At 61.8% G+C, this 199991-nt stretch carries 165 protein-coding genes, 2 tRNA genes, 4 pseudogenes and 1 riboswitch (1 of these 172 running past the window's edge); of the genes and pseudogenes, 74 read left to right on the plus strand and 97 right to left on the minus strand.

Annotated features, from left to right (window positions below):
• On the minus strand, nt 1-1584 hold the 5' portion of the coding sequence (gene rnr, locus HX821_RS22750) for a ribonuclease R (RefSeq protein WP_003217496.1). 1050 nt of this gene lie to the left of the window's left edge; only the first 1584 of its 2634 coding nucleotides appear in the window; its start codon is at nt 1582-1584; its stop codon lies beyond the left edge, outside the window.
• Nucleotides 1585-1808: 224 nt separating this feature from the next.
• On the opposite strand from rnr, the gene HX821_RS22755 reads away from it, so the two are divergent.
• From HX821_RS22755 to HX821_RS22770, 4 genes are all read left to right on the plus strand, one after another.
• Nucleotides 1809-1895, plus strand: a tRNA-Leu gene (locus HX821_RS22755).
• 173 nt (nt 1896-2068) lie between these two features.
• Nucleotides 2069-2155: transfer RNA gene (locus HX821_RS22760), tRNA-Leu, on the plus strand.
• A gap of 145 nt (nt 2156-2300) precedes the next feature.
• Nucleotides 2301-3326, plus strand: coding sequence for an extracellular solute-binding protein (locus HX821_RS22765; protein WP_008439094.1), 1026 nt, complete (start codon nt 2301-2303; stop codon nt 3324-3326).
• Nucleotides 3326-4891, plus strand: a complete 1566-nt coding sequence (locus HX821_RS22770; RefSeq protein ID WP_003217500.1) for an iron ABC transporter permease — start codon at nt 3326-3328, stop codon at nt 4889-4891. The genes HX821_RS22765 and HX821_RS22770 overlap by 1 nt, the downstream gene beginning before the upstream one ends.
• A 108-nt stretch (nt 4892-4999) precedes the next feature.
• On the opposite strand, the gene HX821_RS22775 is transcribed toward HX821_RS22770, so the two are convergent.
• The 12 genes from HX821_RS22775 to HX821_RS22830 form a co-directional block, all read right to left on the minus strand.
• A complete protein-coding gene (locus tag HX821_RS22775; protein ID WP_008439098.1) occupies nt 5000-6934 on the minus strand; it encodes a methyl-accepting chemotaxis protein in 1935 nt (644 codons plus the stop codon).
• A gap of 139 nt (nt 6935-7073) precedes the next feature.
• Nucleotides 7074-8363 (minus strand): adenylosuccinate synthase, encoded by a 1290-nt coding sequence (locus HX821_RS22780; RefSeq protein ID WP_003217505.1) that lies wholly within the window; start codon nt 8361-8363, stop codon nt 7074-7076.
• Nucleotides 8364-8417: 54 nt separating this feature from the next.
• Nucleotides 8418-9605, minus strand: a complete 1188-nt coding sequence (locus HX821_RS22785) for an ATP phosphoribosyltransferase regulatory subunit (protein WP_177028646.1) — start codon at nt 9603-9605, stop codon at nt 8418-8420.
• 301 nt (nt 9606-9906) lie between these two features.
• Nucleotides 9907-10773 (minus strand): protease modulator HflC, encoded by an 867-nt coding sequence (gene hflC / locus HX821_RS22790; protein WP_003217510.1) that lies wholly within the window; start codon nt 10771-10773, stop codon nt 9907-9909.
• The gene (hflK, locus tag HX821_RS22795; RefSeq protein ID WP_087692480.1) at nt 10773-11948 is read right to left on the minus strand and encodes an FtsH protease activity modulator HflK; all 1176 of its coding nucleotides are present in this window, start codon (nt 11946-11948) and stop codon (nt 10773-10775) included. The genes hflC and hflK overlap by 1 nt, the downstream gene beginning before the upstream one ends.
• A gap of 96 nt (nt 11949-12044) precedes the next feature.
• Nucleotides 12045-13346, minus strand: coding sequence for a ribosome rescue GTPase HflX (hflX, locus tag HX821_RS22800; protein WP_003217514.1), 1302 nt, complete (start codon nt 13344-13346; stop codon nt 12045-12047).
• Between the two features lie 12 nt (nt 13347-13358).
• On the minus strand, nt 13359-13622 hold the full coding sequence (gene hfq, locus HX821_RS22805) for an RNA chaperone Hfq (protein WP_003217515.1): 264 nt from the start codon (nt 13620-13622) through the stop codon (nt 13359-13361).
• A gap of 93 nt (nt 13623-13715) precedes the next feature.
• The gene (miaA, locus tag HX821_RS22810; protein ID WP_003217518.1) at nt 13716-14687 is read right to left on the minus strand and encodes a tRNA (adenosine(37)-N6)-dimethylallyltransferase MiaA; all 972 of its coding nucleotides are present in this window, start codon (nt 14685-14687) and stop codon (nt 13716-13718) included.
• Nucleotides 14687-16585: a DNA mismatch repair endonuclease MutL gene (gene mutL, locus HX821_RS22815; protein ID WP_177008354.1), complete on the minus strand. Its 1899-nt coding sequence runs from the start codon at nt 16583-16585 to the stop codon at nt 14687-14689. Before mutL ends, miaA begins: the two co-directional genes overlap by 1 nt.
• A gap of 14 nt (nt 16586-16599) precedes the next feature.
• Complete coding sequence (locus tag HX821_RS22820) at nt 16600-18033, minus strand: N-acetylmuramoyl-L-alanine amidase (protein ID WP_202948682.1); 1434 nt, start codon at nt 18031-18033, stop codon at nt 16600-16602.
• 3 nt (nt 18034-18036) lie between these two features.
• The gene (gene tsaE / locus HX821_RS22825) at nt 18037-18507 is read right to left on the minus strand and encodes a tRNA (adenosine(37)-N6)-threonylcarbamoyltransferase complex ATPase subunit type 1 TsaE (RefSeq protein ID WP_003217524.1); all 471 of its coding nucleotides are present in this window, start codon (nt 18505-18507) and stop codon (nt 18037-18039) included.
• Nucleotides 18495-19355: an NAD(P)H-hydrate dehydratase gene (locus HX821_RS22830; RefSeq protein ID WP_177036429.1), complete on the minus strand. Its 861-nt coding sequence runs from the start codon at nt 19353-19355 to the stop codon at nt 18495-18497. The genes tsaE and HX821_RS22830 overlap by 13 nt, the downstream gene beginning before the upstream one ends.
• 62 nt (nt 19356-19417) lie before the next feature.
• Here HX821_RS22830 and queG point away from each other — a divergent pair, with 62 nt between their 5' ends.
• Nucleotides 19418-20500, plus strand: coding sequence for a tRNA epoxyqueuosine(34) reductase QueG (gene queG / locus HX821_RS22835; RefSeq protein WP_003217527.1), 1083 nt, complete (start codon nt 19418-19420; stop codon nt 20498-20500).
• Here the strand turns inward: queG and HX821_RS22840 are convergent.
• Both HX821_RS22840 and orn read right to left on the minus strand, forming a co-directional pair.
• Nucleotides 20479-21093 carry a trimeric intracellular cation channel family protein gene (locus tag HX821_RS22840; protein ID WP_003217528.1) on the minus strand — a complete coding sequence of 205 codons (615 nt, stop codon included), beginning with the start codon at nt 21091-21093 and terminating at the stop codon, nt 20479-20481. The two genes, queG and HX821_RS22840, sit on opposite strands and share 22 nt — an antisense overlap.
• A gap of 208 nt (nt 21094-21301) precedes the next feature.
• The gene (gene orn / locus HX821_RS22845; RefSeq protein WP_003217529.1) at nt 21302-21844 is read right to left on the minus strand and encodes an oligoribonuclease; all 543 of its coding nucleotides are present in this window, start codon (nt 21842-21844) and stop codon (nt 21302-21304) included.
• 106 nt (nt 21845-21950) lie between these two features.
• Between orn and rsgA the strand changes: the two genes are divergently transcribed.
• Entirely contained in the window at nt 21951-22982 is a 1032-nt protein-coding gene (gene rsgA / locus HX821_RS22850) for a small ribosomal subunit biogenesis GTPase RsgA (protein WP_076018064.1), read from the plus strand.
• Between the two features lie 2 nt (nt 22983-22984).
• Here rsgA and HX821_RS32060 read toward each other — a convergent pair.
• The 3 genes and pseudogenes from HX821_RS32060 to motA all read right to left on the minus strand — a co-directional run.
• Nucleotides 22985-23116: pseudogene (locus tag HX821_RS32060) on the minus strand (outer membrane lipoprotein carrier protein LolA); the annotation flags it as partial.
• A gap of 20 nt (nt 23117-23136) precedes the next feature.
• Nucleotides 23137-24159 (minus strand): flagellar motor protein MotB, encoded by a 1023-nt coding sequence (gene motB / locus HX821_RS22855; RefSeq protein ID WP_003217531.1) that lies wholly within the window; start codon nt 24157-24159, stop codon nt 23137-23139.
• Nucleotides 24160-24162: 3 nt separating this feature from the next.
• Nucleotides 24163-25014 carry a flagellar motor stator protein MotA gene (motA, locus tag HX821_RS22860; protein ID WP_003217532.1) on the minus strand — a complete coding sequence of 284 codons (852 nt, stop codon included), beginning with the start codon at nt 25012-25014 and terminating at the stop codon, nt 24163-24165.
• A 166-nt stretch (nt 25015-25180) separates the two neighbouring features.
• Here motA and HX821_RS22865 point away from each other — a divergent pair, with 166 nt between their 5' ends.
• The 3 genes from HX821_RS22865 to asd are packed head-to-tail and all read left to right on the plus strand — an operon-like array spanning nt 25181 to nt 28467.
• Nucleotides 25181-26716, plus strand: a complete 1536-nt coding sequence (locus tag HX821_RS22865; protein ID WP_177036430.1) for an HDOD domain-containing protein — start codon at nt 25181-25183, stop codon at nt 26714-26716.
• A 58-nt stretch (nt 26717-26774) separates the two neighbouring features.
• Nucleotides 26775-27590: a rhodanese-like domain-containing protein gene (locus HX821_RS22870; RefSeq protein ID WP_102367974.1), complete on the plus strand. Its 816-nt coding sequence runs from the start codon at nt 26775-26777 to the stop codon at nt 27588-27590.
• 16 nt (nt 27591-27606) lie between these two features.
• On the plus strand, nt 27607-28467 hold the full coding sequence (gene asd, locus HX821_RS22875; RefSeq protein ID WP_003217535.1) for an archaetidylserine decarboxylase: 861 nt from the start codon (nt 27607-27609) through the stop codon (nt 28465-28467).
• Nucleotides 28468-28587: 120 nt separating this feature from the next.
• On the opposite strand, the gene serB is transcribed toward asd, so the two are convergent.
• Nucleotides 28588-29802 (minus strand): phosphoserine phosphatase SerB, encoded by a 1215-nt coding sequence (gene serB / locus HX821_RS22880; RefSeq protein ID WP_177036431.1) that lies wholly within the window; start codon nt 29800-29802, stop codon nt 28588-28590.
• A 134-nt stretch (nt 29803-29936) separates the two neighbouring features.
• Between serB and HX821_RS22885 the strand changes: the two genes are divergently transcribed.
• Nucleotides 29937-31469, plus strand: a complete 1533-nt coding sequence (locus tag HX821_RS22885) for an AhpA/YtjB family protein (protein ID WP_008439111.1) — start codon at nt 29937-29939, stop codon at nt 31467-31469.
• Between the two features lie 187 nt (nt 31470-31656).
• Here HX821_RS22885 and HX821_RS22890 read toward each other — a convergent pair whose 3' ends face one another.
• The 9 genes from HX821_RS22890 to HX821_RS22930 form a co-directional block, all read right to left on the minus strand.
• The gene (locus HX821_RS22890; protein ID WP_003217538.1) at nt 31657-32364 is read right to left on the minus strand and encodes a membrane integrity-associated transporter subunit PqiC; all 708 of its coding nucleotides are present in this window, start codon (nt 32362-32364) and stop codon (nt 31657-31659) included.
• 177 nt (nt 32365-32541) lie between these two features.
• Nucleotides 32542-34806, minus strand: coding sequence for a DNA topoisomerase IV subunit A (parC, locus tag HX821_RS22895; RefSeq protein ID WP_003217539.1), 2265 nt, complete (start codon nt 34804-34806; stop codon nt 32542-32544).
• Between the two features lie 10 nt (nt 34807-34816).
• Nucleotides 34817-35338 (minus strand): TIGR02281 family clan AA aspartic protease, encoded by a 522-nt coding sequence (locus tag HX821_RS22900; protein ID WP_008439113.1) that lies wholly within the window; start codon nt 35336-35338, stop codon nt 34817-34819.
• Nucleotides 35335-36339: an esterase-like activity of phytase family protein gene (locus HX821_RS22905; RefSeq protein WP_177036432.1), complete on the minus strand. Its 1005-nt coding sequence runs from the start codon at nt 36337-36339 to the stop codon at nt 35335-35337. The genes HX821_RS22900 and HX821_RS22905 overlap by 4 nt, the downstream gene beginning before the upstream one ends.
• Complete coding sequence (parE, locus tag HX821_RS22910; protein WP_003209518.1) at nt 36339-38243, minus strand: DNA topoisomerase IV subunit B; 1905 nt, start codon at nt 38241-38243, stop codon at nt 36339-36341. Before parE ends, HX821_RS22905 begins: the two co-directional genes overlap by 1 nt.
• Before the next feature lie 44 nt (nt 38244-38287).
• A complete protein-coding gene (locus tag HX821_RS22915) occupies nt 38288-38896 on the minus strand; it encodes a YqiA/YcfP family alpha/beta fold hydrolase (protein ID WP_003209516.1) in 609 nt (202 codons plus the stop codon).
• 49 nt (nt 38897-38945) lie between these two features.
• A complete protein-coding gene (gene cpdA / locus HX821_RS22920; protein ID WP_177036504.1) occupies nt 38946-39761 on the minus strand; it encodes a 3',5'-cyclic-AMP phosphodiesterase in 816 nt (271 codons plus the stop codon).
• Between the two features lie 99 nt (nt 39762-39860).
• Nucleotides 39861-40310 (minus strand): DUF1249 domain-containing protein, encoded by a 450-nt coding sequence (locus HX821_RS22925; RefSeq protein ID WP_003209507.1) that lies wholly within the window; start codon nt 40308-40310, stop codon nt 39861-39863.
• Nucleotides 40301-40918, minus strand: a complete 618-nt coding sequence (locus HX821_RS22930) for an NUDIX domain-containing protein (RefSeq protein ID WP_003209505.1) — start codon at nt 40916-40918, stop codon at nt 40301-40303. The genes HX821_RS22925 and HX821_RS22930 overlap by 10 nt, the downstream gene beginning before the upstream one ends.
• A 211-nt stretch (nt 40919-41129) precedes the next feature.
• Between HX821_RS22930 and HX821_RS22935 the strand changes: the two genes are divergently transcribed.
• Nucleotides 41130-41876, plus strand: coding sequence for an RsiV family protein (locus tag HX821_RS22935; RefSeq protein WP_087692488.1), 747 nt, complete (start codon nt 41130-41132; stop codon nt 41874-41876).
• Here HX821_RS22935 and cytX read toward each other — a convergent pair.
• Both cytX and thiC read right to left on the minus strand, forming a co-directional pair.
• Nucleotides 41845-43134: a putative hydroxymethylpyrimidine transporter CytX gene (gene cytX / locus HX821_RS22940; protein WP_177008312.1), complete on the minus strand. Its 1290-nt coding sequence runs from the start codon at nt 43132-43134 to the stop codon at nt 41845-41847. The genes HX821_RS22935 and cytX overlap by 32 nt on opposite strands.
• 189 nt (nt 43135-43323) lie before the next feature.
• Nucleotides 43324-45228: a phosphomethylpyrimidine synthase ThiC gene (gene thiC, locus HX821_RS22945; protein WP_177036433.1), complete on the minus strand. Its 1905-nt coding sequence runs from the start codon at nt 45226-45228 to the stop codon at nt 43324-43326.
• A 145-nt stretch (nt 45229-45373) separates the two neighbouring features.
• Nucleotides 45374-45479: riboswitch (TPP riboswitch) on the minus strand.
• Nucleotides 45480-45675: 196 nt separating this feature from the next.
• Between thiC and HX821_RS22950 the strand changes: the two genes are divergently transcribed.
• Nucleotides 45676-47115 (plus strand): TolC family outer membrane protein, encoded by a 1440-nt coding sequence (locus HX821_RS22950; protein WP_177036434.1) that lies wholly within the window; start codon nt 45676-45678, stop codon nt 47113-47115.
• A gap of 122 nt (nt 47116-47237) precedes the next feature.
• Here HX821_RS22950 and waaA read toward each other — a convergent pair whose 3' ends face one another.
• Both waaA and HX821_RS22960 read right to left on the minus strand, forming a co-directional pair.
• Nucleotides 47238-48515 carry a lipid IV(A) 3-deoxy-D-manno-octulosonic acid transferase gene (waaA, locus tag HX821_RS22955; protein ID WP_102367970.1) on the minus strand — a complete coding sequence of 426 codons (1278 nt, stop codon included), beginning with the start codon at nt 48513-48515 and terminating at the stop codon, nt 47238-47240.
• A 23-nt stretch (nt 48516-48538) separates the two neighbouring features.
• Complete coding sequence (locus HX821_RS22960) at nt 48539-49429, minus strand: LysR family transcriptional regulator (RefSeq protein WP_008439125.1); 891 nt, start codon at nt 49427-49429, stop codon at nt 48539-48541.
• 103 nt (nt 49430-49532) lie between these two features.
• Between HX821_RS22960 and HX821_RS22965 the strand changes: the two genes are divergently transcribed.
• The 4 genes from HX821_RS22965 to HX821_RS22980 all read left to right on the plus strand — a co-directional run bounded on the left by HX821_RS22965 (nt 49533) and on the right by HX821_RS22980 (nt 53016).
• Nucleotides 49533-49868, plus strand: coding sequence for a multidrug efflux SMR transporter (locus tag HX821_RS22965; RefSeq protein ID WP_003209492.1), 336 nt, complete (start codon nt 49533-49535; stop codon nt 49866-49868).
• Between the two features lie 153 nt (nt 49869-50021).
• Nucleotides 50022-51197: an FAD-binding oxidoreductase gene (locus tag HX821_RS22970; protein WP_003209491.1), complete on the plus strand. Its 1176-nt coding sequence runs from the start codon at nt 50022-50024 to the stop codon at nt 51195-51197.
• Nucleotides 51194-52006 carry an aldo/keto reductase gene (locus HX821_RS22975; protein ID WP_003209490.1) on the plus strand — a complete coding sequence of 271 codons (813 nt, stop codon included), beginning with the start codon at nt 51194-51196 and terminating at the stop codon, nt 52004-52006. Before HX821_RS22970 ends, HX821_RS22975 begins: the two co-directional genes overlap by 4 nt.
• Before the next feature lie 41 nt (nt 52007-52047).
• On the plus strand, nt 52048-53016 hold the full coding sequence (locus tag HX821_RS22980; RefSeq protein WP_008439131.1) for a hypothetical protein: 969 nt from the start codon (nt 52048-52050) through the stop codon (nt 53014-53016).
• Nucleotides 53017-53149: 133 nt separating this feature from the next.
• On the opposite strand, the gene hldE is transcribed toward HX821_RS22980, so the two are convergent.
• Together hldE and msbA are read right to left on the minus strand one after the other, a co-directional pair.
• A complete protein-coding gene (gene hldE, locus HX821_RS22985; protein WP_003209486.1) occupies nt 53150-54571 on the minus strand; it encodes a bifunctional D-glycero-beta-D-manno-heptose-7-phosphate kinase/D-glycero-beta-D-manno-heptose 1-phosphate adenylyltransferase HldE in 1422 nt (473 codons plus the stop codon).
• A 154-nt stretch (nt 54572-54725) separates the two neighbouring features.
• The gene (gene msbA, locus HX821_RS22990; RefSeq protein ID WP_003209481.1) at nt 54726-56531 is read right to left on the minus strand and encodes a lipid A export permease/ATP-binding protein MsbA; all 1806 of its coding nucleotides are present in this window, start codon (nt 56529-56531) and stop codon (nt 54726-54728) included.
• A gap of 159 nt (nt 56532-56690) precedes the next feature.
• Between msbA and HX821_RS22995 the strand changes: the two genes are divergently transcribed.
• Entirely contained in the window at nt 56691-58568 is a 1878-nt protein-coding gene (locus HX821_RS22995) for an O-antigen ligase family protein (RefSeq protein ID WP_177036436.1), read from the plus strand.
• Between the two features lie 66 nt (nt 58569-58634).
• Here HX821_RS22995 and HX821_RS23000 read toward each other — a convergent pair whose 3' ends face one another.
• From HX821_RS23000 to HX821_RS23030, 7 genes are all read right to left on the minus strand, one after another.
• Nucleotides 58635-59519, minus strand: a complete 885-nt coding sequence (locus HX821_RS23000; RefSeq protein ID WP_003209477.1) for a glycosyltransferase — start codon at nt 59517-59519, stop codon at nt 58635-58637.
• Complete coding sequence (locus HX821_RS23005) at nt 59516-60664, minus strand: glycosyltransferase family 4 protein (RefSeq protein ID WP_134325632.1); 1149 nt, start codon at nt 60662-60664, stop codon at nt 59516-59518. The genes HX821_RS23000 and HX821_RS23005 overlap by 4 nt, the downstream gene beginning before the upstream one ends.
• Nucleotides 60665-60749: 85 nt before the next feature.
• Complete coding sequence (locus HX821_RS23010) at nt 60750-62156, minus strand: PIG-L deacetylase family protein (protein WP_177036438.1); 1407 nt, start codon at nt 62154-62156, stop codon at nt 60750-60752.
• Entirely contained in the window at nt 62153-63049 is an 897-nt protein-coding gene (locus HX821_RS23015; protein ID WP_177036440.1) for a GNAT family N-acetyltransferase, read from the minus strand. The genes HX821_RS23010 and HX821_RS23015 overlap by 4 nt, the downstream gene beginning before the upstream one ends.
• Nucleotides 63050-64807 carry a carbamoyltransferase gene (locus HX821_RS23020; RefSeq protein ID WP_008439143.1) on the minus strand — a complete coding sequence of 586 codons (1758 nt, stop codon included), beginning with the start codon at nt 64805-64807 and terminating at the stop codon, nt 63050-63052.
• 154 nt (nt 64808-64961) lie between these two features.
• Nucleotides 64962-65315, minus strand: a complete 354-nt coding sequence (locus HX821_RS23025) for a YceK/YidQ family lipoprotein (RefSeq protein ID WP_008439144.1) — start codon at nt 65313-65315, stop codon at nt 64962-64964.
• A 53-nt stretch (nt 65316-65368) separates the two neighbouring features.
• A complete protein-coding gene (locus HX821_RS23030; RefSeq protein WP_177036442.1) occupies nt 65369-65701 on the minus strand; it encodes a YceK/YidQ family lipoprotein in 333 nt (110 codons plus the stop codon).
• Between the two features lie 157 nt (nt 65702-65858).
• Between HX821_RS23030 and HX821_RS23035 the strand changes: the two genes are divergently transcribed.
• On the plus strand, nt 65859-67949 hold the full coding sequence (locus HX821_RS23035; protein ID WP_174717770.1) for a TonB-dependent receptor: 2091 nt from the start codon (nt 65859-65861) through the stop codon (nt 67947-67949).
• A gap of 66 nt (nt 67950-68015) precedes the next feature.
• Here the strand turns inward: HX821_RS23035 and HX821_RS23040 are convergent, their stop codons facing one another.
• The 8 genes from HX821_RS23040 to glnE are packed head-to-tail and all read right to left on the minus strand — an operon-like array spanning nt 68016 to nt 77957.
• The gene (locus HX821_RS23040) at nt 68016-69458 is read right to left on the minus strand and encodes a lipopolysaccharide kinase InaA family protein (RefSeq protein WP_177036444.1); all 1443 of its coding nucleotides are present in this window, start codon (nt 69456-69458) and stop codon (nt 68016-68018) included.
• Nucleotides 69458-70210 (minus strand): lipopolysaccharide kinase InaA family protein, encoded by a 753-nt coding sequence (locus HX821_RS23045; RefSeq protein ID WP_008439156.1) that lies wholly within the window; start codon nt 70208-70210, stop codon nt 69458-69460. The genes HX821_RS23040 and HX821_RS23045 overlap by 1 nt, the downstream gene beginning before the upstream one ends.
• On the minus strand, nt 70207-70941 hold the full coding sequence (locus tag HX821_RS23050) for a lipopolysaccharide kinase InaA family protein (protein ID WP_003209451.1): 735 nt from the start codon (nt 70939-70941) through the stop codon (nt 70207-70209). Before HX821_RS23050 ends, HX821_RS23045 begins: the two co-directional genes overlap by 4 nt.
• Complete coding sequence (rfaP, locus tag HX821_RS23055; RefSeq protein WP_134325629.1) at nt 70941-71747, minus strand: lipopolysaccharide core heptose(I) kinase RfaP; 807 nt, start codon at nt 71745-71747, stop codon at nt 70941-70943. The genes HX821_RS23050 and rfaP overlap by 1 nt, the downstream gene beginning before the upstream one ends.
• The gene (locus HX821_RS23060) at nt 71744-72868 is read right to left on the minus strand and encodes a glycosyltransferase family 4 protein (RefSeq protein ID WP_003209448.1); all 1125 of its coding nucleotides are present in this window, start codon (nt 72866-72868) and stop codon (nt 71744-71746) included. The genes rfaP and HX821_RS23060 overlap by 4 nt, the downstream gene beginning before the upstream one ends.
• Entirely contained in the window at nt 72868-73926 is a 1059-nt protein-coding gene (gene waaC / locus HX821_RS23065) for a lipopolysaccharide heptosyltransferase I (RefSeq protein ID WP_003209442.1), read from the minus strand. Before waaC ends, HX821_RS23060 begins: the two co-directional genes overlap by 1 nt.
• A gap of 1 nt (nt 73927) precedes the next feature.
• Complete coding sequence (gene waaF, locus HX821_RS23070) at nt 73928-74962, minus strand: lipopolysaccharide heptosyltransferase II (RefSeq protein WP_177036446.1); 1035 nt, start codon at nt 74960-74962, stop codon at nt 73928-73930.
• 55 nt (nt 74963-75017) lie between these two features.
• Entirely contained in the window at nt 75018-77957 is a 2940-nt protein-coding gene (glnE, locus tag HX821_RS23075; protein WP_102367964.1) for a bifunctional [glutamate--ammonia ligase]-adenylyl-L-tyrosine phosphorylase/[glutamate--ammonia-ligase] adenylyltransferase, read from the minus strand.
• Between the two features lie 383 nt (nt 77958-78340).
• On the opposite strand from glnE, the gene aceE reads away from it, so the two are divergent.
• From aceE to msrA, 4 genes are all read left to right on the plus strand, one after another.
• Nucleotides 78341-80986, plus strand: coding sequence for a pyruvate dehydrogenase (acetyl-transferring), homodimeric type (gene aceE, locus HX821_RS23080; RefSeq protein WP_003209439.1), 2646 nt, complete (start codon nt 78341-78343; stop codon nt 80984-80986).
• A gap of 11 nt (nt 80987-80997) precedes the next feature.
• Complete coding sequence (gene aceF, locus HX821_RS23085) at nt 80998-82650, plus strand: dihydrolipoyllysine-residue acetyltransferase (RefSeq protein WP_177036447.1); 1653 nt, start codon at nt 80998-81000, stop codon at nt 82648-82650.
• Between the two features lie 315 nt (nt 82651-82965).
• Nucleotides 82966-85656, plus strand: a complete 2691-nt coding sequence (locus tag HX821_RS23090; protein ID WP_177036449.1) for a bifunctional diguanylate cyclase/phosphodiesterase — start codon at nt 82966-82968, stop codon at nt 85654-85656.
• Between the two features lie 74 nt (nt 85657-85730).
• Complete coding sequence (gene msrA / locus HX821_RS23095) at nt 85731-86378, plus strand: peptide-methionine (S)-S-oxide reductase MsrA (RefSeq protein ID WP_003209436.1); 648 nt, start codon at nt 85731-85733, stop codon at nt 86376-86378.
• A 134-nt stretch (nt 86379-86512) separates the two neighbouring features.
• On the opposite strand, the gene HX821_RS23100 is transcribed toward msrA, so the two are convergent.
• On the minus strand, nt 86513-87349 hold the full coding sequence (locus HX821_RS23100; RefSeq protein WP_177036451.1) for a 23S rRNA (adenine(2030)-N(6))-methyltransferase RlmJ: 837 nt from the start codon (nt 87347-87349) through the stop codon (nt 86513-86515).
• Between the two features lie 174 nt (nt 87350-87523).
• Between HX821_RS23100 and HX821_RS23105 the strand changes: the two genes are divergently transcribed.
• Nucleotides 87524-88801, plus strand: coding sequence for an O-acetylhomoserine aminocarboxypropyltransferase/cysteine synthase family protein (locus HX821_RS23105; protein ID WP_008439168.1), 1278 nt, complete (start codon nt 87524-87526; stop codon nt 88799-88801).
• Here HX821_RS23105 and HX821_RS23110 read toward each other — a convergent pair.
• Entirely contained in the window at nt 88787-89500 is a 714-nt protein-coding gene (locus HX821_RS23110) for a DUF4123 domain-containing protein (RefSeq protein ID WP_177036453.1), read from the minus strand. The genes HX821_RS23105 and HX821_RS23110 overlap by 15 nt on opposite strands.
• Entirely contained in the window at nt 89497-91530 is a 2034-nt protein-coding gene (locus tag HX821_RS23115; protein ID WP_177036455.1) for a type VI secretion system tip protein VgrG, read from the minus strand. The genes HX821_RS23110 and HX821_RS23115 overlap by 4 nt, the downstream gene beginning before the upstream one ends.
• Nucleotides 91531-91718: 188 nt before the next feature.
• Here HX821_RS23115 and HX821_RS23120 point away from each other — a divergent pair, with 188 nt between their 5' ends.
• Nucleotides 91719-92213, plus strand: a complete 495-nt coding sequence (locus HX821_RS23120; RefSeq protein ID WP_008439179.1) for a DUF2165 family protein — start codon at nt 91719-91721, stop codon at nt 92211-92213.
• 268 nt (nt 92214-92481) lie between these two features.
• On the opposite strand, the gene putP is transcribed toward HX821_RS23120, so the two are convergent.
• Nucleotides 92482-93966 (minus strand): sodium/proline symporter PutP, encoded by a 1485-nt coding sequence (gene putP, locus HX821_RS23125; RefSeq protein ID WP_003209422.1) that lies wholly within the window; start codon nt 93964-93966, stop codon nt 92482-92484.
• A 138-nt stretch (nt 93967-94104) separates the two neighbouring features.
• Nucleotides 94105-94395 (minus strand): hypothetical protein, encoded by a 291-nt coding sequence (locus HX821_RS23130; protein ID WP_177036456.1) that lies wholly within the window; start codon nt 94393-94395, stop codon nt 94105-94107.
• A gap of 29 nt (nt 94396-94424) precedes the next feature.
• On the opposite strand from HX821_RS23130, the gene putA reads away from it, so the two are divergent.
• Together putA and HX821_RS23140 are read left to right on the plus strand one after the other, a co-directional pair.
• Entirely contained in the window at nt 94425-98378 is a 3954-nt protein-coding gene (gene putA / locus HX821_RS23135) for a trifunctional transcriptional regulator/proline dehydrogenase/L-glutamate gamma-semialdehyde dehydrogenase (RefSeq protein ID WP_177036458.1), read from the plus strand.
• A gap of 229 nt (nt 98379-98607) precedes the next feature.
• Nucleotides 98608-100410, plus strand: coding sequence for an acyl-CoA dehydrogenase (locus tag HX821_RS23140; protein WP_177008300.1), 1803 nt, complete (start codon nt 98608-98610; stop codon nt 100408-100410).
• Here the strand turns inward: HX821_RS23140 and HX821_RS23145 are convergent.
• Nucleotides 100407-100700: a cell division protein ZapA gene (locus HX821_RS23145; protein WP_003209415.1), complete on the minus strand. Its 294-nt coding sequence runs from the start codon at nt 100698-100700 to the stop codon at nt 100407-100409. The two genes, HX821_RS23140 and HX821_RS23145, sit on opposite strands and share 4 nt — an antisense overlap.
• On the minus strand, nt 100697-100927 hold the full coding sequence (locus tag HX821_RS23150) for a hypothetical protein (protein WP_010169256.1): 231 nt from the start codon (nt 100925-100927) through the stop codon (nt 100697-100699). The genes HX821_RS23145 and HX821_RS23150 overlap by 4 nt, the downstream gene beginning before the upstream one ends.
• 277 nt (nt 100928-101204) lie before the next feature.
• Here HX821_RS23150 and HX821_RS23155 point away from each other — a divergent pair, with 277 nt between their 5' ends.
• From HX821_RS23155 to selO, 4 genes are all read left to right on the plus strand, one after another.
• The gene (locus HX821_RS23155; protein WP_177036460.1) at nt 101205-102830 is read left to right on the plus strand and encodes a methyl-accepting chemotaxis protein; all 1626 of its coding nucleotides are present in this window, start codon (nt 101205-101207) and stop codon (nt 102828-102830) included.
• 234 nt (nt 102831-103064) lie between these two features.
• Nucleotides 103065-104807, plus strand: coding sequence for a potassium/proton antiporter (locus HX821_RS23160; protein ID WP_003209410.1), 1743 nt, complete (start codon nt 103065-103067; stop codon nt 104805-104807).
• A gap of 70 nt (nt 104808-104877) precedes the next feature.
• Nucleotides 104878-108228: a mechanosensitive channel MscK gene (gene mscK, locus HX821_RS23165; protein WP_008439184.1), complete on the plus strand. Its 3351-nt coding sequence runs from the start codon at nt 104878-104880 to the stop codon at nt 108226-108228.
• A gap of 50 nt (nt 108229-108278) precedes the next feature.
• Nucleotides 108279-109742, plus strand: coding sequence for a protein adenylyltransferase SelO (selO, locus tag HX821_RS23170; RefSeq protein ID WP_177036462.1), 1464 nt, complete (start codon nt 108279-108281; stop codon nt 109740-109742).
• A 6-nt stretch (nt 109743-109748) separates the two neighbouring features.
• On the opposite strand, the gene HX821_RS23175 is transcribed toward selO, so the two are convergent.
• Both HX821_RS23175 and HX821_RS23180 read right to left on the minus strand, forming a co-directional pair.
• On the minus strand, nt 109749-110150 hold the full coding sequence (locus HX821_RS23175) for a type II toxin-antitoxin system HigA family antitoxin (RefSeq protein ID WP_008439186.1): 402 nt from the start codon (nt 110148-110150) through the stop codon (nt 109749-109751).
• Nucleotides 110147-110443 carry a type II toxin-antitoxin system HigB family toxin gene (locus HX821_RS23180; RefSeq protein ID WP_093202502.1) on the minus strand — a complete coding sequence of 99 codons (297 nt, stop codon included), beginning with the start codon at nt 110441-110443 and terminating at the stop codon, nt 110147-110149. Before HX821_RS23180 ends, HX821_RS23175 begins: the two co-directional genes overlap by 4 nt.
• A gap of 235 nt (nt 110444-110678) precedes the next feature.
• On the opposite strand from HX821_RS23180, the gene trxC reads away from it, so the two are divergent.
• Nucleotides 110679-111113, plus strand: a complete 435-nt coding sequence (gene trxC, locus HX821_RS23185; RefSeq protein ID WP_003209402.1) for a thioredoxin TrxC — start codon at nt 110679-110681, stop codon at nt 111111-111113.
• Here the strand turns inward: trxC and HX821_RS23190 are convergent.
• Nucleotides 111101-111349, minus strand: coding sequence for a DUF6124 family protein (locus HX821_RS23190; protein ID WP_003209399.1), 249 nt, complete (start codon nt 111347-111349; stop codon nt 111101-111103). The two genes, trxC and HX821_RS23190, sit on opposite strands and share 13 nt — an antisense overlap.
• Before the next feature lie 441 nt (nt 111350-111790).
• A complete protein-coding gene (locus HX821_RS23195; RefSeq protein ID WP_177036464.1) occupies nt 111791-112561 on the minus strand; it encodes a ParA family protein in 771 nt (256 codons plus the stop codon).
• 348 nt (nt 112562-112909) lie between these two features.
• Here HX821_RS23195 and HX821_RS23200 point away from each other — a divergent pair, with 348 nt between their 5' ends.
• The 19 genes from HX821_RS23200 (at nt 112910) to HX821_RS23290 (ending at nt 129196) form a co-directional block, all read left to right on the plus strand.
• A complete protein-coding gene (locus tag HX821_RS23200; RefSeq protein ID WP_087692510.1) occupies nt 112910-113632 on the plus strand; it encodes a beta-ketoacyl synthase chain length factor in 723 nt (240 codons plus the stop codon).
• Complete coding sequence (locus HX821_RS23205; protein ID WP_102367952.1) at nt 113608-114420, plus strand: 1-acyl-sn-glycerol-3-phosphate acyltransferase; 813 nt, start codon at nt 113608-113610, stop codon at nt 114418-114420. The genes HX821_RS23200 and HX821_RS23205 overlap by 25 nt, the downstream gene beginning before the upstream one ends.
• Nucleotides 114398-114667, plus strand: coding sequence for a phosphopantetheine-binding protein (locus HX821_RS23210; RefSeq protein WP_008439197.1), 270 nt, complete (start codon nt 114398-114400; stop codon nt 114665-114667). Before HX821_RS23205 ends, HX821_RS23210 begins: the two co-directional genes overlap by 23 nt.
• Nucleotides 114668-114676: 9 nt before the next feature.
• A complete protein-coding gene (locus HX821_RS23215; RefSeq protein WP_003209389.1) occupies nt 114677-114931 on the plus strand; it encodes an acyl carrier protein in 255 nt (84 codons plus the stop codon).
• On the plus strand, nt 114928-115473 hold the full coding sequence (locus HX821_RS23220; protein WP_177036466.1) for a hypothetical protein: 546 nt from the start codon (nt 114928-114930) through the stop codon (nt 115471-115473). The genes HX821_RS23215 and HX821_RS23220 overlap by 4 nt, the downstream gene beginning before the upstream one ends.
• Nucleotides 115470-117140, plus strand: coding sequence for an acyl-CoA synthetase family protein (locus tag HX821_RS23225; protein WP_177036469.1), 1671 nt, complete (start codon nt 115470-115472; stop codon nt 117138-117140). The genes HX821_RS23220 and HX821_RS23225 overlap by 4 nt, the downstream gene beginning before the upstream one ends.
• A 167-nt stretch (nt 117141-117307) precedes the next feature.
• Nucleotides 117308-118042 carry a glycosyltransferase family 2 protein gene (locus tag HX821_RS23230; protein WP_087692512.1) on the plus strand — a complete coding sequence of 245 codons (735 nt, stop codon included), beginning with the start codon at nt 117308-117310 and terminating at the stop codon, nt 118040-118042.
• A complete protein-coding gene (locus HX821_RS23235) occupies nt 118039-118974 on the plus strand; it encodes a glycosyl transferase (protein WP_003209381.1) in 936 nt (311 codons plus the stop codon). Before HX821_RS23230 ends, HX821_RS23235 begins: the two co-directional genes overlap by 4 nt.
• A complete protein-coding gene (gene hutH, locus HX821_RS23240) occupies nt 118958-120499 on the plus strand; it encodes a histidine ammonia-lyase (protein ID WP_177036470.1) in 1542 nt (513 codons plus the stop codon). Before HX821_RS23235 ends, hutH (HX821_RS23240) begins: the two co-directional genes overlap by 17 nt.
• On the plus strand, nt 120492-120917 hold the full coding sequence (locus tag HX821_RS23245; protein ID WP_177036472.1) for a thioesterase family protein: 426 nt from the start codon (nt 120492-120494) through the stop codon (nt 120915-120917). Before hutH (HX821_RS23240) ends, HX821_RS23245 begins: the two co-directional genes overlap by 8 nt.
• A complete protein-coding gene (locus HX821_RS23250) occupies nt 120914-121639 on the plus strand; it encodes an outer membrane lipoprotein carrier protein LolA (RefSeq protein ID WP_177036474.1) in 726 nt (241 codons plus the stop codon). The genes HX821_RS23245 and HX821_RS23250 overlap by 4 nt, the downstream gene beginning before the upstream one ends.
• Nucleotides 121629-123947 (plus strand): MMPL family transporter, encoded by a 2319-nt coding sequence (locus tag HX821_RS23255; RefSeq protein WP_177036476.1) that lies wholly within the window; start codon nt 121629-121631, stop codon nt 123945-123947. Before HX821_RS23250 ends, HX821_RS23255 begins: the two co-directional genes overlap by 11 nt.
• On the plus strand, nt 123944-124678 hold the full coding sequence (locus HX821_RS23260; RefSeq protein WP_093202557.1) for a class I SAM-dependent methyltransferase: 735 nt from the start codon (nt 123944-123946) through the stop codon (nt 124676-124678). The genes HX821_RS23255 and HX821_RS23260 overlap by 4 nt, the downstream gene beginning before the upstream one ends.
• Nucleotides 124675-125157, plus strand: a complete 483-nt coding sequence (locus HX821_RS23265) for a hypothetical protein (RefSeq protein WP_173883011.1) — start codon at nt 124675-124677, stop codon at nt 125155-125157. The genes HX821_RS23260 and HX821_RS23265 overlap by 4 nt, the downstream gene beginning before the upstream one ends.
• Entirely contained in the window at nt 125154-126320 is a 1167-nt protein-coding gene (locus HX821_RS23270; protein WP_177036478.1) for a beta-ketoacyl-[acyl-carrier-protein] synthase family protein, read from the plus strand. Before HX821_RS23265 ends, HX821_RS23270 begins: the two co-directional genes overlap by 4 nt.
• On the plus strand, nt 126317-126778 hold the full coding sequence (locus HX821_RS23275; protein WP_102604305.1) for a hotdog family protein: 462 nt from the start codon (nt 126317-126319) through the stop codon (nt 126776-126778). The genes HX821_RS23270 and HX821_RS23275 overlap by 4 nt, the downstream gene beginning before the upstream one ends.
• Nucleotides 126775-127503 (plus strand): 3-oxoacyl-ACP reductase FabG, encoded by a 729-nt coding sequence (gene fabG / locus HX821_RS23280; RefSeq protein WP_087692521.1) that lies wholly within the window; start codon nt 126775-126777, stop codon nt 127501-127503. The genes HX821_RS23275 and fabG overlap by 4 nt, the downstream gene beginning before the upstream one ends.
• Nucleotides 127503-128729: a beta-ketoacyl-ACP synthase gene (locus HX821_RS23285; RefSeq protein ID WP_008439241.1), complete on the plus strand. Its 1227-nt coding sequence runs from the start codon at nt 127503-127505 to the stop codon at nt 128727-128729. Before fabG ends, HX821_RS23285 begins: the two co-directional genes overlap by 1 nt.
• A 26-nt stretch (nt 128730-128755) precedes the next feature.
• Nucleotides 128756-129196 (plus strand): hypothetical protein, encoded by a 441-nt coding sequence (locus HX821_RS23290; protein WP_003209360.1) that lies wholly within the window; start codon nt 128756-128758, stop codon nt 129194-129196.
• Between the two features lie 161 nt (nt 129197-129357).
• On the opposite strand, the gene HX821_RS23295 is transcribed toward HX821_RS23290, so the two are convergent.
• Entirely contained in the window at nt 129358-130251 is an 894-nt protein-coding gene (locus HX821_RS23295; RefSeq protein ID WP_003209358.1) for a LysR family transcriptional regulator, read from the minus strand.
• Between the two features lie 181 nt (nt 130252-130432).
• Between HX821_RS23295 and HX821_RS23300 the strand changes: the two genes are divergently transcribed.
• Nucleotides 130433-131650 carry an MFS transporter gene (locus HX821_RS23300; protein ID WP_371316176.1) on the plus strand — a complete coding sequence of 406 codons (1218 nt, stop codon included), beginning with the start codon at nt 130433-130435 and terminating at the stop codon, nt 131648-131650.
• Between the two features lie 53 nt (nt 131651-131703).
• Here HX821_RS23300 and hemE read toward each other — a convergent pair whose 3' ends face one another.
• The 10 genes from hemE to pilM form a co-directional block, all read right to left on the minus strand.
• Nucleotides 131704-132771 carry a uroporphyrinogen decarboxylase gene (gene hemE / locus HX821_RS23305; RefSeq protein ID WP_087692524.1) on the minus strand — a complete coding sequence of 356 codons (1068 nt, stop codon included), beginning with the start codon at nt 132769-132771 and terminating at the stop codon, nt 131704-131706.
• 242 nt (nt 132772-133013) lie between these two features.
• Nucleotides 133014-134432, minus strand: a complete 1419-nt coding sequence (locus tag HX821_RS23310; protein ID WP_003209353.1) for an FAD-dependent oxidoreductase — start codon at nt 134430-134432, stop codon at nt 133014-133016.
• Nucleotides 134433-134464: 32 nt separating this feature from the next.
• Nucleotides 134465-138910 carry a glutamate synthase large subunit gene (gene gltB, locus HX821_RS23315; protein WP_003209351.1) on the minus strand — a complete coding sequence of 1482 codons (4446 nt, stop codon included), beginning with the start codon at nt 138908-138910 and terminating at the stop codon, nt 134465-134467.
• A gap of 349 nt (nt 138911-139259) precedes the next feature.
• Entirely contained in the window at nt 139260-140792 is a 1533-nt protein-coding gene (locus tag HX821_RS23320) for an SPOR domain-containing protein (protein ID WP_177036480.1), read from the minus strand.
• A 10-nt stretch (nt 140793-140802) separates the two neighbouring features.
• A complete protein-coding gene (gene aroB / locus HX821_RS23325; protein WP_003209346.1) occupies nt 140803-141903 on the minus strand; it encodes a 3-dehydroquinate synthase in 1101 nt (366 codons plus the stop codon).
• Nucleotides 141904-142050: 147 nt separating this feature from the next.
• A complete protein-coding gene (gene aroK / locus HX821_RS23330; RefSeq protein ID WP_003209345.1) occupies nt 142051-142569 on the minus strand; it encodes a shikimate kinase AroK in 519 nt (172 codons plus the stop codon).
• A gap of 4 nt (nt 142570-142573) precedes the next feature.
• The gene (locus HX821_RS23335; RefSeq protein WP_102367943.1) at nt 142574-143911 is read right to left on the minus strand and encodes a type IV pilus secretin PilQ; all 1338 of its coding nucleotides are present in this window, start codon (nt 143909-143911) and stop codon (nt 142574-142576) included.
• Between the two features lie 69 nt (nt 143912-143980).
• The gene (locus tag HX821_RS23340; RefSeq protein ID WP_177036482.1) at nt 143981-145006 is read right to left on the minus strand and encodes a pilus assembly protein PilP; all 1026 of its coding nucleotides are present in this window, start codon (nt 145004-145006) and stop codon (nt 143981-143983) included.
• On the minus strand, nt 145003-145554 hold the full coding sequence (locus HX821_RS23345) for a PilN domain-containing protein (protein WP_087692529.1): 552 nt from the start codon (nt 145552-145554) through the stop codon (nt 145003-145005). The genes HX821_RS23340 and HX821_RS23345 overlap by 4 nt, the downstream gene beginning before the upstream one ends.
• Entirely contained in the window at nt 145554-146207 is a 654-nt protein-coding gene (gene pilM / locus HX821_RS23350) for a type IV pilus biogenesis protein PilM (RefSeq protein WP_087692533.1), read from the minus strand. Before pilM ends, HX821_RS23345 begins: the two co-directional genes overlap by 1 nt.
• 220 nt (nt 146208-146427) lie before the next feature.
• Here pilM and HX821_RS23355 point away from each other — a divergent pair, with 220 nt between their 5' ends.
• Nucleotides 146428-148884, plus strand: coding sequence for a penicillin-binding protein 1A (locus tag HX821_RS23355; protein WP_371316175.1), 2457 nt, complete (start codon nt 146428-146430; stop codon nt 148882-148884).
• 191 nt (nt 148885-149075) lie between these two features.
• On the opposite strand, the gene HX821_RS23360 is transcribed toward HX821_RS23355, so the two are convergent.
• The 3 genes from HX821_RS23360 to rpmE form a co-directional block, all read right to left on the minus strand.
• A complete protein-coding gene (locus HX821_RS23360) occupies nt 149076-150344 on the minus strand; it encodes a malic enzyme-like NAD(P)-binding protein (RefSeq protein WP_003209334.1) in 1269 nt (422 codons plus the stop codon).
• A gap of 181 nt (nt 150345-150525) precedes the next feature.
• Complete coding sequence (locus HX821_RS23365) at nt 150526-151314, minus strand: thermonuclease family protein (RefSeq protein ID WP_177036506.1); 789 nt, start codon at nt 151312-151314, stop codon at nt 150526-150528.
• A 41-nt stretch (nt 151315-151355) separates the two neighbouring features.
• A complete protein-coding gene (rpmE, locus tag HX821_RS23370; protein ID WP_003209330.1) occupies nt 151356-151586 on the minus strand; it encodes a 50S ribosomal protein L31 in 231 nt (76 codons plus the stop codon).
• Between the two features lie 297 nt (nt 151587-151883).
• Here rpmE and HX821_RS23375 point away from each other — a divergent pair, with 297 nt between their 5' ends.
• The 10 genes from HX821_RS23375 to HX821_RS23420 all read left to right on the plus strand — a co-directional run bounded on the left by HX821_RS23375 (nt 151884) and on the right by HX821_RS23420 (nt 164842).
• Complete coding sequence (locus HX821_RS23375) at nt 151884-154103, plus strand: primosomal protein N' (protein ID WP_177036486.1); 2220 nt, start codon at nt 151884-151886, stop codon at nt 154101-154103.
• Between the two features lie 234 nt (nt 154104-154337).
• Nucleotides 154338-156074: an arginine--tRNA ligase gene (gene argS / locus HX821_RS23380; protein WP_003209327.1), complete on the plus strand. Its 1737-nt coding sequence runs from the start codon at nt 154338-154340 to the stop codon at nt 156072-156074.
• A gap of 1 nt (nt 156075) precedes the next feature.
• Nucleotides 156076-156780, plus strand: coding sequence for an SPOR domain-containing protein (locus tag HX821_RS23385; protein ID WP_003209324.1), 705 nt, complete (start codon nt 156076-156078; stop codon nt 156778-156780).
• Between the two features lie 256 nt (nt 156781-157036).
• Complete coding sequence (hslV, locus tag HX821_RS23390) at nt 157037-157567, plus strand: ATP-dependent protease subunit HslV (RefSeq protein ID WP_003209323.1); 531 nt, start codon at nt 157037-157039, stop codon at nt 157565-157567.
• 38 nt (nt 157568-157605) lie between these two features.
• On the plus strand, nt 157606-158943 hold the full coding sequence (hslU, locus tag HX821_RS23395; RefSeq protein WP_003209321.1) for an ATP-dependent protease ATPase subunit HslU: 1338 nt from the start codon (nt 157606-157608) through the stop codon (nt 158941-158943).
• Nucleotides 158944-159105: 162 nt separating this feature from the next.
• Nucleotides 159106-159483 carry a gamma-butyrobetaine hydroxylase-like domain-containing protein gene (locus tag HX821_RS23400; RefSeq protein ID WP_003209319.1) on the plus strand — a complete coding sequence of 126 codons (378 nt, stop codon included), beginning with the start codon at nt 159106-159108 and terminating at the stop codon, nt 159481-159483.
• 249 nt (nt 159484-159732) lie between these two features.
• Nucleotides 159733-161412, plus strand: coding sequence for a class II poly(R)-hydroxyalkanoic acid synthase (phaC, locus tag HX821_RS23405; protein WP_003209318.1), 1680 nt, complete (start codon nt 159733-159735; stop codon nt 161410-161412).
• Between the two features lie 152 nt (nt 161413-161564).
• The gene (phaZ, locus tag HX821_RS23410; RefSeq protein WP_003209316.1) at nt 161565-162410 is read left to right on the plus strand and encodes a poly(3-hydroxyalkanoate) depolymerase; all 846 of its coding nucleotides are present in this window, start codon (nt 161565-161567) and stop codon (nt 162408-162410) included.
• Between the two features lie 101 nt (nt 162411-162511).
• Nucleotides 162512-164194 carry a class II poly(R)-hydroxyalkanoic acid synthase gene (gene phaC, locus HX821_RS23415; RefSeq protein ID WP_008439266.1) on the plus strand — a complete coding sequence of 561 codons (1683 nt, stop codon included), beginning with the start codon at nt 162512-162514 and terminating at the stop codon, nt 164192-164194.
• Nucleotides 164195-164221: 27 nt separating this feature from the next.
• Nucleotides 164222-164842 (plus strand): TetR/AcrR family transcriptional regulator, encoded by a 621-nt coding sequence (locus tag HX821_RS23420; protein ID WP_003209312.1) that lies wholly within the window; start codon nt 164222-164224, stop codon nt 164840-164842.
• 171 nt (nt 164843-165013) lie between these two features.
• Here HX821_RS23420 and HX821_RS23425 read toward each other — a convergent pair whose 3' ends face one another.
• The 3 genes from HX821_RS23425 to HX821_RS23435 all read right to left on the minus strand — a co-directional run bounded on the left by HX821_RS23425 (nt 165014) and on the right by HX821_RS23435 (nt 166852).
• Nucleotides 165014-166036: a phasin family protein gene (locus HX821_RS23425; protein ID WP_087692914.1), complete on the minus strand. Its 1023-nt coding sequence runs from the start codon at nt 166034-166036 to the stop codon at nt 165014-165016.
• A 12-nt stretch (nt 166037-166048) separates the two neighbouring features.
• Nucleotides 166049-166471, minus strand: coding sequence for a phasin family protein (locus tag HX821_RS23430; protein ID WP_177036488.1), 423 nt, complete (start codon nt 166469-166471; stop codon nt 166049-166051).
• A 105-nt stretch (nt 166472-166576) separates the two neighbouring features.
• A complete protein-coding gene (locus tag HX821_RS23435; protein ID WP_008439272.1) occupies nt 166577-166852 on the minus strand; it encodes a polyhydroxyalkanoic acid system family protein in 276 nt (91 codons plus the stop codon).
• 143 nt (nt 166853-166995) lie between these two features.
• Between HX821_RS23435 and ubiE the strand changes: the two genes are divergently transcribed.
• The 12 genes and pseudogenes from ubiE (at nt 166996) to HX821_RS23490 (ending at nt 177187) form a co-directional block, all read left to right on the plus strand.
• Entirely contained in the window at nt 166996-167766 is a 771-nt protein-coding gene (gene ubiE / locus HX821_RS23440) for a bifunctional demethylmenaquinone methyltransferase/2-methoxy-6-polyprenyl-1,4-benzoquinol methylase UbiE (protein WP_003209306.1), read from the plus strand.
• Nucleotides 167766-168389, plus strand: a complete 624-nt coding sequence (locus tag HX821_RS23445) for an SCP2 domain-containing protein (protein WP_003209304.1) — start codon at nt 167766-167768, stop codon at nt 168387-168389. Before ubiE ends, HX821_RS23445 begins: the two co-directional genes overlap by 1 nt.
• Complete coding sequence (ubiB, locus tag HX821_RS23450; protein ID WP_003209302.1) at nt 168386-169990, plus strand: ubiquinone biosynthesis regulatory protein kinase UbiB; 1605 nt, start codon at nt 168386-168388, stop codon at nt 169988-169990. The genes HX821_RS23445 and ubiB overlap by 4 nt, the downstream gene beginning before the upstream one ends.
• Before the next feature lie 41 nt (nt 169991-170031).
• Nucleotides 170032-170424 carry a phosphoribosyl-AMP cyclohydrolase gene (gene hisI / locus HX821_RS23455; RefSeq protein ID WP_003209300.1) on the plus strand — a complete coding sequence of 131 codons (393 nt, stop codon included), beginning with the start codon at nt 170032-170034 and terminating at the stop codon, nt 170422-170424.
• Between the two features lie 2 nt (nt 170425-170426).
• Nucleotides 170427-170759, plus strand: a complete 333-nt coding sequence (locus HX821_RS23460; RefSeq protein WP_008439273.1) for a phosphoribosyl-ATP diphosphatase — start codon at nt 170427-170429, stop codon at nt 170757-170759.
• Between the two features lie 25 nt (nt 170760-170784).
• On the plus strand, nt 170785-171063 hold the full coding sequence (locus tag HX821_RS23465; protein WP_003209298.1) for a twin-arginine translocase TatA/TatE family subunit: 279 nt from the start codon (nt 170785-170787) through the stop codon (nt 171061-171063).
• Nucleotides 171064-171073: 10 nt separating this feature from the next.
• A complete protein-coding gene (gene tatB, locus HX821_RS23470; RefSeq protein WP_003209296.1) occupies nt 171074-171520 on the plus strand; it encodes a Sec-independent protein translocase protein TatB in 447 nt (148 codons plus the stop codon).
• Nucleotides 171517-172308 carry a twin-arginine translocase subunit TatC gene (gene tatC / locus HX821_RS23475; protein WP_003209295.1) on the plus strand — a complete coding sequence of 264 codons (792 nt, stop codon included), beginning with the start codon at nt 171517-171519 and terminating at the stop codon, nt 172306-172308. The genes tatB and tatC overlap by 4 nt, the downstream gene beginning before the upstream one ends.
• A complete protein-coding gene (locus HX821_RS23480; protein ID WP_003209293.1) occupies nt 172305-173012 on the plus strand; it encodes a 16S rRNA (uracil(1498)-N(3))-methyltransferase in 708 nt (235 codons plus the stop codon). The genes tatC and HX821_RS23480 overlap by 4 nt, the downstream gene beginning before the upstream one ends.
• Nucleotides 173013-173190: 178 nt before the next feature.
• Nucleotides 173191-174249, plus strand: a pseudogene (locus tag HX821_RS32065) (methyl-accepting chemotaxis protein); the annotation flags it as partial.
• A 144-nt stretch (nt 174250-174393) separates the two neighbouring features.
• A complete protein-coding gene (locus HX821_RS32070; protein ID WP_371132926.1) occupies nt 174394-175107 on the plus strand; it encodes a methyl-accepting chemotaxis protein in 714 nt (237 codons plus the stop codon).
• Nucleotides 175108-175279: 172 nt separating this feature from the next.
• On the plus strand, nt 175280-177187 hold the full coding sequence (locus HX821_RS23490) for a methyl-accepting chemotaxis protein (protein WP_008439276.1): 1908 nt from the start codon (nt 175280-175282) through the stop codon (nt 177185-177187).
• A gap of 68 nt (nt 177188-177255) precedes the next feature.
• On the opposite strand, the gene HX821_RS23495 is transcribed toward HX821_RS23490, so the two are convergent.
• From HX821_RS23495 to HX821_RS23590, 20 genes and pseudogenes are all read right to left on the minus strand, one after another.
• Nucleotides 177256-177990 (minus strand): amino acid ABC transporter ATP-binding protein, encoded by a 735-nt coding sequence (locus tag HX821_RS23495; RefSeq protein WP_087692909.1) that lies wholly within the window; start codon nt 177988-177990, stop codon nt 177256-177258.
• Nucleotides 177983-178942 (minus strand): amino acid ABC transporter permease, encoded by a 960-nt coding sequence (locus HX821_RS23500; RefSeq protein ID WP_003209286.1) that lies wholly within the window; start codon nt 178940-178942, stop codon nt 177983-177985. The genes HX821_RS23495 and HX821_RS23500 overlap by 8 nt, the downstream gene beginning before the upstream one ends.
• 143 nt (nt 178943-179085) lie before the next feature.
• On the minus strand, nt 179086-179883 hold the full coding sequence (locus HX821_RS23505; protein WP_003209284.1) for a transporter substrate-binding domain-containing protein: 798 nt from the start codon (nt 179881-179883) through the stop codon (nt 179086-179088).
• A gap of 219 nt (nt 179884-180102) precedes the next feature.
• Complete coding sequence (locus HX821_RS23510) at nt 180103-180906, minus strand: transporter substrate-binding domain-containing protein (RefSeq protein WP_102605846.1); 804 nt, start codon at nt 180904-180906, stop codon at nt 180103-180105.
• A gap of 236 nt (nt 180907-181142) precedes the next feature.
• Nucleotides 181143-183718 (minus strand): annotated as a pseudogene (mdoH, locus tag HX821_RS23515) (glucans biosynthesis glucosyltransferase MdoH); the annotation flags it as partial.
• Nucleotides 183711-185462 (minus strand): glucan biosynthesis protein G, encoded by a 1752-nt coding sequence (locus HX821_RS23520; RefSeq protein WP_008439280.1) that lies wholly within the window; start codon nt 185460-185462, stop codon nt 183711-183713. The pseudogene mdoH and the gene HX821_RS23520, both read right to left, overlap by 8 nt.
• Nucleotides 185463-185729: 267 nt before the next feature.
• Nucleotides 185730-186167, minus strand: coding sequence for a D-aminoacyl-tRNA deacylase (dtd, locus tag HX821_RS23525; protein WP_087692908.1), 438 nt, complete (start codon nt 186165-186167; stop codon nt 185730-185732).
• Entirely contained in the window at nt 186164-187135 is a 972-nt protein-coding gene (gene pip, locus HX821_RS23530) for a prolyl aminopeptidase (RefSeq protein ID WP_008439282.1), read from the minus strand. Before pip ends, dtd begins: the two co-directional genes overlap by 4 nt.
• 103 nt (nt 187136-187238) lie before the next feature.
• A complete protein-coding gene (locus tag HX821_RS23535) occupies nt 187239-188174 on the minus strand; it encodes an alpha/beta hydrolase (protein WP_177036494.1) in 936 nt (311 codons plus the stop codon).
• 154 nt (nt 188175-188328) lie between these two features.
• Nucleotides 188329-189276: a choline ABC transporter substrate-binding protein gene (locus tag HX821_RS23540; protein ID WP_177036496.1), complete on the minus strand. Its 948-nt coding sequence runs from the start codon at nt 189274-189276 to the stop codon at nt 188329-188331.
• A gap of 169 nt (nt 189277-189445) precedes the next feature.
• Complete coding sequence (hutG, locus tag HX821_RS23545) at nt 189446-190246, minus strand: N-formylglutamate deformylase (RefSeq protein ID WP_087692905.1); 801 nt, start codon at nt 190244-190246, stop codon at nt 189446-189448.
• A gap of 11 nt (nt 190247-190257) precedes the next feature.
• Nucleotides 190258-191463, minus strand: coding sequence for an imidazolonepropionase (gene hutI / locus HX821_RS23550; protein WP_003209269.1), 1206 nt, complete (start codon nt 191461-191463; stop codon nt 190258-190260).
• Between the two features lie 16 nt (nt 191464-191479).
• Nucleotides 191480-192889 (minus strand): amino acid permease, encoded by a 1410-nt coding sequence (locus tag HX821_RS23555; protein WP_003209267.1) that lies wholly within the window; start codon nt 192887-192889, stop codon nt 191480-191482.
• 182 nt (nt 192890-193071) lie between these two features.
• A complete protein-coding gene (gene hutH / locus HX821_RS23560; protein WP_085984627.1) occupies nt 193072-194610 on the minus strand; it encodes a histidine ammonia-lyase in 1539 nt (512 codons plus the stop codon).
• 114 nt (nt 194611-194724) lie between these two features.
• Nucleotides 194725-196248, minus strand: a complete 1524-nt coding sequence (gene hutH, locus HX821_RS23565) for a histidine ammonia-lyase (protein WP_177036498.1) — start codon at nt 196246-196248, stop codon at nt 194725-194727.
• A 146-nt stretch (nt 196249-196394) separates the two neighbouring features.
• Nucleotides 196395-197219, minus strand: a complete 825-nt coding sequence (locus HX821_RS23570; RefSeq protein ID WP_003209262.1) for a glycine betaine/L-proline ABC transporter ATP-binding protein — start codon at nt 197217-197219, stop codon at nt 196395-196397.
• The gene (locus HX821_RS23575; RefSeq protein WP_003209260.1) at nt 197216-198067 is read right to left on the minus strand and encodes a proline/glycine betaine ABC transporter permease; all 852 of its coding nucleotides are present in this window, start codon (nt 198065-198067) and stop codon (nt 197216-197218) included. Before HX821_RS23575 ends, HX821_RS23570 begins: the two co-directional genes overlap by 4 nt.
• A 71-nt stretch (nt 198068-198138) precedes the next feature.
• A pseudogene (locus tag HX821_RS23580) lies at nt 198139-198286 on the minus strand (histidine ABC transporter substrate-binding protein); the annotation flags it as partial.
• Nucleotides 198273-199712, minus strand: coding sequence for a cytosine permease (locus HX821_RS23585; RefSeq protein ID WP_087692903.1), 1440 nt, complete (start codon nt 199710-199712; stop codon nt 198273-198275). The gene HX821_RS23585 and the pseudogene HX821_RS23580, both read right to left, overlap by 14 nt.
• 142 nt (nt 199713-199854) lie before the next feature.
• The coding region (locus HX821_RS23590; protein ID WP_177008282.1) for a hypothetical protein at nt 199855-199991 on the minus strand (137 nt) is incomplete at its 5' end.

Here is a 199991-nt window from a genome sequence, read left to right on the forward strand (position 1 = left end):
GTCCTTGCCTTTGTGCAGGGACAGGCCGAGCTCACCGAGGAACGCGCGCAGCTTCTCCAGACGCTCCGGCGGCGGGCCGTCGTGCACCCGGTACAACGCAGGAATCTCGTGCTTTTTGAGGAATTCTGCGGTGGCCACGTTGGCCGCCAGCATGCACTCCTCGATCAGCTTGTGAGCATCGTTGCGCGTGGTCGGGGTGATTGCGGCGATCTTGCGCTCGGAACCGAAGACAATCCGGGTTTCCTGAGTTTCAAAGTCGATCGCGCCACGCACGTGACGAGCGCCCAACAGCACTTTGTACAGCGCATAGAGCTGCTTGAGGTGCGGCACGACATGCCCGTACTCACCGCGCAGGGCCTTGGCTTCGCTGGTTTTCGGCTGTTCCAGGATGGTGCTGACCTTGTTGTAGGTCAGGCGCGCCTGGGAGTGAATCACCGCTTCGTAGAACTGGTAGTCGGTCATTTCGCCGGTTTTCGAGATGGTCATCTCGCACACCATGGCCAAACGGTCGACTTTCGGGTTCAGGGAGCACAGGCCGTTGGACAACTGCTCAGGCAGCATCGGGATGACGCGCTCGGGGAAGTACACCGAGTTGCCGCGCACCTGGGCTTCGTTGTCCAGGGCCGAACCGATCTTCACGTAGCTGGACACGTCGGCAATCGCGACGAACAACTTCCAGCCGCCGGAGAACAGGCGCAGTTTGCCAGGCTTGGCTTCGCAGTAGACCGCATCGTCGAAGTCGCGGGCATCTTCGCCGTCAATGGTGACGAACGGCAGATGACGCAGGTCGATGCGCTTCTCTTTGTCTTTTTCTTCGACTTCCGGCTTGAGCTTGGCGGCTTCTTTGAGCACAGCCTCAGGCCAGACGTGAGGGATATCGTAGGTGCGCAGCGCAACATCGATCTCCATGCCCGGCGCCATGTAGTTGCCGACCACTTCAACGATATCGCCCTGTGGCTGGAAGCGCGCAGTGGGCCAGTGGGTGATTTTCACCTCGACGAACTGGCCCACTTTGGCGGCGCCATTGCGCCCCGGAGTGATCAGCACTTCCTGCTGGACCTTGGGGTTATCCGGCACCACGAAGCCGATGCCGCCTTCTTCGAAGTAACGGCCGACGATGGACTCGTGGGCACGGGACACCACTTCGACGATCACGCCTTCACGGCGACCGCGACGGTCAAGGCCGGAAACGCGCGCCAGGGCACGGTCGCCATCGAACACCAGGCGCATTTGCGCAGGGCTCATGAACAGGTCGTCGCTGCCATCGTCCGGGATCAGGAAACCGAAACCGTCACGGTGGCCGGCGATGCGGCCGAGGATCAGGTCGAGCTTGTCCACCGGCGCGTAGGTGCCGCGGCGGGTGTAGATCAACTGGGCATCGCGCTCCATGGCGCGCAGGCGACGACGCAGGGCCTCGAGTTGGTCTTCGGTGGTCAGACCGAATTCTTCAACCAGCTGCTCGCGGCTAGCAGGCGAACCCCGATCGGCGAGGTGCGCCAGGATCAGTTCGCGGCTAGGAATAGGGTTTTCATATTTTTCCGCTTCACGAGCGGCCTCGGGATCGAGGGACTGCCAATCGGCCATTAGAGAGTTTTCACCTTGTCTATATGCGGGTTAGTTTGGCATACGCGTATTGAAACGGGAAATTTCAGGTGTCAACAAGCCCGTAAAAGCACTTTGTAGCCCTTGGAATGCACCTTGCGCGACCGTCGGCGAAATATTCCAGACTTTTTTCATGGCAGGGCTTTACAGCTCAAAATAGCCTCCGTATAGTGCGCGCCATCGACGACGGCAACGTTGTTGATGCTGCCCAGGTGGTGAAATTGGTAGACACGCCAGCTTCAGGTGCTGGTGATCGCAAGGTCGTGGAAGTTCGAGTCTTCTCCTGGGCACCAATTTCAAACTCAAGGTTATGCCTTGAGTCTCCAAAAACCCGCGAAAGCGGGTTTTTGCGTTTCAGGCCTTTGATTTTTAACAAGAATCTTGATTTATATTTTTGAATCAGGGGTTTACAGATCAAAAAGCCCTCCGTATAGTTCGCTCCATCAACAGCGCAAGCGTTGATAATGCCCAGGTGGTGAAATTGGTAGACACGCCAGCTTCAGGTGCTGGTGATCGCAAGGTCGTGGAAGTTCGAGTCTTCTCCTGGGCACCAAATTCAGATCAAACCCGCGAAAGCGGGTTTTTTCGTTTCCGGGGTTTGAAAACCTGACCGGTGATTTCCCCCCTCGTCCGCACTTGAGAAGTTTTATCGTTTATCCTTGTAAGGATTTGTTGCACTCAAGTGAGGAAAACCCCGGATGATGATCCGCGATACCCGTCTCAAGACATCCCTTCTGCGTGGCCTGACCATCACTCTGCTCGGCCTGACCCTGCTCTCGCCCGCTGCCTATTCTGCCGACAAGGTTGCACTGACCTTGTACAACGGCCAACACAAGGAGGTCGGCGATGAACTTGCCAAGGCCTTCGAAGCCAAGACCGGCATCCACGTCAATGTGCGCAAGGGCAGCAGCAACCAGCTGGCCAGCCAGGTCGTCGAAGAAGGTGACCGCTCCCCTGCCGACGTGATCTACACCGAAGAATCGCCGCCGCTGAATAAACTCGGCGAGCAAGGCCTGCTGGCAACCATCGACGCCAGCACCCTCGACGTCCTGCCGAAGGAATACGTGGCCGCCAACGGCGCCTGGATGGGCGTGACCGCACGCACCCGCGTCGTGGCCTTCAACCCGAAGCTGATCGCCGAGAAAGACCTGCCCAAGTCGGTACTGGATTTCGCCGGGCCCGAGTGGCAAGGCAAGGTCGGTTTCGTGCCCACCAGCGGCGCGTTCCAGGAACAAGCCGTAGCGATCATCAAGCTGCACGGTCGCGAAGCGGCTGAAGAGTGGCTGACCGGCCTGCGCGCCTTCGGCAAGGTCTACAGCAACAACATGGTTGCGCTCAAGGCCGTGGAAAATGGCGAAGTCGCCACCGTGCTGGTGAACAACTACTACTGGTTCGCCCTGAAGAAAGAAAAAACCAACCTGGATTCGCAACTGCACTACTTCACCAACGGCGATGCCGGTGGCCTGATCACCGTGTCTGCCGCGGCTGCACTGAAATCCAGCAAGCATCCAAAGGAAGCCCAGCAACTGCTGGCATTCATGGCCAGCGAAGAAGGCCAGCGGGTGATCACCAACACTTCCGCCGAATACCCGCTGCGCAAGGGCATGGAATCCAACCGCGGCCTCAAGCCTTTCAGCGAGCTGCAACCGCCGAAAGTCACCCCTGCCGACCTGGGCAACGCCGAAGAAGCCCTGGAACTGGAACGTGACGTTGGCTTGAACTGATGAACCCATCGCTCCCCGCCCCCGCCTTGCGCGGGGGTTTTACGCCGAGACGCAAACGCCCTTCGATCTGGTTGCTGCTACCAGTCCTGCTGCTGGTAGGCCTGAGCCTGTTGCCGCTGGCGTATGTCGGCCTCAAGGCCTGGCAGGCAGGATGGGCCGAAGCGGTGCATTTGCTGTGGCGGCCCTATGTATTCGGGTTGCTGCGCAACACCCTGGCGCTGATGGTCGGCGTCACCGTGGCCTGCGGCGTGATCGGCTTGTCCCTGGCCTGGCTGCTGGAACGCAGCAACCTGCCGGGGCGGCGGATCTGGGGAGTGATCCTGTGCCTGCCGTTCGCGGTGCCGGCGTTTGTCAGCAGCTTTACCTGGGTTTCGTTAAGCGCCAACTTTGAAGGGTTGGGCGGAGCGATCCTGGTGATGACCCTGTCCAAATACCCGCTGGTGTTTCTGCCGGTGGCGGCAACCCTGCGCAATCTTGATCCATCCCTGGAAGAATCGGCCCGCACCCTCGGACTGAATCGCTGGGGCGTATTCTTTCGCATCACCTTGCCGCTGCTGTGGCCGTCGCTGCTGGCCGGGGCACTGTTGATTGCCCTGCATATGCTGGTGGAGTTCGGCGCGCTGTCGATCATCGGCTTGCAGACGTTTACCACCGCGATCTACCAGCAATTCGAGCTGGAGTTCAGCAACGCCAATGCGGCGATGCTCTCGGCGGTGCTGCTGGTGATGTGCCTGACGCTGCTCTGGCTGGAGCTGCGGGTGCGCGGCAAGGGCCGACACGTGCGTACCGGCCAGGGCGCGGCGCGGCATGCCGAACAGGTTCGACTCGGCAAATGGGCGGCGCTGGGGCAGCTGTATTGCCTGCTCCTGGCGATCATCGGCAGCGGCATTCCACTGGGCATGCTCGGTTATTGGCTGGCAGTGGGCAGTTCGGCGGCATTTCCGATAGCCGAGATCAGCGAGGCGCTGCTTTCTTCGTTGGCGCTATCCCTGGGCGGCGCCGCGCTTTGCCTGTTGTTTGCCGTGCCGGTGGGCTTGCTGGTGGTGCGCTACAAGGGCCAGCTCGCACTGTGGGCCGAGCGCCTGCCGTACCTGCTGCACGCCCTGCCCGGCCTGGTGATTGCGCTGACACTGGTGTATTTCGCCCTGCATTACGTGCCGGCGCTGTATCAAACGTCGGCATTGCTGCTGATCGCTTATGCGCTGCTGTTTTTGCCCCTGGCCCAGGCGCCGATCCGCACGGCGCTGAACAAGGCAGCACCCCAGCTGGAAGAGGCGGCGAGAACGCTGGGCGCGTCGTCGTTCAGTGCGTTTTGCCGGGTGACGCTGCCGATTATTTTCCCGGCATTGGGGGCGGCGTTTGCGCTGGTATTCCTGGATGCAATGAAGGAATTGACGGCGACGTTGCTGCTTAGCCCTACCGGGCTGAACACCTTGGCAACTGCCGTGTGGGCGCACACCTCGAATGTGGAATTCGCGGCAGCGGCGCCCTATGCGGCATTGTTGATTTTGGTGTCGGGACTGCCGGTGTATCTGCTTACGACGCGGATGTACCTGAGCCGCTGAAATAGCTTTCGCGAGCAAGCCCGCTCCCACATTTGCTCGCATTCCAGAAGTGGAACTCGGTCGAATGTGGGAGCGGGCTTGCTCGCGAAAGGGCCGCACCAGGCGACATCAAGCCCGGAACTGCCCCAGGCTCGCCTTCAACTGCGCCGCCAGCCCATCCAGCACCTTGCCACTGGCGGTGGTCTCTACCACCGCCTGAGCGGCCCGCTCTGCCTGGGCATGGATGATTTCCACCCGCCCACGCACCGCATGCGCACCCTGCGCCTGATGCTCAGCCGCCCGCGTCGCCAGGCCAATCGCTGCATGCACCTGCTCCACCGAGGCCTGCACCGACTGCTGCAGGCGCACGCTGTCGCGTAATACCAGCAAACCTTCGCTGGCCTGGCGCCCGGCCTTGCCGATGGTTTCCACAGCCTCACGGGCGCCTTGCTGCAAGGCCACGATGTGGGCCTGGATGTCGCCGGTAGAACTCTGGGTTTTACTGGCCAGGGCGCGAACCTCGTCCGCCACGACCGCAAAGCCGCGCCCGGTCTCACCGGCTCGCGCCGCCTCAATAGCCGCGTTGAGCGCCAGCAGGTTGGTTTGCTCGGCAATCCCGTGGATCACCGTTAACACCACCTCGATCTGCTCGCTCTGCTGCGCCAGCCGCTCGATCACCTTGGAACCGGCCTGCACCTGCCCCGCCAACGCCTCGATCAAGCTGCCGACTTCGGCTGAAGTGCGGGAATTTTCATCAGTCGCCTGGCGAATATCCACCACCTGCTGCAAGGCCGCCTGCATCGCATGGCTTTCCGCCTGGGCCTCATCCGCCATTTGCGACAGCGCCCGCAGGCTTTCGGCAACCTCATCACGCTGCAAGCCGGCGGCCGCATCGGCACCCGCATTGCGCAGGGTCATCGCGCCGATTTCCACACCGGTACGCTGGGCCACATCACCGGCTTCACGCACGATCGGCTGCAACTTATCCACAAAGCGATTGACCGCCGAGGCCATGTCGCCGATTTCGTCCCGGCTGTTGATCTGCACACGCTTGGTCAGGTCGCCCTCGCCTGCCGCCAGATCGTCCATGGCTGCAATCAGCAGCTTCAGGCGATTGACCACCCGACGGCCGAGCACTACAGCAATCAACAGCAATACACCAAAACCTACCACCGCCAGGCCCATGCCGATGCGCCAGCGCAACGTGCCCGCCGCCTCTTGCACGGCGCTGGTGGTATTGGCGGTCATCTGGGTGGCGGTGGCTTGCGCCGACTGCAAACGCGCGCCCATGGCCGCCGCGCTGTCAGCCGCGGCACCCTTGAGGCTGTCGCCCACCAACTGGTCACCGCTGGCAATCAGTGCAGCAAAACGCTTGTCCAGCGCGGCCAGGTCAGCCTCGACCGAGGCAGTCGAAACCCCCATGCGGACCTTACCGATCTCTACGCCATTGGGGCTGATGGACGCTTCGACGTAGAACACCGAGGGATCATTCTTCGCCGCATCCAGCACTTTATCCAGGGCACGTTCGCCCTTGCCCTTTTCCAGCAGCGCCTGGTTGATCGGGTTTTCACGATTAAGGTAACGGGTCAGGTGCTCGCCAGCCGCGTCGTCATACACCACAAACAACACGTTGGGATTGCGCTGGGCTCTGCGGGCGAATTCCGACAGCGTCGGCACGTCGCTGTCCCACATGGCGCGCGGCGCCACCGAAGCGAGCAGTTGCGCCATGTCATTGGCAGAGTCCTGCAGGTCTTTTTCCAGGGTCGCACGCAGTTGCTTCTGCTCTTCCTGCAGGCGCGTGGAAAGCCCCGCCGTCAGACGCTGGCGCGTGCTGGAAGACAGACTGTCCAGGCTGGATGTCACTTCCTTGCCGGCTTGCGCCAACTCGCCGGACAGTTTCTGGCTGTCGACGCCCAGGCGATTGCCCAAATCAGCTTCCAATGCAGTGACGGTGCTTCGCGTCAGGGCGACGGCCACCAGTACCTGCACCAAAAGAGCGATACCTAGGGTAACGAACACCGGCCGCAACAGCCGGCTTTGTAACAATGAGAGAACGGCAGACACTGGGAATCCCTCCACCACGGGTGCCATTAATTTGATAGCACCGCGAAAGAAAGAACCATAGCAAGGGTCGTGCCGTTTACCAGGCGGAAACGACAAAGGGCTCCCGAAGGAGCCCTTTGCTTTTTACATCAACAGCTTATTAAGCGAACGGGTGACGCAGAACGATGGTCTCGTTGCGGTCCGGGCCCGTCGAAATAATGTCGATTGGCGCACCGATCAGCTCTTCAACGCGCTTGATGTAAGCGCGGGCGTTGGCTGGCAGTTCTTCCAGGGTCTTGGCGCCCACGGTCGATTCGGTCCAGCCTGGCACTTCTTCGTACACAGGCTGCAGGCCTACGTAGCTGTCCGCGTCAGTCGGGGCAACGTCCTTGCCTTCCGCATCCTTGTAGCCGATGCAGATGTTGATGGTTTCCAGGCCGTCGAGTACGTCCAGCTTGGTCAGGCAGATGCCCGAGATGCTGTTCACATCGATAGCGCGACGCAGGATAACGGCGTCGAACCAGCCACAACGGCGGGCACGGCCGGTCGTCGCGCCGAACTCGTGGCCTTGTTTGGCCAGGTGCGCGCCGACGTCGTCGAACAGTTCAGTCGGGAATGGACCCGAACCTACACGCGTGGTGTATGCCTTGGTGATGCCGAGGATGTAGTCCAGGAACATCGGGCCAACGCCCGAACCCGTCGCAACGCCGCCAGCGGTGGTGTTGGAACTGGTGACGTACGGGTAGGTGCCGTGGTCGATGTCCAGCAACGAGCCCTGGGCGCCTTCGAACATGATGTCTTTGCCGGCGCGACGCAGGTCGTGCAGCTCGGCAGTCACGTCCAGCATCAGCGGCTTGAGCAGCTCGGCGTATTCCTTGCACTCGGCCAGGGTCTTTTCAAACTCGATGGCCGGCTCTTTGTAGTAACCCACCAGCATGAAGTTGTGGTAATCCACCAGTTCACGCAGCTTGTCTTCAAAGCGCGGCATGTTGAGCAGGTCGCCCACACGCAGGCCACGACGTGCAACCTTGTCTTCGTAGGCCGGGCCGATGCCGCGACCGGTCGTGCCGATCTTCAGCTCGCCACGGGCCTTTTCACGGGCCTGGTCCAGCGCAACGTGGAAGGACAGGATCAGCGGGCAGGAAGGGCTGATACGCAGGCGCTCGCGCACTGGCACGCCTTTCTCTTCCAGCTTGGTGATCTCGCGCAGCAGGGCGTCAGGTGCAACCACCACGCCGTTGCCGATCAGGCACTGCACGCCTTCGCGCAGTACACCCGACGGGATCAGGTGCAAGACGGTTTTTTCGCCATCGATGACCAGGGTGTGGCCAGCGTTGTGGCCACCTTGGTAGCGCACTACGGCGGCAGCATGTTCGGTCAGCAGATCAACGATCTTGCCTTTGCCCTCATCACCCCATTGGGTGCCCAGGACTACGACATTCTTACCCATAACACTTGTCCTCATTCGCGCAAACTTGGTGCCGGCAGTGGCCGGCAGGAAAACTCAAGAAGCCAGTGGCGAAACTTGCCAAAGCCCGTTCTGCTGAATCAATTGCCGGTCGCAGTCCGCTTCACGGGCGGCGGCCAATGGCTGCCCAGGCAAGGCCTGGACCACACGCTGACCCTCACTGCGCAACTGGCAAACCTGCTGCCAGAGTGCTGCGTCCGTACTGTCGGGCATCCAGATACCGCCAGACGGCAGTTCGACCTCAGCACGCCCCAGGGTCACCAGGGTCTTCAAATCGGTGGAAAAACCGGTCGCCGGACGAGCGCGACCGAAGTCGGCGCCGATATCGTCGTAACGACCGCCCTGGGCGATGGCCTGGCCAACACCCGGGACAAACACCGCGAACACCACACCGGTGTGGTAGTGGTAGCCGCGCAACTCACCCAAATCAAAATACAGCGGCAACTGCGGGAAGCGCGCAGACAACTGCTCGGCAATCGCCAGCACATCGTCCAGGGCCGCCAATACATCAGCCGGCGCATTCGCCAGGCGATCACGGGCGGCGGTCAGTACTTCACGGCCGCCACACAGATCCACCAGCGCACGCAGCATGCCGGCCAGGTCGGCAGGCACGCTCGCCGTCAGGGCAATCACTTCATCGATGGCCTTGCGCTGCAAGGCATCGAACAACTGTTGTTCCACTTCACCCGACAAGCCGGCCGCACGGGCCAGGCCGCGGTAGATACCGACATGCCCAAGGTCCATGTGCACATCCGGCACATCGGCCAATTGCAGCATGGCCAGCATCAGGCTGATGACTTCCACGTCGCTGCTCGGGCTCGCATCGCCGTACAACTCGGCGCCCAACTGGATCGGGCTACGGGAAGACGACAAGGCACGCGGCTGAGCATGCAGCACGCTGCCGGCGTAGCACAGGCGGCTTGGCCCTTCGCGACGCAGGGTGTGCGCATCAATGCGCGCGACTTGCGGCGTGATGTCGGCACGAAAGCCCATTTGCCGGCCCGATTGCGGGTCGATGACCTTGAAGGTGCGCAGATCCAGGTCCTGGCCCGCGCCGGTCAGCAGGGATTCCAGGTACTCGATATGCGGAGTCACGACAAACTCGTAACCCCAGCTCTGGAACAGATCCAACACCTGGCGGCGCGCGATTTCAATGCGCGCAGCTTCTGGTGGCAGTACTTCTTCGATGCCATCTGGCAGCAGCCAGCGGTCTACCGTTGCCATTACGCCATTCCCCTATGATCCGGGCGGCCAGCCCTCGGGCGAGCCTTGAGTGAAGCAGAAAATACCCGGCCCCTGCATAAACCACGCGCAAGAGCGACGTGACGAACGACCAACAATCGGCCTCGTCGGGCACTTTCCTCGAAAAACCTGTGGCGCCTGCGGAGCAAAACCACAATCAAACATGCAGACGCAAAAAAGCCGGGAATTTCCCGGCTGCCGCATCATACACCCGTTTTCTGAAAGGATCACCCCGCCCGGCATTTTAGCCGCCCGACGGAGCGATTCTCAGACTACATGCGGGTTACTTGGACTTTTCCAGGTAGCGGAAGAAATCGCTACTTGGGTCCAGCACCATGACGTCGGTTTTGTTCGCAAAGCTTTCACGGTAGGCGCGCAGGCTACGGTAGAACGCGTAGAACTCCTGGTCCTGACCATAGGCCTTGGCGTAGATCGAAGCGGCTTGAGCATCACCATCACCACGGGCCTCTTCAGACTCGCGATAGGCTTCAGCCAACAGTACGCGACGCTGACGGTCGGCATCCGCGCGGATCCCTTCTGCCAGTTCGTTACCCTTGGCGCGGTGCTCACGAGCCTCGCGCTCACGCTCGGTGCTCATACGCTCGAACACGCTGCGGTTCACTTCCTTCGGAAGGTCGATGGCCTTGACCCGAACATCGATCACCTCGATGCCCAGCTCTTTTTCCGCCATCGCATTCAACGAACGCGTGATGTCCGCCATCAGCGCGTCACGCTCACCGGATACCACCTCGTGCAGGGTGCGCTTACCAAACTGGTCACGCAGGCCCGATTCCAGACGGCGCGACAAACGCTCGTCGGCAATCTGCTTGAGGCCGGAGGTCGCGGTGTAGAAGCGCTCGGCATCCTTGACGCGCCACTTGGCGTAGGCGTCAACCATCACAGCTTTCTTTTCCAGGGTCAGGAAGCGTTGTGTCGGTGCATCCAGGGTCATCAGGCGGCCGTCGAACTTGCGCACCTGGTTGACGTAGGGGACTTTCACATGCAGGCCCGGCTGGACATCCGCCTGGACCACGCGACCGAATTGCAGCAACACCGCGCGCTCGGTCTGAGACACGATATAGAAGCAGTTCCAGGCAGCGATGACCACGACGACGCCCACAATCAGGGCGGTCAGCGATTTATTGCTCATCAACGACTCTCCCTGGTACGTGTTTGCTGTTGCAGCAGGTCAGCGGCCGCACGGGCGCTCGCTTCGTTGGCAGCAGCATTGGAACCGGTAGCCGGTGCGCTGGTGCTGCTACGACCACCTTCGATCATCTTGTCCAGCGGCAGGTACAGCAGATTGTTCTGCCCGCCCTTGCTGCCGGTCACGAGAACCTTGCTGGTGTTGCTGAAGACTTCCTGCATGGTGTCCAGGTACAGACGCTCACGGGTGACTTCCGGAGCCTTGCGGTACTCGGCCACCAGCTTGGTGAAACGATCTGCCTCACCCTTGGCGCGGGAGACCACTTCGTCGCGGTAACCGTTGGCATCCTCAAGGATGCGCTGGGCCTGGCCACGGGCTTCCGGCACCACGCCGTTGGCGTAGGTTTCAGCCTGGTTGCGCGAACGCTGCTCGTCTTCACGGGCACGGATCACGTCATCGAAGGCTTCCTGCACTTCACGCGGTGCCGCTGCGCTCTGTACGTTGACCTGGGTCACGGTGATACCGGTGCGGTACGTGTCGAGGAACCGTTGCAGGCGCTCCTTGATTTCGCTGGCCATCAATTCACGGCCTTCAGTCAGCACCTGGTCCATTGCGGTGGAACCCACCACGTGGCGCAGGGCGCTTTCGGTCGCATGTTGCAGGCTGATCTCCGGCTGGTCGACGTTCAGCACGAAGTCCTGCAGGTTGCTGATCTTGTACTGCACGGTCAGCGGCACTTCGACGATGTTCTCGTCTTCGGTCAGCATCTGGCCCTGCTTGGTGTAGGCACGCTCACGCGTGACGTTTTCCATGTACTTCTTGTCGATCGGCGGGAAGTAGATGTTCAGGCCAGGGCCGACAGTCTCGTAGTACTTGCCGAAGCGCAGCACCACGGCTTGCTCCTGCTCGTCCACCACATAGACGGCGCTGTACAGCCAGACGGCCGCCAGCACGACGAGGCCGATGCCGAGCAGGCCGTAACCACCGCCCTTGCTCGTACGACCGCCTTCGTCACCACCACGTTTTTTTCCACCACCGAACAACCCATTCAGGCTTTCCTGCAGCTTTCGGAAGGCCTCGTCGAGATCTGGTGGCCCCTTGCGGTCGCCATTATTGCGGCGTTTACCACCCCAAGGATCCTGATTATTCGAGTTGCCACCCGGCTCATTCCAAGCCATAGCGCTCTCCATCTGATAAAGCAAAGACGCACCCACGGCGCGCCGACCAATGCTACAGAATGCCTGTCACAGCGGCACAACCGCTTTCTCAGGCTTTTATTGCAAAGTGTGTTGTTCGATGAACTCTGTCGGCACAACGCCTTCACGGCTGACCAGCCGATTCAGCTCCGAGCGCGGCAATCGAACGGCCAGCAAGCTGACACCTTCTTCGTCGTGTTCTTCTTTCTGTACCGCGCCCAGCTCGAAAAACTGTGCACGCAGTCGAGCAAAACGCTGCGGCAAGCGCAAGGTGCCGACGAACAAATCGCTGCCCAACAGCTCGGCAATGGCTTGTTCAAGCAATTCCAGGCCACTGCCATCACGCGCCGACAGCCAGACCCGCTGGGGCTTGCCGTTTTCGTCGCGCTGGATTTGTGGCTCAACGCCTTCAAGCAAATCGAGTTTGTTATAGACCTCGAGGATCGGCAAGTCCTGGGCACCAATCTCGCCCAGCACCACCATGACCTGTTCAATCTGCAACATGCGATCCGGTTCGGCCGCATCGATCACGTGCAACAGCAGGTCGGAATTGCTCGACTCTTCGAGCGTAGACCGAAATGCCTCGACCAGCTTGTGGGGCAAGTGACGAATGAAACCCACGGTATCGGCCAGGACAATCGGCCCCAGGTCGTCCAGTTCCAGACGGCGCAAGGTCGGGTCGAGGGTCGCGAACAGTTGGTCGGCCGCGTACACGTCCGATTTCGTCACGTTGTTGAAGAGTGTGGATTTGCCGGCGTTGGTATAGCCCACCAGGGAAACGGTCGGGATATCCGCACGCATACGGCCACGTCGCGATTGTTCGCGCTGGCTGCGCACCTTCTCCAGGCGGCCCTTGATCTGTCGCAGGCGCACCCGCAGCAGACGCCGGTCGGTTTCCAGCTGGGTTTCACCCGGGCCGCGCATGCCGATGCCGCCACCCTGGCGCTCAAGGTGAGTCCAGCCACGCACCAGCCGGGTGCTCATGTGGTCAAGCTGGGCCAGTTCTACCTGGAGCTTGCCTTCATGGGTACGGGCGCGTTGAGCGAAAATATCGAGAATCAGACCCGTGCGGTCGATCACGCGACACTCGAAAACTCGTTCGAGGTTACGTTCCTGACTGGGCGTGAGGATGTGATTGAAAATCACCAGATCGGCCTTTTCGGCGTGGACCAGGTCGCGCAGTTCCTCGACCTTGCCGCTGCCGATCAGGAATTTGGCGGTTGGCCGATGACGCGGCACGTTAAAAAACGCGACGGTCTCGGCGCCGGCCGAATTTGCCAACTCCTGAAACTCCTGCGGATCTTCGCGCGCCTCAGGGTCCTGTCCATCCAAGTGAACGAGGATTACTCGCTCACCACCACCGTGGCGCTCAAAGAACAAAGGAGACTCCTATCAGGCGTTACCTGGTGCAGGCTCGGCGTCACCCTGTTCTTCGGTTGCGCTAGGCAGACGAATTGGACGAACCGGCACTACGGTCGAGATAGCGTGCTTGTAAACCATTTGGCTTACGGTGTTTTTCAGCAGGATCACGAACTGGTCGAACGACTCGATCGTACCTTGCAGCTTGATACCGTTGACCAGATAGATGGAAACCCCAACTTTCTCTTTACGTAAAGTATTCAAGTAAGGGTCTTGTAGCGAATGCCCTTTTGACATGTGCCGCACTCCTTTAAGGATCAATAATAAAAATCGGAAAATAGATAGCTCATGGCCGTCACACCCCCAAGGATAGACGGCAATTGCAAGGACTCAGCTCAATATGGAGACCGTTCCCAAGTATTTCAAGGCGCGTGACAGATTGTCGCTGTCCAGGCTGTCCAGCCAGTGCAAATCGCTCCAACTGCGCAACCAGGTGAACTGACGCTTCGCCAATTGGCGCGTGGCAATGATGCCGCGCTCCTGCATTTCGGCTGACGTCAGCTTGCCATCCAGATGATCCCAGACTTGGCGGTAGCCTACAGCACGTATCGAAGGCAGCCCTGGATGCAGGTCACCTCTTGAACGCAGTGCTACGACCTCCTCCACAAACCCCTGTTCCAACATAATTGTGAATCTTTGTGCAATTCGTTCATGCAGCACCTGGCGATCCGTCGGAGCGATGGCCAGATTCGCCACAGTATAGGGCAATTGTGAGTGTCCCGAGGCGCCTGCTTCAGCACTTTGCGCAGTTTGTTTCAGCCTGTGTTCAGTCATGGTCTGGCCACTGACCCGCCAGACTTCCAACGCTCGCGTCAGACGCTGGGGGTCATTGGGATGAATTCGCGCGGCGGAAACCGGATCCACAATGGCCAACTGATCGTGCAAGGCCTGCCAGCCAAGGCGCGCAGCCTCTTCTTCAAGTTCGGCGCGCACCTGTGGATCAGCTGGCGGCATATCAGCCAGACCTTCCTGCAAGGCCTTGTAGTAGAGCATCGTGCCGCCGACCAGCAGCGGAATCTTGCCCCGCGCGGTGATATCGGCCATGGCGGCCAGCGCATCGATGCGAAAATCCGCCGCCGAATAGCTCTCGCTGGGATCAATAATGTCGATCAACCGGTGCGGATACTGGGCCAGCAGCTCTTTTGAAGGTTTGGCAGTGCCGATGTCCATGTCCCGGTAAACCAGTGCAGAGTCGACACTGATCAACTCGCACGGCAAGACCTTGGTCAGCTCGATGGCCAGGTCGGTCTTGCCGGCGGCCGTCGGGCCCATCAGGAAGATGGCGGGGGGCAAGGCACTCATCAACGGCCGCGCAAGAACAGTTTGTCCAGGTCGTCCAGGCCCATCTGGGTCCAGGTCGGGCGGCCATGGTTGCACTGGCCGCTGCGCTCGGTGTTTTCCATGTCCCGCAGCAGGCCGTTCATTTCCGGCAAGGCCAGCCGGCGGTTGGCGCGGATGGCGCCGTGACAGGCCATGGTGCCGAGCAGTTCATTGATGTGGGCCTGGATCCGGTCACTGGTGCCGTATTCCATCAGGTCTGCCAGTACGTCGGCCACCAGCCGGTTGGCCTCTGCCTGCTTGAGCAAAGCCGGAATCTGGCGGATAGCCAGGGTTTCCGGCCCCAGGCGTTGCAGCTCAAAGCCCAGCTTCTGGAACACGCTGATGTGCTCTTCGGCGCAATCCGCTTCCCGCTGGCTGACCGCCAGGGATTCCGGCACCAGCAGCGGCTGGCCGCTCAGGCCTTCGCTGGCCATGGCGATCTTCAGGCGCTCGTACATGATCCGCTCGTGGGCGGCGTGCATGTCCACCAGCACCAGGCCATGGGCGTTTTCCGCAAGAATATAGATACCCTTGAGCTGTGCCAGCGCGTAACCCAACGGCGGCACGTCGCCCTGGCCTTCCGGCAACGCGGCAGCACCTGGCTCGGCGCCGGGCAGCGGCGCGAAAAACTCGCGATAGGCCGCCTGGGCCTCGGCCACCGGCACCGCCGATTGCGGACGCGGGGTGTACTGGTATTGATAACCGGCGCCGGCGCCTGAGCCTGGTGCGGTATAGCTCGGCTGGGCTTGCGGCGATTGCAGCAGGTTGGCCGCCAGGCTCATTTCGCCCTGGGGCCCGAACTCGCCGGCTTCCGGCCCTGAAGGACGGACAACAGCCGTGACAATCGGCGCCGCCAGGTGATCATCCGGCCGCACATCGCCCAAGGCGCGGTGCAGGGTGCCGTAAAGAAAGTCGTGGACCATGCGACCGTCACGGAAGCGCACTTCGTGCTTGGTCGGGTGCACGTTGACGTCGACCACCGACGGGTCGACCTCGAAAAACAGCACAAACGTCGGATGCCGCCCGTTGAACAGCACGTCGCGATACGCCTGGCGCACCGCGTGGGCCACCAGCTTGTCGCGCACCGCCCGGCCATTCACGAAGAAATACTGCATGTCCGCCTGGCTACGGGAGAAAGTCGGCAAACCCACCCAGCCCCACAGCCGCAGGCCATTGCGCTCGATCTCGATCGGCAGCGCCTGCTCCAGGAACCCCGCGCCGCAGATGGCCGAGACACGCCGCGCACGGGCCGCATCATCATGGGCCTCGTGCAGGCTGAGGATGGTCTTGCCGTTGTGGCGCAGGTGGAAAGCCACATCAAACCGAGCCAGGGCCAGGCGCTTGATGACTTCCTGCAGGTGATCGAATTCGGTTTTTTCGGCCTTGAGGAATTTACGCCGGGCCGGGGTATTGAAGAACAGGTCGCGTACTTCCACCGAGGTGCCCACCGGATGTGCCGCCGGCTGGACCCGGGGCGCCATGTCGCGGCCTTCGGTTTCAACCTGCCAGGCCTGGTCGGCGTCGCGGGTGCGGGAAGTCAGGGTCAGGCGAGCCACGGAGCTGATGGAGGCCAGGGCCTCACCACGAAACCCGAGGCTCATCACCCGCTCCAGGTCTTCCAGGTCACGAATCTTGCTGGTGGCGTGACGGGCCAGGGCCAGCGGCAGGTCATCGGAGGAAATCCCGCTGCCGTCGTCGCGCACTCGCAGCAGCTTGACGCCGCCTTGCTCAACATCGACATCAATGCGCCTGGCGCCGGAGTCGATACTGTTTTCCAGCAACTCCTTGATCACCGACGCTGGCCGCTCGACCACCTCACCCGCCGCGATCTGGTTGGCGAGACGCGGGCTTAGCAGCTCGATGCGCGAGGTATTGCTCAAGACTGTTTCGCTCATTATTGCGCCGCCAGTTCAGTGCCCGGGATGGTCAACACCTGGCCGACCTTCAATTCATCGGTCTTGAGGTTGTTGGCACTGCGCAAGGTTGCCGCTGACACCTGGAAGCGCACCGCCAGCATCGCCAGGGTGTCGCCCGGCTGCACGCGATGGTCACGCGGGCCCTGGGCGATTTTCCCGGAGTCACGCAGCCAGGCTATATAAGTGCCCGGCGGCGGGTTCTGCTGGAAGAACTGGCGAACACCGGCGCTGATGGAGCGCGCCAACGCCTGCTGGTGGCTGGCCGAGGCCAGTTTCGAGGCTTCGTTGGAGTTGGAGATAAACCCGGTTTCCACCAGGATCGACGGAATATCCGGCGACTTGAGCACCATGAACCCGGCCTGTTCCACGCGCTGTTTGTGCAGCGAGGTGACGCGACCAATGTTGCTCAGGACTTTCTGCCCCACGTTCAGGCTGGAGGTCAGCGAGGCAGTCATCGACAGATCGAGCAATACGCCAGCGAGCATCTTGTCCTTGTCGTCGAGGGATACGTTGCCAGCCCCGCCGATCAAGTCGGAACGGTTTTCACTGTCCGCCAGCCAGCGGGCGGTCTCGGACGTAGCGCCGCGATCAGACAGGGCAAACACCGAGGCACCAAACGCCGCGGCCGAAGGTGCGGCGTCGGCGTGGATCGAGACGAACAGGTCGGCGCCCTTCTTGCGGGCGATTTCGGTACGGCCACGCAGCGGAATAAAGTAGTCGCCGGTCCGGGTCAGCTCGGCGCGGTAGCCTTTCATGCCATTGATCTGGCGCTGCAGTTCGCGAGCGATGGCCAGTACCACGTCTTTTTCATGCTGGCCGCGCGAACCGGAGGCTCCCGGGTCTTCGCCGCCGTGACCGGCATCGATAACCACAATAATGTCACGCTTGCCCGCAGGAGCCGGTGGCAACGGCGGCAATTTGACCTGGGGTTGCGACTGGTTGACCGGCACCGCAGGTATCGTCGCGACGCTTGGAGTTGGCGCAGGCGGCGGCGCGGCATCGGCGGCGTTGTCGAACAGGTCGACCACCAGCCGGTTGCCATACTGCGCGTTGGGCGCCAGCACGAAGCTTTTCGGGGTCACGGCCTTTTTCAGGTCGATGACCACCCGCAGGTCGGTCGGCGTACGCTGGGCCGAGCGCATCGCGGTAATCGGGGTATTGGCCATGGCGACTTTCAACGGCGCGGCCAGGGTCGCACCGTTGATATCAATCACCAGGCGATCAGGCGCCGTGAGGGTGAAGACGCTGTGCTGAACCGGGCCAGACAGGTCGAATACCAGTCGCGTGTTATCCGGTGCCCGCCACAGGCGAACACTTTTCACCTGTGAGGCCGCCAGTGCATTGAAAGTCATTGCCGCAAGCAACACCCCTACGACAGTAACCAACGCGCGAAAGCGCATACCTAACCCCATCAATTATTTGAATTCCAATGCCAAGGCGGCGCACCACGACTCGCCGCGCGCGCTCTGGGACAACAACTTCAGCTGACGTCCTTGCTTATGCGGGGTAATGGTAATGGTCAGGTCCGGCTTTGGCAAAAAGCCTGTGCCTTTATCTGGCCACTCGATCAGGCACAAGGCGTCCTCATCGAAGTAATCACGAATGCCCATGTATTCCAGTTCTTCCGGGTCCACCAGGCGATACAGGTCGAAGTGGAACGCTCGTACGTCACCGATTTCGTAGGGTTCTACCAAGGTGAACGTAGGGCTTTTCACAGCACCCGCGTGCCCCAACCCGCGAATGATGCCCCGGGACAAGGTGGTTTTTCCGGCGCCGAGATCGCCTTCCAGAAAGATCAGCCCTGAGCCTTGAGTGACCCGGGCAATACGGTTGCCCAAGGCGACCATGGCGTCTTCATCAGGCAGGAAAAGAACTACTTCAGACACGGCGATTGCTCCTCCAGCAACTGACGAATGGCAGGAATCAGGTCACTGGCGGCCAGCCCGCGACCGTAGGTACCCTGGCGATCTCCGGCAGTGGCATGCAGCCAGACCGCCAGGCAGGCGGCATCAAATGCCGGCATGCCTTGCGCCAGCAAAGCACCGACCAGGCCGGCCAACACATCGCCAAGGCCAGCGGTTGCCATTGCAGGATGGCCCTGATCGCAGCGGGCAACCCGACCGTCCGGGCTGGCGATCAAGCTGCCGGCGCCCTTGAGGATCGCCACCGCATTGAATTTCTGACTCAAGGCGCGCGCCACGTTAAGGCGGTCGGCCTGAACCTCGGCTGTCGAAATACCCATCAAGCGGGCCGCTTCGCCAGGATGCGGAGTGATCACGCAATTGGCCGGCAGGCTGACGCTGCCCGCCGCCAGCAGGTTCAAGGCATCGGCGTCCCAGACTTGCGGCTGCCTGGCATTGGCCGCTACCGACAGCAGGCTTTTGCCCCAGGAGACCTCGCCCAGGCCCGGGCCGATGACGATCACGGAAATCTTTTCCAGCAGGCCCATCAATTGATTGGCCGAGTGCACGCCCACCGTCATCACTTCCGGCAACCGCGCCAGCGCCGCACCGACGTGTTCGCTACGGGTCGCCAGGGAAACCATGCCGGCACCACTGCGCAGGGCACTTTCAGCACTGAGCAAGGCGGCGCCGCCAAAACCGCGGTCGCCGCCGATCAGCAATACATGGCCGAGCTGGCCTTTATGGGCGTCCGGGGAACGCGCAGCGAGTTGCGGCAATTGGCCGGGCAACAGGTGCTGAACGTCGGGTATTTCGTGTTTTGTCTGCGGCATGCGTCTTCAAGCTCCGATGTCTGGCAGAATTATACGCATCTAACCTGCGGTTTCTCTTGTTCATGCCTGCTATTACCTACGACCTGCCCGCCCTCGCCCAATCGATCAAAGACTGGGGCCGCGAGCTGGGCTTTCAACAAGTGGGCATCAGCGGCCTCGACCTCGCCGAGCATGAACAGCACCTGCAACGCTGGCTCGACGCCGGCTACCACGGCGAAATGGACTACATGGGCGCCCACGGCAGCAAGCGCTCACACCCGGAGGAGCTGGTACCCGGCACCTTGCGCGTGGTCTCACTGCGCATGGACTACTTGCCGGGCGACACCCAAATGGCCCAACTGCTGGCCAAACCCGAAAAAGCCTACATCTCCCGCTACGCCCTGGGCCGCGACTACCACAAGCTGATCCGCAAGCGCGTGCAGCAACTGGCCGACCGCATCCAGGCGCAAATCGGCCCGTTCGGCTTCCGCGCCTTTGTCGACAGCGCCCCCGTGCTGGAAAAAGCCATCGCCGAGCAGGCCGGGCTGGGCTGGATCGGCAAGAACACCCTGGTACTCAATCGCAAGGCGGGCAGTTACTTCTTCCTGAGCGAGCTGTTTGTCGACCTGCCGTTGCCGGTCGACCCACCCCACGCCACCGAACATTGTGGCCGCTGCACCGCCTGCCTGGATATCTGCCCTACCAATGCCTTCGTCGGGCCCTACGTGCTGGACGCCCGGCGCTGCATTTCCTACCTGACCATTGAGCTGAAAAGCGCGATCCCCGAAGAACTGCGCCCACTGATCGGCAATCGGGTATTCGGCTGCGATGACTGTCAGATCGTTTGCCCGTGGAATCGTTTCGCGCGGCCTACCGACGAAGGCGATTTCAAGCCACGGCACAACCTGGATAACGCAGAGCTCGCCGAGTTGTTTATGTGGGACGAGGACAAATTCCTCAGCAGCACCGAAGGTTCTCCCCTGCGCCGCGCCGGCTATGAGCGCTGGCTGCGCAACCTGGCGGTGGGCCTGGGCAATGCGCCATCAAGCATTCCGGTGCTGGAAGCGCTGAAGGCGCGTCGGGAATACCCCTCGGAACTGGTGCGCGAACATGTGGAATGGGCGCTGAACCAGCACGCCGAACGTCAGTGCACGTCGTCGTTGTAGACGAACTTGGGCATTTCCCAGTGAAAACGGATCGCCAGCAGGCGCAATAGAAAGCCGCTGAACAGCGTCAGCAGGATCGATTGCTCACTTGGCAGCTCAAGGTAGATGCACAGCATGTAGAACCAGGCGGCCAGGAACGACACGCTGGCGTACAGCTCGCGGCGGAAGATCAACGGAATGTCGTTGCAGAAGATATCCCGCAGGATGCCGCCGAATACCCCGGTGATCACACCGCTGACTGAAGCCACCAGCATGCCGTGGCCCATTTCCAGGGCGGTCATGCTGCCGATCAGGGTGAAGGCCACCAGGCCCACGGCGTCCAACGCGAGGAACAGCGACCGCAGGTGGCGCATCAATGGAGCGATGAAGATGGTCACCAGGGCCGCGACGGAGGTCAGCACCAGGTACTCCGGGTGTTTGACCCAGGTCAGCGGGTAGTGGCCGAGCAACACGTCACGCACCGAACCGCCGCCCAGTGCCGTCACGCAGGCGATCAGCACCACACCGAACCAGTCCATCCCGCGCCGCCCGGCGGACAAGGCGCCCGTCATGGCTTCGGCGGTGATGGCGATGAGGTAGAGCATCAGCAGCATGGTGGCGATCCTTGCAAAGAGGCGCGCAGTCTAATCATTTGGTGATGGCACCAAAAGGGGGCGAGCGCTGAAGAGCTTAAAGCTCTTGCTGATGTGGCGAGAGAGCTTGCTCCCGTTGGACTGCGCAGCAGTCCCATTTTTCAGGGCCGCTTCGCAGCCCAGCGGGAGCAAGCTCCCTCGCCACAAAAACGCCTCACCACGACTCAAGTCAGAACTTGATGAAATGCTTGCGGTAATGCTGCAGCTCGGCAATCGACTCGCGAATATCGTCCAGCGCCAGGTGGGTGCTGCCCTTGTGGAAGCTGTCTTTGACTTCCGGCGCCCAGCGCGCGGCCAGCTCCTTCAAGGTCGACACGTCCAGGTTGCGGTAGTGGAAGTAGCTTTCCAGCGCCTTCATGTGGGTATAGAGAAAGCGGCGGTCCTGGCAAATGCTGTTGCCGCAGATTGGCGACTTGCCCTTGGGTACCCACTTTTCCAGGAAGGCGATGGTTTCGGCTTCAGCCTCAGCCATGCTCACGCGGCTGTCGCGCACACGCTGGGTCAGGCCCGAGTTGCCGTGGGTGCGGGTGTTCCACTCGTCCATGGTGGCCAGCACCGCGTCGCTGTGGTGAATGGCGATCACCGGACCTTCGGCCAAGGTGTTGAGGTTGCTGTCGGTGACAATGGTCGCCATCTCGATGATGACGTCGGTGTCAGGGTTCAGACCGGTCATTTCCAGATCGATCCAAATCAGGTTCTGTGGGTTTTGCATGTCGTGGTTCCTTGGCACCTTGGCGTAGCTGCGCAGTTTAGCAGGCAGGGCGTGCTAGACTCGCGACCGTTTCACCTAACCTTTGCATTATCGACACGGAACACCAATGGCCAAACGCCAGCTCAACCGTCGCCAAAACTGGCGCATCGAAAAGATTCAGGGCGAACGCGCTGCCCGCGCCGCCAAACGTGAATCCTCCGCCGTGGAAGCGCTTGAGGGCGGCGACCTGGGCCCAGAGCAAACGGGCCTGGTGATCGCGCACTTCGGTGTGCAGGTCGAAGTCGAGGCCACCGAAGGCGATCACGCCGGCCAGGTGTTCCGTTGCCACCTGCGCGCCAACCTGCCTGCGCTGGTGACCGGCGACCGGGTGGTGTGGCGTGCCGGCAACCAGGGCATCGGCGTCATCGTCGCCCAACTGCCACGTACCACCGAACTGCGTCGCCCCGACAGCCGTGGCCAGCTCAAGCCGGTAGCGGCCAACGTCGACATGATCGTCATTGTCTTCGCGCCACTGCCCGAACCCCATGCCAACCTGATCGACCGCTACCTGGTAGCCGCCGAACACGCCGGCATTCGCCCGCTGTTGCTGCTGAACAAATTCGACCTGATCGACGAACAGAACGCCCCGGCGCTCAACGCGTTGCTGGCGGTGTACCGCACCCTCGGCTACCCGGTGCTGGAAGTCTCGGCGCATCACGGCAATGGCATGGAACAGTTACAGACCGAACTGGATGGACGCATCAGCGTGTTCGTCGGCCAGTCGGGTGTGGGCAAGTCGTCCCTGGTCAACAGCCTGTTGCCGGAAGTCGAAACCCGTGTGGGTCCATTGTCGGAGCTGTCCGGCCAGGGCACCCACACCACCACCACCGCGCGATTGTTCCACTTCCCGGGCGGCGGTGAACTGATCGACTCCCCAGGCATTCGTGAATTCGGCCTGGGCCATGTGAGCCGTGCCGATGTTGAAGCGGGCTTTATCGAGTTCAACGACTTGATCGGCACCTGCCGCTTCCGTGACTGCAAACATGACCGCGAGCCGGGTTGCGCCCTGCTCAAGGCACTGGAAGACGGCCGCGTGCAGCAGCAGCGAATGAACAGCTATCGCTCGATCATCGCCAGCTTGCCCGAGACCAGCTATTAACATGTAGGAGCGAGCTTGCTCGCGAAAAGCTTGAGGGCGCCGCGTGCATTCAGAGAGCACGCGTCATCGTTAACGTCCATCGCGAGCAAGCTCGCTCCTACAGGATGTAGCAGATACAAAAAGGCCGCGATCATCGCGGCCTTTTTGTACCTGCTTACGAGCCAGTGGCTGGCTGAGTCGGATCCTTCACACCGCCATCGTCAAACAGGTTCAGCTTCTGCCGCAGCTCATGGGCCGGCAACGGCTCCTGCTCCGGCGGCAGTGCGTTCGGGTCTGCCGGCACCTCGCCCGGCGCGCCTTCACCCTGGGTCGGTACCGGTGGCGTCGCAGGCGGGTCACCTTCAATTGCACGCTGGGCCTTTTTGGTCAGCACGACGATATCGATGCGTCGGTTGATCGGATTGAACGGATCCTTGGGATCAAACAGCTGCGAGGAAGCAAACCCCACCACCCGTGCCACTTGCGGGTCCGGATAGCTGCCGGCCACCAGTGCACGACGCGCGGCATTGGCCCGGTTGGCCGAGAGCTCCCAGTTGCCGAAGTCGCCCTGGCCTGCATACGGCTTGGCGTCGGTGTGGCCGCTGATGCTGATCTTGTTCGGCACCGCCTTGATGGTGTCGGCCATGGCCAGCAGGATGTCTTCAAAGTACGGCTTCAAGCGTGCACTGCCGGAATCGAACATCGGCCGGTTGGCGGCGTCCGTGATCTGGATGCGCAAGCCATCCGGGGTGATCTCGAAGGAAATCTGGTCCTTGAACTTCAGCAGTTGCGGGTTTTCCTCAACCTTGGTTTGCAGTTCCTGCAGCAGCAATTCCAGGCGTTCCTGCTCGACCTGTTCAGCCATGCTCTCGACGGTGTCGCGCTCGATCGGGATCTTTTCCTGCGGCGAGTCGGTCTTGATTTCCGGGTTGATGGTGCGCTCGGGCGCCAGTTGCGGCGAACCACCGAGGTCGATCACAAAAGGCGTGCCGCTCTCGGAGAAACCGATGGGGTCCTTGAAGTAACCGGCGATGGCGATCTTCTGTTCCGGCGTGGCGGTGGACATCAGCCACAGCACCAGGAAGAACGCCATCATCGCCGTCGCAAAGTCGGCGAAGGCGATTTTCCAGGCGCCGCCATGGTGCCCCGCAGCGAAGCGCTTGACGCGCTTGATGATGATCGGCTGGTTGTTTTCCATGGCTTAGCGACCGCGAACCGCTTGTTCCAGCTCAGCGAAGCTTGGACGGTGCTTCGGATACAGAACCTTGCGCCCGAACTCCACTGCCAACGATGGCGGCATGCCGGAAGCCGAAGCCACCAGGCAGGCCTTGATGGCTTCGTACAGATTCACTTCTTCCTTGGCATCGTGGGCCAGGGACGTGGCCAGCGGGCCGAAGAAACCGTAGGCCGCGAGAATACCGAAGAAGGTGCCTACCAGTGCCGCACCTACGTGCATGCCGATGGCTTTCTGGTCGCCTTCACCGAGGGAGGCCATGGTCACCACGATCCCGAGCACCGCGGCAACAATACCGAAACCGGGCATGCCGTCGGCGATGCCGGTCACGGCGTGGGATGGGTGCTCCAGCTCTTCCTTGAGGCTGAACAGTTCCATGTCGAACAGGCCTTCCAGCTCATGGGGCGCCATGTTGCCGGACGACATGATGCGCAGGTAATCACAGATGTAGGCGGTCATGCGCTCGTCTTTGAGCACGGCCGGGTACTTGGCAAAAATCGGGCTCGCCGCGGCGTCCTCGATGTCGCCTTCGATGGCCATCATGCCTTCGCGGCGGCTCTTGTTGAGGATCTCGTAGATCAGCCCCAGCACTTCCAGGTAGAAGGTGTGGGAGAAGCGCGAGCTGAACATGCCCAGCGACTTCTTGATCACGTGCATCGTCATGTAGCCGGGGTTGGCCTGCAGGAATGCGCCGAACGCCGCACCGCCGATAATCAGCACTTCGAAAGGCTGGATCAGCGCCGCAATCTTGCCGTGGGAAAGGACGTATCCGCCGAGCACGCTCGCGATGACGACGATGATGCCGATAATTTTAGCCATAGGGGATGAGTACTTGCGCCGTCGGGTTCAGGGTCATATTCGCAAGAGTTGAAAACTCTTGTTCTACTTATCGGCAAATCTGCGCCAGACTATAGCCCGTTATGGCGAAAAACCAGTTCGGCCCGTCCCGGGCGTGTTGACCGCAAGTGATGATCGCGCCCCAATCATGGCAAATGAAACGACAGTCCCAACTCAAAAACCCGCCACCCTCGCCGCTTGGATAAAGCGCCTGGACGATGTGCTGTTGCCTGTTCCACAGGCGAGCCACGACCGGGTTTGCAAGGCCATCGGCGACAACCGCAGTTCGTTGCGGGATATTGCAGAGCTGATGCAGAACAGCCCGGCGCTGGTGCTGAGCGTGATGCGCGAGGCCAACAACCAGGCCCACGGCAGCCTCGCGGAGCCGGCAGAAAACCTCGAAGTGGCGATCAATCGCCTCGGCCTCAAGCGCACCGAGGAGCTGCTGCGGCGCCTGCCTTCCGTGCCGCTGAATGAAATCCCCGTGGCCCTGCGCCAGCTGCAGATGATCAGCCAGCACGCTTCGCAACAAGCCAGCGGCCTGTTCGCCAGCCGCCTGGCGCGGTTGTGGCAAGACATTCACTGGGGCAGCCTGCTGTTCCTTTCGCCGCTGTGGCCGATGGCGATTGCCTATCCCAAGCTGCTGGAAGAATGGGAGCTGCGGGTGATTCACAAGGGCGAATCGGCCCGCACAGTCGAACAGGAGCTGTTCGGCGTACGCCTGCTGGACCTGTGCCTGGGGTTGACCAACACCTGGCGCCTGCCGATCTGGGTATCCCAGGGTTATACGTTGCTGCTGACGGAACAACGCTTGCTGGTCAAGGCGCTGAGCATTGCCCGTGAAGACGAGCCGTTGCGCCAACAGCAGTTGCTGGATGCCGACCCGAACCTGCGCCGCTGGCTGAACCAGCCGGCCAACACTGTGCTGTTGGCCAACGGCCTGGCGCTGGCGGCGCAGGAGTCCTGGACCTGCCCGCACACCCAGCGCTGGCAATACCTCACTGCGCTTTACCTGCAGCAACCGTTGGCCGAAGTGCAGCAACAGTCCCACCAACACGCGGCAATCAGCGCCCGCAGCACCCTGATGCGCGACCTGTGGCACCCGGCGCTGTCGTTGATCTGGCCATGGGATGTGCAGCGCGTTCACCACGGCTTGCTGCCGGCACCGCCACCCACCGCCGAGTCCCTGGCGATCTGGCGCAAGCGCTGCACCGAATTGCTCGTAGAGCCGAGCCGCTTTGCCAATGCCATGCACCTGACCACCTGCGCCAAGGAAGCCCTCGTGGCCTGCGGCATGCAACGGGTGATGCTGCTGATGACGGACAAAACCTTGAGCACGCTACGTGTGCATCAAGTCGACGGCCTGCCGAAGGACGCAGACCACATGAGCCTCGACGTGGCGCAAAGCACCCTGCTGCAACGCCTGCTGGCCAAGTCCGCCCAGGTGCGCCTCAACCCCGACAACCACGCCCAGTTCTCGGCACTGCTGCCGCCGGAGCTGCGCCGCCTGTTCAAGGGCGAACACCTGCTGCTGCGCTCCCTGAGCTGCAATGGCCGGGTGGTGATGCTGATGGTGGCCGACCAGGGCGGCGGGCCGTTCTCGGAAACCACCGTGCAGGCCTTCGGCAAAACCGCCCAATGCATCGAAAAGGCCCTGCACAGCTTTACCAACCGCAGTGCCTGACGCTTGCGCTACAATCGCCCTCCCTTAGCGCCCAATTTTTATGCCCAGGAGACCTCACATGCCTGACTTCTCTGGCTTGCCGCTGGTCATCGAGGCCAGTGACCTGCTCGGTCGCCTCGATGCCGAACACCTGATCCTGGTGGACCTCACCAGCGCTGCGCGTTACGCCGAAGGGCATATCCCCGGCGCACGTTTCGTTGATCCAAAACGCACTCAACTGGGCCAGCCACCAGCGCCGGGCCTGCTGCCGGGCAAGGCCGATCTTGAAAAGCTGTTCGGCGAACTGGGCCACACCCCGGATGCCACCTACGTGGTGTATGACGACGAAGGCGGTGGCTGGGCCGGGCGATTCATCTGGATGCTCGACGTCATCGGCCACAAGAAATACCACTACCTCGATGGCGGCCTGCTGGCGTGGCTGGAAGAAAAACACCCAGTGTCCACCGAGGTACCGGCCAGCGCCGGCGGCCCGGTCAGCCTGACGTTGCATGAAGAACCCACCGCCACCCGCGAGTACCTGCAAAGCCGCCTCGGCGCTGCCGACCTGGGCATCTGGGACGCCCGTGGCCCGCTGGAATACTCCGGCGAGAAAGTCCTCGCGGCCAAGGGTGGACACATCCCGGGCGCGGTGAACTTCGAATGGACCGCCGGCATGGACAAGGCACGCCAACTGCGCATCCGCCGCGACATGCCGCAGATCCTCGAAGACCTAGGGCTGACCCGCGACAAAGAAATCATCACCCACTGCCAGACTCACCATCGTTCTGGCTTCACCTACCTGGTGGCCAAGGCGCTCGGTTATCCGCGAGTCAAAGGTTATGCCGGTTCCTGGGGCGAATGGGGCAACCACCCCGACACCCCCGTTGAGATTTAAGGTTTAAGGACAGTTAATGAAAAAGCAGTTGTTCATCCTCAGCCAGTACTTGCTGCCCCACCACCTGCTGTCGCGTCTGGCCGGTTGCATTGCCGAATGCCGCGTGCGCTGGTTCAAGAATGCGTTCACCAGCTGGTTTGCCAAGCGTTATCAAGTGGACATGTCCCAGGCCCTGGTTGAAGACGTGACCGCTTACGAGCACTTCAACGCCTTCTTCACCCGCGCACTGAAAGACGGTGCACGCCCGCTGGATCAGACCCCAGGCGCGGTGTTGAGCCCGGCCGATGGCGCTGTCAGCCAGTTGGGCCCGATTGAACATGGCCGGGTGTTCCAGGCCAAGGGCCACAGCTTCAGCGTGCTGGAATTGCTGGGCGGCGATGCGGCGGTGGCTGCGCCGTTCATGGGCGGCGATTTCGCCACTGTTTACCTGTCGCCGAAGGACTACCACCGGGTGCATATGCCATTGGCCGGCACCCTGCGGGAAATGGTTTATATCCCTGGCCGAATCTTCTCGGTGAACCAGACCACGGCCGAAAATGTGCCGGAACTGTTTGCGCGTAACGAGCGTGTTGCCTGCATTTTCGACACCGAACGCGGCCCGATGGCCGTGGTGCTGGTTGGCGCGATGATCGTGGCATCGATTGAAACGGTTTGGGCAGGCTTGGTAACGCCGCCAAAACGCGAGCTGAAAACCTTCCGTTATGACGAAGCTGCCCGTGGGCCGATCCACCTGGAAAAAGGTGCGGAACTGGGGCGCTTCAAGCTGGGTTCGACGGCAATCGTGCTGTTTGGGCCGGACCAGGTGCAATGGTCGGAAGCACTGCAGGCGGGGACGCCGGTGCAGATGGGCCAGGGCATGGGTTTGCCGAAAGCCTGACCTAGCGATCACTCCCACGCTCCGCGTGGGAATGCATCCCGGGACGCTCCGCGTCCCAACCTCAAAATCGGACGCGGAGCGTCCAGGGCGGCGTTCCCACGCAGAGCGTGGGAACGATCTTCAGAGCTGACCGTCGCGGTCGCGAAAGCCCAACAGGTACAACACGCCATCCAGCCCTAAAGTCGAAATCGCCTGCTTGGCCGATTGCTTGACCATCGGCTTGGCCCGGAACGCCACACCCAACCCGGCAATCGCCAGCATCGGCAAGTCATTTGCCCCGTCGCCGACCGCAATGGTCTGCTCCAGACGCAACCCTTCCTTGTGTGCCAATTCCCGCAACAGGTCAGCCTTACGCTGTGCGTCGACAATCGGCTCCACGGCCACACCCGTCACCTTGCCGTCCACCACTTCCAGCTCGTTGGCGAACACATAGTCGATACCCAGCTTGGCCTGCAATTGCTTGGCGAAGTAGGTGAAACCGCCCGACAGGATCGCGGTCTTGTAGCCCAGGCGCTTGAGTTCGGCGAACAGGGTTTCGGCGCCTTCGGTCAGGCGCAGCGAGGCGCCGATGGAGTCCAGCACGCTGACGTCGAGGCCTTTGAGCAGCGCCAGGCGCTCCTTGAAGCTGGCTCGGAAATCCAGCTCACCAGCCATCGCACGCTCGGTAATTTCCGAAACCTGCTCGCCTACACCGGCAGCCTTGGCCAATTCGTCGATGACTTCGGCTTCGATCAGCGTCGAGTCCATGTCGAACACCGCCAGGCGGCGATTGCGGCGGAACAGCGAGTCTTCCTGGAAGGCGATATCGACATTCAGCTCCTGGGCAACGCTCAGGAATTCGGCACGCAGGGCCTGAGGATCTGCCGGCTCACCGCGTACGGAGAACTCGATGCAGCCCTTGCCCTTGTCTGCTGGCGTGTCCAACGGCATACGACCCGACAGACGGTCAATGTGGTCGATATTCAAACCGTATTGAGCCGTGATCGAACTGACACGCTGCAATTGCTCGGCCGTCACCTTGCGAGTCAACAGCGTCACGATGTGGCGTTTTTTGCCCTGGCCGGCTACCCAGCTCTGGTAATCCTCTTCGGACACCGGGGTGAAACGCACCTGCTGATCGAGCTTATACGCCGTAAACAGTATGTCCTTGAGCACGGACGAGGCCTGCTCGGTGCTGGGAATTTCCACCAGGATGCCGAACGACAGCGTGTCGTGAATCACCGCCTGGCCGATGTCGAGAATGTTCACACCACCCTGGGCCAGAACACCGGTAATGGCTGCAGTGAGACCCGGACGGTCCTCACCTGTGATGTTAATCAGGACAATTTCGCGCAAAGCGCACCCCCGAGCTGGAAAAAAACCGCATTCTACCCACTTTCAGTGACCATCGGGCACAGCCAGCGCTTTGCCGGTCTTGGGCCTGTCGCTATACTGCGCGTCAACTTCACGGACTAAAGAGCCGAGCTTAAGTGAACCGGCCCACGCCAGTAAAAACCGATAACTTCTTCCTGCTGATCTTCCGGGCACTGCGCCACCGCCGTGTACCGATCGCATTACGCATCGCCAGCCATAACGTGATCCTGGTCGCCCTGGCCCTGGTCATCTACGCCTGCGTGATGGGTTTGCAGTTCAAGCAGGCCATGCACGAGCAAGCCGACGCTTTGGGCGAGAGCCTGACCACCCAGACCGCCACCTCGGCGACTGAGTTGTTGGTGTCCAACGACATCCTCAGCCTCAACGTGCTGCTCAACAACCTGACCAAGAACCCGCTAGTGGCCCACGCCGCTATCTATAGCGTGGACAACCGGATCATGGCCGAAGCCGGGCAACGCCCGAAAAACGGCCTGCTGGGTGAAGCCGAAGGCCTGTACCAGAGCAATATCACGTTTCAGGACGTGAAGGCCGGCCAACTGCGCATCAGCCTGGACATGCAACAGTTCCAGCAGCCGATGACCATCAGCCTGCAAAGCATGGGTATCTTGAGTGCGATCCTGCTGGCACTGTCCCTGGCCTTGAGCCTGCGCCTGGGCCGGCATATCTCCACGCCACTGATGCAACTGCGCATCTGGCTGCGGGATATCGATGAACACACCCCGGCCACCGACCGCCAGGACGAAATCGGCGACCTCGCCCGCCAACTGCACACCAGCTTCGCGCCGGAGCCCGTAGTGCCCGAGGTTGAACCCGAGCCCGAGTTCGACGACACCGACTACGAAGACGACGAGCCCGAGTTTGAAGTGCGCAACCTGCGGGACCCGAGCTTCGACGAGTCTGCGCCGGTAGCGGCCCAAAAGCCGGCGACCCGTCATGTGATCAAGGCAGAAGAAGACGAACTGGACGAAGAAGACCCGTTCGCCGATCTTCGCGATACTTCAGTGCCAACCGCTCCTGCTGTGCAGCCTGCTCCGGTGCGCAGCACCCAGCCCCAGCACAGCGCCGTATTGGCCGTGCAACTGGGCGCACAGGATCAACTGCGTCGCTTGCCGCGGGCACGCCTGACCGAGCTGCTGGAACGTTATCGTGACTGCCTCGACCAGGCGGCCTCGCTGTATCAGAGCGAACTGCACACCCTGAACGACGGCAGCACCTTGATGCTGTTCCACAGCGAAGACAGCGGCGAAGACTACCTGACCAACGCCATCTGCTGCGGTGAACTGCTGCGGGCCCTGGGCCATGCGCTGCAAATCGAAGTGGCCGACAGCGGCATCACCCTGCAACTGCAATTGGGCCTGACGGTGGGCGACGATCTGTATGGCATGAGCCAGATCGATCTGCTCCTGACCGAGATTGCCCAGGATGCGCTGGCCTTGTCGCAACACAGCCGCAACCTGCTGCTGGTGGAACGCAAGATCAGTGACGACGTGCTGATTCGCCAGCGTGCGCGGATCCGCCCGATTGCCAGCCCTGAAGGTGCGTGCTGTGTGGAGCGGTTGATGGAGCCTTACCCGTCGATGCTTGAGCGCCAGCTGGCGCGGATGCATGAGACGCGGGCGAAGAACTAAAGAACAACGCAAATCAATGTGTGAGCGGGCTTGCTCGCGAAAGCGGCCTGTCAGTCAGCCTATGTATCGACTGATCCGCCGCCTTCGCGAGCAAGCCCGCTCCCACATTAGATCTGCGTACCGCTCAAATCCCGCACAAACAAAAGGCCCGCTCATCAGCGGGCCTTTTTGTTGGTCTGTATTCAGGTCAGAACCTGAACACTTCCATATCGGTGCGAATCGGCACGGCCATCGGCATCTTCGGCTTCTCCGGTGCCGCAGCCTTGGGCTGCGCCGGGGCTTGTTTGCGTGGCGCTTCTGCCACCGCTGGCTGATTGGCCAATGGTTTGAGGGCCACCGACAGCTGGTCAGCCAAACGTTGCAGCAACACACCCTGGGCCTGGACCTGGGACGCGGTGCTGCCGCTGTGCTCTTCCTGCAAGTGCACGATGCGGTTATCCCGCACCTGGCCACGACGGTCAATCAGGCGCCATTGCGCGTCGAGGATAGCGGGCTGCGAAACGCCCGAGTCCAGTCGCGTAATGGTCAGCAGCACCTGTACGTCCGGGGCAAAACCCAACGGCGCCGGCGCCAATACCACACGCTGGCTGTCCAGGTGGCCAGCCACCTGGCGCAACATCAACTGATTGATGTCGGACGAAAGGCTACCGGCCCAGCGGCCATCGGTGGAACCTTGCAGGCTGCCGTCGTTCTGACGTTGCAGCAGGGTTTCACGTTGCAGATAGTCGGCCACTACAACAGGGCCAAGCAATACAGCCATGCCGGCACTTTGTGCAGGCTGAGCCGGACTTCCACTGTCCAGCTGATACAGCGACACCGGTTGGTGTGTGCTGCAACCCGCCAGGCCCAAAAGGCCAGCGAGCAACAAAAATAAAGGAAGGCGCGGAGCAGTCATCATCCCATCCAGGTGGCTGCCACAAGGCGAACCACAATGTAATACTCAAAAATAACCTGTACGCGCTCAGCCACGCCGGCGCTGGAAAGGCCATATCATCCGTGAATATGCGCCATGACTCCAGCGCGAAAGCGTCGATCTACGGGTTAAATCGTAGATCGGGCGCTCTATATCGCCTTAAACGGGCGTTTCCACCAGTAAAGCGTCCACTCGCTGGAAGCCGCGCGGCAGTTTATTGCCACGACGACCCCGCTCACCCTTGTAGTGCTCGAGGTCGTCAGGGCGCAGTGACAACGTGCGCTTGCCGGCCTGCAACACCAGGGTCGAGCCTTCCGGGATCACGGCGATGTCGGTCACGTACTCTTCGCGACTGGCCACCCGCTCCCCGGGAATACCAATGATCTTGTTGCCCTTGCCTTTGCCCAACTGCGGCAAATCGCTGATCTTGAACACCAGCAGGCGCCCTTCGGTCGTCACCGACGCCAGCCAGTTGCCTTCACGGTCTTCCACCGGACGCGGCAGGATCACCTTGGCGTTGTTCGGCAGGCTCAACAACGCCTTGCCCGCCTTGTTCTTGGCCTGCAGGTCTTCACCTTTGACCACGAACCCATAGCCCGCATCGGAAGCGATGACGTACAACGAGTCATCGTCCGGCAGCAGCACGCACTCAAAATTCGCACCCGGCGGCGGTGTCAGGCGTCCGGTCAATGGCTCGCCCTGCCCCCGCGCCGATGGCAAGGTGTGCGCCGGCACCGAGTAACTGCGACCGGTGGAGTCGATAAACACCGCAAACTGGTTGGAACGCCCCGCCGCCGCGGTTTTGAAACCGTCGCCAGCCTTGTAAGACAGGCCGGTGGCGTCAATATCATGCCCTTTGGCTGAGCGAACCCAACCCTTTTCCGACAGAACGACGGTAATTTTCTCGTTGGGCAGCAGCTCGGTTTCGGTCAGGGCCTTGGCTTCGGCGCGCTCGACAATCGGCGAGCGGCGGTCGTCGCCATAGGTTTCGGCGTCCTTGATCAGCTCGGTGCGCACCAGCTTCTTCAGCTTGGCCTCGCTGCCCAGCAGGGCCTGGAGCTTGGCTTGTTCCTTGAGCAGCGCGTCCTGTTCGTCCCGCAGCTTCATCTCTTCCAGTCGCGCCAACTGACGCAGACGGGTGTCGAGGATGTAGTCGGCCTGGATTTCGCTGAGTTCGAAGCGCGCGATCAGCTCGGCCTTCGGGTGCTCGGCGGTACGGATGATATGGATCACTTCATCCAGGTTGAGATAAGCGATCAGCAAGCCGTCCAACAGGTGCAGGCGGCGTTCGACCTTGTCCAGGCGGAATTGCAGGCGGCGACGCACGGTCTGCACCCGGAATTCCAGCCATTCCACCAGCAAAGCCCGCAGGTTCTTCAACTGCGGCTTGCCATCCAGGCCAATGATGTTGATGTTGACCCGATAGCTGGACTCCAGCTCGGTGCTGGCGAACAGATGCTGCATCAGCACTTCATGGTCGACCCGGCTGTTGGTCGGGATGATCACGATGCGGCACGGGTTTTCGTGGTCGGACTCGTCACGCAGGTCGGCGACTTGCGGCAGCTTCGACGGCTTGGCCTGCATCAGCGCGGCAATCTGCTCCAGCACCTTGGCGCCGGACACTTGGTGCGGCAGCGCCGTGACGATGATGTCGCCGTCTTCGATGTGGTACACGGCGCGCATGCGCACCGAGCCTTTACCGGTCTGGTAGATTTTCAGCAGGTCGGCGCGAGGCGTGATGATTTCTGCTTCGGTCGGGTAATCCGGGCCCTGGATATGCTCGCAGAGCTGTTCGACCGTAGCCTTCGGCTCATCCAGCAGGCGCACGCAGGCGCTGGCCACTTCCCGCAGGTTGTGGGGCGGTACGTCAGTGGCCATGCCCACGGCGATACCCGTGGTGCCATTGAGCAGGATATTCGGCAAACGTGCCGGCAACACCAGCGGCTCGTCGAGGGTGCCGTCAAAGTTCGGGCCCCAGTTGGCCGTGCCCTGGCCCAGTTCGCTGAGCAGCACTTCCGAATACCGCGACAGACGCGCTTCGGTGTAACGCATGGCGGCGAAGGACTTCGGATCATCCGGCGCACCCCAGTTACCTTGGCCGTCCACCAACGTGTAGCGGTAGCTGAACGGCTGGGCCATCAGCACCATGGCTTCGTAGCACGCCGAGTCGCCGTGAGGGTGGAATTTACCGAGCACGTCACCGACGGTACGCGCCGACTTCTTGTGCTTGGAGTCAGCGTCCAGGCCCAACTCACTCATCGCATAGATAATGCGCCGCTGTACGGGCTTCAGGCCGTCGCCGATATGCGGCAAGGCACGGTCCATGATCACGTACATGGAGTAGTTGAGGTAGGCATTTTCGGTGAAGTCAGCCAGCGACCGGCGTTCAACGCCATCTAAGCTGTCTGCAAGGATGTCACTCATGCGGGCCTCATCATTGTTTGGTCTGGCGCAGCAGCAAAGTGCCGCTGCGCTGGGTAAATTCAAGTTGTTTCAATGCACTCATGCCCAGCAATACCTGTTCATCGCCCAAACCCGGTACCACGATGGCGCGCACGTCCCGAAGGACGATATCGCCCAGTTGCAGACGGCCCAACTCGGTCCGAAAGCCCTGGGTTCGCCCGTTGGCCGTACTCACGCCAACCGGCATGCCGCGTTCAAGCCCGAGACGGTCGGCCAATTCAGCCGGAACCGCCACGTCGGTGGCCCCGGTGTCGAGCATGAACTGCACCGGCTTGCCGTTGATCTGGCCAGTGGCGACAAAATGCCCTTGGCCGTTGCCCAGCAGTTTTACTTCGATATAACCCTCGTGCTGCTCCGAGGTCACCACGGCATTGGGGTTTTCCTGTCGCGCTTCCCACTGCCCAAAAAATCGTGTCGCCAAAAACAGGCCGGCGCCCCACGCGACGAACATCAACACACGCCCGGCGCGCTTGCCGGGTGGTTGCGCACTCATGGCTTGGCGCTCCAGCCACCCGCAGGGGCGGCGAAACGATAGACCACCGGCCGCTTTTCGCCATCGGCGCGGGCACCGAAGTTGTTGTCGATGCCGATCCAGGCACCGTCAGCGTCCACCACCAAGGCTTCGGCCAATCCATAGGCCTGGGCATAACGCCGATTCGGCGTCAGCGCTTCATCGGCAAACGACCAGCACAACTCCACCTGGGCCGTGACCGCATCCCGGCGACACACCTGAAACGCATTGCGCTCCAGGGTAAACAGCTTGCCATTGAACAGCGCCAGGTCGGCAAAGTCCTTGGACACCGCCTTGGCGCCCGGAAACTGCGCCGGCTGCATCTCCTGGCCGGCCTCGCTCAGCAATACACAAGGGCCGTCACAATCCCAGAGGGTTTGCGGGCGCTTGATGGAGATCAACCCGCGCCGCTCACGCTCTGCTGCGAGCCAGATTTGATTGCCTTCCGGGTTCACCACGATGCCTTCAAACAGCGCGTTGAAGTGCAGCAACATGCCACTGGCCCGAGCTTCGCGAACCATGCCCGGGGCGATCTTCAGCCACTCCGTTTCACCGTGTTCTGAGGAGAAAGGCACCCTGAGAACCGCCGCGTGGGCTTCGCTGACAATGTAACGGTTACCCGCCGCATCGCAGCTGATGCCTTCAAAATCCAGATCACCACCGCGAATCAACGAAGCCGCCCTGGTGCGTGAGCGCAGGCCAAAGGGCAAACCCGACGCCGGCACCGGCGGCACATCAATCTCGTATGTCTCTGCTTTCCAGACGTCACCGGCGGTATCGAGCCGGTAGATCTGGTCGTCATCGCGATCGGAGACTGTCCACAATTCGCTACCGCATAAGGCCAGGCCCGACAGGTTACCGCCGCGCATGCCTTCCACCGGGTGTTCCGACAACAGCTTCAGCTCAGCCGCAGGCGCTGCGACCACCGAGGTGGCCGCCAACCCGCTCAACAACAGTATCGCCAGGGCGAAACCGCTGCGCATCAGCCCAGAACCTCGGCCAGGTTGCCCTTGGACTCCAGCCAGTTCTTGCGATCCGGCGCGCGTTTCTTCGCCAGCAACATGTCCATCATTTCCGAGGTGGCGGCGAAATCTTCCAGGGTCAACTGCACCAGGCGCCGAGTGTTCGGGTCCATGGTGGTTTCCCGCAGCTGCGGCGGGTTCATCTCACCCAGGCCCTTGAATCGGGTGACCTGCGGCTTGCCGCGTTTCTTCTCGGCCACCAGGCGGTCGAGAATGCCATCGCGCTCGGCTTCGTCCAGGGCGTAGAAAATCTCTTTGCCCAGGTCGATGCGGTACAGCGGCGGCATGGCGACATAGACGTGACCGGCATCCACCAATGGGCGGAAGTGCTGGACGAACAATGCACAGAGCAAGGTCGCAATGTGCAAGCCGTCGGAGTCGGCGTCGGCGAGGATGCAGATCTTGCCGTAGCGCAGCTGACTCATGTCCGCCGCGCCCGGGTCGACACCGATGGCCACGGCAATGTTGTGCACTTCCTGGCTGGCCAGTACTTCGCTGCCATCGACTTCCCAGGTGTTTAGGATCTTGCCCCGCAGGGGCAGGATCGCCTGGAATTCCTTGTCCCGCGCTTGCTTGGCGGAACCGCCGGCAGAATCACCTTCCACCAGGAACAGCTCGGAGCGCATCGGGTCTTGCCCGGCGCAGTCCGCCAGCTTGCCAGGCAGTGCCGGCCCCTGGGTAATGCGCTTGCGTTCGACTTTCTTGCTGGCCTTCAGGCGACGGCCGGCGTTGTTGATCGCCAGTTCCGCCAGGGCCAGGCCCAATTCAGGGTGTTCGTTGAGCCACAGGCTGAAGGCATCCTTGACCACCCCGGAGACAAACGCCGCTGCCTCACGGGACGACAGGCGCTCCTTGGTCTGGCCGGAGAATTGCGGCTCCTGCATTTTCATCGACAGGACGAACGCGATCCGCTCCCAGACGTCTTCCGGCGCCAGCTTCACGCCGCGCGGCAGCAGGCTGCGGTATTCGCAGAATTCGCGCATGGCATCCAGCAAGCCCTGGCGCAAACCGTTGACGTGGGTACCGCCCTGGGCCGTCGGGATCAGGTTGACGTAGCTTTCCTGGACGCTGTCGCCACCTTCCGGCAGCCACAACAAGGCCCAGTCCACGGCTTCTTTATTACCCGCCAGGCTGCCGCAGAACGGCTCGTTCGGCAGGCGCTCGAATTCGCTGACAGAGTCTTCCAGGTAGGACCGCAGGCCGTCTTCGTAATGCCACTCGACCTTTTCGCCGGTGCCTTTGTCTTCAAAGCTGACCAGCAGGCCCGGGCACAGAACAGCCTTGGCCTTGAGCACATGCTTGAGGCGGCTGATGGAGAATTTGGGTGAATCGAAGTATTTCGGGTCCGGCGCGAAGTACACGCTGGTGCCGGTGTTGCGCTTGCCGACGGTGCCGATCACTTCCAGGTCGGTGGCCTTGTAGCCATCGGCGAAAGTCATCTGATACTCGTTGCCGTCGCGCTTGACCTTGACCCGTACGTGGTTCGACAGGGCGTTGACCACGGAAATACCCACACCGTGCAAGCCACCGGAGAACTGGTAGTTCTTGTTGGAGAACTTGCCGCCGGCGTGCAGCTTGGTGAGGATCAGCTCGACGCCCGACACACCCTCTTCCGGGTGAATGTCCACCGGCATGCCACGACCGTCGTCGGACACTTCCAGGGAATGGTCGGCGTGAAGGATGACTTGTACCGACTTGGCGTGCCCGGCCAAGGCTTCGTCGACGCTGTTGTCGATGACTTCCTGGGCAAGGTGGTTCGGCCGACTGGTGTCGGTGTACATGCCGGGGCGTTTGCGCACCGGGTCGAGGCCCGAGAGGACTTCGATGGCGTCGGCGTTATAAGAGCTAGCGCTGGGAGTGGCCATGGGGTCTCGTCGTGAGTCGTTCGATTAAAAAGTAACCTGCGGTTTCACAATGCGGTGAAATCGAAGGATTGGTACTGATCGGAGCCTATGCCGGCAAAACTCAACAGCGCCGGTAACTGTTGGGCAAAGCCCTGGTAACCGTGATCGCCACCGGCCTGGATGCGCAAGGCACAGGCCCGGTAATACTGCTGGGCGAGGCGATAATCCAGTGTTTCATCGCCGGTCTGCAACCACACCTGATAACGCTGGGCGTCCTGGGGCGCCGGCACTTCCAGCTCGGCCAGGGCCGCGACGTGGTCGTGGGTCAGCTCCCAGGTCTCATCGGTGTAGAGGTTCTTCTGGGTGCCCAGGTAACCGTCGAACATCCGATGAGGGCTGACTGCCGGGTTGACCAGCAAGGCGTTGAGGCCATGGCGTTCGGCAAGATGGGTTGCATAGTAGCCGCCGAGTGAGCTGCCTACCAGCAGTGGCCTTCCGAGGTCACGGATAGCCGCCTCCAACTGGGGGATCGCCTGGCGGGGGTGGTGATGCAGGGCCGGCACGCGCAGTTGGTCGGCCAGACCGAGGCTGTCCATCACGGTGATCAACTGGCTGGCCTTGTTGGAGGCTGGTGCGCTGTTGAAACCGTGGATATACAAGATCGATGCGGACATTCCGGGTCCTCTGTGGGTCTGCCAAAGAGGCGCAGTTTACAGGGAAATCTCAGTAGCCGTTGCTACCGTAATCCACCTGAAACGCGAAGCCCTGCACCCGCTCCACACCGGTTTCCAACCGCCCGTCGGCATGCAGGCGCAGCCAGCGATACCCGGGCGCCTGCTCACTCACGCTGAAATCCTCACTCCCGGGAGCGAACTGAATACAGGTAGAAGGCGAAGCCAACAAACGCACCCCATTGCGCTCCCGGTCAATTTCCTGATGCACATGCCCCCAAAGCACCGCCCGCACCTGCGGAAACCGATCCAGCACCGCAAACAACGCCTCAGGATTGCGCAAACCGATGGGCTCCATCCAAGCGCACCCAATCGACACCGGATGATGGTGAAAACACACCAGATGATGCCGAGTCGGCGCCTCACTCAACGATTGCGCCAACAGTTGCAGTTGCTGGTCCTGCAAATACCCCGGCACCGAGCCGGGCACCGCCGAGTCCAGCAGGGTAATCCGCCAGTTACCCACATCCACCACCGGTTCCAGCAACGCACTGTTGATCGCCGCTTGCAGCATCACCTGCGGCTCATCGTGATTCCCCGGGATCCAGCGCGCCGGCGCCTGAATCTGCCGCGTCATGTCACGAAACGCCTGATACGACTCCAGCGTACCGTCCTGGGACAAATCCCCGGTGGCCAGCACCAGATCAATCTGCGGCTGTTGCATCAGCACCGTGTCGATCACCCGTTGCAGGCTCTCGCGGGTATTCATGCCCAGCAGGCCGCCGTCCGCCTCGGCAAACAGGTGACTGTCGGACAACTGCACCAGCAACGCCGAAGCGTCAGGGTTCAAGGCGGATACGCTCGGCAAGGCGTTCTCCCAGGGCGTGATCACAGGAATGGACATTTGAGGCGATTATGCTGGGGCAGGACACAAAGAGGAAACCCGTGAAGCGGACGCAGTTCACATCTATCGAACGACTTCGAACTCGTGGCCCAGGGCCAGGCAGTGACTCAACCATTCACCGAGGAACACATTGAGCTGTGCTTTCTCATCGGGTTGGTGCATGAACACGTTGGGGTAAGGATAGATGCTGCGAAAGCGTCGTGCATGTTCGGCGCTGATCACTTCGGCCATGCGTGCGTCGTGGTACACCTGCACTTCCAGCTGCGGCACCGGCAGCCACGGCAGGCTGTGCTCCTGACGCACCCGCAAAGTGGTGGTGTACGGGCAGTTCACGATCACTTCCAGGGTCAGCACGCCGAGCATCTGGTCGCCGTGGGTCACGGCAATGCGCCGCGCCTCGGGGGTGTGGCGCATGTCCGGCAGCAGCCGCATCAGCCGTGCATAGTTGGCCTCGCAGGCTGCTTGCAGCCCGATCAGGTCAACCCGATATCGCTCCCGTGCCTTTACTGCCATAACCCCCTCACTTCCGCGCGATTAAGCGCAAGCCATTGCAGGGCAATAATGCTCGCTGCGTTGGAAATTTTACCGTCACGTACCGCCTGCAGGGCGTCTTCAAAGGCCCAGACAGTGACGCGGATATCTTCGGCTTCCTCTTCCAGTCCATGGACGCCACCGGCCCCGGCGCTTTCGCAACGGCCCAGGAACAAGTGGACAAATTCGGTGCTGCCACCCGGCGACGGAAAGTACTTGGTGATCGGCCAGAGTGCGGAGAATGTAAGGCCAGCTTCCTCCTCGGCTTCGCGGTGTGCAACCTCCTCCGGTTGCTCATCCTTGTCGATAAGGCCGGCGACCATTTCGATCAGCCACGGGTTGTCGGTACGCCCCATGGCGCCGACGCGAAACTGCTCGATCAGCACCACTTCATCGCGCTGCGGGTCGTAGGGCAGTACACACACGGCGTCATGACGCACAAAGACTTCGCGATTGAGTTCACGGCTCATGCCGCCATCAAACTTCTCGTGCCGCAGTTTCAGCCGATCCAGTTTGTAGAAGCCCTTGTAGGCATTGTCGCGCTGAACAATCTCGACCTTGCTCGGCGTCGATTTCGCTGTGTCCGTCATATCAACCCTCGTTTATTGCCTTGCGGTGTCGAGGCGGCCTCGACATCGCGCCATCCTAACGCGCTCGTGCCCCTTGATGCAGCCCCTTTCCGGTTGCCGGGATAGACGGCGGGCGTCAAACTCACTCTAATCAGCTTAGTGGCGAACTGACTGCCTTGTCGGGAGTCGAAGCTCCACATTTTCACCTTTTCTCGATTTATGAAGGACACACATGTCGCTTTTAAAAATCGCCTCCGTGGCCTGTATCGCCTTGACCCTGGGTGCTTGCCAGAGCCTGTTCCAACCGGCCTATCTGAAGCCGCTGGACACCACCGCCGACGCCTCCGAGCAGATCAAACCCGGCTGCAGCAGTCCGGATTGCCCGCTGGTAAATATCGATACCGTGCACTTCCCGTCCGAGCCGCAGTTGGACCAGATCATCGAACAGCGCCTGCTGCAGATGGCCCGCACTTCACCTGGCCAGGCCATGCCCGCCACCCTGAACGCCTACCGCGACAAGTTCTTGCGTGAGTCCCCGGACCGCAACAGCATGTACTTGCAGGCCAAGGTACGTGAGCAGCATGACGGACTGGTGATCATCGAAGTGTCCAGCTACCTGGACACCGGCACCGCCCACGGCGAGCCGGGCCGCGGCTTCATCAACTATTCACGCCTGCTGCACAAAGAGCTGAGCCTGACCGACATGCTGTTGCCGGGCCAGGAAGATGCATTCTGGAAGACCGCGAAAGTCGCCCACAACAACTGGCTGATCAACTCGCAGATGGACCGTGACCCGGAGTTCGTGAAGAACTGGCCGTTCCAGAAAACCCCGAATGTGGCGCTGACCAGCAATGGCGTGGTGCTCAAGTACAACGTGACCACCATCGCGCCGTACGCATTGGGGCTGATCGAAATGACCATCCCCTATGCGCGCCTCACCGGCGTGATCAAGCCTGAGCTGGTGCCCGCACGCCACTGAAGGCCCGGCCCAGGATGAAGTGCAACAGCCCTGCCAGCACCAGCGCCGGCAGGGTCGCGCCGACATCCGGGTACAGATTCGCCAACAGGTGATAGGTGCTGATCCCTCCAAGCCACGCCAGCAGTGCCGGCCAGCGCAGGTTGGCGGCAACACCATGGCCACGACGGCGCAGGATGAAGTGATCCACCAGCACCACGCCGAACAGCGGCGCGAACACCGAGCCGATCAGCAGCAGGAAGTTCTGGTACTGCGCCAACGGTGCAAAGCAGGCGATCAGCGTGCAGATAACGCCAATGGCCAATGCCAGGTGCTCGACTTTCAAGCGCAACAGAATCCCGCTGGACACCGCCGCCGAGTGAATATCGGCGAACGCGTTTTCTGATTCATCCAACAGGATCAGCAGCAGCGGAATCCCCAGGCCGGCTCCGGCCAATGCCAGCAGCAACGCATTCACTTCACCGCTCGGCGCAAACGCCAGGGTGTAGGCCACGCCAAGGCTCATCAGCCAGAAGTTACCGATGAAGAAACCCAGTGCCGTGCCGCCGAACACGTTTTTCGCGCGTTTGCCGAAACGTGAGTAGTCGGCAATCAGTGGCAGCCAGGACAGCGGCATGGCAATCGCGATATCGAAGCCAACGGCAAACGGCATCGAACCGTCACCAGCCTGGGCCCAGAGAGTGGCCAGGTCGGCCTTGGCAAACAGGTTCCAGGTCAGCCACAGGCAGGCGGCCAGCAGCAGCCAGATGCCCCACTTGCGCAGGATCTGCCGCACGAAGGTCAGCGGACCGCTGACGGCAAGCAAGGTCGCGAGGGCGCCGAATACCAGGGTCCAGAACAATGGGCTGGTCAGCAGGCTGCCTTCACTGAACGCGCGGGCGCCCAACAGGCTGGCGGCGTCGCGCATCACGATGATTTCGAATGAGCCCCAGCCGATCAGCTGCAGCAGGTTCAGCAGTGCCGGCAGGCTTGCACCCTTGGTGCCGAGGCTGAGTTTCAGGGCGGCCATGGATGACAGGCCGGTATCGCTGCCGATCACGCCGACGGCGGCCAGCAACAGCACGCCGACCAAAGTGCCGAGGAAAATTGCCAGTAAGGAACCGGAGAGGCCCAGGCCCGGCGCCAACAGTGCACCGGTTTGCAGGACCATCAGGCCGATGCCCAGGGAGAACCACAGGGAAAAGAGATCGCGGGCGCCGAAGACGCGTTTGTCCAAGGGGACTGCGATGTCTGGGGAATAGGTGCTGGGTTGAATGCTCAAGGGTGTTATCTCAGAGGGACACTATTATTTGAATCAGCAAAGTCCCCTGTGGCGAGGGAGCTTGCTCCCGCTGGGCGGCGAAGCCGCCCCAAAACCTGCAACCGATGAGTGTCAGTCAAGACACCGATCCAGATTCCGGGAGCGCTGCGCACTCCAGCGGGAGCAAGCTCCCTCGCCACAGGTTCTGATTCAGACCTTTTTGTACAGCTGGCTACCTTCCTGCTTGAACCGCTCCGCCTGCTCCGCCAGTCCCTTGGCCACGTCCACATCCACCGCTTCAATGCGCTGGTTGGCCGCGTACTCACGCACTTCCTGGGTGATCTTCATCGAGCAGAATTTCGGCCCGCACATCGAGCAGAAATGCGCGACCTTGGCCGAGTCCTTCGGCAAGGTTTCATCGTGGTAAGAACGCGCCGTGTCCGGGTCCAGGCCCAGGTTGAACTGGTCCTCCCAACGGAATTCAAAGCGCGCCTTGCTCAACGCGTTGTCACGAATCTGCGCCCCCGGATGCCCCTTGGCCAAGTCCGCCGCATGGGCCGCGATCTTGTAGGTGATGATCCCGGTCTTCACATCGTCCTTGTTCGGCAGGCCCAAATGCTCCTTCGGCGTGACGTAGCAGAGCATCGCGCAACCGAACCAGCCGATCATCGCCGCCCCGATGCCCGAGGTGATGTGGTCATAACCCGGGGCGATGTCGGTGGTCAGCGGACCGAGGGTGTAGAACGGCGCTTCGTCGCAGCACTCCAGCTGCTTGTCCATGTTCTCCTTGATCAACTGCATCGGCACGTGGCCCGGGCCTTCGATCATGGTTTGCACGTCGTGCTTCCAGGCAATCTTGGTCAACTCGCCGAGGGTTTCCAGCTCGCCGAATTGCGCGGCGTCGTTGGCGTCGGCAATCGAGCCCGGGCGCAGGCCGTCTCCCAGGGAGAAGCTGACGTCGTAGGCCTTCATGATTTCGCAGATTTCGTCGAAATGGGTGTAGGTGAAGTTCTCTTTGTGGTGCGCCAGGCACCACTTGGCCATGATCGAACCACCACGGGACACGATGCCGGTGACGCGCTTGGCGGTCAGCGGTACATAGCGCAGCAATACGCCGGCGTGGATGGTGAAGTAGTCGACGCCCTGCTCGGCCTGTTCGATCAGGGTGTCGCGAAACAGCTCCCAGGTCAGGTCTTCAGCGGCGCCGCCGACTTTTTCCAGGGCCTGGTAGATCGGCACGGTACCGATCGGCACCGGCGAGTTGCGGATGATCCACTCGCGGGTTTCATGGATGTGCTTGCCGGTGGACAGGTCCATCACCGTGTCCGAACCCCAGCGAATGCCCCAGGTCAGTTTCGCCACTTCTTCTTCGATGGACGAACCCAGGGCGCTGTTGCCGATGTTGCCGTTGATCTTCACCAGGAAGTTACGGCCGATGATCATCGGTTCCAGTTCGGTGTGGTTGATGTTGGCCGGGATGATCGCGCGGCCACGGGCGATTTCTTCGCGGACAAATTCCGGGGTGATGATTTTCGGCACGCTGGCGCCGAAGCTGTGGCCGGCGTGTTGCTGGTCCAGCAGGCCGGCGGCGCGGGCCTCTTCCAGCTTCATGTTTTCGCGGATGGCGACGTATTCCATCTCGGCGGTGATGATGCCTTTGCGGGCGTAGTGCATCTGGGTGACGTTGGCCCCGGCCTTGGCACGGCGCGGGTTTTTCACGTGGGCAAAACGCAGCGCGGTCAGCTCGGCATCGCTCAGGCGCTGTTGGCCGAAGTGCGAGCTCAAGCCCGACAGGCGCTCAGTGTCGCCGCGGGATTCGATCCACGGCGAGCGCACATCGCCCAGGCCTTTGCGCACGTCGATGATCACGTTCGGGTCGGTGTAGGGGCCTGAGGTGTCGTAGACCACTACGGGCGCATTGATTTCGCCGCCGAAGTCGGTGGGGGTCACGTCGAGACTGACTTCGCGCATCGGCACGCGGATATCCGGACGGGTGCCCTGAACGTAGATTTTTTTCGAGCGGGTAAACGGCTGCACGGAACCGGAGTCGACCTTGGCCGATTCACTCAAGTGCACGGTGTTTTTTGATTTTTGGCTTTTTAATTCGATGCTCATCACGGGCTCTCCAACTATCCAGGCGGTGGATTTTTGTCGGAGTGAACCTGTGACGGATGGACGCACTGTGACAGTGCTGTGCTTGGCGCACGGGCTGTTCGATTGTCGAACAACATCCCGGACGAAGCACAAGAGGACTCGCCGGGTGACGAGAAATCTTGTTCCCTACGCAGGCGCTAACCTGATCAGGTTCAACGGGATCCGGTATTTACCGATCTCAGCCTTCCAACAAGGCACCCCGACAAGAACGCGGCCAGTCTAGACCATGGAGCAGGCAAATTGCCAACGGCGGTGCATTCATCGTGATGAATGGCGTAATTACAGGATTGTTGTGCCGTGATAGCGCCACTACACTCGGTGACTGCCTGAGGTCTTGACGCCAGGAATGGGCCGCCTTAGCCTTGGGCACCAAATTATCGCCGTAATATTTAATCTAGGGATCGCCTCATGCTGCGCAAACTTTCACTGGCTCTCGCCGTGTCTTGTGCGACCAACGGACTGGTCTGGGCAGCTGAAGCGCCCCTGACGACCAAAACCGACCTGGTCAGCGTCTACCAGGAAGCGGTGGACAACAACGCCGACCTGGCCGCCGCCCGCGCCCAATACGGCGCGCAGAAAGAAGTGGTGCCCCAGGCCCGCGCCGGGTTGCTGCCGAACCTGTCGGCCGGTGCCGACATCAACAATGTGCGCACCCAGCTGGACCAGCCCGCCGCCACGGTCAACCGCGACGCCCATTCCTGGCGCGCGACCTTGAGCCAGCCGCTGTTCCGCGCTGATCGCTGGTTCCAGCTGCAAGCCGCTGAAGCCGTCAACGAGCAGGCCGCGCTGCAACTCTCGGCCACCGAACAGAATCTGATCCTGCAAAGCGCCGAAAACTACTTCGCCGTGCTGCGAGCCCAGGACAACCTGGCGTCCACCAAGGCCGAAGAAGCCGCGTTCAAGCGCCAGCTGGACCAGTCCAACGAACGCTTTGACGTCGGCCTGTCGGACAAGACCGACGTGCTGCAATCCCAGGCCAGCTACGACACCGCACGGGCCAATCGCATCCTGGCCCAGCGCCAGGTGGACGACGCCTTCGAAGCGCTGATCACCCTGACCAACCGCCAGTACAACTCGATCCAGGGCATCGTCCACACGCTGCCGGTGCTGCCACCGGCGCCGAACGACGCCAAGGCCTGGGTCGAAACCGCCGGCCGCCAGAACCTGAACCTGCTGGCCAGCAACTACGCGGTCACCGCCGCCGAAGAAACCCTCAAGCAACGCAAGGCCGGCCACGCACCGACCCTGGATGCCGTGGCGCAATATGAAAAAGGTGACAACGACGCCCTGGGCTTCAGCAACCCGAGCGCCTTTGGCCAGCCGTATCACGGTGACGTGTCGCAACGCACCGTAGGCTTGCAGTTGAGCATCCCGCTATACAGCGGCGGCCTGACCAGCTCGCAAGTGCGCGAATCCTATTCCCGCCTGGGCCAGAGCGAGCAGCAACGCGAGGGCCTGCGTCGCCAGGTGGTGGAAAACACCCGCAACCTGCACCGCGCGGTGAACACCGATGTGGAGCAGGTACAGGCGCGCCGCCAGTCGATCATCTCCAACCAAAGCGCGGTGGAAGCCACGGAAATCGGTTACCAGGTGGGCACGCGCAATATCGTCGATGTGCTGGACGCCCAGCGCCAGCTGTACACCTCGGTGCGCAACTACAACAACAGCCGCTACGACTACATCCTCGACAACCTGCGCTTGAAGCAGGCGGCGGGCACGTTGAACCCGGGGGACTTGCAGGATCTGGCGCGTTACCTGAAGGCCGACTACAACCCGGACAAGGACTTCCTGCCGCCGGACCTGGCCAAGGCCGCCGCGGCGCAGCTGAAGGCTAACCCGGGTTACTAAGACTGCCCGTTAACCCAATGTGGGAGCGGGCTTGCTCGCGAAAGCGGTGTATCAGTCGACTTATTCGCTGACTGACACTGCGCATTCGCGAGCAAGCCCGCTCCCACATTTGATTTGTGTTGTTAGACGTTAAGCAGTCTGCCCAATCCGTCCAGCAAACGCTTCAATGCCCCCTGATTGGCGCGCATCACCGCCAGCCCCGCCTGCCCCATCTTCTGCGCGTCCTGCGGCAGCTCGAACAAACGCTGCACCGCCACCGCCAAACCCTCGGCATCGTCCACTTCCTGCAACGCGCCGGCGTCGCGCATCATTGCGCTGATTTCCAGGAAGTTGAACACGTGGGGCCCGCAGATCACCGGCTTGGCCAAGGCCGCCGGCTCCAACGGGTTATGCCCGCCCGTGGCAACCAGGCTACCGCCGACAAAAGCGCTGTCGGCCAGGGCATACAGAAACAGCAACTCGCCCATGGTGTCGCCCAGCAACACCGAGGTTTGCGCCGTCACCGCCTCGCCGCTGGAGCGACGCACCGTGGCGAAACCCTGCTGCTGGCACAGCTCGAACATCGGGTTGAAGCGCTCCTGATGGCGCGGCACCAGGATCAGCAACGCATTGGGATAACTGGCAAGCAACTGGCGATGGGCAGCGAGCACCACTTCGTCTTCGCCTTCGTGGGTGCTGGCGGCGATCCACACCGGGCGTTCACTGGCGTGCCACTGTTCACGCAACGCGGCGGCGAGCGCCAGCAGTTGCGGGTCGATGGCCAGGTCGAACTTGATCGAGCCGGTGACTTCGACAGTCTCGGGCCGTGCACCCAGGCTGCGAAAACGCTCGGCCTCGGTTTCGGTCTGGACGGCGAACAGGCTCATTTCCGCCAGCATCGGCGCGGTCAGCCTGGCGAAACGCCCGTAGCCCTTGGCCGAGCGAGCCGACAGCCGCGCGTTGGCCAATGCCACGGGAATCCCGCGTTTGGCGCACTGGTGAATATGGTTGGGCCACAGTTCGGTCTCCATGATCACCGCCAGTTTCGGCTGCACGCGATCGAGAAAACGCTTGGCCGCACAGGGCAAATCGTACGGCAGGTAGCAGTGCTGGATGCGCGGCTCGTTGGCGAACAACGCCTGGATGCGCTCGGAACCGGTGGGCGTCATGCAGGTGACGGTGATCGGCAGCTGTGGATAACGTTCCAGCAGCCCGCGAATCATCGGCGCAGCGGCGATGCTTTCGCCCACCGACACCGCATGCACCCAGATCCCGCCGGGTTGCATCACCGGCAAGCCCCAGGAGAAGCGTTCTCCCACGCGCTTCGCGTAAGCAGGCGCTTTGCGGGCTCGCAGCCACAGACGTAAAGCCACCAACGGCAGCGCCAGGTAAAACAGACAGCTGTAGAGAGTTCTATTCATGGCGGCGGAGTTTATCGGCTTTTTCAGTCGATCGCCTGCAAGCACTCGGCAAAACGTTCGGCGAGGAAACGCGCGGCCGGGCCGAGGGGCTCGTCGCGGCGCCAGACCAGCTCCACCACCAGCGCCGGCGGGGTCCATTCGCTGTTCAGTTCGACCATCTGGTTCTGATAGGCCGGATACTGCACCACATGCCGCGGCAACCAGGCCCAACCCAGGCCGCGCGCAAGCCATTCGGCCAGCACGTAGAAACTGTCAGCCCGCCACACTTGCGGGCTGGCGGCCTCGCTGCCGGGATACACGCTGGTCTGGGTCGCCATCAGCAATTGGCGAAACTGCGCCAGGCGCTGGCAATCCACGAACTGTTCCTTAGCCATGGGATGCCCGATACCGCACACGGTCACCATCTCCACACTGCCCAGCACACGGCGCTCCAACGCTTCGGGGATCTGATCGTGATAGAACAGCAGGCCCAGATCCGCCTTGCGCTCCACCAGCTTGCGCGCGACATCGCCTTGGGCGGCGCTGGACAACTGCACTTCCAGGCTGGGAAATTTTCCCGCCAGCGCTTCGAGGCTATCGAGCACCGGCTGATAGAGCATGGCTTCATCCTGGGCCAGGCGCAGGCGCGCCTCTTCACCGCGCATCAATGACAAGGCACGGCCATTCAGGCGCTCGCACTGGCGCAAGACTTCCCGCGCCTCCTCGAGCAACGCGGTGCCGGCCTCGGTCAAGCGGGGCTGGCGGCCGCTGCTGCGATCAAACAGGGATACGCCCAGGTCCGCCTCCAACAGGGCAATCCCATTGCTGACTGCCGATTGTGCCCGACGCTGGTCCCGCGCCACCGCCGAAAATGAACGCTGCTCGGCGACGCTGACAAACAGGCGCATTTGCTCAAGACTCCACTGCACGCTCATGGCTCAACCCATCTTCAATTCGGATAGGTAATGACTTTACCGCATCTGACAAGTCTCTAAAATGCCAACCTTATCAAGCGACCCTGTACCGAGGATTTACCCCATGAACGCCGCCTACTATTACCTGGCCATTGCCATCTGCTCGGAAGTGATCGCCACCGTTTCCATGAAAGCGATCAAGGGTTTCAGCACGCCAATCCCGTTGTTGCTGGTGATCGTCGGCTACGGCGTGGCCTTCTGGATGCTCACGCTGGTGGTGCGCACCGTGCCGGTGGGTGTCGCGTATGCAGTGTGGGCCGGGATGGGCATCGTGATGGTCAGCATCGCCGCGCTGTTTATCTACGGGCAGAAACTGGATATCCCGGCGATGCTGGGCATGGGCCTGATTGTGCTGGGCGTGGTGGTGATTCAGTTGTTCTCGAAAACGGCCGGGCACTGAGCGTTCACGTGAGATTCAATTGAGGCCGAAACTCGCAGCCTCGTTCCACTCGACAGCTCCTGCGGTGCGTCTGTCATCAGGGAGCGTTGGGGCGAAGATTCACTTCATGAGCCTGTATACTGCGCAGCCTGTCTTGAACACTGAGGTCGCTGCATGCCATCCGTTATTTCCACCGACGTTCTGATTGTCGGCGCCGGGGTTGCCGGCCTCTGGCTCAATGCGCGCCTGCGCCGCCAGGGCTTTTCCACGGTATTGGTGGAAAGCGCCACCCTCGGTGGCGGGCAAAGCGTGAAGTCCCAGGGGATCATCCACGGCGGCGCCAAATACGCACTGCACGGCGCCCTGACCGGTGCCTCCGAAGCCATCGCCGACATGCCCCGCCGCTGGCGCGAAGCCCTGGCGGGCAACGGTGAACTGGATCTCTCCGGTGTGCGCCTGCTGTCCGAAGCCCACTATTTGTGGTCGCCGGGCACCATCGCCGGCAACCTCACCAGTTTCTTCGCGAGCAAGGCCGTGCGTGGCCGCGTGGATCAAGTGAAGGGCGATGACCTGCCACCGGCCCTGCAAGATCGCCGCTTCAAGGGCAAGGTCTATCGCCTGGCCGAACTGGTGATCGACGTCCCAAGCCTTATCGAACGCCTGGCCCAACTGGCCGGCGACGGTTTGCTCGCGGGCAAACAGATCGAACCCTTGCTGGAACAAGGCACACTGGTCGGCCTGAAGGTCGATGGCCGTGAGATCCGCGCCCAGCGTATCGTCATCAGCGCCGGCGGCGGCACCGCTGACCTTCTCGGCGCCCTGGGCCTGAGCCAGCCCGCCATGCAACGCCGACCTCTGCACATGATCATCGCCAAGGGCCCCGGCCTGAAGCCGCTGTACGCCCACTGCCTGGGGGGCGGCACCAAGCCGCGCATCACCGTGACCACGCATCCCGCCGCCGACGGCAATTGGGTGTGGTACCTGGGCGGCGATATCGCCGAAGCCGAAGGTGTGGCCCGTACCCCGGAGCAACAGATCGCCACCGCCCAAAAAGAGCTGGGGCAGTTGCTGCCCTGGATCGACATGAGCCAGACCCAATGGGCCACCTTGCGCGTCGACCGCGCCGAACCATTGCAGTCAGGCCTGACCCGCCCGGACAACGCGTTCCTCGCCGAACAGGATCGCCTGTTGGTGGGCTGGCCGACCAAGCTGGCATTGGCACCGGATTTCGCCGATCGAGTGATCAACGCACTGGAACGTGACGGCATCAAGCCCGGAACTACCGAAAAACTGCCCGAGCTGCCGAAACCCGCCATCGCCCAACCTGCCTGGGAGCAACTGCTGCCATGACCCTGCCGACTCTGCACGACCTCCACCGCCCACTGGGCAGCACCGGCCTGCTGGTCTCGCCGCTGGGCCTGGGCACCGTCAAGCTGGGCCGCGACCAAGGCGTGAAATACCCCAGTGGCTTCCAGATTCCCGATGACGATGCGGCGCGGATGCTGTTACGCCAGGCCCGGCAATTGGGCATCAACCTGATCGACACTGCGCCCGCCTATGGCCGCAGCGAAGAACGCCTGGGCCCGCTGTTGCGCGGCCAGCGCCAGGAATGGGTAATTGTCAGCAAGGTGGGCGAAGAATTTGCCGAAGGCGTATCCCATCACGACTTCAGCGCAGCCCACACCCGGCTTTCGGTGGAGCGCAGCCTGAAACGACTGGAAACGGATTTTATCGATCTGGTGCTGGTGCACTCCGACGGCAACGACCTGCATATCCTCAATGATTGCGAGGTTTACCAGACCCTGGAAGACCTCAAGCGCGAGGGCAAGATCCGTGGTTTCGGCTTCTCCGGCAAAACCGTCGAAGGCGGTGTAAAGGCTCTGGAACAAGGTGATTGCGCCATGGTCACCTACAATTTGAACGAACAGGCCGAGAAAGCCGTCATTGATTATGCCGCCGCACACGGCAAGGGCATCCTGGTGAAAAAGGCACTAGCCAGTGGCCATGTCTGCCTGGAATCCGGAGTGGATCCAATTCACGCCAGTTTCATGTTGTTGTTTGCGCAAACTGGCGTTGCCAGTGCTATTGTCGGGACCATTAATCCGCTGCACCTCGCCCACAACGTGGCGACCGCTGCCAAGGTCATTCGCCAACTCTGATGCCGCCGACGCGGCCGACCCCGACGCAAGAAGGAGCCGACATGCCGCGAACGCTCATAAGAAAGAACCCCAGCAACTTCAAGACACTGCCGCTGCACGTCGAAGCAACCCCCGAAGGCTTGAGCTACCAGAGCGTCGGCATGCCGCTCAACTTCGCCCAGACCCTGCAACGGCGCAAGCCGGTGGAGGTGAAAGACACCGAGCGTTTCGTGCTGGAGCTGGCCAACCTTGGGGTCTCGGTGCGCCTGACGCTGCACTGGCAGAACCGCGATTACTGGGTGCTGGTGCGCCAGCGCCGACAAGACCGTGGCGACGTCGTGCTCAAGCTGATCTCCGGCTATGTCCCCGCCCACGAACTGAACCTGCCACTGCACACCGCCATCCAGGAAATCGCCGAGGAATGCCTGCTGGAAACCCCGGAAGGCTGGCTGGGCGGTCGCTTCAATGACACCTGGCTGCCGGCGCCCTACTCGTCGGCCCTGCACTACCGCGAAGCGTTGCCGTTCCGCCTCTCACCGCTGTCCGGGGCCGCGCGCCCGGTGCGCTGCGCCACCATGCAATTGATTGAACGACCACGCGCCTACGTGCACCTGCCCACGGCTTCGTTGCAGTTGATTTATGACTTGCGCCTGGAAGTGCCCAAGGAGGCGAAGTCCCTGAGCCTGTTTCATGTGGACGAGCGCCTGGAGGGCGACCAATTGGTGGCCCGCCTGGACCGCCAGCGCCCGGACCTGTACCTGATGCCGCTGAAGGACGGGCAGCCGTGTGCGGAGCTGTATACCTTGAAGAAGGATCAGCTGTATCCGGCGAGTACGCGAGGGTTGTATCTGGCTGAAAGCTTTGCCCAGCAGGAAGGCTGGATCGTGCGGGATGAGCGGATCCGCTGGAAGGACTGGCTGCGCCAGCAAGGGCTGAGTGCACCCGAGAAAGAGTCGAAGCTGAAGCGCTTGACGGGTAAGGCGCGGCAGATCTTGCGCAAGATCGTGCCAAAGAAAAAAGCCAACCGGTAACCGGACGTCAGGTCGCGGCAGTCAAATGTGGGAGCGGGCTTGCTCGCGAAGGCGGTGTATCAGTCACTGCATCTGCCAGCTGACCCACCGCTTTCGCGAGCAAGCCCGCTCCCACACGAACCCGCTCCCACCATCAGTTATTGCGGATCTTCTCGACAATCGCCGTGGTCGAGCTGTTTTCCACCAACCCCAGCACTTTGACCTTGCCACCGTAGGCACTGACGATATCGGCACCCACCACCTGGTCGACGGAATAATCACCGCCCTTGACCAGCACGTCCGGCTTGACCTGGGCCAGCAGGTTTTCCGGGGTCGCCTCGGCAAAGCTGATCACCCAGTCCACCGCACCCAAACCTGCCAGCACCGCCATGCGACGGTCGACACTGTTGATCGGCCGGCCTGGCCCCTTGAGGCGGCTGACCGACGCATCATCGTTGACTGCCACGATCAAGCGATCGCCCTGGGCCCGCGCCTGCTCCAGGTAGGTCACGTGACCGGCGTGGAGGATGTCGAAGCAACCGTTGGTGAAGACAATGCTCTCGTTATGGGCACGGGCATCGTCAATCGCCAGCAACAGTTGCTCAAGGCTCAACACGCCGCGCTCCGAGCCTTCGGATCGCTGGATGGCGCGGCGCAGCTCAGGTGCACTGATGGCCGCCGTACCGAGCTTGCCGACCACGATACCTGCTGCCAGGTTGGCCAGGGCCACCGCATGGGGAAGTTCCTCGCCCGCCGCAATTGCCGCGGCCAGGGTGGAAATCACGGTGTCACCGGCACCGGTCACGTCGAACACTTCACGGGCCCGCGCCGGCAGGTGCATGGCCGGGTGATCAGGACGCAGCAAGGTCATGCCGTGTTCGCCACGGGTCACCAGCAAGGCACCCAGGTCGAGGTCGGCCATGAGTTGGGCGCCCTTGGTCACCAGCTCGTGCTCATCGACACAACCGCCGACGATGGTTTCAAATTCGCTGAGGTTCGGCGTGATCAGGCTGGCGCCCCGATAAATCGAGAAGTCCTTGCCCTTGGGATCTGCCAGCACCGGAATGCCCCGGGCCTTGGCGGCCTGGATCAGTACCTGATGGTTTTTCAAGGCGCCTTTCCCGTAGTCGGACAGCACCAGCACCTTGATGCCTTCGAGCATCTCGTCGACCTGGGCGCTGAGCACCAGGGCGTCGGTGGCGAAGGGTTCTTCAAAATCGATACGCAGCAATTGCTGGTGCCGACTCATGACCCGCAGCTTGACGATGGTCGGCTGGTGGGGAATGCGCTGGAACAGCGCACGCACACCCGCACCCTTCAGGCTGTTGGCCAGGCTGTCGGCAGCCTCGTCGTCGCCGGTCACACCCACGAGGGATGCCGGGGCGCCGAGGGCGGCAATATTGAGGGCAACGTTGGCAGCGCCACCTGGACGGTCTTCGATTTGCTCGACCTTGACTACCGGTACCGGTGCCTCAGGGGAAATCCGTGAGGTACCGCCATGCCAGTAACGGTCGAGCATGACATCGCCGACCACCAAGACAGGGGCTTGATCGAATCGCGGCATGGACAACTTCATGGAGCAACCCACATACAAAATGAACAGGGGCGCGATATTACCACAGGGTTGTCAAAGGCTTGTGCAATGTAGGAGCCGGCTTGCCGGCGATGCGGCCACCGCGGTTTTTCAGTGCAACCGCGGTGGCCATCGCCGACAAGCCGGCTCCTGCAGATCAGGTGATGTCGGCCGGGATCGGCGCGTCCAGGCCCATGGCATGCAGTCGGGCGTAGTAACCGTTTTGCGCCAGCAATTCGCCGTGGGTACCGCGCTCGACTATCCGGCCATCGTCCATCACCAGGATCAGGTCGGCTTTCTCGATGGTCGACAGGCGGTGAGCGATCACCAGGGTCGTGCGGCCTTGCATGACCTTGTCCAGGGCGGCCTGGATATGGCGCTCCGACTCGGTGTCCAGCGCCGAGGTGGCCTCGTCGAGGATCAGCAATGGCGCGTTCTTGAGCAAGGCCCGGGCGATTGCCAGGCGCTGGCGCTGGCCGCCGGACAGCAGCACGCCGTTTTCGCCGACCTGGGTGTCGAAGCCCTTGGGCAACTGGTCGATGAAGTCCTTGGCATAGGCATCGGCCGCTGCCGCCTCGACATCGGCCCGCGGTGCGCCGGCCAGGTCACCGTAGGCGATGTTGTTGGTCACCGTGTCGCTGAACAGGGTCACATGCTGGGTCACCTGGGCGATGTGCCGACGCAGGTTGAGCAGGCGATAGTCTTCGATTTCCACGCCGTCGAGCAGGATCTCACCGCTCTCATGGTGGTAGAAACGCGGGATCAGGCTGGCCAGTGTCGACTTGCCGCTACCCGAACGCCCCACCAGGGCAACCATCTGCCCGGGCTCTGCGGTAAAGGTGATGTCCTTGAGCACATGGCGCTCGGTGCCCGGGTAGGTGAAGTTCAGGTTGCGCACTTCCAGGCGGCCGCTGACCTTGTCGCGCTCGATGGTGCCGCGATCGATTTCCACGTCTTCGTCCAACTGCTCGAAAATACTTTCGGCACCGGCCACGCCTTTCTGGATGGTCGAGCTGACTTCGGACAGCTGGCGGATTGGCTTGGGCAACAGGCCGGCCAACGTGATGTAGGCCACCATGTCACCCGCCGACGCATCACCGCGAAGGTACAGGACCAGGAACATCAACACTGCCATGGCGCTGTAGATCACCAGTTGCAGCGCCGGCGTATAGATCGCGCCGGTGCGGGTCATGCGCAGTTGCTTGTTGGTGTTGCTCAGACTGGCCTTGAGGAAGCGCTTCTGCTCATACACCTCACCGCCGAAGCTGCGCACCACGCGGTAGCCCTGGATGGTTTCCGAGGCAACGTGGGTGACGTCACCCATCGCAACCTGGATCTTCTTGCTCTGCTTGCGGAATTTCTTGCTTGCGGTGCTGACCATCACGGCAATCAACGGCAGGATGGCGATCATCACCAGGGTCAGCCGCCAGTTCATGAACAGCAGCGAGGCGAACAGGAAGATCACCGTCATGCCTTCGCGAATCACCACCTTGATGGCATCGGTCGCAGCACCGGTGACCATGGTCACGTTGAAGGTGATGCGGGAGATCAGGTGCCCGGAGTTGTGATTGTCGAAATAGCGGTTCGGCAGGGTCAGCAGGTTGTTGAACAACTGCACCCGCAGGTCGTGGACGAGGCCCAGGGAAACCTTGGCCAGCAGGTAGTTGCCCAGGAACGAACCGAGGCCCTGCCACGCGGCGATCAGGATGATCAGCAACGGCACGGCCTGCAGCAGTTGCAGGTCACGCAGGAAAGGCACCGTGGGGAACAACACCGCTTCAGGGTTGGACAGGCCATCGACAAAGTACTTGAGGATGTAGCCCAGCATCGGCTGGGTCGAAGCGAAAATCAGAAAGCCGACGATACTCAACGCGAACAAGCCGGCATAGGGCTTAACGTAGCTGAGCAGGCGGAAGTATATTTTCAAGCTCGAAGGGCTTGCGCTCGGACTGGAGTCGGTCATATCACGCGGCGGTTTTGAAAAAGGAGGCTGACTTTAGCACAGCTTCTCTGTTGTACTTGCACGCGGCACAACCGCAGCCCCGTTGGATCCAACGGACGACATTATATAGCCACTACTTTAGTATGGTCGGCTTTCTTTATTCTGGAACGGCTTTTCTGTATGCACTCCAAGCGCCTTACCTATGGCTCAAATCGCGTTTTCGACTTCCTCTGTTTGTGGATTCTGCCCATCGGCTTGTTGTTGCTCCTGAGTTCGCTGTTCTTCGTCACCAATCGAAACGTGCTGCACAGGTTCTACTACCTGCTGTTCGCAGCGCCGACACTGTTGCTGCTGTGCCTGCGCCCGACGGAATTCAAGCAGGTATTGCGCGAGCCCCTGGCGATTGCCTTCCTGGTTTTCTCGGGCTGGGCGCTCACCAGCCTGCTCTGGAGCCCTGAGGCCACGACAGACTCCGACCTGTTCAAGCGGCCACCGAATACCTTCACGTTGTTTGTCGGCTTAGGACTGTTGCTGCATTACCGCAGCGAACTGTTCAAGCCGATCTTCTTCTGTGCCGCGCTGATTGCGCTGATATCGAGCGCCTGCAGCCTGGTGGCTTTTGCTCCCCACCTATCGGATGGCTCGCGAATGATCGGCGGGCGTGGCGCTCTTGATAATCCGCTGCTGAGCTCTCACGTATTCGGATTCTTCTGCATTTACTGGCTGTACGTATGCATGACCACCAAGCGTGCGCACGTACTCTGGTTCAGCGTTCCGGCACTGGCAATCATGGGCGCTGCAGTGATGGCCACCGGCTCGAGAACGCCGCTGGTTGCCCTGCTCCTTGCCGTGCTCTGGATGAGTTTCATCACTCGCAATCGGCGCTCGGCCCTGCTGATCGCCTGTATGGCGCTGGCGGCCGCGGCGCTGCTGCTGCTCTATCCCGAACTGATCACCAATCGTGGCAGCTCGTCCCGCTTCGAACTCTGGAGCATGTCGCTTGAGCGTATTGCCGAACACCCCTGGATCGGCCACAGCTACGACTCAGAGTTGTACCTGACACTCGCCGACGGCAATCAACTGCGCGAACCCCACAGCTTTGCCCTCGGCGTGCTCTATTACGTCGGCATCATCGGCTTCATCCCTTGGATATTCATGCTCGGCTGGGGCCTGTACAAAAGCCTCAAGGAACGTGCGCAGCCATTGTTCATCCTGGCCTCCTCCCTGCTGGCCTATGGCATCGGTGCCGGCCTGACCGAAGGCGGCGGCATTCTCTCGCGACCAAAAGAGCACTGGTTCCTGCTGTGGATCCCGCTGGCACTGATCGCCGGCCTGAGCATCGCCCAGCGTCGCCGCAGCCTGCTGCGCATGCCGGTTCAACGCCTGAAATCGCAAGACTTCGAACAGCTGTGCGCCAACGCCCACGTGATCGAAGCCGATGGCCTGGGGCCCAAGGTCCTGCGCCTGGAGGATGGCAGCTTCCTCAAGCTGTTCCGCCCTCGTCGCTGGTACACCTCAGGCAGCTTCAATCCCTATTCAGAGCGCTTTGCCAGCAACAGCGAGCAACTGCGTGCATTGGGGATTCCATCACCGGTCATCCTCAATCTCTATCAGTTAAAGGATGCGAGCAGCGCCGTACGTTATCAGCCGCTGCCCGGCCTGACCCTGCGCCAGGCCCTGCAAAGCCTGGACAGCAGCCTGCGGGAATCGCTGATCGAACGTTTCGGCCGGTTCATGGCCCAGCTCCACGAGCGCGGCGTGTACTTCCGCTCCCTGCACCTGGGCAACGTACTTTTGATGGATGATGGCGAGTTCGGCCTGATTGACGTGGCAGACATGCGCATCTACCCATCGCCGCTGCGTAACGCCCTGCGCCAGCGCAACCTGCGGCACATGCAGCGTTATCCCCAGGACCGCAACTGGTTGTTCGAAACCCACTTTGAACAACTCGCCGCTGGCTACGCTTCGGCTGCATCGCCAAGCGCCACGGCGAAGATCCGTGACCAGGTGTCCAGGCTCAATCGTCCGGTTGCGCAGGTAGCGAACCCGGCCAAGTGATGGCTTGAAGCGCCGGGGTTGCAGGCCTCGGGCCATTGCGATGAACGCAATGGCCCGGCCGAAGCCCTATGAGCTGCGCTGCGGCGCCAGGTACAGCCGCACCAACCCACGCAAGGTCTTGCGACCCCAGAACTTCAACGGAATCTGCTTGAGGATCTCCCGCGCCAGTGGGCGGTCACGGTCGGCGGTCTTGAGGAACATCGAGTTCAGGAAGTTGTAGCGAACCTGATCGTAGGCGGGATGATCGCTGAACAACCCGTAGGTCTTGAGGATGTTCTGGATCATGTAGCGGTGATTCTTGTAGGTATTGGTCGCGTGCTGGCGATAGCGCGCCATCACCACGCTCAACACGTCGATGGTGTACCCGGCGTGGGTGATCTTCAATTCGATCAGCAAGTCTTCCAGCGGAATCAGCGGATCGAACCCTCCGACCTCTTCCAGCGCCTGCCGACGGATCATCAGCGTCGGTGCCGGCGGAAAGGGCTTGCGATCGAGGAACAGGTCATCGAAATCCAGGCTGCGAAACGGCAAGTCGCGGCGCTGCTTCTTCTCCGGGTATGGCTTGCCGTCCCCATCAATCAACTCGATATTGCCGGCGCAAATACCCACCTTCGGCTTGCCTTCCATGTAGGCAACCTGGGTGGCGATGCGCTCGGGCAGCATGATGTCATCGGAGCCGAATGGCGCGATCAGGCTGCCTTTGGCGCGAGCGATGGCACCGTTCAGGGTATTGGTCAGGCCCTGGTTCTGCTGCACCTGGAAATCAAACCCGTGTTCGGCCTGCAAGCGCTGGATGCGCTCCACGCTGTCATCCCTGGAGCCATCGTCTACCACCAGCAACTCGATGTTGGGGTAGGTCTGGCCGAGCACACTGAGAATGCTCTGCTCGATGTACGGCCCGTGGTTGTAGGAGGCGATGATCACAGTGACCAGGGGTTGCTGCAGACTCATGCTTTACCTACTTCACGCAGACCGGTTTCGATCAGGTTCAAATACTTGTGCCGGAACTCGTCCAGGGTGTGGTTTTCTTCCAGGTAGCGGAACACTTGCTCACCCTTGGCGCGCAGTTCTTCGTCGCTCAGCGCCAGGTAAGTGTCCAGTGCTGCCGCCAACTGCTCGACATTGCCCGGATCATGGGAGAGGCCGCCGGCACCTTGCACCAACGGCAGCATCGCCGGGCCATTGGAGGCGATGACCGGCAGATGGCCGCTCATGCCTTCCAGCAGCGCCAGGCCCAGGCCTTCGAACAACGACGGCATGGTCCAGATGTCGAAACCGCGCACATACTTCATGCCATCTTCGCGAAAGCCCAGCAGGTGCGCACGGCCGGTCAGGCCCAGGCGCTCGATATCGGCGCGCAGGTCTGCTTCGGCGCGGCCGGAGCCGATGATCCCCACCTGGGCCTCAGGGTATTTGTCCTTGAGGGTGGCGAACGCTTGCAACAAATGGGTGTGGCCCTTGATCGGCACCAGGCGGCCCAGGGCGCCAATCATCCGTGCATCCAGCGGCAGGCCCAGGGCCTCGCGCGCTTCATCCCGTGGCAACTGCAAGGCTTCGGCCTGGGGGATGTCGATGGCATTGGTGACAAAGGTGGTGTTTTCGCGGGTGAACCCGCAGTTGAGGTCCACCAGGTAATCCCTGACCGCTGCCGACACCCCGACGAATCGCCACGCCGGGCTGACCCACTTCTGCGTCTGGCGCCGGCGGTAGCCCCGGGCGTACTCGCCAAAACCGTGGGAAATGCCGATGCACAGGGGGATCTTCAACCAGCGGTTGAGCGACAGCATCATGTTCACCGACTTGAAGCGGTTACAGATGACCACGTCGAATTTCTGCTCGCGGCAATATTTGTAGATCTGCCACATCGCGCCGAAACGAATGCCCTTGAGGGACTTTTCCGGCAACTCGAAATAATGGGAGTGCTCAGCCACGCTCAGGGGCTGGCCGGGCAGCGGGCGGCCGCTGAGGAACCCGGATGTGACCTCGAAACGTTCAGCCGGCAAGGCCTTGACGATCTGCTCGCCGAGGTCGGCGAAGTCGTGGGTCTTGACGTTGTAGTCCGGCTGTAACTGCAAAACCTTGAAACGAGGTTTCATAACTCTCCATGCTGCAATCTGGCTGCGGGCGCGCAGCCCGGCGAAAAGGGGCGGCAGGCGCTGCAAGCCTGCCTTCAATAAGGTCTCAATCCTGCTTCAACACCCAGAGCAACTCATGACGGCGCACCGCCTTGCGGAAGAACTCATTCTCTCCGTAAGGCGATGGACTACGGCCCGCCAATAATTGCTGCAACCACCTGCGCACGCGGCGCTTGAACGGCGCCCGCGGCTGCAAGTCGTGCATCATGCCCAGGGCCATGGCCTTGTCCTGCTGCTGGCTGAGCGTCAGCGGCAAACTGCAAGGCACCAGTTCACGAGAGGCATCAAAACGCGGCGGCAAGGCCACGCCAGCGCCCGAATCACCCATGGGCCAACGATCGTTATCATGCAGGTGGTTGGCGTAGCCGAGCAACGTGCCCGGTTGCCACTCCAGGCCTTGCAAGGCTTCGAGAATCGCGGCGTGGGCGCAGATGTGATCCGGGTGCGGATCCAGCAACGGCGTCGGCAACACGATCACCTGCGGGCGCGCCTTGAGCAGCAATGCCCGCAGGTCGGCAATCAGGTTATTCCAGGTCGGGGCGCCGTCCACATCCCCGGGCAAGGCCAGGGCATTGAACTGGCGAAACAGCCGCGTATCGTCCAACTGAGCTTCCCGGGAAGCCTGGGGCTGATCCGGTGCGGCCTGCATCGCTGCAAGCTGCATGCAGAAGTACCCCAACTGCACGCACTGCGCTTCGGGAACGCCCGCCCAACGCGGCACGGTGACGCTGTCCCAGGCACGCAGGCGGCCTTTGAGTCGTGCGGCATCGGCCTTGGGCATGCCCATCTGCTGATAGTGATCGGCTTCGATTTCGCCCGCCGTCAGGGTGACGATCCAGCTCTCGTCGGCTTGGCTGTAGAGGCTGAAAGCGGCCAATTCGGCATCGTCGGCATGGGGCGCGATGACCATCACCCGTTGGCGACGGTAGTCCGGCTGGCGGAACAACCAGAGCTTCGGCTGCCCCTTGATCCGGCAGAAGCGCCCGCGCAAGCGCAGCTTACCGCCGGCGAGTGCTTCGCCCATGCCCGTCAGGTTGAGGTAACGCCGGCCTGAAAGACCACGCTCGAAGACTTGCCGGTCGGGTGCATCCAGGCCCGACACGTCCACCGCCGGGTCGAGAAAACGCCCGAGCCAAGAGCTTTTGAGTTCAACCCCGACGATCAGGGTTTCATCGCCCACCAGAGGCGTGTCCAACAGCAGGCGCCCGGCTTCAAGACGCAGGCCCGCGCACTCGCTCCCTTCAGGAAACGCGTACTCATAATCGTCTTTCGGCGAGTAGAACAGATGATCGGCAAACCAGGCCTCATGTGCGGCCCACAGCACCACGGCCAGCACCAGTGGCAACCACCAGACCACCAGCACACCGACAGCCACCAATAGCAACAGGCCCACCAACAGCGCAATACGCTTGTTGCGCCGGTGCTGCTTGAGCAATTGCTGTTTGCGACTCATACGCTGAACACCGGCACCGGGTTGCACCAGCGCTCCTTGTATTCACGGTCGGAACGCCCGAAGGAGAAACGCAGCGGCTTGTCGCTCGCCCGCGCTTGCTCCCAGGCACTTTGGGTATTGAGGAAACTCAGCACGCTGCCGGGGCTGAACGCCTTGGTTTCAGGGTCGACACCGCCGTTGACGTATTCGGCGCTGACCCACTGCGGCGCCTGCACCTGATACACCAGTTGCACGGCAATCGCAGCGTCATTGAGAAACAGCACCGAGCCGAACAGGAATTCCTTGAGCAACTCCAGCACCTCGGCCAAGCGCTCGGCACCCGCCGCCGGGAAACCCCAGCGCCGCTGGAACAGGTCGCAGTAAATCGCCGCCAGTTCGCTGCTGGAAAACTCGCCGACCGCCCTTACCACGCCGCCCGCCTCTTCCAGCAAACGCAGTTCGCGGCGCTGGTTGTAGCGAAACTTCTTCGACAGCTCTTCCGGTGTGCGCGCCATGGCCAACTGCTCGGCCTGGGGCCTGAGGGTGCTCACGCGCCCTTCATTCAATGCAGAGAGATAACGCGCGCGATGGCGCAACGGCACCTGCGCATCGGCGGCAATCGGCAGGATGATCTCGGCGTTACCCAGATCAAACAGGCCTTTTTTGCCTTTGCGCTTGAGCACGTCCTTGGACAGGGCCAGGTCGCGCCCCCAGGTAGCAATTGCGCCCTTCAGCTCACCGTCCTGCTCCCAGCCCAGGTAGCGCACCGGAATCTGCGCCAGGTGCGCCAGCCGCTCGACGATCTGCGGATGAGTCGCCACGCTGCCGCCAAAACGCTGCCAGGCCTGGGCGTAAACCTCGGCCTCGACAGGCGTCCAGCCACGTTCACGCCAGCCCTGGAAGCGGTTCAGCATTTAGACCACGGCGTCATAAGGGTCCACGCCGTCCTTGACCACGAGGATGTCTTCCATGATCAGGTACTGCAGGTCGGAACCGAAGAACATGTTCAGCGCGTCGGTCGGCGAGCAGATCATCGCTTCGCCACGACGGTTGAGCGAGGTGTTCAGCGACACACCATTGCCGGTCAGTACTTCCAGTTCTTTCATCATGTCGTAGTAGCGCGGGTTGTATTCGCGCTTGAGCACCTGGGCACGGGAGGTACCATCTTCATGGACCACTTCCGGCACGCGGGTTTTCCACTCTTCCGACACTTCAAAAGTGAAGGTCATGAACGGCGCCGGGTGATCGACCTTGATCATCTGTGGCGCAACGGTGTCGAGCATCGACGGGCAGAAAGGCCTCCAGCGCTCGCGGAACTTGATCTGGTGGTTGATCCGGTCAGCCACGCCGGTGGCGCTTGGGCAACCGATGATCGAACGACCGCCCAGGGCACGCGGGCCAAACTCCATGCGGCCCTGGAACCAGGCCACCGGGTTGCCGTCGACCATGATCCTGGCGATGCGCTTGGGCATGTTTTCAATCTTGCGCCAAACCGGCTTGCTCTCGTGCTTGGCGCACGCCGCGATCACGTCTTCGTTGCTGTAGGACGGGCCGAGATAGACGTGCTCCATCTTCTCAACCGGTACGCCACGGGCGTGAGACACGTAGGCGGCTGCACCCACCGCAGTACCGGCATCGCCGGACGCCGGCTGCACGAACAGCTCCTTGACGTCGTCGCGGGCAATGATCTTCTGGTTCAGCTTGACGTTCAGCGCACAGCCGCCGGCAAACGCCAGCTTGCCGGTGTCTTTGAGGATGTCGCCCAGGTAATGGTCGATCATCTGCAACGCCAGTTTCTCGAACAGCGCCTGCATGCTGGCCGCGTAGTGGATGTACGGCTCGTCGGCGATATCGCCTTCGCGCTTCGGACCCAGCCACTCGATCAGTTTTGGCGAGAAGTAGAAACCCTTGCCCTTCTCTTTGTAGCGGCGCAGGCCGATGACGTTGGCGTAGTCGGTGTTGATCACCAGCTCGCCGTTTTCAAAGGAGGCCAGGCGCGAGAAATCGTACTTGCTGGCATCGCCATACGGCGCCATGCCCATGACCTTGAACTCACCGTCGAGCATCTCGAAACCGAGGAACTCGGTGATCGCGCCATACAGGCCGCCGAGGGAGTCCGGATCGTAGAATTCCTTGATCTTGTGGATCTTGCCGTTTTCGCCGTAGCCGAAGAAGGTGGTGGCGTACTCGCCCTTGCCGTCGATCCCGAGGATCGCGGTCTTCTCCTGGAAGCCCGAGCAGTGGTAGGCACTGGAGGCGTGAGCCAGATGGTGTTCAACCGGTTCGATCTTGATTTTCTTCGGATCGAAGCCCAGTTGCTCCAGGCACCAGACGATCTTGTTGCGATAGCGCTTGTAGCGACGGTTGCCCATCAGGATCGCGTCGAGGGCGCGGTCCGGGGCGTACCAGTAACGCTTGGCATAGTGCCAGCGGGCCTCGCCGAACAGGCTGATGGGGGCGAACGGAATCGCCACCACATCAACGTCGGAAGGCTTGATACCGGCTTGTTCCAGGCAGAACTTCGCCGATTCGTAGGGCATGCGGTTCTTTGCATGTTTGTCGCGCACGAAGCGCTCTTCTTCGGCGGCCGCGATCAGCTTGCCGTCGATGTACAAGGCTGCGGAAGGATCATGGCTAAGGGCGCCGGACAGGCCAAGAATCGTCAATGCCACAGGGGTCTAGCCTCTTTTAGTCTGCATGCAGGCGCGTCACGCCTGAAAAAAGTGTGCTCCCCGCCTGGGCGAGAAACAGCTAAAGGGCGGGATTATAGCGTAAACACGGCGCGGGATGATCTAGGGATTGTGGCGACCGGTTGTCACTGCAGGCCTAGCGGAAAATCTCGATGCTGCCGTCCCTGTTCTGGCGGTAGACCGTGTAGGGCAGCACAAGGGTGTCGAGCAAGCCGGAGGCCACGAGCTCGGCGGCGAAGATCGGCAGGGAGCCGGAGGCATCGCGCGTGTGCTCTTTGGTGGTGTCGGGGGCGCCGTTCAAGGTGCAGAAACCGTAGATCACCCCACTGTAGATACGCGGCACGTTTTCACAATAACTGCGCGATTCCTTGAGGTTCTGGCTGGCAACGGCGTCCGGGCGAAACACCGTGTTGATGGTGCCGCAACCGGTGGTGGATACCAGTACAGCGGCGAGAAGGACTCTGGTTGCAAGACTCACGGACAACTCCATTTGGCATAAGTGTGGGCATTCATCCCTGCCCCATACAACCTTGCCGGATCCGTTTATGAACCCGGGCGCCAATAGATACTGATGTTGCCATCGGCACCTTGCTTGTAGACCGTATAGGGCAGGACCACTGTATCAACAATGCCCGAGACCGTTATATCCAATAGAACGAATGGCATCAGCACGCCAGTGAGGTCCGGCGCGGCGTGCAGCAGGCAGAAATCAAAGGCAACCCCGCTGTAGACACGGGGAATCGACTGGCAGTAGGTTTTTTGCTTCCTGAGTTCACGTGCCGCCGCCGCGTCTTCGCGCAACAGCGTATTGGCCGTTCCGCAGCCGCTCAACACAAGGATTCCAATGCTTAGCGCAGCAGTCATTTTTAGCGTCATGGCAAGCCCTCTGAATGGCCAGCAACGCTAACATCGGCCCTGTTGGCGACCCAGACCCCACGCACCGCCGCGCCATGTAAGAAGATTCCGAAATGGCAAAAGCTGGCTGAATCGTTAAACTCGCGCACTTTTGTGCGCCATGGATGCTGGTTTACTCATGAAAGTTGTTGTACCCACTCGATTTGCGATGCTGCTTCCCGGACTGCTTGGCCTGTACAGCAGCGCCCAGGCCGATGAAGCGCCACTGGTCCTGGACCCCAGCGTGGTCACCGGTTCGCGCAGTGCCAGCCCGTCGTTTGACCTGCCGTATTCGGTGGACAGCATCAGCCGTGAGCAAATCAGCGATGGCCAACTGGGCATCAATGCTTCAGAGGCACTGTCCCGCGTGCCCGGCCTGGTGGTTCAAAATCGCCAGAACTACGCCCAGGACTTGCAGATTTCCTCCCGTGGCTTCGGTGCCCGCTCGGCATTTGGTGTGCGCGGTATCAAGCTGATCGCCGACGGCATACCCGCCAGCACCCCGGACGGTCAGGGCCAGGCGGCGACGTTCAACCTCGACACCGCCGAGCGCATCGAAGTCCTGCGCGGCCCGGCCGCCACACTGTATGGCAGCAATGCCGGCGGCGTGATCCAGATGTTCTCCCGCAACGGCGAAGGCCCGCCGCGCATCGGTGCCGAGACGCTGGTGGGCAGTGACGGCCTGAGCAAGAACCACCTCACCGCCGAAGGCGCGGCAGACGGCGCAGGCTTCGTGCTGGACGCCTCGCGCATGGACACCGACGGTTATCGCGACCACAGCAGCGCCCGCCGCGACCAGACCTTTGCCAAGCTCAATTTCGAGCCCGATGAAGACAGCAAACTGGCGCTGATCTACAGCAGCCTGGAACAGAACGGCACGCAGGATCCGCTGGGGCAGGCGTGGGATGCGTACAAGGCCGACCCGCGCTCGGTCAGCAGCGCCGCCGAGCTGTACAACACCCGCAAAAGCATCGACCACCAGCAACTGGGGATGAATTACGAGCGGTATTTCGGTGACGCCACACTGCAGGTGAATGCCTATACCGGGCGACGGAGCGTGATTCAGTACCTGTCGATTCCCAAGGGAACGCCCGCCAACGAACGCGGCGGCGGCGTGGTGCAGTTCGACCGCAAGTTCTACGGCGGCTCCGTGCGCTGGATGCAACCGGTCGACAGCGTGCCGGGCGAGCTGATGATCATCACCGGCCTGGATTTCGACCAGAGCGAAGACAGCCGCCACGGCTACCAGAACTACAGCGGCAACACCCTTGGCGTAAAAGGCCAGTTGCGCCGGGATGAAATCGACACCGCCCGCAGCCTCGACCCCTACATCCAGGCCAACTGGGCCATCAATCGCTGGACCCTGCAAGCCGGGGTACGCCACAGCACCATGGAACTGGATGTCGACGACCAGTTCCTGAGCAACGGCGACTCCAGCGGCAACAAGACCTATCAGAAGAACACACCGTCCGTGAGCGTGATGTATGCCTTCACGCCCGACCTGCACGGCTACGTCAGTGCCGGCAAGGGGTTCGAGACGCCAACCCAGGCGGAACTGGCGTACGCGCCGGGCAACATCGAAGGGTTCAACTTCGGCCTGAAGCCGTCGGAAAGCACGCAGTATGAAGTGGGCTTGAAGGCACAGTTGAACGACACCCGGGTCAACGCCGCTGTTTTCCAGATCACCACCGAGGACGAGCTGGTGGTGGACCAATCGATCGGTGGCCGCACCAGCTACCAGAACGCCGGCCGCACCCTGCGCCGCGGCTTCGAGCTGGGCATCGAAAGCCAGCTCAGCGAGCAGTGGAGTACCAACATCGCCTACACCCGCCTGCAAGCCACCTACGACAGCGACTTCATTGGCGGCGGCAAACCGGTGGACAAAGGCAACTACCTCCCCGGTGTGCCACAAACCACACTGTTCGCAGAGCTCAACTGGAAACCCCGGGACTGGGTCAGCACCGCCGTGGAAGGCATGTACCGCAGCAAGGTCTACGTCGAAGACACCAACCAGCAACACGCGGCACCGGGCTACAGCGTGTTCAACTGGCGTGCACGCTTTGAGCAGAAGGTGGAGCACTGGACGTTCCACCAGACCCTGCGCCTGGATAACTTGCTGGATCGCCAATATGTGGGGTCGGTGATTGTCGGAGACGGCAACGGCCGCTATTACGAAGCAGCGCCGGGACGCTCGTGGTATGCAGGCGCCGGCGCCGAGTACACATTTTAGAAACTGACCATCGAACTTGTGGCGAGGGAGCTTGCTCCCGTTGGGCCGCGCAGCGGCCCTAAACCCCTAGCCCACTGCCTTTGGCAACCGCTGATCAATCACCCGATACAACGCACTGCTCTCAGGCCAGTTACGCATAAACCTTGCCCGATCCCTGGCATATGCCGGAGCGAAGCTGCTCAAGGACGTGTGCTGACACATCGAATCCAGGTCGATCAGCGCCCAGCGATCCGTGTGCCAGAACAGGTTATGCCCCTTGAAATCCCCATGGCTGATGCGCTCGCGGATCAACTCTGCGAACAAATAATCCAGGGCCTGCAATTCGGCCTCGGGTGCCTCGCCACTCTCAACATACGGCGCGAACCGCTCGATGATGTCCGGCCCCGGCAGGTACTCGGTCACCAGATACGCGCGGCTGCGCAGCCACAGAAAGCGCTTTTCCAGCAACGCCAGCGGCTTGGGCGTGGCGATGCCGAGGAACGCCAGGCGATTGCCTTCGCGCCACGAATGCCAGGCCCGGCTCGGGCGCCAGAAGCGCTTGAGCCAATGGGCAACCCCCTTGATGTTGTAGCGCTTGATCACCAGCGGCCGACCACCCACCTCGACCTTGGCGACACTGGCCGCCCCGCCGGTTTTATACAGGTGGCCCTGGTCGAGCAGCGCATCGGCCTGCGCCAGCACCGGCAGCATCGCCGCTTCTTCCTCACGACGAGTCGCGCGCAGCGCGAACGGTCCGCGCACGACGCTGAACAGCGTGCACTCCCGGCCAACCTTGCTCAGGAAATCCTTCAAGCGCCAGACGCTGACCTTGCGTACCTGCCTCTGCAACGCTTCGAGCGGCAACGCGTGTTCGCCATTGCTCAGCAGGTAATACACCAGCAACTCTTCGGTAAACGGCTCGAGGTTTTTCGGCAACTGCGCGAAAAACACCCCAAGGTTTTCCAGGACCCGGTTGCGCGACAGCGGTTTGCCCGCCTCTTCGACACAGATCCCGGCGCCATCGATCAAATACAGTTTGCCGTCCTGACGCAGCAGGTTGTCCAGGTGCAGGTCTTCCTGCCACAGGCCCTTGGCGTGCATCTGCGCAATCGCACCCAGCGCTTCGGCGAGCACCGCTTGCTGCTGGTCAGCCAGCGGCGGCAGGTGTTCAACAGCCTGCCACGCATCAGCCAGGCTGTCGGCGCCTTCAAGAAACTCGAACAGCAGCCAACCGCCCTCACCCTCTTGCAGACCATCGGCCAGCAACAGCGGTGTGGTCAGGCCTTGTTCGGCCAACAACCGCACGCCCTTGAGTTCACGCTGAAAATGCCGCGCCGCCTTGCTGCCCACCAACAATTTGGCCAGCACCGGGCGCCCGCGCCACACAGCTGCGCCGACATAACGCTGGCCCGGCAATACCCGCAGCAGGCTCAGCAGTTGCAACTGCCCAGGCCCGGCAGCGTCTGCCAGTTCGATGCTCAGGGGCAGGCTTGGCGTGCGGCCGGCATTTTTCAGTTCGGACAAACGCATCAGCGGTTTTCCTTGTGACTGCGCCGGGCCGCCAGGCGCTGGTGCCAGGTGGCAACCAATGCGCTGTCCTGCGGCTGGTCCAGGTAGGCCGCCAACAGCTGGCGAACCTGATCGTCCGACCACTGCGGCGCACGGCGCAACAGCGGTTCCAGGTCCTTGACCCGGTCACGCCAGCCGAACAGCAGCGGGCGGGTTTTCTCCAGGTCGATCAACTGCGCCGCGTACCCGTCGCCGGTGGCCTGCAGGAAAATATGCTTGGGATAAAAACAGCCATGCACCTGGCCCACGCTGTGCAACTGACGAGCAAGCTGACCGCAGGCCAGCAGGATTGCCCGCTGCTGCACGTCGCTCAACTCAGACCATTGCTCCAGCAATGAATCCAGGTCATTCCAACCATCCAGCGCCCGGGTCAGCAACATCGCCCGATGCTCTCCGGCCACTTTGCGCTCACCGAAAAACGCCGCCTGCAATGCCGGAATACCCAACTGCCGATAGCGGCTGATGTTACGAAACTCGCGGGCAAAACTCGGCTCGCCAAACGGGCGGTGCAAGGTGCGCGTCAGGTAGTTGCTCTGGCGCTTGAGGTAGTAGCCCTGGCCTTCGAGTTCGAGGCGAAACACGCTGCTCCAGCCGCCGCGGCTGGTATTGGGCTCGTCCACCGCATCCAGTTGCTTGGCCCACAGCGCGTCGAAAGTGCCGAGGCCGTTGCGCTCAAGCAATGCTCGATCTTCGGCCGCCAGGAAATCACTCATTCTCGCCCCTCGAAAAACTTCACCACGTGGCGAATTCGCTGTTTGTCCGCCGCACTCAAGTGTTTGCGCTGACGGTATTGCATGTAGAAGCGCAGGCGCTGGGTAGCCGACAAGTGATACTTGGCGACTTTGTCCAGGCAGGCCAGGTCCTTGGTAATGCGGTACTTGAGCCAGAACCCGCGCCAGAAATCGCCATTGGGGCAATCGATCAGGTACAGGGTTTGCTGGTCGTCTACCAACAAGTTGCGCCACTTCAAATCGTTGTGGGTAAACCGGTGGTCGTGCATGGTCCGCGTGTATTCAGCGAGCTGGCGACTGATCTTGTTGACCCACACCGGGTCTGACAGTTGCGGGTCATTGCGCTCGGCCAATGCCGACAAGTCTTCAGTCTTCGGCAGCTCGCGCGTGATCATCGCCCCGCGGTGATACGCCAGGCCTTTACGCTCCAGGCCCCAGGCGATCACATCGGCGGTGGGTATGCCCCACTTGGCAAAGCGCTTGAGGTTCTGCCATTCGGACTTGACTCGTGGCTTGCCCAGATAGCGGCGCAACCCCTTGCCTGCACCGACGTAGCGCTTGACGTAATAGTTGACCCCGCCGCGCTCCACGCGAATCACTTCGGACAACGGATCGCGGGTCAGCCGCTCGCCTTGCAGGGCGAACACGGCTTCCAGGCTACCAAAGTCATCCGCCAGGGCGGCGTAAGCGGGTTCCAGGTTCCAACCCGCCATCAGAGCGCATCCCCGTATCGTTGCTTGCGTGCGTAAAGCTTGGCGGCCATGCGTTCCAGCGCCGACAGCAGCGCGCTTTGCTCGCCCAGGATCTGGCGCAAAGGTTGCTGGAAGTACGCCTTGAGAAACCGCAGTTTGTCGCGCCGGGTCAAACCGATCTCCAGGGCGGAGTAGTAAAGCCCCGCCAGGTCCTTGTCACGCCAGCGCCGGGGAATCTTCGAACGCACCTGGGCACGGTGCAGGTCGATCACCGAGAGCTTGATGTTGTGCACGGTAACCGGTTGGTCGGTGTGCAACAGGAAGTGGCACAGGTAGCAATCACGATGGTTCACGCCCCCCCGGTGCATCGTGCCCAGGGTGCGCGCAAGCTCAACGGTCAAGGCATGCCGAATCGCCGGCACGGGCGGCTGTTTGACCCAGTCCATGGTCAGGTCTTCAAGGCTGACGATAGGCGCCAGCTCTTCAGTGACGATGAACGAGTGCTGGTCGGCCGGGTTGCTGCCCTTTTCACCAAAGGCCACGCCGGTCATGGTGGGCACGCCGAGTTCCTGCAGACGCTGGATCGCGTCCCACTCCTGGCCCGCGCCCAAGACAGGCAACTTGGCCGTGATCAGGTTCTTGAGGATTTCACCCCAGCCAATTCCCCGGTGGATCTTTACAAAATAATGGCGGCCTTCCACTTCCGTACGCAGGGTACGGCGCGCGGCCAGCTCACGAAACACCTGGCCGTCCAGCTTCTCGACTTCGGCGAACGCATCGCGTCCGGCCCACAGGGTCTTGAACGGTTCGGCAAGAATCAACTTCATCGGTTTGGCTCCGCCAGAATCAGGTCCGCAGCGTACTGCGGCATGCTATAGAGGTCGGCCGTCTCAGCGAAGGCCAGACCATTGCGGCTCCAGGCCGCGCGCGCTTGTGGATCGTCGAGCATATCCACCAGGTACTGGTTGAGCTGGGCCTGCTCGAACGGTTCGTCCAACACCCGCCCACTCTGGGCCTTGTCGATGTAAAACGCGTAGCCGCAGACCTTGCTCACCAGCACCGGGAGGCCGGCGACCACCGCTTCGATCAGCACCATGCCGGCCGCCTCGTTGTACGCGGGGTGGATCAACAGGTCGGCGCCCAGCAGAAAGCGCGGGATGTCGCTGCGGCCCTTGAAGAACTGCACCTGGTCGCCCAGTCCCAGCGCAGCACTCTGCAATTGGAATACTTTGGGGTCGTCCTGGCCGATTACAAATAGCCGGGTGCGTTTCTTCAGGCTCGACGGCAGCGCGGCCACGGCCTTGAGGCTGCGATCAACGCCCTTGGTCTTGAAGCCCGAGCCAATCTGCACCAGCAGCAAATCATCGTCGGCCAGGCCGAATTCGCGACGAAACTCGGCGCGGATCTCGGCAGCATTGGGCGGCGCGCGGCGGTCGCGGGCGATGCCCGGCGGCAACAAATGAAAACGCTCGGCCTGGGTCCCGTAATACTGGGTGAACAGCTGCTGCTGGTGTTCGGACAGCACCATGATCTGCGTCTTGGCGTCTTTGTCGAACACTGCACGCTCGTATTCGGCAAAGTGCTTGTACCGGCCGAACCAGCGATACATCGGGTTGCGCAGGTTCTGCGCCTTGTCTTCGAACACGCCGTCGGCGGCGAAGTACAGGTCCAGCCCCGGCATCTTGTTGAAGCCCACCACGCGGTCGACCGGACGCTTGGCCAGGTCGGCCTGGATCCAGGCGTAGAGCTTTTCATTGCGCCGATGGTTGACCAGCGCCTTGACCGGCGCCACCAGTACTTCAAAGCCCGGCGGCACGTCACCCTCCCAGATCAGCGTATAGACGCGAATCTGATGCCCACGCTGCTGGCACTCCAGGGCAATACGCATGAAGTCGCGCTGCAGGCCACCAAAGGGGAAATACTTGTAGAGGACAAAAGCCAGTTGCATCAGTGTTCCTCAGCCAGTAACAACGTGCTTAAACGAGTTGCGACACGCTCAGGGTTCAGGCGAGTGAAGCACAGGGGCCACTCGCGCTTGAGATCGAACCGACGCTGGTCTTCGGCAGTCGGTTGATAAGTGCATTTCTTTTGCAGGCATGGCGCACACGGGAAGTCGCTGGCCAGGTGAATCTGCGCCTTGCCATAAGCCCCGGTCAGGCCAGGATTGGTAGGGCCGAACAGGGAAATCGTTGGCACATCCAGTGCTGCGGCCAAGTGGCCAAGGCCGGTGTCGACCGCAACACACGCCTTCGCCCCCGCCAGCACTCGGGCCACCCCCGCGAGGTTCAGCCTGGGCAGCACTTCGGCGTTTTTCAGGCCCTGGGCCAGGCGTTCAGCCCGGGCTTTTTCGGCGGCATTGCCCCACGGCAACTTCACGTCCACGCCAAAGCGGTCCATGCGTTCGGCCAGGTCGCGCCAGTAGGCTTCCGGCCAGTGCTTGGTGTCCCAGGTGGTGCCGTGCAGCAGCAGTACAAACGGTTTTTTCGGCGGCAGGCCCAGCAGCTTGTCGACACTGAGGCCGTAGTCGCCCAGGCCTTTTGGCAGGTCATAACCGAGGGCGACGGCAAACAGCTGGCGCAAGCGCTCCACCGCGTGCTGCCCACGGGCCACGGCGAGGCGCCGGGAATAGAAGTGCGCCGCCAATGGCTCGCGAGCCGACTGTTTGTCGAAACCGGCCACCGGGGCACGTACGTAGCGGGTAAGCCAGGCACTTTTCAGCAGCCCCTGGGCGTCGATCACCAGGTCATATTTGGTCGACTGCACGCTCTTCTTGAAGCGCCGCCATTCGCCACTCTTGAAGGTCTGCCAGAGGTTCTTGCGCCAGCGGCGGATCGCCACCGGGATCACCTTGTCCACCGCCGGGTGCCAGGTGGGAATCTCGGCGAAGCCTTCTTCCACCACCCAGTCAAACCGGATGCCCGGGATCGCCCGCGCCGCGTCGGTCAACGCCGGCAAGGCATGAATCACATCGCCCAGGGATGAGGTCTTGATTACCAGAACCCGCAACTTAACGAACCTCGACCACAGTGCCCTGCAACCGCTGCAACGCGTCGCTGACAGGTTGCGGCAGCAACTGGCGCAGGCAGTTGTAGTGGCCGAAGCGGCAGGTGCGATCAAAACACGGGCTGCAATCCAGGCCCAGGCGCACCACTTCGACCTTGTCGGCCAGCGGTGGGGTAAACCCGGGAGACGTCGAGCCATACAATGCCACCAGCGGGCGGTTCAGCGCCGCGGCCACGTGCATCAGGCCGGAGTCGTTGGACACCACCGAGTCGGCACAGGACAGCAGGTCGATGGCCTCGGCCAGGGACGTGTCGCCGCTCAGGTTGACCGCCTCTTCGCGCAGCCCCGGGATCAAGCGCTGGCGAATATCCTCGCCCACCGAATGATCGTTTTTCGAGCCGAACAACCAGACCTGCCAGCCCTCGCGAATCTTCATCTCCGCAACCTTGGCGTAATGCTCCGAAGGCCAGCGCTTGGACTCGCCAAACTCGGCGCCAGGGCACAGCGCCAGCACCGGACGGTCCAGCTCCAGGCCGAACTTGGCCAGGGCGGCGTCGCGGGTGACCGGGTCGATTTGCAGGCTCGGGCGCGGATAAGGCGTCGGCAACTCGGCTCCCGGCGCGTAGGCCAGGGCCATGAAGCGCTCGATCATCAGCGGGTAACGGGCCTTGTCGAGCTTGCGCACATCGTTGAGCAGGCCATAGCGAAACTCGCCACGCCAGCCGGTGCGCTTGGGAATACCGGCGAAGAACGGCACCAGTGCCGACTTCATCGAGTTGGGCAACAGGATCGCCTGATCGTACTGGCCGGCCAGGGACTTGCCGATGCGTCGACGGGTCGCCAGCTCCAGCGCGCCGTGGCCGAGCGGGAAGCTCAAGGCCTGACGCACCTCGGGCATGCGCTCAAGGATCGGCCGGCTCCACTCGGGGGCGAGCACGTCGATTTGGCAGTCGGGATGACGTTGCTTGAGGCACTGGAACAGTGTCTGCGCCATCACCATGTCACCGACCCAACTGGGCCCAACGATCAGAATATTCATGTAGTTTCCACAAACGATACGGGGAGGCTCATGCCTCCCCGCCTTATATAGTGTTTCAGCTTAACCCCAGTTCATGCCAGATTCGCTGCACCTGGCGCCGTTCGTCAGCGAACTGGTCCCCGGCCACCGTACCGGCCTCGTTCTGCAGGGCCTGGCGGTGAGCGGCGGAACGGTAGGCTTTATACACCTCGCGCAGCAAATGGGCATCGGCGGCGGGCATCAGCCCGACCTGCTCCAGGCCTTCCAGAATGCGGATATTGTCGGTGTAGCGCAGCAACGATGGATGTTGCGCAGACCACGCCAGAGCCGCGTATTGCACCATAAATTCAATATCGACGATACCTCCGGCGTCCTGCTTGAGGTCGAACGACGCCGTGGGTTCGAAGGCATTCGCCGCCGTTCCCGCCGCCGTGGACTTGGTGCCGAGGTTGTCGCGCATCTTGGCGCGCATCTCGCTGACCTCCTGGCGCAGCTTGTCCAGGTCCTGCGCGCGGCCCAGCACTTGCGCCCGTACCTGCTCGAAAGCACGGCCCACATCCTGACTGCCTACCAGCACTCGCGCACGCACCAGCGCCTGGTGCTCCCAGGTCCAGGCTTCGTTTTCCTGATAACGCGCAAATGCGCCCAGGGAACTCACCAGCAAACCGGATGCGCCCGAAGGCCGCAGGCGCATGTCCACTTCATACAACTGGCCCGAGTTGGTCTGGGTGGTCAGCAGATGAATGATTCGCTGCCCCAGCCGGGTAAAGAACTGCGCGCCGTCGATCGGCTTGGCACCGTCGGTTTCGGCCTGGGGGTCACCGTCATGGATAAACACCAGGTCCAGGTCCGAACCATGCCCCAATTCGATGCCGCCGACTTTCCCATAACCGACAATGATGAAGCCAGGATCGCACAAGGTGCCGTCCACCCGTTGCGGCGAGCCGTAGCGGGCAACCGTCTGGCGCCAGGCCAGGGCCAGCACTTGTTCGAGGATGGCTTCGGCGAGCCAGGTCAGGTAGTCGCTGACTTTCATCAACGGCAGGCTGCCGGCGATTTCCGAAGCGGCCACCCGCAGGCGGTGGGCCAGCTTGAAGTGCCGTAGGGCCTCCATCTGCTGCTCAAGGTCATCTTCGGGGATGCGCGTCAGGCGCTCGCGCAATTCGGCGGCCAGTTCCGGCGCCAGCGGCGGCTTGAACAGGCGGCCTTCGTTGAGCAGTTCGTCCAGCAGCAGCGGGAAGCGAGTGATCTGCTCGGCAATCCACGGGCTGGCGGCGCACAGGGTCAGAAGGCGACGCAGGGCGTCGGGGTTTTCCGTCAGCAACACCAGATAAGCGGAACGCCGGGCGACGGCTTCGACCAAGGGCAGGACGCGCTCCAGCACCAGGTCCGGGTTGGCATGTTCGACGGCCTGGGCCAGCAAGCGCGGGATAAATGCATCCAGACGCTCGCGACCCAGGCGCTGCATGGCACGCAATTGCGGACTGCTGCGCAGGCCGGCCAGGGTTTTCAAGGCTTTGGGCGCGTCGGTAAAACCGCCTTCCTGCAACTGACGGCAGGCGGCTTCCTCGTCCTGGGACTCTTCCCACAACGGCAACCACTCACCGCCCACCACCAACTCGCTCTCTTCGCCCTCTTCTTCATCCGGATCGGCAATCACCTGGCGGAAATGCCAGTCCACCCGGCCACGCCAGTACATCAGGCGCTCATGAAACGCGGTCCAGTCCGGAAAGCCCAGCATGAAGGCAATCCGCGCCTGGTCTTCGGTGCCATCCGGGAGCATCTGCGTCTGGCGATCGGCGATCGCCTGAATCGCGTGCTCGGTGTAGCGCAGGAATTCATAGCCATCGCGCAGCTCGGCGACCACCGCCGGCGGCAGGTAACCCTGGCCTTCCAGGGTACCCAGCACTTTTAACAGTGGGCGCTGCTGCAGGCTCAGGTCACGGCCACCGTGGATCAGCTGGAACGCCTGGGCGATAAATTCGACTTCACGGATGCCGCCCGAGCCGAGCTTGATGTTCTCGGCCATGCCCTTGCGCCGCACTTCCTGCTGGATCAACTGCTTCATGGTGCGCAGCGCTTCGATGGCGGAAAAGTCCAGGTAACGCCGGTAGACAAACGGTCGCAACATGTCGAGCAGTTGCGCACCGGCCACCTGGTCACCGGCCACTACCCGCGCCTTGATCATGGCGTAGCGTTCCCAGTCGCGGCCCTGGTCCTGGTAGTACTGCTCCAGCGCGTTGAAGCTGAGCACCAGCGCCCCGGCCGAGCCGTAAGGTCGCAGGCGCATGTCGACCCGGAACACAAAGCCGTCGACGGTCATCGGGTCCAGGGCCTTGATCAGTTTTTGACCAAGGCGGATGAAGAACTCCTGGTTGTCCAGCGAGCGCTTCACGCCGACCGTATCGCCGCCTTCGGGGTAGGCGAAGATCAGGTCGATGTCGGACGACAGGTTCAGCTCCACTGCGCCGAGCTTGCCCATGCCGAGGATGACCATGTGCTGCGGTTCGCCGCTGCGACGGCCCGTGGGTGTGCCGAACAATACGCAGTGGCGCTGGTACAACCACTGATAGGCCTGGTCGATGCTGGCGTCGGCCATGTCCGACAGGTCGCGGCAGGTTTGCACCAGGTCCGCCTGTCGGGTCAGGTCGCGCCAGATGATCCGCACCTGCTGGCGGGTGCGCTGGCGGCGCAGAACCCGGCCCAGTTCGTCTTCTGTCTCGGCTTGTTGCACGGCCGTCGCAATCTGTCCGCACAGCTCGCCGGGGGCAAAACTGCGGTCCAGTTCGCCCCAGGCCACCAGCTCGAGCAACATCAAAGGGTCACGAACACTCTGTTCAATGACGAAATCACTGGCGGCGCACACACGGGCGAAGTCAGCCCAACGTTGCGGCGTCCACTCAGAAAGGCCATTATCGCCGTCCAATCCGGCCACGGCGTCACGAAATGACTGCTCGGCCCGCTTGGCAAATGGAAGCAGGATGGCCGGGAGTTCGGCCTGCATTGGAAGGCTCATGGTCTATCCTTGATCGGCGCGTAAAGGGCTTGTAGCTGTGAACGCAAGAACCACGCTCGGTGAAGGACTGTCGAACAAAGGTTAGAAATAGCTGAAAATTTTTCTTTTTTGGCAGTCAACATCAAATCTCTACCCTTTCTTGTTCGCAAAAGATCAACAATAACGATTATGCTCGCCAGCTAGACCGAGCAATCCGCTCAGTCTTGTGTAGTTTTACTACTCGTATATACATTCGAAAGGCTGAAATGGCCGACGATTTGTAGTAAAACTACAGGACGCCGAAGCAACCTTCGGCCATCCAAGAATTTATGTCGTCTGCCCACAAGGCCAGTCGCAAACTTCAGGCAACCGATTCTGGTAGCCTTTCCGCCCTGGAGCAAGCCATGCAAGACCTCGATCCCGTCGAAACCCAGGAATGGCTGGACGCCCTGGAATCGGTTCTCGACAAAGAAGGCGAAGACCGTGCTCACTACCTGATGACCCGTATGGGTGAACTCGCGACCCGCAGCGGCTCGCAACTGCCCTACGCCATCACCACGCCGTATCGCAACACCATCCCGGTAACCCACGAAGCACGCATGCCTGGCGACCTGTTCATGGAACGCCGCATTCGCTCGCTGGTACGCTGGAACGCCATGGCGATGGTAATGCGCACGAACTTGAAAGATTCTGACCTGGGCGGTCACATCTCCAGCTTCGCTTCCAGCGCAACCCTGTATGACATCGGCTTCAACTACTTCTTCCAGGCCCCGACCGAAGAACATGGCGGCGACCTGATCTACTTCCAGGGCCACACCTCGCCAGGCGTCTACGCCCGTGCGTTCATGGAAGGCCGCATCACGGAAGAACAAATGAACAACTTCCGCCAGGAAGTCGACGGCCAGGGCCTCTCGTCCTATCCGCACCCTTGGCTGATGCCTGATTTCTGGCAGTTCCCGACGGTATCCATGGGCCTGGGCCCGATCCAGGCGATCTACCAGGCACGCTTCATGAAGTACCTGGAAGCCCGTGGCTTCATCCCTGAAGGCAAGCAGAAAGTCTGGTGCTTCCTGGGCGACGGCGAGTGTGACGAGCCGGAATCCCTGGGCGCCATTTCCCTGGCCGGCCGCGAGAAGCTGGACAACCTGATCTTCGTCATCAACTGCAACCTGCAGCGCCTCGACGGCCCGGTTCGCGGCAACGGCAAGATCATCCAGGAACTCGAAGGCGTGTTCCGTGGTGCTCAGTGGAACGTGACCAAAGTCATCTGGGGCCGTTTCTGGGACCCACTGCTGGCCAAGGACGTCGACGGCATCCTGCAACGCCGCATGGACGAAGTCATCGACGGCGAGTACCAGAACTACAAAGCCAAAGACGGCGCGTTCGTACGTGAACACTTCTTCAACACGCCTGAACTCAAGGCAATGGTTGCAGACCTATCCGACGACGAGATCTGGAAACTCAACCGTGGCGGCCACGACCCGTACAAGGTCTACGCGGCGTACCACGAAGCGGTCAACCACAAAGAACAACCGACCGTCATCCTGGCCAAGACCATCAAGGGTTATGGCACCGGTGCCGGCGAAGCGAAGAACACTGCGCACAACACCAAGAAAGTCGATGTCGACAGCCTGAAGTTGTTCCGCGACCGCTTCGACATCCCGGTCAAGGACGAAGAGCTGGAGAACCTGCCGTTCTTCAAGCCGGAGCCAAACAGCGCCGAAGCCCGCTACCTCAGCGAGCGTCGCACTGCACTGGGCGGTTTCGTGCCACAGCGCCGCGCCAAGAGCTTCAACATCCCGACTCCGCCACTGGATACCCTCAAGGCGATCCTGGACGGCTCGGGCGACCGTGAAATCTCCACCACCATGGCCTTCGTGCGGATCCTCGCGCAGTTGGTCAAGGACAAGGAAATCGGCTCGCGTATCGTGCCGATCATCCCGGACGAAGCCCGTACCTTCGGTATGGAAGGCATGTTCCGTCAGTTGGGCATCTACTCCTCCGTCGGCCAGCTCTACGAGCCAGTCGATAAAGACCAGGTGATGTTCTACAAGGAAGACAAGAAGGGCCAGATCCTCGAAGAAGGCATCAACGAAGCGGGCGCCATGAGCTCCTTCATCGCTGCCGGTACTTCGTACTCCAGCCACAACCAGCCGATGCTGCCGTTCTACATCTTCTACTCGATGTTCGGTTTCCAGCGTATTGGCGACCTGGCTTGGGCAGCAGGCGACAGCCGTACCCGTGGCTTCCTGATCGGCGGTACTGCCGGGCGGACCACGCTGAACGGCGAAGGCCTGCAACACGAAGACGGTCACAGCCACATCCTGGCGGGCACCATCCCGAACTGCCGCACCTTTGATCCAACCTACGGCTATGAGCTGGCGGTGATCATCCAGGACGGCATGAAGAAGATGACCGAAGAGCAGCAGGACGTTTTCTACTACATCACCGTGATGAACGAGTCCTACCAGCAGCCAGCCATGCCGGCCGGTGTCGAGGAAGGCATCATCAAGGGCATGTACCTGCTCGAAGAAGACACCAAGGAAGCCGCTCACCACGTGCAACTGATGGGCTCCGGCACCATCCTGCGCGAAGTGCGTGAAGCTGCAAAAATCCTGCGTGAAGAGTTCAACGTCGGTGCTGACGTATGGAGCGTTACCAGCTTCAACGAACTGCGTCGCGACGGCCTGGCCGTAGAGCGCAGCAACCGCCTGCACCCGGGCCAGAAGCCTGCGCGCACCTACGTCGAAGAGTGCCTGGCTGGCCGTAAGGGTCCGGTTATCGCCTCTACCGACTACATGAAGCTGTTTGCTGAACAAATTCGTCAGTGGGTACCGTCCAAGGAATTCAAAGTCCTGGGCACCGACGGTTTCGGCCGTAGTGACAGCCGCAAGAAGCTGCGTCACTTCTTCGAAGTCGACCGTCACTTCGTGGTGTTGGCAGCCCTGGAAGCCTTGGCTGACCGTGGTGAAATCGAACCCAAGGTGGTAGCAGACGCTATCGTCAAGTTCGGGATCAACCCGGAAAAACGCAACCCACTGGACTGCTGAGGAGACTTTCTGTGAGCGAACTCATTCGCGTACCTGACATCGGCAGCGGTGAAGGTGAAGTAATTGAACTGTTTGTGAAGGTCGGCGACACCGTCGAAGCCGACCAGAGCATCCTGACCCTGGAATCGGACAAGGCGAGCATGGAAATCCCTGCTCCCAAGGCCGGCGTGGTCAAAAGCCTGAAAGTGAAGCTGGGCGACCGCCTGAAAGAAGGCGACGAACTGCTTGAGCTGGAAATCGAAGGTGCCGCTGATGCGGCCCCTGCGGCGGCCGCTCCTGCTGCTTCCCCGGCTCCTGCCGCCGAGAAGCCTGCCGCTGCTGCCGAGGCCCCTGCGGCTCCGGCGGCTGCACCTGCCGCCGAAACAGTCCAGGACATTCATGTTCCGGACATCGGTTCGTCGGGCAAGGCCAAGATCATCGAGCTGCTGGTTAAAGTCGGCGACACCGTCGAAGCTGATCAATCGCTGATCACCCTGGAGTCCGACAAGGCCTCCATGGAAATCCCTTCGCCGGCTGCCGGTGTGGTGGAAAGCATTGCCGTGAAGCTGGAAGACGAAGTCGGCACTGGTGACTTCATCCTCAAGCTGAAAGTAGCGGGCGCTTCGGCTCCTGCTGCTGCCGCTCCGGCCGCCGATGCTCCGGCCGCCAAGGCTGAAGCCGCACCGGCTGCCGCCGCGCCTGCACCTGCGCCTGCTGCAAAAGCCGAGGCCGCACCGGCTCCGGCGGCTGCACCTGCGCCAAGCGGTGCCAAGGTTCATGCCGGCCCTGCCGTGCGCCAACTGGCCCGTGAATTCGGCGTCGAGTTGAGCGCGGTAACCGCCAGCGGTCCTCACGGTCGCGTGCTCAAGGAAGACGTGCAGGTTTACGTCAAATCCATGATGCAGAAGGCCAAGGAAGCTCCGGCTGCCGGCGCTGCTACCGGTGGCTCGGGCATTCCGCCGATCCGCACCGTCGACTTCAGCCGCTTCGGCGAAATCGAAGAAGTGCCGATGACCCGCCTGATGCAAATCGGCGCGGCCGGCCTGCACGCCAGCTGGCTGAACATCCCGCACGTGACCCAGTTCGACCAGGCCGACATCACCGACCTGGAAGCATTCCGCGTTGCGCAGAAAGCCGTGGCCGAGAAGGCCGGCGTGAAGCTGACCGTGCTGCCCCTGCTGCTCAAGGCTTGCGCACATTTGCTCAAGGAGCTGCCGGACTTCAACAGTTCGCTGGCGCCAAGCGGCAAGGCGATCATTCGCAAGAAGTACGTGCACATCGGCTTTGCCGTCGACACTCCGGATGGCCTGCTGGTACCGGTCATCAAGAACGTCGACCAGAAGAGCCTGCTGCAGCTTGCCGCTGAGGCTGCTGCACTGGCTGCCAAGGCCCGCGACAAGAAGCTCACCCCGGACGACATGCAGGGCGCGTGCTTCACCATCTCCAGCCTCGGGCACATTGGCGGCACTGGCTTCACGCCAATCGTCAACGCGCCGGAAGTGGCGATCCTGGGTGTTTCCAAGGCCACTATCCAGCCTGTGTGGGACGGTAAAGCGTTCCAGCCGAAGCTGATGCTGCCACTGTCGCTGTCCTACGATCACCGTGTGATCAACGGCGCGGCTGCCGCACGCTTCACCCAGCGCCTGAGCCAGTTGCTGAACGACATCCGCACCATCCTGCTTTAAGCCACAACAGGTCTTCTGCCCATGCAGAAGACCTGGCTTCAACGATTTCCGAGCGCCACGCTCGTACCTCAACCCCGCCAATTGGCGGGGCTTTTTTTGCCTGCTTTCCAGGGAAAACCTGGACACGGAAATCGAGGTTGTACACCGCCCATCACCCCGGTTGCAGAAAACCGCTCGCTGGCCGATAACCCACTTATAGCACTTAGCCTTCATCCTCTCTTGTCAGCCTGTGCTGCATGATGCAACCTTGCCGCAGGCAACAGTAAAGAGGGCGTGAGCCCGGCGCGATGCGCATTTTTCCAAGCGAGTTTCCCCATGAAAAGCCAACCCGATGTCGCCCGTACGGCGGCCGAGGTAGTGACGCAATTACCGGTGCCTTCGCGCCTCGGTATGCTGCGTTTCGAGCGGCTTAATGAGGCTAGCTGGGCCCTGCTGTACCTCGACCCCAATTGCGAACGCCAGTTCGGCCTGCCCGCGATGGAACTGTGCGCCCTGATCGGCTCGCCCTACGCCAGCCTGATGGAGCCCCAGGCGCGCTATCAGCTGCATGATGCGATCCAGGAACAGCTGACCATCAGCCCGCATTACCTGGTGCGCTACACCCTGCACACCAACGACGGCCCGTTGAGCCTGCTGGAACTGGGTGAAGCCTACAAACAACACAATCGTCACCTGCTGCGCGGCTACCTGATGGTGGTCGACGGCCTGTTCAGTGATCTCCCACCGGCCCCTGCGGCAGACCTGGAGAGCCAGAACAGCCGCTTGCAGATTGCCCTGGAACTCAACCAGCGCGCCCAGCAGGAACAACTGCAACACCTTGAGCGGGTACGCGCCCAGCAGGAATTGATCCTGCTGCTGGCCCGCCAGCGCTACAGCACCAACAACTCGCTGCAGGAAGCCGCCGAGCTGATCACCCGCAGTGCCTGCGATATCTACCAGATCGACTGCGCGAGCATCTGGAACCTCGAAAACCAGCATCTGGTGCCGATTTCCGCTTATCACCGCGCCGATCAGCAGCACCACCTGCCAGAGTCTATCGATGCCAGTGGCTTCCCGGATTACCTGGAAGCCCTGCAAACCAGCCGTGCGATCGACGCCACCAACGCCATGCGCGACCCACGCACGCGTGAAATGGCCGAGAGCCTGCGCCCGCGGGACATCCACGCCATGCTCGACGCCAGCATCCGCGTCGATGGCAACGTGGTCGGCGTGTTGTGCCTGGAGCAAAGTGGCAGCACCCGCGTCTGGCAGTCCGACGAGATCGCCTTTGCCGGCGAGCTGGCCGACCAGTTCGCCCAGGTGATCAACAACCACAACCGCCGCACCGCCACCAGTGCCCTGCACTTGTTCCAGCGAGCCGTGGAGCAAAGCGCCAATGCGTTCCTGCTGGTCAATTGCGACGGCGTGGTGGAATACGTCAACCCCAGCTTTACCGCGATCACCCAGTACAGCACCGAAGAAGTCCACGGCCACCAGCTGTCGGAACTGCCGGCGCTGGAGAACCTCAGCGAGCTGCTGTTCGACGCGCCTTCAAGCCTGGCCAAGAGCAACAGTTGGCAAGGCGAGTTCAAGAGCCGGCGCAAGAACCTCGAACCCTACTGGGGCCAGTTGTCGATCTCCAAGGTTTATGGCGATAACCGTGAGTTGACCCATTACATCGGCATCTACGAAGACATCACCCAGACCAAGCTGGCCCAGCAGCGCATCGAGCGGCTGGCCTACACCGACAACCTGACCAACCTGGGCAACCGCCCGGCGTTCATCCGCAACCTGGACGAACGCTTTGCCCGGGACAGCGACAGCCCCATCAGCCTGCTGCTGGTGGACATCGACAACTTCAAGCGGATCAACGACAGCCTCGGCCACCAGACCGGCGACAAGCTGCTGATCAGCCTGGCCCGGCGCCTGCGCAACAGCCTGACCGCCAGTGGCAGCCTGGCGCGATTTGCCAGTAACGAATTTGCCGTGCTGCTGGACGATACCGACCTTGAAACCGGCCAGCAGGTCGCCAGCCAGTTGCTGGCCACCCTCGACAAGCCGATGTTCGTCGACAACCAGCTGATCAGCGTCACCGGCTCCGTGGGCCTCGCCTGCGCGCCGCTGCATGGCCGCGATCCGCAGACCCTGATGCGCAACGCCGGCCTGGCGCTGCACAAGGCCAAGGCCAACGGCAAACACCAGGTGCAGGTATTTACCGAAGCGCTGAATGCCGAAGCCAGCTACAAACTGTTCGTGGAAAACAACCTGCGCCGCGCCCTGACCCAAAACGAACTGGACGTGTTCTACCAGCCCAAGCTGTGCCTGCGCAGCGGTCGTCTGCTAGGGATGGAAGCGTTGTTACGCTGGAACCATCCGGAAAAGGGCATGATCCGCCCCGATCAGTTCATCAGCGTGGCTGAAGAGACCGGGCTGATCATCCCCATCGGCAAATGGATCGCCCGCCAGGCCTGCCGCATGAGCCGACAGCTGACCGCCGCCGGCATGGGCAACCTGCAAGTGGCGATCAACCTGTCGCCCAAGCAGTTTTCCGACCCGGACCTGGTGGCCTCGATTGCCACGATCCTCAAGGAAGAACAGTTGCCGGCCAACCTGCTGGAACTGGAGTTGACCGAAGGCCTGCTGCTGGAAGCCACCGAAGACACGCGCCTGCAACTGGACCAACTGAAGAGCTTCGGCTTGACCCTGGCGATGGATGACTTCGGTACCGGTTACTCGTCGCTGAGCTACCTGAAAAAATTCCCGATCGACATCATCAAGATTGATCGCAGCTTCATCCATGAAATCCCGGACAACCAGGACGACATGGAAATCACCTCGGCGGTGATCGCCATGGCCCACAACCTCAAGCTCAAGGTGGTGGCCGAAGGCATCGAGACCGCCGAGCAGCTGGCGTTCCTGCGCCGCCACCGTTGCGACGTCGGCCAGGGCTACCTGTTCGACCGGCCAATCCCGGGGGCCGAGCTGCTGACGATGCTTAAACGCTATCCTCGCGGGCCAATCGCCTGACAGCGCGGTAACACTCGGGCACACTGGCAGTCTGAATTCTTACTTGTAACTCAATCTGACTGAGAGGACTGATCATGGTCTTGCGCTCGGAAATCCTGGTGAATAAAAACGTGCTTCCCACTCAAGAACAAGCTTTGCCTGGCCGTGAAACCCCGATGTCGCTGCCCGAGACGCACTTCGTCAACGGCAACCCCCTACTGGGCCCCTTTGTCGACAACGTAGAGTTTGCGATCTTCGGCCTGGGTTGCTTCTGGGGTGCAGAGCGTCGTTTCTGGCAGCGCGACGGTGTGGTCAGTACGGTGGTGGGCTATGCCGGCGGCTACACGCCGAACCCGACGTATGAAGAAGTCTGCTCGGGCCTGACCGGCCACAGCGAAGTGGTGTTGGTGGTGTTTGACCAGGACAAGATCAGCTACGAAGAGCTGCTGAAAATGTTCTGGGAACTGCACAACCCGACCCAGGGCATGCGCCAGGGCAATGACATCGGCAGCCAGTATCGTTCGGTGATCTACGCGGTCAAGCCGGAGCACCTGGAGGCGGCGAAGGCCAGCGCAGAGGCTTATCAGGCGGAATTGACCAAGGCGGGCCTGGGCACCATCACCACCGAAATCGAAGAAGCGCCGACGGTGTATTTCGCCGAGGCGTACCACCAGCAGTACCTGGCGAAGAATCCGCAGGGTTACTGCGGAATCGGCGGCACCGGCGTGACCTGCCCGATCTAAGAGCGACACCGATAAAAATGTGGGAGCGGGCTTGCTCGCGAAAGCGGAGTGTCAGTCACTGAATGTGTTTCTGATACACCGCATTCGCGAGCAAGCCCGCTCCCACATTGGGTCTTCAATACCTTGCGATTGTCTTACTCGGCGATAAGCCAATCCATCTGCCAGCCACCCTGGGTTTGCCCAAGCTGCTTGGACAACCACGGCAGCAGCTCACGCAACTCCTCCTCCAGCCCCCACGGCGGATTGGCAATCGCCAGACCCGAACCGGTCAGGGTGTTGGGCGTGTCCAGCGGATGCACCAGCAATTCCACCCGCAGCAACTTCGGCGCACCTGTACCGGCCAGGTCCTGGTAGAAGCGGCGCAGCATGCGCTGGTCCTTCACCGGGTACCAGATCGCAGCCACTGTCTGGCGCATCCGGCTCACGGCTTCCTTGAGGGACGCGGCGCAGCGCTGCATCTCGTCGAGCTTCTCGAACGGCGGGTCTATCAACATCAACGCACGCTTTTCCGGCACCGGCAGCAATGCCCGTGGCACGTGCCAACCTTCGCCAAGGTGGACTTTCACCCGACGATCACCCTTCATGTTGTCCTTGAGCAGCAGGCCATCTTCCGGGTGCTTTTCGTTGAGCAGCACGCGGTCCTGAGGACGAGTCAGGCGTCGCGCCAGCTCCGGCGAACCCGGGTAGTAGCGCAATTCGCCATCCGGGTTCATCTCGTGCAGCACACGCATGTAATCGGCGGTCAGCGGCGGCAGGTCGGCCTGGCCCCACAGGCGGGCGATGCCTTCCAGGTGTTCACCGGTACGGTTCGCCTGGTCGCCCTGCAGGTCGTACAGACCAATGCCGGCGTGGGTGTCGAGATAGGCAAACGGCTGCTCCTTGCGCGACATCAGGGCGATGAGGCGGGTCAAGGTCAGGTGTTTGAAGACATCGGCGTGGTTGCCGGCGTGATAGGCGTGACGATAATTCATGGTTGCTCCTGCGCAGGGGGCGAAGTTTACCTTTTACGCAGGCAAAGGTGCAGGGCTGCGCGTCAGGTGGCGCTTATGCCGCAAACACAGGGGCGCTGCCGAAAATAGTCTAATTGGCGGTGCGAAAGCGGATTTATTGTGGCGAGCAATTATCCATGGAGGTCATAACAACTCATGAAAGACGCCACCATCGCTTTGCACCATGGCTTCAAGTCGGACCCGACTACCAAGGCCGTCGCCGTGCCGATCTACCAGAACGTCGCTTTCGAATTCGATAACGCCCAGCACGGCGCCGACCTGTTCAACCTCGACGTGCCCGGCAATATCTACACGCGCATCATGAACCCCACCAACGACGTGCTGGAGCAACGCATCGCAGCACTCGAAGGCGGCATCGCGGCCCTGGCGGTGTCGGCCGGCAGCGCGGCGATCCACTACGCGATCCAGACCCTGACCCGTGCCGGTGACAACATCGTCACCACCCCGCAGCTGTACGGTGGCACCTACACCCTGTTCGCCCACTTGCTGCCGAGCTTCGGCGTTGACGTGCGCTTCGCCCGTGACGACTGCGCCGAAGCCATCGCCGAGCTGATCGATGACAACACCAAACTGGTGTACTGCGAGAGCATCGGCAACCCGGCAGGCAATATCATCGATATCGAAGCCCTGGCCAACGTCGCCCACGCCCGTGGCGTGCCGCTGATGGTGGACAACACCGTGGCCACGCCAATCCTGTGCAAGCCGATCCAGTTCGGCGCGGACATCGTCGTGCATTCGGTGACCAAATACGTGGGCGGCCACGGCAACTCGCTGGGTGGCGTGATCGTCGACAGCGGCACCTTTCCCTGGACCCAGTACCCGGAGAAATTCCCCGGCCTCAACCAGCCGGAGCCGGCCTATCACGGTGTGGTCTACACCGAAAAATTCGGCCCGGCGGCGTTCATTGCCCGCGCCCGTACCGTGCCGCTGCGCAACACCGGCGCGGCCCTGGCGCCGATGAATGCATTCCTGCTGCTGCAAGGCCTGGAAACCCTGGCCCTGCGCATGGAGCGCCACACCGAAAACGCCTTGAAGATTGCCCACTTCCTGCAAGACCACGCACTGGTGGAGTGGGTCAGCTACGCCGGCCTGCCGGATCACCCCCACCATCACCTGGCGCAGAAATACATGCAGGGCAAACCGTCGGCGATTCTGTCCTTCGGCCTGAAGGGTGGTTATGAGGCAGGCGTGCGTTTCTACGATTCGCTGCAGATCTTCAAGCGCCTGGTGAACATTGGCGATGCCAAGTCCCTGGCCTGCCACCCGGCGTCCACCACCCATCGCCAGATGAATGAACAGGAGCAGGCGAAGGCCGGGGTGAAGCCGGAGATGATTCGCCTGTCGGTGGGCATCGAGGCCATTGAAGACCTGATCGAGGACCTGCAGCAGTCGCTGGCCTCAACCCAGCTCTGAGGCCAGCCAGGCGGCCAGCGCCTGATGGCTGACATCCGGCCGGCGCACGAAGTAGGCGACCTTGTGCTTCAAGGTCGCCGGCACAAAGGCGCTGTACAGGTCCGGGCGCTGTTCTTCCAGCCACTGCAACAGGTTGTCCACCTGCGTAACGCTCGATTGCTCACCCAGGTGCTGGAGAACATGCGGCGGCACTTGCCACCATGGGCCGGGCTTTGCCGCTCCCGCTGCCGTAACCGCTACCTCATGCTGGCGACCATTGATCCAGTAGCGACTGAACACCGGGAGCAACTCCTTTGCCTGTGGCCCCAGCGCCTGCAACACAGGCAGGACATAAGCACCGTCCCAGAAGCGAAAGAAAACCGCCGGCCCTTCCGGCAACAGTACCTTGGTCAGGCTGCGCAGATGCTCGACGACGGTGTGCAAGGAACAGGACGACACCGCCAGCCAACCCCAGTCGATACCTTCGCATTCGGCGGCCCATTTCAGAAAAGCGCTGTCCACGGCGACCACCGCGACGTAGGGCATGACCTCCTCCCACGCTGCATACTCGCTGCCCGCCCAGATGGGGCTAAATGCACGTCCGTCGGTACGCCGCCACGCATCGAGCGGCTTGCAGTCGCTGGCATTGCCCATCACCGCAAACAACTGCTCGCCCGCCTGCAACGGCGCAGCCTCAAGCCACTGCCCGGGAGAAATCATGGCGCACCACCGGGCAGTGATGTATTGCGATGCAGGGGCGTATTGCACACGCCATTCCTGCAGCGCTCGCACTCTTCGCAAAAGGGTGCGCTGCGCTTCAGGCTTAACACCTGGACGGCACTCAACGGTGCAGGTATTACCGCCAGCAACTTTTCCTGCAGCCCCGGCGTCAGCGGCGCTCCCGCCGGTGCCGGGGCGCCGCCAAGCTGGATTTGCGTGCTGCTGAAAATCCCGCCCGCCGAAACGTTGATCCACTGCCCACCGGCCTGGAGGGTCACGCTGGCACCCGCATCAATAACGACGTTTTGCCCGGCACCGATGTGAATGGTCAACCCGGCACGTACCTGCTGGGAGCCCGCGACCATCAGGTGATCGTCCTGCTTGAGTTCGGTCAGGCGGTTGCCGTGGGTGGTGCGCTGTTCTTCGCCCTGAAGCTCGTGACGATCAAGGCCTTTGACGATCACGTCGCGCTGGTTGTCGACCTGCACGTGCTGGTCGTGCAGTACATGCTGGGTCCAGTTGCGCTGGGCGCGCAGGTAGATTTCCTCGGCACCCTTGCGGTCCTCGATGCGCAGCTCGTTGTAGCCACCGCCGCCGGGGCTGGTCTGGCTACGGAAGATGCTGCGGGTCTTGTCGGCTGGCAGGTCCAGCGGCACCGGCGTGGCGGCATTGGCCAGGCAACCGACCACCAGCGGCGTGTCGGCGTCGCCGTCGACGAAACCCACCAGCACCTCCATGCCTACCCGCGGGATCAACACCGAGCCGTAGTGCTCATGGGCCCAGCCACTGGCCACCCGCAGCCAGCAACTGGAATGTTCGTCGTGCTCCCCGGCGCGATCCCAGGCCATCTGCACCTTGACCCGGCCATACTCGTCACAATGGATCTCGCTGCCTGCCGGCCCTGTAACCACGGCGTTTTGATAGCCAGACACCGGCGGTCGCGATACCAGCAGCGGTGTTCGAAACGGCACCTCCCATGGCGTTACGACAAAGTGATTGCTGTAGCCCTGAGCCGATTCATCACCTGAGGCGTCGATGGTCGACTCCTCCAGCACCTGAGGCTGGCGCCCGGCATGCGTCACCTGGGTGACCAGCCACAAATCATTCCATTCCTGGCGAGGATGCCCTTCCATCCTCAGGAACTGCCCGCTGACCAGGGACGGCTGGTCGCTATGGCCACTGGCCTGGCGAAAGTCACCGCGATGGCGCTCCAACCTACGTTGCGCCAGGTATTTACCATGAGCGCGATCCGTAAAACTCCCGGGATAACACTGTTCCTCCAGCATGGGACGCTGGCCGCCGGACACCGTGCTTTCCAAGCTCAGGCGTGGCTTTCTGAAGTCGTAGTCCCGCAGATTCACATCGGTGGTACGGGTCTTCAACCGCAGGGTAAAACGCTTGATCACCGGCGTGTCGGCAACCATCCCCGAACCCGCCGCGTATTGAGTGGCTTGCTCAGGCTGGGCGAACACGCTCTGGTCATCGCCGAACACCAAAAGGTGGCGCTCGGGGTGGTGCTGGAAGTGGTAGTGAATACCCGACTCGGCGCACAAGCGCTGGATGAACGCCAGATCGGTTTCGCCAAACTGAACGCAGTACTCACGCTCGGGGTACACCCCGCTCAGTTGAAACGAGAAGGCATCCGCCTGGATACCCTGCCCTTCCAGCACCAGTGCAATGATCTGCGGCACCGTCCGGTTCTGGAAAATCCGCTGGTGAGCGCTGTGCTCAAGATAAGCCAACTGCGGAACCAGCGTGATCTGATAACGCGTCAGGCGCTTGCCCGAGTCGCCTTGTGCCACCCGATAAACCTGGCCATGAATACCATGGCCATGCGCATCAAACCCCAGGAACGCCTGGCGATGCATCAAGCTTTCCAAGTCAAGGTCGGGTTGCTCGCTGACCAGTTCAAGGTCAAAACGATAGGGCAGGCTGATGAACTCATCGCCCGTGAACTCACGTACCTTGAGAACACTTGGCACACCGTCGAGGGTCAGGCTAAAGGCACTTTGATTGGCAGGAGCGAACATCCGGTGTTTCTCTGCGAGTAGTGGGTGGCCGATTCTGCACCAGCTGTATGCCGAGCTGAGTGCGCTGCAGGCAAATCAGTAAAACCCTACATCGCAGGCGCTTTAATCTTCATGTATCAGGCATCGAAGCCCTACCACCAGCGTGGTAGCTTATTCGTCCCCCGTCGCCCCATGACAATGGAAAAAACATGGCCACCCGCTACGCAAAAATCGTCCTGACCCTTGCCCTGGCAGCCTTCGCCACACTCGTGGCCTTCAGCAACATCACCGACTACGGCTCCAACTTTGCCTTCGTCAAACATGTGCTGAGCATGGACACCACCTTCCCCGGCAACGCCGCGATGTATCGCGCCATCACCACCCCATGGCTGTGGCACGGTGCATATTGGCTGATCATCGCCGGTGAAGCCCTGACGGCCGTGCTGCTGGCGCGTGGAGCACTGGCCTTGTGGCGGGCTCGTCGTGCCACAGGTATCGACTTCAATCGCGCCAAGAAAAGCGCAATCGTCGGGCTGACCCTGGGTTTCGTGGTGTGGTTCTTCGGCTTTATGGTGATCGGCGGCGAGTGGTTCCTGATGTGGCAATCCCATCAGTGGAACGGCCAGGAAGCGGCGTTCAAGTTCTATATGGCGATCCTGGGTGTGCTGATTTTTCTCAACCAGCCGGACACTGACCACGACTGAAAAACCACGAATTCAAAATCGGTGGATGCCCTTTCGCAAACTACTGTCAGATAGCTGACGGTAGTTTGTAGCCCTTTTCCCAAAGTATAAAAACCGCCTCACATTCAACGCTCACAGCCACCAGGCGAGCCCTTAAATTGGCCGTTTACTTCAGTGATCATCTGAATCTGTGAAAACAACACTGCGAGATCTGGAAGGCAAAAAAACGGCCCGTCATCCAAAAGATGCGGGCCGTTTTCACTTCAGCGGGCATTCAAGCCCCCGCCGATTACTTGTTGAGGTTGTAATCCGCCTCGGCTGCGTCAAACCGCTGAAGCATGCCAGCCGTCGGAGCGCCCAGCTTGCTCACGAAGTAGATCGCCAGGCTGGCGAAGATGAAGCCCGGGATGATTTCGTACAGGCCAAACAGGCTGAAGTGCTTCCACACGATCACGGTGATCGCACCCACCAGGATGCCGGCCAATGCGCCATTACGCGTCATGCCTTTCCACAGTACGGAGATCAGTACCACAGGACCGAACGCAGCACCGAAACCGGCCCAGGCGTAACTCACCAGGCCCAGTACGCGGTTTTCCGGGTTGGCGGCCATGGCGATGGCAATCAGCGCCACCAACAGCACCATGGCGCGACCGACCCATACCAGCTCGACCTGGGAGGCGTTTTTACGCAGGAAGGTTTTGTAGAAGTCTTCGGTGAGGGCACTGGAGCACACCAGCAACTGGCAGCTCAGGGTGCTCATTACCGCCGCCAGGATGGCCGACAGCAGCACACCGGCAATCCATGGGTTGAAGAGCAGCTTGGCCAGCTCGATGAACACACGCTCGTGGTTCTCGGTCACGGGACCGGCGACTTCCGGGTGCGCCGAGAAGTAGGCGATACCGAAGAAGCCCACCGCCACGGTGCCGCCCAGGCACAGGATCATCCAGGTCATGGAGATGCGACGTGCGTTGGCAATAGATTTCACCGAATCCGCCGCCATGAAACGCGCGAGGATGTGCGGCTGGCCGAAGTAACCCAGGCCCCAGCCCATCAGCGAAATGATGCCGATGAAGGTGGTGTTTTTCAGCATGTTGAAGTTGTCAGGGTTCTGCGCTTCGATCGCCAGGAAGGTGGTGTCGACGCCACCGGTGGCCAGCAGCACGATGATCGGGGTCAACAACAAGGCGAAGATCATCAGCGTGGCTTGCACTGTGTCGGTCCAGCTCACGGCCAGGAAACCACCGACGAAGGTGTAGGCAATGGTCGCGGCAGCACCGGCCCACAGCGCGGTCTCGTAGGACATGCCGAAGGTGCTTTCAAACAGACGGGCGCCAGCCACGATGCCGGAAGCGCAGTAGATGGTGAAGAACACCAGGATCACCACCGCAGAGATGATTCGCAGCAGGCCGCTTTTATCTTCGAAACGGCTGGAGAAGTAATCCGGCAGGGTCAGGGCGTCGCCGTTGTGCTCGGTCTGCACCCGCAGGCGGCCGGCTACAAACAGCCAGTTCAGGTAGGCACCGACGATCAGGCCGATGGCGATCCAGCTTTCCGACAGGCCAGACATGTAGATCGCGCCGGGCAAGCCCATCAGCAACCAGCCGCTCATGTCCGAGGCACCGGCCGAAAGCGCGGTAACCACGCTGCCGAGGCTGCGACCGCCGAGGATGTAGTCGGAAAGGTTGTTGGTGGAGCGATAGGCCATAAAGCCGATCAGCACCATGGCAGCGATATAGATCACAAATGTGATCAGGGTAGGATTACTTACGCTCATTGAGTTACGCCCTGGCTTTGTTTTTATGTAGCGGCGGTCTGTCCGGACGGCCATCCACTTTGCTAGTGGATAGACGAAGCCTGGCGCCGCGCATTTATGACTGACGTTTCCCCAGGAAAGCCATCAGCCGATGAACCGTCAGTAAGAGGTTGCACCTTGGGCGCGAATGCTATTCAACAAAGCAAATAAGGTGCAACCAGTTTCTTGAGAATAAGTTGCACCTCGATGTTTTTTGTGGAAAACACCGTGTTTTTGCTCCTTTTCGGAGCAAGAGCAGCCAAAGTCAGAAGCAAATGCACCAAGGCGCAGCCGATTCGGCTGCAACGATAATTTTTCCCGATCAGCATCAAAAATTTCATGGATAAAAAGGGTTGCACCCGGTTGCACCTCTCTCGGCGCAAAGCTAATCTTGCCGCCAGCTGATGCCACGCAGTAGTGGCACCCATGAGGATAAAAAGATGGCTACGACCACCCTTGGGGTCAAACTTGACGACCCGACCCGCGAGCGCCTGAAGGCGGCCGCGACCTCCATTGATCGCACGCCGCACTGGCTGATCAAGCAGGCGATTTTCAATTACCTGGAGAAACTCGAGGGTGGTGCAACCCTGGCCGAGCTCAACGGCCTGGGCAGCAAGGACGCGGAAGAAGCCGGCGAGGTCCAGACCGACCACGCCCACCAGTGCTTCCTGGAATTTGCCGAAAGCATCCTGCCGCAATCCGTACTGCGCGCCTCGATCACCGCCGCCTACCGTCGCCCGGAGCCGGAAGTGGTGCCGATGCTGATCGAGCAGGCTCGCTTGCCCGCGGCAATGGCCGAGGCCACAAACAAGCTCGCCTCTTCGATCGCCGAGAAACTGCGCAATCAGAAAAGCGCCGGCGGCCGTGCAGGCATCGTCCAGGGCCTGCTGCAAGAATTTTCCCTGTCGTCCCAGGAAGGCGTAGCGCTGATGTGCCTCGCCGAAGCGCTGCTGCGCATCCCGGACAAGGGCACCCGCGACGCACTGATCCGCGACAAGATCAGCACCGGCAACTGGCACCCGCACCTGGGCAACAGCCCGTCGCTGTTCGTCAACGCCGCCACCTGGGGCCTGTTGCTGACCGGCAAACTGGTCGCGACCCACAACGAAGCCGGCCTGACCTCATCCCTGAGCCGCATCATCGGCAAGAGCGGCGAGCCGATGATCCGCAAGGGCGTCGACATGGCCATGCGCCTGATGGGCGAGCAGTTCGTCACCGGTGAAACCATCGCCGAAGCCCTGGCCAATGCGAGCAAGTTCGAAGCCAAGGGCTTCCGCTATTCCTACGACATGCTCGGTGAAGCCGCACTCACCGAACACGACGCCCAGAAGTACCTGGCCTCGTACGAACAAGCCATCCACTCGATCGGCAAGGCGTCCCACGGTCGCGGGATTTATGAAGGCCCGGGCATTTCCATCAAGCTCTCGGCCCTGCACCCGCGTTACAGCCGTGCGCAGTACGAGCGCGTGATGGACGAGTTGTACCCGCGCCTGCTGTCGCTGACCCTGCTGGCCAAGCAATACGACATCGGTTTGAACATCGACGCCGAAGAAGCCGATCGCCTGGAGCTGTCCCTCGACCTGCTGGAACGCCTGTGCTTCGAGCCGCAACTGACGGGCTGGAACGGTATCGGTTTTGTGATCCAGGCTTACCAGAAGCGTTGCCCGTACGTGATCGACTACGTGATCGACCTGGCACGCCGCAGCCGCCACCGTCTGATGATCCGCCTGGTAAAAGGCGCGTACTGGGACAGCGAAATCAAGCGCGCCCAGGTCGAAGGCCTGGAAGGCTATCCGGTGTACACCCGCAAGGTGTACACCGACGTCTCCTACATTGCCTGTGCACGCAAACTGCTTTCGGTACCGGAAGTTATCTACCCGCAGTTCGCCACCCACAACGCTCACACCTTGTCGGCGATTTACCATATTGCCGGTCAGAACTATTACCCCGGCCAGTACGAGTTCCAATGCCTGCACGGCATGGGCGAGCCTCTGTACGAGCAGGTTGTAGGCAAGGTCTCCGAAGGCAAGCTGAACCGTCCGTGCCGCGTGTACGCACCCGTCGGCACCCACGAAACACTGCTGGCTTACCTGGTGCGTCGCTTGCTGGAAAACGGCGCCAACACCTCGTTCGTCAACCGTATTGCCGACCAATCCATCTCGATCCAGGAGCTGGTGGCCGATCCAGTGGCCAGCATCGAGCAGATGGCGACGCTGGAAGGCGGCTTCGGCCTGCCGCACCCGCGTATCCCGCTGCCCCGCGACCTGTATGGTGCCGAGCGCGCCAACTCCGCCGGTATCGACCTGGCCAACGAACACCGCCTGGCGTCGCTGTCCTGCGCCTTGCTGGCTACCGCGCATAACAACTGGAAAGCCGCGCCGATGCTCGGTTGCGCTTCCAGCAATGAAGCGGCTGCACCAGTGTTGAACCCGTCGGATCTGCGTGACGTGGTTGGCCACGTACAGGAAGCAACTGTCGAAGACGTCGACAACGCCATCCAGTGCGCCCTGAACGCTGCGCCAATCTGGCAGGCCACCCCGCCCGCCGAACGCGCCGCGATCCTGGAACGTGCCGCCGACCTGATGGAAGGCGAGATCCAGCCGCTGATGGGCCTGCTGGCCCGCGAAGCAGGCAAGACCTTCGCCAACGCCATCGCCGAAGTGCGTGAAGCCGTGGACTTCCTGCGTTACTACGCGGTGCAGGCTCGCAACGATTTCACCAACGACGCTCACCGCCCGCTGGGTCCGGTGGTGTGCATCAGCCCGTGGAACTTCCCGCTGGCGATCTTCAGTGGGCAGGTCGCCGCTGCACTGGCCGCCGGCAACCCGGTACTGGCCAAGCCTGCCGAGCAAACACCGCTGGTGGCCGCACAAGCCGTGCGCCTGCTGCTGGAAGCCGGGATTCCGGAAGGCGTGCTGCAACTGCTGCCGGGCCAGGGCGAAACCGTCGGTGCGCGCCTGGTGGGTGATGATCGCGTCAAGGGCGTGATGTTCACCGGTTCCACCGAGGTTGCGCGCTTGCTGCAACGCAGTGTCGCCGGCCGTCTGGATGCACAGGGTCGTCCGATTCCGCTGATCGCCGAAACCGGTGGCCAGAACGCAATGATCGTCGACTCCTCGGCACTCACCGAACAAGTGGTGATCGACGTAGTGTCGTCGGCCTTCGACAGTGCCGGCCAACGTTGCTCGGCCCTGCGCGTACTGTGCTTGCAGGAAGATTCCGCTGACCGCGTCATCGAAATGCTGAAAGGTGCCATGGCTGAATGCCGCCTCGGCAACCCGGAGCGCCTGTCGGTGGATATCGGCCCGGTGATCGACGCCGAAGCCAAGGCTGGCATCGAGAAACATATCCAGGCCATGCGCGACAAAGGCCGCAACGTTTACCAGGTCGCCATTGCCGATAGCGAAGAGATCAAGCGCGGCACCTTCGTGATGCCAACCCTGATCGAACTGGAAAGCTTCGACGAACTGCAACGGGAGATCTTCGGCCCGGTGCTGCACGTGGTGCGCTACAAGCGCAAAGAGATCGACCAGCTTATCGGCCAGATCAATGCCTCCGGCTATGGCCTGACCCTGGGCGTGCACACCCGCATCGACGAGACCATCGCCAAGGTGATCGACAACGTCCATGCCGGTAACGTCTACGTTAACCGCAATATCGTGGGCGCCGTGGTCGGCGTGCAGCCGTTCGGTGGCGAAGGCTTGTCGGGCACTGGCCCGAAAGCTGGCGGCCCGCTGTATCTGTACCGTCTGCTGTCGACCCGTCCTACGGACGCCATCGAGCAATCCTTCGTTCGTGGTGATGCACTGGCCGCACCGGATGTTCGCCTGCGGGATGTCATGAGCAAGCCGCTGACCGCCCTGAAAGCCTGGGCCGACAGCAACAAGCTGAGCGACTTGAGCGCCCTGTGCGTGCAGTTCGCCGCGCAATCCCAAAGCGGTATCACCCGCCAACTGGCCGGCCCGACCGGCGAGCGCAACAGCTATGCCATCCTGCCCCGCGAGCACGTGTTGTGCCTGGCGGAAGTGGAAGGCGACCTGCTGACGCAACTGGCGGCCGTGCTGGCAGTCGGCGGCTCGGCGGTATGGCCGGAAACTGAATTGACCAAGGCCGTGTTCGCACGCTTGCCGAAGGATATTCAGGCGAAGATCACGCGGGTGGCTGACTGGACCAAGGATGAAACCGTGTTTGATGCCGTGCTGCATCACGGTGATTCCGACCAACTGCGCGGGGTTTGCCAGCAAGTGGCCAAGCGTGGCGGGGCGATTGTCGGGGTTCACGGTTTGTCTTCGGGCGAAACCGGGATTGCCCTGGAGCGCCTGGTGATCGAACGGGCGTTGAGCGTCAACACTGCTGCTGCGGGTGGTAACGCCAGCCTGATGACTATCGGCTAACTGACGAAACGCGGTCAAAATGTGGGAGCGGGCTTGCTCGCGAATGCGCAGTGTCAGTCGCCAGATGTACTGACTGATCCACCGCATTCGCGAGCAAGCCCGCTCCCACACTGACCGTGTTTGCAACTCACCGCTGTTGTTTGGCCCCTCCATCACCCAGATCAATCTTGCTATCCAGCCTCTATTTGCGCACTTAGACTCAGGCCCATTCCCACACAGGTAAGCCGCCATGTCCGAGACGCTGCTCAGTTCCCGCAATCTGGCTTTCGAGCTGTACGAAGTCCTCGATGCCGAGGGCCTGACCCAGCGCGAGCGGTTTGCCGAACACAACCGTGAAACCTTCGACGCCGCCATCGGCACCGCCCGCAGCATTGCCGAGAAGTTCTTCGCCCCGCATAACCGCAAGGGCGACGAGAACGAGCCACGCTACGAAAACGGTCAGGCGATTCTGATTCCCGAGGTGAAACCGGCGGTAGATGCCTTCCTCGAAGCCGGTTTTCTCAACGCCGCCCGCAGCTTCGAAGCCGGTGGCATGCAACTGCCCACCCTGCTCTCCCAGGCGTGTTTCGCCCACTTCCAGTCGGCCAACGCCGCATCCACGTCCTACCCGTTCCTGACCATGGGCGCCGCCAACCTGATCGAGAGCTTCGGCACCGAGGAGCAGAAGCAACGCTTCCTGCAACCGATGATCGAAGGCCGCTTCTTTGGCACCATGGCGCTGACCGAGCCCCATGCGGGCTCATCGCTGTCGGATATTCGTACCCGCGCAGAGCCGGCGGCTGATGGCAGCTATCGCCTCAAGGGCAACAAGATCTTCATCTCCGGCGGCGATCACCCGCTGTCGGAAAACATCGTGCACATGGTGCTGGCCAAGCTGCCGGACGCACCTGCCGGGGTGAAGGGCATTTCGCTGTTTATCGTGCCCAAGTTCCTGGTCAACGACGACGGCAGCCTGGGCAAGCGCAACGATGTGCTGCTGGCCGGGCTGTTTCACAAGATGGGCTGGCGTGGCACCACCTCGACCGCGTTGAATTTCGGCGATAACGGCGAGTGCGTCGGCTACCTGGTGGGCCAGCCGCACCAGGGCCTGAGTTGCATGTTCCAGATGATGAACGAAGCGCGGATCGGCGTGGGCATGGGCGCGGTGATGCTGGGTTACGCCGGCTACCTGTACTCCCTGGAATATGCCCGTGAACGTCCCCAAGGCCGCTTGCCCGACAGCAAGGATCCCAACACCGCGCCGGTGTCGATCATCCAGCACGCCGATATCAAACGCATGCTGTTGACCCAAAAAGCCTACGTGGAAGGCGCCTTCGACCTTGGCTTGTACGCCGCACGGTTGTTCGATGACACCACTACTCTGCCCAACGAAGCCGAGCGCAAACAGGCCCACGAACTGCTGGACCTGCTGACGCCGATCGTCAAATCCTGGCCGTCGGAGTTTTGCCTTAAAGCCAACGAACTGGCGATCCAGATCCTCGGCGGCCACGGCTACACCCGCGAATACCCGGTGGAGCAGTACTACCGCGACAACCGTCTGAACCCGATCCATGAAGGCACCCACGGCATTCAGTCGCTGGACTTGCTCGGGCGCAAGCTGGCGCAGAACGGCGGTGCGGGCTTGAAGCAACTGATCCGCCTGATCGCCGAGACCGGCGCACGGGCACAGGAGTATCCGTCGCTGAATGCCTTGCGGGAACCGCTGGAACAACTGGTGGCGCGCCTGCAAGAGGTCACCCTCGGCCTGTTGACGGATCTCGCCCAGGGCAAGGTCAACAGCAGCCTGGCGAATTCGGCGCTGTACCTGAAGGTGTTCGGGCATACGGTGATCGGCTGGCGCTGGCTGGAACAGGCAATTCGCGCCGAGGAAGGGCTGGCCAGGGGCAATGCTGCCGATGTCGCCTTCTATAAGGGCAAGCTCCAGGCCGCCCGGTACTTCCTGACGTGGGAAATACCGGGCTGCCATCATGAACTGGCGATTCTCGAGGCACGCGATGACACGTGCCTGGGGATGCAGGATGAGTGGTTCTAAGGCGTTCCGATTGCCTTGGAAATCACCTCGACCGTGGCGCTGACTTGCTCTTGGTAACGGTCGAGTTCCTGCTGGTGGTGCTTTTGCATTTCGATCTGCTCGGCGCACAGGTTCAGCGCCGCCAGCACCAATAGCTTGTCACCGATCAGCGTCGGGTACTTTTTCTTGGTGGTGGCCAGGGATGCCTTGAGCATCGTCACGGCGCTCATCAGGGTGTTGTCTTCCCCTTCCGGTGCCTTGATCGAGTAATCCTCACCGAGAATCGAAACGACCTTTATCCCTTCATTCATGCGCCGACAGGACCTGCGCTCACACGCTCAACCAACGCCTGGATACGGGCAGCTGTGGCGCCCTGCTTTTCTTCCTGTTCCATCAGGTTCAGCTGCAAGCTGTCGTTTTCATCCTTGGCGCGAGCCAGTTCGGCCTTGAGGGATTCGTTGGTGCCCAGTAGATCCTGGTTCTGCTGTACCAGGTCGCTGACCAGTTGTTCCAATTGGCTGAGGGATGCTTCTAACATTTTGATTTCTCGGGCTTTTTCAAAGGGCGGTGACGATAAAGAAAATTCACCTCGGATGCCAGGGTTATCCCTGGCGCGGGGCCTTGATTTTACAGGGCAGGCCACGCTTTCGAGCCTTAGTGACTGCATTTATGGCATCTGGTTCCTGAATCCCGTCGGCCCGCCCCGATCTGCGACAAAAGCGCGCACCCCCTCAAGACTTTAGTCGTATGACCGATAGGTCATGGACACCCCGCTCAAACCCCGCATGGATCGCGCTTCTCCCCAGGATCACAACATGTCTCTTCGTAATATGAATATCGCGCCGCGGGCCTTTCTCGGCTTCGCGTTGATTGGCGCGCTGATGTTGTTTCTCGGTGTGTTCGCCCTGAACCAGATGAGCAAGATCCGTGCGGCGACGGAAGACATCACCCTTAGCAGCGTGCCGAGCATTCGCGCCCTGGACGAGTTCACTCAACTGACCCTGCGCCTGCGGGTGCTGTCGTATCGCCTGCTGACCAACCGCGAGCCTGACGTCCAGCAAAAGACCCTTGAGTCTTTTGACGTGCGCAATCAGCAGATTCGTACGGCCCAGGCGGTCTACGAGAAGTTGATCGACAGCAGCGAAGAACGTGCTGCCTACGATGAATACGTGCGTCTGCTGGCCCAGTACCATCAGATTGAAGAGCGCATGAAGAGCCTGTCACGGGCCAATCAGGTGGAAGAGCTGCGCACGCTGCTGAATACCGAGCTGCTGAACAACTCGGATCAGGTCAACGCCGTACTGAACCGGCTGCTGGACATCAACAACAAGATGGCGCTGGCCACCAACCAGCAAGCTGCCGACCAGTACGACATGGCGTTTGAGCTGGTGGTGATCCTGCTGATCCTCGCCACGGCGCTGACCATGCTGTTCGCCTGGTTGCTGACCCGCAGCATCACCCTGCCGATCGCCCAGGCCCTGGATGCCGCCGAGGAAATCGCCGAAGGCAACCTGACGCGCCCGATCAAGGTGGAAGGCCACGACGAAGCCGGCCGACTACTGCTGGCAATGGCCAAGATGCAGGACAAATTGAAGGACACCTTGCAGCGCATTTCCGGCTCGGCCACCCAATTGGCCTCCGCCGCGGAAGAGCTGAATGCCGTGACCGACGAAAGCGCCCGTGGCCTGACCCAGCAAAACAACGAAATCGAACAGGCCGCCACGGCGGTGAACGAGATGACCAGCGCGGTTGAAGAAGTGGCCCGCAACGCGGTCAGCACTTCCGAAGCCTCGAAGAACGCCACGTCGTCTGCGGGCGATGGACGTGATTTGGTGCAGGAAACCGTCAGCGCCATTGAACGCATGAGCAGCGACGTGCAAGCCACTGCCACCTTGATCGGCAACCTGGCGGAAGAGTCCCGGGACATCGGCAAGGTGCTGGACGTGATTCGTGGTTTGGCTGACCAGACCAACCTGCTGGCCCTGAACGCCGCGATTGAAGCGGCGCGTGCCGGTGAAGCCGGGCGTGGTTTTGCGGTGGTGGCGGATGAGGTGCGGGCCCTGGCCCACCGCACCCAACAGTCCACCAGCGAAATCGAGCGGATGATCGGCAGCATTCAGGCCGGTACCGAGCATGCAGTGGATTCGATGCGCAACAGCACCGAGCGGGCGGAATCGACGTTGAACATCGCCAAGGGTGCGGGGATGTCGCTGGACACCATCAACACTGCCATCGTTGAAATCAACGAGCGCAACCTGGTGATCGCCAGTGCCGCCGAAGAGCAGGCGCAGGTGGCGCGGGAAGTGGATCGCAACCTGGTGAATATTCGTGACTTGTCGGTGCAGTCGGCAACCGGCGCCAGCCAGACCAGTGCGGCGAGCAGTGAGCTGTCGCGGTTGGCGGTGGATTTGAACGGGATGGTGGGGCGGTTCAGGCTTTAACGGATACCGCAGGGCTAAAAATGTGGGAGCGGGCTTGCTCGCGAATGCGGTGGATCAGCTACGCATAAGGCGACTGACACACCGCTTTCGCGAGCAAGCCCGCTCCCACATTGAATATGCGCCAGCCATTCAAAACCTTTTTGACAGCACAGCAATTCAACAGGTTAGAATCGCTGGCACGCAGACTGCATGGTCAGTTTGCGCCTCGTCTTTCCTGCTCATGGAGTACTGCCTTTGAATGCGACGACCATCAACAGCCTGTTCTTGATCGGCGCGTTGCTGGTAGGTGCGAGCATTCTGGTGAGTTCTCTTTCGTCCCGCCTGGGGATTCCGATCCTGGTAATCATCCTGGCCGTGGGCATGATCGCCGGCGTCGACGGCGGCGGCATCATCTTCGATAACTACCCGACTGCCTACCTCGTGGGCAACCTCGCCCTGGCCGTGATCCTGCTCGACGGCGGACTGCGAACGCGGGTAGCCAGTTTCCGTGTAGCCCTCTGGCCTGCGTTGTCCCTGGCGACGGTCGGGGTGCTGATCACCACCGGCCTCACCGGCATGGCAGCCGCCTGGCTGTTCAACCTCAACATCATTCAAGGCCTGCTGATCGGCGCCATCGTCGGCTCCACGGACGCCGCAGCGGTGTTCTCGCTGCTGGGCGGCAAAGGCCTGAACGAACGGGTCACCGCCAGCCTGGAAATCGAATCCGGCAGCAACGACCCGATGGCGGTGTTCCTCACCGTCACCCTGATCGACATGCTCGCCAGCGGCCAGACCGGCCTGCACTGGAGCCTCCTGGGCCACCTGATCCGCGAGTTCGGCATCGGCGGCATCATCGGCCTGGGCGGCGGCTGGTTGATGCTGCAGATGGTCAACCGGATCAACCTGGCCAACGGCCTGTACCCGATCCTGGTGATTTCCGGCGGCCTTTTCGTGTTCGCCCTGACCAACGCCCTGCACGGCAGCGGCTTCCTCGCCGTTTACCTGTGCGGCCTGGTGATCGGCAACCGCCCGGTGCGCAGCCGGCACGGCATTTTGCATATGCTCGACGGCATGGCCTGGCTGGCACAGATCGGCATGTTCCTGGTGCTGGGCCTGCTGGTCACGCCCCATGATTTGCTGCCCATCGCGCTGCCGGCTCTGGGCCTGGCGCTGTGGATGATTCTCTTCGCACGGCCGCTGTCGGTGATCGTCGGCCTGTTGCCGTTCAAGGCCTTCCATGGCCGAGAGAAAGCCTTTATCGCCTGGGTCGGCCTGCGCGGTGCGGTACCGATCATTCTGGCGGTGTTCCCGCTGATGGCCGGCCTGCCCCACGCGCAGCTGTACTTCAACCTGGCGTTCTTTATCGTGCTGGTGTCGTTGCTGGTGCAGGGCACGAGCCTGCCGTGGGTCGCCAAACTGTTGAAAGTGACGGTACCGCCAGAGCCGGCGCCGATTTCCCGGGCGGCCCTGGAAGTGCACGTCACCAGCGAGTGGGAGCTGTTCGTCTACCGCCTGGGCGCCGAGAAATGGTGCATCGGCGCCGCCCTGCGGGAGCTGAAAATGCCCGAAGGCACGCGGATCGCCGCGCTGTTTCGTGGCCAGCAACTGCTCCATCCGTCGGGTAGTACAGTGCTCGAAGTCGACGATCTGCTGTGCGTAATCGGCCATGAACACAACTTGCCGGCCCTCGGCAAACTGTTCAGCCAGGCACCACAACGGGGCCTCGACCTGCGCTTCTTCGGTGACTTCGTCCTGGAAGGCGACGCCCAGCTGGGCGCGGTTTCGGCCCTGTACGGGCTCAAGCTCGAGGGCATCGACCCGGACATGCCACTGAGTCGTTTCATCACCCAGAAAGTCGGCGGTGCGCCGGTCGTCGGCGACCAGGTGGAATGGAACAACACCATTTGGACCGTCGCGGTCATGGACGGGAACAAGATCGGCAAAGTCGGCGTCAGATTCCCCGAAGGAAGTCGCCCGGGCCCCGGACTCTTCCTCTAAACTGCGGGGCGACGGCGCGCCAGTCGATGTCGGGACGCCCCCTATTTTTCACCTTGCTCGACCGGTCTCTATGACAACCCTGCGCACTTTTCTCGCCACTGCCCTGCTGGGCCTGACTCTCTGCGTCGGCACCGTACACGCGGCCGACCCGCCCAGCATCGATTCCGTCCAGCAAACCCTGGACAAGCTGCCGGACCGCAAGCTGCCCGACGCCGACATGAAGGCGCTGCAAAGCATCCTGCAGCAAACGCTCACCTTCCTGGGCAACCAGCAGGACTACCAGCAGCGCCTGGTGGACCTCAAGCGCCAGCTCGAAGACGCGCCGCGCCAGACCGTCGACAACCAGCGCGAACTGACTCGCCTCAAGGCCACCAAGGTGATTCCGGTCGCCCAGCGCTACGCCACCTTGCCGGTGCCGCAACTTGAACAACTGCTGGTGCAGCGCACCACCCAGCAAGGCGACCTGCAAAAGGAACTGGCCGACGCCAACAGCCTGACCATCGCGGCCCAAACCCGTCCCGAGCGCGCCCAGACCGAAATCAGCAGCAGCCAGACACGCATCCAGCAGATCAACGCGACCCTCAAGGCCGGTAAAGACAACGGCAAGACCCTCAGCGGTGACCAGCGCAACCAGCTGAACGCCGAGTTGGCCGCCCTCAACGCGCTGATTCCCCTGCGCCGCCAGGAACTGGCCGGCAACAGCCAACTGCAAGACCTGGGCAACAGCCAGCACGACCTGGTGCTGGAAAAGACCGCGCGCCTGGAGCAGGAAATCCAGGACCTGCAAACCCTGATCAACCAGAAACGCCTGGCCCAGTCCCAGGAAACCGTGACCCAGCAGTCCATCGAAGCCCAGAAGGCCGGTGGCAGCAGCCTGCTCGCCACGGAAAGCGCGGCCAACCTGAAACTGTCCGACTACCTGCTCAAAAGCACTGACCGGCTCAACGAGCTGACCCAGAAAAACCTGCAAACCAAGCAGCAACTGGACAGCGTGACCCAAAGCGACTCGGCGCTGGACGAGCAGATCAACGTGCTCAAGGGCAGCCTGCTACTGTCCAAGATCCTCTACAAACAGAAGCAGGCCCTCCCGCGCCTGACCGTGGACCGCGACCTGGCGGATGACATCGCCAACATTCGCCTGTACCAGTTCGAGGTCAATCAACAGCGCGAACTGATCAGCACCCCGAGCACCTACGTCGACAGCTTGCTGGCCAACCAGCCGGCCGACCAGGTGACGCCACAACTGCGGCGCACCCTGCTGGAACTGGCGATCACCCGCAGCGACCTGCTGGAGCGCTTGAGCCGGGAACTGAGCGCACTGCTCAACGAATCCATCACCCTGCAACTGAACCAGAAACAACTGCTGAGCACCGCCACCACCTTGCGGGCGACCCTCGACGAACAGATGTTCTGGATTCCCAGCAACAAGCCGCTGGATACCGAATGGCTGGAAACCGTACCGGCGCACTTGAGCAAACAGGTCAATACCCTGCCGTGGGCCTCCAGCGTCAGCGAGCTGTATGACGGCCTGACCCAGCGTCCGCTGCTGTTCCTGCCCCTGCTGTTGTTGATCGGCGCGCTGCTGTGGCGTCGCAGCTACCTGTATGCCCGGCTGAAAAAAATCCATATGGACATCGGCCACTTCAAACGCGACAGCCAGTGGCACACGCCGGTGGCGATCCTGGTGAATATCGCGCTGGCGATGCCGGTGGCCCTGGGCCTGGCACTCTGCGGCTATGCGCTGCAGATCGACGCCCGCGGGCAAAACGCCAACCTCGGCGCCGCCCTGCTGCAGATCGCCCAGGCGTGGCTGGTGTTCTACACCGCGTATCGGATCCTCGCGCCTGGCGGCGTCGCCGAATTGCACTTCCGCTGGGAAAAACCCCAGGTCGAATTCCTCCAGGGCTGGGTACGCAAGCTCGGGCTCGTGGTACTGGCGTTGGTGGCCGTGGTGGCCATCGCCGAGCATCAGCCGGCAGCGCTGGCCGACGATGTGCTGGGCATCGGCGTGGTACTGACCTGCTACGCACTGATGGCGTGGCTGCTCGGGCGCCTGCTGCTCAACAGCCCGACCCACGAAAAAGCCTCGCTGTTTCGCAAGGCCGTGGGCCTGGTGTTTACGGCACTGCCGGTGGCGCTATTTATCGCCGTATGTTTTGGCTACTACTACACCGCCCTCAAGCTCAGCGACCGGCTGATCAACACCTTGTACCTGCTGATGTTCTGGCTGGTGATCGAAGCCACCTTCGTACGTGGCCTGGGCGTTGCGGCACGGCGCCTGGCCTATGCGCGGGCCCTGGCCAAACGCCAGGCCGCCAAGGAAGCCGGTGAGGGTGAAGCAGTGATCGAAGAGCCGACCCTGGACATCGAACAGGTCAACGAACAGTCGATGCGCCTGATTCGCCTGGCGCTGCTGGGCGGCTTTATCGCTGCGTTGTACTGGGTATGGTCCGACTTGATCTCGGTGTTTTCCTACCTGGACAACGTCACCCTCTACGAATACACCAGCGGCACCGGCGCCAATATCAGCATGGTGCCCATCAGCATCGGCGACTTGCTCGGCGCCCTGATCATCATCGGCATCACCTTCGCCCTGGCGCGCAACCTGCCCGGCCTCCTGGAAGTGTTGGTGCTGTCCAAGCTCGACCTGGCCCAGGGCAGCGCCTACGCCACCACCACCTTGCTGTCCTATGTGATTGCCGGCGTCGGGTTTGTCTCCACCCTGTCGACCCTCGGCGTGAGCTGGGACAAGTTGCAATGGCTGGTGGCCGCGCTGTCGGTGGGGTTGGGTTTCGGGATGCAGGAAATCTTCGCCAACTTCATCTCCGGCATCATGATCCTGTTCGAGCGCCCGGTACGGATCGGCGACACCATCACCATCGGCAACTTGTCGGGCACGGTGAGCAAGATCCGCATCCGTGCCACCACCATCACCGACTTCGACCGCAAGGACATCATTGTCCCGAACAAGACGTTCATCACCGGGCAACTGATCAACTGGTCGCTGACCGACACCATCACCCGGGTCACCCTGAAGCTGGGCGTGGACTACGGCTCGGACCTGGACCTGGTGAAGGAATTGCTGCTCAAGGCCGCCGCCGAAAACCCACGCGTGTTGAAGGACCCGGCGCCCCACGTGTACTTCCTCAACTTCGGTGAAAGCACCCTCGATCACGAACTGCGCATGCATGTACGGGACCTGGGCGACCGCAACCCGGTGATCGATGAGGTCAACCGCTTCATCAACCGCGAGTTCAAGAACCACCACATCAACATCTCGTTCCGGCAGATGGAGGTTTACCTGAAGAACCTGCATGGCCAGGAATACAAGCTGGTGCCGGTGGAAGAAGAAAACCGGACCATCCTGCCGCCCGCCCAGGACCAGGACCTGCCCGAGCCGCCGCCCGCCAAACTCGACTAAACGCGCTCTCCCCAGCAGAATGGTCGGACATTCTGCTCAGGAGATGGCCGTTGAAAGCCCTCGACGAACTGACCTTCGACAACCGCTTCGCCCGCCTGGGCGACGGCTTCTCAACCCATGTGCTGCCCGAGCCCATCGACGAACCGCGTTTAGTGGTGGCGAGCGAGGCAGCCATGGCGCTGCTGGATCTCGACCCCGCCGTGGCCGAAACACCGGTATTTGCCGAGCTGTTCGGCGGGCACAAGCTGTGGGCCGAGGCCGAGCCGCGGGCGATGATCTATTCCGGGCATCAGTTTGGCTCGTACAACCCGCAACTGGGGGATGGCCGCGGATTGTTGCTGGGCGAGGTGTACAACCAGGCCGGCGAGCATTGGGACCTGCACCTCAAGGGTGCCGGGCAAACCCCGTACTCGCGCATGGGCGATGGTCGTGCGGTGTTGCGCTCGTCGATCCGGGAGTTCCTGGCGTCGGAAGCACTGCATGCGCTGGGCATTCCCAGCAGTCGTGCACTGTGTGTGATCGGTTCCACCACGCCGGTGTGGCGCGAGAAACAGGAGCGCGCCGCCATGGTGCTGCGCCTGGCCCACAGCCACGTGCGCTTTGGGCATTTCGAATATTTCTACTACACCAAGAAGCCTGAATTGCAGAAGCAATTGGCGGAGCACGTGCTGTCCCTGCACTTCCCGGAATGCATGGAACAGCCCGAGCCGTACCTGGCGATGTTCCGCGAAATCGTCGAGCGTAATGCCGAGTTGATCGCCAAGTGGCAGGCCTATGGGTTCTGCCATGGAGTGATGAACACCGACAACATGTCGATCCTCGGCATCACCTTCGACTTCGGGCCGTTTGCATTTTTGGACGATTTCGACGCGCAGTTCGTCTGCAACCACTCCGACCATGAAGGGCGTTATTCCTTCAGCAACCAGGTGCCGATCGGGCAGTGGAACCTGAGCGCACTGGCCCAGGCGTTGACGCCGTTTATCAGCGTCGAGGCGCTGCGGGAAACGCTGGGGCTGTATCTGCCGTTGTTCCAGGCCCACTACCTGGACCTGATGCGCCGCCGACTGGGCCTCACCACCGCCGAAGATGACGATCAGAAACTGGTGGAGCGCCTGCTGCAACTGATGCAGAACAGCGGCGTCGATTACACCCTGTTCTTCCGCCGGCTGGGGGATGAATCAGCCGCGTTGGCCGTGGCGCGGTTGCGCGACGACTTTGTCGACCTCAAGGGATTTGATGAGTGGGCAGACCTGTACAAAGCCCGTGTGGAGCGCGACGCCAGCGGCACAGAAGAACAGCGACGTGAGCGGATGCATGGGGTGAATCCGCTTTATATCCTGCGCAACTATTTGGCGCAGAACGCCATCCAGGCGGCGGAGCTTGGGGATTACAGCGAAGTGCGCCGGCTGCATGAAGTGCTGACCAAACCGTTTGAAGAGCAGCCGGGGATGGAACGATACGCCCAGCGGCCGCCGGATTGGGGGAAGCATTTGGAGATTAGTTGTTCTTCATAGCGCGACCTAGATAAAGGTCTCCACTGAAACCCCAAAGCGCTCCGCCAGCCAACGAATCTGCCGCAGGTTGAGCTGGCGTTTGCCACTAAGTACTTCAGAGACAACCGACTGCGCACCAACGCCCGGGAGATCACTTTGGGTCAAGCCATGCTCTCGCATCATTGAACGTAGCACTTCAACGCCACTGGCAACGGGCATCGGCCGGTGCTCGAGATCGTAGGCCTCGATCCAGTCACTGAGGATATCCACCAGGCTCATGAGCGGGCTGGATTCATCTTCGCCTATCAGGTCCAGCAATTCGTCGAGGGCGCTGACCAAGGTATCGTAGTCCGCCTCGTTTCTTGGCTTGCGCAGCAATGGCGAAACAAATTGCCAGTGTTCGGCAGCCTGCCTGATGAGTGCGCTCATCTGATTTTCTCCTTCCATTTACCTTGCTCATATTCACGGTGATCGAACAGGTACTTGATATAAATTCGTTGTACTTGGTAATGCACGAAGGCAATCAACCTCAGCTTATTGCCCCCGATGTCAAACACATGGAACTGCCCGACTTTGTCTGTTGCAGGGAACATTCCTTTCATCGACGCAAAGTCGGCGGGACTGTTGCGTTTCATTCTGCGATACCACTCATCCAGTGCCGTGGCTGAATGCGGCCATCTTTCTTTCGCTTCCCATATCCTTTTTTCGCTGATCACTCGCATGCAACATCCTTATCGCATCTTGCTATGAAGGTTAGTCTTGCCGAAAAAATATCGCAATCTGCGATATTCCTTGGCGGACCAGTGGCGCAATTCCAAGCACCCTTCAACAGCCTAGATACGCCGCGATAGAAGTCACCACCAAAAATGTGAACGCGTACGTCACTAGCGTCGAACCTTGATAAACACCCTTCCCGGCTCCAAATAGAACCCATTGGCCACTTTCACGGAGCCCAGCATGTCCGACTCTCTAGTAATCCCCTGCCCCCACTGCAACGGTCTTAACCGCATCCCCAATGAACGCCTGGGCGATGCGCCTAAATGCGGGCGTTGCAAGCAACCGGTGCTGTTAAGCAAACCCTTTGAGCTGAAACAGGGCGATTACGCCAGCCAGATCAAGGGCGACCTGCCGTTGCTGGTGGATGTGTGGGCCGAATGGTGCGGGCCGTGCAAGTCGTTTGCGCCGGTGTTTGAGCAGGCCGCCGGGCAGTTGGCCGGGAAGTGCCGATTGGCCAAGCTCGATAGCGAGGCCAATCAGCAGTTATCCGCTCAGTTGGGGATTCGCTCGATTCCCAGCCTGATCCTGTTCAAGAATGGCCGGGAAGTGGCGCGTCAGAGCGGTGCGTTTCCGTTACCGCAGTTGATGAGCTGGCTGCGCAGTCAGGGCGTTTGAGGTAGCGGGACGCCCCGGTCCATCACCTGCCCCATCAGCAATACGCCCAATTCGCTCAACTGATGAATGGCCAACGCGACATCGCGCTGCTTGCCGGTGAGGTCGTCGGAAAGGTCGAGCAAGAGGGTGGTGACTGAGGAGAAGGTTTCGTAGGTATTGAGGATCAGGGTTTCGGTGGCTTGGCCGGGGCTGACTGTAAAAAGGTACGACGGGGGATTTGGAGTAGCTTTAAACATGGTCGACATTCCTGATTGGAGCCGCCATCTGATCGCTACTAAACGAATTAGGGTGGCAGCTGTACGCAGGTTAGTAGACCGGGAAATGTCGAAGCCGGCGCGCCCGAAGACGCCCTACGCACAGCTACCATCAAGCACAGACTCAGCGCCTGAAAGATGAAGCTTATGCACTTAACGACAAACACTCGGGCTACTAAACCCGATCACTGAGAATTCAGCGACCGAGCAACCTTAGAGACGCCCATCCAGACGCACAAGCCGGCGGATTCTGGCGTAACTGTAGGCAACGGCGCAAGACGACGATTTCCCTGTAGAAACAAAGACCAAATGTGGGAGCGGGCTTGCTCGCGAATGCGGTGAGTCAGTCAATAGAGAATTCGACTGATCCACCGCATTCGCGAGCAAGCCCGCTCCCACATGGGTGATGTGTTGCCTGCTAAATCACGCGTTTTCCAGCAAGTTATGCAATTCCACAAACTGCTGTGTCAGCTTGTGCCGTGGGTCCAGGTGGATCAGCGGCATGTTCGCCTGGTGCGATTCACGCATGCGCACCGAGCTGGTGAGGTACACCGGCAGTACCGGCAACCCTTCGGCAATCAATTCATCCAGCATCTGCTGCGGCAGGCTCGCCCGGGCCTGGAACTGGTTGACCACGATGCCTTCCACTTCCAGCCCTTCGTTGTGGTCTTCCTTCAATTCTTCGATCTCGGCCAACAGGCCATACAGCGCCTGGCGGGAGAAGCTGTCGCAATCGAAGGGGATCAGCACGCGATCAGCGGCAATCAGCGCTGAAACGGCATAAAAGTTCAGCGCCGGCGGCGTATCCAGGTAGATCCGGTCGTAGCCCTCGCTCAATTCATCCAGCAGCTTTCGCAGCTTGTTGATCTTGTGCTTGGCCTCGAGCTTGGGCTGCAGGTCTGCCAGTTCCGCGGTGGCGGTGATGACGTGCAGGTTGTCGAACGGGGTTTCGTAGATATCCACCTGGTTCTTCTTCGAAAACGGCCCGGAAGACAGGGTTTGCTTGAAGAAGTCGGCGATTCCCATGGGGATATCGTCGCCGGTCAGCCCGGTGAGGTACTGGGTAGAGTTAGCCTGGGCATCGAGGTCCACCAACAGGGTTCGATAGCCTTCGCTGGCGCTGACCGCCGCCAGGTTGCAGGCAATGCTGGACTTGCCAACACCGCCTTTTTGGTTGAACACCACGCGCCGCATGGAAAAACCTCCGTGTATCAATGAATGACCCGAGTGTAGAGGGCAAAAGCGCCCGTTAGCTACCTCGTTTGTTCCTGTACTACAGCATCAGAGGCTCTATCTCGCATAACAATTTCCCGTCTGTCCGACAAAGCAGGAATTGCCTGACACCTGCTGCCCTACCTGCATGATGGACAATCGGTAATTCTTTCCAGCGAATTTGTAATCATCCGTGAACAATTCTTTACCAAAGTTTGCTAGAACCCCGCAGCACCGGGATAATGCGCGCCATTCGGCGATTGCACCCTGTCCCGGTATTCGGGGCCAATGGCCGCACAAGGAAGCCCGCAGGGGCGGGATAACTTCTCAGTGATCAATTTCAACATCGCCCAATGGCGCGCCTGGGCTCCCGGGCTCGAAAGCGCGGACGACTGGCGTACCTGGTGCCGGCAGCCGATGTTGCTCGCCCGCAGCGACGCGGCACCCGACGTGTCCTTCCTGCCGGCCATGCAGCGCCGGCGCCTGAGCCGCCTGGCGCGCATGGCCTTCAGTGTGGGCTGGCCCCTGGCCGAAGGCTTGCAACAGTTGCCATTGGTGTTTGTTTCCCGTCACGGCGAAACCCCACGCACCCTCGATATTCTCAGCGACCTGGCCAACGACGAGCCCCTGTCGCCGACCCAGTTCAGCCTGTCGGTGCATAACGCGGTGATTGGCCTGTGGTCGATCCTGCGCAATGAAACCAGTGAAATGACCGCCCTCGCCGCCGCCGGCGATGGCCTGGAGCACGGCATGCTCGAAGCCGCTGCCCTGCTCAATGAAGGCGCACCGGCTGTATTGCTGATCATTACCGAGGAACAGCCCCCCGAAGCCTATGCGCGCTGGATCGAGGACGTGCCCTTCCCCTACGCCCTCGGCCTGCTGCTGACACCGGGCGACGAGTGGCAGCTGGAACTGAATACAGCCGCTGTCCAACCCACCACCAAAGCCCAGTGGCCCCACGCCCTGAACCTGCTGCGCACCCTGCTGAACGAACAGGGCGCCTGCCAACATGCCTGGAAGAACCGAGTATGGAACTGGCAACGCAAGTCCTGACCGAAAAGCCCCGGAAGGCCTACTACTGGCGCCTGTTCGCCACTGCCACCGCCTTCGCCCTGTTTGGCCTCGGCGGCCTGTGCCTGCGTGTCCTGGTGTTTCCGCTGCTCAGTTGCCTGCCGGGTGATGCCAAACAGCATCAGCGACGCGCCCGCCACACCATCAGCTGCCTGTTCTGGTTGTTTATCCGCATGATGACGCGCCTGGGCATCCTGACCTACAGCGTCGAAGGCGCGGAAAAGCTCGGCCGCCCGGGCCAGATGATCATTGCCAACCACCCATCGCTGGTGGACGTGGTGTTCCTGATCGCCCAGATGCGCCAGACCAACTGCGTGGTCAAGCAGAGCCTGTGGCAGAACCCCTTCACCCGGGGCCCGGTGCGCGACGCCGGCTACATCAGCAACGACGGCAGCGCCGACATGCTCGACGCCGCCGCCGATGCCCTACGGGACGGCCAGACCCTGATCATTTTCCCGGAAGGTACCCGCACCTCACCGGGCCAGGCACCGACCTTTCATCGCGGCGCCGCCGCCATTGCCCTGCGCGGTGCGAGCATCATCACTCCGGTAGTGATCAAGGTCAGCCCCACCACCCTGACCAAGGCCGAACCCTGGTATCGCATCCCGAATCGCCGCTTTCACTTCAGTTTGCGCGTGGGTGCCGATATAGAACCACAGGCGTTTGCCGCACAAGGGCCCGCGCCCCAGGCATCACGCAAGCTCAACGATTACCTGCACCAGTATTTTATTAAGGAGCTCGCCGAAGATGAGCGACCAACACCGCCTTGAGCACGACATAAAAACGCTGATCATCGAGGCCCTGGGCCTGGAAGACATCAGCGAGAGCGACATCGGCAACGAGCAAACCCTGTTCGGCGAAGGCCTTGGCCTGGATTCAGTCGACGCCCTGGAATTGGGCCTGGCGATCCAGAAAAAGTACGGCATCAAGATCGATGCCGACGCCAAGGACACCCGCAATCACTTCACCAACGTGGCCAGCCTCGCGGCGTTCGTCACGGCCCGACAGGCAGCTTGAGACCGTACCATGCAAACTCGTGACGATATTTTCAACACCTTGCGCGACGCCCTGGTGGAACTGTTTGAACTGGAACCGGAACGCGTCACGCTCGACGCCAACCTGTACCAGGACCTGGAAATCGACAGCATTGATGCAGTGGACCTGATCGACCACATCAAGCGCCAGACCGGCAAGAAAATCGCCGCCGAAGAGTTCAAGGCCGTGCGTACCGTGAATGACGTGGTCGAGGCGGTCTACCGCCTGGTTCAACCGGCCGCATGAGCCGGCTGATCGCCCTTGGCCTGTTGCTGGCGGGGCTGCTGTACCCTTTTGCGGTGTATTACGGCACTGAGCATTTTGCCCCGTGGCAATTTGGCCTGCTGCTGGGCAGCCTGTGGCTGTTGCGCGCCCTGACCGGCGCCAGGCGCCCGGGCAGCCGCTGGATGGCGGCGGCGATCATTGTCTTTTGTCTGCTGCTCGCCTGGTTCGACAACCCGCAGATGCTGCGCTGGTACCCGAGCCTGGTCAGCGCCTTCATGCTGGCACTGTTCGGCCTGAGCCTGAAATACGGGCCGCCGATGGTCGAGCGCCTGGCGCGCATGAGCGAGCCGCAACTGCCCGAAAAAGCGATTGTGTATACCCGCAAGGTCACCGTGGTGTGGAGTGTATTTTTCCTGTGTAACGGCCTGCTCGCCGCCGCCCTCACCCTGTGGGCGCCGCTGAGCTGGTGGACGTTGTACAACGGCATGATCGCCTACGGGCTGATGGGGCTGTTGTTTGCCGTGGAATGGCTGGTACGACAAAGGGTTCGAGGCCGCGTATGAATTGGTTGAATCTTGAGCACTTGCTGCTTGAGCCTGTGGAGCAGCGTTTGGTCACCACCGAACCTGCCCTGGATCACCCACACCTGTGGGAGAAGTCCCTGAGCCTGGCCGCCGGGTTGCAAGCCCGGGGCATCCAGCGCCTGGCGGTGTACCTGGAAGATGCCGGCTTGCTGGCGATCGCGCTGCTGGGTGCATGGCGTGCAGGCGTCAGCGTGTTGTTGCCCGCTGACCTGCAACCGCAAACGCGCCAACGCTGGGATGATGTCGTCGATGCCTGGCTGACCAAAGCTGGCGACCTGGATGCGCTGTATCAAGCGCCATTAAGCGCCGCGGCCCTGGACCTGGACGCCTGCTGCCTGAGCCTGTGCACCTCCGGCTCCAGCGGCGAACCCAAGCGCATCGACAAAACCCTGCGGCAGATGGCCAATGAAGTCCAGGCGCTGGAAACCTTGTGGGGCGCCGACCTGGGCGAGGCGTGCATCATCGGCAGCGTCGCCACCCAGCATATCTATGGCTTGCTGTTTCGGGTGCTGTGGCCGTTGTGTGCCGGGCGCACCTTTGTGCGCCAACAGTTGGCATTTCCCGAGGACTTGCAGCGCGCCAGCCGCGAGCATGCGCAATTTGCCTGGGTCGCCAGCCCGGCGCTCCTCAAGCGCATGGGTGACAACCTCGACTGGCCAGCGCTTACACGGGTCAAACGGGTGTTTTCCTCCGGCGGCGCCTTGCCCCTTGAGGCCGCCGGCAGCCTGCATCAGCGCCTGCAGCAATGGCCGACGGAAATCCTCGGCAGCTCGGAAACCGGTGGTATCGCCTGGCGCCAGGGCGAACAACCGTGGCAGCCGTTTGCCGACGTGCAACTGAGCCAGGACGCCGACGGCGCCTTGCGCATCGCCTCGCCATACCTGCCCGCCGGCCATGTCGAACAGACCGCCGACGCCGCCACCATCCACGCCGACGGCCGCTTCGAATTGCTCGGCCGCCTGGACCGCATCGTCAAGCTGGAAGAAAAACGCATCTCCCTGCCGATGCTCGAACAAGCGCTGATGGACCATGCCTGGGTCGCCGAAACGCGCCTGGGCGTGGTGCAGGAAAACCGCGCCTCCCTCGGCGCCCTCGTGGTGCTCAGCGCAGACGGCTTGCATGCCCTGCGTAACCAGGGCCGGCGCACTGTCACCCAAACCCTGCGCCAGCACTTGAGCCAACACTGCGAAGCCCTGGCGCTGCCCCGCCGCTGGCGCCTGTTGCGCCAATTGCCGCTGAACACCCAAGGCAAGCTGCCCCAGGCCGACGTCGAAGCCCTGCTGCTGGCACCGCGCCCGAAAGCCCCGGAAGTACTGGAACAAGTCGAAGCCAACGGTGAATGGACCCTGCAACTGGCGATCCCGCCGGACCTCGCCTACTTCAGCGGCCACTTCCCGCAAACCCCGGTGCTACCGGGTGTGGTGCAAGTGGATTGGGCGCTGAGCCTGGGCCAGCAACTGCTCAAGCTGCCGGGGCCGTTCGCCGGGATGGAAGTGCTGAAGTTCCAGCAACTGGTACGCCCGGATGACCGGATCGAACTGCACCTGCGGTTCGACCAGGAGCGCGGCAAGTTGTACTTCGCCTACCGCAATGAGGCGGCCGCCTGCTCCAGTGGGCGGATCGTGCTGGGGAGGGTCAGTGATTAAGCTTTTGTGGCGAGGGAGCTTGCTCCCGCTGGAGTGCGCAGCACTCCCAACCCAGGCACTGTGGTTTATCAGGCAGGTCTCGGTCGCCTGTGTTGGGGCTGCTTCGCAGCCCAGCGGGAGCAAGCTCCCTCGCCACGCACAGCGCTTCTGCCAATGGGGTACCTGTTATGCATAAGCCCTGCGCCTTGATCCCGGTCTATAACCACGAAGCCGCCGTGCCCGCCGTGGTGCGCACCGTGCTGTCCAGCGGCCTGCCATGCCTGCTGGTAGACGACGGCAGCAGCGCCGCCTGCGCCGCCGTGCTGGCGCAACTGGCAACCCTCGACAACGTGTCCCTGCTGACCCTGCCCGCCAACCAGGGCAAAGGCGCCGCCGTCATGGCCGGCTTTCGCGAAGCCGCACGCCTGGGTTTCACCCACGCCCTGCAAGTGGACGCCGACGGCCAGCACGACCTGCGGGAAGTCGGTACCTTCCTCGACGCCTCCCGCGCCCACCCGAATGCGGTGATCTGCGGCTACCCGGAATACGACGACAGCGTGCCCAAGGGCCGCCTTTACGCGCGCTACCTGACCCACGTTTGGGTGTGGATCAACACCTTGTCGCTGCAGATCCGCGATTCCATGTGCGGCTTTCGCGTGTACCCACTGCCACCGACCCTGGCCTTGATGGACTCGGCCAACATCGGCAAACGCATGGATTTCGACTCCGACATCCTGGTGCGCCTGGCCTGGCGCAACCAGCCGATGCGCTGGCTGCCGACCAAGGTGCACTACCCCGCCGACGGCCTGTCGCACTTTCGCCTGTTCCACGACAACGCGCTGATTTCCTCGATGCACACCCGGCTGTTCTTCGGCATGTTGGTGCGCGCGCCGATGATCCTCTGGCGCCGGTGGCAGGCATGAGCCAGGACACCAAGCACTGGGCCGACCGCGAGGAGCGCGGCAGCTTCTGGCTGATGAAATTCACCGCCTTCGCCGCCAAGGTCCTCGGGCGCCGGCTGCTGAGCCCGCTGCTCTACGGCATCGTTTTCTACTTCTTTCTGTTCGGCCGCACGGCCCGCCAAAGCGCCTGGCAATACCAGCAGCGCCTGGCCGACTGGAGCCGGCGCGACGACCTGCGCCCTACCCACAGAAGCGTCTTCGGCCAGTTCATGGCGTTCGCCGACGCCCTGCTGGACAAGCTCGACGTATGGAACGGCAAGCTGCGCCTGGAGCAGATCGAAATCATCGACCCGGCCCAACTGCGCGGCCAGCTGCGCAGCGAACGCGGGCAGATGCTGGTGGGCGCGCACCTGGGCAATCTTGAGGTGTGCCGCGCCCTCGCCGAGCTTGGCGAAAAGGTCACCATGAACGTGCTGGTGCACACCAAGCACGCTGAACGTTTCAACCGGATTCTGGGCGAAGCCGGGGCGACCAATCTGCGCCTGATCCAGGTCAGCGAACTTGATCCGGCGGTGATGATGCTGCTCAGCCAGCGCCTCGACGACGGCGAGTGGCTGGCGATTGCCGGCGACCGCGTACCGCTGCATGGCGGGCGCACGGTACGCGTGGATTTCCTCGGCCATGACGCCGCCTTCCCCCAAGGCCCGTGGCTGTTGGCCGGTTTGCTGAAATGCCCGGTCAACCTGCTGATGTGCTTGAAGCATCAAGGCCGTTATCGCCTGATCATCGAGCCGTTTGCCCGGTTGATCGAATGGAAACGCAGCGACCGCCAGCAGGTGATCGCACAATGGACCGCCCGCTACGCCGAGCGCCTGGGCCAGTTCTGCCTGGAAGCGCCCCAACAATGGTTCAACTTTTACCCTTTCTGGAAGACCGATGACGACGCATCTTAAGCCGGTAACCTTCGGCGAAATTCCCCTGCGCATCGAAGACGTGCTGGCCCTGGCCAACCGTCAGGCGCCGACTCAACTGCAGGCTGATGCCAAGTACCGCCAGCGCATCGCCAAGGGCGCGCAGTTCCTGGATTCGTTGCTGGACAAGGAAGGCGTGATCTACGGCGTGACCACCGGCTACGGCGACTCGTGCGTGGTGGCGGTGCCGCTGGAGCACGTCGAAGCGCTGCCCCGCCACCTCTACACGTTCCACGGCTGCGGCCTGGGCAAGTTGCTGGATGCGCAAGCCACCCGCGCGGTGCTGGCGGCGCGGTTGCAGTCGCTGTGCCATGGCGTGTCGGGCGTGCGCGTGGAGTTGCTGGAGCGCCTGCACGCGTTCCTGGAATTCGACGTGCTGCCGCTGATTCCGGAAGAAGGCTCGGTAGGCGCCAGCGGTGACTTGACGCCGCTGTCCTACGTGGCCGCAACCTTGTCCGGTGAGCGCGAAGTGATGTTCCGTGGCGAACGCCGCCAGGCGGCGGAGGTGCACCGCGAGCTGGGCTGGGACCCGCTGGTACTGCGCCCGAAAGAGGCCCTGGCGCTGATGAACGGCACCGCCGTGATGACCGGCCTCGCCTGCCTGGCCTTCGCCCGCGCCGACTACCTGCTGCAACTGGCCACGCGCATCACCGCGCTGAACGTGGTGGCGCTGCAAGGCAATCCGGAGCATTTCGACGAGCGCCTGTTCGCCGCCAAGCCACACCCGGGGCAGATGCAAGTCGCCGCCTGGCTGCGCAAGGATCTGGCGATTGACGCGCCGACCGCGCCGCTGCATCGCCTGCAAGACCGTTACTCCCTGCGCTGCGCGCCCCACGTCCTGGGCGTGCTGGCCGACAGCCTGAACTGGTTGCGCTCGTTCATCGAGATCGAACTCAACAGCGCCAACGACAACCCGATCATCGACGCCGAAGAAGAACGCGTACTGCACGGCGGCCACTTCTACGGCGGCCACATCGCGTTCGCCATGGACAGCCTCAAGACCCTGGTGGCCAACGTCGCCGACCTGCTGGACCGCCAGCTCGCGCTGCTGGTGGACGTGCGTTACAACCACGGCTTGCCGAGCAATTTGTCCGGTGCGCCAGCCGAGCGGGCGATGATCAACCACGGCTTCAAGGCTGTGCAGATCGGCACCAGCGCCTGGACCGCCGAAGCGCTGAAAAACACCATGCCGGCCAGCGTGTTCTCGCGCTCCACCGAGTGCCACAACCAGGACAAGGTGAGCATGGGCACCATCGCCGCCCGCGATGCGATTCGTGTGCTGGAACTGACCGAACAAGTCGCCGCCGCCACCTTGCTCGCCGCCAACCAGGGCGTATGGCTACGGGCCCAGGCTGAAGATGCGCGCCCGCTGCCGCCGGCGCTGGCCGCCATGCACGACGAGCTGGCCAAGGACTTCCCGCCGGTCATCGAAGACCGCGCCCTGGAAGGCGAACTGCGCCTGTGCCTGAAACGCATCGCCGAGCAACACTGGAGGCTGCATGCGTAGCCCCGGCGTGTTGCACTGCGACACTGAAATCCTCGTGCCGTTTTTCGACATCGACACCATGAACGTGGTGTGGCACGGGCACTACGTAAAGTACCTGGAAGTCGCCCGCTGCGCCTTGCTGGACAAGCTCGGCCACAACTACACGGCGATGCTGGAAGCGGGCTACGCCTGGCCGGTGATCGACATGCAGCTGCGCTATGTGCGCGGCGCGACCTTCGGCCAGACCATCAACGTGCGCGCCAGCCTGGTGGAGTGGGAGAACCGCTTGAAGGTCAATTACCTGATCAGCGACAAGGCCACCGGTGAGCGTCTGACCCGCGCCAGCACCGTGCAAGTGGCGGTGGAAATTGCCAGCCGCGAAATGCAGTTGGCGTCGCCAAAAATATTCACTGACGCCATAGAGAGAGCCTTGAAATGAGATTCCCTGTGGGAGCGGCGGTGCGACGATTCGACTTGCTCGCGAAAATCGTCAACGATAACGCAGGCCGCCTGACACCCCGTGGCGCCCTCAGGTTCTTCGCGAGCAAGTCGAATCGTCGCACCGCCGCTCCCACAGGAATCGCCTTCATTCTGTTGTTGGGCATTCCAGGCCTGGCCCATGCTTTCGACCTGCAGCAACTCAGCGATCAGCTTGCAAAACCGTCGGTGATCCACGGCAACTTCACCCAGGAAAAACACCTGCGCGCCCTACCGCAACCGCTGGTCAGCAAGGGCACGTTTGTCCTGGCCAAGGATCACGGCCTGCTGTGGCTGCTGAAAACCCCGCTGCAACAGGAATACCGCATCAGCGCCAACGGCATCGCCCGGCGTGACGCCAACGGCTGGCAATTGCTGCCGAACAAGAGCGCCGGCGCCGAGCAGAACCGTTTGTTCCTCGCCGTGTTACAGGGCGACAGCAGCGGCTTGCAGCGTGACTTCGAGCTGCAACTGCAAGGCGAAGCCCAGCAGTGGAAACTCACGCTGATCCCGCGCTCGCTGCTGCTCAAGCAGGTGTTCACCCAAATCAATATCGACGGCGGCGAACTGGTGCAGAAGATCGAGCTGCTGGAAACCCAGGGCGACAGCACCGTACTGCGCATGCAGGACAGCACCAGCAGCCAGCCCTTGAGCGACGCGGAGCAACACGACTTTGCCGAGTGAACGCTGGTTGCCGCGCCTGTTCCTGATCCTGCTGGTGGCCGTGTTGGCCCTGGCGGGCTGGCAATGGCGCCATGGCGCACCGCTGTCGGCGAACCTGATGGAACTGGTGCCCGGCACCGCGCCGGATGCGCTGGAGCTGCGCGCCGAACAGCGCATGCAGGAACCGCTGAACCGCGAAATGCTGGTGCTGGTGGGGCATGCCGATCGACAAAAAGCCATGGCCATGGCGACGCAATTGGGCGAAGCCTGGCAAGCCAGCGGCCTGTTTGAAAAGGTCCAGTGGAACCTCCAAGCCGACCTGCCGGCCCTGCGTCAGCAGTTGCTGCAAGGCCGGCTGGCGATGCTCTCGGCCAAGGATCGCGAGCAACTGATCGACGAGCCCCAGGCGTTTATTCAGCAGCGGGTTCAGGCGCTGTTCGACCCGTTCACCGGCTTCAGCCTGGTGCCGAGCCAGGACGATTGGCTGGGCCTCACCGGGCGCATCCAGAACAGCCAGCCGCAACACGGTTCGGTGCAGCTGGATATCGGCAGCGGCGCGCTGATCGCCGATGCCGACGGCAAAAGCTGGGTACTGCTGCGGGCCCGCACCACCGGCAATGCCTTCGACATGAAACTGCCGCTGCAAGTGGCTGACCTGCTCAAGGCCAGCCGCGAGCAGGCCGACCAGCAAGGCGCGCAATTGCTCGCCGCAAGCGGCCTGCTGTATGCAGCCAATGGTCAGCAGCAGGCCACCCGGGAAATCACTTGGGTCGGCGGCGGCGCGACGGTAGGCATCCTGTTATTGCTGCTGCTTGCGTTCCGCCGCTGGCGGGTGTTGCTGGCGTTCGTGCCGGTGCTGGTGGGCATGCTGTTTGGTGCGGTGGCCTGTGTGGCGCTGTTCGGGCATATGCATGTGATCACGCTGGTGCTGGGCTCGAGCCTGATCGGCGTGGCGGTGGATTACCCGCTGCATTACCTGTCCAAGAGCTGGAGCATGAGCCCTTGGCGCAGTTGGCCGGCCTTGCGCCTGACCTTGCCGGGCCTGAGCCTGAGCCTGGCCACCAGTTGCATCGGTTACCTGGCCCTGGCGTGGACGCCGTTCCCGGCGCTGACGCAAATCGCGGTGTTCTCCGCTGCCGGTCTGGTGGGCGCTTACCTGTCGGCCGTGTGCCTGTTGCCGGCCTTGCTCAAAGGCGTCGAGCTGCGCCCGGCGCAATGGCCCCTGCGCATTGCCGAGTTCCTGCTGAGCGTGCGCGAGTCGCTGCTCAAGCGCCTGCCAAGCCCGGTGTTGCTGGTACTGGTGTTGGTGTTTTGCGCCGGTGGGCTGTGGCACCTGAACAGCAAAAACGATATCCGCCAGTGGATCGGTGCGCCGCCGCAGTTGCTGCAGGAAGCCCAGGCCGTTGCGCGGATTACCGGGTTCCAGCCCACCAGCCAGTTCTTCCTCGTGCGGGCGGACAACCAGCAGCAGTTGCTGGAACGCCAGGCCGCGCTGAGCCAGCGCCTGGATCAGTTGGTGAACATGGACAAGCTCCAGGGTTACCTGGCGCTCAATCAGTTGGTCAGCGCGCCGGCGGAGCAACAGCAACTGCGTGAAGCCCTGAACCAACTGCCGCAGTACTGGCAGCCATTGCTGGACCTCGGCGTACCGGCCAGCGCGCTGCAAGCCGAGCTGACCCAGTTGCAGGCCTTGCCCACCGAAGACATCGACGCAGCACTGGTCGGCCCGCTGGCCGAGCCGTGGCGCACGCTGTGGCTGGGGAATGTCGACGGTGGCGTGGCGGCGATGGTGAGCCTGCAAGGCTTGAACAACCCGGCCTTGCTGCGGGTGCAGGCCCTGGATCTGCCCGGCGTGCAGTTGGTGGATCGCCTCGGCGACTTGAACCAGGTGTTCGCCGCCACACAGATCAGCGCGGCGGAATTGAAATTGATGTCCTGCGTGTTGATCGTACTGCTGCTGATCCTGCCGTTCGGCTTCGGCGGCGCCTTGCGCATCGTCGCCCTGCCGTTGCTGGCGGCGCTGTGCAGCCTGGCCAGCCTGGGTTGGCTGGGGCAGCCGCTGACGTTGTTCAGCCTGTTCGGCCTGCTGCTGGTGACCGCCATCAGCGTCGACTACGCGATCCTGATGCGTGAACAAATTGGCGGCGCCGCCGTGAGCCTGTTGGGCACACTGTTGGCGGCCGTGACTACTTGGCTATCGTTCGGCCTGCTGGCTATTTCCAGCACACCGGCGGTGAGTAATTTTGGGCTGTCGGTGAGCCTGGGGCTGGCGTTCAGCTTCATGCTGGCGCCGTGGGCCAGCCCGTCCGGGACAAGGAAGATGAGATGAGCAGCCAATACCTGAGTAAAAACTACGTCGAAGAAACCAAATTCGGCTTCTGGTTCCTGCGCAGCCACACCTGGCAGCACCATGTGCTGCGCGTGGCCATCAACGACCTGCGCAGCCTGTTCAGCGACCCGCTGCCGGTTGCTCCGGTACTGCTGGACGCCGGCTGCGGCCAGGGCAAGTCGTTCCAGTACCTGCAGCAGGTGTTCGCCCCCGAACGCCTGATCGGCCTCGACGCCGACCCCCACAGCCTCGACCTGAGCCGCGCCGAAGCCGCGCGCCAGGGCATCGCCATCGAGTTGATCGGCAGCGACTGCGCGACCCTCGACGTGGCCGACGCCAGTGTCGACGTGCTGTTCTGTCACCAGACCTTCCATCATCTGGTGGAACAGCATCGCGCCCTGAAAGAGTTCTATCGGGTGCTCAAGCCGGGCGGCTACCTGCTGTTTGCCGAATCCACCGAGGCCTATATCGACACTTGGGTAATCCGCTGGCTGTTTCGTCACCCGATGCATGTGCAGAAAAGCGCCGAGGAGTACCTTGAGATGATTCGCGAGCAGGGCTTTGAGTTCGGCCCGCAGAACGTCTCGTACCCGTACCTGTGGTGGAGCCGCGCCACCGATTTCGGCCTGCTTGAGCGCTGGGGCCTGCGCCAGCCAAAACCGGCCGGCCAGCGCGAAGAAACCTTGGTCAACGTGGTTGCCCGTAAACCTCTGGCGAGCACTGAAACATGATCCGAATGCTGTTGATCGGTTGCCTGTTGCTGCTGAGTGCCTGCGCCAGCCAGCCGCCGTTGCCGTCGAAAAACCCGGTGCTGAGCCTGCCGTTGCAACTGCATGTGCAGCGCGAACAGGATGGCCAACGCCAGGACTGGTTGCTGGTGATGCAGCGCGAAGGCGGCGGGATCCGCTGGTCGATGATGGACCCGCTGGGCATTCCCCAGGCTCGGCAGATGCTGATCAATGGCGCCTGGCAGGCCGACGGTCTGCTGCCGCCCAATCCCCAGGCGCGTGAATTGTTTGCCGCGCTGTTGTTCGCCCTGACCTCGGCGGATGAAGTTTCCAGGCTGTACCCCGGGACCCAGGAAATGGACCTGATCCGCACCCTGCCGTCCCACTGGAAGATCACCTATCACTCCTCCCTGGTGTTTCGCGTGGACGTGATCGGGCAACACCTGACCTACCACATCTCGCCGCTAGGGGCTGCCCGATGAGCGCCTACCTCAATGCCCTCGGCGTGATCTGCGCCCTGGGCCGCGACAAGCGCGAAGTCAGCCGCAGCCTGTTTGCCGGCGACTGCTCCGGCATGCGCGCCGAAAGCGGCTGGGTGCCGGAGCGTGTGTTGCCGGTGGCCGCTGTGCACGGTGAACTGGCGGCGATACCGCCCGGGCTGGAATCCCATCGCAGCCGCAATAACCAGTTGCTGCTGGAAGCCGCGTTGCAGATTGACGACGAGATCCGGCAAGCGATCCAGACGTTCGGCGCGTCGCGCATTGGCATCGTGCTCGGCACCAGCACCTCGGGCATCGATGAAGCCAGCCGTGGCATCGCCCACTATCTGCGGGAAAACCAGTTCCCCGCCGACTACGACTATCAGCAACAGGCGCTTGGCGCCCCGGCCGATTTCCTCGCCGACTGGCTGCAACTGAGCGGCCCGGCCTACGTGATTTCCACCGCCTGCACCTCCAGCGCACGAGCGCTGATGAGTGCCCAACGCCTGTTGGACCTGGGCGTGTGCGATGCGGTGATCTGCGGTGGTGTCGACACGCTGTGCAAGCTGACCCTCAATGGTTTTTCGTCGCTGGAGGCGGTTTCGGCAGAGCGCTGCAATCCGTTTTCGCTGAACCGCAACGGCATCAATATCGGCGAAGCCGCCGTGTTGTTCCTGATGAGCAAAACCCCGGCGCCGGTCGCACTGCTGGGCAGTGGTGCCAGTTGCGACGCCCACCATATTTCCGCCCCCGAGCCTACCGGCAAGGGTGCGTTGCAAGCGATGCGCAAGGCCCTGGCCAGCGCACAACTGGCGCCCGGACAAATCGGTTACCTGAACCTGCACGGCACCGCTACCCAACATAACGATGCCATGGAAAGCCTGGCGGTCGCGACCCTGTTCCCGGACGGCGTAGCCTGCTCCTCGACCAAACCCATGACCGGCCACACCCTGGGCGCCGCCGGCGCGCTGGAAGCGGCGTTCTGCTGGCTGAGCCTGGCAGAAGGCGTAGTGCCGCCCCATGTCTGGGATGGCCAGGCGGACCCCGGCCTGCCCGTACTGAAGTGGGCGTCGCCCGGCGACGCCCTGGAAAAACGCTGCCTGATGAGCAACTCGTTTGCCTTCGGCGGCAACAACGTCAGCCTGATTATCGGAGACGCCCCATGACTGATTGGCCGCTCGCCGAACTGCTGCCCCACGCCGGTGACATGATCCTGATCGATCAGGTCCTGAGCTTTGATGAAGAACAGATCCAGACCCGCCTGACGGTCAAGCCCGGCGGGCTTTTCAACCGCGCTGACGGCAGCCTGCCCGCGTGGGTCGGCATTGAGTTGATGGCGCAAAGCGTCGCGGCCTACGCCGGTTGCCGCGCGCGCCAGAAAGGTGAAGCCGTGGAGTTGGGCTTCCTGCTGGGCACGCGCAAGTTCGAGTGCAACGTCGAGCACTTTCCCGCCGGCACCGAGCTGACCATCCACGGCCTGCGCTCCCTGGAAGACGACAACGGCATGGGTGTGTTCGAATGCCACCTCACCGGTCACGGCATCCAGGCCAGCGCGCGCTTGAACGTATTTCGACCGCCCCAGGCGGCCAACTATTTAGATGAATCGAAGGACACCACGCCATGACTGAATCCGTATTGGTGACCGGCTCCAGCCGTGGCATCGGCCGCGCTATCGCTGTGCGCCTGGCCCAGGCCGGGCACGACATCGTGCTGCACTGCCGCAGCGGGCGTGCCGAGGCGGATGCGGTGCAGGTCGAAATCGAAGCGCTGGGGCGCAAGGCCCGGGTGTTGCAATTCGATGTGGCGGACCGCGCCAGCTGCAAGGAGATCCTTGAAGCCGACGTGGAAGCCCATGGCGCGTATTACGGCGTGGTGCTCAATGCGGGCCTGACGCGCGACGGCGCGTTTCCAGCGCTGTCGGAAGACGATTGGGACGTGGTGATGCGCACCAACCTCGACGGTTTCTACAACGTGCTGCACCCGGTGATGATGCCGATGATTCGTCGTCGCGCCGCCGGGCGGATCGTGTGCATCACCTCGGTATCCGGGCTGATCGGCAACCGCGGCCAGGTCAACTACAGCGCGTCCAAGGCCGGCCTGATCGGCGCCGCCAAGGCCCTGGCCATCGAGCTGGGCAAGCGCAAGATCACCGTCAATTGCGTGGCCCCCGGGCTGATCGACACCGCGATGCTCGATGAGAACGTACCGGTGGAAGAGCTGATGAAAATGATCCCCGCCCAGCGCATGGGCACTCCGGAAGAAGTCGCCGGGGCGGTGAATTTCCTGATGTCGGCAGAAGCCGGCTACATCACCCGCCAAGTGCTGGCCGTGAATGGAGGCCTGTGCTGATGAAACGTGTGGTGGTCACCGGCATGGCCGGCGTTACGTCCCTGGGCAGCGATTGGGCAACCATCGCCGCCAACTTCCGCGCCAACCGCAGCGGCATCCGGCGCATGGACGAGTGGGACCGTTTCACCGAACTGAACACCCGGCTGGCCGGGCCGATCGATGATTTCGTGGTGCCCGCCCACTGGACCCGCAAGCAACTGCGCAGCATGGGCCGGGTTTCCCGGCTAGCGGTATGGGCGGCGGAGCAGGCGCTCAAAGACGCCGGCTTGCTGGGCGACGAGTCGATCAAGGACGGGCGCATGGGCGTGGCCTGTGGCTCGTCCACCGGCAGCACCGACGAGATCAAGGCCTTCGGCAATATGCTGCTGAACTCGGTGGCCGAGGGGCTGAACGCCAACTCCTACGTGCGGATGATGCCCCACACCACGGCGGCGAATATCAGCATTTTCTTCGGCCTCACCGGCCGGCTGATCCCCACGTCCAGCGCGTGCACCAGCGGCAGCCAGGGCATCGGCTACGCCTATGAAGCCATCAAGTTCGGCCGCCTGCCGCTGATGTTGGCAGGTGGCGCCGAAGAGCTGTGCCCTACCGAAGCCATGGTGTTCGATGCGCTGTACGCCACCAGCCTGAAAAACGATGCACCACAAACCAGCCCGCGTCCCTACGACAGTGGCCGCGACGGCCTGGTGATCGGCGAAGGCGGCGGCATCCTGGTGCTCGAAGAGCTGGAACATGCACTGGCCCGTGGCGCGCATATCCACGCGGAAATCGTCGGCTTCGGCAGCAACGCCGACGGCCAGCACACCACCCGCCCGGAACAGGCCACCATGCGCCGCGCCATGGAACTGGCATTGGAAGATGCGGGGCTTGCGCCCGACGCGATCGGCTATGTGAACGGCCATGGCACCGCCACCGACCAAGGCGACATCGCCGAAACCCTGGCCACCAGCAGCCTGTTCGGCAGCCGCATGCCCATCAGTTCGCAGAAGAGTTTCCTCGGCCACACCCTGGGTGCATGCGGCGCGCTGGAGTCGTGGTTCAGCATCGAGATGATGAACCGCAACCAATACGTGCACACCTTCAACCTCGACGAAGTCGACCCGCGCTGCGGCGAGCTGGACTACCTGCAAGGTGAGTTCCGCGAGCTGCACAGCGACTACGTGATGAACAACAATTTTGCCTTTGGCGGCGTCAACACTTCGCTGATCTTCCGCCGCTGGGTCTAAGTTTTTTTACTGACTGGAGAAATGGAATGTCTTCCCTGCTACGCGCAACACTGGTCGCTTTGGCCCTGCTCACCACCGCTGGCTGCACCAACAAACCGGTGCTCAACACCCAGCACGACTTGCCGGCGAACCCGCAGGTCAACGAAGAAAAAATGAAGCAGACCATTATCGCGGCCTTGAACAAACGCCAATGGGTGGTGCAGCGCCTGAGCCCGCAACTGGTGCAGGCCGAGATCAACGTGCGCAACCAGTTCCACGCTGAAATCGACATTCGCTACACCGCCACCAGCTACGCCATCACCTACCGCGACAGCCGCGACCTGGGCTACAAGGACGGCAAGATTCACCGCAACTACAACCGCTGGGTGAGCATGCTGGACCGTGACATCCTGGCGGCGTTGCGCACCAATGGTGTGAGTGACACGGCGCAGTTGCTCCAGCAGACCGGGACGTCGAAGCAGAACTGAAACACCCGCTTCCCTGTGGCTAGGGAGCTTGCTCCCGTTGGGGCGCGAAGCGCCCCTGAAACCTGCGATTGAAGGTTGCCTGGTAAAACTCAGTCGTCGGGTTTCGGGGCTGCTGCGCAGCCCAGCGGGAGCAAGCTCCCTCGCCACAGGTTATGCGTCGGTCATACCAATGCCTTACGGGTCAGCAACTCGACAAACGCCTTGGCCATCGGCGTCTGCTGACCCTTGCGCTGCACCAGCCACACCGCCGTCACCGCCTCCTGATCCAGTAACGTGCGATACACCACACCATCAATGCGGATCCGCTGATACGACGCCGGCAACACCGAGACACCCAACCCCGCCGCCACCAGGCCAATGATGGTCATTGCCTCCCCGGCCTCCTGGGCGAAATGCGGGCTGAAGCCGGCATCACGCGCCAGGCTCATCAATTGGGCATACAGGCCGCTGCCGTAAGTCCGCGGGAAAAACACAAACGGCTCTTCGGCCAATTGCGCCAGGTGCAAACCACGCTCACTGCCCTCCACCAGCGGATGCCCGGCGTTCAGCACGGCCACCAAGGGCTCGCGCATCAGTTCCACGACGCTCAAGGAATCGGGCAACGGCAACGGTCGCATCAACCCCACCTGAATCGACTCATCCACCAGCGACTCGGCCACTTCCGTGCTGCTCATCTCCTGCAGATTCAAATGCACCGCCGGGAATGCCTGGCGAAACGCGAAGATCGCCTGTGGGATGCTGGAGTTGAACGGCGCAGAAGAGGTGAAGCCAATCTTCAACTCCCCCAGTTCCCCCAGCTGCGCCCGACGTGCCACGTCCGCCGCTTTATCCACCTGCGCCAGCACCAACCGCGCCTCTTGCAGGAACAACCTGCCGGCCTCGCTCAGCTCGACCCGACGATTGGTACGCTCAAACAACCGCGCACCTATCTCCTGCTCCAGCGCCTGGATCTGCTGGCTCAGGGGCGGCTGGGAGATCCCCAGCACCTGCGCGGCGCGGCCAAAATGCAGCTCTTCAGCCACGGCGATGAAGTAACGCAGGTGGCGCAATTCCATGAAAACCTCATTAGGTCGTAAAAGCTCTTAAACAGGTCGAACAATATATTGGAAAGAATCAATAGGGAGCTATATTCTTTTTTGCATTGCCAGCCCTGGCAGCCTTTCCTCCCCGAGGTCCCGCGTGAAATCTGCTGTCGCTCCGCTTGCTCAAGAAGTACCGCCCACCGCCCTCGATGAAGTGGTGGCACAGCTCAACGAGCAGTACATCGAAAAAGGCACCCCGATGTTCATGCGCACGGTGCTGGCGCTGTTCTCCGGCGGTTTCGCCACTTTCGCCCTGCTCTACTGCGTACAGCCGATGATGCCGGCGCTGTCCCACGAATTTTCCATCAATGCCGCGCAAAGCAGCCTGATTCTCTCGGTGGCCACCGGCATGCTCGCCATTGGCCTGCTGATCACCGGGCCGATTTCCGACACCCTGGGGCGCAAGCCGGTGATGGTTGCCGCGCTGTTCTGCGCCGCACTGTGCACCATCGCCAGCGGCTTGATGCCAAGCTGGGAAGGCATCCTGCTGATGCGCGCACTGGTGGGCCTGTCCCTCAGCGGCCTGGCAGCGGTGGCCATGACCTACCTGAGTGAAGAGATCCACCCGCAACACATCGGCCTGGCCATGGGTTTGTACATCGGTGGTAACGCCATTGGCGGCATGAGCGGCCGCTTGATCATCGGTGTGCTGATCGACTTCGTCAGCTGGCACACGGCGATGCTGATCATCGGCGCCCTGGCGCTGATCGCAGCCACGGTGTTCTGGAAGATCCTCCCCGAATCGCGCAACTTCCGCGCCAGCACCCTGCACCCGCGCAGCCTGATGGACGGCTTCACCATGCACTTCAAGGACGCCGGCCTGCCGTGGCTGTTCCTCGAAGCCTTCGTGCTGATGGGCGCCTTTGTGACGATGTTCAACTACATCGGCTACCGCTTGCTGGCGGACCCGTACGATTTGAGCCAGGCCGTGGTAGGCCTGCTGTCGCTGGTCTACCTCTCGGGTATCTACAGCTCGGCGAAAATCGGCTCCCTGGCCGACCGCCTGGGCCGTCGCCGAGTGCTCTGGGGCACCATCGTGCTGATGCTCGGCGGTATCGCCCTGACGCTGTTTACCCCGCTGTGGCTGGTAGTGCCCGGCATGTTGATCTTCACCTTCGGCTTCTTCGGCGCCCACTCGGTGGCCAGCAGCTGGATCGGCCGCCGCGCACTGAAAGCCAAGGGCCAGGCGTCTTCGCTGTACCTGTTCAGTTACTACGTTGGGTCGAGTATTGCGGGGACGGCGGGCGGTTTCTTCTGGCACTACGCCGGGTGGAACGGGATTGGCGGGTTTATCGTCGCGCTGTTGATCGTCGCGTTGCTGGTGGCGTTGAAGCTGGCGAAGTTACCGCCGTTGCAGGAAGCCAAGGCTTAACCAGCGCTTACAAAAAAGCCCGGCATCTGCCGGGCTTTTTCATTGCCGCGCGATCACTCGTGATACTGCGCCGACAACTCGTGCACCGCCCGCAGGAACGCGCCTGCGTGCTCCGGATCAACTTCCGGAGTAATGCCGTGGCCAAGGTTGAACACGTGACCACTGCCTTTGCCGTAGCTGGCGAGGATGCGGCCCACTTCAGTACGGATGGCTTCCGGCTTGGCGTACAGCACGGTCGGGTCCATGTTGCCTTGCAGCGCAACCTTGTTGCCCACGCGGCGACGGGCTTCGCCGAGGTCGCAGGTCCAGTCCAGGCCCAGCGCGTCGGCGCCGGCGTCGGCGATGCTTTCCAGCCACAGGCCGCCGCCCTTGGTGAACATGATCACCGGCACTTTGCGGCCTTCGTGTTCGCGGATCAAGCCGCTGACGATCTTGCGCATGTAGGCCAGGGAGAACTCCTGGTACGCCGCCGCCGACAGGTTGCCACCCCAGGTGTCGAAAATCTGCACCGCCTGAGCGCCGGCCATGATCTGGCCGTTGAGGTAGGAGGTGACCGACTGCGCCAGCTTGTCCAGCAGCAGGTGCATGGCTTGCGGGTTGTCGTACAGCATGGCCTTGGTCTTGCGGAAGTCTTTCGACGAGCCGCCTTCGACCATGTAGGTGGCCAGGGTCCACGGGCTGCCGGAGAAGCCGATCAGCGGCACGCGGCCGTTCAGCTCGCGGCGGATGGTGCTGACCGCGTCCATGACGTAGCCCAGGTCCTTGTGGGGATCGGGGATCGGCAGGGCTTCGATATCGGCCAGGGTGCTGACGACTTTCTTGAAACGCGGGCCTTCGCCGGTTTCGAAGTACAGGCCCTGGCCCATGGCATCAGGGATGGTCAGGATATCGGAGAACAGGATGGCCGCATCCAGCTGTGGATAGCGGTCCAGCGGTTGCATGGTGACTTCGCAGGCGAACTCCGGGTTCATGCACAGGCTCATGAAGTCGCCGGCGTGGGCGCGACTGGCGCGGTATTCCGGCAGGTAGCGACCGGCCTGGCGCATCATCCACACAGGGGTGACGTCCACGGGTTGCTTGAGCAGGGCACGAAGGAAACGGTCGTTCTTGAGGGCAGTCATGTCGGCATCCGCAAAAAAAGTGCGGGCATTTTCTCAGAGCGCGACGCAAAAGGCACGGCAAGAGCCGTGCCTTTTGTCTATCGGGTCAATTTGTCGCGGATATGAAAGCGCCACAAAACAAATGTGGGAGCGGGCTTGCTCGCGAAAGCGGTGGGTCAGCCAACACATCTGGTGACTGATATACCGCATTCGCGAGCAAGCCCGCTCCCACATTTTGATCCCATTTCAATCCGGGATCGGGGTCAGACCTGCAGGTAATCCAGGATCCCTTCGGCGGCGTTGCGGCCTTCGAAGATGGCCGTCACTACCAGGTCAGAACCGCGCACCATGTCGCCACCGGCGAAGATTTTCGGGTTGCTGGTCTGGTGTTTGTACTGGCCTTGTTCCGGGGCTACAACGCGGCCCTGGCTGTCGGTCTGGATTTCGAACTGCTCGAACCACGGCGCCGGGCTTGGGCGGAAACCGAAGGCGATGACCACGGCGTCTGCCGGGATGATCTCTTCGGAACCCGGGATCGGCTCGGGGCTGCGACGGCCACGGGCATCCGGTTCGCCGAGACGGGTCTCGACCACTTTCACGCCTTCGACACGGTCTTCACCGACGATAGCGATCGGCTGGCGGTTGTAGAGGAATTTCACGCCTTCTTCCTTGGCGTTCTTCACCTCTTTGCGCGAACCCGGCATGTTGGCTTCGTCACGACGGTAGGCACAGGTCACCGACTTGGCGCCCTGGCGAATCGAAGTGCGGTTGCAGTCCATCGCGGTATCACCACCGCCCAGCACCACGACCTTCTTGCCTTTCATGTCGACGAAATCTTCCGGCGACTTTTCAAAGCCCAGGTTGCGGTTGACGTTGGCGATCAGGAAGTCCAGAGCGTCGTACACGCCCGGCAGGTCTTCACCGGCGAAGCCACCCTTCATGTAGGTGTAGGTGCCCATGCCCATGAACACGGCATCGTATTCTTCGAGCAGTTGCTCCATGGTCACGTCCTTGCCGATTTCGGTATTGAGGCGGAACTCGATACCCATGCCGGTGAAGACTTCGCGACGATGGCTCAGTACGGTTTTTTCCAGCTTGAACTCGGGGATGCCGAAGGTCAGCAGGCCACCGATTTCCGGGTTCTTGTCGAACACCACCGGGGTCACGCCGCCACGTACCAGCACGTCGGCACAGCCCAGGCCCGCCGGGCCCGCGCCGATGATCGCGACGCGCTTGCCGGTCGGCTTGACCTTGGACATGTCCGGGCGCCAGCCCATGGCGAACGCGGTGTCGGTGATGTACTTCTCCACCGAACCGATGGTCACCGCGCCGAAGCCGTCGTTGAGGGTGCACGCACCCTCGCACAGACGGTCCTGCGGGCACACCCGGCCGCACACTTCCGGCAGGGTGTTGGTCTGGTGAGACAGCTCGGCGGCGGCGAGGATGTTGCCCTCGGCCACCAGCTTCAGCCAGTTCGGAATGAAGTTGTGCACCGGGCACTTCCATTCGCAATACGGGTTACCGCAACCCAGGCAGCGGTGGGCCTGGTCGGCCGAGTGCTGGGGTTTGAAGGGCTCGTAGATTTCCACGAACTCTTTCTTGCGTTGACGCAACAGTTTCTTCTTCGGATCTTTGCGCCCGACATCGATGAACTGGAAGTCGTTATTCAGACGTTCAGCCATGTTAAAACCTCATCAAACTCTTCAGGCGCATATCACTGCGGGTTGGCACGGATGCTGGAAAGCAACGATTTCAGGTTGGCAGCCTTGGGCTTGACCAGCCAGAAACGACGCAGGTAGTCATCGAGGTTTTCAGCGAGGTTGCGACCCCATTCGCTGTTGGTTTCCTCGACATATTCGTCCAGCACATGCTGCAAGTGGTTGCGATAGGATTCCATCGCTTCGCCGCTGATCCGCTGGATCTCCACCAACTCGTGGTTCACCTTGTCGACGAAGGTGTTGTCCTGGTCGAGCACGTAGGCGAAACCGCCGGTCATGCCCGAACCGAAGTTGTAGCCGGTCTTGCCCAGCACCGCGACAAAACCACCGGTCATGTACTCGCAGCAGTGATCGCCCGTGCCTTCAACCACGGTGTGGGCACCGGAGTTACGCACTGCGAAACGCTCACCGGCCGTGCCCGCGGCAAACAGCTTGCCGCCGGTTGCGCCGTACAGGCAGGTGTTGCCGATGATGGCACTGTCTTGAGTCTTGTAGACGCTGCCCACTGGCGGGACGATCACCAGCTTGCCGCCGGTCATGCCCTTGCCCACGTAGTCGTTGGCGTCGCCTTCGAGGTACATGTTCAGGCCACCGGCGTTCCATACGCCGAAGCTCTGGCCAGCGGTGCCCTTGAAGCGGAAGGTGATCGGCGCCTTGGCCATGCCCTGGTTGCCGTGCTTGCGCGCGATTTCGCCGGAAATGCGTGCGCCGATGGAACGGTCGCAGTTGCAGATATCCAGGGCGAATTCGCCGCCGCTCGCGTCGTTGATCGACGAAGTGGCCATCTCGACCATCTTCTCGGCCAGCAGGCCCTTGTCGAACGGCGGGTTGCGGTCAACCTGGCAGAACTGTGGCTTGTCGGCCGGGATGTGATCGCTGCCCAACAACGGCGTCAGGTCCAGGTGCTGTTGCTTGGCGGTCTGGCCTTCGAGGATGTCCAGCAGGTCGGTACGGCCGATCAGCTCTTCCAGGGAACGCACGCCCAGCTTGGCCAGCCACTCACGGGTTTCCTCGGCGACGTAGGTGAAGAAATTCACCACCATGTCGACGGTACCGATGTAGTGGTCCTTGCGCAGCTTCTCGTTCTGAGTGGCCACGCCGGTGGCGCAGTTGTTCAGGTGGCAGATGCGCAGGTATTTGCAGCCCAGGGCGATCATTGGCGCGGTGCCGAAGCCGAAGCTTTCGGCGCCGAGGATTGCAGCCTTGATCACGTCGAGGCCGGTTTTCAGGCCACCGTCGGTCTGCACCCGGACTTTGCCGCGCAGGTCGTTGCCGCGCAGGGTCTGGTGAGTCTCGGCCAGGCCCAGTTCCCACGGTGCGCCGGCGTACTTGATGGAGGTCAGCGGCGAAGCGCCGGTGCCGCCGTCGTAGCCGGAGATGGTGATCAGGTCGGCATAGGCCTTGGCCACACCGGCGGCGATGGTGCCCACGCCGGCTTCCGCGACCAGTTTCACCGAGACCAGGGCCTGCGGGTTGACTTGTTTGAGGTCGAAAATCAGCTGCGACAAATCCTCGATCGAGTAGATGTCGTGGTGCGGCGGCGGCGAAATCAATGTCACGCCCGGCACTGCATAACGCAGCTTGGCGATCAGGCCATTGACCTTGCCGCCTGGAAGTTGCCCGCCTTCGCCCGGCTTGGCGCCCTGGGCAACCTTGATCTGCAGCACTTCGGCGTTGACGAGGTATTCCGGGGTCACACCAAAGCGGCCAGTGGCGACCTGCTTGATTTTCGAGCTCTTGATGGTGCCGTAGCGCGCCGGGTCTTCACCGCCTTCGCCGGAGTTGGAACGCGCACCCAGGCGGTTCATGGCTTCGGCCAGGGCTTCGTGAGCCTCAGGCGACAAGGCGCCCAGGGAAATACCGGCGGAGTCGAAACGCTTGAGGATCGATTCCAGTGGCTCGATCTCGCTGATGGCCAGCGGCGTGTCCAGGGTTTTCACCTTGAACAGGTCGCGGATCATCGACACCGGGCGGTTATCCACCAGCGCGGTGTATTCCTTGAACTTGGCGTAGTCGCCTTGCTGCACGGCGGCTTGCAGGGTGTTGACCACGTCCGGGTTGTAGGCGTGGTATTCGCCACCGTGCACGAACTTCAGCAGGCCGCCTTGCTGGATCGGCTTGCGCGCGCTCCAGGCTTCGGCGGCCAGGGCTTTCTGCTCGGCTTCGATGTCGACGAAACGCGCACCCTTGATGCGGCTCGGCACGCCACGGAAGCTCATCTCGCAAACTTCTTCCGACAGGCCGATGGCTTCGAACAATTGCGCGCCGCGGTAGGACGTGACGGTGGAGATGCCCATCTTCGACAGGATCTTCAGCAGGCCCTTGGTGATGCCCTTACGGTAGTTCTTGAACACCTCGTAGAGGTCGCCCAGGACTTCGCCGGTACGGATCAGGTCGCCGAGTACTTCGTAAGCCAGGAACGGATACACCGCCGAGGCGCCGAAGCCGATCAACACCGCAAAGTGATGCGGGTCGCGGGCGGTGGCGGTTTCAACCAGGATGTTGGAATCGCAACGCAGGCCCTTTTCGGTCAGGCGGTGGTGTACCGCGCCGGTGGCCAGGGAAGCGTGGATCGGCAGCTTGCCCGGGGCGATATGGCGGTCGGTCAGCACGATTTGGGTACGGCCGGCGCGCACGGCTTCTTCCGCCTGATCGGCGACGTTGCGCACAGCGGCTTCCAGGCCGAGGCTCTCGTCGTAGTTCAGGTCGATGATCTGCCGGTCGAAGCCCGGGCGGTCCAGGGTCATCAACGAGCGCCACTTGGCCGGGGAAATGACCGGCGAGCTGAGGATCACGCGGGAAGCGTGCTCAGGCGATTCCTGGAAGATGTTGCGCTCGGCACCGAGGCACACTTCCAGGGACATCACGATGGCTTCGCGCAGCGGGTCGATCGGCGGGTTGGTCACCTGGGCGAACTGCTGGCGGAAATAGTCGTACGGCGTGCGCACGCGCTGGGACAGCACGGCCATTGGCGTGTCATCGCCCATGGAGCCAACGGCCTCATAGCCCTGCTCGCCCAGTGGGCGCAGCACCTGGTCACGTTCTTCGAAGGTGACCTGGTACATCTTCATGTACTGCTTGAGCTGGTCGACGTCGTAGAAGGCAGAACCGTGGTCGTTGTCTTCCATGGTTGCCTGGATGCGCAGGGCATTCTTGCGCAGCCATTGCTTGTACGGATGACGGGACTTCAAGCGGTTGTCGATGGCATCGGTGTCGAGGATCTGACCGGTCTCGGTGTCCACGGCGAGGATCTGGCCCGGGCCAACGCGGCCCTTGGCGATCACGTCTTCCGGCTTGTAGTTCCACACGCCGATTTCCGACGCCAGGGTGATAAAGCCGTTGGTGGTGGTCACCCAGCGCGCCGGGCGCAGGCCGTTACGGTCGAGCAGGCACACGGCGTAGCGACCGTCGGTCATTACCACGCCGGCCGGGCCGTCCCACGGTTCCATGTGCATCGAGTTGTACTCATAGAACGCCCGCAGGTCGGGGTCCATGGTCTCGACGTTCTGCCACGCTGGCGGAATGATCATGCGCACGCCACGGAACAGGTCGATGCCGCCAGTGACCATCAGTTCGAGCATGTTGTCCATGCTGGAGGAGTCGGAACCCACGCGGTTGACCAGCGGGCCGAGCTCTTCCAGGTCCATCAGGTCGTTGGCGAACTTGGTGCGACGGGCCACGGCCCAGTTGCGGTTGCCGGTGATGGTGTTGATCTCGCCGTTGTGGGCGAGGAAGCGGAATGGCTGGGCCAGCGGCCATTTCGGCAGGGTGTTGGTGGAGAAGCGCTGGTGGAACACGCAGATTGCGGTTTGCAGGCGCTCATCGCTCAGGTCTGGATAGAAGGCGGTCAAGTCCGCCGGCATCATCAGGCCTTTATAAATGATGGTCTTGTGGGAAAAGCTGCAGATGTAGTGGTCGGTGTCGGCGGCATTGGCCACGGACGAGCGACGACGAGAGGTGAACAGCTTGATCGCCATGTCCTGGTCGCTCAGGCCGTCGCCTGCGATGAACACTTGTTCGATCTGCGGCAGGCGCTCCAGCGCCAGGCGGCCGAGTACGCTGGTGTCGATCGGCACTTTGCGCCAGCCGACGAGCTGCAGGCCAGCGGCCAGGATCTCGCGGTTCATGTTCTCGCGAGCAGCTTCGGCTTTTACCGGGTCCTGGTTGAAGAACACCATGCCCACAGCGTACTGCTTGGGCAAATCGGCGCCGAAATGTTCCTTGGCGACTGCGCGCAGGAACTGGTCGGGCTTTTGAATCAGCAAGCCGCAACCGTCACCGGTCTTGCCGTCGGCGTTGATCCCACCGCGGTGGGTCATGCAGGTCAGGGCCTCGATGGCCGTTTGCAAAAGGGTATGACTGGGCTCGCCCTGCATGTGGGCTATTAGGCCGAAACCGCAGTTATCCTTGAATTCATCGGGTTGGTACAGACCTGCTTTCATAGACACTTTCTCACCAGGCTGCCTCTTATTCCGAGGCAAATTTCTTTTCAATTCAACCGGTTACCTTCCACGCCGAACGTACGCCGGCTTAGCGGGGGCAAAAGGGAGGTCATTGTACACACCGACACAGACGCTCACAAATTTAGCGACGAAATGTCGCAAATCTATGTCGCATTTATGAAAGGTTTAAAGCGATATGCTGTGCTAGTCAAAACTTTTTTAATTTTGACCGCTACGACTCAAAAGCCACTGTGACGCAGACACCACAAAGCGCGCGGCCTTCAGGGCTGCACGCTGTGTTGTTTTTTTGAGGTGCCGAGAGGGCGGCCTGGGTAAGGCCGCCGGATCTTCAGCGAGTTGTTGCCAGTTCTTGTTGAACGCTGGCGACAGTGCGAGGCCAAGGTTTACCAGCCTGAACCTTCGCTGGCAAGGCCTTGATAGCGGATTCCGCTGCTGCACGGCTGGAGAAGTTGCCGTACGTGATTACATAGAGAGGCTTGCCGTTGAGCACTTTCTTGAAATAACGGTACTCGCCGCCCTGCTCTTTCACGAACGCCTGGGCGTTGGCTTCGGAGCTGGTGCCGAGGATCTGCACCACGAAGTTACCGGTAGGCTGGCTGGCATACCAGCTGCTGCCGGCAGCGCCAGTCGCGGCCTTGGCCACGACGGCCGGTTTTTCGGCAGGCTTGGCGGCTGGAGCCGGCTTGGCCGCAGGCGCAGGCTTGGCGGTGGCGACCTGGGCTGGCGCTGGCGTCGGCTTGGCCGCTGGCTGACCGGCTGGCACGCCCGCAGGTGGCGCGGTGGTGGTCACGGTCGGCGGCGTGGCGCTGGAGCCTTCCACGGGCACCCCATCGTCGCCTTCGGAGATGCCGCCAGCTTCTTCGGCGAGCGGGCCGCGCATCACCGGTTGGCCGACCATTGGCAGGTTGGTGGGTTGGCCGGAGTTGGCAAACTCAACGTTCGGCGTTGGCTTGCCCAGTGGCAACTGCGCCTGTTCGGTTGGCGCGCCAGCGGTGGTCGGTGCCTTGTTGCGACCTGGAATCAACCAGGCGGCGGCGACGGCAACCACGACAACGGCAGAAATTGCCAATACGTGCTTCTTCGGCATAGTAAACCCCATCTTTGGACGCTTTACCGCTGAGCGGCTGGCAATCATGGCTTCGATCATGGCATCCCGGGCAACCTGGTTGATGGTGCCAGGCCAGCCGTCGGAGCTTTCGTGAATATCAGAGATCTGCGAAGCGGAGAAAAGTTCGATGCCCTGCCCCGCGCCTTCCAGCCGCTGGGCCAGGTATTCGCGGGTTTCTTCTTCTTCGTAAGGCTGCAGTTCGATGACGTGGAACAGCTCCTGCTCACCGCTGATCTGTTCAAGTTCGGCGATCAGCGAAGACTCGCCAAACAGGAACACATGCGGGCGCCCTTCAGGCGTACCGGCCGCCAGGGCCAGCAACGCTTCCAGGGCAGATTCGTCGAGCTGCTCGGCGTCATCCACCAGCAGGTAGACTTCCTGGCCGGTCAGGCCCAGTTGCACCACTTGCTTGAGGATCGCATTCGGCTCGGCAGTGGACACGTCGAGGGCCTGGGCCACTTGACGCAACACGCCTGCCGCATCACCGGCACCACGGGCGGAAACCACCACGCTCTGTACCGATTGCTTGTTGGTGCTGGCCACCAGTGCCTGGCGCAGCAAGGTCTTGCCGCTGCCCAATGGGCCGGTGACCACCAGCAGCAACTGGCTGTAGCGCGCCAGGTGGTGCAGTTGTCCCAGCACCGGCTTGCGTTGCGCAGGGAAAAACTTGAAACCAGGCACCCGAGGAGCAAAAGGGTCGTGGCTTAACTGGTAATGGCCGAGGAACGCCTCGTCGGCATGCAAACTAGTCATCGGGATCTTATTAACCTTTAAGCTGGGCCAGGGCGCGGTAATCCGCTCCCAGCGTGGCCTGTAAAATCTCTTTCGGATAATCGTCGGTCACTACCGCTTCGCCCATTCGGCGCAACAGCACCAGTCGCAGTCGACCGTCGATCACTTTCTTGTCTATTGCCATATGTTCGAGAAAATCTGCCTCGGTCATCTCCTCGGGAGGAATGACCGGCAACCCGGCGCGCTGGAACAGGCGGATCCCGCGATCACGCTCCTGGGCGCTGATCCAGCCCAGGCGTTGCGACATCTCCAATGCCATCACTGTGCCAGCCGCTACGGCCTCCCCATGCAACCACACACCATAGCCCATGTGGGTCTCGATCGCATGGCCGAAGGTGTGGCCGAGGTTCAAGGTGGCGCGCACGCCGGACTCACGTTCGTCGGCATTCACCACCAGCGCCTTGGCGGCGCAGGAGCGGGAAATCGCTTCGGTGAGTGCCACCTGGTCGAGGGCGCGCAGGGCGTCGACGTGTTCTTCCAGCCAGGTCAGGAACGGCTCGTCGCAGATCAGCCCGTACTTGATGACTTCCGCCAGGCCCGCCGACAGCTCGCGGGGTGGCAGGGTATTGAGGGTGGCAGTGTCGATCAGCACCACATTCGGCTGATAGAACGCGCCAACCATGTTCTTGCCCAGCGGGTGGTTGATGCCCGTCTTGCCGCCCACCGACGAATCGACCTGGGACAGCAAGGTGGTCGGTACCTGGATAAAGTCCACGCCGCGCTGATAGCAGGCTGCTGCAAAGCCGGCCATGTCGCCGATCACACCGCCACCCAGGGCCACCACCGTGGTGCGCCGGTCATGACGGGCCGTCAGCAGGCCATCAAAGATCAGTTGCAGGGTTTCCCAGGTCTTGAAGGCCTCGCCGTCCGGCAGCACCACCGAGATCACCGAGTACGCCGCCAGGCTGCGACTCAGACGCTCAAGATACAGCGGCGCGACCGTTTCATTGGAGATGATCGCCACTTGCCGCCCGGCAATATGCGGTGCGAGCAACTCGGGCTGGTCCAACAAACCTTCGCCAATATGGATCGGGTAGCTGCGCTCGCCAAGATCGACCTTAAGTGTCTGCATGTGTCCCCGCGTTGAAGATGAAAGCAGGCGTCCTGCCCTACATTAACGTTGTCGGCAACGTCGGGATCTGACGCTGCCTGATGGCTCTACGCCACAACTCGGACGGTCATGACGCGCCGCCGAGGATAGCGCATTTCGGCCCTGGCTTTAACGGGGTGGCAACTGTGCCAGGCGCTCGAGAATGTCGAGAACCACCATTCGTGGCGGCCGCTCATCGGTTTCCACCACCAGATCGGCGATTTCCCGATAAAGCGGGTCGCGCAGCGTCAGCAGGTCCCGCAGGGTTTTTGCCGGGTCGGCGGTGCGCAGCAATGGGCGATTGCGGTCGCGAGCGGTGCGGCCCACCTGCTGCTCGACAGACGCGTGCAGATAAACCACGCGACCGCCGGCGTGCAACGCCCGGCGATTCTCGTCGCGCATCACTGCGCCACCGCCGGTGGCCAATACCACGCCATCGCAGCCGCACAGCTCGGCAATCATCGCCTGCTCGCGGTCGCGAAAGCCCAGTTCGCCTTCCTTATCGAATATCCACGGGATATTGGCGCCCGTGCGCAATTCAATTTCCTTATCGGAGTCTTTGAATGGCAGGCGCAGCTCTTTGGCCAGCAAACGGCCGATGGTGCTTTTTCCAGCCCCCATCGGTCCTACAAGAATCAAATTTCGCACAGAATCAACGACTCACAGCAATCGCCTGGTTATTCATAATACGCGGAGTCAGGAATACCAGCAGCTCGGATTTTTTCTCCGAAACCACATCCCGCCGGAAAAGGCGGCCAAGATACGGCACATCGCCCAAAAATGGCACTTTATCTACCACTTTGCTTTGAGTATTGGAGAAAACCCCACCGATCACGATGGTCTCCCCGTCCTTGACCAGCACCTTGGCATTGACCTCGTTTTTCTTGATCGGCGGCACATCGTTGAGCCTGTTCAGGTAGTCGGGCTCATCCTTGGTGACCTTGACCTCCATGATCACCCAGCCGTCCGGGGTGATTTGCGGGGTCACTTCCAATGACAAGGAGGCCTCCTTGAACGACACCGAGGTCGCGCCGGTGGAGCTGGACTCCTGATAGGGAATCTCGGTGCCCTTGAGGATTCGCGCGGTTTCCTTGTCGGAGGTGACGACCTTGGGCTGCGAAACGATTTCACCATTGCCGGTTTTTTCCATGGCGGTCAGTTCCAGGTCCAGCAGCAGGTTGTCGGTGATAAACGCGACACCCAGGCCGGCGCTGCCGTTGACCGCCCCCAGGTCCACAAACGGCGAGCTGGGCGGGGTTTCAGGCGGCTCGGCGCCTTCGGCCAGCGGTTTCCTGATCCCGCCAGCGCTCCAGTTACCCCGATTCAGTTGCCCGCCCCAGCGCACGCCAAGGCTTTTGTCGTAATCCACATTGGCCTCGACGATCCGCGCCTCGATCATCACCTGCCTTACCGGAATATCCAGTTGCGCCACAATCGTGCGCAGCTCCTCCAGCCGCTCCCGGGTCTGGTAGGCGATGATGTTGTTGGTGCGGTCATCCACCGCCACCGAGCCGCGCTCATCGGTTGCACCTTCCAGGCCCACGGCCGACTGGAAGAGCTTGGCCAGGTCCGACGCCTTGGCGTAATTGACTTGCAGCAACTCGCGGCGCAGCGGTGCCAACTCAGTCATTTGCTTGCGCGACTCCATCGCCAGCAACTCGCGGGCGGCCAACTCCTCGGCCGGCGCGACCAGCAGCACATTGGCCGTCACACGCTTGTCCAGCCCCTTGGTTTGCAGCACCAGGTCCAGGGCCTGGTCCCAGGGCACGTCCTTGAGGCGCAGGGTGATCGAACCCTGCACGTCGTCGCTGGTCACCAGATTGAGGCCGGCAACGTCAGCAATCTGCTGCAGCACCGCGCGCAACTCGATGTTCTGGAAGTTGAGGGACAGCTTGTCCCCGGTGAATGCCACGCGTCCGGTACTCAGGGGCGCATTGCCAGGTGGCGGCAGGTGAATCAAGTCGATTCGATTGGGCACAGCCATGACCATCGGTGCCGTGAACGCTATCCATAGCGCCACACCGAAGGACGAAAAAGTCCTTTTCATTGTTTGTTTCCGTTATGAGTTAGCGTTCAGTGCAAGGGTTTGCGAGCGTTCCAGCCACGCGCCCTGACCATCCGGGAAAAGCTCGGCCAGTTCGACATGGGAGTCGTGGATTGCCGTGATGCGCCCGTGGTCCGGGCCGAGGTAATCGCCGATTGCCAGCCGATGGACAGACGACGCTCCGCGCAGCAGGGCGAAGGTTTGGGCCCCCAGGGACAGGGTCCCGACCATTTCGAACTGCTCCACGGCGAAGCCTTCGAGGATTCCGCGAGGCCTGGCGAGATCAGGTCCGGCAGCCGGTCGCCCGGCGGGTCGAACCAGTTGGCGAGAGGGCGGCTGGAAAGGGTCGCGCAAGGCTGCAAAATCGTACGCCACTTGCTGCGGCCCGGGCTCGGCGACAGCCTGTGCCGGCGGGTGCAAATCAACCTCCAGGTCATCGCCCGCCTGGCGGTTGTGACGATAGGTCCTGGCTACCAGACTGAGATGCAACACCGAGGGATCGACAGGACTGAATGCCAAGTCATGCACCGTGACAATTCCCGGCAAGCTGGCCATGCCGTTGATGAACGCCGCCAGGTCGTGAAAAGTCCCGGTGACGCCAATCTGCATGGGCGATTCGATGTACAGGGCGCGAGGCTGGTCATCCCGAAGTTCGATGGCCTCCAGCACCAAGCCATTGGCGGCACTCAGGCGGCCAATATCTTCAAGCAGGCCGGGTACCTGGGTGTCGGCAGGCAGCCACCGTAACAGGTTGGCGAAATGGCCTCGCATTGTTTCGAGTTCGCGGACCAGGGACTCCAGGCCGGCAGCCTGGCTGGTTTTCAGCGCGACCTGCTGTTCAAGCGCCACTTCCTGCGACTCAAGCTGGCGCAGTTGCTCCCGCGCCCCACTCAAGTAGAAGGTATTGCCCACCGCCCACAGCAGGCAAACCACCGCGCCAGCCAGCAACGCCTTGCCCGGCAAGGGCCAGTTGGCGGCGTTCTGGCAGAGCTGGGTTATATCGGATTCTGTCAGCCCTGGCAGGCCTGACGCCCCTCTCATTGGCGCACCTCATCCGAGTGACCATGGCGAACCGTCAACTGGAAGCCATTGTCGTCGCCCTCCTGCGCGCCGCGAACCCGTTGAAGCCGGGGCGCTTCCAAGTCTTCGGCAGCTTCAAGGCCACGCATGAACTGAGCAATGTCCCGGTTCGATCCGGCCGTGCCGCTGATGGAAACAGAACCGCCGTCGACGCTCACTTCGCGCAACTGCACCCCGTCCGGCACGGCACGGGCCAACTGGTCCAGCAACTGAGCACCCGCCGCACGATCGTCCTGCAAACCCTGCACAACTTTCATCCGTTCCATCAACTGCTGGCGCTGCTCATGCAGTTCGTCGATGGCCTTGATGCGCGAGTCGAGCCCGGTGACACCCTGGCTCAACTGGTTATTGCGGGCCAACTGCCGATCGATTGCACGGTCGATCACCTGGTCTGCCAGCCAAACCGCAGCCAGCGCCACCGCTGCAGCCCCCGCCAAAAACACCAGAAAATATTTGCGCCGCCGCTCATTCCGTTCTGCGCGCCACGGCAACAGGTTGATTCGTGTCATCAGTCGAAACTCCTCAGGGCCAGCCCGCAGGCCACTCCCATTCCCTGGGCATCCACGGCCCATTGCGCGCCATCGACACGACGGCCCGGCGTGATGCTGTCCGAAGCCTGCCTGCCCGCGCGAGCCAATGCAAATGCTTCGACATCCACTATCCGCGTCGCCAGCCCCGCAAGGGCCAAAACCGCCTCACGGGCCTCTACCTGTTCCTTGAGGCAGGCAACCAGCAGCACATCGACGCTTTGCGGGTCATGGGCCGACGGGCCCTGCACCTGGAAGTCGATAGCCACATCCTCCAGCGGATAAGGAATGTACTGGTCTGCTTCCCCATGGATTCGACGCACCATTTCAGCATCCGTCAGCCCCGCGTCCATCTCCAGCACGCGGGTAATCACCGAGGGCCCTGCCACGGCCACGGCGGCATGCCTGAGTGATGTATGCGCCTGTACCAGCGCCCGGGAAAGTGCCTGCGCGACGGCATCGAAATCAACCACGCTGCTGTCGACCACCGCATGGGCCGGCAACTGCTGCATGGCGTAGCCCCGCACGCTGTAGCCAGTGCCTGAAGCCTCCAGCTCCACCAGCCTGACGCCGGTGTCATTGATGTCGATACCCAGGACGGCATCGGCTTTTCGCCTGAAAAATCCCTTTCTCATAAAACTCCCCAAAACTTTCCCTGTCTTACGGACTGATTGCTGCCAGGCTTCCTGCATTCGGTCGGCTTGTATGAGCGGCGCGAATGACGCCCGAAGCCGAAAAATGCTTTAATGCCCAGCGTTTTTTCCCGCGTTTATCTGCTGGCCGGGTCGATCCACCACTTGCCGTGCATGCCCCGACGCCTAACCCATTCTTTTCCTTGGAAATCCAAAAGCCTTGATTCGTCTGCTGAAGTTTTTCGGGTACTCCATTGTCGCGATCGTCTGCGGGCTGATGCTCGTGCTCAGCGGGGCCTATCTCTACCTTAGTCCGGGTTTGCCCTCCGTAGAGGCCCTGAGAAGTATCCAGTTGCAGATTCCTTTGCGGGTCTACAGCAGCGATGAAAAACTGATCGCGGAGTTCGGCGAAATGCGCCGCACACCGATCCGTTTCGCCGACATTCCACCCAATTTCATCAACGCCCTGCTGTCGGCTGAAGACGATAACTTCGCCAATCACTATGGCGTCGACCCAAGCAGCCTGGTGCGGGCGGCCACGCAGTTGGTAAAAAGCGGACACATTCAATCCGGTGGCAGCACCATCACCATGCAGGTGGCGAAGAACTTCTTCCTCACCAGCGAACGCAGCTTTTCCCGCAAAGCCACGGAAATCCTCCTGGCGTTGCAGATCGAACGTCAGCTGACCAAGGATGAGATCCTTGAGCTGTACGTCAACAAGATCTATCTGGGCAACCGCGCCTACGGCATCGAGGCGGCTTCGCAGGTTTACTACGGCAAGTCGATTCGTGACGCCAGCCTGGCGCAGATGGCGATGATTGCCGGCCTGCCCAAGGCGCCTTCACGCTTTAACCCGCTGGCCAACCCGGCGCGCAGCAAAGAGCGCCGCGACTGGATCCTGGGCCGCATGTACAAGCTGGGCAAGATCGACCAGGCCGCGTACGAAAGTGCGGTGGCCGAGCCGCTGAACGCCAGCTATCACGTGCCGACCCCGGAAGTGAATGCCCCGTATATCGCCGAAATGGCCCGTGCCGAGATGGTCGGCCGCTATGGCAGCGAGGCGTACACCGAAGGTTTCCGCGTGACCACGACGATTCCGAGCAACCTGCAGGAAATCGCCAACAAGTCGGTACACGACGGCCTGGTCGCCTATGACCAGCGCCATGGCTACCGCGGCCCTGAATCGCGCCTGCCGGGCAAGACCCTGAGCGCCTGGACCGTCGAGCTGGGCAAACAGCGCCCGATCAGCGGCCTTGAACCCGCCATCGTCACCCAGGTGAAGAAAGATGGCGTGCAGGTACTGACGCGCACCGGCGAAGAGCATGTGTCGTGGGACAGCATGAAATGGGCCCGCCCTTTCCTGAACACCAACAGCATGGGCCCGATGCCCAAGCAGCCGTCGGACGTGGCCCAGGTCGGTGACCTGGTTCGCGTGCAGCGCCAGAAGGACGACAGCCTGAAATTCAGCCAGGTGCCCGTGGCACAGGGCGCGCTGGTGTCGCTTGACCCGCAGAACGGTGCAATCCGTGCCCTGGTCGGCGGCTTTGCCTTCGAGCAGAGCAACTACAACCGCGCCACCCAGGCCAAGCGCCAGCCGGGTTCCAGCTTCAAGCCGTTCATCTACAGCGCCGCCCTGGATAACGGCTACACCGCCGCCAGCCTGGTCAACGATGCACCGATCGTGTTCGTCGACGAGTACCTGGACAAGGTCTGGCGCCCGAAGAACGACACCAACACCTTCCTCGGCCCGATCCGCGTCCGCGAGGCGCTGTACAAGTCGCGTAACCTGGTGTCGATCCGCCTGCTGCAGGCGATGGGCGTAGGCAAGACCATCGACTACATCACCCGCTTCGGCTTCAACAAGTCGGACCTGCCGCCCAACCTGTCCCTGGCACTGGGTACCGCCACGCTGACACCGATGGAAATCGCCACCGGCTGGAGCACCTTTGCCAACGGCGGCTACAAGATCACCCCGTACCTGATCGACAAGATAGAAAGCCGTAGCGGCGAAACCCTGTTCACCGCCAACCCGCCACGGGTACCGGGCGACGTGGTCAATGGCGTCGCGGCCACTGATGGTCAGGCAGCACCGACCAACGGCGGCATCACCATCGAGCCGACGCCAGGCGAAGCCCCGGCAGCCGGCGCTCCCGCCGCACCACAAGCGCCGGCGGTAGCCGAACGCGTTGTGGATGGCCGTACCACCTACATCCTCAACAGCATCCTGGAAGACGTGATCAAGAAAGGTACGGGGCGTCGCGCCCTGGCCCTGGGCCGTGCCGATATCGCCGGCAAGACCGGTACCACCAACGACTCCAAGGATGCCTGGTTCTCCGGCTACAACGCCGACTACGTGACCACCGTATGGACTGGTTACGACCAGCCGGAAAGCCTCGGTCGCCGGGAGTTCGGCGGCACCGTCGCGCTGCCGATCTGGATGAGCTACATGGGCGCCGCGCTGAAGGATATGCCGCTGCATACCCAGCCGGAACCGGAAGGCATCCTGAGCCTGCGGATCGACCCGGTCAGCGGCCGTGCAGCAGCGCCGAGCACGCCGAATGCGTACTTCGAGCTGTTCAAGAGCGAGGACACGCCGCCGTCGGTCAACGAGCTGGGCAATGGTGTTGCACCGGGCAGCCCGCTGCCGGCGGACGAGGCGGCGCCGATCGACTTGTTCTAACACGCAGTTCCAATGTGGGAGCGGGCTTGCGAAAGCGGAGTATCAGGCTCAGATGGGCCGACTGACACACCGTCTTCGCGAGCAAGCCCGCTCCCACAGTTGGATCACCGCCAGGCTCGAGCCAATTGCCAGCCACAAAAAAAGCCCCGACTCGCAAGAGCCGGGGCTTTTTGGTGGTGCGCTACAACGGCTTAGCCGTTGAACACATCATCCACGCTTTGCAGCGGGTAGTTCTTCGGATACGGCAGGGTGGCCACACCCGTCTCGATTGCGGCTTTGGCCACGGCATCGGAGATCAGGGTGATCAGGCGCTTGTCCATTGGTTTCGGGATGATGTACTCACGACCGAATTCCAGCTTGATGCCGCCGTAGGCGTCGCACACTTCCTGAGGAACCGGCAGTTTGGCCAGTTCGCGCAGGGCGTTGGCGGCCGCGACTTTCATCTCTTCGTTGATGCGCTTGGCGCGAACGTCCAGGGCACCACGGAAGATGAACGGGAAGCCCAGTACGTTGTTGACCTGGTTCGGGTAGTCCGAACGGCCGGTAGCCATGATCACGTCGCTACGGGTGGCGTGGGCCAGCTCCGGAGAGATTTCCGGATCCGGGTTGGAGCACGCGAACACGATCGGGTTGGCGGCCATGGACTTGAGGCCTTCGGCGCTCAGCAGGTTCGGGCCGGACAGGCCAACGAACACGTCTGCACCGTCCAGGGCGTCAGCCAGGGTACGCTTGGAGGACGGATGCGCGAACATCGCCTTGTACTGGTTCAGGTCGGTACGCTCGGACTGCACAACGCCCTTGCTGTCGACCATGTAGATGTTTTCCAGCTTGGCGCCCATGCTCACCAGCAACTTCATGCAGGAGATGGCCGCGGCGCCGGCGCCCAGGCAAACGATCTTGGCTTCGCCAAGGGTTTTGCCGGCGATTTCCAGGGCGTTGATCATGCCGGCCGCGGTAACGATCGCGGTGCCGTGCTGGTCATCGTGGAATACCGGGATGTCGCACTGTTCGATCAGGGCCTTTTCGATCTCGAAGCACTCAGGTGCCTTGATGTCTTCCAGGTTGATGCCACCGAAGGTGATGGAGATGCGCTTTACGGTGTCGATGAAAGCCTGCGGGCTTTCGGAATCGACTTCGATATCGAATACGTCAATGCCGGCGAAGCGCTTGAACAGCACGCCCTTACCTTCCATGACTGGCTTGGAAGCCAATGGGCCGAGGTTACCCAGGCCGAGGATCGCGGTGCCATCAGAGATCACTGCAACCAGGTTGCCTTTGCCGGTGTACTTGTAGGCCAGTTCAGGATCGCGGGCGATTTCACGTACGGGCTCGGCAACGCCAGGGCTGTAGGCCAGCGACAGGTCGCGGGCGGTGGCAGTGGCTTTGGTGAGCTCTACACTCAGCTTTCCTGGACGAGGATGGGCATGATATTCGAGAGCGGCAGTTTTCAAATCAGACATATCGGCATTCCGCTTTTACTGTTGGTCGACGGACCGCCGAGGATACGCGTGTCGCAAAGTCCCCACAAGACTGGGCAGTCACAGGTGTCAAGGGCCCTGCCCTACGACTTTTGGCCAAGAGCCACGGGATACAAGGGCTCAACTGTTCACAATCGACCTGAAAAATGTCTACAATTTTTTCTTACGGCGCCTGCTCGAGCATGCCGGGATCGGTCAGTGGCAACAGCCAGCGTGCCTGGCCCTTTTCCAGGCCGCCGCGTCGGGAGCGGTCCAGCACCCAGCCGCGGGCTTCGATGGACTGGCCCTGCAAACCCTTCAACAGTGCACTGTCGAATCGGCCCACCAGATTGGGTGCAATGCGCAGTACCAGTGAGCCCTGCAACTCAATCCAGACTCCGCCGCGATTGCGTTCGATTTTGCTCACTCGGCCGTTGACCACGGCAAAGCCCGAGCGCCGGATCTTCGCCGCATCGACCACCGGTGACCGGCGCCACACCCCCAGCCGGGCCTGCCGGGCGCTGCGTTCGGCGGCTTGCTGGCAGGCCACCAGTTCCACATTCGGCGCGACCGCCACCTGGAAGCCAAGGCCTTCGGCGAGCAACTGCGCTTCCAGATTTGCTCCATTGGCACCGTAGAGATGGGCCAGGGTGCGGCCGTAACGGTCCTTGCTCTCCCGTCCGGGCACCACGCCAACGCGCCCACCGCTCGCGTCCACCAGATTTTGCAGGCGCTCGCGAGCGGCCACGGCGAAGGGCTCGTCAGTGCGCCCCTGCTTGCCGGTTTCCGGGGCATTGACGCCGATCATGCGTATGCTGCGGCCGTCCTTGAGGCGCACGGTGTCGCCATCCACTACCCGCTGCACGTCGAAGGTCGCGACATCGCCGGGCGCCGGGCAGAACACCTCGGCCTGGGCGGGCGCCAGCCAAATCGCAGACACAAAAAAGGCGCCCACAAGGGACGCCTTTTTCATCAGCGAGGACAAGCCATACAGGCCATCCAAGCGGACCAGCCTTACTCGGCTTTAGGAGCAGCTTTAGCGCCGAAAGCACCGAAGCGGGTCTTGAAGCGGTCAACACGGCCGCCAACATCCAGAGTCTTCTGCTTACCGGTGTAGAACGGGTGGCACTCGTTGCACACGTCGATTGGCAGAGCTTTGCCGAAAGTCGAACGGGTTTCGAACTTGTTACCGCAGCTGCAGGTAACGTCGATGGCAACATAGTTTGGATGGATATCGGCTTTCATGGTGTATTCCTCAGGCTAGCGTGCCGCCAATCAACACTATTGTTGAATACCGCACGTAATTAGGCCGCGGATTCTACCAGACCTTTTTAAACGCGCAAGAAGCACAACGGCCCCTTTCATCAGAAAAGCGCGGCATACACAAGGTCCTGTGGGAGCCGGGCTTGCCCGCGATGCAGGCGCCGCGGTGCCTCAGGTGCACCGTGTCGGTACTATCGCGGGCAAGCCCGGCTCCCACATCCACCGCTGGTCTGCTAGGCTCCCGCCCTTCTTCGCCGCCCGTCATATGAGAACCCCCGCGTGCCCGACGCCATTTTGCGCCTCGCCCTGCCCTCGCCCCTGCGCCGCCTGTTCGATTATCGGGCCCCTGCCGGCGTATTGCGGTCGCAGTTGCAGCCCGGCATGCGCGTACGGGTACCGTTTGGCCGGCGGGAGATGATCGGCATCCTGGTGGAGGTCGCCGATCACAGCGAAGTGCCCGCCGAGAAGCTCAAGCCCGCCGTGGCCATCCTCGACAGCACGCCGCCGCTGCCGCCTGCGCTGTTCAAGCTGTGCCTGTGGACCTCGCAGTATTACCAGCACAGCCTCGGCGACACCTTGAGCTGGGCGCTGCCGGTGCTGTTGCGCCAGGGCGAACTGGCCGAGGCGCGCCAGGAGCGTTTCTGGTCGATGGTCCCGGGGGCGCGCATGGACGACCCGCGCATCGCCCGCGCCCCGCGCCAGCGTGAAGCCCTGGCAACCCTGGCCCAGCATCCCCACGGCGTCGCCCATCAGCTGTTAAGCAAGCTGATGCTGAGCAAGGACAGCCTGGACTTGCTGCTGGCCAAGGGCCTGGTGCAGGTGGAAATCCGCAAGCACGCCCCCGGCGAGCGCCACGAACACTGGCTGGCTCAGCCGGAATTGCCGCTCAACCCCGAACAACGCGCCGCCTACGAGGCAATTCGCGCCGGCTTCGACAGCTTCCACGCGTTCCTGCTGGCCGGCGTCACGGGCAGCGGCAAGACCGAAGTCTATTTGCAACTGATCCGCGAAACCCTCGAAGCCGGCAAACAGGCACTGGTGCTGATCCCCGAGATCAACCTCGGCCCGCAAACCCTGGCGCGTTTCGAGCAGCGTTTCAACGCGCGCATCGCCCTGGTGCACTCGGCGGTCAACGACCGCGAGCGCCTGGAATCCTGGCTCGCCGCCCGGGACGGCGAGGCCGACATTATTATCGGCACCCGTTCGGCGCTGTTCACCCCGATGAAAAATCCCGGGCTGATCATCATCGACGAAGAACATGACGGCTCCTATAAACAGCAGGAAGGCCTGCGCTACCACGCCCGCGACCTGGCGCTGGTGCGCGCCCGCCAGGAAAACATCCCGATTGTGCTGGGCTCGGCCACGCCTTCCCTGGAAAGCCTGCACAACGCCTACACCGGGCGCTACGGCCTGCTGCGTCTCAATGAACGGGCCGGCGGCGCCAAGCAGCCACGCTTCCTGCGCCTGGACGTGAAAAGTCGCCCGCTGGACAGCGGCATTTCCGGGCCGATGCAGCAAGCCATCGGGCAAACCCTCGCGGCGGGCCAGCAAGTGCTGGTGTTCCTCAACCGCCGGGGTTTTGCGCCGACGCTGCTGTGCCACGACTGCGGCTGGATGTCCGAGTGCAATCGCTGCGACGCGCGAATGACCGTGCACCAGCGCTCCGGCGAGTTGCGCTGCCATCACTGCGGCCATGTGGAGCGGGTGCCGCGGCACTGCCCGCAGTGCGGCAAAGTCGACTTGCGACCGGTGGGCGCGGGCACCGAGCGCGCCGAAGAACGACTGGGCATCCTGTTCCCGGATTACCCGGTGCTGCGGGTCGACCGCGACAGCACCTCGCGCAAGGACGCGATGAATCAGTTGTTCACCACGATCCAGAAGGGCCAGCCGTGCATTCTGGTGGGCACGCAGATGCTTGCCAAAGGGCATCACTTCCCACGGGTGACCCTGGTGTCGATCCTGGATGCCGACGGCGGGCTGTTCTCCGGGGATTTTCGCGCCAGCGAGCGCATGGCGCAGTTGACCGTGCAGGTCGCAGGCCGGGCCGGGCGGGCCGAAGAGCCGGGCAAGGTGATCATCCAGACGCACCTGGCCGACCACCCGCTGCTGATTCAACTGACAGAACAAGGCTACTTTGCCTTCGCCGAACAGGCCTTGAGCGAGCGACGCTCGGCAGGTTTGCCACCGTTTGCGCATCTGGCGCTGCTGCGGGCCGAAGCGCACAAGCCGGGGCAGGCCGAAGGTTTCCTGGATGAAGCGTGCAGCGAGGCTGAACGTTTGCTGGGGGAACTGGGTCTGACCGGCATCGAGCTATTGGGCCCGGTGCCAGCACCGATGGAACGCCGCGCCGGGCGTTACCGCGCCCAGCTACTCTTGCAAGCCAGTGCCCGCGCGCCGCTGCATCGTTTATTAAGCAGCTGGTTACTTGCGCTGGAGCAAATGCCCAGCGGGCGACAAGTGAGATGGTCGCTGGACGTAGACCCGGTAGATTTGTACTAACCCCCTGTGGCGAGGGAGCTTGCTCCCGCTGGGCTGCGTAGCAGCCCCAAAAAAGCCGGGAGCGCTACGCACTCCAGCGGGAGCAAGCTCCCTCGCCAGAGCAAGCTCCCTCGCCACAGGTTAATCGTCCGTCAAGGTCCCGCGAAGGTTGGCAAGCCCGCCCTCGCCACGGATAATGCCCAGTTTTTCCACCTGCGCATCGCGCGCCACCGCTTGCGGTCGAAAGAGAACACCATGAAAGACACCATTCGCCAGCTGATCCAACAAGCCCTCACCCAACTCGTCAACGAAGGTGTGTTGCCTGAAGGCCTGACGCCGGCGATCCAGGTGGAAAATACCCGCGACAAGACCCACGGTGATTTCGCCAGCAACATCGCGATGATGCTGGCCAAGCCGGCCGGCCTGAAGCCGCGCGACCTGGCGGAAAAAATCATCGCCGCGCTGCCGGCCGACCCGCAGGTAACCAAGGCTGAAATCGCCGGCCCAGGCTTCATCAACTTCTTCCAGAACACCCAGGCCCTGGCTTCGCGCCTGGACGCGGCCCTGGCCGACGCGAAAATCGGCGTGCGCAAGGCCGGCCCGGCACAGCGCGTGGCCATCGACCTGTCGGCACCGAACCTGGCCAAGGAAATGCACGTGGGCCACCTGCGCTCCACCATCATCGGTGACGGCGTGGCGCGGGTCCTGGAGTTCCTCGGCGATGACGTGATCCGCCAGAACCACGTGGGCGACTGGGGCACCCAGTTCGGCATGTTGATGGCCTATCTGCAGGAAAACCCGATCACCAGCAATGAGCTGTCGGACCTGGAGAACTTCTACCGCGCCGCCAAGAAGCGTTTCGACGAATCCGAAGAATTCGCCGACCGCGCCCGTGGCCTGGTGGTCAAGCTGCAAGCCGGCGATGCCGAATGCCTGGAACTGTGGGGCCGCTTCCGCGAGATCTCGCTGTCCCACTGCCAGGAAATCTACGAGCTGCTCAACGTCAAATTGACCATGGCCGACGTGATGGGCGAAAGCGCCTACAACGACGACCTGATCAACGTGGTCAACGACCTCAAGGCCAAGGGCCTGCTGGTTGAAAGCAACGGCGCGCAGTGCGTGTTCCTCGAAGAATTCAAGACCGCCGACGGCGACCCGCTGCCGGTGATCATCGTCAAGGCCGATGGCGGCTACCTCTACGCCACCACCGACCTGGCCGCCGTGCGCTACCGCAGCGGCGTGCTGAAAGCCGACCGTGCCCTGTATTTCGTTGACCAGCGCCAGGCCCTGCACTTCCAGCAAGTGTTCGAAGTGGCGCGCCGCGCCGGTTTCGTGACCCATCCGATGCAGATGGAACACATGGGCTTCGGCACCATGAACGGCGCCGATGGCCGCCCGTTCAAGACCCGTGACGGCGGCACCGTGAAGCTGATCGACCTGCTGAACGAAGCCCAGGACCGCGCCTACAACCTGGTGAAGGAAAAGAACCCGGAGCTGGCCGAAGCCGACCTGCGCAACATCGCCCGCGTCGTGGGGATTGGCGCGGTGAAATACGCCGACCTGTCCAAGCACCGCACCAGCGACTACAGCTTCAACTTCGAATTGATGCTCAACTTCGAAGGCAACACCGCGCCGTACCTGCTGTATGCCTACACGCGGGTGGCCGGTGTGTTCCGCAAGCTGGGCAAGGACTTCAGCGAAGTCGAAGGCCAGATCAACCTTGAGGCGCCACACGAGCAGGAACTGGCCGCCAAACTGGCGCAATTCGGCGAAGTGCTGAACAGCGTCGGCGAAAAAGGCACACCGCACATCCTCTGCACCTATTTGTACGAAGTCGCCGGTTTGTTCTCCAGCTTCTACGAGAACTGCCCGATCCTGACCGCAGACGACGAAGCCCAAAAGCAGAGCCGCCTGCGCCTCGCCGCACTGGCAGGACGGACCCTCAAGCAAGGCCTGGAATTGTTGGGCCTGGAAACTCTGGAGCGTATGTAAGTTGGCTGCCAAGAAAAAACCTGCACCCAAGCGCGGCGCCAGCCGCTACCAGGCACCGGCGAAGAAGCCTATTCCGGGCTGGTTGTGGATGGCCATCGGCCTGACGGTCGGCGCGTTTGTGGTGTTCCTGATGAAGCTCGACCCGGGCAAGGGCGATGACGTCAAACGGGTCAAGCAAGAACAGCAGAAGGCCACGAAAATGGCCGAGGCGAACAAGACACCGCCTAGCCCGACTGCGCCGGTGAAGCCGAAATACGACTTCTACACGCTGCTGCCGGAATCGGAAGTGATCGTGCCGCCGGACGCCGTGCCGGAGAAAACCCTGCCGACGCCGCAGCCGGTGCCGACTACGCCGGTTACCCCGGCGGAAGCAGCGAAGATCGACACGGCCCGGGCCCAGGCTGCGCTGGCCGGGATTACCCCGCCGCCACCGCCGCCGGTCGCCACCACCAAGGCCGCGCCCGTGACCAAGTTCTTCCTGCAGGCGGGCTCGTTCCCGAAACAGGCGGATGCGGACCGTGTGCGCGCGCAGATTATTCTGTTGGGGCAGGCGGTGACGGTGGAGTCCGGGACGGTTAAGGATGCGACCTGGTATCGCGTGCTGGTGGGGCCGTTCAGCAACCGTGAACAGCTGACCGTGGCGCAGAAGCAACTGGCCGGCGCCGGGTTTAGCAACCTGTTGTTACAACAACGCCAGAGCCGCTGATTCCGGAAACAGCATCGGGTTAATGTGGGAGCGGGCTTGCTCGCGAATGCGGTAGATCAGTCAATATTTTAGGTGACTGACACACCGCATTCGCGAGCAAGCCCGCTCCCACATTTGATTTTCATCGGCCTCAGGACCGGGTCCGACACATAAACACCACTCGTCCGCCCTCCCGTCCTACAGTTGAAATCCCCCCCGCCACCCCCATATGAGTTCCATCAGGGCATTTTCGCCCCGCAGCGTGGAGACTCTCCCCTTGACCACCATCGTTTCAGTTCGCCGCCACGGCAAAGTCGTCATGGGCGGCGACGGCCAGGTTTCACTTGGCAATACCGTGATGAAAGGCAACGCGAAAAAAGTCCGTCGCCTGTACCACGGCCAGGTCCTCGCCGGTTTCGCCGGCGCCACCGCTGACGCCTTTACCCTGTTCGAGCGCTTTGAAGGCCAACTTGAGAAGCACCAGGGCCATCTGGTCCGTGCCGCCGTCGAACTCGCCAAAGAATGGCGCACCGACCGCTCCCTCAGCCGCCTGGAAGCCATGTTGGCCGTCGCCAACAAAGACGCCTCGCTGATCATCACCGGCAACGGCGACGTGGTTGAACCCGAAGAAGGCCTGATCGCCATGGGTTCCGGCGGCGGTTACGCCCAGGCCGCTGCCAGCGCCCTGCTGAAGAAAACCGACCTGTCGGCCCGGGAAATCGTCGAGACGGCCCTGGGTATCGCTGGCGACATCTGTGTCTTCACCAACCACAACCTGACCATTGAGGAGCAGGACCTCGCCGAATAAGCCGCAGGCTTATTCCCGCTTGAGGACCGCCAATTACTATGTCCATGACTCCCCGCGAAATCGTCCATGAACTCAATCGCCATATCATCGGCCAGGACGATGCCAAGCGCGCCGTTGCCATCGCCCTGCGTAACCGCTGGCGCCGGATGCAACTGCCCGAAGAATTGCGCGTTGAAGTAACCCCCAAGAACATCCTGATGATCGGCCCGACCGGTGTCGGTAAAACCGAGATCGCCCGGCGCCTGGCCAAGCTGGCCAATGCTCCGTTCATCAAGGTCGAAGCCACCAAGTTCACCGAAGTGGGCTATGTGGGCCGTGACGTCGAGTCGATCATTCGTGACCTGGCCGACGCTGCCCTGAAGCTGCTGCGCGAACAGGAAATGACCAAGGTCAGCCATCGCGCCGAAGACGCCGCCGAAGAACGCATCCTCGACGCCCTGCTGCCACCGGCACGCATGGGCTTCAACGAAGACGCCGCACCGAGCTCGGATTCCAACACCCGCCAGCTGTTCCGCAAGCGCCTGCGTGAAGGCCAGCTGGACGACAAGGAAATCGAGATCGAAGTCGCCGAAGTGTCCGGCGTCGACATCTCCGCACCGCCTGGCATGGAAGAAATGACCAGCCAGTTGCAGAACCTGTTCGCCAACATGGGCAAAGGCAAGAAGAAAAGCCGCAAGCTCAAGGTGAAGGAAGCGCTGAAACTGGTGCGCGACGAAGAGGCCGGGCGCCTGGTCAATGAGGAAGAACTCAAGGCCAAGGCCCTGGAAGCGGTCGAGCAGCACGGCATCGTGTTTATCGACGAGATCGACAAGGTGGCCAAGCGCGGTAATTCCGGCGGGGTCGATGTGTCCCGCGAAGGCGTGCAGCGCGACCTGCTGCCGCTGATCGAAGGCTGCACCGTCAACACCAAGCTGGGCATGGTCAAGACCGACCACATCCTGTTTATCGCGTCCGGTGCGTTCCACCTGAGCAAGCCAAGCGACCTGGTGCCGGAGCTGCAAGGCCGCCTGCCGATTCGCGTTGAGCTGAAAGCGCTGACGCCGGGCGATTTCGAACGCATCCTCAGCGAGCCGCATGCGTCGCTGACCGAGCAATACCGCGAGCTGCTGAAAACCGAAGGCCTGGGGATTGAGTTCCTGCCGGACGGTATCAAGCGTCTGGCGGAGATTGCCTGGCAGGTCAACGAGAAGACCGAGAACATCGGTGCCCGTCGCTTGCACACCCTGCTTGAGCGCCTGCTGGAGGAAGTGTCCTTCAGTGCCGGCGACATGGCGGGCGCGCAGAATGGCGTGGCAATCAAGATCGACGCCGACTACGTCAACAGCCACCTGGGCGAATTGGCGCAGAACGAAGATCTGTCTCGTTATATCCTGTAAGCCTCACGCAGGAACCGCTCTGCTTTAATGTGGGAGCGGGCTTGCTCGCGAATGCGGTGGGTCAGTCACAATTGCATGAACTGACCCACCGCATTCGCGAGCAAGCCCGCTCCCACAGTTTAAAGCCGGTTCCTTCAGGATCATCTCTGAGCGGTTCCCCAAATGACCAAACTGCCTACCGCCATCAACCTGCACAAAGCCTCCAGGACCCTGGGCCTCACCTACGGTCCCGACGAGGTGTATCAACTGCCCGCCGAATTCCTTCGCGTGCACTCCCCCTCCGCCGAGGTCCAGGGCCACGGCAAACCGATCCTGCAATTCGGCAAGCTCAATGTCGGCTTGACCAAGATCGAACCCGCCGGCCAATACGCACTGAAATTGACCTTCGACGATGGCCATGACAGCGGATTGTTCACCTGGGACTACCTCTATCAACTTGCCGTGCGTCAGGACGCGCTGTGGGCTGACTATCTTGCCGAGCTGAAAGCCGCCGGAAAAACCCGCGACCCGAGCCAGTCGGTCGTGCGGCTGATGCTCTAGCCCAGGCCTCTTGCTCATTAGTGGGCATTTTCTAATTCCATCTGCTTGAATGCCCCTCTGTCGTGGCCAACGATTGGCCCGCTTGCGAAAAAAATTAAACTCGGGTAACCAATGGAACTGGCAAGTTCCCTGCATTTGACGATGCGGTATTAACGGTCACCCGAGCAGTAGTACCAGGCTGTGCTGTGTGGCAAGTAGTGGTACACAGCGGTACCCGGTACTCGTCTGTCGGACAATGGAGCGTCGTAGATGAGTAACAAGAACAACGATGACTTGAAACGCCAGGCCTCGGAAAACACCCTGGGGCTGAACCCGATCATCGCGTTACGGAAAAAGGATTTACTGGCATCCGCTCGGATGGTGCTGACCCAGGCCATCAAACAACCGTTGCACAGCGTCAAGCATGTCGCCCATTTCGGCGTCGAATTGAAGAACGTGGTGTTCGGCAAATCACAGCTGACACCCGAGGCCGACGACCGTCGTTTCAACGACCCGGCGTGGACCCAGAACCCGCTCTACAAACGTTACCTGCAAACCTACCTGGCGTGGCGCAAGGAGCTGCACGACTGGATCGGTGACAGCAACCTGTCGGAACACGACATCAGCCGCGGCCACTTCGTCATCAACCTGATGACCGAAGCCATGGCGCCCACCAACAGCGCAGCCAACCCGGCGGCGGTCAAACGCTTCTTTGAAACCGGCGGCAAGAGCCTGCTGGATGGCCTGTCCCACCTGGCCAAGGACATGGTGCACAACGGCGGCATGCCAAGCCAGGTCAACATGGGCGCCTTTGAAGTGGGCAAGAGCCTGGGCACCACCGAAGGCGCCGTGGTGTTTCGCAACGATGTGCTGGAGCTGATCCAGTACCGGCCGATCACCGAGCAGGTGCACGAACGCCCGCTGCTGGTGGTGCCGCCGCAGATCAACAAGTTCTATGTATTCGACCTGAGCCCGGACAAGAGCCTGGCGCGGTTCTGCCTGCGCAATAACCAGCAGACGTTTATCGTCAGTTGGCGCAACCCGACCAAGGCCCAGCGCGAGTGGGGCCTGTCGACCTACATCGAGGCGCTGAAAGAAGCGGTGGATGTGGTGAGCGCGATCACCGGCAGCAAAGACATCAACATGCTTGGCGCCTGCTCCGGCGGCATCACCTGCACCGCCCTGCTGGGCCACTACGCGGCGCTGGGCGAGAAGAAGGTCAACGCCCTGACCCTGCTGGTGAGCGTGCTGGACACCACCCTGGACACCCAGGTGGCGTTGTTCGTCGACGAACAGACCCTGGAAGCGGCCAAGCGCCATTCCTACCAGGCCGGTGTGCTGGAAGGCCGCGACATGGCCAAGGTGTTTGCCTGGATGCGCCCCAATGACCTGATCTGGAACTACTGGGTCAACAACTACCTGCTGGGCAACGAGCCACCGGTGTTCGACATCCTGTTCTGGAACAACGACACCACCCGCTTGCCGGCCGCGTTCCATGGCGACCTGATCGAACTGTTCAAGAACAATCCCTTGGTGCGCGCCAATGCCCTGGAAGTGTGCGGCACGCCGATCGACCTGAAGCAGGTCACTGCCGATATTTATTCTTTGGCCGGCACCAACGACCACATCACACCGTGGCAGTCCTGCTACAAGTCGGCGCAGCTGTTTGGCGGCAAGGTGGAGTTTGTGCTGTCCAGCAGCGGGCATATCCAGAGCATTCTGAACCCGCCGGGCAATCCAAAATCGCGTTACCAGACCAGCGATACAATGCCGGGCAAGGCCCTGGACTGGCAGGAGAACGCCACCAAGCACACCGATTCGTGGTGGTTGCATTGGCAGGCGTGGCAGGCGGAGCGGTCGGGCAAGTTGAAGAAGGCGCCTGCGAACCTGGGCAACAAGACTTATGCAGCGGCGGAAGCGGCGCCGGGCACATACGTTCACGAAAGGTAGGCGGGAATGGGATCAAATGTGGGAGCTGGCTTGCCTGCGATGGCATCAACTCGGTGTGCCTGATACACCGTAGCGTCTGCATCGCAGGCAAGCCAGCTCCCACATTGACCGTGTTCCCGCAGGGAAATAGCGCCATTTTGCAGGGTAAGCCCATGCCGCAACCGTTCATCTTCCGTACCATCGACCTGGATGGCCAAGCTATCCGCACGGCGGTACGCCCGGGCAAGCCTCACTTGACGCCGCTGCTGATTTTCAATGGCATCGGCGCCAACCTTGAGCTGGTGTTTCCGTTCGTCCAGGCCCTGGACCCGGACCTGGAAGTGATTGCCTTTGATGTGCCAGGCGTCGGCGGCTCGTCGACCCCCAGCCGGCCTTATCGCTTTCCCGGCCTGGCCAAACTCACCGCGCGCATGCTCGATTACCTGGACTATGGCCAGGTCAACGCGGTGGGCGTTTCCTGGGGCGGCGCGCTGGCGCAGCAGTTCGCCTATGACTATCCGGAACGCTGCAAGAAGCTGATTCTGGCCGCCACCGCCGCCGGTGCCTTCATGGTGCCGGGCAAGCCGAAAGTCTTGTGGCTGATGGCCAGCCCCCGGCGTTATATCCAACCGTCCCACGTGGTGCGCATTGCACCGATGATCTACGGCGGCTCCTTCCGTCGGGATTCGAAACTGGCCGCCGAACACGCGAGCAAAGTGCGTTCGGCGGGCAAGCTGGGTTACTACTGGCAACTGTTCGCCGGGCTTGGCTGGACCAGCATCCACTGGCTGCACAAGATCAAGCAGCCGACCCTGGTGCTGGCCGGCGACGACGACCCGCTGATCCCGCTGATCAACATGCGCATGCTGGCCTGGCGCATTCCCAACGCCCAACTGCACATCATCGACGACGGCCATCTGTTCCTGATTACCCGGGCCGAGGCCGTGGCGCCGATCATCATGAAGTTTCTCCAGGAGGAACGCCTGAGGGCGGTGATTCACCCGCAACCCGCACTTTAGACGGCAGCGGTCAGGACGACCGCGCCGCGCAACTTGGCCAGAACCGACTATGGTTCTGAATTGGCGTGCTTGTTGATGGCTTGACGAAGGAGTGTTGGCGCATGCGAGAAAGACCCGTATCGAACCCGGTGCCCACACCCGCCGCGTTCATCAATATTGAAAGTGCGATCACCGGCCTGCGCGGCCGGGATTTGCTCTCGACCCTGCGCAGCGTCGCCGCACACGGCTTGCGCAACCCGGTGCACACCGCCCGTCACGCCTTGAAGTTGGGCGGGCAATTGGGCCGCGTGCTGCTCGGGGAAACGGTGCACGAGCCGAACCCGAAGGACAGCCGCTTCGCCGACCCGACCTGGCAGCTCAACCCGTTTTATCGGCGCAGCCTGCAAGCCTACCTGAGCTGGCAAAAACAGACTCGCCACTGGATCGACGACAGCAACCTCAGCGCCGACGACCAGGCGCGGGCGCACTTTGCCTTTGCCCTGCTCAACGATGCGGTGTCGCCATCCAACACCCTGCTCAACCCGCTGGCGATCAAGGAGCTGCTCAACTCCGGCGGCAACAGCGTGGTGCGTGGCGTCAGCAACCTGTTCGACGACCTGCTGCACAACAACGGCTTGCCGCGCCAGGTCACCAAGCAGGCCTTTGAAGTCGGCAAGACGGTGGCCACCACACCCGGTTCGGTGGTGTTTCGCAATGAACTGCTGGAGCTGATCCAGTACAAGCCCATGAGCGAAAAACAGTACGCCAAGCCGCTGCTGGTGGTGCCGCCGCAAATCAACAAGTACTACATTTTCGACCTGAGCCCGAACAACAGCTTCGTCCAGTTCGCCCTGAAAAATGGCCTGCAAGTGTTTATGGTCAGCTGGCGCAACCCGGATGTACGCCACCGCGAATGGGGCTTGTCCACCTACGTCGCGGCTTTGGAAGAAGCGCTGAACGTAACCCGCGCAATCACCGGCGCCCGTGAGGTCAACCTGATGGGCGCCTGCGCCGGTGGCCTGACCATCGCCGCGCTGCAAGGCCATCTGCAGGCCAAGCGCCAGCTGCGCCGCATCTCCAGCGCCAGCTACCTGGTGAGCCTGCTGGACAGCCAGATCGACAGCCCCGCCACCCTGTTTGCCGACGAACAGACGCTGGAAGCCGCCAAGCGCCGCTCTTACCAGCAAGGCGTACTCGACGGCCGGGACATGGCCAAGGTATTCGCCTGGATGCGTCCCAACGACCTGATCTGGAACTACTGGATCAACAATTACCTGCTGGGCAAGGAACCGCCGGCCTTCGACATCCTGTACTGGAACAACGACAACACCCGCCTGCCCGCCGCGCTGCATGGCGACTTGCTGGACTTCTTCAAGCACAACCCGCTGAGCCATCCCGGCGGCCTGGAGGTGTGCGGCACGCCCGTCGACTTACAGAAGGTCACGGTGGACAGTTTCAGCGTGGGCGGCATCAACGACCACATCACGCCGTGGGACGCGGTGTACCGCTCCACCCAGCTGCTGGGCGGCGACAAGCGCTTCATTCTGTCCAACAGCGGGCATGTCCAGAGCATCCTCAACCCGCCGGGCAACCCCAAGGCCAACTACGTCGAGAACCTCAAGCTGAGCAGCGACCCGCGCGCCTGGTACTACGACGCCAATCATGTCGAGGGCAGCTGGTGGCCCAACTGGCTGGCGTGGATCCAGCAGCGCTCCGGTGTGCAGCGCGAAACACTGACCGCCCTGGGCAACCAGAATTACCCACCGATGGAAGCGGCGCCGGGCACCTATGTGCGAGTCCGCTGAGCCCCACGACGACTTTAAGAAGACTGGATGAAGACCCGCGACCGTATCCTTGAATGTGCCTTGCAGTTGTTCAACCACAAGGGCGAGCCGAACGTGTCGACCATGGAGGTGGCCAATGAAATGGGGATCAGCCCCGGCAATCTCTATTACCACTTCCATGGCAAGGAACCGTTGGTGCTCGGGCTGTTCGAGCGCTTTCAAAACGAATTGGCGCCGTTGCTCGATCCGCCGGAAGACGCACAACTGGCGGCCGAGGATTACTGGCTGTTCCTGCACCTGATCGTGGAGCGCATGGCGCACTATCGGTTTCTGTTCCAGGACCTGTCGAACCTGGCGGGCCGCCTGCCGAAACTGGCCAAGGGCATCCGCAACCTGCTGACGGCGCTCAAGCGCACGCTGGCCTCGTTGCTGGCCCGCCTCAAGACGGATGGGCAACTGGTCAGTGAAACCCAGGCGCTGGGGCAGTTGGTGGAACAGATCACCATGACCTTGCTGTTTTCCCTGGACTACCAGCGGATTCTCGACCGAGAAGGTGAGGTGCGGGTGGTGGTGTACCAGATCATGATGCTGGTGGCCCCGCATCTGCTGATGCCGGCGAGGCTGGCGACAGAGAGGTTGGCGCTGCGCTACCTGGACGACGCGGACTAAAATGTGGGAGCGGGCTTGCTCGCGAAAGCGGAGTGTCAGTCAATACATGTGTGACTGATCCACCGCTTTCGCGAGCAAGCCCGCTCCCACATTGGATTTGTGTTGTTCTGTAGATTCCATAAAAAACGCCCGACCTTCGCAGGCCGGGCGTTTTTATGTGTCCCGTAAAAATCAGGACTGACTGGTAGGCGTCGGGCTTGCCGGCGTTGCAGTCGGGGTAGCAGCAGGCGTCGGTGGCGTGACCGAGTTGGTCGCCGGCGCTGCAGTTGCAGGCTTGGCCGCTACCGCTGGCTTCGGCGCTGCTGGCTTTTTGGCTACGGCCGGCTTCTTCGCCGCAGCCGGTTTTGCAGCTGGCTTGGCCGCTGCAGGTTTTGCAGCCGCAGGCTTGGCGGCGGGTTTGGCAGCAACCGGCTTGGCTGCAGGTTTCGCAGCGGCTGGCTTGGCAGCAGGCTTCGCTGCAGCAGGTTTGGCGGCAGCGGTTTTCGCCGCTGGCTTGGCTGCTGCTTTTGCTGCCGGCTTGGCTGCAGGTTTCGCCGCAGGTTTTGCAGCTGCTTTAGCGGCCACTGGTTTAGCGGCAGGCTTGGCGGCCGGTTTAGCCGCTGCGGTTTTCGCCGCAGGCTTGGCAGCCGGTTTTGCAGCAGCTTTGGCCGGCGCCTTGGCGGCGGGCTTGGCTGCCGGTTTGGCGGCGGCCTTGACCAGCGGTTTAGCGGCGGTTTTAGCAGCAGGCTTGGCCGCTGCAGTTTTTGCGGCAGGCTTGGCAGCCGGTTTAGCCGCTGCAGTTTTAGCCGCAACTGGCGCAGCTTTAAGGCCAGTGAGTTTTTCGATTTGCCTGGTCAAGGTATCGACCTTGCTGTGCAGCGCTTTCACTTCAGTACGGCTAGGTACGCCCAGTCGCGAAATGGCACTGTTCAGGCGCTTGTCAAAAGCCCCTTCCAGTTCGCCCCACTTGTCGCTGATACGTGATTTGGCAGAACCGGCGGAAGCCTTTGCCGCATCGACTTGTTTACCCACTGTGCTCTTGGTCAACTTCTCGGCCTTCTCGCCGTCTTTAACCAAAGTCTCGAAGTATTTACCGCCGTCACTGCTCACCTTCGAGTACACGCCTAAACCGGCCAGCCAGATCTTGCGGGAGTATTTTTCAACTTCCCCGATCCACGAGCTGCCTTCTTTATCAGTAGTCTTTTTACCAGCCATCCCGTTGTCTCCTTAGTGTTTACGCGCGACACGTTCGAGCAATGCCGTCAGCTCATCGAGCTTAGCAGAGAGTGTCTCCACGTCATGTTTAGACGGAATGCCGATCCGATTCAAGGCACTTCCAACACGACTATCAAAAGCGCTTTCAACTTTATCCAGTTGCACTTCGACTCGACCTTTGATGCCGAAGACTTCGCTCTTGACTTGATCAATCTGACTGTTGGCTGCATCAAGTTGTTCAATCACAACTTTTTTGCCTTTACTTTCAACATGTTGACCAGTCTTAACCAGCTCTTTGAAGTACTCGGTGCCCTCGCTTCCGACCTTGGCGTAAGCCCCCAAACCGGCCAGCCAGATCTTGCGGGCATAGGATTTAACGTCAGTCAGGGCGTTAGTTCCGGTAGCAATTTTTTTCTTCAAAATAACTTTGGCCATGGTGCACCTCACGCATAAAGGGGGGAGGAACTGCCCACAGAAGTTGGGGGCTTGGGCACAAAGTAGGCAGAAAAATTAGAATCGGCACCCTAAGAAGGTCGCAAATCAGGCCAGGGCTTTATCCAGTGCCTTCTCGATTTCGGACTTGATGGTGCCACTCATGGCCGACATCAACAGGCCCAGTTCGACTTCAATCCGCAGGGAATCTTCCGCCACTTTCACGGTGCCTTTAACGCCCGAACGTTTGAGGTTCAGTGTGTCGCCGGCCCAGGAAGACTCCAGGCCATATTGCTCCTTGAGTTTGCTCGCCAACTTGTCGGCTTTTTCTCGCGCAGCGTCTTTGCCCAGTGTGTGGGCACGTTCAACCTGTATACGGGCCATTTGAATGACTCCTCGTTATAGAGACTTGTCGACCCGCCATGCGGCAAAAGGTCTCGGTGACCACCTATCTTACCTTCAGCCTTGCCAAGACAAAGCATGCCTTGGGGATTAGAATGCCCCCATTCTCTTTTGGTGACAGCGATATGACTGATCAGCGCAAAGGCAGCGATGCCGAACCCACCACTCACTTCGGCTTCAAGAACGTCCCGGAAAGCCAGAAAGCGGAAAAAGTCGCCGAGGTGTTCCACTCGGTCGCCGCCAAGTACGACTTGATGAACGACGTGCTCTCCGGCGGCATGCACCGCCTGTGGAAGCGCTTCACCATTGAGTTGTCGGGTGTACGCACCGGCAACCGTGTGCTGGATATCGCAGGCGGCACGGGCGACCTGGCCGCCAAGTTCTCCAAGCTGGTGGGCCCCACCGGGCAGGTGGTACTGGCCGACATCAACGGCTCGATGCTCAAGGTCGGTCGTGATCGCCTGCTGGACAAAGGTGTGGCGGGCAATATCGAGTTCGTCCAGGCCGACGCTGAAAAGCTGCCGTTCCCGGACAACCACTTCGACTGCGTGACCATCGCCTTCGGCCTGCGTAACGTGACCCACAAGGAAGACGCACTGCGCTCGATGCTGCGCGTACTCAAGCCCGGCGGTCGCCTGCTGGTGCTGGAGTTCTCCAAGCCGACCAACGCACTGATGTCCAAGGTCTACGACACCTACTCGTTCGCCTTCATGCCGTTGATGGGCAAGCTGATCACCAATGACGCCGAAAGCTACCGCTACCTGGCCGAATCGATCCGCATGCACCCGAACCAGGAAACCCTGAAGTCGATGATGGTAGAGGCCGGTTTCGACCGCGTGACCTACCACAACATGACCTCGGGCATCGTCGCCCTGCACCGCGGCATCAAGCCCTGATGCTGTTCGCAGGCCTTCTCGCCAGCGTCGAACACGGCCTCAACCGTGTACTGCGCCTGGACAGCACCGCCCTGGCACGGCTGGCGCACCTGAACGGCAGGATCATCGCCGTCGACTGCACCAGCCCCGCCTTGCAGCTGTTTATCCTGCCCAGCGATGAAGGCCTGTTGCTGGCGTCCCACTGGGCCGCCGACGCCGACTGCACCCTGCGTGCTTCCGGCTCAAGCCTGCTGCGCCTGGCCCTGAGCCGGGACAAGACGGCGATCCTCCACGGCCCGGACGTGGAACTTGAAGGCGACAGCGCGGTGCTGATGGACCTGGCCGCCGTGCTGCAAGACCTGGAACTGGACTGGGAATACGAGCTGTCACGTTGGCTCGGCCCGGTGGCCACCCAACTGATCAGCGGTCATCTGCGCAGCCGCACGCGCTGGTACCAGCAGGGTTTCGCCAGCCTGAACCAGAACCTCGCCGAATACCTGAGCGAAGAATCGCGCACCCTGGTCGGACAACGGGAAGCGGAAGCGCGCTTTCGCGAACTCGACCAGGCCAAACTCGACCTGGAACGACTTGAGGCGCGCTTCGAGCGCCTGAGCCGCTCCCTTGATTCAAGCGATAACGCATGAAGCTGCTCGCCGTCCGCCGTTTGTTTCGTATCCAGCGCGTCGTAATCCGCTACCGCCTCGATGACCTGCTGTTCGCCCTGCCGCTGCCGTGGTTTCTGCTGGCGGTGCGCTATGTGCTGCCGTGGCGCTGGTTCCCGCGCAAGACCCTCGAGCTGAGCCGTGGCGCGCGCCTGCGCCTGGCGTTGCAGGACCTGGGGCCGATCTTCATCAAGTTCGGGCAGATCCTCTCCACCCGCCGCGACCTGTTGCCCGAAGATATCGCCGACGAGCTGATGCTGTTGCAGGACCGCGTGCCACCGTTCGACTCGCAACTGGCAGTCACGCTGATTGAAGAACAGCTGGGCAAGAAGATCAGCGAAGTCTTCAGCCGCTTCGACATCGCGCCGCTGGCCTCGGCCTCGGTGGCCCAGGTGCATGCCGCGCAACTGAAAAGCGGCGAAGAAGTGGTGGTGAAGGTGATCCGCCCGGGCCTCAAGCCGATCATCGGCCAGGACCTGGCGTGGCTGTTCATCCTCGCCCGCGCCGCCGAGCGCTTCTCTGCCGATGCGCGCCTGCTGCACCCGGTGGACGTGGTGCTGGACTACGAAAAAACCATCTACGACGAACTCGACCTGCTGCGCGAAGCGGCCAACGCCAGCCAGCTCAAGCGCAACTTCGAAGGCTCGCAGCTGCTGTACGTGCCGCAAGTCTATTGGGACTGGTGCCGCCCGAAAGTGCTGGTGATGGAGCGCATCTACGGCGTGCAGGTCACCGACCTCGCGACCCTGGCCGACCAGCGCACCGACATGAAGATGCTTGCCGAGCGCGGCGTGGAAATTTTCTTCACCCAGGTATTCCGCGACAGCTTCTTCCATGCCGACATGCACCCCGGCAACATCTTCGTCAGCACCGTGAACCCGTGGAGCCCGCAGTACATTGCGATCGACTGCGGCATCGTCGGCAGCCTGACCCCGGAAGACCAGGATTACCTGGCGCGCAACCTGTTCGCTTTCTTCAAGCGTGACTACCGCCGCGTGGCGCAGTTGCACATCGATTCGGGCTGGGTGCCGGCCGAAACCAAGCTCAACGAATTCGAAGCGGCGATCCGCACTGTGTGCGAGCCGATCTTTGAAAAACCGTTAAAGGATATTTCCTTCGGTCAGGTGCTGATGCGTCTGTTCCAGACGGCGCGGCGCTTCAATATGGAAGTGCAGCCGCAGCTGGTGCTGTTGCAAAAGACCCTGCTGAACATCGAAGGCCTGGGCCGCCAGCTGTACCCGGACCTCGACCTGTGGAACACCGCCCAGCCGTTCCTCGAGCGCTGGATGCGGGACCGTATCAGCCCGAAAACCCTGCTGGGCAACCTGCAAAGCCAGGTCGAGCAACTGCCGCACCTGGCCAACATGACCCGCGACCTGCTGGAGCGCATGTCCCAGCCCCACGCCAAGGACCCCGCACCGCCGTGGCACAAGCGCAAGGACGACTGGTTCCTGCGCCTGCTGGGCGCCGCGCACCTGGTGGGCGGTACGATACTGGCCGCCGGCGGGCCGCTGAATGAACTGGGCCACTGGCCGGCCGGCATCATGGTCGCGGTGGGCGTGTATCTGATCGTGCGTCGATAGCCAATCCGGTTATACACTGTCGCAAATTGCCGGAGCCGAAAATGAAAGACTGGCTGGACGAGATCAAGTGGGACAGTGACGGCCTGGTGCCGGCCATTGCCCAGGACTACAAGACCGGGCGCGTGCTGATGATGGCCTGGATGAACCGCGAGGCCCTGAGCCTGACCGCCGCCGAGAACCGCGCCATCTACTGGTCACGTTCCCGTGGCAAACTGTGGCGCAAGGGCGAAGAGTCCGGGCACGTGCAAACCCTGCATGAGATGCGCATCGACTGCGATGCCGATGTGGTGATCCTCAAGGTCGAGCAGATCGGCGATATCGCCTGTCACACCGGCCGTCACAGCTGCTTCTACCGCGTGTTCCAGAACGGCGAGTGGAAGACCGTCGAGCCCGTGCTCAAAGACCCGCACGCTATCTATTCGGCAGGACACTGAACATGAGCGATACCCTCAACCGTGTGGCCCAGGTGCTGGAAGACCGCAAAGGCGCGGACGCCGACAGCTCCTACGTCGCCAGCCTGTACCACAAGGGTCTGAACAAGATCCTGGAAAAACTCGGCGAAGAATCCGTCGAGACGATTATTGCGGCCAAGGACGCGCAAATCAGCGGCGACTGCAGCGACGTGATCTACGAAACTGCCGACTTGTGGTTCCACAGTCTGGTCATGCTCGCCCAACTGGGGCAGCATCCACAGGCAGTGCTTGATGAACTGGACCGTCGCTTCGGCTTGTCCGGGCATGCCGAAAAGGCCTCGCGCCCGTCCGTCTGACCAACTTTTACAGAGGAATTGCAGCATGGGCATTTTTGACTGGAAACACTGGATCGTCATTCTTGTGGTCGTTGTGCTGGTGTTCGGCACCAAGAAACTGAAAAACCTCGGCACCGACGTCGGTGAATCGATCAAGGGCTTTCGCAAGGCCATGAACGACGACGAAAAGCCTGCCGACCCGGCGGTCAATCCGGTGCCACCGGCGCAGCCTGTACACCCGCAGGCCACTCAGCCGATCACTGAACGTCGCACCTTCGACGTGCAGGCCGAGCACGTCAAAGAGCAGAACCAAAAAGACTCGTGAGTACTGAATAATGTTTGGTATCAGCTTCTCTGAACTGCTGCTCGTCGGCCTCGTGGCCCTGCTGGTACTGGGGCCGGAACGCCTGCCCGGTGCCGCGCGCACGGCCGGCCTGTGGATCGGGCGCCTGAAACGCAGTTTCAACGCCATCAAACAGGAAGTTGAACGGGAAATCGGCGCCGACGAGATTCGCCGGCAACTGCACAACGAACACATTCTGTCGTTGGAGCAGGAGGCACGGAAGATTCTCTCGCCGGTGCAGGAAACGCCCAAGCCGGTCGAGCCTGTGGCCGAGCATTCGATTGCTCCGCCCGCCGCACCCGCGCCTGCACCGGTCGCTGAACCCGTGCACGCCGTCGAGCCTGCGCCCACTGCGCCCGTGACCCCGACCGAACCCGCGCCGACACCTGCCGTGTCGCCCGCGCCCCACGACCCTACATTGCCGCCGCGAGCCCCATGAGCGCTGATAAACCGGAAACCGACCAGCACATGCCACTGGTCTCGCACCTCACCGAGTTGCGCACCCGCCTGCTGCGCTGTGTCGCGGCGATCTTCATCATCTTTGCCGGGCTGTTTGCCTTCACCCAGCAGATCTACACCTTCGTCTCCACGCCGCTGCGCAATTACCTGCCGGCCGGCGCGACGATGATCGCCACCGACGTGTCGTCACCGTTCCTCACGCCGTTGAAGCTGACGATGATGGTCTCGCTGTTCCTGGCGATCCCGGTGATCCTGCATCAGATCTGGGGCTTTATCGCGCCGGGCCTGTACAAGCATGAAAAACGCATCGCCGTGCCGCTGCTGGTGTCGAGCATCCTGCTGTTCTACACCGGGATGGCCTTTGCCTACTTCCTGGTGTTCCCGCTGATCTTCAAGTTCTTCGCCGCCGCCACCCCGGCCGGTGTGGAAATGATGACCGACATCACCAGCTACCTCGACTTCGTGATGACGCTGTTCTTCGCCTTTGGCGTGGCCTTCGAAATCCCGGTGGCCGTGGTGCTGCTGGTGTGGATCGGCGTGGTCGACGTCAAATACCTGAAGAAGATCCGCCCCTACGTGATCATCGGCTGCTTCGTGGTCGGCATGATCCTGACCCCGCCGGACATCTTCTCCCAGACCCTGCTGGCCGTACCCATGTGGATGCTGTTCGAGATTGGCATCCTGTTTGGCAGCCTGGTGAGCAAGCGTGGCGATCACCCCGATGACCAACCCGCCGACGACGACCAGCCGCCAGCGACCCAGCCGTGAACCTGCTGCTGCTTGAGGAGGCCGACTTTATCGCGGCCGACCGGGTGGTGCTGCGTGATCGGCGCCTGGTGCATATGCAGGAAGTCCACCGTGCCGCCGTAGGCGACAGCCTGCGGGTCGGACGGATTGGCGGTTTGATGGGCAACGCGCAGTTGCTGCGCCTGGAAGCCCGGGAAGCCGAGCTGGAAGTGACCTTCGACCAGCCGCCGCCGGCCAAGCTGCCCCTGACCCTGCTGCTGGCCCTGCCCCGTCCGAAAATGCTGCGCCGGGTGCTGCAAACCGTTGCGTCCATGGGCGTGCCGCGGGTGGTGCTGGTGAACAGCTATCGCGTGGAAAAGAGCTTCTGGCAGACGCCGTTCCTGGAGCCGGAAGCGATTCGCGAGCAATTGATCCTCGGCCTGGAACAGGCCCGGGACACAGTGCTGCCCGAGATCGTGATCGAAAAGCGCTTCAAGCCATTCGTCGAAGACCGCCTGCCCGCCATGGCGCAAGGCACCCTCGGCCTGATTGGTCACCCCGGCGACTATCCGCCCTGCCCTCGCGGGCTGGATGAGCCGGTCACCCTGGCCATCGGGCCGGAAGGCGGCTGGATTCCCTACGAGGTGGACCTGCTGGCCAAGGCCGGATTGCAGCCGGTGCAACTCGGCGCGCGCATCCTGAGAGTCGAAACCGCCGTCACCGCGCTGCTCGCCCGCCTTTTCTAACACCGCCCTCTCCTGTAGGAGCGAGCTTGCTCGCGAAAAACTCAAGGACACCGCGCTCACTCAGAATGCCCGCGTTATCGTTGACGACCTTCGCGAGCAAGCTCGCTCCTACAGAAACCTCCGAATCTGCCGATACGCTCTGAATAAGTCCAAGCCTTGTTCCAGGGGAGTTCGCAGCATGTATCGTTGGTTAGCCGAGAAACTGGGGAATGTCAGCGTCAACCGCAAGCTGAGCATAGGCTTCGGCCTGGTATTGGTCCTGACCCTATTGATCACCTTCACCGGCTGGACCGGCCTCAGCGGCGTGATCAGCCGTGGCGACAAGCTGGGCTACATCTCCAGCCTCAACGGGCTGACCAAGGACCTGCGCCTGGCGCGACTGGACTTCGAAATGCGCCGTGGCGAACAAGGCACCAGCGCGGTCAACGACCTGATCACCCAGCTGGACAGTGGCCTGAAAACCGCCGCAGACCTGATCGAGCAACCCGACGACAAGCTCGTGGTAGAGCAGCAACAGGATGCCTTGGGCCAATACAAAAAAGCCTTCGGCGCCATGGTGCAGGCCGGCCTCAAGCGTGAAGGCGCCCGCAGCAAACTGGGCGATACCGCCGACAACGCCGTCGCAAAAATCAACGAAGTGGAAAAATCCCTGCTGCAAGGCGACAGCGTCACCCTGTTCAACAGCGTGGTCGACCTGAGCAAACTGATCCAGCAAGCGCGCTTCCAGGTGCGCGGCTACACCTACAGCGGCAAGGTCGAGGCCGAACAGCCGGCGCTGGATGCCATCGACAACGCCCTGAAGAAAATCACCGACCTCAACGACCAGTTGCCCGAGCAATACCGGGCCAACCTGCAAGAGGCCAGCGCCTCGCTGCAGGCCTACCGCGCCGCCGTGAGCCAGTACCGCGACTCCCAGGTGGCCAGTGCCGCCGCGATGAAAATCATGGGCGAGCAGGGCGATATCCTGCTCGATCGCAGTAACAAACTCACCACTTCGCAAACCGTGGTGCGTGATACCGATGCCGCCCACGCCAAGAACCTGCTGTTACTGGCCACCACCCTCGCGCTGGCGTTTGGTGTACTCGCCGCCTGGGCCATTACCCGGCAGATCGTGATTCCATTGAACCAGACCCTCAAAGTCGCCGAACGCGTGGCGTCCGGCGACCTGAGCCACAACCTGATCTCCCTGCGCCAGGATGAACTGGGGCAGCTGCAACGGTCGATGCAAAGCATGACCGTGGGCCTGCGGGAGCTGATTGGCGGTATCAGCGACGGCGTCACCCAGATCGCCAGTGCCGCCGAGCAGCTATCGGCCGTTACCGAGCAGACCAGCGCCGGGGTCAACAGCCAGAAGGTCGAGACCGACCAGGTGGCCACCGCCATGAACGAAATGGCCGCTACCGTGCAGGAAGTCGCCCGTAACGCTGAAGAAGCCTCGGAAGCCGCCGTAGCCGCCGACCAGCAGGCCCGTGAAGGCGACAAGGTGGTCGGCGAGGCCATCGCCCAGATCGAGCGCCTGGCCAGCGAGGTGGGCAACTCCACCGAAGCCATGGGCCATCTCAAGCGTGAGAGCGACAAGATCGGCAGTGTGCTGGACGTCATCAAGTCGGTGGCCCAGCAAACCAACCTGCTGGCCCTTAACGCAGCGATTGAAGCGGCGCGCGCCGGTGAAGCCGGACGCGGTTTTGCGGTGGTTGCCGATGAAGTGCGCAGCCTGGCCCAGCGGACGCAGAAGTCCACCGAGGAAATCGAAGAGTTGATCGTCGGCCTGCAAAGCGGCACCCAGCAGGTGGCGACCATCATGGACAACAGTCGCGGCCTGACCGACAGCAGCGTCGAGCTGACCCGTCGGGCCGGCAACGCCCTGGAGAACATCACCCGTACCGTCTCGGCGATCCAGGCGATGAACCAGCAGATCGCCACCGCCGCCGAGCAGCAAAGCGCCGTGGCCGAAGAGATCAACCGCAGCGTGCTCAACGTGCGGGACGTTTCCGAACAAACCTCGGCGGCCAGCGAAGAAACTGCGGCTTCCAGTGCCGAGCTGGCGCGCCTGGGGGTTTACCTGCAAAGCCTGGTAGGTCGCTTCAAGGTCTGACCCGCTTGCGGCGGCCATCAGGGCCGCCGCTCCGACAATATGTGAAATTTCCTACGCGTTTTTCAGGTCGTGGATCACACACCTGGCGCCGAATAAAAGTAGCGTTTCAACTCCCCTGACCATTGTTGGCCGGACGCTTGAGACGCTCCTTTTGATTCGTTGGAGGTTCACCATGTTTCGTCCACTGACCCGCCTGCTCGGAAACATCAGCATCAGCCTCAAACTTGCCCTGGGCTTTGGCCTGGTGCTCAGCCTCAGCCTGATCATCGCCTCTACCGGCTGGCAAGCCTTGAGCGCATCCCTCGAGCGCTCCCAAAAACTCACGCTGCTCTCGCAATTGGCAGTCGTCGGCGAAGAGTTGCGCGCTGATCGCATCGTCTATCGCACCCTGAACGACCCGGCCAGCCTGTCCAAAATAGAGCTGCACATGGACAAGATCGACCAGTTCCTGGTGGATCTTTCCCCGCGATTTACCGACCCGGTCAACCAACAACAGCTGCAGGAAAGCCGACGCTTCGTCACCAGCTTCAAGACCGCCTTAAGCGGCCTGGAGGGGCTGATCAAGCAACGTGAAAACGCCCGTGAACAGCTCAAGCGCAGCTCAGTCCAGAGCAGTGACAGCCTCTCTGAACTGTCGAGCAACCTGCCCAATCAAGACGATGAAAAGGCCCTCGATGCCGTGGAACAATTGCGCCAGGCCCTGGAACAAGCCGAAGACCGCGCCCAGAGCCCCGCCTGGGCCGCTGCGTCATTGGACGCCTATGCCAAGGACGTGAGTGATGCGCTACTGGCCCTGGATGGCGCCCAGGCGGCGGTAGGCGCGCTGCCGGTTGACGCCAGCGCCCTGAAAAAAGTCCTGCTCGACTTTCGGACTCACCTGACACGCCTCAAGGACGCCCAACTCAGCGCCGAAACCACCCAGAACCAGCTTGAACAGTGGCTGGATCAATTGCTCACGGAAAGCGACCTGCTGAGCCAGGACCAGACCGCCAAGCGTGACAACGAAGCCAGCCTCGCCCGCACCCTGCTGCTCAACGTTACTGCAGCGGCGCTGTTGCTCGGCGTCGTGGCCGCCTGGTTGATCGCCGGCCAGATCGTCGCACCACTGCGCCAGGCCCTGTCCGTGGCCAACCGGATTGCCGAAGGTGACCTGAGCCACGACATCCAGGCCTCGCGCCAGGATGAACTGGGACAGTTGCAGCGCAGCATCGGGCAAATGACCCTCAACCTGCGGGGCTTGATCAGCGGCATCGGCGACAGCGCCCAGCAGATCGCCAGCGCCGCCGAGCAACTCTCGGCGGTCACCGAGCAAACTCGCGACGGGGTCGACGGCCAGAAGCAGGAAACCGAACAGGTGGCCACCGCCATGAACGAGATGCTCGCCACCTCCCAGGAAGTTGCGCGCCATGCCGAGCAAGCGTCGCTGGCTGCTGCCGAGGCCGACCGGCAGGCGGGCCAGGGCGATCAGGTGGTGGCTGAGGCCATTACCCACATCGAGCACCTGGCTCAGGAGATGGCGCGTTCAAGCCAGGCCATGCAAGGCCTGCAACAGGAAAGCCGGAAGATCGGCAGCGTGCTGGAGGTGATCAAGTCGGTATCGGAACAGACCAACTTGCTGGCCCTCAACGCCGCGATCGAGGCGGCCCGCGCAGGCGAAGCCGGCAGGGGCTTTGCCGTGGTCGCCGATGAAGTGCGCAGCCTGGCACAACGCACCCAGCAGTCGGCCGAGGAAATCGAGGAGTTGATCAGCGGCCTGCACCGGGGCACGCAGCAGGTGGCCGACATCATGGACAACAGTCGCAGCCTCACCGACAACAGCGTGCAACTGACCCGCCGCGCAGGAGAGGCGCTGGCTGGCATCACCCGTACCGTGTCAGTGATTCAGGAGATGAACCCGCAAATTGCCGCTGCCGCCGAGGAACAAACCGCAGTCGCCGAGGAGATCAATCGCAGCGTGTTGAAGGTCAAGGATGTATCGGAACAGACCTGGGCCGCGAGTCAGGACACTGCGGCGGCCAGTGTCGAACTGGCGCGCCTGGGGGCGGATTTGCAGGTGTGGGTGGGCAAGTTCAAGGTCTGAAAAAACCCACGACCAACGCTATCCTGTGGCGAGGGAGCTCCCTCGCCACAAGAAGCATTCCCACGCATTTACAGAACCTGGCGCAGGAAGGCTTGGGCGCGAGGGTCCTTCGGCGCATCGAAGAATTGCGCCGGGGCGGCGTCCTCCAACAGTTTGCCGTGATCGAAGAACAGCACGCGATCAGCCACTTCCCGGGCAAAGCCCATTTCATGGGTGACGCAGACCATGGTCATGCCTTCCAGGGCCAGGGTCTTCATCACGTCCAGCACTTCGCCGACCATTTCCGGGTCCAGGGCCGAGGTGGGCTCGTCAAACAGCATCACCTTGGGCTCCATCGCCAGCGCGCGGGCAATCGCGACGCGTTGCTGCTGGCCACCGGAAAGCCGCGACGGGAACTCGTGGGCTTTCTGGGCAATGCCGACTTTCTCCAGGAGCGCCAGGGCCTTGGCCTCGCGCTCTTTCTTGCCGCGCTTGCGCACGACTTTTTGCGCCAGGCAGAGGTTTTCCAGCACGGTCATGTGGGGGAACAGGTTGAAGTGCTGGAACACCATGCCGACTTCACGGCGGTAGGCGTTCACGTCGGTTTTCGGGTCTGCCAGTTGCAGGCCGTCGATGCTTACCGAGCCGGAATCGAATTCCTCCAGGCCGTTAAGGCAGCGCAGGAACGTCGACTTGCCGGAACCGGACGGGCCGATCACCACCAGCACTTCACCCCTGGCCACCTGCGTGGTCACGTTATCCACCGCGCGCACGACGTGGCCACGGGTGTCGAAGACTTTTACCAGATCGCGGACTTCAATCACTTTGCGCGAGCCTCCGCTCAAGCCGGCTGGCGATTTTCGACAGCGGCAGGTTGATCAGCAGGTACAGGCCTGCGACGCAGAACAGGATTTCGAACGGCGAGAACGAGGTGGTGATGACCTCGCGGCCGCTTTTGAGCAGCTCGGTAATCGCGATCACCGACACCAGGGATGTGTCCTTGACCAGGCTGATAAATTGCCCGGCCAGGGGCGGCAGCACGCGCTTGAAGGCTTGCGGCAACACCACGTGGCGCATCGACTGGCCAGCACTGAGCCCCAGGGAACGTGCCGCCTCATTCTGCCCACGGGCAATCGACTGCACGCCGGCGCGGATAATTTCCGCCACATAGGCACCGGTAAACAGCGAAAGCGCGGCGATCCCGGCGAATTCCCGGGACAGGTTGAGCACCGTGCCGATAAAGAAATAGAAAATGAAGATCTGCACCAACAACGGCGTACCGCGTACCAGTTCGACGTAGATCGTCGACAGATCGCGTAAAGTCGGGTTGTTCGACAGGCGACACAATCCGGTCGCCAGGCCGATCAACAGTCCCAGCACCCCGGACACCACCGATAGCCACAACGTAGTCCACAAGCCCCACAGCAGAGGGCCCGCAGCCCAATGCCGGGTGACGCCGACCACATCGCCCTCGGCCACGTCATCGCCCTTGGCCACTTGCAGACTGTTCTCGGCCACGGTCAGGTGCTGTTCGTTGCCCTCGTCATTACGCAGGGTGACGTCAGCCACATCGCCCTTGCGCACCAACTCGCTGACGGTGGAAATGTCCGACGCACGCTGGGATTCTTCGGCCTGGTAGACGAAGTACTGCGGCACGCGGTTCCAGCGCCATTCGTAGGACATCAGCGAGGTGGCGTAATACAACGCGCCGGCCAGGCCGACCAGCACCAGCACCGTCAGCAGGTGCCAGGGCCATTGGGCTTTTTTCTGTTTCATTACGGGTTCCGGGATATGTCGAGATCGTTCCCACGCTCTGCGTGGGAATGCCTCACTGGACGCTCAGCGTCCGCTTTGTGACGCAGAGCGTCACGGGCTGCATTCCCACGCGGAGCGTGGGAACGATCAATGCAGGTCAGCTTTTATTCCATGTCCTTGAGCCACTCAGAGCTCTTGAACCACTTGTCATGGATGCGATCGTAGGTGCCGTCGTTGCGGATCTGGTGCAGGAAGTTGTTGATGAAGTTGATGCTGTCGTAGTCGCCCTTCTTCAGGCCGAACGCCAGGGGTTCAAAGGTGAACGGCTGATCAAGGAACACCAGTTTGCCGGCGCCGACCTTGTTCACGGCCACCACGTTGTACGGGGCGTCATAGACGAAGGCGTCAGCCTTGCCGTTGACCACGTCCAGAACAGCTTCCTGCTCGTTGTCATAGCCGTGGTACTTGGCTTTGGAGATCAGCTTCTTGGCCACCATCTCGCCGGTGGTGCCGAGCTTGGAGGTCAGGCGGTATTTCTCGTCATTCAGGTCTTTGTAGGACTTGATGGTGCCCTCCAGCTCCTTGCGGATCAGCAGGGTCTGGCCGACCACGATGAACGGTTCGCTGAAGTTCAGGCGCAGGTTGCGTTCCTGGGTCAGGGTCATGCCGCTGCCGATCATGTCGAACTTGTCGGTCAACAGGGCCGGGATGATGCCGTCGTAACCGGTGGAAATCGGCTCGAACTTCACGCCCATCGACTTGGCCATGGCTTTGAGGATGTCGACTTCAAAGCCGATGATTTCACCGCGTTTGTTGGTCATCTGGAACGGCATGTAGGTCGGGTCCATGCCGACTTTCAGCGTACCGCGCTTGACCGCATCATCGATGGCGCCGGCATGTGCCGCGTTGACCGCCACCAGTGCGGTGACACCCAGCAGCAGCATCGAAAGATACTTTTTCATCATCAAGTCCCCTGAACTCATTTTCTTGTGAGGTCGGCGCGCAAAAGGGCTGCACCATTTCGGGGTGCGATCCTAACTCACTCACCGCCGGGTACAAAGGTTTCGCCGGGATTTGTTGACAAGGTATGACAGAAAAGCCCCACAACCGTGCAGAGAAAGGCATGGCTAGACACCTCGACCCACGGCCCAGCCAATTGCTTGATGTGTAAGCAGTTATGACTACCAGCCCACTTCCGCCATCCAGCCCGAGTCCTTGAACCACTTGTCATGCAGCCGATCGTAGGTGCCGTCCTGGGCCACCTGGTTGAGGAAATGATTGATCCAGTTGAGGCTGTCGTAATCGCCCTTTTTCAAGCCGAACGCCAGGGGCTCGTAGGTAAAGGGTTGCTCCAGCGCCAACAGCGCACTGTTCTGGGGCTTGGTAATGGCGATCAGGTTATACGGCGCATCATGGATAAACGCATCGGCCTTGCCCTCCACCACCTGGCGCACGCCTTCTTCAGGTGTTGGAAAACTGCGCAGCCGTGCAGTGCCGAGAAACCTTTTCGCCGCCGCCTCGCCTGTGGTGCCTTCGGCGGCCACGATCCGGTAACCGGCCTCGTTCAAGTCCTCGATGCTCTGGACCTTGTCGGCCAACCGAGGGTTCAGCAGCACGGTCTGGCCGACGATGATGAACGAGTCGCTGAAATTGAGGGTCAGGTTGCGCTCCTGCGTGACAGTCATGCCGCTGCCGATCAGGTCGAACCGGCTGGCCAGCAGGCCGGGAATCAGGTCGATATACGGTACCGAAACCAGCTCCAGCTTGACCCCCAGCGCCTTGCTCATCTCCCGAAGCAGGTCAATTTCAAACCCGACGATCCGGCCTTTCTTGTCGGTCATCTCAAAGGGCACGTAGGCCGGATTGGTGCCGACTTTCAACACACCCCGCCGAACGGCCTCATCTATGGCTCCGGCATGCGCCAGGTAACCGTGGGAAAATGTGACGATGCCGAGCAGCAGCATCGACAAATACCTTTTGATCATGAAAAAAACCCCTGTTCCATTAAACACTCCCACACCCGGCCACGCGCAAGATCGCGTAAGCCGCAGGCTTCGAGTCAGATTTGGGGGCGATGCTAACCCACTCGCAGGCACGGCAATATGCCTCGGAGAAGGGTCTTTTGTTTCGAAATAACAAGGAGTTAGCGCGATGCAGCAGAAGGGAAAAACAACGTAGGACGGTTATCGCAAACGCCCCCGAGGTGGCACCTCGGGGGCGTCGGAATCAGGCCGGTTGAGCCTGGGACGACAGCGGCTTCAATGGCAGCAATGGCGCATGCGGATCGGCCTTGACCGATTCGCGCCAGGCGCTCAGCCACTCGGCGTGGCCTTCGCTCCAGACCTGCTCGTGCAAGCGTGCCAGGGCGACCGGGTCGCTGAGCAAGGCCAGGCGTTCACCGTTGTTGAGGCCGGCCGGGCCGACTTTCAACGCGTGGCGAACCCGGTCAACACGCAGCCACTCAATCGGCTCCGCCTGCCCGTGACGGGAAGTTGCCAAGGCGCACGCCAGGGCGTTCTGCTGCGGATCGACCACCGCCCGCACAAAACCGTCATTGAGCGCATGCCAACGGTTTTCGTGGGTGTACTTGTCGGTCGACAACAGCGCCTGGGGCGGATTGTATTCCTCGGGGATCAGGAACAGGCTCTCGTCGCGAGACTTGAGGCCCAGTTTGACCCGGCTGGAAATCACCGACACCGGAATCGACAGCATCAGCGAACCGACGATTGGCACCAGCCACCACAGGAAGCTTGGGTTCAACCACACCACCAGCAGCGCCCAGAAGAAGCCGAGCAGGGTCTGCGGACCGTGGCGCTTGACTGCCTCGCTCCATGGCGTGGAGTCGTCGTCACGCTGTGGCGAGTTCCAGGTCGCCGCCCAGCCGAGGAACGCGGCCAGTACGAAACGGGTGTGGAAAATCATCCGCACCGGCGCCAGCAACATGGAGAACAGCATCTCCAGCAGCATCGACAGGATCACCTTGAACTTGCCGCCGAACTCTTTCGCGCCCTTGGCCCAGATCAGGATGATGCTCAGCAATTTAGGCAGGAACAGCAGCACGATGGTGGTGGAGAACAGCGCCACCGCCTTGTCCGGATGCCATTGTGGCCACAACGGATACAACTGGCGCGGCGCCATGAAGTACTGCGGCTCCATCAGTGTGTTGACCGCCAGCAAGGCCGTGGACAGCACCAGGAAGAAGAACCACAACGGTGCCGACAGGTACGACATCACGCCGGTGAGGAACACCGCACGGTGCACCGGGTGCATGCCTTTTACCAGGAACAGGCGGAAGTTCATCAGGTTGCCGTGGCACCAGCGACGGTCACGCTTGAGTTCGTCCAGCAGGTTCGGCGGCAGCTCTTCGTAGCTGCCCGGCAAGTCGTAGGCAATCCACACGCCCCAGCCGGCACGGCGCATCAGCGCCGCTTCAACGAAGTCGTGGGAAAGAATCGCACCGGCAAACGCACCTTTACCCGGCAACGGCGCCAGGGCGCAGTGCTCGATAAACGGCTTCATGCGGATGATCGCGTTGTGACCCCAGTAGTGGGATTCACCCAACTGCCAGAAGTGCAGGCCGGCGGTAAACAGCGGGCCGTACACCCGGGTGGCGAACTGCTGCATGCGCGCATACAGGGTATCCATGCCCGACGCACGTGGCGCGGTCTGGATAATCCCGGCATCCGGCGTGGCTTCCATCAGGCGCACCAGGCTGGTCAGGCATTCGCCGCTCATCACGCTGTCGGCGTCGAGCACCACCATGTACTTGTAGTCACCGCCCCAGCGACGGCAGAAGTCGTCGAGGTTGCCGCTCTTGCGTTTGACGCGACGGCGACGGCGGCGATAGAAGATCTTGCCGAAGCCACCGGCTTCGCGGCACACGTCGAGCCAGGCTTGCTGCTCGGCGATGCAGATGTCGGCCTCGTTGCTGTCGCTGAGGACGAAGAAGTCGAAACGGTCCAGGTCACCGGTGGCAGCCACCGATTCGAACGTCGCGCGCAGGCCGGCAAATACCCGGGGCACGTCTTCGTTGCAGATCGGCATGACCAGGGCGGTGCGGGCGTCTTTCGGAATCGGCTCGTCACCGGCACTTTTACCGGAGATACGGTATTTATCGTGACCGGTCAGCAGTTCCAGGAAGCCCATCAGCGCGGTCCAGAAACCGGCCGAGACCCAGCAGAACAGAATCCCGAACAGCACGAGGATGCTGGTTTGCAGGGCGTAAGGCAGTACCTGGGTCGCGGTTTGCAGCAGGGTCTGGTTGCGGATCTCGTCAAAGTCGACGAAGGACCAGCCCTGGTACGGCATGATGCCTTTCATGTACCAGCCGGCAACGATCGTCTGGCCGAGCATCAGCACCAGCAGGATATAGCGACGGATCGAACCGACGGTGCGCCAGCGGGCGGCCGGCAGTACGCGCTCATCCTTCGGCGGGGCCGGTGGATTCGTGCGGCCGGTCAGGCGGCGCCAGCCACGCACCAGGATATTGGTGCGCCACGGCTCAGGCACGACCTTGGTCCGACGGATCGGCGGCGTGGCCTTGAGGCAAACCCGGCCGCTGGCGTCGAGCACCAGCATTTCGGCGTCTTGCAGCTCTTCGGCAGTGTTGAGGGTCAGCCGGGCGCCTACCGATGCCTGGGCAGCGTCGGCAGGCGCGTCGAACGTGGACGATGACAGGCGCTTGTGCAATTCACTGAAGGACTCGCAGCCCGCCAGTTCGGCGCGCTGCTCATCGGTCATCGGTAGATGCGCCAGGTACTCGGCAAGAGTCTCTGGCTGGACTTGAGAATTACTCATCGGCAGGCAACTGATAGCTCCAGGTTTCGGTCAGGACTTGCTCTGTCTTGGCCTGATCCTGGGTAGGGAGTGGTGTGGCTGGGGCAGCCGCTTCCGGCTGCTTGGCGTCCTTGTCCTTGGCGTCTTTCTTGGCCGCTTTCTCGTGCTGTTTAGCCAGTACTTTGTCGGCTTTCAACACTTGGGTCGAAACCTTCTCCGGTTCCGGCTGCACGATGTCCTGAACCAGAGCAGCGCGCATTTCAGTCGGTTTGCCTGCGTCCTTGATCTTCATGCGCAGGGTCAAGCGCCAGCCTTGGGTGTGCGGGTTGTAGCGCACGCTGTTTTCAACGATTTCGGCGTTGTCGCCCACGCTGACCTGGCTGCGAACCGGTGCGTCAGCTGGCAGTTTCTTCAGGGACGGGCCCTCGAAGTCCACCAGGTAAGCCACGCTGCCGTCTGGCTGACGGATCAGGTTGGATTGCTTGACGTCGCCGGTGGAACGCAGGGTCTGCTTGACCCAGGCGCTTTCTGGCGAATGGAACTCGGCGTCTTGCAATGTCCAGTGCAGGCGGTAGGCAACGTCCAGCGGCTTGCCTGGCTCCGGCAGTGTTTCCGGGCTCCAGAACGCAACGATGTTGTCGTTGGTTTCATCGGCGGTCGGAATCTCTACCAGGTCGACGGAGCCCTTGCCCCAATCGCCTTCAGGCTCGATCCAGGCGCTTGGGCGCTTGTCGTAGTTGTCGTCGAGGTCTTCGTAGTGGCTGAAGTTGCGGCCGCGTTGCAGCAGGCCGAAACCACGCGGGTTTTCCACGGTGAAGTTGCTGACCGACAGGTGTTTGGGGTTGTTCAGTGGGCGCCAGATCCACTCGCCGTTGCCGGCATGGATCGACAGGCCGCTGGAATCGTGCAGCTCGCGACGGTAGTTGAGGACCTTGGACGGCTGGTTGGCGCCGAACAGGAACATGCTGGTCAGCGGGGCGATGCCCAGCTTGGTGACCTTGTCACGCAGGTACATCTGGGATTTGACGTCGACGATGGTGTCGGTACCCGGGCGCAGGATCAGGCGATAAGCGCCGGTGGCCCGCGGCGAATCCAGCAGGGCGTAGATCACCAGCTGTTTCTCACCCGGTTTTGGACGCTCGATCCAGAACTCGGTGAAACGCGGGAATTCTTCGCCGGACGGCAACGCAGTGTCGATCGCCATGCCGCGGGCAGACAGGCCGTAGACCTGGTCCTTGCCCACGACGCGGAAATAGCTGGCGCCGAGCATGGTCATGATTTCGTCTTGCTTGTCGCCCTTGTTGATCGGGTACAGCACACGAAAACCGGCATAACCCAGCTGTTCGGTGGATTTGGGATCAAACTTGACGTCGCCGAAATCGAAGCGGGACGGGTCGTACTTGATTTCCTGAACGCTGTCGGCGGTGACTTCGTTGATTTTCACCGGTGTATCGAAATGCATACCCTGGTGGTAGAAGGACAGCTTGAACGGGGTGTTCTGATCGGCCCACTCGGCTTTTTCGTTGCGGAAACGAATTTTCTGGTAATCAGCGAATTTCATTTCGCGGAATTCGTTCGGCAAATTGCTGCGCGGAGCTTCGTATTTCTGCCCGGCCAGCTCTTTTGCCTTGGCCGACACATCATCCAGACTGAATGCCCACAGTTGACCCGCGCCGAACAGGCAAAACAGGGCAGAGCCCGTCACCAGTACGTTTCGTAACCGTTTGGCAGACAATTTTGGTGCATTACAGGGACTAACAATCACGAGCAACCCTCGCCGAAAACAGATCAAAAAACCAACGGCCAGCTATCTATATGCCAGGTTGGCGAGCATTGTTCCGACTCCCATGGGGCTAAATGATTCCCCAATGGCTATCGGACAAGTCTCTACCTAAGTCAAAAATGGACCAATTAACGCTGATCCCCGTAGCGCGCGATTATCTAGTAGCCCGCGTGACAACGCATCAGGGTCAGCGAAGTATTTGTAGCGAAAACCCGGTTTTTTGGGCATCACAAGTCGTTTTCAGTACATTCACGTCTGTAACAGGAAGGTGACCGGCCCATCATTGACCAAATGCACCTGCATATCAGCGCCAAAACGCCCTGCCGCTACCGTGCCATGCAATTGTTGCGCTTGTAACAGCAGATAGTCGAAAAGCGCCTCGCCCAACGCCGGCGGTGCCGCCGTGGAGAAGCTCGGCCTCAGCCCACTCTTGGTGTCTGCCGCCAGGGTGAACTGCGACACCAGCAGCAAACCGCCGCCAATGTCTTTCAAGGACAGGTTCATCTTGCCCTCGTCGTCGCTGAACACCCGATAGTTAAGCAGCTTATGCAGCAGCTTGTCGGCGCTGGCTTGCGTATCCGAAGGCTCGACAGCCACCAGCACCAGCAAACCCTGGTCTATCGCCCCGACCACCTGCCCTTCTACCTCGACCCGGGCGCCGCGCACCCGTTGCAAAAGCCCCTTCATGCTTCTTCAGGCGGCAAATCAAGCAGGCGCCGTGCCATTTCACTCGCCGCACGCACCAGCGCATCGGTGATTCCGGGTTCGGAAGCCGCATGGCCGGCCTCGCGGATGATCTGCAGCTCACTGTTGGGCCAGGCCTGATGCAGCTCCCAGGCATTGTCCAGCGGGCAGATCATATCGTAGCGGCCATGCACGATTACGCCAGGCAGGTGGGCGATCTTGTGCATGTCGCGGATCAGTTGGTCAGGTTCAAGGAACGAGTTATTGGTGAAGTAATGGCATTCGATACGGGCAATCGACAGGGCGCGCTGGGGTTCGGAGAAACGCTCGATCAATTGCGGGTTCGGGCACAGGCCCAACATACGCCCTTCCCACGTGGACCAGGCCTTGGCGGCGTGCATCTGGGCGATCTGGTCGTTGCCGGTCAGGCGCTTGTGGTAGGCGCTGAGCAGGTCGTGCCGCTCCTCCGCCGGGATAGGCGCCAGGTAGTCCTGCCAGTAATCGGGGAACAGCCGGCTGGCGCCAGCCTGGTAGAACCACTGAATGTCCTGGGGGCGGGCCAGGAAAATGCCCCGCACGATCAGGCCGTGCACACGCTCCGGGTGGGTTTGCGCGTAGGCCAGGGCCAGGGTCGAGCCCCAGGAACCGCCGAACAGCACCCATTTTTCGATGCCCAGGTGTTCGCGAATCCGCTCAAGGTCGGCCACCAGGTCCCAGGTGGTGTTGTTTTCCAGGCTGGCCCGTGGGGTGGAGCGCCCGCAGCCACGCTGATCAAAAGTAACAATTCGGTACAGATTGGGATCGAAATAGCAGCGGCTATTGGCATCACACCCGGCGCCGGGGCCGCCATGGATGAACACAACGGGCAAGCCTTCCGGGGAACCGCTTTCGTCGACGTACAGGACGTGGGTTTCATCGACGGCCAGATCGTGCCGGGCGTAGGGTTTGATCTGCGGGTACAAAGTCTGCATTGCGCGCTCCGTAAGGGGTCGAGTTCATCCCTGGGGGGACGTCTATTATTTTGCCGTCTGGCATCATAAACCCGAATTGTGCAATGAGCATGTCCTCGTGGACCTAGACCTGTGTCAGCAGAACACCACGCAGGTAGTCCAGCAGATAAACGTACAGCCGGTCGACCTCCAACACCTGGCCCCGGGCCCGCAGGCAGCCGTGAACCAGGCCTTTGCCGGGATACAGCGTGGCCGCCACCCCGGCGCCTTGCAGGCGTTCGGCGTAAAGCATGCCGTCGTCCCGCAACGGGTCGAACTGGGCGACAGCGATCAAAGCCTGCGGCAACCCGCTGAAATCCACGGCCAGCAATGGCATGGCGTAGGGCGACGGCTTGTCCGGCCCACGCAGGTAAAGGGCGAGGTAGCACTCGGTGTCGGCGGTACTGAGCAGCGGCGCGTCGACGCAATCGCGGCGGGACGGCAGGTCGGCGGGGCCGCCCAGGCCGGGGTAGATCAGGACTTGCGCCAGGGGCTGCGGCTGATGGTCATCCCGCAGGCCCAGGCACAGGGCCGCCGCCAGGTTACCGCCGGCGCTGTCACCAGCCACCACCAGACGCTGAAGGTTGATCGGCTGGGGCGCTTCGCCCACCTGGATCGCCTGCCAGACCGCACGGCAATCCTCAAAGGCGGCCGGAAACGGGTGTTCGGGTGCCAGGCGGTAATCGATGGCGATGACCAGCACCTGCAGTGAGTCGGCCAGCTCAGCACACATGAAGTCATGGGAATCCAGGCCGCCGACCACCCAGCCGCCACCGTGCATATAAAGGATGCATGGCCAGCCGCTATCAGGGGTTTGCGTCGCCGGTTGATAAATGCGTACGCCCACGCCACCCAGGGAAACGTCTGACACCTGTAACCCTTCGGGCCGCGCCGGGGTGAACGCCTGGCACATGCGGTCGTAGCCTCGGCGCAATCCGGCCAGCGATGTGTCGTCGCTGGTGAAGGATTCGGTTTTTTCGACGAATGCGCACATCTGCGCGGAAATCGGGTAATGGGACATCGATGGATCGTCCTGAAGATAAGGATTTAACAGCCGCCACGAATCCAATGTGGGAGCGGGCTTGCTCGCGAATGCGGTGTATCAGTCAATACTTGTGTGGCTGACCCACCGCATTCGCGAGCAAGCCCGCTCCCACATTTTGATCTTCATTTGCTCAGGGCTTGAGGCTGGCCTGCACCGCCGCCACGCCGTCCTTGCCATCCAGGGTCGTCACGCCCGCCAGCCAGCGCTGCAAGTCCTCGGGATTGTCGCGCAGCCACTGTCTGGCCACATCCTGCGGCGTCTTGCGGTCCATGATCGGCACCATCAACTGGCTTTCCTGGGCCGCGGTGTAGGTCAGGTTTTCCAGCAGGCGTGTCACGTTGGGGCAACGTTCGGCGTAATCCGGCGCCGTCACCGTGGAGACCGTGGCCATGCCTTCGTTGGCACCGAACACATCTTCACTGCCGGTCAGGTACGCCATTTTCATGTTGATGTTCATCGGGTGCGGGGTCCAGCCGACAAACACCACGAACTCCTTGCGATTCACTGCCCGCTGCACCGCCGCCAGCATGCCTGCCTCGCCGGACGCCACCAGCTTGAAGCCGCCGAGGCCAAAGCGGTTGCTGTCGATCATTTTCTGGATATCGGTATTGGCACCGCTGCCCGGCTCGATGCCATAGATCTTGCCGCCCAGTTTGTCCTTGAAGCGGGCAATGTCGGCAAAGGTTTTCAAGCCGGCGTCGGCAACGTACTGCGGCACCGCCAGCGTCGCTTGGGCGTCGGACAGGCTTGGCCTGTCGAACACCTTGACCTGCTTGGCCGCGAGGAATGGCGCGATGTTGTTGTCCATCGCCGGTTTCCAGTAACCGAGGAATATATCCAGGCGCTTGTCGCGGATGCCGGCAAAGATGATCTGCTGCACGGCGCTGGTTTGCTTGCTGTCATAGCCCAGGCCATTGAGCAGCACGTCGGCCATGCCGCTGGTGGCGATCACGTCGGTCCAGCTGACCACGCCCATGCGCACGACCTTGCACGAGGCCGGGTCGGCAGCCATCGCGTTGGCGCTCAAGAGTGCGGCGCCGGTGAGAATCAACAGACAACGGTTGAACAGTCTTTTCATCGATGCGGTCTCACTCGGCAGTTTTTATTGTGGGAGTGGCGTCTGACGCGCCGTGCCCAACACCTTACCCAGCGAGACCTCGATCAAAGCGAACTGTGGCGACAGGGATTTGCACACAGACGACTTGGGAGGTGTGTTGCTGTTGAGGGCCTCTCAGCAGCGACGCCACTCAGGAGTAATGCCGCTTGCCCCACGCCAGGAACCCTTCCAGCAGTTCCTTCAACACCACCCGCGTCGGCTCGGCCAGGTCGGCGCGATAACGGAAGGGCTCAAACTCTTCCATGTAGGTGCACTGCCCCAACTCCAGCTGCACGGCGTGAATGTTCTCGGCCGGGTTGCCGTAGTGACGGGTGATGTGCCCGCCCTTGAAGCGCCCGTTGAGCACATGGCTGTACTGCGGGTGGCCGGCACAGATGGCTTCCAGTTCGCTGGCCAGCTGCGGATCGCAGGCCGCGCCGTTGAAGGTGCCGAGGTTGAAGTCCGGCAGCTTGCCTTCGAACAGGTGCGGGATCACCGAGCGGATCGAGTGCGCATCAAACAGCAGCGCATAACCGAACTCGGCCTTGAGCCGGGCCAGTTCGTTTTGCAGAGTGCGGTGATACGGCGTCCACACCTGCTCCAGGTACGTGGCGCGCTCGGCCTTGGACGGTTCCAGGCCTTCGCGGAACAGCGGCACACCGTCAAACAGTGTCGCCGGGTACAGGCCGGTGGTTGCGCCAACGTACAGCGGCTTGTCGTCTGAAGGCCGGTTCAGGTCGATGACAAAGCGCGAATACTCCGCCGCCAGGGTGCTGGCGCCCAGCGCTTCGGCGAAGTCGTACAGCGTGGGAATGTGCCAGTCGGTGTCCGGCAGGCTTTGCGCCTCGGGGATCAGCCCGGCTTGCACCGCCGGCGTCAGGCGCAGGCCCGCGTGGGGCATGCTGATCAGCAGCGGCACACGGCCTTGTTTGAAGTTCAGAACCTTATCCACAGCGGTACTCCTTAAACGGTGACTTCGACGCCGTGGCGCACGACGCGTTTATCCAGCTCGCCACCCAGCCAGTAGGCCAGGTCGGCGGGACGATCAATCTGCCAGGCGACAAAATCCGCGACCTTGCCCACTTCCAGCGAGCCATGGCTGTTGCCCAGGCCCAGGGCGGTGGCCGCGTGTTGCGTGGCGCCGGCCAGGGCTTCTTCCGGGGTCATGCGGAACAGGGTGCAGGCCATGTTCAGCATCAAGCGCACCGACAACGCCGGCGAGGTGCCCGGGTTGAGGTCGCTGGCGATCGCGATCTTCACGCCGTGCTTGCGCAGGGCATCCATCGGCGGCAACTGGGTTTCCCGCAGGAAGTAGAACGCGCCCGGCAGCAGCACCGCGACGGTGCCGGAAGCGGCCATGGCGATGGCGTCTTCCTCGGTCATGAATTCCAGGTGGTCCGCCGACAGCGCCTGGTACCGCGCCGCCAGGCTGGAGCCATGCAGGGACGACAACTGTTCGGCGTGCAGCTTTACCGGCAAGCCAAGTTTCCGGGCGGCGATGAACACGCGCTCCACCTGCTCCGGTGAGAACGCCAGGTACTCACAGAAGGCGTCGACCGCGTCCACCAGGCCTTCCGCTGCCAGCGCCGGGAGCATTTCGGTGCAGATGTGATCGATGTAGGCATCGGCCCGGTCCACGTACTCCGGCGGCAACGCATGCGCCGCCAGGCAGGTGCTGCGCACACTGACCGGCAACTCGGCGCCGAGGCGACGGATCACCCGCAAAATCTTGCGCTCGCTGGCCAGGTCCAGGCCGTAGCCGGACTTGATCTCGACGGTGGTTACACCGTCGCGCAGCAAACTGCGCAGGCGCTTGTGGCCGCTGGCAAACAGTTCATCTTCGCTCGCCGCACGCGTGGCGCGCACGGTGCTGGCAATACCGCCACCGGCCGCTGCGATCTCGGCGTAGCTCACGCCTTGCAGCCGCTGCTCGAACTCGCCACTGCGATTGCCGCCGAACACCGTGTGGGTGTGGCAGTCGATCAGCCCGGGCGTGACCCACGCCCCTTGCAGGTCATGGGTGGTTGCGTAGTTCGCATCCGGCAGATCGGCGCGCGGGCCGATCCACTCGATGAGCGTGCCCGAGGTAACAATGGCGGCGTCCTCGATGATCGAGTAGTTGCCCTGGGCCATGGTTGCAACGTGGCAGTGTTGCCAAAGCGTTTTCATCAACGCCTCCATTAGGTTATCGATGAGACAAAGCCGGGTCGTAATGGACCTTGGCCGTTTGCCCGGCGGCGGGCTTGACCCACAGCAGATAGGCGACGATCAGCAAAACGATCCACACGGCGCCGACCATAAGAGCGGCCTGGGTGTCCGGGAAGTAACCCAGCACGCCGAAGATGAACAGCATGAACACGATGGCGGCCGCTGGCGCGTAGGGCCAGAACGGCACCGGGAATTTCAGCTCGGCAATCTGTTCCCTGGTCATCGAGCGACGCATGGCCACCTGGGTGACCAGGATCATCAGCCACACCCACACCGTGGCGAAGGTCGCAATCGAGGCGATGACCAGGAACACGTTTTCCGGGATCAGGTAATTGAGCACCACACCGCCGAGCAACGCGGCGCCCATCACCACTACGGTCATCCACGGCACGCCCTGGCTCGACAGTTGGGCAAAACCCTTGGGCGCCTGCCCTTGCTGGGCCAGGCCATACATCATGCGACCGGCGCCGAAAATGTCGCTGTTGATGGCCGAGACGGCGGCCGAGATCACCACAATGTTAAGGATGGTCGCCGCCGAGCCTATCCCCAGGTTGCTGAAGATCTGCACGAACGGGCTGCCCTGGCTGCCGATCTGCGGCCACGGGTAGATCGCCATCAGCACAAACAACGTCAGCACGTAGAACAGCAGGATACGCAACGGCACGGCGTTGATTGCCTTGGGGATCACCCGCTGCGGGTCCTTGGCTTCGCCGGCGGTGATGCCGATGATTTCGATGCCGCCAAACGCAAACATCACCACCGCGAAGGACGCGATCAAGCCACCCACGCCGTTCGGCATGAAGCCACCGTGAGCCCACAGGTTGCTGAGGCCGGTAGCGGGTGCTTCGCCCGCCGAGTGAATGCCGAACAGCATGATGCCGAAGCCGCCGAGGATCATTGCGACAATGGCACCGACCTTGAGCAGCGACAGCCAGAACTCCATTTCGCCAAAGACTTTGACGTTGCACAGGTTCAGGCCGCCGATCAGCAACACGATGCCCAGCACCCAGACCCAGCGCGCGACTTCGGGAAACCAGAAGCCCATGTAGATGCCGAAGGCGGTGACGTCGGCGAGGCAGACGATGATCATTTCAAAGGCGTAGGTCCAGCCGAGGATAAAGCCGGCCATCGGGCCCAGGTAGGTACTGGCGTACTGGCCGAAGGAGCCGGACACCGGGTTATGCACGGCCATTTCGCCGAGGGCGCGCATGACCATGAACACCGCGGCGCCACCGATCAGGTAGGCCAGGAGCACGGCCGGGCCGGCCATCTGGATGGCGGAGGCAGAGCCGTAGAACAGCCCGGTACCGATCGCGGAACCGAGGGCCATGAAGCGAATATGTCGGGCGGAGAGCCCGCGTTTTAACGTCTTTTCTTGCTGGTGCATTTCTCGTCCTTAATTATTTTTATCCTGAGAAAATTCGAATCTGTAGAAGATCAAATGTGGGAGCTGTCGAGCCCCAGCGAGGCTGCGATAGCGGTGGGTCAGGCTACGAAAGTGTTGCCTGTTCCGGCGCCATCGCAGCCTCGCCGGGGCTCGACAGCTCCCACACTGGATCGGTGTCGCTCTTACAAGCTCGGCAACAACTTCGCCGGCACCAGCTCGTTCAGGCAACGCGTTGCCAGCAGCTCACTGGCGGCATTGATGTCCGGCGCAAAGAAGCGGTCCTTCTCATAAAACGCGACTTTGCTGCGCAGGATCCCACGCGCCTTTTCCAGCGCCGGCGAAGTCTTCAAGCCATTGCGCAGGTCCAGGCCCTGGCAAGCCGCCAACCATTCCACCGCCAGCACACCGCGGGTGTTCTCGGCCATTTCCCACAGGCGCTTGCCCGCCGCCGGGGCCATCGACACGTGGTCTTCCTGGTTGGCTGACGTCGGCAGGCTGTCGACGCTATGGGGATGCGCCAGTGCCTTGTTCTCGCTGGCCAATGCCGCCGCCGTCACCTGGGCGATCATGAAGCCGGAGTTCACACCGCCATTGCCCACCAGGAATGGCGGCAGTTGCGACATGTGCTTGTCCATCATCAACGAGATGCGACGCTCGCTCAGGGAGCCGATTTCCGCGATGGCCAGCGCCATGTTGTCCGCCGCCATGGCCACCGGTTCAGCGTGGAAGTTGCCACCGGAAATCACGTCACCTTCAGCCGCAAACACCAGCGGGTTATCCGACACGGCGTTGGCTTCCACCACCAGTACTTCAGCCGCCTGGCGGAACTGGGTCAGGCAGGCGCCCATGACTTGTGGCTGGCAACGCAGGGAGTACGGGTCCTGGACCTTGTCGCAGTTTTCGTGGGATTGCGACACTTCGCTGCTTTCACCCAGCAGGGCGCGATACGCGGCCGCAGAGTCGATCTGGCCGCGTTGGCCCCGGGCAGCGTGAATGCGGGCGTCGAACGGCGAGCGCGAACCCAGCACGGCTTCCACCGTCAGGGCGCCACAGGCCAGGGCACCGGCGAACAGATCTTCGCCCTCGAACAGCCCACGCAATGCATAAGCGGTGGAAACCTGGGTGCCGTTGAGCAGCGCCAGGCCTTCCTTGGCCGCGAGGGTCAGCGGCGTCAGGCCGGCAACTTTCAGCGCTTCGGTAGCTTCCAGCCATTCGCCTTTGTAGCGGGCCTTGCCTTCGCCCAGCAGCACCAGCGACATGTGGGCCAATGGTGCCAAGTCACCGGAGGCGCCCACCGAACCTTTCAGTGGAATGTGCGGGTAGACCTCGGCATTGATCAGGGCGATCAGCGCGTCGATGACCTGCCGGCGAATCCCGGAAAAACCCCGGCTCAGGCTGTTGACCTTGAGCACCATGACCAGCCGTACCAGCGCATCGCTGATGGGCTCACCGACGCCGGCGGCGTGGGACAGCACCAGGGAACGCTGGAGGTTTTCCAGGTCTTCGCTGGCAATGCGGGTCGAGGCCAGCAGGCCGAAACCGGTGTTGATGCCGTAGGCGGTGCGGTTCTCGGCGAGAATCTGCTCCACACAGGCGACACTGGCTTCGATCTGGGCCGAGGCGCTGTCATCCAGACTGAGGGTTACCGGCTGCTGGTAGATGGCCCGCAGTTGGGCAAGGCTCAGTTGGCCTGGAATCAGGTTTAGCGCAGTCACATTCATGCTCCTTTTGAGAGTGTTGTTAACTACCAGTCGCTCCGGATGCTTCCGTTATCCGCCGCTGTGCTCTTTTAGAGGATCAGTCGGCTTGGCACGCTGGTTATTGTTGGGAAAAGGTCAGTGCAAATTCGGTAGCGTGCGTTGCAGTAAATCGGCGTCCTTGAGCAACGCGGCGGTGGCTGCGATGTCTGGCGCCAGCCAGCGGTCCTGGTCGTAGGCCGGGACGTGTTCGCGCAGCAAACGCCAGGCGGCATCGGTGCCGGCGCCGAAGCGTTGGTCCTGGAGGAACTCGAACGCCTGGGCCGCCAGCAAGTACTCGATGGCGAGGATCTGGGTGACGTTTTCCAGCACCGAATACAGCTTCAGGGCGGCGTTGGTGCCCATGCTCAGGTGGTCTTCCTGCAGGCCCGAGGTGACGAAGTTGTCGAGCACCGCCGGTTGCGCCAACTGGCGGTTTTGCCCGCACAGCGAGGCGGCGACGTACTGCACGATCATCATCCCGGAGTTGACCCCGGGGTTGCTCACCAGGAACGCCGGCAAACCACTGACGTGCGGGTTGATCAGACGGTCCAGGCGACGCTCGGCGATGGAGCCGATTTCGGCCATGGCGATGGCCAGCATGTCGGCCGCCAGGGCCACGGACTGCCCGTGGGGATTGGCCTGGGACACCACGCGGTAGTTGTCTGGAGTGCCGAGCACCAGCGGGTTATCGGTGGCGCCGTTGAGTTCGGTTTCGATCTGCCGGGTGGCGTGTTCCAGTTGGTCGCGGGCCGCGCCGTGCACCTGGGGAATCGAACGGATGCTCAGGGCGTCCTGGGTACGAATGCCTTTGCTGCTGGCGATCACTTCGCTGCCGTCCAGCAACGCGCGCAGGTTGATGCCCACTTGCTGCATGCCCGGGTGCGGCTTGAGCGCGATGATTTCTTCGTCGAAGGCGTCGATCTGGCCGCGCTGGCCTTCGAAGCTCATGGCACCGATCACATCGGCCCATTGCAGCAGGCGGTGCGCATCGGCCAGGGCCAGGCTGCTGAGGCCGGTCATGCACGGCGTGCCGTTGACCAGGCACAGCCCGTCCTTGGCACCGAGCACTACGGGCTGCAAACCTTCTTCAGCCAGCGCCTGGTGTGCGGGAACGATACGGCCCCGATAGCTGACGTCGCCGACGCCGAGCAAGGCGACGCCAATGTGCGCCATGTGGGTCAGGTAACCCACGGACCCCTGGGACGGCACTTGCGGCGTGATGCCATGGTTGAGCAGCCCCAGCAGCGAATGCACCACCTGCGGATGCAAGCCGGATTTGCCGTGGCTGTAGTTAATGATTGCCGCACAAATGATCGCGCGGGTTTGCTCCACACTCAGTAGCGCACCGACGCCGCAGGCATGGCTGAGCAAGGTATTGCGCGACAGCCGGCTCAGTTGTTCGTCCTTGAGCGACACGTTGCACAAGGCGCCCAGGCCGGTGTTGATGCCGTAGGCGCGCTCGCCGCTGGTGACGATGCGCTGGACGATGGCCTGTGCATTGTCGATGCGAGCCCAGGCCTGGCCCGAGAGTTCGAGGATCGCACCGTGGCGAGCCACGGCGACCACGTCCTGCCAACGCATCGGGGCGTCGGCGATGATGATTTTTTCAGCCTGGGACATCGTTGACCTCTTCATGAAATTCGCAATTGTTGTGCAGCTTCACTGGACTCATCGCAAGCGAGCCAGCTTCCACAGGGGAAACGCATTCCAAATGTGGGAGCTGGCTTGCCTGCGATAGCCTCAGCCAACCCACCACAAATATCGGATCAAACCACCGCCACCCGCCGCTGGACAAACCGGTTCACGTACTCATCCGCCGGTGAATGCAAAATCTCGCGGGGCGTGCCGACCTGGATCAGCTTGCCGTCCTTGAGGATCGCAATGCGGTTGCCGATGCGCACCGCCTCATCGAGGTCGTGGGTAATGAACACGATCGTCTTGTGCAGGGTCTTTTGCAGCTCCAATAACTGGTCTTGCATCTCGGCACGGATAAGCGGGTCGAGCGCACTGAACGCCTCGTCCATCAGGATGATGTCGGTGTCGGCCGCCAGCGCCCGGGCCAGGCCTACACGCTGACGCATGCCGCCGGAAAGTTGATGCGGGTATTTGTTTTCATAGCCCTTGAGGCCCACGGTTTCGATCCAGTGCAGCGCACGCTCGGCGCACACTTGCCTGGTTTCGCCACGCACTTTCAGGCCGTAGGCAACGTTGTCCAGCACACTCTTGTGAGGCAGCAGGCCAAAGCTCTGGAACACCATGCTGATCTTGTGTCGGCGGAATTGGCGCAAGGCTTCCATGTCCAGTTGCAGGATGTCTTCACCGTCCACCAGGATCGCACCGCTGGTAGGGTCGATCAGCCGGTTGAAGTGACGCACCAGGGTCGACTTGCCGGAACCCGACAGCCCCATGATCACGAAGATTTCACCGGTGTCGACGCTCAGGGACAGGTCGTTCACACCCACCACGCAACCGGTCTCGGCCAGCACCTCGTCCTTGCTCTTGCCCTGGCCAATCAACGCCAGTGCATCCTTGGAGCGGTTGCCGAAAATCTTGAATACGTTTTTGACTTCAATTTTGCTGACAGTAGTCATTTGCTCGCCTCATGCCGTGGACGACCATAGGCTTGCGTAATGCGGTCGATGACCACGGCAAGAATCACGATCGCCAGACCGGCTTCAAGGCCGCGTCCAACGTTGAGGGTCTGGATGCCCACCAGTACATCTTCACCCAGGCCACGGGCGCCGATCATCGAGGCGATCACCACCATCGACAGGGCCATCATGGTGGTCTGGTTGATCCCGGCCATGATGCTCGGCAGGGCCAGCGGCAGTTGCACGCCGAACAGTTGCTGCCAGCGGTTGGCACCGAAGGCGTTGATCGCTTCCATGACTTCACCGTCCACCTGGCGAATGCCCAGGTCGGTGAGACGAATCAGCGGCGGTGCGGCGTAGATCACCGTGGCGAAAATCGCCGGGACCTTGCCCAGGCCGAACAGCATCAACACCGGGATCAGGTACACGAAGCTGGGCATGGTCTGCATGATGTCCAGCAGCGGCATCAGCACCGAACGCAGGCGGTTGCTGCGGGCCGACAGAATCCCCAGGGGAATGCCGATCAGCACCGAGATCACCGTGGCCACCATCATCAGCGCCAGGGTTTGCATCAGCTTGTCCCACAGCCCGACCGCGCCCACCAGAAACAGCAGGCCGACGATCACGACGGTGGTGAACCACTTGCGAGTGGCATGCCAGGCAATACCGCCGACAATCAGCAACATCAACCACCAGGGCGCTGCGCGCAGCAAACCTTCCAGGTTAACGATGGCCCACAGCAACGTATCGGAGATGTGCCGGAACACATCGCCGTAGTTGGTCACCAGCGCATCGACCCAACTGTTGACCCAGTCGGCGATGGAAAACGTAAAACTCTCAGGAAACATAGTGTGCTCTCGATCCAGTGGATTGTGGCCGGGCGCCCGGTTGCCTGTGGCGGCAACCGGAAACGCTCAACCTACAAGGCCGCGTCGATTTTCTTGGCTGCGTTGTCGCTCACCATGCGTGCCAGAGTTCAGGATGTCCCTTGAGGAAAGTTTTCGCCAGTTTTGCTGTTTCAATTCGCTGTTTGTCATGCGTACCGGGTTCTGGTTAAGCAGGTTGAGCAGCGGCGCCCTGCACATCGGGCAGCACGAGGCGCTCAGGAATCGGGCTGTGCCATTTTTTCGCAGCCCAGTAGTACAACGCCGCCGGCACCACCAGCCCGATGATCCACGAGATATCGGTGTCGCCCAGGCTCGCGACCAGTGGGCCGGTGTAGAAATGCGTCGAGATGAACGGCATCTGAATCAGCACGCCGAACACGTAGATGCTGATGCCCATCAGGTTCCAGCGACCGTAGCGACCGTTGGGGTTGGACAGGGCCGGGATGTCATAGCGCTCTTTGGTGATGCAGTAGAAGTCCACCAGGTTGATCGCACTCCAGGGCGTGAAAAACGCCAGCAGGAACAGGATGAACGCGGAGAAATCCTTGAGGAACGAGTCCTTGCCCAGCAACGCCAGCGCGGCGGCAATCGACACCATCACGAAGATGTACAACAGCCGCGTGCCACTGCCGATATGCCGGCTGCCACGGAAACCACTGATGATTGTCGCGATCGACATGAAGCTGCCGTAGGCGTTGAGGGTGGTGACGGTGACCTTGCCGAAGGCGATGCTGAAATACAGCAGCGCCGCGACGATCCCGGTGCCGCCCAGGCCGACGATAAACGACACTTCGTGGTGAGCGAATTGCGAGCCTGCCAGGGCTGCCGCAAACACACCGAACACCATCGAAGCCTGCGCGCCGATCACCGAACCGAGGCCCACGGCCCAGAAGGTTTTCGAGGCCTGCGTGCTGCGCGGCAAGTAGCGCGAGTAGTCCGCTACATACGGGCCGAACGCAATCTGCCAGGACGCCGAGAGGGAAATCGCCAGCAGGAAACTGCTGAGGGAAAAATGCTTGTTGCCCAGCAACGCACCGATGTCGTTGCCGGCCAGCAGCCTGTAGAACAGGTACACGAAGGCAACCACCCCCAGCACGCTGGCGATGCGACCGATGCCGTGGATCACCCGGTAGCCGAAGATCGTGAATACCATGATCAGCCCCGCGAACAATACGATGCCGACCCAGTCTTCAACGTGAAGCAACTGCGCCACCGCCTGCCCCGCCAGCAATGAGCCGCTGGCAGAAAAACCGATGTACATCAGGCACACCAGCACCAGGGGAATCACCGCGCCATACACGCCGAACTGCACGCGGCTGGAGATCATCTGCGGCAAGCCCAGTTGCGGGCCTTGCGCCGCATGCAGGGCCATGACGCCACCGCCCAGCAGTTGACCGATCAACAGACCGATCAACGACCAGAACACATCACCGCCCAGCACCACGGCCAGGGCCCCGGTGACGATCGCAGTGATTTGCAGGTTGGCACCCAACCACAGGGTGAACTGACTCAATAGACGGCCGTGTCTTTCCGCTTCCGGGATGTAGTCGATCGAACGCCTTTCGATCAACGGGGTGGTGCTTGCACGAGCGTCTTTTACTGCCATTTATGTTCAACCTCTGATGGATTGTTTTTGGGTGAAACGCAGATCACATGTGGGAGCGGGCTTGCTCGCGAAAGCGATGGGTCAGCTAACGACTTCAGTGACTGATACACCGCATTCGCGAGCAAGCCCGCTCCCACATTAGTTATTTGATCATCGGGAGATTGAGGCCCTGCTCTTTGGCGCAATCGATAGCGATCTGGTAGCCCGCATCCGCATGACGCATCACGCCGGTCGCCGGGTCGTTGTGCAGCACGCGCGCGATACGCTCGGCGGCTTCGT

The organism is Pseudomonas sp. B6001, from assembly GCF_013386015.1.
Taxonomy (GTDB): Bacteria; Pseudomonadota; Gammaproteobacteria; order Pseudomonadales; family Pseudomonadaceae; genus Aquipseudomonas.

Excerpts from the sequence above, each read along its gene's own strand:
- HX821_RS23365 (WP_177036506.1), bottom strand. The coding sequence starts at position 151,314 with ATGAAAAAGGCGTCCCTTGTGGGCGCCTTTTTTGTGTCTGCGATTTGG.
- HX821_RS23535 (WP_177036494.1), bottom strand. The coding sequence starts at position 188,174 with ATGTCCCATTACCCGATTTCCGCGCAGATGTGCGCATTCGTCGAAAAA.
- glnE (WP_102367964.1), bottom strand. The coding sequence starts at position 77,957 with ATGAGCCTTCCAATGCAGGCCGAACTCCCGGCCATCCTGCTTCCATTT.
- tatB (WP_003209296.1), top strand. The coding sequence starts at position 171,074 with ATGTTTGGTATCAGCTTCTCTGAACTGCTGCTCGTCGGCCTCGTGGCC.
- HX821_RS23490 (WP_008439276.1), top strand. The coding sequence starts at position 175,280 with ATGTTTCGTCCACTGACCCGCCTGCTCGGAAACATCAGCATCAGCCTC.
- HX821_RS23335 (WP_102367943.1), bottom strand. The coding sequence starts at position 143,911 with ATGGTCATGGCTGTGCCCAATCGAATCGACTTGATTCACCTGCCGCCA.
- HX821_RS23090 (WP_177036449.1), top strand. The coding sequence starts at position 82,966 with ATGAAAAGCCAACCCGATGTCGCCCGTACGGCGGCCGAGGTAGTGACG.
- parE (WP_003209518.1), bottom strand. The coding sequence starts at position 38,243 with ATGGCCACTCCCAGCGCTAGCTCTTATAACGCCGACGCCATCGAAGTC.
- pilM (WP_087692533.1), bottom strand. The coding sequence starts at position 146,207 with ATGAGAAAGGGATTTTTCAGGCGAAAAGCCGATGCCGTCCTGGGTATC.
- HX821_RS23180 (WP_093202502.1), bottom strand. The coding sequence starts at position 110,443 with ATGCGAGTGATCAGCGAAAAAAGGATATGGGAAGCGAAAGAAAGATGG.
- HX821_RS22765 (WP_008439094.1), top strand. The coding sequence starts at position 2,301 with ATGATGATCCGCGATACCCGTCTCAAGACATCCCTTCTGCGTGGCCTG.
- HX821_RS23265 (WP_173883011.1), top strand. The coding sequence starts at position 124,675 with ATGATCCGAATGCTGTTGATCGGTTGCCTGTTGCTGCTGAGTGCCTGC.
- HX821_RS23105 (WP_008439168.1), top strand. The coding sequence starts at position 87,524 with ATGAAAGACGCCACCATCGCTTTGCACCATGGCTTCAAGTCGGACCCG.
- HX821_RS23205 (WP_102367952.1), top strand. The coding sequence starts at position 113,608 with ATGGAACTGGCAACGCAAGTCCTGACCGAAAAGCCCCGGAAGGCCTAC.
- HX821_RS22830 (WP_177036429.1), bottom strand. The coding sequence starts at position 19,355 with ATGCCGCAGACAAAACACGAAATACCCGACGTTCAGCACCTGTTGCCC.
- HX821_RS23190 (WP_003209399.1), bottom strand. The coding sequence starts at position 111,349 with ATGTTTAAAGCTACTCCAAATCCCCCGTCGTACCTTTTTACAGTCAGC.
- putA (WP_177036458.1), top strand. The coding sequence starts at position 94,425 with ATGGCTACGACCACCCTTGGGGTCAAACTTGACGACCCGACCCGCGAG.
- HX821_RS23150 (WP_010169256.1), bottom strand. The coding sequence starts at position 100,927 with ATGTTAGAAGCATCCCTCAGCCAATTGGAACAACTGGTCAGCGACCTG.
- aroB (WP_003209346.1), bottom strand. The coding sequence starts at position 141,903 with ATGCAGACACTTAAGGTCGATCTTGGCGAGCGCAGCTACCCGATCCAT.
- HX821_RS22960 (WP_008439125.1), bottom strand. The coding sequence starts at position 49,429 with ATGAGCGTGCAGTGGAGTCTTGAGCAAATGCGCCTGTTTGTCAGCGTC.
- hldE (WP_003209486.1), bottom strand. The coding sequence starts at position 54,571 with ATGAAGTTGTCCATGCCGCGATTCGATCAAGCCCCTGTCTTGGTGGTC.
- phaC (WP_008439266.1), top strand. The coding sequence starts at position 162,512 with ATGCGAGAAAGACCCGTATCGAACCCGGTGCCCACACCCGCCGCGTTC.
- HX821_RS23260 (WP_093202557.1), top strand. The coding sequence starts at position 123,944 with ATGAGCAGCCAATACCTGAGTAAAAACTACGTCGAAGAAACCAAATTC.
- HX821_RS23570 (WP_003209262.1), bottom strand. The coding sequence starts at position 197,219 with ATGACTACTGTCAGCAAAATTGAAGTCAAAAACGTATTCAAGATTTTC.
- HX821_RS23510 (WP_102605846.1), bottom strand. The coding sequence starts at position 180,906 with ATGATCAAAAGGTATTTGTCGATGCTGCTGCTCGGCATCGTCACATTT.
- HX821_RS23220 (WP_177036466.1), top strand. The coding sequence starts at position 114,928 with ATGAGCCGGCTGATCGCCCTTGGCCTGTTGCTGGCGGGGCTGCTGTAC.
- msbA (WP_003209481.1), bottom strand. The coding sequence starts at position 56,531 with ATGACCGACTCCAGTCCGAGCGCAAGCCCTTCGAGCTTGAAAATATAC.
- HX821_RS22970 (WP_003209491.1), top strand. The coding sequence starts at position 50,022 with ATGCCATCCGTTATTTCCACCGACGTTCTGATTGTCGGCGCCGGGGTT.
- HX821_RS22930 (WP_003209505.1), bottom strand. The coding sequence starts at position 40,918 with ATGACGGACACAGCGAAATCGACGCCGAGCAAGGTCGAGATTGTTCAG.
- HX821_RS23285 (WP_008439241.1), top strand. The coding sequence starts at position 127,503 with ATGAAACGTGTGGTGGTCACCGGCATGGCCGGCGTTACGTCCCTGGGC.
- HX821_RS22925 (WP_003209507.1), bottom strand. The coding sequence starts at position 40,310 with ATGGCAGTAAAGGCACGGGAGCGATATCGGGTTGACCTGATCGGGCTG.
- hflC (WP_003217510.1), bottom strand. The coding sequence starts at position 10,773 with ATGAGCAATAAATCGCTGACCGCCCTGATTGTGGGCGTCGTCGTGGTC.
- HX821_RS23500 (WP_003209286.1), bottom strand. The coding sequence starts at position 178,942 with ATGAAACAGAAAAAAGCCCAATGGCCCTGGCACCTGCTGACGGTGCTG.
- aceE (WP_003209439.1), top strand. The coding sequence starts at position 78,341 with ATGCAAGACCTCGATCCCGTCGAAACCCAGGAATGGCTGGACGCCCTG.
- HX821_RS23435 (WP_008439272.1), bottom strand. The coding sequence starts at position 166,852 with ATGGCCCGTATACAGGTTGAACGTGCCCACACACTGGGCAAAGACGCT.
- HX821_RS23460 (WP_008439273.1), top strand. The coding sequence starts at position 170,427 with ATGAGCGATACCCTCAACCGTGTGGCCCAGGTGCTGGAAGACCGCAAA.
- rfaP (WP_134325629.1), bottom strand. The coding sequence starts at position 71,747 with ATGAAGTTGATTCTTGCCGAACCGTTCAAGACCCTGTGGGCCGGACGC.
- HX821_RS23295 (WP_003209358.1), bottom strand. The coding sequence starts at position 130,251 with ATGGAATTGCGCCACCTGCGTTACTTCATCGCCGTGGCTGAAGAGCTG.
- HX821_RS22770 (WP_003217500.1), top strand. The coding sequence starts at position 3,326 with ATGAACCCATCGCTCCCCGCCCCCGCCTTGCGCGGGGGTTTTACGCCG.
- putP (WP_003209422.1), bottom strand. The coding sequence starts at position 93,966 with ATGAGCGTAAGTAATCCTACCCTGATCACATTTGTGATCTATATCGCT.
- HX821_RS22870 (WP_102367974.1), top strand. The coding sequence starts at position 26,775 with ATGCCTGACTTCTCTGGCTTGCCGCTGGTCATCGAGGCCAGTGACCTG.
- HX821_RS23025 (WP_008439144.1), bottom strand. The coding sequence starts at position 65,315 with ATGGAGTTGTCCGTGAGTCTTGCAACCAGAGTCCTTCTCGCCGCTGTA.
- HX821_RS22995 (WP_177036436.1), top strand. The coding sequence starts at position 56,691 with ATGCACTCCAAGCGCCTTACCTATGGCTCAAATCGCGTTTTCGACTTC.
- hisI (WP_003209300.1), top strand. The coding sequence starts at position 170,032 with ATGAAAGACTGGCTGGACGAGATCAAGTGGGACAGTGACGGCCTGGTG.
- miaA (WP_003217518.1), bottom strand. The coding sequence starts at position 14,687 with ATGAGTGCCTTGCCCCCCGCCATCTTCCTGATGGGCCCGACGGCCGCC.
- HX821_RS23155 (WP_177036460.1), top strand. The coding sequence starts at position 101,205 with ATGTCTCTTCGTAATATGAATATCGCGCCGCGGGCCTTTCTCGGCTTC.
- tatC (WP_003209295.1), top strand. The coding sequence starts at position 171,517 with ATGAGCGCTGATAAACCGGAAACCGACCAGCACATGCCACTGGTCTCG.
- HX821_RS22780 (WP_003217505.1), bottom strand. The coding sequence starts at position 8,363 with ATGGGTAAGAATGTCGTAGTCCTGGGCACCCAATGGGGTGATGAGGGC.
- HX821_RS22820 (WP_202948682.1), bottom strand. The coding sequence starts at position 18,033 with ATGGGGTTAGGTATGCGCTTTCGCGCGTTGGTTACTGTCGTAGGGGTG.
- HX821_RS23110 (WP_177036453.1), bottom strand. The coding sequence starts at position 89,500 with ATGATTTCTCCCGGGCAGTGGCTTGAGGCTGCGCCGTTGCAGGCGGGC.
- ubiB (WP_003209302.1), top strand. The coding sequence starts at position 168,386 with ATGAAGCTGCTCGCCGTCCGCCGTTTGTTTCGTATCCAGCGCGTCGTA.
- HX821_RS23010 (WP_177036438.1), bottom strand. The coding sequence starts at position 62,156 with ATGAGTCGCAAACAGCAATTGCTCAAGCAGCACCGGCGCAACAAGCGT.
- HX821_RS23505 (WP_003209284.1), bottom strand. The coding sequence starts at position 179,883 with ATGAAAAAGTATCTTTCGATGCTGCTGCTGGGTGTCACCGCACTGGTG.
- HX821_RS22980 (WP_008439131.1), top strand. The coding sequence starts at position 52,048 with ATGCCGCGAACGCTCATAAGAAAGAACCCCAGCAACTTCAAGACACTG.
- hfq (WP_003217515.1), bottom strand. The coding sequence starts at position 13,622 with ATGTCAAAAGGGCATTCGCTACAAGACCCTTACTTGAATACTTTACGT.
- HX821_RS23585 (WP_087692903.1), bottom strand. The coding sequence starts at position 199,712 with ATGGCAGTAAAAGACGCTCGTGCAAGCACCACCCCGTTGATCGAAAGG.
- HX821_RS23120 (WP_008439179.1), top strand. The coding sequence starts at position 91,719 with ATGGCCACCCGCTACGCAAAAATCGTCCTGACCCTTGCCCTGGCAGCC.
- HX821_RS23245 (WP_177036472.1), top strand. The coding sequence starts at position 120,492 with ATGCGTAGCCCCGGCGTGTTGCACTGCGACACTGAAATCCTCGTGCCG.
- asd (WP_003217535.1), top strand. The coding sequence starts at position 27,607 with ATGAAAAAGCAGTTGTTCATCCTCAGCCAGTACTTGCTGCCCCACCAC.
- pip (WP_008439282.1), bottom strand. The coding sequence starts at position 187,135 with ATGCAGACTTTGTACCCGCAGATCAAACCCTACGCCCGGCACGATCTG.
- HX821_RS22935 (WP_087692488.1), top strand. The coding sequence starts at position 41,130 with ATGTCGCTTTTAAAAATCGCCTCCGTGGCCTGTATCGCCTTGACCCTG.
- HX821_RS23000 (WP_003209477.1), bottom strand. The coding sequence starts at position 59,519 with ATGAGTCTGCAGCAACCCCTGGTCACTGTGATCATCGCCTCCTACAAC.
- rpmE (WP_003209330.1), bottom strand. The coding sequence starts at position 151,586 with ATGAAAGCCGATATCCATCCAAACTATGTTGCCATCGACGTTACCTGC.
- HX821_RS23045 (WP_008439156.1), bottom strand. The coding sequence starts at position 70,210 with ATGAGTGATTTCCTGGCGGCCGAAGATCGAGCATTGCTTGAGCGCAAC.
- HX821_RS22785 (WP_177028646.1), bottom strand. The coding sequence starts at position 9,605 with ATGGCAACGGTAGACCGCTGGCTGCTGCCAGATGGCATCGAAGAAGTA.
- hutH (WP_177036470.1), top strand. The coding sequence starts at position 118,958 with ATGACGACGCATCTTAAGCCGGTAACCTTCGGCGAAATTCCCCTGCGC.
- HX821_RS22965 (WP_003209492.1), top strand. The coding sequence starts at position 49,533 with ATGAACGCCGCCTACTATTACCTGGCCATTGCCATCTGCTCGGAAGTG.
- HX821_RS22900 (WP_008439113.1), bottom strand. The coding sequence starts at position 35,338 with ATGAGTGCGCAACCACCCGGCAAGCGCGCCGGGCGTGTGTTGATGTTC.
- parC (WP_003217539.1), bottom strand. The coding sequence starts at position 34,806 with ATGAGTGACATCCTTGCAGACAGCTTAGATGGCGTTGAACGCCGGTCG.
- gltB (WP_003209351.1), bottom strand. The coding sequence starts at position 138,910 with ATGAAAGCAGGTCTGTACCAACCCGATGAATTCAAGGATAACTGCGGT.
- HX821_RS23060 (WP_003209448.1), bottom strand. The coding sequence starts at position 72,868 with ATGCAACTGGCTTTTGTCCTCTACAAGTATTTCCCCTTTGGTGGCCTG.
- HX821_RS22890 (WP_003217538.1), bottom strand. The coding sequence starts at position 32,364 with ATGACTGCTCCGCGCCTTCCTTTATTTTTGTTGCTCGCTGGCCTTTTG.
- argS (WP_003209327.1), top strand. The coding sequence starts at position 154,338 with ATGAAAGACACCATTCGCCAGCTGATCCAACAAGCCCTCACCCAACTC.
- HX821_RS23195 (WP_177036464.1), bottom strand. The coding sequence starts at position 112,561 with ATGCGGCGCGTGGTGTTCAACCAAAAAGGCGGTGTTGGCAAGTCCAGC.
- HX821_RS23465 (WP_003209298.1), top strand. The coding sequence starts at position 170,785 with ATGGGCATTTTTGACTGGAAACACTGGATCGTCATTCTTGTGGTCGTT.
- HX821_RS22950 (WP_177036434.1), top strand. The coding sequence starts at position 45,676 with ATGCTGCGCAAACTTTCACTGGCTCTCGCCGTGTCTTGTGCGACCAAC.
- HX821_RS22840 (WP_003217528.1), bottom strand. The coding sequence starts at position 21,093 with ATGCTGCTGATGCTCTACCTCATCGCCATCACCGCCGAAGCCATGACG.
- motB (WP_003217531.1), bottom strand. The coding sequence starts at position 24,159 with ATGGAAAACAACCAGCCGATCATCATCAAGCGCGTCAAGCGCTTCGCT.
- HX821_RS22905 (WP_177036432.1), bottom strand. The coding sequence starts at position 36,339 with ATGCGCAGCGGTTTCGCCCTGGCGATACTGTTGTTGAGCGGGTTGGCG.
- hutH (WP_085984627.1), bottom strand. The coding sequence starts at position 194,610 with ATGAATGTGACTGCGCTAAACCTGATTCCAGGCCAACTGAGCCTTGCC.
- HX821_RS23100 (WP_177036451.1), bottom strand. The coding sequence starts at position 87,349 with ATGAATTATCGTCACGCCTATCACGCCGGCAACCACGCCGATGTCTTC.
- HX821_RS23340 (WP_177036482.1), bottom strand. The coding sequence starts at position 145,006 with ATGAGAGGGGCGTCAGGCCTGCCAGGGCTGACAGAATCCGATATAACC.
- HX821_RS23225 (WP_177036469.1), top strand. The coding sequence starts at position 115,470 with ATGAATTGGTTGAATCTTGAGCACTTGCTGCTTGAGCCTGTGGAGCAG.
- HX821_RS23540 (WP_177036496.1), bottom strand. The coding sequence starts at position 189,276 with ATGAAAAGACTGTTCAACCGTTGTCTGTTGATTCTCACCGGCGCCGCA.
- HX821_RS23360 (WP_003209334.1), bottom strand. The coding sequence starts at position 150,344 with ATGTCTGATTTGAAAACTGCCGCTCTCGAATATCATGCCCATCCTCGT.
- HX821_RS23575 (WP_003209260.1), bottom strand. The coding sequence starts at position 198,067 with ATGTTTCCTGAGAGTTTTACGTTTTCCATCGCCGACTGGGTCAACAGT.
- HX821_RS23015 (WP_177036440.1), bottom strand. The coding sequence starts at position 63,049 with ATGCTGAACCGCTTCCAGGGCTGGCGTGAACGTGGCTGGACGCCTGTC.
- HX821_RS23140 (WP_177008300.1), top strand. The coding sequence starts at position 98,608 with ATGTCCGAGACGCTGCTCAGTTCCCGCAATCTGGCTTTCGAGCTGTAC.
- ubiE (WP_003209306.1), top strand. The coding sequence starts at position 166,996 with ATGACTGATCAGCGCAAAGGCAGCGATGCCGAACCCACCACTCACTTC.
- trxC (WP_003209402.1), top strand. The coding sequence starts at position 110,679 with ATGTCCGACTCTCTAGTAATCCCCTGCCCCCACTGCAACGGTCTTAAC.
- rsgA (WP_076018064.1), top strand. The coding sequence starts at position 21,951 with ATGGCCAAACGCCAGCTCAACCGTCGCCAAAACTGGCGCATCGAAAAG.
- phaZ (WP_003209316.1), top strand. The coding sequence starts at position 161,565 with ATGCCGCAACCGTTCATCTTCCGTACCATCGACCTGGATGGCCAAGCT.
- HX821_RS23040 (WP_177036444.1), bottom strand. The coding sequence starts at position 69,458 with ATGCGTTTGTCCGAACTGAAAAATGCCGGCCGCACGCCAAGCCTGCCC.
- HX821_RS23310 (WP_003209353.1), bottom strand. The coding sequence starts at position 134,432 with ATGGCTGAACGTCTGAATAACGACTTCCAGTTCATCGATGTCGGGCGC.
- HX821_RS23230 (WP_087692512.1), top strand. The coding sequence starts at position 117,308 with ATGCATAAGCCCTGCGCCTTGATCCCGGTCTATAACCACGAAGCCGCC.
- HX821_RS23235 (WP_003209381.1), top strand. The coding sequence starts at position 118,039 with ATGAGCCAGGACACCAAGCACTGGGCCGACCGCGAGGAGCGCGGCAGC.
- HX821_RS32070 (WP_371132926.1), top strand. The coding sequence starts at position 174,394 with ATGAACGAAATGGCCGCTACCGTGCAGGAAGTCGCCCGTAACGCTGAA.
- HX821_RS23400 (WP_003209319.1), top strand. The coding sequence starts at position 159,106 with ATGACCAAACTGCCTACCGCCATCAACCTGCACAAAGCCTCCAGGACC.
- hemE (WP_087692524.1), bottom strand. The coding sequence starts at position 132,771 with ATGACTGCCCTCAAGAACGACCGTTTCCTTCGTGCCCTGCTCAAGCAA.
- waaF (WP_177036446.1), bottom strand. The coding sequence starts at position 74,962 with ATGAATATTCTGATCGTTGGGCCCAGTTGGGTCGGTGACATGGTGATG.
- motA (WP_003217532.1), bottom strand. The coding sequence starts at position 25,014 with ATGGCTAAAATTATCGGCATCATCGTCGTCATCGCGAGCGTGCTCGGC.
- HX821_RS22915 (WP_003209516.1), bottom strand. The coding sequence starts at position 38,896 with ATGTCCGCATCGATCTTGTATATCCACGGTTTCAACAGCGCACCAGCC.
- hslU (WP_003209321.1), top strand. The coding sequence starts at position 157,606 with ATGTCCATGACTCCCCGCGAAATCGTCCATGAACTCAATCGCCATATC.
- HX821_RS23250 (WP_177036474.1), top strand. The coding sequence starts at position 120,914 with ATGAGATTCCCTGTGGGAGCGGCGGTGCGACGATTCGACTTGCTCGCG.
- HX821_RS23050 (WP_003209451.1), bottom strand. The coding sequence starts at position 70,941 with ATGGCGGGTTGGAACCTGGAACCCGCTTACGCCGCCCTGGCGGATGAC.
- HX821_RS23275 (WP_102604305.1), top strand. The coding sequence starts at position 126,317 with ATGACTGATTGGCCGCTCGCCGAACTGCTGCCCCACGCCGGTGACATG.
- HX821_RS23030 (WP_177036442.1), bottom strand. The coding sequence starts at position 65,701 with ATGACGCTAAAAATGACTGCTGCGCTAAGCATTGGAATCCTTGTGTTG.
- dtd (WP_087692908.1), bottom strand. The coding sequence starts at position 186,167 with ATGAAGGGGCTTTTGCAACGGGTGCGCGGCGCCCGGGTCGAGGTAGAA.
- hflK (WP_087692480.1), bottom strand. The coding sequence starts at position 11,948 with ATGGCTTGGAATGAGCCGGGTGGCAACTCGAATAATCAGGATCCTTGG.
- HX821_RS23210 (WP_008439197.1), top strand. The coding sequence starts at position 114,398 with ATGAGCGACCAACACCGCCTTGAGCACGACATAAAAACGCTGATCATC.
- mscK (WP_008439184.1), top strand. The coding sequence starts at position 104,878 with ATGACAACCCTGCGCACTTTTCTCGCCACTGCCCTGCTGGGCCTGACT.
- waaA (WP_102367970.1), bottom strand. The coding sequence starts at position 48,515 with ATGAATAGAACTCTCTACAGCTGTCTGTTTTACCTGGCGCTGCCGTTG.
- HX821_RS22975 (WP_003209490.1), top strand. The coding sequence starts at position 51,194 with ATGACCCTGCCGACTCTGCACGACCTCCACCGCCCACTGGGCAGCACC.
- HX821_RS23005 (WP_134325632.1), bottom strand. The coding sequence starts at position 60,664 with ATGAAACCTCGTTTCAAGGTTTTGCAGTTACAGCCGGACTACAACGTC.
- HX821_RS23555 (WP_003209267.1), bottom strand. The coding sequence starts at position 192,889 with ATGCACCAGCAAGAAAAGACGTTAAAACGCGGGCTCTCCGCCCGACAT.
- HX821_RS23035 (WP_174717770.1), top strand. The coding sequence starts at position 65,859 with ATGAAAGTTGTTGTACCCACTCGATTTGCGATGCTGCTTCCCGGACTG.
- msrA (WP_003209436.1), top strand. The coding sequence starts at position 85,731 with ATGGTCTTGCGCTCGGAAATCCTGGTGAATAAAAACGTGCTTCCCACT.
- HX821_RS23430 (WP_177036488.1), bottom strand. The coding sequence starts at position 166,471 with ATGGCCAAAGTTATTTTGAAGAAAAAAATTGCTACCGGAACTAACGCC.
- HX821_RS23175 (WP_008439186.1), bottom strand. The coding sequence starts at position 110,150 with ATGAGCGCACTCATCAGGCAGGCTGCCGAACACTGGCAATTTGTTTCG.
- queG (WP_003217527.1), top strand. The coding sequence starts at position 19,418 with ATGCCTGCTATTACCTACGACCTGCCCGCCCTCGCCCAATCGATCAAA.
- HX821_RS23420 (WP_003209312.1), top strand. The coding sequence starts at position 164,222 with ATGAAGACCCGCGACCGTATCCTTGAATGTGCCTTGCAGTTGTTCAAC.
- orn (WP_003217529.1), bottom strand. The coding sequence starts at position 21,844 with ATGCAAAACCCACAGAACCTGATTTGGATCGATCTGGAAATGACCGGT.
- fabG (WP_087692521.1), top strand. The coding sequence starts at position 126,775 with ATGACTGAATCCGTATTGGTGACCGGCTCCAGCCGTGGCATCGGCCGC.
- HX821_RS23215 (WP_003209389.1), top strand. The coding sequence starts at position 114,677 with ATGCAAACTCGTGACGATATTTTCAACACCTTGCGCGACGCCCTGGTG.
- HX821_RS23290 (WP_003209360.1), top strand. The coding sequence starts at position 128,756 with ATGTCTTCCCTGCTACGCGCAACACTGGTCGCTTTGGCCCTGCTCACC.
- HX821_RS23115 (WP_177036455.1), bottom strand. The coding sequence starts at position 91,530 with ATGTTCGCTCCTGCCAATCAAAGTGCCTTTAGCCTGACCCTCGACGGT.
- phaC (WP_003209318.1), top strand. The coding sequence starts at position 159,733 with ATGAGTAACAAGAACAACGATGACTTGAAACGCCAGGCCTCGGAAAAC.
- HX821_RS23445 (WP_003209304.1), top strand. The coding sequence starts at position 167,766 with ATGCTGTTCGCAGGCCTTCTCGCCAGCGTCGAACACGGCCTCAACCGT.
- HX821_RS23425 (WP_087692914.1), bottom strand. The coding sequence starts at position 166,036 with ATGGCTGGTAAAAAGACTACTGATAAAGAAGGCAGCTCGTGGATCGGG.
- HX821_RS23345 (WP_087692529.1), bottom strand. The coding sequence starts at position 145,554 with ATGACACGAATCAACCTGTTGCCGTGGCGCGCAGAACGGAATGAGCGG.
- HX821_RS23145 (WP_003209415.1), bottom strand. The coding sequence starts at position 100,700 with ATGAATGAAGGGATAAAGGTCGTTTCGATTCTCGGTGAGGATTACTCG.
- hutH (WP_177036498.1), bottom strand. The coding sequence starts at position 196,248 with ATGTCCCAGGCTGAAAAAATCATCATCGCCGACGCCCCGATGCGTTGG.
- HX821_RS23270 (WP_177036478.1), top strand. The coding sequence starts at position 125,154 with ATGAGCGCCTACCTCAATGCCCTCGGCGTGATCTGCGCCCTGGGCCGC.
- thiC (WP_177036433.1), bottom strand. The coding sequence starts at position 45,228 with ATGAGCATCGAATTAAAAAGCCAAAAATCAAAAAACACCGTGCACTTG.
- hutI (WP_003209269.1), bottom strand. The coding sequence starts at position 191,463 with ATGAAAACGCTTTGGCAACACTGCCACGTTGCAACCATGGCCCAGGGC.
- HX821_RS22865 (WP_177036430.1), top strand. The coding sequence starts at position 25,181 with ATGGCAAATGAAACGACAGTCCCAACTCAAAAACCCGCCACCCTCGCC.
- HX821_RS23320 (WP_177036480.1), bottom strand. The coding sequence starts at position 140,792 with ATGACTAGTTTGCATGCCGACGAGGCGTTCCTCGGCCATTACCAGTTA.